Source organism: Nocardioides dokdonensis FR1436, assembly GCF_001653335.1.
In the GTDB taxonomy this organism is placed as follows: domain Bacteria; phylum Actinomycetota; class Actinomycetes; order Propionibacteriales; family Nocardioidaceae; genus Nocardioides; species Nocardioides dokdonensis.
In genome coordinates, this window is record NZ_CP015079.1 from 171322 (window position 1) to 399292 (window position 227971).

Here is a 227971-nt window from a genome sequence, read left to right on the forward strand (position 1 = left end):
CTCGGCACCCATCCGTAGAGGAGGCAGGCGATCACGAGGATCACCACCTGCGGCCCCACGTGGTAGAGCGAGACCATCATGGACGCGACCGGGAACATCTCCTTGGGCAGCGACATCTTCCGGATCAGTGCCTTGTTGCGCACGATCGAGCGGGTCCCGGCGTTGAAGGTCTCCACGAAGAAGTGCACGACGATGAGACCGGTGAAGATGTGGATCGCGAAGTTCTCGGTGCGGTTGCGGTCGAGCAGCATCCCGAAGACGACCAGGTAGATGAAGAACTGGCTGAGCGGGTTGATGTAGGACCAGATCATGCCCAGGAACGAGCCGGAGTAGCGGGCGTTGATCTCCCGCTTGACCAGCAGCTTGAGCAGGTAGCGGTGCCGGAAGACCTCGAGCAGGCCCTGGCTCGCGGCCGGCGAGCCCAGCGGCGCGTCGACGACGTGGGTGCTCGACGGACGCGCCATCTCCCCGCTCCCCTGCGCTGCGCCCTCGTCCGGGCGCTTCGACTCAGCCATCCAGGTCCGCCCGGTCCTCGGTCCAGGGACGGAAGGTCTCCTCCCACGCCTCGGGCGAGGTGATGTTGCCCAGCTCCGCGCGGTACTCCTCGACCAGGCGCGGCCACTCGCGCTTGAGGCGCTCGTGCAGCTGCAGGGTCTTGGTCATCAGCTCGCGGAACGTCTCCGGGTCTCGCTGGTACAGCGCGGCCGAGGAGCCGTCGTTCATCGACACCACGGCGGAGTCGTAGCGGGCCAGGCGGTACCACTTCGCGTCCATCGCGCGGACCTCCGCCTCCGGGTTGCTGCGCGAGAGCGGTCGCGGCTTCTTCAGCTGGCGGATCGGCATCAGGCCGGCACTGACCAGCAGGGCCATCCGCCCGGGCACCGCGGAGTCGTCCTTGCCCTTGCGCGGCGGCTTGGAGCGACGCACCGGGGCGAACGAGTCGGGATCGGCCTGGAGCCGGGCGTCGGTGAACTGCTTGCGGGTCGCGTTGACCTCGGCCAGCTTCGTCGCCAGCTGCGCGTGCAGCGCCCGCGGCCCCTCGAGCACGTCGAGCAGCGCCTGGTGGCGGATCTCGACGGTGGAGTACTGCATCGCGACCAGGTGGGCGATCTGGTGGTTGCGGCTCTCGCGGATCATCCGGCCGCCGTGCGGGTACGGCGAGTGCAGCAGCGCCGCGACGAAGCGGTTGCGCACGTGGAAGTAGGCCTGCCAGTCGAGCGCGTCGTTCTTGTCGGTCCACGGGACGTGCCAGACCGCGGCGCCGGGGAAGGTCACCGTCGGGTAGCCGGCGGCCTTGGCGCGCAGGCCGAACTCGGAGTCGTCCCACTTGATGAAGACCGGCAGCGAGAGCCCGATGTCCTCGAGCACGAGGCGCGGGATCAGGCACATGAACCAGCCGTTGAAGTCGACGTCGATGCGCTGGTGCAGCCACCGGGTCGAGCGCAGGTTGCGCGAGGCGAAGTCCCAGTCGCCGAAGACGCCGGGGGCCGACTGCCACCAGAAGCGCCACGGCTGCACGACCTCGCCGAAGCTGTGCAGGCGGCTGCGGGAGAACAGGTTGAACATGTGCCCGCCCACGATCGTGGGCCGCCGGGCCAGGTCGCCGAAGGTGATGGCCCGGATGATGCCCTCGGGCTCGCAGACGACGTCGTCGTCCATCATCATCGCGTACGTCGCGGTGCCCTTGCGGACCGACTCGAGCTGGCCGCGGGCGTAGCCGCCCGAGCCGCCGAGGTTGCCCTGCTCGATGATGCGCAGCAGGTCGCCCAGCGCCTCGCGTGCGGCGGGCAGCTCCGGGGAGTCGACGACCTTGTCGGTGCCCTGCTCCATCACCATGACCGAGTCGAGGTAGGGACGCAGCGCGTCGTCCTCACCGACCTGCTGGAGCAGCTTGGCGCAGAAGTCGGGGCGGTTCATCGTGGTGATGACGAGGTCGACGGTGCCGTGGGCCTGGCGGTCCGCGGGGACCTCGGCGGTCCACTCGGCGGACTCGACGACGACCTCGTCGTCGCCGGCGACGACGTCGTACCAATACCAGCCGCCGTCCACGAAGGGCTTGAGGCTGAGGTCGAAGACGAACGTGCCCGACGACTCGGAGCCGGTGGTGGCGGTCTCCACGCGCTGGCTGTTGCCGCGGGCCATCGACTTGTAGACGATCACCGACGCGCCCCGACCGGTGACCCGGACGGTGAGCCGGACCGAGGTGACGATGCTCCAGCGGCGCCAGTAGCTGGCCGGGAAGGCGTTGAAGTAGGTGCCGAAGGAGAGCCGGTCGCCCGAGGGGATGCTCATCGCGGTGCGCGAGACGATCTGGTCGGGGTGCAGCTGCGCTCCGGTGGTCACGCCCTGGCGCATCGTGGCCACGTTCAGCTCGCGGGCGTTGCGGTTGCTGCCCACCTCGTACTTGTCGGCGTCCAGGACGGCCGGCTCCGGGTCGACGTACAGCGGCAGGACGTCGAGGTCGCGGTCGACGGGCAGGACCTGGCGCTGCAGCAGCCGGGTGCTCGTGGTGCTCATCCTTCGACTCCTCCGCTGGTCAGTGGCTCGCCGTCGCGGAAGTGCGGGACGAGCTTGTTGTCGAACATGGAGAGCGCCGAGCCGATCGCCATGTGCATGTCGAGGTACTTGTAGGTGCCCAGCCGGCCGCCGAACAGCACCATCGGCTCGGCCCTGGCCAGGTCGCGGTACTTCAGGAGCTTCTCGCGGTCCTCGGCGGTGTTGACCGGGTAGTAGGGCTCGTCGCCCTCCTCGGCGAAGCGGGAGTACTCGTGCACGACGATCGTCTTGCCCGGCAGGTAGGTCCGCTCGGGGTGCAGGTGCTTGAACTCCAGCACGCGCGTGTGCGGCACGTCCTGGTCGTTGGCGTTGACGACCCCGGTGCCCTGGAAGTCGTCGACGTCCAGCGTCTCGGCCTCCAGGTCGATGGTGCGCCACGACAGGTGCCCCTCGACGTTGCCGAAGTACTCGTCGACCGGGCCCGTGTAGACGATCGGCACGACGCCCTTGTACTGCTCGGCCACGTCGAAGAAGTCGGTGTCCGTGCGCACCTCGATGTTCGGGTGCTCGGCCATCCGGGTCAGCCACGCGGTGTAGCCGTCGACCGGCAGGCCCTCGTAGGTGTCGTTGAAGTAGCGGTTGTCGAAGGTGTAGCGCACCGGCAGCCGCGTGATGATGTCGGCGCTGAGCTGCGTCGGGTCGGTCTGCCACTGCTTGGCGGTGTAGCCCTTGACGAACGCCTCGTACAGCGGGCGCCCGATGAGGCTGATCGCCTTCTCCTCGAGGTTCGTGGCGTCCTCGGTGGCGATCTCGCTGGCCTGCTCGGCGATCAGGGCACGGGCCTCTTCGGGGCTGTGGGACTTGCCGAAGAACTGGTTGATCAGACCCAGGTTCATCGGGAAGGAGTAGACCTGGCCCTGGTACTTGGCGAAGACCCGGTGCTGGTAGCCGGTGAAGTCGGTGAACCGGTTGACGTACTCCCACACCCGCTTGTTCGAGGTGTGGAAGAGGTGGGTGCCGTACTTGTGCACCTCGATGCCGGTCTCGTCGTCGATCTCGCTGTAGGCGTTGCCACCGAGGTGGTAGCGCCGCTCGAGCACCAGGACCTTCAGTCCGAGCTCGGAGGCGCAGCGCTCCGCGATCGTGAGTCCGAAGAAGCCGGAACCGACGACGACGAGGTCGGGAGCCTGCTCGGGGGCCTGGTCGTCGGCTGGGGCGGGATCAGTGTGAGGGGCTGGCACGGTGGGTCAGTCTACGGATGAAGCAGGCAGCGGGCGCATCGCACGCGCGGCGCCGATGGCGCGGATCACGTTGACGGCCTCGGCACGCCCCCCGCGCAACGGGCTGAGGAGCACCACGGCCAGCACGATCAGCCAGGGCTTGAGCCGCACCAGCGCGTTCTCGCCGTAGCGCAGGTGCACCGTGAAGAGGTTGCGGTACATGTAGAACCCCTTCCAGCCGGCCAGGTCGTGCTGCTGGTCGAAGTCGAGCTGGCGCACGAGCACCGCGTCGCGCAGGGCCCAGATCCGGAACCCGGCCCGCCGCGCCCGGACCGCGAAGTCCACGTCGTCGTAGAAGATGAAGTAGGAGGGGTCCGGCAGCCCGACCCGCTCCAGCACCCGGCGCCGCACCATGAAGCCCTCGAAGGCGACGTTCTCGAGCTCGACCCGCTCCGGCATGGCGGAGCGGGTGACCCAGTCGGTCTCGACCATCGCGGTCTTGGGCTTGATCGCCAGCGGGTTGCGCAGGTCGAAGCGGGTGGCGGCCTTCTCGCACAGTCGTCCGTGGGAGTCCTCACGCACCGCCATCAGGCAGTCCTCGTCGGCGGCCAGCATGACCCCCAGGCAGTCCGGCGCGGGCAGCACGTCGTCGTCCATGAGCCAGATCCGGTCCACCCCGGCGTCGTACGCCGTGCGGGTGCCGAGGTGGAAGCCCCCGGCGCCGCCGAGGTTCTCCTGCGTCCGCACGACCTGCAGCCCGGGAAGGGTGCAGGCGGCCAGCACGTCGGGGGTGTGGTCGGTGCTGGCGTTGTCGACGACCACCACGAGCTCCGGCGCAGGGTCGAGTGCGGCCAGGCCCTCGAGCATCGGGGCCAGCAGGGCGGCGCGGTTGTAGGTCACCACCACCACCGCCGTGGTCTCGCGGATGGGCTCGGTGGGGGTCATCGCAGGAACCTCTCGTGGCCGGTGAAGTCGCCGCGCAGCCCGGCGCGTGCGGCGCGGGCGCTCAGCACGATGCGGCCCGGGTCGCGGCGGGTGAGCAGGTAGAACCACACCGTCTTGGCCCAGAACATCACCACGTGCGCCCAGCCGCGGTAGTCGCGCAGGTTCACGGTGTTGTTGCGGGCCATGCAGTAGGCCTTGAGCTCGCTGGGGCTGTGGTTGTAGGTCGTGCGCCCGCCCATCATCGGGGTGCCGAGCTCGCCGACGGAGGGGTGGTGCACCCGGGCCCCGGTGATGGTGGCGATCCGGGCACCGGCGGCCTCGGCGCGCAGGCGGTACTCGTGGTCGTCGCCCCAGATGAAGAACTCCGAGCGCGGGAGTCCGATGCGCGCGACCAGCTCGCGCGTCACCAGCACCCCGTTGAAGGGGATGACGATGTCGTCGAGGCGACCGCGCGGGCCGCCGGCGCGCTCGACGTCGGCGAGGCGGTGCACCACCCGGGTGCCGCCGGGCAGCCGGATCGGGAAGACCAGCCGGTCGGGGTCGGCCTCGTCGACGACCAGCGGCCCCCAGAAGTCGAGGTCGTCCTCGGCCAGCAGCCGGGCCAGGCACGCGGGCTCGGGCAGGCCGTCGTCGTCCATCAGCCAGACCAGGTCGGCGTCGCGCCCGCACGCCCACTCCAGGCCGTCGTGGAAGCCGCCCGCGCCACCGAGGTTGCGCTCGAGGGTCCGGGCGAGCAGCAGGGTGCCCTCCGCGGCGGCGGCCTCGGCCAGCCACTCCCCCGTGCCGTCGGTCGAGGCGTTGTCCACGACCAGCACCTCGTCGACCTCGGGCACCTCGCGCAGCCGCGCCACCAGGCGCTGCAGCAGCCCGAGCCGGTTGAAGGTGACCACCACGGCCACGACGCGACGGGGGTCGGGACTCGGGCTCGGCACGGCCCACACCCTACGGGTGGGCGGACTAGCCGAGGAGGCCGACGTGGTTGAGCAGGAACAGGCCCGCGAACCCCACCAGGTAGACCAGGCCGGCGTACGAGAGGTAGCGCAGTCCGGGGCTGAGCGAGCCCTCGCCGCGCACCAGGCTGAAGTTCAACCAGGCGAAGACCGGCGCGGTGAGGAACGCGCTGATCATCGCGAAGGTGAGCATCGCCGCCAGGGAGGCGCTCATCGCGAGGATGATCACGAGCCCGACGCCGACGATCCCGCTGAGCCACAGGTTGAGCGAGCCCCTGCTGAACTCGGGCTCGCCGCGCAGGAGGCGCAGCGACTCGGCGCACGCGCGGGCGTAGCCGTCGATGACGGTGATCACGGTGCCGTACATGCAGGCGAAGGCGATCACGGCCATCAGCGGCACCGCCCACTCCCCGATCGCCGTGCCGTACATCTGCAGCAGCTGGTCGACGTACGCCCCGCCCGCGCCGGCGACCTCCACGCCCGCGCCGTACTGCACCAGTGCGCCCAGGGACAGGAAGAACAGCGCGAGCACCGCCGAGGTGGCGTAGCCGACGTTGAAGTCGAAGAGGACGTCGGCAGCCCTGCTGGGGTGCAGCTTCTGCTTGGCCTGGATCCACAACGAGTTCAGCGCGCTGATCTCGATCGGTGCCGGCATCCAGCCCATCAGCGCCACCAGGAACGGCAGCGTCGCCCACGTCCACGGCGTCGGCTCGACGAACCCGGCGACCCGCTCGGAGCCGGCCGAGGCCGCCATGAAGGTCGCCGTGATGGTGGCCAGGGTGAGCGTGACGATGATGACCTTGGTGACCGCGTCGAGGGCTCGGTAGTGACCCGCCACCAGCAGCAGCCACGCCGAGGCCATCATCGCGGTGGCCAGGGCCGGCACCCCGGGGGCCCAGCTGTCCGGGAGCATGAAGCCGAGGATGACCGCGCCCAGCAGGCCCACGCCGGCGGTCGAGATCACCGAGCTCACCGTGGCCAGCACGAAGAAGACCCACAGGTAGGCGCGTCCCTTGCGGGCGTAGCCCTCGACCAGCGACCGGCCGCTCTCCACGGTGTACTGCGGGCCGAACCGGAAGAAGGGGTACTTCAGCACGTTGGCGAGCACGATGACGAAGGCCAGCTGCCATCCGAACCGGGCGCCGGCCTGCGTCGAGGAGATCAGGTGGGACCCGCCGATCGCCGCGGAGGCCATCAGGATCCCCGGCCCCAGGGCACCCAGCCTCCGGGCCCAGACCCCGGGCTCGCTCGCGGGGGTCTCGGTCGCAGTGCGCTCCGCTGCCGTGGCCATGGCCGGAAGTTAGCACCGTCGCGGCCCGGGCCCGCGGTCGACTGCTCGGTGGTGCACAGGTGACCGGTCGGTGGTGCACAAGTGACTGGTCGGCTAGAAGAGGGTGCCTTGGGCGGGGGCCGGAGCGGGGGCCGGGGGCAGGCGCGGCGGGGCGGGGGTGGGCGCGGCGCGCCAGCGCGGATCGACGTACGACGTCGTGGTGCGCTCGGGCGCGCCGGGGGTCGGCTCGGCGAGGCACAGCGCGCGCACGGCCCCGTTGACGAAGAGGTCGTGGCGCCCGAAGACCGAGCGCACCCGCGACTCCTCCAGGGGCAGCGCGCACGCGTCGGCGAGGCCGACGTCGACGGTGCGCACCATCGCCATCACCTCGCGGTTGAGGTAGAAGCGCTCGCGCGCCTCCTCGGTGCCCAGGGTGCGGGCGCGGGCCGGCCCGACGGCGGCGCGGCAGCGCTCTCCCCCGGCGGCGGCGTCGGCCAGCGCGTCGGCCCCGGTGTCGAGCGCGGCCAGCAGCTTCGCGGCGGTCTTGGCGCCGAAGCCCGCGACGCCGGGCAGGTTGTCGGAGGCGTCGCCGCGCAGCGCGGCCAGGTCGAGGTACTGGTCGGGGCGGACCCCGGTGACCAGGGCCAGCCGGGCAGGGTCGAGCAGCGGTGAGGCGTCCACGCCACCGTTGAGGATGCGCAGCACCCGGGTGTGCTCGTCGACGAGCGCGAAGCTGTCGCGGTCGGAGGTCGCGAGCACGGTGCGGAACCCGGCCTCCGGGGCCTGCGCTGCGACGCTGGCCAGCACGTCGTCGGCCTCCAGCCCGACCGGCACGACGACCCCCACGCCCAGCTCGCGCAGCACGGTGACCACGGAGTCGAGCTGCTCCACGAGCGTCTCCGGCTTGGGCGTGCGGTGCGCCTTGTACGTCGGCCAGCGCTCGCGCCGCACGCTGGCGGCAGGGTCGTCGAAACCCACGACCACCGCGTCGGCCATGGCCCGGTCGACCGCGGCGACGAGCTGGGAGAGCAGGCCCCGCACCGCCCACGCCGGGCGACCGTCGGCGGTGCGGAACCCGCTGCGTGCCGAGGCGTGGAAGGCCCGGTGCAGCAGCGAGTTGCCGTCGACGGCGAGCACGGTGGTGACGGGGGTGGACATCACGCCCAGGCTAGGCGCCCGCGCCGACCCCGGCCGCCGCGGGTGGGCTCAGCAGGCGCTGGACAGGTCGCCGGCCTGGTTGGCGGCGTACCCCTCGGAGAGCGAACCGACCGAGCCGCCGGTCACGGCCGAGGTGGAGTCCTTCTTCGGCTTGGCGCGCGGCCCGTCCTCGGCGCTGGCCTCGGCCTTCTCGATCGCGGCCTCCACCTTGCCCCGGACCAGCTCGATGTCGGGTTCGGCGGTGTTGATCATCGGCGGGACCAGCGAGAGCGTCGACATCTTCTGGTCGCGCGCCTTCATCGCCAGCGACATGAAGGTGTCGAGCTCGGAGGCCGGCAGGTTCGTCGAGATCATCTCGGAGGAGGCCTCGGCGATGCTCTCGAAGTTGCGCAGCGCCGACTGCGGGCTGACCTGCTGCAGCATCGCGTTCATCACGCACTTCTGCCGGGCCATGCGCGAGTAGTCGTCCGAGCCCTCCCGGGCCCGGGCGTACCAGAGGGTCTCGAAGCCGGACAGGCGCCGGGTGCCGGGCTCGATGTAGTCGTAGACGTCGGAGCCGAGGCCACCCACGGGGATCGCCTGGCGCACGGTGAGGGTGACACCCCCGACCGCGTCGACCAGGTCCTTGAAGCCCTGGAGGTTCACCATCGCCCAGTAGCTGATCTCCAGGCCGGTGATGCCCTCGATCGCCGAGACCGTGGCGTCCACGCCCGGGTTGTCGGAGCCCTCGAAGAGCTCGGTGTTGTCCTGGGCCCAGGTGCTGACGCCGTTGAGGTAGTCGGCGTCGAAGCCGTCGGGGAACTGCTCGGCCATCACCGAGCCGTCCGCGAAGGGGAAGTTCTCCATGTTGCGCGGCAGCGAGATCAGCACGGTGCGCCCGGTGGTGGCGTCGATCGAGGCCACGGTCATCGAGTCGGGGCGCAGGCCCCAGCGGCCGGCACCGGAGTCCCCGCCCATGAGCAGCACGTTGAAGCGCCCGTCCGCGGCGCCGGCGACCTCGCCGGAGCCGAACATCGTGACGATGAGGTCGCGCTGGACGGCGACCAGGTGGGCGCCGAACAGCAGGGTGCCCGCGACGCTGAGCGACAGCACCCCGTTGACCCCGACGACCGCGCGCCGGTGGGCCAGCCCGAGGCTGAGCGGCGCGCCCAGGCGCCAGGCGTCCATGAACAGCACGGCCCACCCGACCGCACCCGCCAGCAGCGCGGTGCGCAGCAGGAGCAGCAGCCACGCCTTGGATCCCAGGGTGACGGCCTTCTCGGGGTCGAGCAGGACGACCAGCCCGGTCACCAGCACGATCGCGACGACGACGAGCCACACCCGCAGCGCGAGGCGACCCACCCGTCGGTTGCCGGCGACCAGCTGGGCCGAACCGGGCGCGACGAGGGTCATCGCCATCAGCGACAGCGCACGACGGAAGCGGACGCGTGCGGCTCGGTCGGCGGCACTGGGGCGCTGCTGGGGCTCCTGGCCGTCGAGCACCCGGGGGGAAGAGACGGGTGGCATCGAGATGCCTTCCTGCTGTGACGGAACGTGTACGTCCCAGCAGTATCACCAGTCACAGCCGTCACGACGGTACGCCGCGCCGACCCTCCTCGATCTCGGTGCGCCGAGCCAGGCGGTGCGCCCGCCGGATCTCGGCCTCGCGCTGCCGGCGCCGGTCCTCGTCGGTCTCGGGGTCCAGCGGCGGCACGTCGCGCGAGCGGCCGTCGGCGTCGACCGCGACGAAGACGAAGTACGCCGACGCCACGTGCAGCCCCCCGGCGGACGGGTCGTTCCAGGGCTGGGCCTCGACGCGCACCCCGATCTCCATCGACGAGCGGCCGGCCCAGTTGACCTGCGCGACGGTGCGCACGATGTCGCCGACGTGCACGGGCCGCAGGAAGACCATCTCGTCGAGGGCCGCCGTCACCGCCGGTCCCCCGCTGTGCCGCTGCGCGACCGCGCCTGCGGTCGAGTCGGCGAGCTTGACGACCTCGCCCCCGTGGATGTTGCCCAGCAGGTTGGCCTGGCTGCTGGAGGTCATCACCGCCAGCGAGACCCGGGCGAAGGACGAGGGGCGGGCGGCGAGCGGCTCGGGCGCGGCTCCGGACGGCGAGGGCATGGCGGCACGGTAGCGTCAGCGCCATGGCACAGCGGCCCGGCAGCGGGGACGGCGACGGCGAACGCTTCGACTGGTTGTACGGGGGCAAGGGCGATCCCGAGCCGGACGCGACCCGGCAGATGCCCGTGCAGCCGCGGCCCGCGCCCACGGGCCGACCCGCCGCGACCCCCTCCCCTCGGCCGACACCCCAGCCCGCGCCCCAGCCCGCACCCCAACCCGCACCGCGGCCCGCGCCGCGGCAACCGGTGCCGGCGAGGTCGGGCCGCTCGTGGCGGCCCCGCTTCCGGCTGCGCTACCTGGCGCTGCTGCTGGTGGCCTGGATCGTCTTCCTGGTCGCAGTGCCGATCTACGCCTGGACCCGCGTCGACGAGGTCGTCTTCGCCCCCGGCGGCGACCGGCCCGAGGAGCAGAAGGGCACGACCTACCTGATGGTGGGCAGCGACTCCCGCGAGGGCCTGACCCCCGAGGAGCGCAAGGCGCTCGGCACCGGCAACGCGGCCGGCCAGCGCACCGACACCATCATGCTGCTGCACACCGGCTCGGGACCGAACCTGCTGATGTCGATCCCCCGCGACTCCCTGGTGGAGATCCCCGACCGCGGCACCACCAAGATCAACGCCGCCTACGCCTTCGGCGGGCCCAAGCTGCTGGTCAAGACGATCGAGCGCAACACCGGCATCCACATCGACGAGTACGTCGAGATCGGGATCGGCGGCTTCGTCGGCCTCGTCGACGCCGTCGGCGGTGTCGAGATCTGCCCGGAGAAGGCGATGAAGGACCCGCTGGCGAACCTCGACGTGGAGGCCGGCTGCCAGGAGGCGGACGGCAGCACCGCCCTGGGCTACGCCCGCTCGCGCAAGACCTACACCGCGCTGGGCGACGTGCAGCGCGCCCAGGCCCAGCGCGAGGTCGTCTCCTCCGTCGGCTCCGAGGTGCTCTCGCCGTGGTCGGTGCTCAACCCGGTGCGCTACTGGCGCCTGAACATGGCCGCGACCGACACCGTGGAGTTCGGCAAGGGCATGACCCCCTGGCGCGCCGGCCTGTGGGCGATGGCGATGACCCGCGTCAACGGCGACAAGGGACTGACCTGCGGGGTCCCGATCAGCGACCTCGCCGTGAACTGGGACCCCGACCGGGCGCCCCAGATGTTCCAGGCCATCATCGACGACGACACCGACCGGATCGGGCAGGGCCTCTGCTCGCCCTCCGGTCTTGCGAAGGGAACCACCGGATGAGCCAGACCAGCCACGACACGCTCGACATCGCCGTCGACGGCGACGGCGTCGCCACCCTGACCCTGGACCGGCCCGAGGCGCTCAACGCCTTCGACCTGACCATGGCCCGCGAGCTCGAGTCGGTCTTCCGCACCGAGCTCACCGGCGACGACGTCCGCGCCGTCGTCGTGACCGGCGCCGGCCGCGCGTTCTGCGCCGGCATGGACCTCTCCGCCGAGGGCAACGTCTTCGGGCTGGACGAGTCGGTGCGCCCCAGCCCCGAGGAGTTCCGGGCCGCCTACGACGAGGCGCCGTACGACGCCGGCGTGCGCGACACCGGCGGCAAGGTCACCCTGGCGATCCACGCGCTGCCCAAGCCGGTCATCGCCGCCATCAACGGTCCCGCGGTCGGGATCGGCGCCACGATGACCCTGGCCATGGACCTGCGCCTGGCCTCGACGAAGGCCAAGATCGGGTTCGTCTTCGGCCGGCTGGGCATCGTCCCCGAGGCCGCGTCGAGCTGGTTCCTGCCGCGCATCGTCGGCATCCAGCAGGCGCTGGAGTGGGTGTACGCCGCCGACGTCCTCACCGCCGAGCAGGCGCTCGAGGGCCGGTTGCTGCGCTCGGTCCACGAGCCCGACGACCTGCTGCCCGCGGCGTTGGAGCTGGCCCGCTCGTTCGTGCGCGACCGCTCCCCCGTCGCCCTGGGTCTGGCCAAGCAGATGCTCTACCGCAACTCCGCCCTGGCGCACCCCCTCGAGGCGCACCTGTCGGACTCGCTGGCGATGTACTGGACCTCGCTGGGCGACGGCAAGGAGGGCGTGGCGGCGTTCCGCGAGAAGCGCACCCCGCAGTTCGAGGGCAAGGCGTCGGCGCTGCCGCGCATCCACCCCGTCGTCTGACCGGACCTGAGCGTGGCCCTCTAGGTCCGTCGGTGGAACCGGACCTGGTTGTCGGCGCCGACGTCGGCCTCGTAGTCCGGGTCGTGGATGCGGCGGTGGTGGAACGGGCACAGCAACCTGCCTCTGGCGAGGTCGGTGCGCCCTCCGCGGGACCAGGGGTCGTCGTGGTGGGCGTGGCACATCGCGGGTGGGGCGTCGCAGCCCTGGGCGGTGCAGCCCCGGTCGCGCACGGCGAGGGCGATCCGTTGGGCGTAGGTGAAGAACCGGCGGGTCCTGCCGACGTCGAGTGGCTGGCTCTTCCCACCCAGCACGACCGGGACGATCCCGGACTCGCACGCCAGCCGGCGCGCGGTCGCGGCGCTGACCCGGGCGCCGGTGTCGAGGGTCGCGGCAGCGAGTCCACCCATCAGCGAGGCTGCGGTCATGGTCACCACCACGGTCGCGTTCACCCCGCCGGCACGGGGAAGAGTCGTCGGGTCGAGGCGCTCGATGAGCTCCACGAACGCCGCACCGAGGCGCTGCGCGGTCGGCCGACGTACCGGCACCGGCGCCTGGTCCTCCTGCTCGTCGCGTCCGGCGCGCTTCGCGATCTGGTGCCTCGGCGCGGCGAACGCCAGCAGCGCCCGCTCCAGCATCTGGCCGACCAGCAGCGGCACCGTGAAGGACCCCTTGCAGCGACCCTCGCCGTCCTCGCGGATCCGGAACACCGCAGCCTTCTCCGCCTCCCGCTCGGCCTTGGCGAGCTGCTCGGCCTCCCACGCCTCGGCCACCTCGGGGGCGACGACCTCGAGGATCCGCCGGCCCAGGATCTTCAACGCCTTGGCGTCGTGGACCTCGGCGTAGGCGACCAGTGTCTTCGCGGCCTGCTCCAGCACCGAGGCGTCCAGGTCGTCGGGCAGGACGTCCAGCGCGTTGACGATCACCGATGCCTGCTCCGCGACCAGGTCCCCACGCCCCAGCGCTTCGCGCACGACGCCGTACTGCTCCAGACCGGTGGCGAGGTGGACCTCGCGGAACGACTCCCGCTTCGTCGACCGGGTCGCGTAGGCGTGCCACACCGCCAACGACGGCGAGGCGTTGCGCTCCTGGACCGCCACGGCCTCCGCCTGGACCAGCGCCCGGGAGCGGAGCTCGACCAACCTCGCCTCGGCCCGCGCGATCTGCACCAGCACCTCAGCGGCGTCGGCCTGGCCCATCGACCAGGCCGGGGTCTCGGCCACCTCGTCGAGGGCGGCATGCACGCGCGCCACCGCACCGGCGATGGGGTGCAGTGCCGTCGTGGCCATGGGAGCATTCTCCCAAGCCGCTAGGTAAAACGCCAGGTCAAACGGCGTTTTCCACAGGCTGATCGAAAACTTTTTCGAGCGTACGGCGAGTGACTGCTCGAGGGTGCAGAGGTGACCGGTCGACGGTGCGAAAGTGACCGCTCGTCGAACGATCCAGGACCGCGATTCCTGAGCCCTCGCGCGTCACCGGGTGACGTCGAGCTGTCTGGTGTAGACGACGACGTTGGACTGGTAGCCGCCCTTGCTGCTGTCGTAGGCCCCTCCGCAGGTGACCAGGTTGAGCCTCCTGCCGTCGAGGCGCCCGTAGACCTCGTCGGCCGGGAACTCGGCGTTCGGGTACGTCTCGACCGAGACGACCCGGAAGGTGACCGTCGAGCCGTCGGTCCGGCCGACCCGCACCTCGTGGCCGGCACGCAGGTCCTTGAGGCCCGCGAACACCGCAGGCCCGTCCGTGCTGTCGACGTGCCCGAGGATCACCGACGAACCGGCTCCGCCCGGCGGGGTCCCCAGCTGGAACCATCCCGCGTTGTCGGCGATGCGAGGGACCTCGACCGTGCCGTCCGCCTGGAGGCCGAGCCTCTCCAGCGAGGTGGACACGGAGATCGCCGGGATGTCGAGCCGCACCGGCCGAGGGACCGTGGCCTGCACCGGCGTGACCGTTGCGGCCGGCGTCGGGTCGAGCGTCGGGTCGAGCGTCGGGGCCACTGTCGAGGCGGCCGTCGAGGCCGGCACCACCGGAGAACCGTCCGCCCAGCGCAGCAGGCAGCCCGCGGCGACGAGCACGAGGACCACGGCCGCCAGGGCCCAGACCCGACCAGGCGGTCGACCCCGGTGGCGCGACGCCGGGTGGCGACTCACGCCCGGTGGGGGTGCGGCATCCGGGCTCGTCGACCGCCGAGTGCGGCTGCGCCGGCGGCAGTCAGGAGGGCGACACCGCCCGCCATCAGCAACCACAGGCTCCCTGACGTGTGCATGCTGGGAGCAGCGCCGGTCGCCGGGTGCCCGGACGGGACGATCGGACCACCAGGCGAGTCCGGACCACCGTCGCCACCACCCGTCCCAGTCCCGGTGCCGGTACCGGTGTCGGTGTCGGTGCTTCCTCCGTCGGTGGGCGTCGCGCTCTCGGTCGACGACGTCGGACCGGCGGAGGGATCGAGCGTGACCGTCGGACCAGGGGTGGGGCTGGACGTCGGGCTGGGCGTCGACGTCGGACCGGCGGTGGGACTGCTGGTGGGAGTCGACGTCGGGCTCGGCGTCGACGTCGGGCTGGGCGTCGACGTCGGGCTGGGCGTCGACGTCGGGCTGGGGGTCGGCGCCGCGGCGCAGCTCGCAGCGGTGATCGTGTTGGTGTCGAGGCTGACCTGGCCGTTCCTCGCCAGGACCCGGCCCTCGAGGGTGGCGCCGGTCTGGAGGGTGGCACTGCTCAGCGCGAGGATGGTCCCGATGAAGTCGGTGGCGGTCCCCAGGGTCGCCGAGCTCCCCACCTGCCAGAACACGTTGCAGGCCCGCGCCCCACCGGTGAGGGCGACGGTGCTGTTGCTCGCGGTGATGAGCGTGGAGCCCGCCTGGAAGATGAACACGGCGTCCGGGTCGCCCTGGGCGTCGAGGGTGAGGGTCCCGGTCAGCGCCATCGAGCTGGCCGCGCGGTAGACACCGCCGACCAGGGTCTGGCCGCCGAGGTCGCGACCCGTCTGGTCGACGTCGGCGCTCCGCCCGGCCGCATCGTTGTAGGCCGTGGTCACGTCGTCCTGGGCCTGCGCTGCCACCGCGTCGGTGACGTGCTGGGTCCCACCGACCACCCGACCGGGCGGGAAGCCGGTGACCGCGGTGCCGGGGCTCAGGCCCAGGTCACCGGAGACGACCGTCGGTCCGACGTTGGTGACCGTGCTGCCACCGAGCACGGCGAACGACGTCGCGGTGCCGAGGCCGACCCGGGCTGGGGCCGCGTGGGCCACGACCGAGGGCAACGCGATCACGAGCCCGACTGCGAGCGACAGCGGTGCGAGGAGAATGGCGGAACGACGCATAGCGACCCCGAGACTTCGCCGGCGTGGCTGCCGCGGGGGGTCGGCACCAGTTCCGGATGCGAGGACCGTACACCGGCCTAGGCCGTGTTTGTGGCACAACACGGTAGCCGATGCGCCAAGCGGGTCGCTGAAATTCGAAACGACGCCCGCACCTCAGCGGTGCGGGCGTCGCGTCGGGTCTGCGCTACGGCTCAGCCGGCCGACCGAGCGGCGTCCTTCTCCGAGGTGGCGCCCTCGGTGGACAGGCCGCCGGCCTTGTCCTCGAGGTGCGCCCGGATGAACCAGTGGAACAGCTCGAGCTTCTCGGTGTGCCCGATGAACATGTCCTCGGTGACCGGATCCAGCTCACCGAGCTCCTTGATGCCGTCGCGGTAGCTGCTGATCACACCCTGGTAGACGAGGTCGAGGGCGCCGAGGTGCTCCTGCGTCGTGGCCCGCCCGATCGAGTACTCCTCCCAGCTGCGCGCCGCCACCAGCGCGCCCGGGGTGCCGGTCGGCGAGCCACCGAGGGTGGCGATGCGCTCGGCCAGCTCGTCGGCGAAGCCGCGCACGGCCTCGACCTGGGGGTCGAGCATCTCGTGCACCGCGATGAAGTGCGGGCCCACGACGTTCCAGTGCACGTGCTTGAGGGTCAGGTGCAGGTCGTTGGCGGCATGCAGCCGCTCCTGGAGCAGGGCGATCACCCGCTCCGCGTCGGCGTCGGACATGCCCGGGACGGTGTACTTGAGGTTGGCCATGACCTCGAACCTAGCCCGCGCCCCAGGGCGTCCCACCACCCTTGGGGATGGCCTTGCCGAGCCCCCTAGGCTCCTGGCATGAGCGCCACCATGCGGAGCTGGCAGGACCCTGCGTGGGTCGAGACGATGCTGGAGGACTGCGCCACCTGGGCGGTCGTCGGCCTGTCCGGCGACCCGAGCCGCACGGCGTACTCCATCGCGGCGCTGCTGCAGGAGCGCGGCAAGCGGGTGGTGCCGGTCCACCCGGCCGCCGCTCGCGAGGGCGGGCTCGAGGTGCTCGGCGAGCGGGCCTGGCCGACCCTGTCCGACATCCCGTTCCCGGTCGACGTCGTCGACGTCTTCCGCCGGTCGGAGGCGGCCGGGCCGTTCGCCGACGAGGCGGTGCGCATCGGCGCCCGGGGCGTGTGGTTCCAGCTCGGCGTGGTCGACGAGGAGGCCTTCGAGCGGACGACGAGCGCAGGCGTGGCCATGGTGATGGACACCTGTCCCGCGATCGAGTGGCGCCGCCGCGGCTAGCGCAGCGCGGCCTCGACCCCCTGCGCCGCCCGGGCCACCACGGCCTCCATCGGCCCGCGCCACCCCCGGACGGCGAGCAGCGCGCCGGCACCCAGCACCACGACGTACTGCACGACGGTGCCGGGATCGCCCAGGTCGGGCGGCAGCAGGTCCGAGGTCATCAGCACGTGCAGCGTGTACAGGCTCAGCGTGGCCGCACCCGCGCCGCCCAGCACCGCAGCGACGACCGCACCGCGTGCCGGCAGCAGCCGCACCAGCAGGAGGCAGGCCGCCACCACGAGGACCGCGCTGCCGATGGTCTGAGCGAGGTCGAAGGGGGTGGTCGAGTGCGGGGCGACCACCAGCAACCACTGCCACGGACCCTCGACGGGGGTCTGGCCGTACAGGCCGCCCTCGACCGACCCGCGCAGCCGCACCTCGGCGACCGCTGGTCCCCGCCGGGCCAGGACACCGGGGACCAGCGCGCCCAGCACGTCGGCCCGCGCCGTGAGCGTGTGCGAGAGCCAGGTCGCCGTGACGGCCAGCGCCGCCCCGGCCAGCGCGAGCCCGGCCAGCCCGCGGCGGCGCACCGAGCCCAGGTCGAGCCGGCCCAGCGCCAGTCCGGCCAGCAGGTAGGCGAACCACGAGGCCATCGGGTAGTAGCCGGTGAACAGCAGCTCCGAGAGCAGCCGGACCGGGTCGCCGAGCTGCTCGAGGCTCGGACTGGCGTAGCCGCGCGCGGGCAGGTGGGGTCGCACCAGCTGCGAGGCGACCGGGGCGAGGAGCACCCACGCCGCGGCCAGCAGTGCCAGGGCCCGGGCCCGGAGCCCGACCACCAGCAGACCCAGCAGGAAGAGCAGGCCGTAGTGGGTCAGGATCACCGCGATCCCGGAGTCCACCGCGCCCAGGGCCAGGCCGACCGCCGCGATCAGCACGGCCCGCACGGCCAGGCCGGCGGACCGGGTGAGACGGGCGCGCCCGCGCAGCGGCCGGGCCCGTCCGGTCATCAGCGCCAGGCTGACCCCCGCGAGCACGGCGAACAGCGCCGACGCGCGGCCGGAGAACAGCCACGCCGACGTGCTCAACGAGCCGTCGGCGGAGCGGGGGTCCAGCAGGTGGGTGGCCATCATGGCCAGCAGCGCCAGGCAGCGCGCCAGGTCGAGCCCGACCAGGCGGCCTGGTCGCAGCACGTGCGTCAGAACCCGACCCGCGGCGCCGCGCCGCCGGCCTCGCGGCGCACGACCTCACCCTTGGCGTGGGCCGCCTCGCGCAGCGACTCCTGGAACCGGACCATCCGCTCCTGGAGCGCCGGGTCGGTGGCGGCCAGGATGCGCACCGCGAGCAGCCCGGCGTTGCGGGCACCACCCACCGCGACCGTGGCCACCGGTACGCCGGCGGGCATCTGGACGATGGAGAGCAGCGAGTCCATGCCGTCGAGGTAGGCCAGCGGCACCGGTACGCCGACGACCGGCAGCGGGGTGACCGCGGCGAGCATGCCGGGCAGGTGGGCCGCGCCGCCGGCGCCGGCGATGATCACCGACAGCCCGCGCCCCGCCGCGTCGCGGCCGTAGTCGATCATCTCCTGCGGCATCCGGTGCGCGGAGACGACGTCGGCCTCGTGGGCGATCCCGAACTCCTCGAGCGCCTCGGCCGCGGCCCTCATCACCGGCCAGTCGGAGTCGGAGCCCATCACGATGCCCACCCGGGGCCGGTCGGTGCTGCTGGTCGGACCGCTCATCTCACTCGCTCTCGTCGCCGAGGTCGCCACGGAACCACGCGGCGGCGTGCCGCGCGCGCTCCAGGCAGTCCTCGAGGTCGTCGCCGTAGGCGTTGACGTGGCCGACCTTGCGCCCGGGGCGCAGGTCCTTGCCGTAGAGGTGCACCCGCAGGTGCGGGTCACGGGCCATGGCGTGCGGGAACCCGTCGTAGAGGTGCCCCACGTCCGCGCGCTCGCCGCCCAGGATGTTGACCATCACCGTCCACCGCTCGCGCGGGGCGGGCGACCCGAGCGGGAGGTCCATCACCGCGCGCAGGTGGTTCTCGAACTGCGAGGTGACCGCGCCGTCCTGGGTCCAGTGGCCGGTGTTGTGCGGGCGCATGGCCAGCTCGTTGACCAGGATGCGTCCGTCCGTGGTCTCGAAGAGCTCGACGGCCAGAACGCCGGTGACGTCGAGCTCGCCGGCGACCCGCAGCGCGATCGCCTGGGCCTGGCCGGCGAGGTGCTCGTCGAGGTCGGGGGCCGGGGCGACGACCTCGTGGCAGATGCCGTCGAGCTGCGTCGAGGCCACGACCGGGTAGGCGGCTGCCTGGCCGCTCGGCGACCGGGCGACCAGGGCCGAGAGCTCACGGCGGAAGTCGACGAGCTCCTCGGCCAGCAGGCGTACGCCGCTCTGCTCGGCGACCCGGAAGGGCTCGGCGCAGTCGGCGCTGCTGCGCACGACCCAGACCCCCTTGCCGTCGTACCCGCCCCGGGTGGTCTTGAGCACGCAGGGGAACCCGAAGGCCTCGACCTCGGCCACCTCGCCCACCACGGCGTGGCGGGGGCAGGGCACGCCGAGCTCGACGAGGCGCTCCCGCATCACCGCCTTGTCCTGGGCGTGGACCAGTGCGCGCGGGCCGGGCCGCACGGCGATGCCGTCGGCCTCCAGGGCGTGCAGGTGCTCGGTCGGAACGTGCTCGTGGTCGAAGGTGACCACGCGGCAGCCCTCGGTGACCCGGCGCAGGGTGGCCAGGTCGCGGTGGTCGCCGACCTGGTGGTCGACGATCACCTGCGCCGCAGAGACGCCCTCGGCCTCGGCCAGGAGCCGCAGCGGCAGCGCCAGCGCGATCGCCGGCTGCGCCATCATCCGGGCCAGCTGACCCCCGCCGATCACGGCCAGGGTCGGAGCGGTGGTGGGCGTGGCGGGCTCTGTCACGCCGCTCAGCCTAGGGCGTGCCGGGCTGCGTCAGGCGGCCGGGCTGGCGGTCTCGAAGCGCAGGCCCTTGCCCCGGATGGTGGTGATCAGGTGCGGGTTGCGGCTGTCGTCACCGAGCTTGCGCCGCACCCACCCCAGGTGCACGTCGATGGTCTTGGAGCTGGTCCAGAACGACGTGTGCCACACGTCGCGCATCAGCTCCTCCCGCGTCACGATGTCGCCGGCGCGGGCGATGAGGGCGTGCACGAGGTCGAACTCCTTGCGCGAGAGCGTTATCTCGTCGCCGGCGCGCCAGGCTCGTCGGGTATCCGGATCGAGGCTGATCTCCTGAACATTGATCACGTGGACAATCATAGAAAGTGAAATGACCGGTCGGTAGCCAAAGGGAGAGAATGTCACTGGCATCTTTGTGCCACATTCGACCAAGCCAGTTCTTTACCTAGCACGAGCGCGGCAGGTAAAGGACATCTCGCCAAGATCGAGCCGATCCTGGGACGGTGGACGTGACGTGGGTCACCCGCCGGGTCCGCGGTCCTCAGTGCCGGCGTACGGCGACCGGCTCGACGATGCCGAACCCGCGCACCGGTCGCGCGGCCATCCGCCGACGCTCGAACTGATCGACCGGCAGCAGCGCCGCGGTCGCCTCGTCGGTGATGATCCGGTTGCGCCGGGCCACGTTGGTGAGCCGGGCCGCCATGTTCACCGGCGGCCCGAAGACGTCGCCGAGCCGCAGCACCACCGACCCGGTGGCGAGCCCGACCCGCACGTCCGGCATCCGGGGGTCGCGGCCGATGACGTTGATGATCCCCTCGGCGATGTCGTAGGCGCGCAGCGGATCGTCGTTCACGAAGAGCACCGAGTCGCCGATGCTCTTGATGACCCGGCCGCGCTGGGTGGCCACGACATCGGCGCAGCGCATCTCGAAGAGCTCGACCAGGTCGCCGATGCGTTCCTCGGTCAAGGTGTTGGACAGCGCGGTGAAGCCGACGATGTCGGCGAACCCGACGCTCAGCTCGACGGTGTGCAGGTCCTCGTCGTCGGCGGCCAGGGCCTCGATCCGGGCGGCGGCCGCTGCCAGGTGGCGTCGCCACGCGTAGATCAGCAGCTCCTCGAAGGGACCGCTGAGGTCCTCGACCAGCTGCAACGCAGCGTCCACGCGGGTGCCCGACGGCACCGGTCGGTCGGCGTCGGCCTGGCCGTGGATCTGCTCGACGCGCTGGACCAGCGCCGTGACCTCCCACTCGGCGAGGCGCGCCATCGTCTGGCCCAGTGCCCGCGTCATGTTCACGGCCATGTCGTCGTCGAGCACGCCGCCGTCCATGACCTTGCGCAGCGTTGCGATCGCCTTCGCGTCCGAGGGCAGGAAGGCGACCACGTTGTCGTCGTGCTCGGGGAAGCCCAGCGCCCGCCACAGCCGTCGGGCCTGCTCGGAGCTGATGTCGACCGAGCGGGCCACCTCGCTCCCGGTCAGGGCCGGCTTGTCGCCGAGGATCGCGCTCTCCAGGTCGCTGTGCGAGATCCGCATCGGGCGCGGCGTCGGCTCCTCGTCGCTCACGCGCCCTCGCCCCGACCCGAGTGCCCGTGCAGCAGCGCGTTGAGCCGGCGCTGGACCTCCTCCACCCGGGGGATGTCCGGCAGGCTCACCTGCCCGTGGGTGCTGGCGTCGCTGACGACCAGCGTGCCGCAGCCCAGCATCCGGTCGATCAGGTGCAGCTCGACGGCCACGTCGCTGATCCGCGAGATGGGGATGTCGTGCCCGCGCCGGGTGAGGACACCGGTGCGGGTGATCAGTCGACGGTCGGTGAAGGTGTAGCTGCCGGTCAGCCACACCAGGAACGGCCAGAGGACGAAGCGCAGCACCCCGAGGGCCACCACGGCCCACACGACCCAGGCCACCACCCGCCCACCGTCACCGCTGGTGCGCACCTCCACGAAGCTGCCCAGGGCCAGCAGCAGCACGAGCACGAGCAGGGGCAGCAGCAACGCCTTGGGGTGGGTGCGGGTGGAGACGACCACGTTCTCGCCGTCGTTGAGCAGGCTCCGGTTGATCGGCACGTCGCTGATCCTCTCACCCGCGGGCGTGCTGTGTCCTCAGCGTCGACGCACGTGCACCACGTCGCCGGCGGAGACGGCCACCGGCTGCTCTCCCCCGGCGTCGACCAGCAGCCGGCCCTGGGCGTCGATCCCGACGGCGTCGCCCTCCAGCGGCCCGGTCCCCGGCAGCTCGACCCGCACCGGCTGCCCGAGCGTCACGCAGGCGTCGGCGTACGCCGTCCGCAGCCGCCGCGCCGCCGGCTCGCCGCCGCGCTGCCAGTCGTCGTGGCCCGCGCGCAGCGTGTCCAGCAGACCCAGCAGCAGACCGGTCCGGTCGGGGACCTCGAGCCCGCGGCGCTCCGCCTCGACCAGCAGCGAGGTCGCGGTCGGGACCGGCAGGTCGGCGGCCGGCAGCCGCACGTTGAGCCCGACGCCGACCACGGCGGCGGGGCCGGACGGCGTCGCGACCAGCTCGACCAGGATGCCGGCCACCTTGCGGTCCGCGATCAGCACGTCGTTGGGCCACTTCACCCCGGCGGGGAAGCCGGCGGCGTGGAGCGTGCCGGCCACGGCGTGCCCGGTGAGCAGCGGCAGCCAGGGCCACCGGTCCGCCCCGACCGTGGGGCGCAGCAGCAGCGAGAAGGTCAGGGCGGAGCGGGCCGGGGTGTGCCACACCCGGTCGAGCCGCCCGCGCCCGGCACGCTGGTGCTCGGTGACCACGACCAGTCCCTCCGCGGCTCCGGCGCGGGCCCGGTCGGCCACGATGGCGTTCGTCGAGGCGGCTTCCGGGACCACCTCGACACCCGCTCCGGACAACCGGTGGACGTCCAGCGGCTCGTCGAGGGGTGGGCACTGGCTCGGCACGTCGCTCACGGGCACTACATTGACGCACGAGCAGACGGAAGGGCCACACGGACGGGCCCAGTCAGGAGGCCGGATCACGTGAGTGCACAGCCAGGCGAGGGCACCGAAGTCCCGCAGGACATCGATCTCCACACGACGGCGGGCAAGCTCGCCGACCTGGACCGACGGTTGGACGAGGCCGTCCACGCCGGATCGGCGAAGGCGGTCGAGAAGCAGCACGCCAAGGGACGCCAGACCGCCCGCGAGCGCATCGAGATGCTCTTCGACGAGGGCAGCTTCGTCGAGCTCGACGAGCTCGCACGGCACCGGTCCACGGCCTTCGGGCTGGAGAAGACCCGTCCCTACGGCGACGGCGTGATCACCGGCTACGGCACGATCGACGGCCGCCAGGTGTGCGTGTTCTCCCAGGACTTCACGGTCTTCGGCGGCTCGCTCGGCGAGGTCTACGGCGAGAAGATCACCAAGGTGATGGACCTCGCCATCAAGACCGGCTGCCCGATCATCGGCATCAACGAGGGGGCGGGCGCGCGCATCCAGGAGGGTGTCGTCTCGCTCGGGCTCTACGGCGAGATCTTCCGCCGCAACGTGCACGCCTCGGGCGTCATCCCGCAGATCTCGATGATCATGGGCAACTGCGCCGGCGGTCACGTCTACTCCCCCGCGGTCACCGACTTCACCGTGATGGTCGACAAGACCTCCGCGATGTTCATCACCGGACCCGACGTCATCAAGACGGTCACCGGCGAGGACGTCTCCATGGAGGACCTCGGTGGTGCGCGCACGCACAACACCAAGTCGGGCAACGCCCACTACATGGGCGCCGACGAGGAGGACGCCATCGAGTACGTCAAGGCGCTGCTGGGCTACCTGCCGCAGAACAACCTCGACGAGCCGACCGTCTACGACGACCCGGCAGACACCGAGTTCACCGACCTCGACCGCTCGCTCGACACGATCATCCCGGACAGCCCGAACCAGCCCTACGACATGCACGACGTGATCCGGGCGGTGCTGGACGACGAGGAGTTCCTCGAGGTCCAGGAGCTCTTCGCGCCGAACCTCATCATCGGCTACGGCCGGGTCGAGGGCCGGCCCGTGGGCGTCGTGGCCAACCAGCCCATGCAGTTCGCCGGCACCCTCGACATCGACGCCAGCGAGAAGGCCGCACGCTTCGTGCGCTTCTGCGACGCCTTCAACATCCCGGTCCTGACCTTCGTGGACGTCCCCGGCTTCCTGCCCGGCACCGACCAGGAGTGGAACGGCATCATCCGGCGCGGCGCGAAGCTGATCTACGCCTACGCCGAGGCCACGGTCCCGCTGATCACGGTGATCACCCGCAAGGCCTACGGCGGTGCCTACGACGTGATGGGGTCCAAGCACCTCGGCGCCGACATCAACGTCGCCTGGCCGACCGCCCAGATCGCCGTCATGGGCGCCCAGGGCGCGGCCAACATCGTGCACCGCAAGACGCTGGCCGAGATCGAGAAGGCAGGCGGCGACGTCGAGGCCCGCCGGGCCGAGCTGATCGACGAGTACGAGACCACGCTGGCCAACCCCTACATCGCGGCCGAGCGGGGCTACATCGACGCGGTCATCGCCCCGCACGAGACCCGCCTCGAGATCGTCCGGGCCCTGCGCCTGCTGCGCTCGAAGCGGGAGACGCTGCCGCCCAAGAAGCACGGGAACATCCCGCTGTGAGCAACGACCAGCGCCCGGCGCTGCGGATCGTCAACACCGACGCCACGGCGGAGGAGGTGGCCGCGGTCGTGGCCGTCCTCTCCGCCCTCGGCGGCGGTGCGGCGCCCGCACCGCGCCGCACCCCCGCGTGGTCGGCGCCCGCCCGCGGCGTACGCCGCCCGCTGCTGCACGGGCCCGGCGCCTGGCGCGCCAGCGCGCTCCCGCGGTGAGCGCACCGAGCCGTTCGTCTTGAGCAACTCCCGCGCCAATCTTTGGTCAAACCCGCCTCCGACCTTGAGCCACGGCGGGCAGACTCCAGGGACGACGCCCCGGTCCGAGGGTGTCGGACGACGGGAGACCAGCACATGAGCGACGACCTCGGGGCCGACCACCGGCTCGAGACCGGCCGCGGCGCCCCCCAGGGTTTCGTGCAGCGGCCCGACCCGGGGCTGGAGGCCTACGCCGAGGACTTCCTCGACCACCTGGACTCCATCCCGACGACGCGCGCCACCGTGGGCTGCATCATCCCGGCCTACAACGAGGCCGAGACGATCGCCGGCGTCCTGGACTCCCTGCTCCAGCAGACGCGGCTGCCCGACGTGGTCCACCTGATCGTCAACAACACCAGCGACGAGTCCGTGGAGATCGCCAGCCACTACGCCGGCCCGCACACCCGGATGACGCCCACGGGTGAGCAGAGCACGGTCGTCTACGTCCACGACATCGGCAAGAACCCCGACAAGAAGGTCGGGGCCCTCAACTACGGCTTCTCCCTGGTCGAGCACATGGACTTCCTGCTCGGGGTCGACGGGGACACCACCCCCGAGCCCGACGCGATCCAGCACCTGGTCGACGAGATCGAGAGCGACGACCGCATCGGCGGCATCTCGGCGATCTACTCCATCGACGACTCCGCGCTCGACGGGCTGATGTCGAAGTTCCTCATCGCCGGCCAGCGCGCCCAGTTCTCCGCCTTCAACATGCAGAACCTGCTCAAGGGCCGCAACATGGCGGTGCTCGGCGGCCAGTTCTCGATCTTCTCGGTCCAGGCCCTGCGCGACGTGATGCGCGACAGCCACCAGCGCACCCCGTGGGTCAGCGACTCCGAGGTCGAGGACTCCCTGCTGTCGCTGCAGATCAAGTCGGCCGGCTACCTCACCAAGATCTCCGCGCGGGCCCGGGCCCACGTGGGCGGGATGAGCACGCTGCGCTCGCTGGACGCCCAGCAGGTGAAGTGGAACTTCGGCGCGATCGACCTGATGTGGCCCGGCCAGCGCGGCGACACCAAGGGCCAGCCGTTCCACCCCAACCTGCGGCTGCGCTGGTTCGAGCACATGTCGATGGTCATCAACATGACCACCCGGTTCCTGTTCGTGGTGCTCCTGGGCTGGTCGCTCTCCCTGGGCGCCTTCGTGTTCAGCCCGCTGTGGCTGGTCCCCCCGGTGGCCGCGGTCTACCTCAACTTCCGGGTCGCGCACTCGATGGCGTTCCGCAACCGGCGCGACTACCTCTTCGTGCTGCTGGTCTTCCCGGCCGAGATCTACATGATGACCCGGATGGGCCACTTCGTCCGGGCCTGGTTGAAGTTCTTCTCCAAGCAGCAGACCGACAACTGGGCCGCGCAGGCCAAGGCCGAGCGCGGCAAGGGCGTGGCCTGGATCTACCCCTTCGTCTTCGCCGCCGTCCTGTTCGCCGGCCTGTACGCCGGCTGGGTCTACGGCCCGCTCGACGTCGACCAGAAGTCCGACGTCCTGGCCATCGGCTGGCCGATCCTCGGCGTCATCACCGTCCTGCAGACAGCATGGATGATCATCAAGGCCAGCAGGCGCTACCGGGGGTTCAAGGCATGACGTCGCACCGCACCACGAGGACCCCGCGGGTCCGTCTCCTCGCCGCCGCCCTGGCGCTCGCCACGTCGGCGGGACTCAGCGGCTGCTCCCTCCTCGACCGTGGCGGGGAGCCTGTCGAGGCGCAGCCGACCGCGAGCCCGACCGAGAAGCTGTACGACTCCCAGTTCACCCGGGACGGCACCTTCCAGAGCCACATCTCGGTCGACGGTGCGTCCGGGATCGACTTCGTCTACACGCTCTACCCCACCAAGTCGACGCCGCGCACGAACGAGTGGTACGCCCGGGGGTCGAAGTTCTTCTCCTTCACCTTCCAGGCCTACGACCTGGACCGAGCCATCCGCGCCCCCTTCGCGACCAAGCGCAAGGTCTACCTCGACCGCATCAAGGTCGCCTCGCGCACGATCACCGCGGGCGGCGGGAAGCCCCAGCAGCCCTACCGGCTCGACGCCGAGGCGCGCGACGTCACCTTCGACCCGCAGCCGCTGAGCACGACGTACGGCATGCTCATCACCTCGCCCAAGGGCGCCTTCGAGCTGCGCAACCAGAAGATCAAGGGCACCTCGAAGGACACCCGCGGCATCGAGCTCATGTTCACCGCGACGGTCTCGATCCAGGAGAGCCCGGGCAGCAGCCGGTTCATCCAGCGCACGGTCAAGCAGACCGTGCCGATCGCGATCTTCGAGTCGGACGAGAAGACCGACAGGGCGAAGATCCCGGTCAACGCCAACTAGGGCCGGGCGCCGCTCAGAGCGGGTCGGCGAGCCGGTAGCCCACGCCCCGGACCGTCTCGACGTAGCGCGGGTTCGCGCTGTCGTCACCGATCTTGCGGCGCAGGTTGGCGATGTGGACCTCGACGGAGCGCTTGTCGGCCTCGTTGACGAAGTACGACGTGACGTACTGCTGCCCGCGCATGGTCAGCACGAGGTCGGCCTTGCTGCGGACCCGACGCCCGGTGCTGAGCAGGGAGGCGAGCAGGTCGAACTCGGTGCGCGTGAGCTCGACGCCGGCACCGCCAACGGTGACGCTGCGCGTCTCGTTGTTGAGCGCCAGACCGTTGAACCGCACCCAGGAGCCGTCGGCGGCGGCACCGCCGTGGTCCACGTGCGGGGGCGGTGCGACCGCGTGCAGGTGTGCGGGGACCGGCACCGGCTCGGCGGCCGGTGCCGCCTCGGGGATCGGTGCCCGGGCCGGCGGCAGCGCGCTGACCGATCGCGGCGGCAGGGCCTGCTCCTGGAGGTCACGGGCGGCCTGGGCGGCCCACGAGTCCGGCTCACGGGCGGGAGCCGGCTCGACGGGGGCGCTGGGACCGGTGGGCTGGTCGACTCGCTCGCGCGGGCGCCGCAGCATCGAGTCGGCCCGCGCGCGCAGCTCGCGGGGACGGAACGGCTTGACGAGGTAGTCGTCGGCGCCGGCCTCGAACCCCTGGACCACGTCGATCTCGTCGGCCAGCGCCGTGATCATGATCAGGTAGGTGTTGCTGAACTCGCGCAGCCGCTTGGCGGCCGCGAACCCGTCCATGCCGGGCATGTTCACGTCGAGCGTGGTGATCAGCGGGTCGTGCTGGCGCACGGCCTCGATGCCACTCGGCCCGTCCTCGGCCAGGACGGTGCGGAACCCGGACTGGGTCAGCACGATGTCGATGAGGTCGCGGACGTCGGGGTCATCCTCGATGATCACCGCGGTCCATTCGTCCGCTGTCATGGGGGGAGACTAACAACGTCCCACCCGGCTGCGTGGCACCTGTCCGGACTTCAGCGCAGAAGGCGCAGCGCACCCTCGGCCCAGAACTCCCCGGCCGGCGGCCCGCCGCCGCAGGTGCCGTCGGACTCCCCCGGGGGTTTGACCCACAGGTAGGCGTCCAGGCCCGATCCGTCGTCGACGAACCCGGGCCGCTGACCCAGCGTCGACTCCGGCGGGTTGCACCACTCGTCGGTGGCCCCGTTCCCGTTCCGTCCCCGGTCGACGACCCAGTGCTGCGCAGCGGGCAGCAGCTCGTCGAGCGTGCGCGCGTAGGCCTGCTCGTCAGCGTCGCGCTGGTAGTTGGCCACGTTGGTCGCGAACCCGCGCACGCGGGCCACGCCGACCTCCTCGAGCATCCGCGCCATCGCCCGGGCGGGGATCCAGTCGGAGTGCCCCGCATCGACGTACGTCGTCACGCCGGCGTCGGCGAGCAGGTCGACGGCCGCGCCCAGCTGGTCGACCCGCTCGTCACGCCGTCCGCACTCCTCGGCCGTGGCCAACGCGTCCGGCTCCAGCACCACCACCGCCGGCCCGACGGCGGTGCCGAGCGCGGCAGCGACCTCCCCCACCCAGACGGGGTAGTCCTCCGGGGGCAGGCCACCGGCCGAGAGCAGGCCGGCGCAGTCGCGCTCGGGCACGCCGTACAGCACCAGCAGGGGCACCTCGTCGCGCTCGTCGGCGCTGCTCACGAGCCCGGTGACGTAGGCGCCCACCGCCCCGATCGGGTGCTGCTCGGGGGTCAGCCAGATCCCGGACGGGACGGAAGCCAGCTCGTCGAGCCGGTCGGCGAGCTCGAGGTCGCCGTCGGCGCGGGCCCGGGTGGCCGCGGCCCGGGCCTTCGAGTCGGGATCGACGTACGTCGCCCGGTCGGCGAAGTGGTTGCGCCCCTGGGGTCCGGGCGCGAAGGGGCCCACCTCGAGGCCCCGCACCACCAGGACCGCTGTGACCGCCAGGAGCGCCAGGGCCACGAGTGCGGCGACGGCGACCAGGGCCGGAGCAGGGCGGCGAGCGGGCACGGGAGCATTGTGCCAACCCACGTCATAGGGTGCGCCGGGTGACCACCGACTCCCCCGTGCTCGTGCTCGGCTCCGCCTCCCCCGCCCGTCTCGAGACCCTGCGGCGCGCCGGCGTCGAGCCCGTGGTGGTCGTCTCCGGCGTGGACGAGTCGCAGGTCGCCGACCTGGCTCCGGCCGCGCTGGCGGGGGCCCTGGCCCGGCTCAAGGCGCTGGCCGTCGTCGATCGGGCGGAGGTGCCCCCCGGCGCCCTGGTGCTCGGCTGCGACTCGGTGCTCGAGCTCGACGGGCAGGCCTTCGGCAAGCCCGCGGACCCCGCCGAGGCGGCCGCCCGGTGGCGCACCATGCGGGGTCGCTCAGGCGTGCTGCACAGCGGCCACAGCCTCCACGACACCGCCAGCGGTGCCAGCGCCGAGGCGACGGTCTCGACGACCGTGCACTTCGCCGAGGTGAGCGACCGCGAGATCGCCGACTACGTGGCGACGGGCGAGCCGTTGCACGTCGCCGGCGCCTTCACCATCGACGGGTTCGGCGGCGCCTTCATCACCCGCATCGAGGGCGACCACCACAACGTGGTGGGCCTCAGCCTGCCCCGCCTCCGAGAGCTGGTGGCGGAGTTGGGCCACTCCTGGACCGGTCTTTGGTCGCCTGCTCGCTGAGCGGGGCCCCCGGCACCTCGTCGCCCTCCGGGCCCAGACCCGGGTCGAGGGGCCGCGCCGACTCCGCGGGGTAGATGTCGCCGAGGTTGATGGGGCGGCGGAAGACCAGGGTCCGGAAGAGCCAGAACCGCGCGGCCACGCCCAGCGCCAGACCGATGACGTTGGCGGCGATGTTGTCGCTGAGGGGGTCGTCGAGACCGAGCAGGTCGCGGCTGACGAAGAGGCACAGCACCGGGATGGCCATCGTGACCACGTTGATCACCACGAACGCCGATCGACCGCCGTCGGCGTGCCGGGTCGGGCGGTCACGGAAGGCCCACTGACGGGTGCCGCGGTAGCTGATGACCATGCCCACGGTGTTGGCCAGCACGTAGGCCAGGATCGGCTTGTCGTCGAGCAGCGCGTGGGCGCCGGTGTTGAAGCCGTGCACCAGCAGGTTGAACAGGACCAGGGCGACGATCGTCGCCAGCCCGCCCACGGCGAGGAAACGTCCGGCCTCGCTCAGGAGACGCTGGCGGCGAGGACCCATGCGCTGAAGGTTATCGCCGGGTCACTCGACCGGGAGGCCGAGCCCCCGGGCGATCAGCATCCGCTGCACCTCGGAGGTGCCCTCACCGATCTCGAGCACCTTGGCGTCACGGTAGAACCGCGCCACGGGGTACTCCTCCATGAAGCCGTAGCCGCCGAAGACCTGGGTGGCGATCCGGGTCGCGGTGACCGCGGACTCGGTGGTGTAGAGCTTGGCGACGGCCGCGGCCTGCTTGAACTCCTGGTACGGCGCACCGGCGTCCTTGAGGGCCGCAGCGCGGTAGGTCAGCATCCGCGAGGCGTGCAGCATCACCTCGAGGTCGGCGATCTGGAAGGCGACGCCCTGCTTGCGCCCGATGGGACCGCCGAACGTCTGGCGCTCGCCGGCGTACTCGACGCTCATGTCGAGGCAGGCCTGGATGCAGCCGACCGACAGCGCCGAGATCGCCACCCGCCCGTCGTCGAGCGTGGCCAGGAACTGCGCGTACCCCCGCCCCCGCTCACCGAGCAGGTTCTCGGCCGGCACCCGGCACGACTGGAAGCTCAGGGGGTGCGTGTCGGAGGCGTGCCAGCCGAGCTTGTCGTAGGCCTTCTCGGCGGTGAAGCCCGGCGTCCCGGCGGGGACCATGATCGTGGAGATCTCGGGCCGACCGTCCTCGCGGGTGCCGGTGCGCGCGGTGACGGTGACCAGCGAGGTGATCTCGGAGCCGGAGTTGGTGATGAACTGCTTGGAGCCGTCGACGACCCACTCGCCGCCGTCGAGCACGGCCTTGGTGCGGGTGGCGCCGGCGTCGGAGCCGGCACCGGGCTCGGTCAGCCCGAAGCCCGCGAGCTCCTCCCCCGCGACGAGGGCGGGCAGCCACTGCTTCTTCTGGTCCTCGGTGCCGTAGGTGAGCACCGGGTTGATGCCCAGCCCGACCGCGGCCTGCAGCGTGATGCCCATCGACTGGTCGACCCGCCCGATCTCCTCGATCGCGACGCAGAGGCTGGTGAAGTCGCCGTCCTCGCCGGCGCCGCCGTACTCCTCGGGGGAGGTGAGCCCGAAGAGGCCGAGCGCGCCCATCTTGCGCACCACGTCGATCGGGAAGTGGTGGTCGCGGTCCCACTGGGCGGCGTGCGGGGCGATCTCGGCGGCGGCGAACTCGCGCACGCTCGCGCGGAACTCCTCGTGCTCGCGGGACAGCTCGAAGGCAGTGGTCGTCATGTCCGCCATGCTACCCACGAGGTTAGCGGTTGTTAACCCGAGAAGAGGGCCGACGCCCGGCGCAGGGTCTCGACCAGCCCGTAGGCCAGCGGGATGCCCACCAGGGTCCAGGCTGCCGCGATCCTCATGCTGTGGCTCTCAGGCTGTCCCTCGTGCTGCTCGGCGCTCATGCGCTGCTCCTCTCGTGCTCGCCGGACGTGCGGGAGCCGGGCTCGTGGAACTTCTCGGCCACCGGTCGGATCATCAGGTTGGCCACGAAACCCACGACCAGCACGCCCACCATCGTCAGCAGCGCCGGGCGGTAGTCGCCGGAGACCAGCTTCCCCGGTTCTCCCTGGGCGTCGAGGAAGGCGTTGACGATCAACGGCCCCGCCACGCCCGCGGCGGCCCACGCTGTCAGGAGCCGGCCGTGGATGGCGCCGACCTCGAAGGTGCCGAAGAGGTCGCGCAGGTAGGCCGGCACGGTGGCGAAGCCGCCGCCGTAGAAGCTGATGATGATGCCGGCCAGCGCCACGAAGACGATCGTCGACGTCGATCCGCCCAGCGCCAGCGCCAGGTAGAGCACCACGCCCACACCGAGGTAGATCATGTAGATCGGCTTGCGACCCACCTTGTCGGATGTCGTGGACCACACGAAGCGACCGGCCATGTTGCAGATCGACAGCACTCCGACGAAACCACCCGCCGCGGCCGCGCTCACCGCCGACGTGCCGCCCTCGCGGAAGAAGTCCTGGATCATCGGGGAGGCCTGCTCGAGGATGCCGATGCCGGCCGTGACGTTGCAGAACAGCACGGTCCACAGCAACCAGAACTGCGGGGTGCGGATCGCGTTGTTCGCCGAGACGCTGGCGTCGGTGACCATCGCGTCCTGCGATGCCGCGGGGTCGTAGCCCTCCGGCGACCAGTCGTCGGCGGGGACCCGCACGATGAGGGCACCGAAGAGCATGAAGGCCAGGTAGACCAGGCCCAGGGTCACGAACAGCGCAGACACCGCGCCCCCGCTGGCCACCGACCCCGGGTCAGAGGAGTCGTAGCCGGAGTCGTAGAGGGCCATCAGCCGGCCGCTGACCGGGCTGGCGACCATGGCGCCGCCGCCGAAGCCCATGATCGCCATGCCGGTGGCCAGCCCCGGCCGGTCGGGGAACCACTTGATGAGGGTGGAGACCGGGGAGATGTAGCCGATGCCGAGCCCGATGCCGCCGAGCACGCCGTACCCGAGATAGACCAGCCACAGCTGGTCGGTGCTGATGCCGAGCGCCGCGACCATGAACCCGGAGGACCAGAACACCGCGGCCGTGGCCATCGCGGCACGCGGGCCGTTGCGGTCCACCCACGTGCCGAACACCGCCGCCGACAGCCCCAGCATCACGATCGCCAACGAGAAGACGAAGCCGATCTGGGTCAGCGTGGTGTCGAAGTGGGCTACCAGCGCGCTCTTGTAGACGCTGGTGGCATAGACCTGGCCGATGGACAGGTGGACGGCGAGCGCCGCCGGTGGGATCAGCCACCGGGAGTAGCCGGGTCGAGCGACGGTGCGCTCGCGCGAGAGGACTGCCAGCACCTGGGTCTCCTGACGGACGACGGGGTCGGAAGCGACGCAGTCCTGACTACCGCCCGCGGACGGGCCGCCGACACACCCCCTGGTAGGTGCTGGCCCGGCTGTCCACGAGACGAGGCGGGCGCACGACCCCCCGGTCACCTACCCCTAGACTCCGAGCACCGTGCAGTCGTGAGCTAGGAGCCAGGGTGTCGCAAGTCAAGCCGTTGCAGAAGGTCCTGATCGCCAACCGTGGCGAGATCGCAGTCCGGGTCGTCCGGGCCTGCAAGGACGCCGGCATCGGCAGCGTTGCCGTCTACGCCGAGCCCGACCGGGACGCCGTCTTCGTCCGGATGGCCGACGAGGCGCACTCCCTCGGGGGCGCGACGCCCGCGGACTCCTACCTCGACATCGCGAAGATCATCGCGATCGCGCAGAAGACCGGCGCCGACTCGGTGCACCCCGGCTACGGCTTCCTGGCCGAGAACGCCGACTTCGCCCAGGCCGTCCTCGACGCCGGGCTGGTCTGGATCGGGCCCCCGCCGGCCGCCATCGAGGCCCTCGGCGACAAGGCGAAGGCCAAGCACATCGCCCAGCGCGCGAACGCGCCCCTGGCACCGGGCACCAAGGACCCCGTCAAGGACGCCGACGAGGTCGTCGAGTTCGCGAAGGAGCACGGTCTGCCCGTCGCGATCAAGGCCGTCTTCGGCGGCGGCGGACGCGGCCTCAAGGTCGCCCGCACCCTCGAGGAGATCCCCGACGCCTACGAGTCGGCCGTGCGCGAGGCCATCAGCGCCTTCGGTCGCGGCGAGTGCCTCGTGGAGAAGTTCCTCGACCAGCCGCGCCACGTCGAGACCCAGTGCCTGGCCGACCAGCACGGCAACGTCGTGGTCGTCTCGACCCGCGACTGCTCGCTGCAGCGCCGCCACCAGAAGCTCGTAGAGGAGGCGCCCGCACCGTTCCTCACCGACGACCAGGTCGCCCGGCTCTACGAGTCCTCCAAGGCGATCCTGCGCGAGGCCGAGTACGTCGGTGCCGGCACCTGCGAGTTCCTCGTCGCCAAGGACGGCACCATCTCCTTCCTCGAGGTCAACACCCGCCTCCAGGTCGAGCACTGCGTCTCCGAGGAGGTCACCGGCATCGACCTGGTCCGCGAGATGTTCCGCATCGCGGCCGGCGAGGAGCTCGGCTACGACGACCCCGAGGTGCGCGGCCACTCGATCGAGTTCCGCATCAACGCCGAGGACGGCGGCCGTGGCTTCATGCCCGCTCCCGGCACCCTCTCGGCCTGGGCGCCGCCGCAGGGTCCGGGCGTGCGCGTCGACGGTGGTTACGAGAACGGCGAGACCATCCCCGGGTCCTTCGACTCCCTCGTCGCCAAGCTGATCATCACCGGTTCCACCCGCACCCAGGCGCTGGAGCGCTCGCGTCGCGCGCTCGACGAGTTCGTCGTCGACGGCATGCCGACCGTGATCCCCTTCCACCGCACCGTGGTGCGCGACCCCGCGTTCGTGGGCGCCTCCACCCCGTCGGGCGAGGGCGCGTTCGAGGTCTACACGACCTGGATCGAGACCGACTTCGACAACCAGATCGAGCCGTACGCCGGCGCCAGCGCCGAGGCCGACGAGCCGGAGGAGCGCCAGAAGGTGGTCGTCGAGGTCGGCGGACGCCGCCTCGAGGTCGTCGTGCCTGCAGGCCTGGGCGGTCTGGGCGGCGGCGGCGCCGCCGGGGCGAAGAAGCCCAAGCGTGCGGCGGGCAAGAAGGCCGGCGCGGCCGCCAGCGGCGACGCCGTGGCCAGCCCGATGCAGGGCACCGTGGTCAAGGTCGTCGTCGAGGAGGGCCAGGAGGTCGCCGAGGGCGAGACCGTCGTGGTCATCGAGGCGATGAAGATGGAGCAGCCCCTCAAGGCGCACAAGGCCGGCACCGTGACCGGGCTCAGCACCGAGGTCGGTGCGACCGTCACCAACGGCGAGGTCGTCTGCGAGATCAAGGACTGAGGCGTCCGTAGGCTCTCGGGCATGGCCGACCTCCGCGACCCCGCCCACCGGGTCAGCCCGCGCGCCCGGCTCCTGTGGATCCTCGAGGAGGTCGTCGGGTCCGCGCTGGTCGCCGCAGCGCTGCTGGTCGCCACGCTCGGCTTCGACCTGTTCGACCTGCGGTGGTGGATGGTCTCGCTGCTGGTGGCGCTGCCGGTCCTCTACGTGCTGGTGGTGCCGCAGTGGCGCTACGCCGTGCACCGCTGGGAGGCCACGGAGACGGCCGTCTACACCCAGACCGGGTGGTGGTCGCGGGAGCGACGGATCGCACCGATGTCCCGCATCCAGACGGTCGACTACGCCCAGGGCCCGCTCGAGCGGTTGCTCGGCCTGGCCGACGTCACCGTCACGACCGCCTCCGCCGCCGGCGCGCTGACCATCTCCGCGCTCGACCGGGACACCGCGCTGCGCCTGGTCGACGACCTCACGCTGCGCGCTGACGCCGTCGCCGGCGACGCCACGTGAGCGCGCTCGAGCCCGACCCGACCACGTGGCAGCGCCTGGACCGGCGGATGCTGCTCGTCCACCCGTTGCGCGAGCTGCTCCGGTTCCTGCCCTTCGTCCTGGGCCTGCTGGTGTTCGGATCCACGACCGACGGCCCGGTCTGGCTGCGCTGGGAGCTGCTCGGCGTCGCGGTGCCGGTCGTCCTGGGCCTGCTGCGCTACCTGACCACCTCCTACCGCATCCTGGACGGCAGGGTGGAGCTGCGCCGCGGTCTGCTCCAGCGCCACGTCCTGACCGCCCAGCTCGACCGGGTGCGCACCGTCGACACCACCGCCACGCTGCTCCAGCGGCTCCTGGGCCTGGCCAGCGTCAAGATCGGCACCGGCAGCGCCGAGCAGGACCTCGACCTCGACGGACTGCGCGCCACCCGCTCGCGGGCGCTGCGCGCCGAGCTCCTGAGGGAATCCACCGAGACACCTCCTGCCGTGGAGCAGGGTGAGCTCGTCGTACCTGCCCCGGCTCCCCCGCCCACGAGCCGAACCGTCCTGCAGCTCGACCCCTCGTGGGCGCGCTATGCGCCCCTGACGGGTACCGGCCTGCTCATCGCCGGCACGCTCATCGGCGTCTGGACCCAGCTTCCCGGACCCCTGCGGCTGGACCCCAGCGGTCTCGCCTCCAGCGGGCTGGGTGGTCCCCTGCTGGCCCTGGTCGGCATGGTCGCCCTGGCAGTGGTCGTCTCCGGGCTGGCCGTCGGCGGCTACCTGGTGAACAACTGGGGCCTGGTGCTGCGCCACGAGGCGACACCCACCGGCGGCACCTGGCACCTGAGCCGTGGTCTGACGACCACGCGCGAGACCAGCGCCGACGACGAGCGCGTGGCGGGGGTCAGCATGACCGAGCCGCTGGGGCTGCGGCTCGCCGGCGCCGCGCGGCTCGAGAGCATCGTGACCGGGCTGAGCGGAGAGGGCCAGAGCGCGATGGAGCTGTCGCCGCCCGCACCGCGGACGGTCGTGGCCGGCGTCGCCGGCGAGGTGCTGGGCCGCCCCGCCCCGCCCACCGTGGCGCTGGTGCGCCACGGTGCCGCCGCCGTACGCCGCCGTTGGACCCGCGCGGTGCTGCCCCCGCTGGTGCTCGGCGCGGGGTGCGTGGCGCTCGTCCTCACCGGCACCACCGGTGCGTGGCCGCTCGTGCCGGCCGTGATCGCCCCGCTGCTGGGCGTGCTGCTGGCCGTCGACCGGTCCCGGGCGCTGGGCCACGCGCTCGTCGAGGGCCACCTCGTGGCCCGCAGCGGCAGCCTGCTGCGCCGTCGCGACATGCTCGACACCACCCACGTGATCGGCTGGAACCTGACCGCGACCTGGTTCCAGCGCCGCGCCGGCCTGACGACGCTCGTCGCCACCACGGCGGGCGGGCGGCAGTCCGTCCGCCTCCTCGACCTGCCCGAGGCCCGGGCCGTGCAGCTGGCCGACGCCGCCGTGCCCGGTCTGCTCGCTCAGTTCCGTCACTGAGACGGGGCAGACCCGAGTTCCGGTCCTCGGTAGGTTGCGGGCATGTTCTCCAAGGTGCTGGTGGCCAATCGTGGCGAGATCGCGGTCCGCGCGTTCCGCGCCGCCTACGAGCTCGGGGCCCGCACGGTCGCCGTCTTCCCGTACGAGGACCGGTGGTCCGAGCACCGCCTCAAGGCCGACGAGGCCTACGAGATCGGCGAGCGCGGTCACCCGGTGCGCGCCTACCTCGACCCGGAGGCCATCGTCGACGTCGCGGTGCGGGCCGGGGCCGACGCGGTCTACCCCGGCTACGGCTTCCTGTCGGAGAACCCCGGACTGGCCGAGGCCTGCGCGGCCGCCGGCATCACCTTCATCGGGCCCACCAGCGAGGTCCTCGAGCTGACCGGCAACAAGGCCCGCGCCATCGCCGCGGCCAAGGCCGCCGGCGTACCGACGCTGGCCTCGGTGGAACCCTCTACCGACGTCGACGCCCTCGTGGAGGCGGCATCCGCGCTGCCCTACCCGCTCTTCGTGAAGGCCGTGGCCGGCGGCGGCGGGCGCGGCATGCGCCGCGTGGACGACCCGGCCAAGCTGCGCGAGGCCGTCGAGACATGCATGCGCGAGGGCGAGGGCGCGTTCGGCGACCCCACCGTCTTCATCGAGCAGGCCGTCGTCGAGCCCCGTCACATCGAGGTCCAGATCCTGGCCGACTCCCAGGGCGACGTGATCCACCTCTTCGAGCGCGACTGCTCCGTGCAGCGCCGGCACCAGAAGGTCATCGAGATCGCCCCCGCGCCGAACCTCGACCCGGAGCTGCGGGAGCGGATGTGCGCCGACGCGGTCCGCTTCGCCCGGGAGATCGGCTACCGCAACGCCGGCACCGTGGAGTTCCTGCTCGACCCGGCCGGCAACTACGTCTTCATCGAGATGAACCCCCGCATCCAGGTCGAGCACACGGTCACCGAGGAGGTCACCGACGTCGACCTCGTCCAGGCCCAGCTGCGCATCGCCTCCGGCGAGAGCCTCGCCGACCTCGGGCTGTCCCAGGACACCCTGGTGCTGCGCGGCGCTGCGCTGCAGTGCCGCATCACCACCGAGGACCCCGCCAACGGGTTCCGTCCCGACACCGGCCAGATCACCACCTACCGCTCCCCCGGCGGCGGCGGGGTCCGCCTCGACGGCGGCACCGTCTACACCGGCGCCGTGGTCTCGGCGCACTTCGACTCCATGCTGGCCAAGCTGACGTGCCGCGCCGCCACGTTCGACAAGGCCGTCGAGAAGGCGCGCCGCGCGGTCGCCGAGTTCCGCATCCGGGGCGTGGCCACCAACATCCCGTTCCTCCAGGCCGTGCTCGACGACCCCGACTTCGCCGCCGGCCGGGTCACCACCTCGTTCATCGAGACCCACCCGGAGCTGCTCTCGGCGCGCGGCTCGGGCGACCGCGGCACCAAGCTGCTGACCTACCTCGCCGAGGTGAGCGTCAACCAGCCGTACGGCCCCGCGCCGGTGAGCCTGGACCCGGCCAGCAAGCTCCCGCCGACCCCGCTCGACGTGCCGGCGCCCGACGGCAGCCGTCAGGAGCTGCTGCGCCTGGGCCCCGAGGGCTTCGCCCGCCGGCTGCGCGAGCAGCGCGAGGTCGCGGTCACCGACACCACCTTCCGCGACGCCCACCAGTCGCTGCTGGCGACCCGGGTGCGCACCCGGGACCTGCTCACCGCCGCGCCGCACGTCGCCCGGACCACCCCGGAGCTGTGGTCGCTGGAGTGCTGGGGCGGGGCGACGTACGACGTCTCCCTCCGCTTCCTGTCCGAGGACCCCTGGGAGCGGCTGGCCAGCCTGCGCCAGGCGGTGCCGAACGTGTGCCTGCAGATGCTGCTGCGCGGACGCAACACCGTGGGCTACACGCCGTACCCCACGAGCGTCACCGACGCCTTCGTCGCCGAGGCGGCCGCCACCGGCCTCGACGTGTTCCGGATCTTCGACGCCCTCAACGACGTCGAGCAGATGCGGCCGGCGATCGACGCGGTGCGGGCCACCGGGACCGCGGTCGCCGAGGTCGCGCTCTGCTACACCGGCGACCTCTCCGACCCCGGCGAGCAGCTCTACACCCTCGACTACTACCTGCGCCTGGCCGAGCGGATCGTCGACGCCGGGGCCCACGTGCTGGCGATCAAGGACATGGCCGGGCTGCTGCGCGCACCCGCCGCCCGCACCCTGGTCACCGCCCTGCGCGAGCGCTTCGACCTTCCCGTGCACCTGCACACCCACGACACCACGGGTGGCCAGCTGGCCACCCTCACCGCCGCCATCGAGGCCGGCGTCGACGCGGTCGACGCCGCGAGCGCGGCCCTGGCCGGCACCACGTCGCAGCCGTCGCTGTCGGCGCTGGTGGCCGCGACCGACCACTCCGATCGCCCGACCGGGCTGTCGCTCGCCGCGGTCAACGCGATGGAGCCCTACTGGGAGTCCACCCGGCGCGTCTACGCACCCTTCGAGTCGGGACTCAGCGCGCCGACCGGGCGGGTCTACCGCCACGAGATCCCCGGCGGTCAGCTCTCGAACCTGCGCCAGCAGGCCATCGCGCTCGGGCTCGGGGAGAAGTTCGAGCAGGTCGAGGACATGTACGCCGCGGCCAACGACATCCTCGGCAACGTGCCCAAGGTGACCCCCTCCTCGAAGGTCATCGGCGACCTGGCGCTCGCCCTGGTGGGCCTGGGCGCCGACCCCGAGGAGTTCGCCGCCGACCCCGGCTCCTACGACATCCCCGACTCGGTCATCGGGTTCCTCAACGGCGAGCTCGGTGACCCGCCAGGCGGCTGGCCCGAGCCGTTCCGCACCAAGGCGCTCGCCGGTCGCACGTGGACCCCGCCGACCGAGGAGCTCGACCCCGAGGCCGCCGAGAAGCTGGCGGGCTCGTCGGTGCAGCGCCGCCGCACGCTCAACGAGCTGCTCTTCCCCGGCCCCACCAAGAGCTTCCACGAGGCCGTGGAGACCTACGGCGACCTGTCGGTGCTCTCGACGCGCGACTACCTCTACGGGCTGCGGCAGGGTGAGGAGCACGAGGTCGAGCTCGACGAGGGCAAGACCCTCATCATGGGCGTGCAGTCGATCAGCGAGCCCGACGAGCGCGGCTACCGCACCGTGATGGCCCTGCTCAACGGCCAGATGCGCCCGGTCAGCGTGCGTGACACGTCGGTCGCCTCCGACGTCGTCGCGGCCGAGAAGGCCGACCCGTCGGTGCCCGGCCAGGTCGCGGCGCCCTTCCAGGGCGTGGTGACGATCGTGGTGGAGCAGGGCCAGCAGGTGGCGGCCGGCGAGACCGTGGCCACCATCGAGGCGATGAAGATGGAGGCCTCGATCACCGCACCGGTCGCCGGCACCGTCGAGCGGCTCGCGCTGCCCGGCACGCAGGCCGTCGAGGGCGGGGACCTGGTGGTCGTGCTGGCTGGCGCATGACCCAGGAGCACTCCCCCGTCGTCGCCGGCGTGGTGGCGGCGGTGGTGGGGTTCAGCAGCTCCTTCGTCGTGGTGCTCGCCGGGCTGGTGGCCGTCGGTGCGACGCCCGCCCAGGCCGCCTCCGGACTGCTCGCGCTGTGCGTCGCCCAGGCGCTGGGGATGGCCTGGCTCGCGGTGCGGCACCGCACCCCGCTGTCGCTGGCCTGGTCGACCCCGGGGGCCGCCCTGCTCGTCTCCACCGGCGCCGTCGCCGGCGGGTGGTCGGCCGCGGTGGGTGCGTTCCTGGCCACCGCGGTGCTCATCACGCTGACCGGGCTGGTGCCCGCCCTGGGTGACCTGGTCGCGCGCATCCCCGCCAGCCTGGCCCGCGCCATGCTCGCCGGGGTGCTGCTGCCGATCTGCCTCGAGCCGGTCCTGGGGGTGGCCGCCGCACCCCTGCTGGTCGGGCCGGTGGTCCTGGCCTGGCTGGTCGGCCAGCGGGTCGCCCCGCGCTGGGCGGTGCCCGCCTCGCTGGTGGTGGCCCTGGTGGTGGTGCTCGTGTCGACGGCCGGCGAGGTGGGGCTCGCGGACGCCGTGCCGACGCTGGCCTGGACGACGCCGTCGTGGAGCGTGCCCGCGCTCGTGGGCATCGCCCTGCCCCTGTACGTCGTCACGATGGCATCGCAGAACGTGCCGGGCGTCGCGGTGATGGCGAGCAACGGCTACCCGGTGCCGTGGCGCGAGACGATGGGCGTGACCGGGCTGGCCACCGCCCTGGTCGCGCCGTTCGGCGGGCACGCCGTCAACCTCGCGGCGATCACCGCCGCGATGATGGCCGGGCCCGACGCCGGCCCGGACCGGACGGCGCGCTGGCGCGCGGCGCTCTCGGCCTCGGTGACCTACCTGGTGCTCGCCGCCTGCGCCGCGGGGCTGACCGCACTGGTCACCGCCGCCCCCGACGGTGTCGTGCAGTCGGCTGCGGGCCTGGCGCTGCTCGGCACGCTGGCCACGTCGCTGGCCGACGCCCTGGCGGACCCCAGGGAGCGGGTCCCCGCCGTGACCTGCCTCGTGGTCGCGGCCAGCGGGGTCACCGTGCTGGGCATCGGTGCCGCGTTCTGGGCGCTGGTGGTGGGCCTGGTCGTGCGGGCGGTGCTCAGCCCTCCCGCACCCGGAACGTCACCCACGGCGACCTCAGCCCCAGCCCGAAGCGCAGGGCGTCACCGCTCACCGTGACCTGACCGCCGGTGCCCGACAGGCGCACCGAGCGGACGCGTCCGCCCCACTGGCCGTTGCCGTCGCGCTGGAGGACCTTGATCGAGCGCAGGTCGCCGACCCGGGGGAAGGCGCTCTCGATGCGCGCGTCGCCCAGGGTCACCGACCAGTCGTGGTGCGGGTTGCCCGCCCAGTCGTCGTACGGGTCCGCCCTGGCGGCCAGGTAGGGCCGCGAGCCCGCTGCGGTCCAGCCGCCGGAGCTGGAGGAGAACTGGGTGAACGCCGGCTGCCCGTCGGCGAGGCGGACCTGCTTGGCGGTGGCGGCCACGGCCGCGTCGGAGCCGGGGTGCTCGGCCCGCACCCCGCCGTAGACCTGGCAGGAGGTGGTGTCGCAGAGCTGGTAGTGCGCCGCGCGCGGCGAGCGGCGCTCGAAGACGGCGTAGCTGCGGGCGGCGACCGCCTGGGCACGGACAGCGGCCTGGCTCCACGAGGCGGGGATCTCGAGGGGCACCACACCGCGCAGGTAGTCGTCGAGGCGGACCTTGTTCACGGTGTCGCGGGCCGCGCTGCCGCGGCTCGGCGGCAGGGCGCGGAGCCGGCCCCGGTAGGCGCGGTCCCCGGAGGGGGTCACCAGGGTGACGGGCGCGTTGCCGGCGCTCAGCTCGCCATGGCCACGCAGGTCACGGAGCTTGGTCCACGCACCCGACCCGCCGGAGGCGGTGCGCCAGGAGACCCGGGTGCGGTCGCGGTGGTTCTGCTTGACCCGCCACAGGGCCGGGGTGCGCCCGCCGATGCGGCCGGGCAGCCGGGTGGTGCGTCCGGTGCCGAGGTCCCGCACCCGCAGCCCCTTGCGGGCGCGCACGACCAGGTCGTCGGTGGTGTCGGCCGAGATCAGCACGCTCACCCGTCCGCCCCGGCGCCCGGCGGTGGTGCCGGGGTAGTAGAACTTGAGGATCTGCGCCGCGGTCCGGCCCTGCCGGGCCGCACCCTCGGCACCGTGCTGGGACATGCCGTGCCCGTGCCCGTAGCCGTGGCCGCGCACGGTGATGCTCGCCTTCGCGGGCACCTTCCAGGAGTCCTCTGCCGCGTCGGCCGACCCGGATCCCGAGCCCCAGACCGCACCGCCCACGACCACGGCGAGCAGCGCCGATCGGAGGCGTGGTGGACGAGACGGCATGCGGGGGCTCCTGACGAGCGTGGGGGCTCCTGAGGAGCCTGGGGGCGGGCGTGATCACACCAGCACCTATCGCACCACGCGTCACAGTGGACCGCAACGGCCCCCCGTGAACTACAGTCCTGTAGTTCCTCAGCCCCGGTAGGAGGGCTGCGACTGGGCGTTGAACGTCCCCATCCGGACCTTCTTCGCGGCGTTCACCCGGGCGTCGTCGATCGCGAACACCTCGAGCCCCCGGGTGATGTCGCTGGAGTAGATGTGACCGTTGTACCAGTAGACCGACCACGCGCCGCCGAGCTCCGGGCTGGTCGCGGAGATGGGACCGCGGTCGAACCAGGCGATCTCCTCGGGGTCCGTGGAGTCGGTGAAGTCGAAGACCGAGAAGCCGCCCTGGTACCAGGCCTGGACCATGATGTCCTTGCCCCTGACCGGGATGAGCGAGCCGTTGTGGGCCACGCAGTTCTCGGTCATCGTCTGGACGCGGGGGATCTTGTAGTAGCTCTTGAACTCCAGCGAGCCGCCCTCGATGTCGTAGATGCCGTCCGCGCCCCGCGTGGTGCCGAGCGCCGGGTTGCAGGTGGGCAGCGACCCGCCGCCGAGCTCGTCGGTGAAGAGCACCTTGGTGCCGGAGTTGTTGAAGGTCGCGGAGTGCCAGAAGGCGAAGTTGACGTCGTCCGTGACCCGCTCGACGACCTTCGGCCGTGCACGCTTGCTGATGTCGAGCAGGATGCCGTCACCCATGCAGGCGCCGGCGGCGAGGTCCTTGGCGGGGTAGGCCGTGATGTCGTGGCAGCCGCTGGTCTTGCTGGAGGTCAGCAGCGGGACCGGACCACCCGGGTTGCCGCCGTCGGGGAACAGCACCGGGGTGCTCGCGAGCCTGGCCCGCGCGGGCTTGCGCACCGGCACCTTGACCACGGAGATGAAGTCGTGGGGCGGCTGGCAGTCGGGGAAGTCCGCGCTCGGGGAGTAGGAGGAGACGTAGACGAAGACCTGCTTGCCGTTGCGGGTCGGTGCGAGCGTGTTGGTGTGGGAGCCGCACGCGGTCTCCACCGACGCGACGTAGCGCGGCTTGGCGGGCCGGGAGATGTCGAAGATCCGCAGGCCCTCCCACGAGGACTTCTCCGTGGCTGGTTGCGCGGTGCTGGCGCACGAGTCGTCGCTGCGGCTGGAGTCGACGCTGAGCACGAGCACGTTCTCGTGGATGGAGATGTCGCCCTGTCCACCGGGGCACACCACCTGGGCCACCCGCCGGGGCTGGGCGGGCTTCTTGATGTCGAAGACCTGGAAGCCGTTGTAGTTGCCGTCATAGAGGTAGCGGCCCTGGAAGGCCATGTCGGTGCCGTAGGCGCCCTCCTCGGCGAACGCCCCGGCGAGCGGCACGTGCGCGACCAGCTCGATGTTGTCGGACTTGTCGATGTCGTCCTCGCTGAGACCCGGTGCCGCAGCGCCGCCGGCCGGGAGCGAGCCCGGCAGGTCGCAGCCGAGCGCGAAGTTGTCACCCGCCGCGAGCAGCGCGGCGTACTGCTCGGGGGTGCAGGCGCCCGCACCGGGGTCGGCGGTGGCCGAGCTGTTCAGCGCGGCGAGGCCGACGCCCGTCACGAGCACGGCGCCGAGGCCGACGAAGGAGAGACTGGTCCGGAGCGGGAGTCGGCGCATGCTGCTGCAACCGCAGGGCGCCCGAGAAGTTACGGCCCGGAGCGTGGTCTGATGAGACTGACATGCGACGACCTCCCAGCACCGTGAGCCGACTCGTCGGCCGCGCCACGGCCCTGGTCGTGCTCGTCGGCCTGTCCGGGTGCAGCGGGCAGACGCAGCGCGAGGCCGAGCCGCTGCCCGACCCCGGGGTCACCCAGGTGCAGCCCGGCGCGCCCGGCGAGCCTGCCCGGGAGCTGGCCGCCGACGCCCGGGTGGGCACCCCGGGCTGGAACCACGACGACCTGGCCTTCGTGCAGATGATGGTGCCCCACCACCAGCAGGCGCTGGAGATGGCGGCTCTCGCGCAGACGCGCGCGTCCTCCCCCGACGTCCTGGGCCTGGCCCGTCGCATCGAGGCCGCCCAGGGACCGGAGATCGTGCTGATGGCCGGCTGGCTCGCCGAGCAGGGCGTCGACGTCCCGGCCCCCGGGGACGCCCCGAGCGCCTGGGACCACGCCGCGCACGGTCACACCGGCATGGCCGGGGTGCTGACCCCCGAGCAGATGACGGAGCTGGCCGCCGCGGACGGCGAGGACTTCGACCGGCTCTTCCTCGAGGGCATGATCGCCCACCACGAGGGCGCGGTGGAGATGGCGCTCGACGTGCTCTCGGCCGGACGGGACCAGCGGGTGCTCGAGCTCGCCGACGACGTCAGCGCGGGCCAGTCGGCCGAGATCGTCCGGCTGCAGCGGGTGCTGGCGGGCCTGTAGGCCCACAGCCCTCAGCCGGCGGGTCGGAACCAGTCCGAGCGCAGCCCGAACCAGCGGCGCACGTCGTCTCCGGAGAGGGAGCGGGTGGCACCGGTGAAGCGGACCTCCACACGCTCGACCCGACCGCCCCAGGCGCCGTTGCCGTCGCGTTGCACGACCGAGAAGGACACGAAGTCACCCGAGCCGGGCCAGGCGGCCTCGAGGTCGGCGGCGGTGATCGTCGCCCTCCAGGCCAGGTAGGGGTTGCCGGGCGCGGAGTCCCAGGGGTCCTCGACGGCCCGCAGGTAGTCGAACGAGCCGGCCCGGGTCCAGCCGCCGTTGCTGGCCGAGAACTGGGTGAAGGCGGGGGCGCCCTGGTGGGTCAGCACCACCCCTGCGGTCGCCTCGATCGCCGCGTCGGAGGCCGCGTGCTCGGAGTCGACGCCGCCGTACACCTGGCAGTGCGAGGTGTCGCAGAGCTCGTAGTGCCGGGTCGCGGGCGCGTGGTCGCGCTCGTACGCCGCGTAGGTGCGCGCCGCGACGGACTGCGCCCGCACCGCCTCGACCGGCCACAGCGCCGGGACCTCGCGCGGCACCACACCGCGCAGGTAGTCCTCGAAGGAGACGACGTTGACGGTGTCGCGCTCACGCCCCTGCCCCGTCGACGCCGAGCGCAGCGCGCCCCGGTAGGTCGCGCGGCCGGTGGGGGTGATCAGGATCAGCGGCTCGCGCGCCACGAGCTCGGCGTCGCCGTCGGGCTTCAGCACGCTGCGCCAGCGACCGTCCACCTTGGCCTGCAGGTGGCTGCGCCCCTTCGTGGCCGAGGTGAGACGCCAGGCGCGGGCCTCGGGCGCGCGGCGCGAGACGTTCCAGGTGCGCCCCTCCCCCAGGCTGCGCAGCCGCAGCCGGCGGGCCGGGAGGATCTTGACGTCGTTGCTGGTGTCGGCGCTGATGAGCACCTCGACGTCGCCCTCGACCCGGCCGCGCTGGGTGCCGGGGTAGTAGAAGTCGAGGATCTCGGTGTGGCTGCGGCCCTGCTGCGCGGCCGCGCGGGCGCCGTACTGCGACAGGCCCTTCCCGTGCCCGAACCCGCGTCCCTCGAGGACCACGTCACCGGCGCGCTCCGCCCGGTCCGGTGGCTCGGCCTGGGCAGCGGCTGCGACGAGCGGGGACGAGAGCACGGCGGCGAGCAGGAGCGCGAGCGCAGCGGGACGACGGGGCATGGTGGACCTTCCGAGACGGGGGCGGGGCGCGCGCGGTCGCACGCCTGCCCTGGGTGCGACGCGCACATCGAGGCAAAGGTTGTCACCCCGGGGCGCCCGGGACCTACGACTCTGGTCGATCGGTGCGGACGACCAGCAGGCTCGGAGCATGCCGATGCACCCGCCCGAGCTCGTCGAGATCGACCCGCAGCACGCGATCACGGTGCGGGGGGACGTGCCGCCCGACGACCTGGCCGCCTTCTTCGGACCCGCTCTGAGCACCGCGGCCGCGGCGGCCGCGACCGCCGGCGTCGAGCTCGCCGGTCCGCCGTTCGGCTACTACGCCGAGATGTCCGCCGAGACCGTGGTGGTGGAGGCGGGGTTCCCGGTGGCGGAGGCGGTCGCGGACCTGGGCGACGCGCACCCGCTCGTGCTGCCCGGGGGCCGGGCGGTGCAGACCGTCCACGAGGGCTCCTACGACACGCTGCAGCAGACGTACGCTGCTCTCGAGGCGTGGATGGCGGAGCGGGGGCTGCACCCGGCGAGCGGCCCGTGGGAGGTCTACCTCACCGATCCCGGGACCGAGCCCGACCCCGGCAGGTGGCAGACCCGGGTCGTCTGGCCGGTCGGCTGAACCACTCAGCCGGGCAGCACCCGCGCCAGCGACTCGGGGTCGCGGCCCACCACGGTGGTGCCGTCGTCGGCGGTGATGATCGGGCGCTGGATCAGCCGGGGGTGGGCGGCCAGCGCGTCGAGCCACTGCCCTCGCGCCTCGGTGGTGCGCGGCAGGTCCGCGACCACGCCGGCCTCGTCGAGGGCGGCCGTCGCGGTGCGGCACTTCGAGCAGGCGGGGTTGATCCAGATCTCCACGTCCCCATCCCACCAGGTCCGCGGGTCGGTGGTGTGCACCGGGCGGAGATCGGGTAAAGAGGGGGGCATGAAGACACCCTGGGGAGCACGACGCGAACGCCGCGAGCAGGAGCTGCAGGCGGCCGAGGCGTTCCGATCGGCGCGCAGGCTGGCCCGCGAGGACGTCACTGTCCTCGGCGAGCAGGTCGCCGAGCTGGAGGTCGACCTCGAGGGCTCGCAGAGCCACGAGTCCCGCGACTTCCACCAGCAGGCGCTCGACGCCTACGCCGAGGCGGGCGCCGCACTCGAGGCCGCGACCACGCTCGAGCAGGTGGGTGCGATGGAGGAGGTCCTCGACCGGGGCCGGTACGCCCGGGCCGCGGTGCTGGCCCTGCGAGCCGGCGAACCGCTGCCGGAGCGCCGTGGTCCGTGCTTCTTCAACCCCCAGCACGGTCCTGCGGTGACGACCCTGGCCTGGACGCCGCCGCACGGCACCGAGCGCCAGGTCGAGGTCTGCCGCAACGACGCCCTGCGGCTCGGCGAGGGCGCGGAGCCGGAGGTCCGGATGGTGCGCGTCGGCGACCGCTACGTGCCCTGGTACGCCGCCAACGACGCGGCCATCCACTCGTGGAGCTCGGTGGCGAACGCCTCCACGTCAGGTTGGTTGACCAGCGTCGCCAAGGCGGAGGCGGGGACCCGGGCCGGGGTGTCACAGGCCGGGATCGGTCGCATGTAGGGGTCAGGCGGCTCGGTCGATGCGGCGGGTGCCGGTGTGGTCGACGAGGTAGAGCGCGCCGTGGGGGTCGCGCCAGATGAAGACGCCGGGGAAGGGCTGCTTGAGGCGCCACCGGGTGAAGGTCTTGATGCGGTGGTGGGTGGTGGTCATCGGCCCGTAGTTCCCGACCTCGCTGAGGCCACCGTCGCCGTCGGATGCGTAGGGCACGGTGTGGTCGACCTGCATCGTGTCGCTGGTGCAGGAGGAGAAGGGGAAGACGTCGGCCGGCGAGATCAGTCGCACGGCCCGTCGATGTCGTTGCGGGATCTCGTAGGCATCGACCGGCACCTGGCCCAGCGGGTCGAGGACCGGGCGGATCGTGAACTTGGCGTGCGGACCCAGGACCTCTCGGACCCACTCGCGGGTCACCGGGCCGTGGCCCTCGACCCGCGCGATCGAGGGCAGGGCGCCCCCGCTGGTCTCAGTGTCGATGTCGTGGCCGTCGAGGTGGATGACCAGCTCGGCGCGTGGCGCGAGATCGGTCAGGTCGAGGGTGTCGGGGGCGGCGTCGGGGTTGGCCAGCATCAGGACCGCCAGGACCCGACGCTCGTCGGCGCTCACGACGGTCGGCACGGCGTCGGGCTGCTCCTCGCCCACGGGCTGGTGCAGCGTGTCGGCGGCATGCGGGTCATCCGGGAGCTGCTCGCGCAGCCGCTCGGCCAGCGCACCGATCGCGGTGTCGAGCTGCGCGATGACCGGGATCGGGGCGCGGATCAGGAACGAGGCCATCCCGTGCTCGGGTGTGCCGATGATCTTCGCGAACGTCGCCCGACGGGCACGTTCCTCCTTCTCCCGGGCCAGCTGGGGGGCCGCGGCAGCGACCTTCCCGACGACCAGGGCCTCGAACCGGGTCCACGGGATGCGCCCGTCGGCCGATTCGGCGACCTCGGCATCGACCCACTCGGCCTCCAGCGCGGTCAGCTCCCGGGTCTTCGTGACCACGAACCGGGCGTAGGAGGCGCGCACCTCCCCCGCCGCCACCCGCCCCCACAGGACCGGATGGCGGTGGTGCAGGTCCTGGGCATCAGCGATCAACGCTGCGGCGGCGAAGGTCGTGCGTCCGATCCGGGCACCGAACTCGGCAGCGGCGAACTCGCTGACCGGCCGGGTGCCCTCGCCGCCGTACTGACGGGCCTTCTCCCGACCCGGCAGCACCGCCACCTCGGGGTTCAGCCTGCGGTCGGGGTCGTGCAGCACCGCCCACCGGTACGCCGCCCGCAACAGCCCGACCTCGCCCTGCTGCACCGCACGCGCATAGGCAGTGGCGGTGTCGAGGACAGCGTCCTCCGACATCTCCTCCACCACCGCGTTCCCGGCCATGAACCCACTCAAGCACTGACCACCGACAGTGATGAGGGAGCCGTCACCAGCCTGTGCAACCCCAGCCGCGGCGACCCCGCCCGCCACGACGGCACCGCGACCGTCCTCAATCGGTGTTGTCGAGGATCAGTCGGGTCGCTTCGTGCGGTGCATCCCACTGTGGGAAGTGACCGCACCGCTCGAACCAGTGCAGCATCGCGTCGGGGAACAGCTCCTGCGCACGTGCTGCCTGGCGCGGCACGGTCACCAGGTCACGACGACCCCACCCGATCGTGACCCGGCCGGGCACTGAGCCCGCCGCGGCCCCTTGTTGCTTGGGCCCCTTGATCAGGGCGTCCAGGGCCGGGCCGGTCGCTGGGGAGTCGGCCAGTCCCCGCACGTCCGGCAGCACGGTCTCGCGCGAGAGCGCCCAGGGCCGGGCCGACAGCTGCGCCAACAGCAGAGTCCTCCCGACAGGATTGCCGAGCAGTGCTGGCAGCATGCCTCGCAGCGCTCGGACCGCAACGATCGACGGCCGCAGCGTCGCGCCGAAGACGACGCGCTCCCGGTCACTCCAGAAGCCACCCGGGTCCAGCGCCACAGCGTCGCCGCCGACGCCCCGCCGCGCGAGCTCGAGCACCATCCGGCCGCCCATCGACTGGCCGGCGGTCGAGACGCCGTCCAAACCCTGTTCGCGGATGAAGTCTGCGACGGAGTCCGTCAGGGTGGCGATCGAGACCTCGCCGGTCAACGGCGGCGTCTCGCCGAAACCCGGCAGGTCGACGGCGACCACCTCGCGGCTCTCTGCCAGCTCGTCGATGATCGGGGACCAGGATCGCCACCCAGCACCCAGCCCGTGCACGAGCAGCAGGGGCTTGCCAGTCCCGCGGCGCACATGGTTCAACGTCATGCCTGCGACGCTATCTCGCGCGGATCTCGACCTATCTCGCCCGCGGAGGCGACGTACGGCTCCAGCTGAGGCGCAGCCGAGACCAGCAGACCCCGTCGCCAGAGCCCGTGCACGACGACTCCGGCGATCACCGCGCCCAGCGAGCCGAGGGCGAGGTCACCGAGCGTGTCGGCGTAGGCGTGGCGCCTCTCGGAGGACTTGCTGATGAACGCGAAGTACTCCGCGATCTCCCAGCCGACGGCAGCGGTGACACCGAAGGCCAGGGACCTCTCCAGGACCGCTGCGAAGGTCGACCTGTGCCGCATCGTCAGCACGAGGACGGCCGCGGTGAGCAGCCCGGTGTTCATGAGGTGCATCAGGTCGTCGAACCAGACCACCGAGTCGTAGAGATCCAGCCTGTTGCCCAGGGTGTCGGTGAAGCACGTGGAGGTGATCATCAGATCGGCCACCCACGGGAACGATGCTCGCTCGCGCCAGAACACCCACCACACGACCGGCACGGTGAACGCGAGCACCGGGTAGGCGATCGCTCGCAGACCCGCGGCCTTGTCCTCGACGTTGCCCAGGTCGGGGAAGAGCAGGGACACGACGAGGAGCATCACGAGACCCGCCTTCGCGGTCACGTCGAGACCCGCCACCAACGGCGGGGTCGCATGGCGCAGGTCGTCGCTCCCAGTCATCCGGCGCAACGGTATGCCACCCCGGCGTCACGACCGACCACGGTTCGGCCAGTCGCTCGCGGCGACTTGGTCGTCCGGGCCTCGGTGGGCCTACGCTCCAGCGGTGACTGCCACGCTCGTTGCGAAGGACCTGTCCGGTGGTCATGGCCATCGGGTGCTGTTCGAGGGGCTAGATCTCACGGTCGCCCCGGGCGATGTGGTCGGGGTGGTCGGCGCCAACGGCGCCGGCAAGTCGACCCTTCTCGCCCTGCTCGCCGGCGCCTCGTCACCCTTCTCCGGCACCGTGGCGTGCGCGCCCAGCGACGCCTTCGTGGGCTGGCTGCCGCAGGAGCACGAGCGGGTGCCGGGCGAGAGCATCGCCCACTACCTGGCCCGCCGCACGGGCGCCGCCGAAGCGACCGCCGCGATGGAGGCCACCGCGGAGGCGCTCGGCTCCGGGCAGCCCGGCGCCGACGACGCGTACGCCGTCGCGTTCGACCGGTGGCTCGGCAGCGGCGCCCCGGACCTCGAGGACCGGATCGCGCCGGTGCTCGCCGAGGTCGGTCTGCAGCTGGACCCGGCCACGCCGATGACCGCGCTCTCGGGCGGACAGGCGGCCCGCGTCGCGCTGGCTGCGCTCAAGCTCAGCCGCTTCGACGTCGTGCTGCTCGACGAGCCGACGAACGACCTCGACCTCGACGGCCTGGCCCAGCTCGAGAGCTTCGTGCAGGGACTGCGCGGGGGTGTCGTGCTGGTCTCCCACGACCGCGAGTTCCTGGCCCGGTGCGTGACCCGGATCGTCGAGCTCGACCTGGCCCAGGGCCAGGTCACGGTCTACGACGGCGGCTACGACGCCTTCCTCGAGGAGCGGGCCGTCAACCGGCGCCACGCGCGGGAGGCCTACGAGCAGTACGCCGACACCCGCTCCGACCTGGTCTCGCGGGCGCGCACCCAGCGCGAGTGGAGCTCGCAGGGTGTGCGCAACGCGATGAAGAAGAACCCCGACAACGACAAGATGCGCCGCAAGGCGTCGACGGAGTCGTCGGAGAAGCAGGCCCAGAAGGTGCGCCAGATGGAGTCGCGGATCGCCCGGCTCGACGAGGTCGAGGAGCCGCGCAAGGAGTGGACGCTGCAGTTCGACATCGCCGCAGCACCGCGGTCGAGCTCGGTGGTCGCCACCCTGAACGCGGTGACCAAGCGGCACGGGGACTTCGAGCTCGGCCCGGTGTCGGTGCAGGTCAGCGCCGGTGACCGGATCGGTATCACCGGCCCCAACGGGGCCGGCAAGACCACGCTGCTGCACCTGCTGCTGGGCCGCACGACCCCGGACTCGGGCACCGCGTCGCTGGGGGCCTCGGTCGCGGTCGGCGTCATCGACCAGGCGCGGACCGGGCTCGACGACGACCTGCCGCTGGGCACCGCCTTCGAGGGCGTCGTACCGGAGATGACGCAGGCCGAGGTGCGCACGCTGCTGGCGAAGTTCGGGTTGAAGGCCGACCAGGTCGCCAGCCACGTCGGCCGCCTCTCCCCCGGCGAGCGCACCCGCGCGGCCATGGCGCTGCTGCAGGCCCGGGGCGTGAACCTGCTCGTGCTCGACGAGCCCACCAACCACCTGGACCTGCCGGCGATCGAGGAGCTCGAGCAGGCGCTGGACTCCTACGACGGCGCGCTGCTCCTGGTCTCGCACGACCGCCGGCTGCTCGCCGGCGTACGCCTCGACCAGCGCTGGCACGTCGACGCGGGACAGGTCGTCCTCGGAGTCAGCTAGTTCTCAGGAGTGATGATGGATCTCGTCTTCTTCTCGTTCATCCGCCTGGAGGAGGGCTCGGCGGAGGACCACCGTGCCTACAACCGGTGGCACCAGCTCGACCACCGCCCGGAGAACCTGGCGCTGCCGGGTGTGGCGTGGGGGGACCGCCCCGTCCCCATCGATCCGCTCCGGCGCTTACAGGTCGCCACCGACCTCGCCGTACCCGGCCGCGTCGCGGGCATCGTCGACCGCGTTGGTCTCACACCACCGCACCGCCACCCGCAGCACCCGCCGCGCCGCTGCCCGCTCCAGGGCGGGCCCACGAGCCGCTGACCAGCAGAAGCCCGAGCCAGCGACGTGCGGGGCCAGGCCGACCATCCGCAGAGAACGACGCGGGTGTCATGCGCAGCGCCCCCGGGTCGGTCAGGGCGGCCGCGGCCGCCATCCTCACGACGGTCCTTCTGGTGCTGGTGCCGTCCACGGCCGCCGTTGCTGCCGACGGTACCGCCAGATCTGAGTCACCAGATGGCAAGGCGTTCGCCACGGCTGACCTCACCTTCAGCAAGTACAGCGCCGTCTGGAAGCCCGTCCGAGTGAACGATCGAGACTGCCACGACAACAGGGGCGCGTTCGTGACGTTCAAAGTTCGCTATCAGGGCAAGACTCACGGCAAGTCGCTGGGCAGCCGTGGCTACAAGAAGCCCTGCGGCGGCGACCAGATGCAGACGCAGAAGTCGACGTACGGCGACATGAAGATCGGTGCGGCCGGGGTCAAGGTCTGCTCAGTGTCGTTCGCGAAGGACACCAAGCCCATCTGCGCGCCCACCGTCTGGGTCGACAACCCCACCGTCGTCGGCTGACGCCACGAGTCGCACCGCGCAGGTGCTCCGGTGCCGAGCCCGCGCGCCTGAGGCACTGACTACCGTGGGGGGCGATGATCACCCGCCGCGACGCTGCCCAACGCTTGGACATCCCCCTGCAGATGGCCACCCGACACGGCGTGCCCACGACGCTCACCGAAGCCCAGCTGCGTGAGATCGAGGACAGCCCGCCACCGTGGCTGGTCCAGTCCCGTGCCAACCGGACCGGCCAGAAGCCGGTGTGGGTCGATCTGGTCTGCACTGTCTGCGGGTTCGCCGAGAAGGCCCGGCCGAAGAAGTGGTGGCCGACGTTCACCTTCGTCAGCTGCGCCCTCCACCAGCCCTCCGATCTGCCGCGTCCGCTCCGCGGCGACCGTCGTGAGGAGATCCCTGGTATCGGCAGCCGGTTCGTAGGCTGGGTCGACACCCCACTGGACTGAGCCCCCCTCGGTCTGTGCGGGTCTCCTAGGCCGACTTGAAGAAGGTCAGCAGCAGGTCGGCCGCTTCCTGCGGCTTCTCCAGAGCCAGCGAGTGGCCGGCGTCGGCCACGGTCTCGTCGCGACCGCCCGTGGCCCGGGCGATGTTGGACCCGGAGATCGGTTGCGGGTAGGCGTGGTCCTGCTCGCCCGCGAGCGCCAGGATCGGGACGGAGCAGCCGGCCAGCTCCTCGACGATCCGGGTGCGGTGGATGACCTGGTGCGCGGCGTCCCCGATGGACGGGCCGAGCGCCAACATCTTCTCGCGCCAGTGCTCCACCACGGGTCCACCCACGGCCAGGCTGGCGTCGCCGAACATGATGTAGAGCAGCACGTCGATGACGGGTGCGCCCCCCTGCTCACCGAGCGTCTCGACGAGGGGCGCGAACTCCGCCAGCTTGTGCTCCTCCTCGCTGGAGGCGCCGAGCGCGGCGACCGTGCGTACGAGCTCCGGGTGCCTGGCCGCCAGGCGCAGGGTGATGAACCCGCCCATGGAGTTCCCGACCGCGTGAACCGGACCGATCTCGAGCGCCTCGATCAGCGCGGCCGCGTCCGCGGTGAGGTTGTCCATGGACAGCTCGTCGCGGTCCGCTGCCGGAGCGCTGGCGCCCTGGCCACGGTGGTCGTAGGCCACGGTGCGGTAGCCCGCCTCGTTCAACAGGGCCGTCAGGGGCTCGAACATCGAGTGGTCGAAGAACAGCGAGTGGCTGAGCAGCACGACCTCGCCGTCCCTCGGTCCCGCGTCCACATAGGCGAGCCGTGTCCCGTTGACTTCCACGTGCTCCATCACAGTTCCTCCGGTCGGTGGGGTGGGTGCTCCTAAGATGCGACCGTAGTCACACCCGCTCGGGCCGGTCTCACCGATTCGCGCCCAAGGAGGACGGATGCACGCACGGCCTCACCGGTGCTCGCCGTGACGGTGGACTACCTCCTCGGGGGACGGACACCGGCACCTTCTCGCCGACGGAGCGCGCCGCCGCCTGGCGCGACCACGTCACGGACAACCACGGCCGGCTCAGCCTCGACTTCGGCTCACCGACGGCCTTCAACGGAGGGACGCAGGTCCAGCGCTGCGGGGCGTTGCAGCTCGTCGACTTCTGGTCCGACGCGATCTGCTACCTCAGGCTCGAGAAGGACGTCGACCACGACGGCGACGACAGCCTCCGCGTGATCGTGCCGACCTCGGGCACCGTGCGCATCGTCGCCGCCGGCGTCCGCCACGACCTGTCCCCCGGCCTCGCCGGGGCGGTGTCGATGGAGCGCGGCTTCCGGCTGGAGCAGGACGCCCACGCCCACGCGCTCGTGCTGAGCCTGCCCCGCGCCTGGTGGCGTACCGAGCCGATCGACCGGCCTGCGGTCTGGGACCTTGCCCGCGGACCGGGTGCCGTCTTCGTCGCCATGCTCCGCCAGATCGCCGCGGAGCGAGCAGACCTCGACGCGGACTCCTTCCGGCGGGCCTGCGAAGCGGCAGCCCTCGTCCTGCCCCGTGGCGCGCAGGTCGACCTGACCGCGCAGGCCCTTGCCCTGATCCGGGAGCACTCGGACTCCCCTGACTTCGGGCCCGCCGAGCTCGCCTGCATGCTGGGCTGGTCGCTGCGGTCCCTGCAGAAGGCGATGCGCCTGGCCGGGCACGCCCCGGCCGAGATGATCCGCACGCAGCGACTCGAGCGCGCAGCCTCCCGGCTCGGTGACCCCGGCTGGCGGGCGAGCACCGTCGGTCACGTCGCGCACGCCTCGGGTTTCGGGTCCTTGACGGCGTTCAACACGGCCTTCAGGTCGCACCTGGGCTGCAGTCCCACCCAGTTCCGGGCCACCGTCGGGTAGCACCGCCAGGCGGGCTGTCGACCTGTGCGTAGACAGGGCCGAACTCGTGGCCTACGTTGGTTCTCGGTGGTTGGGATGTCAGCCCGCGGCACTTTCGGCTCGGCCGTGACGGCTCTCCTCGAGAGGTTCTTCCATGTCCACCTCCACCCGACGCCTCACCCCGGACGCGCGTCGCTCCGCGAACCGTCTGCTTGACGTGCTGCAGCGCGAGCGAGCTGCCGACGGGGCCGCAGGCACCGACCGATCGCTTCCCGCCTCGTGCGAGATCAATGCCAGCCCTGCGCTCATCGAGCAGGCCAAGGGCGCGTTGATGCTGTTCTACGGGATCGACTCCCACCAGGCGTTCGCGGTGCTGGTCGGCTGGGCGCGGATGTCTCGCACACCCGTACCCACCGTCGCCCACACGTTCCTGCGCGGGGTCTGCGAAGGCAATCCGCAGACCGCGGTCCGGCAACGGGCCTTGCTGCGCTGGCTCGAGGCGCAGCTCCGCGACGGCGATCCCGACCATGCCCGAGTCCCGAGCGCGCCTACCCGGTTGCGACCGGCTCATGAGACTCCGCGCTCCAGCTGAGTGCGGACGGGGGGAAATGCAGGGGCGCGCGACTCACGCAGCCACGCGTCCCTGCAGCCCCCCACCACGCGGCGGTTCCGTCACCTCGGCGTCTCACCCGTGCGCACCAGCTCCTCGGCTATGCGGTTGAGCTTCACGTTGCGCCCTTGCGAGACGCGGCGCAGCACTCCGAACGCCTGGTCTGCCGGCAGGTCGAAGCGTTCCATCAGGATGCCCTCGGCCCGACCTATCACCGTGCGACTGGCGATCGCCTCCTCGAGGTGCTCGGTGTTCTGCGAGGCAGCGAGCGCCACGCCGACGTGGGCGGCGAGCGCATGTCCGTTGTTGATGTCGTCGGCGTCGAACGCGTCGGACCCAGCCGAGTAGAGGTTCATGGCGCCGAGCGTGTCCCGGGTGGTGTACAGGCGATAGCTCACGATCGAGACGACGCCCACCTCCCTCGCGACCAAGGGCCCCCACGTGGGCCAGCGCTGGTCGTTGACCAGGTCGCCGCTGCGCACGATCTCGTGCATGTGGAGCGCGTCGAAACAGGGGCCTTCCTTGAGCACGAACTGGAGCTCGTCGATCCGGTTCAGCGTCTCGTTGCTCCCCACCGGGGTGTCGATCCTGTCCTTGTGGCACACGGAGATCCCGACCAGGTCGCACCCCTGGATCATCTCGGTGGCCACCAGCACGACCTTCTCGAGCGTCAGCTGCGTGTTCGCCCATCCCTGCATCGAGCGCGCAGCATCGGCCAGCTGGTCGGCGAAGCTCTCGAGAGGCTCCATGCTCTCGACTGTCCTCCTCCCGGCCGGTCCTGACCAGAGGAGTGGGTCGTGGACGGCGTTCGAGACCGGGACACGGATGACGCCGCCGTCGTGCCGGCGCGACGGATCTCACCCTGCGCGGAGCCTGGCCTCCAGCCCGTCGAGCACCAGCTCCAGCCCGACGTCGAACTCGTCACCGAAGGCGTAGCCGGGCTGGAGGGCGTGCTCGAGGGCGAACTCGCGGAAGTAGGGCAGCTGTCCCTCGGGGAGGGCATCGAGCATCTGCTCCCCCAGCGCGGCCAGGTCCTGCTCGCCGTCGAAGGGCAGGCTGAGCTCCTGGACCAGGAAGCCGTAGAGGTGAGCATCGAGGACGGCGAAGGCGTGCCCCGTCAGCGCGAGTGAGAAGCCGGCCTCGCGCAGGCAGCCGAGCACCGCGTCGTGGTGGCGCAGGGTCTCGAAGCCGGCGCTGCGGCGCGCCTCCATCATCCCCACCGCCCACGGGTGCTTCTTGAGCACCGTGCGCGCCGAGAGCGAGCGCCGACGCATCTCCTCGCGCCAGTCGCCACCGATCACGGGTGCGTGGAACTCCGCGAACACCGCGTCGACCATGCCGTCGAGCAGGTCCTCCTTGTGGGCCACGTGGTGGTAGAGCGACATCGCCTCCACTCCCAGCGACCTGCCGACCGAGCGCATCGAGAGCGCCGCCACGCCCTCGGCGTCGGCGAGGCCGACGGCTGCCGCCACGATCCCCGCCCGCGTCAACGCGCTCCGACCCGAGGATCTCGGCCTACCTGCCATGCGTGCCTCCCCTTCCCATCGACCTGTCCCCTCGACCCTTGACTTACCTTACGCCGTAAGCCTACCGTCGAAACGAGAAACTTACACCGTAAGAAACGGAGACCCGATGCATGCCCTGACCCAACGCCGCTACGGCGGCACCGAGACCCTCGTCCTCGACGACCTGCCGACCCCCTCCGCCGGGCCGCGGGAGGTGCTCGTCCGCGTCCGCGCCGCCGGCGTCGATCGCGGCACCTGGCACCTGATGACGGGGCAGCCCTACGCCACCCGGCTCGCCTTCGGGCTGCGCCGCCCCAAGCACCCCGTGCTGGGCCGCGACCTGGCCGGCGTCGTCGAACAGGTCGGCTCCGAGGTCACGACCGTGACCGTGGGTGAGGAGGTCATCGGCACCGCGAACGGCTCCTTCGCCGAGCTCGCCGTGGTCCCCGAGACGCGCCTGGCCCGCAAGCCCGCCGGACTCTCCTTCGCGGAGGCCGCCGTCCTCCCCGTCTCGGGCGGCACCGCGCTGCAGGCCCTCCGGCTGGCCCGTGTCGGGCCCGGCGACCGGGTGCTCGTCATCGGCGCCTCCGGCGGCGTCGGGTCGTACGCCGTCCAGGTCGCCGTCGCGCTGGGCGCCGAGGTCACCGGGGTCGCCAGCGGCGCCAAGGCGGACCTCGTCCGCTCGCTGGGTGCCACCCACGTCGTCGACCACACCCACGAGGAGATCGACCAGACCGACCGGCGCTACCACGTGATCATCGACCTCGCCGGCCTGCGTCCGCTCTCCCTGCTGCGCCGCTGCCTGGCCCCCGACGGCACCCTCGTGGTCGCCGGCGGGGAGGGCGGCGACCGCTGGCTCGGCGGCACCCACCGACAGCTCGGCGCCCTGGCCCTCTCCGCCTTCACCCGGCAGCGACTCACGGCTCTCCTGAGCAAGGAACGCGCGGCCGACTTCGCGGAGCTGTCCGCCATGGTCGAGCGGGGCACCCTGCGGCCCACCCTCGAGCGCACCTACTCCCTCGACGAGGCGCCCAAGGCGATCGAGCACCTGGCCGCCGGTCACGTGCGGGGCAAGGTGGCGGTGGTCCTGTGAGGACCTCGTCGCCCTGGGTCGGGTGCTCGACCCCGGGCGAGGTCGCACACCGTCGGGGTCGACGCAGGCGAAGGTCGTCCTGACGCTCCGCACACGGCCCGTACGCCGCCCCCTGGCGCGCCACCGTTGCAGCCGGTGGTCCATACTGGGTGCGTTGTCGACCTCGTCAGAGGCCGGCTCCGCGGACGTGGTGTAGTTGCAGCACGCTTCCCTTCCAGGGAAGGGGTCGAGGTTCAAATCCTCGCGTCCGCTCCACATTCCTGAGCACCCGCACCGCCGTCAGTCGATCAGCCTGTCGAGCAGCTCGAAGGACTCGTACGGCTGGTCGATGTCTCCGAAGTGGCCGTCGTCGCGGATGATCTGGGTGCCGCCGAGCCGTTCGAACATGGCGCGACCCTGCTGGTCGTCGCACCCGTACGGGTCTTCGCGCGAGTTGATGAAGTACAGGTCGCGGACACGGGCCCGGATCGCTGCCCAGTCGTAGGCCTCCTGCAGGACGGGTTCGTCCTCGGAGTTGGGCCGGGTGCAGTAGCCGGCGACCAGGACGGCCTGGTCCACCGGCGTGTCGATGTGCTCCAGGATCGCCAGCAGCAGCGCTGCCCCGCCCGAGTGTCCGACCAGGACCGTGTCCGCATCGAACGTGTGGGCGGCCAGGACCTTCGGCAGGAAGGTGGCGATGGGCTCGACGTTGAGCCCAGGGTAGTGCGGTGCCTCGACCGCGTACCCGCGCTCTGCCAGCCGTCGTCGCAGCCACGGGAGCCACACGACGTCCGGGTGCGCGGCTGTTCCGTGGAAGAGGATCGCCTTGCGGCCCACGAGATGTCCTTCCGTCGACAACGTCCTGGACGTTCTACCAGCAAGCGGTGACATGATCGACTGCTCACCTCTGCTGCCGACCTCTCGGGAAAGGGTCCCCATGCCTCAGTTCGCAGTCCTGATCTACAGCGACGACTCCGCTCACGAGCCCGACAGGACCGCTGACACCTCGGCGGAGATCGCCGTCTGCGACGAGCACGCGACCGAGCTCGCCTCGCAGGCCACCATGACCAGCGCCTGGGCCTTCACACCGCGGGCCATGGCCAAGTCCGTCCGGGGTGGCGCGGTGACGGACGGGCCCTTCGTCGACTCACGCCAGGTGGTGGCCGGCATCTACATCCTGGAGGCCCCCGACCTCGACTCCGCGCTCGCGACAGCGGCCACCAACCCGGTCGTCAGGCAGGGCGGCGGCCTCGAGGTCCGACCTGTCCACAGCGGCGGTCCGGTCGATGACGGGGCGGCTAGGGACGTACGACGTCCAACCCGAGGGTGAGCACGTCCCCCGCCTCGATGCCGGCCGCCCGGCGTACGGCGACCTTCAGCGGCACCAGGTAGTGACCGTCCTTGGGGAAGAGCGCGGTGCTGAACTCGGTGTCGCCGATGCGCACCAGCACCGGGACCTGGCCCCAGTACTCCACCCCCTGCGCCGCGACCTTGAGGTCCTCGGTCTCCTCGACCGAGACCTGCAGGAAGTAGAACGGCGCGGGACCGCGCCACTCGACGACGGGGCCCTCGAGCTCGAACTCCACGGCCCCGCCCCGTCCGTCCCGGTCAGAACCGGTGCAGCCGGCGCGCCGCCTCGGCGATGGAGCCGCTCAGGGACGGGTAGACGGTGAAGGTCTGGGCGAGCTGGTCGGCGGTGATCGACTCCGCGACAGCCAGGGCGACCGGGTGGATCAGCTCGCTGGCCCGGGGCCCGACGACCACACCGCCGACGACGATGCCGGTGCCGGGACGGCAGAAGAGCTTCACGAACCCGTCGCGCACGCCCTGCATCTTGGCCCGCGGGTTGCCCGACAGGGGCAGCATCAGCACCTCGGCCTGGATCTCGCCGTTGTCGACGGCCTGCTGCGACCAGCCGACGGTGGCGATCTCGGGCGCGGTGAAGACGTTGGAGGAGACCTTCTTCAGGTCCAGCGGGTGCACGGTGTCGCCGAGGAAGTGCCACATCGCGATCCGGCCCTGCATGGCGGCCACGGAAGCCAGCATCAGCACGCCGGTGCAGTCACCGGCGGCGTACACGCCCCGGGTCGTGGTGCGCGAGACGCGGTCGACGTAGACGAACCCGCCGTCCTTGAGCGCGACGCCGGACTCCTCGAGCCCGAGGTCGTCGGTCTTGGGCACCGAGCCGAGCGCGAGGATGCAGTGCGAGCCCTGGACCGTGCGGCCGTCGGTGAGGGTGACCGTGACGACGTCGCCGTCGCGGGTGACCGACTCCATGCGCGACTTGGAGAGCACCTTCATGCCGCGCCGCTCGGAGACCTCCTGCAGCACCAGCGAGGCGTCCGCGTCCTCGCCGGGCAGCACCCGGTCGCGCGAGGAGACCAGGGTGACCGGCACGCCGAGCGCGAGGTAGGCGCTGGCGAACTCGGCGCCGGTGACCCCGGAGCCGACGACGATCAGCTCGGTGGGCAGCTCCTCGAGGTCGTAGACCTGCTCCCACGTGAGGATCCGCTCGCCGTCGGGCTGGGCGCTGGGCAGCACGCGCGGCGCGGCGCCGGTCGCGATCAGCACGGCGTCGGCGTCGAGCGACTGCTCGGCACCGTCGGCGCCGGTCACCACGACCCGGTTCGGGCCGTCGAGGCGGCCGCGGCCGACGACGAGCTCGACGCCGTCTCGCTCCAGGCGTCGCCGGATGTCACCGGACTGGTCGCTGGCCAGCTGCTTGACGCGGCGGTTGACGCGGCCGAGGTCGACCTTGATCGCGGTGGCGGCGTCCCCCTTCGGGTCGTTGAAGGTGATGCCGAGCTCGGCGGCCTCGCCGACCTCGGTCATCAGCTCGCTGGTCGCGATGAGGGTCTTGCTCGGCACGCAGTCCGTGAGCACCGCGGACCCGCCGAGGCCGTCGGTGTCGACGATCGACACCTCCGCCCCGAGCTGAGCGGCCACGTGCGCCGCCTCATAGCCACCGGGGCCTCCCCCGATGATGACGACCTTGTCGCTCATGTGCGTTCCTTCCGTGCTGTGTGGACCGAGCCGGGTCGCGGCAGCTCAGAGGTTGATCATGTGGCCGGCGATGCCCTCGACGGCCTCCTTCATCGCCTCCGACAGGGTCGGGTGCGCGAAGACGTTGCGGGCCACCTCGTCGGCGGTCAGGTCCCACTTCTGGGCCAGGGTGAGCACCGGCAGCAGCTCGGTGACCTCGGGTCCGATCATGTGGGCGCCGACGATCTCGTGGTGCTCGGCGTCGGCGACGATCTTGACGAAGCCGACACCCTCACCCATGCCGCGCGCCTTGCCGTTGGCCGAGAACGGGAACTGCGCGACCTTGACGTCGTAGCCCTTCTCCTTCGCCTGCTCCTCGGTGTAGCCGAAGGAGGCGATCTGGGGCTGGCAGAACGTGGCCCGCGGGATCATGTCGAAGTCGATCTCGATCGTCTCCGCGCCGGCGATGGTCTCGGCGGCGATGACACCCATCGACTCGGCCGTGTGGGCCAGCATCAGCTTGCCGGTGACGTCACCGATCGCCCACACGCCGTCGACGTTGGTACGCCCGCGCGCATCGACCGCGATCGCGCCGCGCTCGGTGAGCTCGACGCCGGTCGCGTCGAGGCCGAAGCCCTCGATGCGGGGCGCGAAGCCGATCGCCTGGAGCACCTTGTCGGCCTCGAGGACCTGCTGCTCGCCGTCCTTGCTGACCGTGACCTTCACCTGGTCGCCGGAGTCGTCGATGCTCTCGACCTTGGTCTTGAGCAGCACGTCGACGCCGAGCTTCTTGTACTGCTTGAGCAGCTCCTTGGACACGTCCGGGTCCTCGGTGGGCACCATCCGGTCGAGGAATTCGACGATGGTCACCTTCACACCGAAGTTCACCATCACGTAGGCGAACTCGACGCCGATCGCACCGGAGCCGGCGATGATGATCGAGCCGGGCAGCTCGTCGGTGAGGATCTGCTCCTCGTAGGTCACCACGCGCTCGCTGAGCGAGGTGCCGGGCACCAGCCGGGTCTGCGCGCCGGTGGCGATGATGAGGTCGTCGCACGTGTGCGAGGTGACGTTGCCGTCGGCGTCCTTGACGTCGATGCCGTGCTTGCCGTCGGAGGTGCCGGTCAGGGTGCCCCAGCCGTCGACCTCGGTGATCTTGTTCTTCTTCATCAGGTAGTGCACGCCCTTGGCGCTGGCCTCGGCGACCTTGCGGCTGCGCGCGTGGGCCGGGCCGAACGACATCGTCGCGTCGCCCTCGATGCCGAAGGTCTTCTTCTCGTGGGTGATGAGGTGCGAGATCTCCGCATTGCGCAGCAGCGCCTTGGAGGGGATGCACCCGACGTTGAGGCAGACACCTCCCCAGTACTTCTCCTCCACGACCGCGACGGACTTGCCGAGCTGCGAGGCTCGGATCGCCGCGACGTAGCCACCGGGGCCGGCACCAAGAACGAGAACATCGAAGTGGGTCACTCCCCCACCCTAATGCCGGGACCAGACGGTCTAGCCTTCGGTGTCGTGACCCTCTACGCCGCCTACGCGACGAACCTCGACCCGGCCCGCATGGGTGAGCGCTGCCCGCACTCCCCGCTGCGCACCACCGGGTGGCTCGAAGGCTGGCGGCTGACCTTCGGCGGCGAGGAGCACGGGTGGGACGGTGCGCTGCCGACCCTGGTGCAGGACCAGTTCGACCAGGTGTTCGTCGCGCTCTACGACGTGACCCGCGAGGACGAGAAGCTCCTGGACACCCTGGAGTCCGCCGACGACGGTCTCTACCGCAAGACCAAGGTGCGGGTCTCGACGATGGGTGGCGAGGAGGTGGCCTGGACCTACGTCCTGGACGCCTACGAGGGCGGGCTGCCCTCGGCGCTGCACCTGGGGGTGCTCGCCGACGCCGCCGAGGCCGCCGACGCTCCCGCCGACTACGTCTCCGCGCTGCGGGCGCGGCCGTGCCGTTCCACCGGTCTCTGACGGGGAGCGCCTTTACGTCTAGGCTCGCCGACGTGACCCACAGCGACGCGACCACCGGCACGCCGTACGACCTCGCCCAGGAGGCTGCCCGCCGCCTCGCCGAGCTGACCGGGGTGGAGCGCCACGACGTCGCGCTGGTCCTCGGCTCCGGCTGGTTGCCGGCCGTCGACGCGCTGGGCGAGGCCACCGCCGAGATCGAGACCACCGACCTGCCCGGCTTCAACGCCGCGGCGGTCGTCGGCCACTCCGGCAAGATCCGCTCGATCCGCTCCGGGGACCGCAACCTGCTGGTCTTCCTCAGCCGCACGCACTTCTACGAGGGCAAGGGCGTCGAGGCGGTCGTGCACCCCGTGCGCACCGCGGCTGCTGCCGGGTGCTCCACGATCGTGCTGACCAACGGCTGCGGCGGTCTCAAGGAGACGTGGACGCCCGGGACGCCGGTCCTCATCAAGGACCACATCAACCTCACCGGGACCTCGCCCATCGTCGGCGCGAACTTCGTGGACCTCACCGACCTCTACTCCCCCCGGTTGCGGGCGCTGTGCAAGGAGGTCGACGACACCTTCGACGAGGGCGTCTACGTGCAGTTCCCCGGCCCGCACTACGAGACCCCCGCCGAGATCGGCATGGTGCGCGCCATCGGCGGGGACCTGGTCGGCATGTCGACCACGCTCGAGGCGATCGCGGCGCGCGAGGCCGGGATGGAGGTGCTCGGGATCAGCCTGGTGACCAACCTGGCCGCGGGCATCAGCGGGCAGCCCCTGGACCACCAGGAGGTCATCGAGGCCGGTCGGGCCGCGGCCGAGCGGATGGGCGCACTGCTCGGGCGCATCGTCCCGATGGTCTGATGAGTCCCGACAGCGGTGCCGAGACCCGTCGACTGCTCGTCGAGGCCGCAAGCCACGCCTTCGCCGAGCACGGCACGACCAACGCGTCCCTTCTCGACATCACCCGGCAGGCCGGGCAGCGCAACCGGGGCGCGGTGCACTACCACTTCGGTTCCCGCGACGGTCTCGTCGCAGCCGTGCTCGACCAGCACGCGACCTACCTCGGCGAGCGGGAGCGGGCCCTGCTGGGCCGGGCCCGGGAACGACCCGACGACCTGACCGCGGCCGTGGAGGCCATCGCCCGCCCGATGACCGAGCTCTCCGAGGCCAGCACCAGCGGTCGGCACTACGTCATGATCCTGGCCGAGCTCGTCGCCGACGAGCGCACCGAGATCAACCCCGATGTCCGGGGCGCCCTCGAGCGCACCGGTGGCTACGAGGTGTTCGACGAGATCCGCGCGCGGATGCCGGACATGCCCGAGGACCTGCTCGAGGAACGCATCCTGCTGATGACCGGCTTCCTGCTGCGCGCCATCAGCGACCGGGCGCGGGCCCTGGGCAAGTCAGAGCCGGGCCGCCCTCAGCTGCCCACCGAGCACTTCGTCGCCAACCTGCTGCGGATGGTCGTCGCGATGCTGAGCGCGCCTCAGGAGTAGCGGTGGCTCTTGGCGCTGTGGCCGTGCTCGCGGGTGCAGGTGCGCCCGCTCATGTTGCGGTGCCCGCACAGCGCCGGCTCCTGACCGGGAGTCCCTGACTCCTCGGCGGGCGGCGCCACCGGCGGCTTCCGCTTCGCAGCGGTCCTCGCGGCGGTGGTGGCCGCGGTCTTCGCGGGAGTCGTCTTGGCGGCCTGACCGGCCCGGGCGGCGGCCTGCTCGTAGCGGGCCTCGCGCATCGCTCGCAGCGCGTCCATCTTGCTCATCGTCGCTTCACACCCCGATCCTAGGCGGCGGCACCGACACCGGCCCACACGGTGCAGACTGGCCGCATGGACGACCTCGTGGGGACCCGCACGCTGGGCGGCTCGGCGCCCCTGACCGTCTCCGGCCTCGGCCTGGGGTGCATGGGGATGTCGGAGTTCTACGGCACCCCGGACGAGGAGCGCGGGATCGCGACCATCCGGCGCGCCCTCGACCTCGGGGTGACCTTCCTGGACACCGCCGACATGTACGGCCCCTTCACCAACGAGCGCCTGGTCGGCAGGGCCCTGGCCGGGCGTCGTGACGAGGTGCAGCTGGCGACGAAGTTCGGCAACCAGCGCCGCGCGGACGGCACCCGGATCCGCATCAACGGGCGGCCCGAGTACGTCGTCGCGGCCTGCGACTCCTCCCTCGAGCGGCTCGGCGTGGACCACCTGGACCTCTACTACCAGCACCGGGTCGACCCCGAGGTGCCGATCGAGGAGACGGTGGGCGCCATGGCAGGCCTGGTCGAGGCCGGCAAGGTCCGCCACCTCGGGCTCTCGGAGGCCTCGGCGAGCACCGTCCGCCGGGCCCACGCGGTCCACCCGATCACGGCACTGCAGACCGAGTACTCCCTGTTCACCCGCGACCTCGAGGACGAGATCCTTCCGACGCTGCGCGAGCTGGGGATCGGTCTGGTGCCCTACTCGCCGCTCGGGCGCGGGATCCTCACCGGCGCGCTGACGGCCGAGCACCAGCTGGAGGAGCAGGACTCGCGGCGCTCGGCGTACTTCCCCCGCCTCAACGGCGAGGGCCTGCGCGCCAACCTGGTGCTGGTGGAGCGGGTCACCGCACTCGCCCGGGAGCACGGCTGCTCGCCCGGCCAGCTGGCCCTGGCCTGGGTGCTGGCCCAGGGCGACGACGTCGTCCCCATCCCGGGCACCACCCGGGTGCGGCACCTCGAGGAGAACGTCGGCGCCACGGCGGTCGCGCTGAGCCGGGCCGACCTCGAGACGCTGGTGGCGGCCGTGCCGCGCGAGGCCGTGGTCGGCGACCGCTACGGCGACATGTCCACCATCCAATCCTGATCCGACCCGCAGCCCGGACCCCCCGGACCTGCCCGGTGCGGGTTAGCGTGCGCCTATGACGTCGTCCGCCGCACCGACCGACCTCCTCGACCGTGCCCGCGCCTGGGCCGACGCCGATCCGGACCCCGGCACCCGCGCGGAGCTCGAGGAGCTCCTGGTCGCCGTCGAGTCGGGTGACGAGGCCGCCCGCGCCGATCTGGCCGACCGCTTCGACGGCACCCTGGAGTTCGGCACCGCCGGGCTGCGCGGTGCGATGGGAGCGGGTCCGAACCGGATGAACCGCGTCGTCGTCACCCGCGCCGCGGCCGGCCTGGCGTCGTACCTCGTCGACCAGGCCGAGGGCGGGCACGCCGGTCGCGGCGCGGTCGTCATCGGCTACGACGCCCGCCACCTCTCCGAGCAGTTCGCCCAGGACAGCGCCGAGGTCATCAGCGGCGCCGGGCTCGACGTGTGGCTGCTCCCGCGCCCGCTGCCGACCCCGGTGCTGGCCTTTGCGATCCAGGAGCTCGGCTGCGTGGCCGGGGTGATGGTCACCGCGAGCCACAACCCGCCCCAGGACAACGGCTACAAGGTCTACCTCGGCGACGGCAGCCAGATCGTGCCCCCGGCCGACACGCAGATCGCCGAGCGGATCGCGGCGGTCGGCGAGCTGACCTCGGTCCCGCGCGCGAAGGGCGCCCGGGTGCTGGACGAGGAGGTCGTCGACTCCTACCTCGACACCGCTGCCGCACTGGCCGGCGACGGCCCGCGCGACCTCGACGTCGTCTACACCCCGCTGCACGGCGTCGGCGGCACCACGGTCGCCCAGGTCCTCGAGACCGCCGGCTTCGCCGCACCCCGCATGGTCGAGCAGCAGGAGCAGCCCGACCCCGAGTTCTCCACCGTGGCGTTCCCGAACCCCGAGGAGGAGGGGGCGATGGACCTCGCCCTCGAGCTCGCGGCCCGCACCGACGCCGACCTCGTGGTGGCCAACGACCCCGACGCCGACCGCTGCGCCGCGGCGGTGCCGACGCCCACCGGCTGGCGGATGCTGCGCGGCGACGAGGTCGGTGCGCTGCTGGGCTTGCACCTGGTGCGCCGCGGCGTCACCGGCACCCTCGCGACCAGCATCGTGTCGTCGAGCCTACTCGGCAAGATCGCCGCCGCAGCCGGTCTGCCGTACGTCGAGACGCTCACCGGCTTCAAGTGGATCGGCCGCGTGGAGGGGCTGTCCTTCGGCTACGAGGAGGCGTTGGGCTACTGCTGCGACCCCGAGCACGTCAAGGACAAGGACGGCGTCTCGGCCCTGCTGCTGCTGTGCGAGATGGCCGCCGAGGCCAAGGCCGCGGGTCGCAGCCTGCTCGACCTGCTCGACGACCTGGCCCAGGAGCACGGGCTGCACGCCACCGACCAGGTCAGCGTGCGCGTCGAGGACGTCTCCCTGATCAGCGACGCGATGCGGCGCCTGCGTGCGCAGCCGCCGACGGTGCTCGGCGGGCTCGCCGTCGAGGGTGTCGACGACCTGGCCGAGGGCTCCGCGGACCTCCCGCCGACCGAGGGCCTGCGCTACCGGCTCGCCGACGGCGCCCGGGTGGTGGTGCGCCCCAGCGGCACCGAGCCCAAGCTCAAGGCCTACCTCGAGGTCGTGGTGCCGGTGCGCGACGAGCCCGTCGAGGCTGCACGCATCGCGGCCGCGACGCGCCTCGACGCCCTCGCCGGCGACGTACGGGCCGCGCTCGGGCTGTAGCCGCCCCGGGGATCAGGCCAGGGCGAGGCTGAGCACCGCGACCAGCCCGGCCAGCACCACGACGCCGAGCTGCACGTACGCCGGCGCCCGGGAGACCCGGGCCGCGACCGCGGCCTGCTCGGGGCTGCCCTGCTTGACCCGGTGCCGGCTGCGGGCCTGCGCGCAGAGCGCACGCAAGCGGTCCTCGACGAAGTCGGCGTAGTTCATGCCCTCCTCGGCCACCAGGCCCTCGCCGGGCACCGGGGTCATCGCGAGCTCGCGGGTCGAGCGCGGCTTGCGCAGCGCCTGGCGGAAGCTGCGGCCCACCGCCGGGGAGACGTAGCGCTTGTCCGCGACGAGCACGGCGAGCACCTGGCGCACCACCACGGACTGCACCGCCGCCAACGGCAGCCGGACGGTCTCGAAGAGGTTCACCATCACCAGCTCGTCCTCGGTGACCCGCACGACGGGCTTGAGCATCGAGCCGTGCACGAGGGCCCCGACGAGCACGGCCACGGCCACGGTGGTGATCCCGAAGCCCGACCCCGGGTCGACCACCCCGATGACGACCACGGCGGCGCTCACCACGACTCCCACCACGCCGAGGAAGCGACCGCTGGTCGGCCTGAACACCTCGACGTACTCCTCACGGCCGTGGGGCATGCGTGGTGCTCCTGTCGTCGGGTTGTGACCGGGTCGGCGGCCAACCCTATGCTGGTCCAATGCCCACCACGCCCACGACCGAGGCCCCTGCCGCCACCGCGGCCGCTGGCCCCGCGCCCGGCGGGGACCTCTCGGACGTCACCCGCTCCGACGCTTCCCTGCGCCGCTTCCTGCACGGCCTGCCCGGGGTCGACCAGGTCGGCGCCGAGGCGCGCGCCGCCTCGCTCGGCACCCGGTCGATCAAGACCACCGCCAAGGAGCAGGCGATCGACCTGGCCATCCGGATGGTCGACCTGACCACGCTCGAGGGCCAGGACACCCCCGGCAAGGTCCGCGCCCTGGCCAGCAAGGCGATGCGCCCCGACCCCGCCGACCCGACCTGCCCGGCCGCCGCCGCGGTCTGCGTGTACGGCGACCTCGTCGGCGTGGCCAAGGAGACGCTCGGCAGCAGCGGCGTCAGGGTGGCCGCCGTGGCCACCGCGTTCCCCAGCGGCCGCGCCTCCCGCGCGGTCAAGCTCGCCGACACCCGCGACGCGGTCGCGGCCGGCGCCGACGAGATCGACATGGTCATCGACCGTGGCGCGTTCCTGTCGGGGCGCTACCTCGAGGTCTACGAGGAGATCGTGGCGGTCAAGGAGGCGTGCGGCCCCGCGCACCTCAAGGTCATCTTCGAGACCGGTGAGCTGCAGACCTACGACAACGTGCGACGCGCCTCGTGGCTGGCGATGATGGCCGGCGGTCACTTCATCAAGACCTCCACCGGCAAGACGCAGCCTGCCGCGACCCTGCCGGTCACCATGATCATGCTCGAGGCGGTGCGCGACTACCGCGAGGCCACCGGGCAGATGGTGGGCGTCAAGCCCGCCGGCGGCATCCGCACCACCAAGGACGCGATCAAGTACCTCGTGACCGTCAACGAGGTCGCCGGCCCCGACTGGCTCGACCCCGACTGGTTCCGCTTCGGAGCCTCCACGCTGCTCAACGACCTGCTGATGCAGCGCACCAAGATGCGCACCGGCCGGTACTCCGGCCCCGACTACTTCACCCTGGACTGATCGCATGAGCATCTTCGAGTACGCCCCCGCCCCCGAGTCCCGCGCGATCGTCGACATCAAGGCCTCCTGCGGCCTCTTCGTCAACGGCGAGTTCGTCGACGGCCACGGCACGCCCTTCAAGACCGTCAACCCGGCCACCGAGGAGGTCCTCGCCGAGGTCGCGGAGGCGAACGACGCCGACGTCGACGCCGCGGTGAAGGCCGCCCGCAGGGCCTACGACAAGGTCTGGGGCCCGATGCCCGGCCGCGAGCGCGCCAAGTACCTCTACCGGATCGCACGCATCCTGCAGGAGCGCGCCCGCGAGATCTCCGTGCTGGAGACCATCGACAACGGCAAGCCGATCAAGGAGTCCCGCGACGTCGACGTCCCGACCGCGGCTGCCTTCTTCTTCTACTACGCCGGCTGGGCCGACAAGCTCGAGCACTCCGGCTACGGCAGCACCCCGCTGGGTGTCGCCGGCCAGGTGATCCCCTGGAACTTCCCGTTGCTGATGCTGGCCTGGAAGATCGCCCCGGCGCTGGCCTGCGGCAACACCGTGGTCCTCAAGCCGGCCGAGACCACCCCGCTCACCGCCCTGCTCTTCGCCGAGATCTGCCAGCAGGCCGACCTGCCCCCGGGCGTGGTCAACATCATCACCGGCGCCGGCGCGACCGGCGAGACCCTCGTGGGCCACCCGGACGTCGACAAGGTCGCCTTCACCGGCTCCACCGGCGTCGGCAAGGCCATCGCCCGCACGGTGGCCGGCAGCTCCAAGAAGGTCACCCTCGAGCTCGGGGGCAAGGCCGCCAACATCGTCTTCGACGACGCGCCGATCGACCAGGCCATCGAGGGCATCGTCAACGGCATCTTCTTCAACCAGGGCCACGTCTGCTGCGCGGGCTCGCGCCTGCTGGTCCAGGAGTCGATCGCCGACGAGGTGCTCACCCGGCTCAAGCGCCGGATGTCGACGCTGCGCCTGGGCGACCCGCTGGACAAGAACACCGACGTGGGCGCCATCAACTCCGCTGCCCAGCTGGCCCGCATCCACGAGCTGTCCGACATCGGCGAGGCCGAGGTCGGCACCGGGGACGGCGCCGGGCGCTGGTCGCCCGAGTGCGAGCTGCCCAGCACCGGCTTCTGGTTCCCGCCCACGATCTTCACCGGGGTCTCCCAGGCACACCGGATCGCGCGCGAGGAGATCTTCGGCCCCGTGCTGTCGGTGCTGACCTTCCGCACGCCCAGTGAGGCGGTCGAGAAGGCCAACAACACGCCGTACGGGCTCTCGGCGGGGGTCTGGACCGACAAGGGGTCGCGGATCCTCGACATCGCCGGGCGCCTGCGCGCCGGCGTCGTGTGGGCCAACACGTTCAACAAGTTCGACCCGACGAGCCCCTTCGGTGGCTACAAGGAGTCGGGCTACGGCCGCGAGGGCGGGCGCCACGGCCTCGCCGCCTACCTGAAGGGAGCCGACGCGTGAGCACCCGCATCGACGTCCGCAAGACCTACAAGCTCTTCATCGGCGGCGCCTTCCCGCGCTCGGAGTCGGGCTACTCCTACGTCGTCAACGACAGCAAGGGGGCCTTCGTGGCCAACGCCGCCCTGGCCTCGCGCAAGGACGCCCGGGACGCCGTCGGCGCGGCCCGCAAGGCGCAGTCCGGCTGGGCCGGACGCACCGCCTACAACCGTGCGCAGATCCTCTACCGCGTCGCCGAGGTCATGGAGGACCGCCGCCCCCAGTTCGTGCAGGCCGTCCAGCAGTCCGAGGGGCTCTCGGGCAGCAAGGCCGAGCGCGTCGTCGACGAGGCCGTCGACCGCTGGGTCTGGTACGCCGGCTGGGCCGACAAGCTCACCCAGGTCGTCGGCAACGCGAACCCGGTGGCCGGGCCCTTCTTCAACCTCTCGACCCCGGAGCCGACCGGGGTCGTGGCGGTGCTCGCCCCTGAGCGCTCCTCGCTGCTCGGCCTGGTCTCGGTGCTGGCGCCCGTCATCGTCAGCGGCAACACCGCCGTCGTGGTCTCGTCCTACTCGCGCCCGCTGCCGGCGGTGAACCTCGCCGAGGTGCTCGCCACCAGCGACGTGCCCGGCGGCGTCGTCAACATCCTCACCGGCAAGGCCGCCACCGTCGCGCCCTGGCTGGCGGCCCACATGGACGTCAACGCCATCGACCTGGGCGGGGTCGCCGGCGACCCGGTCCTGGCCACCGAGCTCGAGGTGGCCGCGGCCGACAACCTCAAGCGCGTGCGCCGGGCGCCCGCCGCCGAGCCCGACTGGAGCGCCGCCCCCGGCCTCGAGCCGATGACCGCCTTCCTGGAGACCAAGACGGTCTGGCACCCGATGGGCGTGTGAGCGCCCTGCAGGCGCGGGTCGTCGTGCTGGCCGGGCCCTCGGGGTCCGGCAAGTCCCGCCTCGCCGAACGGCTCGGGCTGCCGGTGCTGCGGCTCGACGACTTCTACAAGGACGGCGACGACCCGTCACTGCCGCGCATCACCGAGGGCCTCAACACCGGCCTCGTCGACTGGGACCACCCGGACTCGTGGCTGCCGCAGGACGCGCTCAGCACCATGCGCGCGCTGTGCGACCACGGTCGGGCCGACGTGCCGGTCTACGACATCTCGCAGAGCTCGCGCACCGGCTGGCAGAGCCTCGACCTGGGCGGCTCGCCGCTCTTCGTGGCGGAGGGCATCTTCGCCCCGGACGTCGTGGACCCGGCACGGACCGCGGGCCTGCTCGCCGCGGCGTACTGCATCCGGCGCAGCACGCTGCGCACGTTCTGGCTGCGCCTGACCCGCGACCTGCGCGAGCACCGCAAGCCGCCGCTGGTGCTGGTGCGCCGCGGGCTGGCCCTGGCCCGACGCCAGCGCGCCGTCGTCGCCGACGCCGTCGCCAAGGGGTGCGCGCCGCGGACCCCCGACCAGGCGGTCGCCGAGGTGGGCGGGATCGCCGCCCGGGCGCGTGCCTGAGCGGCCCTGGCTGGGCTGGCCGCACCGCCAGCCCGACCAGCGCTCCTGCGGCGCCGCCTGCCTCGTGCTGGCCACGATGCGCACCGACCCGTCGTACGACGCCCGGTTGCGCGGCGACCCCGGGCTCTGGCCCGCGGAGGTGCAGCGCACGCACCGCGAGGTGACCCGGCTGCGCGACGCCGGCCGGTTCGCCCTGCCGTGGCCGCGCCTGCTGGGCACTCCCCCGTGGGCGGTGGCGCGGCGGCTCGGTCACCGGCCGGGCGGGCGCTGGCGCACCCGGCCGCTGCGGGTCGGTCGGCGCCCCTTCGCCTTCGACGCGCTGCTGGTGCTGGCCCGCCACGACGTGCCGCTGCCCGTCTACGTCGGCTCAGTCCTGCTGCCGCGGCACGTGGTACTGGTGGTGGGCATCACCGGAGCGTCCGAGGACGAGCTGCTGGTCTGGGACCCGGCCCGCGGCGGCACGCTCACCGTGACCCGAGCGGCGTTCGATGCCGGCCGGCTGCCCTTCGGGCGCTGGCGCACCCCGTGGTTCGTGGTCCTGCCCGCCGGCCTCGCCGGCTGAGCACCCCCGCCCCACCGGTGAGTCGGAGCGCTACAGCGTGCGGGCGATGCCGAGGATGACCACCCACGCGACCGGCAGCGACATGCCCAGGCCGAGCATCATCCGAGCCAGGGCGAGCGAGGTGGCACCGGCGCCGGCGGTGGGGTCGGCGCCGGCGAGGACGACGCGGGTCGGGTGCCGGGGGTCGTAGCGGACCTCGACCCGCTCCCCCACGTGCGGCACGGGCGGCTCGACGCCGGTCATGGTCTGTGCCTCGACGTCGCGATCGCCGACCCGGAAGCGCACCTGCTGGTAGTAGATGGTCGCCGGCTCGCCGGCCAGCGCCACGTCCTTGGGCAGCGACGCCACCACCTCCGCGGTCGCGGGCTCCGAGCGCTCCCCGAACCCGGCGGCCTCGTGGCGCTGGTGCAGCCCGCGGACGCCGAGCACGGCACCGGCGAGCAGCGCCAGCACCGCGGCGCCGAGCAGGACCACGCTCAGCGCGAGGCTCACACGCCCTCCGCCGCCAGGGCGGCGTACCCCGGCTTGATGACCTCGTCGATGATCGCCAGCCGCTCGTCGAACGGCAGGAACGCCGACTTCATGGCGTTGATGGTGAACCAGCGCAGGTCGTCGAGGGTGTAGCCGAAGGCCTCCACGAGCGCGGTCATCTCCTTGGTCATGGAGGTGTTGCTCATCAGGCGGTTGTCGGTGTTGACGGTGACGCGGAAGCGCAGCCGCGTCAGCAGCCCGATCGGGTGCTCGGCGATCGAGGTCGCGGCGCCGGTCTGCACGTTGCTCGCGGGGCACAGCTCCAGCGGCACCCGGCGGTCACGCACGTACTGCGCCAGCCGCCCCAGCGTCACGGTGCCGTCCTCGGCGACCTCGATGTCGTCGACGATCCGGACGCCGTGCCCGAGCCGGTCGGCGCCGCACCACTGCAGCGCCTGCCAGATCGACGGCAGCCCGAAGGCCTCGCCCGCGTGGATGGTGAAGTGGCTGTTCTCGCGCTGGAGGTACTCGAACGCGTCGAGGTGGCGGGTCGGGGGGAACCCCGCCTCGGCGCCGGCGATGTCGAAGCCGGCCACCCCGCGGTCGCGCCAGGCCACGGCGAGCTCCGCGATCTCCCGGGAGCGGGCCTGGTGGCGCATCGCGGTGAGCAGCTGGCGCACCACGATCGGCGTCTCGGCGGCCGCGACGGCCTCGTCGAAGCCCTGCTGGACCGCCGCGACCACGTCGTCGAGGCTCAAGCCGGCCTCCACGTGCTGCTCGGGCGCGTAGCGCACCTCCGCGTAGACGACACCGTCGGCGACGAGGTCCTCGACGAACTCCCGCGCCACGCGGGTCAGCGCCGGCGCGCTCTGCATGACCGCGACGGTGTGGTCGAAGGTCTCCAGGTAGCGCTCCAGCGACCCCGAGTCGGCCGACTCCGCGAACCAGCGCGCGAGCGACTCGGCGGTGTCCGCGGGGAGGTCGTGCCCGACCTCGCGGGCCAGCTCCAGGATCGTGGCGGGACGCAGTCCGCCGTCGAGGTGGTCGTGCAGGACGACCTTGGGCGCCCGAGCCACCTGCTCGGGCGTGGGGACGGTAAGTTCCGTGACAGTGCCGTTCATGACGGCATCCTTCCATCCCGCAGCCCGACAGGAGCCACCGATGCGCGTGTTCACCAGCCTCGACGAGGTAGCCGAGGCCGCCGGCCAGGAGCTCGGCACCAGCGACTGGGTCGAGATCGACCAGCAGCGCGTCGACACCTTCGCCGAGGCCACCGGCGACCACCAGTGGATCCACGTCGACGTGGAGCGCGCGAAGGACGGCCCCTTCGGCGGCACCATCGCGCACGGCTACCTGACGCTGTCCCTGGTGCCGTGGCTGGGCAGCAGCGTCTTCAGCTTCGACACCCCGGGCGCCAAGCTCAACTACGGCGTCAACAAGGTGCGGTTCCCGAGCCCGGTCCTCGTCGGCAGCCGCATCCGGGCCACCGTGACGCTCGGCGAAGTCACGGACATCGCCGCCGGCAAGCAGGCCACCGTGCGCTACACGATTGAGATCGAGGGCGCCGCGAAGCCCGCCTGCGTCGCCGAGTCCGTCGTCCTGCTGCTCACCGACTGACGCCGCGCCGCGGGTTCAGCGCAGCCGGTCGACCACGAGCTCGGCGAACGGGGCCGCGGCACCGGGCGCGAGGTCGAGGTAGAGCCCGGGCTCGATGAGCTCGAGCTCGCTCACCGCCAGCCGACCGTCGAGCTCCATCAGGTCGACGCGCGCGTAGTCGAGCCGTCGCCCGATGAGCTGCTCGGCCGCGCGCACGGCGTCCAGCGCCACCGCCTCGGCCTCGGGGTCGAGGGCGACCAGGGTGCTGCGGCCGCCGTGCTCCTGGTGCACGCGGACCTCCCCCGCACCGGGCACCTTGTCCACCTGGGTGCGGGCGACGCCGTCGAGCACCATCACCGACACCTCGCCCCGGGTGCGCACCGACTCCACCAGCGGCTGGGCCAGCCACGGGCCGGGCGTGAGCCCGACCAACCGGTCGTCCTCGAGCCCGTCGACGACGACGACCCCGACCCCGCCGGCACCGATGCGCGGCTTGACGACCACGTGGTCCCAGCGCGCCAGCGCCCGCCGCAGGCCATCGACGAGGTCGTCGTCGGCGACGAGCTCGGAGGGCACCACCGGCACGTGCTCGCCGAGCGCCTCGAGGTAGGCCTTGTCGTGGTTCCAGTCGAAGACGTCGCCACCGTTGAGCAGCCGCGTCGAGGCCTCGACGCCCCGGACCCAGTCGCGCCACGGCGCGAGCCGGCGCTGGTAGTCCCACGTCGAGCGTACGGCGACCAGGTCGGCGCCCGCCCAGTCCACGCCGGCGTCGTCCCAGACCGCCCACGCGGCCTCGACGCCGCGCTCGGCGAGCGCGTCGAGGAGCAGCGAGCCGCCCGGCTCGCCCTCGGGCATCAGGCAGAAGCTCGCCAGCAGGACCTGGGGCGTCCCCACGTCAGCCGACCCGGTCGATGATGAGCGGGTCGGCGGTGAAGTCGCTGCCACCCTCGGCGATGTCGTAGCCGCCCTCGAGCGAGGTCAGCGCCCGGTCGAATCGCCCCGGCTCGTCGGTGAGCAGCGTGAAGAGCGGCTGCCCCTCGGTGACGGTGTCGCCGGGACGGGCGTGCCACACGACGCCGGCGCCGGCCTGCACGGGGTCCTCCTTGCGGGCGCGGCCCGCGCCGAGGCGCCAGGCCGCCATCCCGACGGCCATCGCGTCGAGCCGGGTCAGCACGCCCGAGGTCGGGGCAGCCACCACGTGCGACTCCTTCGCCTGCGGCAGCGCGGCGTCGGGGTCGCCGCCCTGCGCGCGGATCATCGCCTTCCACGCATCCATCGCCGAGCCGTCGGCGAGCTTGTCGGCGGGGTCGACGTCGGTGACCCCGGCACCGGCGAGCATCTCGCGGGCCAGGGCCAGGGTCAGCTCCACCACGTCGGAGGGACCGCCGCCGGCGAGCACGTCGACGGACTCCGCGACCTCGATCGCGTTGCCGGCGGTGAGCCCGAGCGGGGTGGACATGTCGGTGAGCAGCGCCACCGTGGCGACGCCGGCGTCGGTGCCGAGCGCGACCATCGTCTCGGCGAGCTCTCGGGCGTCGGCCAGGGACTTCATGAACGCCCCGGTGCCGACCTTGACGTCGAGGACGAGCGCGCCGGTGCCCTCGGCGATCTTCTTGCTCATGATCGAGGAGGCGATGAGCGGGATCGCCTCGACGGTGCCGGTGACGTCACGCAGGGCGTAGAGCTTCTTGTCGGCCGGGGCGAGCTCGGACCCGGCGGCGCAGATGACCGCGCCGATCGACTCGAGCTGCTCGAGCAGGGCGGTGTTGGACAGGTCGGCCTGCCAGCCGGGGATCGCCTCGAGCTTGTCGAGGGTGCCGCCGGTGTGGCCCAGCCCGCGCCCGGACAACTGCGGCACCGCGACCCCGCAGGCGGCCACCAACGGGGCCAGCGGCAGCGTGATCTTGTCGCCCACGCCGCCGGTGGAGTGCTTGTCGGCCGTGGGGCGCGACAGCGAGGAGAAGTCCATCCGCTCGCCCGAGGCGATCATCGCCTGCGTCCACCGGCTGATCTCGCCGCGGTCCATGCCACGCAGCAGGATCGCCATGGCCAGCGCCGCCATCTGCTCGTCGGCCACGTCGCCGCGGGTGTAGGCATCCACCACCCAGTCGATCTGGCTGTCGGACAGGCCGTGCCCGTCCCGCTTGGCGTGGATGACCTCGACTGCGTCGTGCTTGCTCATCTTGTCCTTCCGGCGCGGCGCGGCCGCGTGGTTCGTGAGGGGTGGTGGTCGTTCAGGCCAGGTCGTCGGGGCCGAAGGCGTCGGGCAGCACCTGGTCCATGCGGCGGACCCCCGACACGGTCCAGACCAGCAGGTCGCGGCCGCCGTTCTCGAAGAGCAGCTGGCGGCACCTGCCGCACGGCATGATCACCGCGCCGTCCCGGTTGACGCACACGAAGTGGGTCAGCCGTCCGCCCCCGCTGATGTGCAGCTGGCTGACGAGCCCGCACTCGGCGCAGAGCGTCACGCCGTACGCCGCGTTCTCGACGTTGCAGCCCACGACGGTGCGCCCGTCGTCGACCAGCGCGGCGGCGCCCACCGGGTAGTGGGAGTACGGCGCGTAGGCGCGCCCCATCGCCTCCTGCGCGGCCGCGAGCAGCGTCTGCCAGAGGTCGTCGTCGACCTCGTGGGCGCTCGGCGTCTGTGCCATGTCGTCTCCCTCGTCTCCCTGGTGCGGCTCCAGGATGGACCATCATGCCCGGCGCCCCCGGCCCGCCATGGTCCACGGCACGAGGTCCCAAGTCGATAACTGTTGAGTATTGCCCCACCGATGCCACCCCGCTCGGCTCTGCCAGGGGCTACCGTGCCGCGTGTCGCCCCCGGAGGTGAGGGGCGCAGATCTGGAGGAAGACCTTGAACAGGATGAGGAAGACCGTCGTCGGCGGCATCGCCGCGCTCGCGGCCACCACGGCGCTCGCGGCCTGCGGCGACGCACCCGACGAGAACGACAGCAGCAGCAGCGGCAGCAGCGGGTCGAGTGACTTCCTCCCCTGCATCGTCTCCGACGCGGGCGGCTTCGACGACAAGTCGTTCAACCAGCTCAGCTTCGAGGGCGTGCAGAAGGCCGCCGCCGAGATCGGCACCACGGAGAAGGGTGTCGAGTCGAACAGCGAGAACGACTACGGCCCGAACCTCGACAGCCTGGTCGCCGAGGGCTGCGACATCATCGTGGCCGTGGGCTTCGCGCTCTCCTCCGCGACGGTGGAGTCCGCCAACGCCAACCCGGAGATGCAGTACGCCCTCATCGACGACGCGGCCGACACCGACTTCGACGGCACGAAGGACGCCGACAACGTCAAGCCGCTGCTCTACGACACCGCCCAGGCGGCGTTCCTCGCCGGCTACGCGGCCGCCGACTACAGCAAGACCGGCGTCGTGGGCACCTACGGTGGCCAGCCCTTCCCGACCGTCACCATCTTCATGGACGGCTTCCGCCAGGGCGTGGAGTACTACAACGAGCAGAAGGACGCCAAGGTCAAGGTCGTCGGCTGGGACGGCAAGAACGGTTCCTTCACCGGTGGCTTCGAGGCCAACGAGAAGGCGACCAACACCGCCAAGCAGCTCATCGACCAGGACGTCGACGTCATCCTCCCCGTCGGCGGGCCCATCTACCAGGGCGCCCTGACCGCGATCGCCGACTCCGGTCGCGACATCGCGATGGTCGGCGTGGACGCTGACCAGTTCGAGACCGACCCGGCGACCCAGGACCTGATCCTGACCTCGATCCAGAAGGGCATGGACGTGTCGACGTACGACGTCGTCATGGCCGCCAGCGAGGGCAGCTTCGATGCCGAGCAGTACGTCGGCACCCTGGAGAACGAGGGCGTGAGCCTGGCCCCGTTCCACAACTTCGAGGACAAGGTCTCCGACTCCCTCGCCGACGAGCTCGAGCAGGTCAAGGCGGGCATCATCGACGGGTCCATCACCGTCGAGTCCTACCTGGGCTGACGCACCACCGGTGGGGGAGGTCGCTCCGGCTGCCTCCCCCACCAGCACGTCCCGGGGCCCCGCCCCTCCGCAACTGTGTCGCGAGGACTGACCCATGCAACTGGCGCTACGCGAGGTGACCAAGCGCTTCGGCTCCCTGGTCGCCAACGACCGGATCTCGCTGACCGTCGAGGGCGGTGAGATCCACTGCCTGCTCGGTGAGAACGGAGCAGGCAAGTCCACCCTGATGAACGTCCTCTACGGCCTCTACCGCGCCGACGGGGGCGAGATCGTCCTCGACGGTGAGGTCCAGCACTTCACCGGGCCCGGCGACGCGATCGCCGCCGGCATCGGGATGGTCCACCAGCACTTCATGCTCGTGCCCGTCTTCACCGTGGCCGAGAACGTCATGCTCGGTAACGAGCAGACCGGCTTCGCCGGCTCCCTGGACCTCGAGGCCGCCCGCGCCCGGGTCCGCGAGATCTCCGACCGCTTCGGCTTCCACGTCGACCCCGACGCCGTGGTGGGCGATCTGCCGGTGGGGGTCCAGCAGCGCGTCGAGATCATCAAGGTCCTCTCCCGCGACGCCAAGGTCCTCGTCTTCGACGAGCCGACCGCCGTGCTGACCCCGCAGGAGACCGACGAGCTGATGGAGATCATGCGCGAGCTGCGCCGCTCCGGCGCCGCCATCGTCTTCATCACCCACAAGCTCCGCGAGGTCCGCGAGGTCGCGGACCGCATCACCGTCATCCGCCGCGGCACCGTCGTCGGCGAGGCGGATCCCGCGGCCAGCAACGCCGAGCTCGCCGCGATGATGGTCGGTCGCCCGGTCGAGCTCACGGTCGACAAGCAGGACCCCGAGCTGGGTGGGACCGCGCTCGTGGTCGACGGGCTCAGCGTCTTCGACTCCGCCGGGCTCGTCCACGTCGACGACATCAGCTTCGAGGTCCGGGCCGGCGAGATCCTCGCCGTCGCCGGGGTCCAGGGCAACGGCCAGACCGAGCTCACCGAGGCCCTGCTCGGCCTGCAGGACCACGTCGAGGGCTCGATCCTCCTCGACGGCCAGGAGCTCGTGGGCCGCAAGGTCCGCGACGTCCTCGACGCCGGGGTCGGCTTCGTCCCCGAGGACCGGCAGGTCGACGGCCTGGTCGGGTCGTTCACGATCGCCGAGAACCTGATGCTGGACCGCAGCTTCGACGCCCCCTTCGTGCGACACGGATCGCTGCAGCTCTCGGCGCTGCAGGCCTTCGCCGAGGAGAAGCTCGAGCAGTACGACGTGCGCGCACCGGGGATCACCACCCCGGCGGGCAACCTGTCGGGCGGCAACCAGCAGAAGGTCGTCGTGGCCCGCGAGCTCTCGCGCGAGCTGCGGCTGCTCGTCGCGGCCCAGCCCACCCGGGGCGTCGACGTCGGCTCCATCGAGTTCATCCACCAGCAGATCGTGGCCACCCGCGACGCGGGCGTGCCCGTGCTGGTCGTCTCCACCGAGCTCGACGAGGTCGTCGCGCTCGCCGACCGGATCATGGTCCTCTTCCGGGGCCGCATCGTCGGCATCGTGCCGGCCGACACGCCTCGTGCGGTGCTGGGCCTGATGATGACCGGTGAACGACCCACAGGAGCTGTCGCATGAGTCGCCCCGAGGACCAGCCGACCGGAGGCGAGACCCAGGGCATCCCGGGCCCCACCGACACCACGGCCGGCATCACCACGCCCGGCCCCGGGTCGAGCACCCTCGAGACGCCCGAGCCCCCGCCGGAGACCCCGAGCCGCTGGCACGACGCCGCCCGGGCGATCACCACCGGCAACGCGCTCGTGGCGTTCCTGTCGGTCCTGATGGCGGTGGTCATCGGCTCGCTGCTGGTGCTGATCACCGACGAGACCGTCCGCGAGACGTCCGGGTACGTCTTCTCCCGCCCCGGCGACTTCCTCGAGGCCGCCTGGCGGGCGATCTCCGGCGCCTACAGCGCCCTGTTCCGCGGCTCCGTCTACAACTCGCGCGGCGCCGACTTCGCCGCCCAGATCCGGCCGCTCACCGAGACCCTGAAGTTCGCCTCCCCCCTGATCATGGCCGGCCTCGGTGTGGGGCTGGCCTTCCGGGCCGGGCTGTTCAACATCGGTGGACGGGGCCAGATGCTCCTGGCCGGTGCGGCCGCAGGCTGGGTCGGCATCAACGTCGACCTGCCGTTCCCGCTGCACCTGGCCGCAGCCACGATCGCCGGCATGCTCGCCGGTGCGCTGTGGGCAGGTCTGGCCGGGCTCTTGAAGGCCCGCACCGGGGCGCACGAGGTGATCGTCACGATCATGCTCAACTACGTGGCGTTCTACCTGCTCTTCTACGCCCTCTCCCGCCAGAGCCTGCTGCAGGCCCCCGGGTCGATCAACCCCAAGTCGTTGCCGGTGCAGGACTCAGCGATCCTCCCCGACCTGCTGGGCCAGCGGTTCAACCTGCACGCGGGTCTCATCCTGGCCCTGGTCTCGGTCGTCGTCGTGTGGTGGCTGCTCAACCGCTCGGCGCTCGGCTTCCGCTTCCGCGCCGTCGGAGCCAACCCGCATGCCGCGCGGACGGCCGGCATCGATGTCGGGCGCACCTACGTGGTGGCCATGCTCATCGCCGGCGCCCTCGTGGGCATGGCCGGCGCCAACCAGATCCTCGGCACGACCACCAGCGGCGTCACCGTCGACCTCGACGCCGGCATCGGGTTCGACGCCATCACCGTCGCTCTCCTCGGCCGCTCGCACCCCGTGGGCGTGCTCGGGGCCGGGCTGCTGTTCGGGGCCTTCAAGGCCGGAGGGTTCTCGATGCAGGCCTCCGAGGGCATCCCGGTCGACATCGTGCTCGTCATCCAGTCCCTCATCGTGCTGTTCATCGCCGCGCCCCCGTTGGTGCGCGCGATGTTCCGCCTGCCCGCCCAGGAGGCCAAGTGAGCACGCAGGCAACCGAGCCCACGACCACGGGCCGCACGGTCCTGACCCCCAAGATCCCCATCCTGCTGGGCGTCGTGACGCTGCTGCTCGGCGCCGCGATCGCGATCGGCTCGCAGAGCGGCGACACCACGTTCCGCATCTCCACCCGCCGCGACGTCCTGCAGCTGCCCGACATCACCGTCCCGGCGGAGGCCACCGCCTGGCTCTCGGTCGTGCTGATGCTCCTGTGCACCGCCGAGGCGACGCGTCGCTACCTCGCGCGCCGCAAGACCCCTGCGTGGGTCCCGGTCTCGTTCAGCATCATCGCCATGATCGGTTTCCTGGCCTGGGCCGCCGCAGGCGCCACCCTGCCGGTCGTCGGCCTGCTGGCCGGTGCGCTGGCCCTCGCCGTGCCGCTCGTCTTCGGCGCGCTCGGCGGCGTGCTGGGTGAGCGGGTCGGCGTGGTCAACATCGCCATCGACGGCCAGCTGCTCGCCGGCGCGTTCGCCGCCGCCCTGGTCGGCTCGGTCGTCGGCTCGGCCTGGGCCGGTCTCCTGGGTGCCATGGTCGCCGGGGCCCTGGTGGGCCTGGTGCTGGGCGTCTTCGCGATCAGCTACTTCGTCGACCAGGTCATCGTGGGCGTGGTCCTCAACGTGCTGATCATCGGCCTGACCAGCTTCATGTTCTCGCAGGTCCTGGCGCCCAACGCGGCCTCCCTCAACAGCCCGCCGCGGTTCCGGCCACTGTCGATCCCGGTGCTCGGCGAGATCCCGTTGGTGGGCCCGATCCTCTTCCGCCAGTCGATCCTGGTCTACCTGCTCTACATCGCGGTCGCGGTCGTGACCTTCATGCTCTACCGCACCCGGTGGGGCCTGCGCGTGCGCGCCGTGGGCGAGCACCCCCAGGCCGCCGACACCGTCGGCATCAACGTGACCCGGACCCGCTACCGCACCCTGATCATCGCGGGGGCGACCGCCGGGGCCGGTGGTGCGTTCTACACGCTGGTCTCGGTCTCGCAGTTCAACCGCGAGATGACCGGTGGAGCGGGCTACATCGCGCTGGCCGCAGTGATCTTCGGCAAGTGGGACCCCATCCGGGCCACCCTGGCGGCGCTGCTCTTCGGGTTCGCCTCGAACCTGCAGGGCGTGCTCTCGGTCATCGGTTCGCCGGTGCCGAGCGAGTTCATGCTGATGATGCCCTACGTCGTGACGGTGTTCGCCGTGGCCGGGCTCGTCGGGCGGTCCCGTGCTCCAGCGGCGGTGGGAGTGCCCTACCGCAAGGGCTGAGCGTTCGCGCGGACGGCGACCTCGGCGAGCAGCCGGGCGCCGATCGCGATCGCGCGCTCGTCGATGCGCAGGTCGCCCTGGTGCAGGTCGTACGTCGCTCCCCCCGGGGTGCGCGTGCCCAGCCGCATCATGGCGCCGGGCACCTCGTCGACGTACCAGCCGAAGTCCTCCCCGCCCAGGCTCTGCGGTGCCACCACGCGACCGTCGGGCCCCAGGACCGAGGCGACGGCGTCGGCCAGCATCGAGTTGGACACGGCCTCGTTGACCACCGGGGGCACCCCCCGGGTGTAGTCGACGTGGGCGGTGACGCCGTAGGGGCGCACGATCTCGTGGACCAGCTCGCGGACCATCTTCTCGGCGTCGGCCCAGGCGACGGCGTCGAGGATCCGCACCGTGCCGGACAGCAGGCCCCGCTCGGGGATCACGTTGGGCGCCGAGCCGGCCTGGATGCGGCCCCACACGACCGAGACCCCGGCGCGGGGGTCGAAGCGACGCGAGAGGATCGCCGGGACCTCGGTGGTCACCTTGGCCAGCGCGAACGTCAGGTCGCCGGTCAGGTGCGGGCGCGAGGTGTGTCCGCCGGTGCCCTCGAGGCGCACGTCGACCTGGTCGGCGGCGCTGGTCATCGGGCCGAGGCGCAGGCCCACCTGCCCGACGTCGACACCGGGGTCGCAGTGCAGCGCGAAGACCCGGTCGACCTCGTCGAGGAGGCCCAGGCCCAGGAGTCGCACGGCTCCCCCGGGCATCACCTCCTCGGCCGGCTGGAAGAACAGACGCACCCGGCCGGGGAGCATGCCCTCGGTGTGCACCCGGGCCAGTGCTGCCGCTGCGCCGACGAGAGCCGTGGTGTGCACGTCGTGACCGCAGGCGTGCGCGACGCCCGGCACGGTGCTCGACCACGGATCCCCGGTGGTCTCCTGGATCGGCAGGGCGTCGAGGTCGGCGCGCAGGCCCACGACCGGGCCCGCCCGGCGCTCGCCCAGGTCGGCGACGAGCCCGGAGCCCGGCAGCCGCTCCACCCGCCACCCCAGCGCCTCCACGCGCTCGGCGACCGCGGCGGTGGTCCGGGTCTCGTGCCACGACAGCTCGGGATGGGCGTGCAGGTCACGGCGCAGCGCGACCAGCGCCTCGGCGCCCGACTCCACCTCGTCCCGGATGAGGTCGTGGAGTCGGGCGTCGCGGGCGGCGTCGAGCTGGGCGTCGGTGGACATCGGCCCCAGGCTAGTGGAGCGGCCACCGACCTCAGCCCAGCGGGAAGCTCCGGACCTTGCCGCCCGGGCGTTGGCCCGGCCCGGTCCCCTTCAGCACGTCGGTCGTGGCCCACAGCCGACCGCCCGAGATCTCGAGGTCGCCCGGCATGGTGACCTTGCGCCAGGTCTTGGCCTTCGAGGACCCGTCGGCGATCCGCGAGATCCGGTTCTTGAAGAGCTCGGACACGTAGACGTCGCCCCCGGGGTCCACCGCCAGGCCGGTCGCGGAGACCAGCCCCCGCGCCAGCCGCTCGGTGGTGCCGCTGGCCGGGTCGACGACGTACACCGCTCCCAGCCTGCCGACGCTGCCGTCCTCCGGACCACCGGGCAGCGACGAGACGTAGAGCTGTCCGCCGGGGCCGATCTCGACATCGGTGGGCACCGACTCGAAGCGGTAGTCCAGCCCCACCGTGCAGCCGGGCAGACCGTTGGCCTTCGCCCGCGCCTTGGTGATCTCGGTGACCGCAGGCGGGATGACCGCCACCGTGGAGACCTTGTGACCACTGATCGCCAGCACCGCGTTCGCCCCCGCGTCGGCCACGTAGGTCACCCCCGGGGCGCTCGTCGTGGCGTACGGGTGGGTCTCGACCGACCCGGTGTAGGTCGCCGGCCCCACCTGCTTGGGGAGCTTCGCAGCACAGCTCTTGGAGATGCCACGGAACCCGTAGGTCACGTCCCCGTCAGGGTTGCTCCTCCGCTCGTGCTTGCCGAGGTCCGCCACCCCCCGGTCGCGGCCCTGGGCATCGATGCGTCGGATCTTGCCGACCTCGTTGTGACCGCGCGAGACGGCGTAGGTCACCGCGCCGCCGCGCACCGAGACCGCACCCGCCTCGCCGCCCTTGGCCACCGAGGCGATCACCTGCGCCTTCTTGCCGGGCAGGCGCCGCATCAGCAGGCCGGCGAAGTTCTGCGACACGTAGACCGTGCCGTCGTCGGTCACCGCGAGGCTGAGCGGGCTGGTGAGTCCGTGCACCACCGGACGGGCCGCGGGATCCCCCGCGGAGGGCCCGGCGACGACCGGGGACAGCAGTGACCCGGCGGCCAGCGCTGCGAGCGCTGGGCCGGCGGTCAGGGACAACATGATCGAGCGCATGGCAGCCTCCACTGGAAGTAAAGGACGATCGTGCGCCCGCGACACCCTGACGGGCATACCCGGTTGTCGGTATCTGTCCTACCGCGGGTCGGCGTCGTACGCCGCGAGCACCCGGTCGGCGGCGACCGTGGCGGGCAGGTCGCCGGCCAGGACCGCGGCCCGGATCTCCTCGCGGACCCCGCGGACCCCCGGTGAGAGACGCAGCCGCTGCTCGAGCTCGTCGCGCACCATCGCCCAGGTGAAGTCGAGCTGCTGCTCGGCCCGCTTCCCGGCGAGCCCGTCGGCCCCGAGGTGCTCGCGGTGGGCCACCACCCGGTCCCACAGGTCGTCGACGCCGACGTCCTCGAGGCCCGAGCAGGTGACCACGGGCGGTGCCCACTCCCCCTTGCCGCGCACCATCCGCATCGCGCCCGCCAGGTCGCGGGCCGCGACCCGGGCCTCCTGGGCGCGGTCGCCGTCGGCCTTGTTGACCGCGATCACGTCGGCGATCTCCAGGATGCCCTTCTTGATGCCCTGGAGCTGGTCGCCGGTGCGGGCGAGGGTGAGGAACAGGAAGGTGTCGACCATGCCGGCGACGGTGATCTCGGACTGCCCGACGCCGACGGTCTCCACGAGGATGACGTCGTAGCCGGCGGCCTCGAGCACGGCCATCGCCTGCACGGTGGCGCGCGCGACACCGCCCAGCGTGCCCGCCGACGGCGAGGGCCGCACGAAGGCGTGGGGATCGGTGGCCAGGCGACCCATCCGGGTCTTGTCGCCCAGCACCGAGCCACCGGTGCGGACGCTGGACGGGTCGACCGCCAGCACCCCGACCCGGTGGCCCTGGGCGGTCAACCGGCTCCCGAGGGACTCGATGAAGGTGGACTTGCCGACCCCGGGCACGCCCGAGATCCCGACCCGCACGACCTCGGCGCCGCCGGAGTCGTCGCTCAGGGCCGTCAGCAGCTCCCGCGCCTGGAGCCGGTGCTGGGGCTTCGAGGACTCGACGAGGGTGATGGCCTGCGAGACCGCCGCCCGGCGTCGCTGCCGGATGCCCTCGACGAGCATCGCGACGCGATCCTCCGGGCCGGGCGCGTCCCCGAGTCCCGACACGTGGCTCAGTGCCCGAGCTGCTCGCGCAGCTTGGCCAGCAGCGACAGCGCCGACTGCGCGATGACGGTGCCGGGCAGGAAGACCTCGGCGGCACCCATCTCGAGCAGGGTCGAGACGTCGTCGGGCGGGATCACGCCACCGATCACGACCATGATGTCGGGTCGGCCCTGCTCGGCGAGCGCGGTGCGCAGCGCCGGCAGCAGCGTGAGGTGGCCCGCGGCCAGCGAGCTGACCCCGACGATGTGCACGTCGGCGTCGACCGCCTGCTGGGCGACCTCCTCGGGGGTGGAGAACAGCGGCCCCACGTCGACGTCGAAGCCCATGTCGGCGAATGCGGACACGATGACCTTCTGGCCGCGGTCGTGACCGTCCTGGCCCATCTTCGCGACCAGGATGCGCGGACGGCGCCCCTCGGCCTCCTCGAAGGCCTCGGTGGCCGCCAGCACCTCGGTGACCTTGCTGCCGCCCTCACCGGCGCTGGCGGACTCGTCGCGGAACACGCCGCTGATCGTACGGATGACGGCCTGGTGGCGCCCGTAGACCTTCTCGAGCGCGTCCGAGATCTCCCCGACGGTCGCCTTGGCACGGGCCGCGTCGACGGCCAGCGCGAGCAGGTTGCCCTCCAGGGAGCCCTGGCGCGGGCCGTGCTCGGCCGAGCGCGTCAGCGCCTCGAGGCTGGTGCGCACCGCCTCGTCGTCGCGCTCGGCGCGCAGGCGCTCCAGCTTGGCGATCTGCTGGCGGTAGACGTCGTCGTTGTCGACGCGCAGCACGTCGAGCTTGTCCTCCGCGGCGAGGCGGTAGGTGTTGACGCCGATCAGCTTCTGCGACCCCGAGTCCAGGCGGGCCTGGGTGCGCGCGGCCGCCTCCTCGATGCGCATCTTCGGGATGCCCTGCTCGATGGCCTTGGCCATGCCGCCGGCCGCCTCGGCCTCCTGGATGTGGGCCCAGGCGCGCTCGGCGAGGTCGTGGGTCAGCCGCTCGACGTAGTACGAGCCGGCCCACGGGTCGATGGTGCCGGTGGTGCCGCTCTCCTGCTGCAGCAGCAGCTGGGTGTTGCGGGCGATGCGGGCCGAGAAGTCGGTCGGCAGCGCGATCGCCTCGTCGAGGGCGTTGGTGTGCAGCGACTGCGTGTGGCCCTGGGTGGAGGCCATCGCCTCGATGCAGGTGCGCCCGACGTTGTTGTAGACGTCCTGCGCGGTCAGGCTCCAGCCCGACGTCTGCGAGTGGGTGCGCAGCGAGAGCGACTTGGGGTTCTGCGGGTCGAACTGGCGCACCAGCCGCGCCCACAGCGCCCGGGCCGCGCGCATCTTGGCGACCTCCATGTAGAAGTTCATCCCGATGGCCCAGAAGAACGAGAGCCGCGGGGCGAACTGGTCGATGCTCATCCCGGTCTCGAGGCCGGCACGGATGTACTCGACGCCGTCGGCCAGCGTGTAGGCCAGCTCGAGGTCGTTCGTCGCCCCGGCCTCCTGGATGTGGTAGCCGGAGATCGAGATGGAGTTGAAGCGGGGCATCTTCGCGGCGGTGTAGCTGAAGATGTCGGAGATGATCCGCATCGACGGCGCCGGCGGGTAGATGTAGGTGTTGCGGACCATGAACTCCTTGAGGATGTCGTTCTGGATGGTCCCCGCGAGCTGCTCGGGCGCCACCCCCTGCTCCTCGGCGGCTGCGATGTAGAGCGCCAGCACCGGCAGCACGGCGCCGTTCATGGTCATCGAGACCGACATCTTGTCCAGCGGGATGCCGTCGAAGAGCTGGCGGGCGTCGTAGATCGAGTCGATCGCGACGCCGGCCATCCCGACGTCCCCGCGCACCCGCGGGTGGTCGGAGTCGTAGCCGCGGTGGGTGGCCAGGTCGAAGGCGACCGAGAGGCCCTTCTGACCGGCCGCGAGGTTGCGCCGGTAGAACGCGTTGGACTCCTCGGCGGTCGAGAATCCGGCGTACTGGCGCACCGTCCACGGCTGGGTCGTGTACATCGTCGGGTAGGGCCCGCGCAGGAACGGGCTCAGGCCGGGGAGGGTGTCGAGCGCGTCGAGGCCGGCGATGTCCTCGGGGCCGTACGACGGCTGGACGTCGATGCCCTCGGGGGCGCTCCAGACCTGGCCGCCGGTGGGCGCGGGGACGGGCGCGGCGCCGCCGTCACCGACGAGCGGGAGACCGGAGAAGCTGGACGGGACGGTCACTGGAGGGCCTTCCGGGTGCGGGTGAGGAACGCGAGGGCGTCGAGGCCCGTCGCGCAGGAGTCGTCGGACCACTCGCGGGCCTTGCCGGCCACCACCACGTGGGTGGCGCCCGCGGCGCGCAGCGCCTCGGCCGCGGCCTGGCCCCACTCGTCGTACGTCGCGTCGGCACCGGCCAGGCAGACGACGCGCTGACCGCTGTGGACGGCCACGACGTCGTCGGGGCCGCTGGTGGGTCCGGCCACGTCGACGGCCACGCCGCCGGCCGCGAGCAGGTTGGTCGCGAAGGTGGCCCGGGCGGTGTGTGCCGCCACCGGACCGAGGGTGGCCAGGAAGACCGGGGCCGCGGGCGGCTCGTCCCGCAGCGCCTCGAAGGCCTCGCCGTAGGAGCGCACGCCCTGCCAGCCGTCGTACGGCTCGCGCTCGGGCAGCGTCTCGCCCAGGTTCGGGAACTCGGTCAGCCCGGTCAACGGGCGCTCCCGGGTGGCGACCTGCTGGTCGCGCCGCGCGACGACGCCGGCCACCATCTCCTCGAGCGCCGACTCGTCGGGGCCCTCGGGAGTGTCGAGGCGACCCAGCACCTCCCAGGCGGCCAGGGCCAGGTCGTCGGTGAGCTTCTCGACCGCGTAGGAGCCGCCCGCGGGGTCGGCCACGTGCGCGACGTGCGACTCGTCGATGAGCAGGTGCGAGGTGTTGCGCGCGATCCGGCGACCGAAGACGTCCGGGCGCCCGAGCGGGGCGTCGAAGGGCAGCACGGTCACGGAGTCGGCACCGCCGACACCGGCGGCGAACGCGGCCACGGTGGTGCGCAGCATGTTGACCCAGGGGTCGTAGCGGCTCATCATCGGCCGGCTCGTCACGGCGTGCACCCGCTGCGGCTCGGCGCCGACGCCGGTGGTGGCGCCGCTGAGCTGGAGGACGCGCGCCCAGAGGCGACGTGCGGCGCGCAGCTTGGCGATGGAGGCGAACTGCTCGTCGGTCACGGCGTAGCGCAGCTCGACGAGGCCGGCGGCCTCGTCGACGCTCATCCCGGCGGCGGTCAGCACGCGCAGCACGCGGGCCGCCGCGGCCATCGACCAGCCGAGCTCCTGGGCGTCGGAGGCGCCGCGGTCGTGGACCCGGGTGCCGTCGACCACGACGCCGAGCAGGCCGCGCTCCAGCGCGAGCCGGGCGACTGCGACGAGATCGGCGTCGGTGGCCGTGGCGCTGGCGCCCAGGTTGGTGCCGGCGGCCAGCCCGGTCCCGCCGGCGTGGGCGAGGAACGCCTCCGCCACGGCGACCGGGGCGCTGGGCGCGTCGAGGACCACGGGCGCGAGGTCGAGCAGCACGCCCTCGAGGAGCACGGCCAGGTCGGTGCCGGCGTCGGCCTCGAGCCACACCGAGGTCACTCCCCCGTCGAGGTCGACGAGCAGCGCCTCGTTGCCGAGCTTCTCCGGGCCGGCCGCGAGGTGGGCGCGCACGTCCCAGTCGCCGCTGCGGGCCGGGCGACCGGCCGTGACGAGGTCGTCGAGCAGGCTGCGCGTGCCGAGCGGGGCGACGGGGATGTCGTCGAGCGTCGTCCGGGTCAGCTTGTCCCACACGAGGGAGTCGGCGTCCTCGTCGCTCATCCGGCGCGACTTGCGCAGCACCGCAGCCGTCGCGCTCTCCCAGTCGCTCAGCTGCCAGTCGTCGTCCGGGCCGGACAGCTCCAGCGAGCCCTGCTCCGGCTCGAGGCCGGTCGGCTCGTCGAGCCCGCCCTCCACGGCACCTTCGGGTGTGGTCATGGTGCGAACCCTAGGAGGCTCGCTGGTCAGCGGCCACACAGTGTGATGTTTTCGGACATCTCGCCCACCGGGAGCCGGCCCTGACCGGCCCGACACAGAGTGGTCACCCACGACACCTGGGCACCACCCTTCCCTGTCGGCAGTGACCACTGTGTCAGCGGCGCCGACCCCCGTGCTGGACCACGCAGGTGGCCCACTCGACCCGCAGCAGGCTGGGCGGATGGAACAAGCGAGTCCTGGCGAGCCGACTCCGGTGCTCGACGTGCGACTCGGCCGGGTTCGGGAGCGCGAGTGGGTGCGGATCGGTCGCGGCGTCCACCAGCGTCGCGACAGCGACGTCGAGCACCTGGACCTGCGCGCCTGGCAGCTCGTGCTGCCGCCGCTGCCCGAGGAAACGCCGGTGTTCGTGGCCATGCCGCGCACCGGCCCGCGGGTGCGGCGTCGCGAGCTGGTGGTGACCAGGCACCCGGTCGCGCCGGCGTACGTCGAGGTGTCGGGACTGCGGGTGACCCGGGACGAGATCCGGCTCGCTGCGCGACGTCGGCGAGGGGCGCCGCGGTTGCTCGAGGCCCTGCAGCTGTCCGACGCCGCGTCGGAGTCTGCGTGGGAGAGCGTCCTGCGGGTGCTGCACCACGTCTGCGAGGTGCCCGTGGTGGCTCAGCACGAGGTGCACGACGAGCTCGGGGTCTTCGTGGCCCGCGGTGACCTGTGGATCGTCGGCTGGCGGCGCAACGGCTACACCTCCGGCGACGTGCTGCACCGTGCCGTGGGGATCCTGCGCGACGCCGACGAGGCCCTGGGCCGGACGCACGATCCCAGCCGGGTCCGGGCGTGGCACGAGCTGTTGCGTGGCTCCTTGTTCAGTGCGGCCGGGACGCGGGCGGTGGTCCGGCACTGGGGTCGGCGCCGCTGACACAGTGGTCACTGACGACACGGCAACAGGCGTCCCCGTTGTCGTAGGTGACCACTCGACGCCGGGCACTGAGTCGGACGCGGCGGCGGGTTAGGCTACCCTCACTTCTAGGGCGTTAAGGGGCCCGAGGGGGATATGTCACATGCCCGGGGGCAAAACGATGGCCGTCCGGGAGGTAACCTCACCTCCGTGGCAACCCCGACTCTCGTCAGAGGAGCGCGCGCGTCGCGCTCGACGATCACCCTGAAGATCCTGATGGCCGGCAGCGGAGCGCTGTTCATCCTGTATGTGCTCCTGCACATGTACGGGAACCTCAAAGCCTTCGCCGGACACGACGCGTTCAACGAGTACGCCGAGCACCTGAGGGAGCTGGGCGAGCCGCTGCTCCCCTACAGCGGCTTCCTGTGGCTGTTCCGGGCGCTGCTCATCATCGCGCTCGTGGTGCACGTGGTCTCTGCGGTCGTGCTGTGGAAGCGCGCCCAGGCGGCGCGCCCGGTGAAGTACGAGGTGAACAAGTACAAGCACTCCTCGCTCTCCTCGCGCACCATGCGCTGGGGCGGGGTGACGATCCTGCTGTTCCTGGTCTGGCACCTGCTGAACTTCACCATCGGCAAGGTCAACCCGACCGGCGGCGCCACCACGGACCCGTACAACCTCATGGTCGACACCTTCGGCCTGTGGTGGATGACGCTCATCTACCTCGTGGCGATGCTCGCCCTGGGCATGCACCTGCACCACGGCACGTTCAGCGCCGCCCAGACCCTCGGCTGGACCAGCACCGCTGCGGCCCGCACCCGGGCCCGGGCGCTCGGCTGGGTGCTGGCGGTCGTGGTCGCCGGCGGCTTCTCGCTGGTGCCCCTCTTCACGCTCTTCGGCGTCATCGACTAAGGGAGATCGACTCAATGGCATCCACCGCAGACGTCAGCGGCCTGACGGAGCTCAACGGACCTCCCGAGCAGCGTTCCGACGACGCCCACGGCTACTACACGCCGGCCGCTCAGAAGCTCGTCGACGCGAAGGCCCCCACCGGTCTGATCAAGGACCGCTGGACCACCCGCAAGATGGACAACCGGCTGGTCAACCCGGCCAACCGCCGCAAGCTCGACGTGATCATCGTCGGCACCGGCCTGGCCGGCGGCGCCGCCGCCGCCACGCTCGGCGAGGCCGGCTACAACGTGAAGTCCTTCTGCTACCAGGACTCCCCGCGCCGGGCGCACTCGATCGCCGCCCAGGGCGGCATCAACGCGGCCAAGAACTACAAGGAGGACGGCGACTCCACCTACCGCCTCTTCTACGACACGGTGAAGGGCGGCGACTACCGCTCGCGGGAGTCCAACGTCTACCGCCTCGCCGAGGTCAGCGCGAACATCATCGACCAGTGCGTGGCCCAGGGCGTCCCGTTCGCCCGCGACTACGCCGGCCTGCTCGACAACCGCTCCTTCGGCGGCGTCCAGGTCTCGCGCACCTTCTACGCCCGGGGCCAGACCGGTCAGCAGCTGCTGATCGGGGCCTACCAGGCGATGGAGCGCCAGGTCGCGGAGGGCACGGTCACCCAGTTCACCCGCCACGAGATGCTCGAGGTCATCGTCGTCGACGGCACGGCGCGCGGCATCATCGCCCGCGACCTGGTCACCGGCGAGATCGAGACCCACCTCGCGGACGTCGTGGTGCTCGCCTCCGGCGGCTACGGCAACGTCTTCTACCTCTCCACCAACGCGATGGGCTCCAACGTCACCGCGTCGTGGCGTGCGCACCGCAAGGGCGCCTACATGGCCAACCCCTGCTACACGCAGATCCACCCGACCTGCATCCCCGTCTCCGGGGACCACCAGTCGAAGCTGACGCTGATGTCGGAGTCGCTGCGCAACGACGGTCGCATCTGGGTGCCGAAGAACAAGGAAGACTGCACCAAGGACCCGCGCGACATCCCCGAGGAGGACCGCGACTACTACCTGGAGCGCATCTACCCCTCGTTCGGCAACCTGGTGCCCCGCGACATCGCGTCGCGCCAGGCCAAGAACATGTGCGACGAGGGCCGCGGTGTCGGCCCGATGGTCGGCGACTTCCGCCGGGGCGTCTACCTCGACTTCGCCGACGCGATCGCCCGCCTGGGCGAGGACGCGGTGCGCGAGAAGTACGACAACCTCTTCGACATGTACGAGCGGATCACGGGTGAGAACCCCTACCAGGTCCCGATGCGGATCTACCCCGCCGTGCACTACGTCATGGGCGGCCTGTGGGTCGACTACGACCTGCAGTCCAACATCCCCGGCCTGTTCGTGACCGGTGAGGCCAACTTCTCCGACCACGGCGCCAACCGTCTCGGTGCCTCGGCGCTGATGCAGGGCCTGGCCGACGGCTACTTCGTGCTGCCGAACACCATCCGCGACTACCTCGCGGACGGCCCGTTCGAGCAGATCTCCGAGTCGCACCCGGCCGTGGTCGAGGCTCGCACGTCGGTCGAGGAGCGGATCTCCAAGTTCCTGTCCATCGGCGGCTCCCGCTCCGCGGACTCCTTCCACAAGGAGCTCGGCAACATCATGTGGGAGTACTGCGGCATGGAGCGCTCCGAGGAGGGGCTGCGCAAGGCCATCGACATGATCCGCGAGCTCAAGGCCGAGTTCTGGAGCGACCTCAAGGTGCTCGGCACCGCCGACTCGCTCAACCAGAGCCTCGAGAAGGCCGGCCGCGTGATCGACTTCATCGAGCTCGGCGAGCTGATGTGCATCGACGCGCTGAACCGTCGCGAGTCCTGCGGTGGGCACTTCCGTGCCGAGTCGCAGACGGAGGACGGCGAGGCGCTGCGCCACGACGAGGAGTTCGCCTACGTGGCGGCCTGGGAGTGGGGCGGCGACGGCGGCCAGCCGGTGCTGCACAAGGAAGACCTGATCTACACCGCCATCGAGATGAAGCAGCGGAGCTACAAGTGAACCTCACCCTCAAGATCTGGCGTCAGAAGGACGCCCAGTCTGCCGGCGCGATGCAGTCGTACTCCGTCGCCGACATCTCCGAGGACATGTCGTTCCTCGAGATGCTCGACACGCTCAACGAGCAGCTCAACGAGCAGGGCGAGGAGCCGATCGCCTTCGACCACGACTGCCGTGAGGGCATCTGCGGCTCGTGCGACCTGATGATCGACGGCCAGGCACACGGCCCCGAGGTCACCACCACGTGCCAGCTGCACATGCGCTCGTTCGAGGACGGCCAGACGATCACCATCGAGCCGTGGCGCGCCAACGCGTTCCCGGTCGTGAAGGACCTGATCGTCGACCGCTCGGCGTTCGACCGGATCATCCAGGCCGGCGGCTACGTCTCGGTCAACACCGGCTCCGCGCCGGAGGCCAACTCGGTGCCGGCACCGCGCGACAAGGCCATGCGCGCCTTCAACGTCGCCACGTGCATCGGTTGCGGCGCCTGCGTCGCGGCCTGCCCGAACGGTTCGGCGTCGCTGTTCCTCGGCGCCAAGATCACCCACCTCGGTGAGCTGCCGCAGGGTCAGCCGGAGCGGATGGGCCGGGTGGCCAGCATGGTCGCGCAGCACGACCACGAGGGCTTCGGCGGCTGCACCAACATCGGTGAGTGCACCGGCGCCTGCCCCAAGGAGATCCCGCTCGACGTGATCTCCCAGCTCAACAAGGACCTGCGCGACTCGCTGCGCGCCGGCTTCTGATCCGTACGGCGCCCGCACCCGGCTGCTGATCCTGACGCCCCGTCGGCGCGACCTCACCGGTCGCGGCGGCGGGGCGTTCGGCGTCTCAGGACTCGGGTCGCCCGCCGAGGCGGCGCACCACGGCGACCAGCGCCAGCACAGCGGCGCCACCGGCAGCGAACGGCACGGCCGCGCCCCGCCCGGCGGCAGCGGGCTGGTGCGGTTGCACGGCCCCGACCGGGTCCGAGCCGGCGTCCGCACCGCTGGGCAGCGGCGGACCCTGGACGAGCGCGGGCTCGTCGTCGGGGCGCAGCGCACGGGCCTCCGGCGCGGTGTGCGCGAAGGCCGCGGCGTACAGCACCACCCGGCTGAAGTAGTTGATCCACACCACGAGGACCAGTGCGATGCCGAAGGCCTGGAAGGCGGGCTGGCCCTGGGTCGAGGCGATCAGCTTGCCGGAGACCTGCTTGAGCACCTCGAAGAGGACCGCGCCCAGGAGCGAGGCCCTGACCAGGGAGATCCGGGGGGCGACGGGCTCCCCCAGCAACCGGAACATCGTGAAGAACAGCAGGGCGTTGGCTGCGAGGCCCAGGACGACCGTGACCAGCGTGACCAGCCAGGAGAGCTCGTCGTCGAGGCCCACCCAGCCCAGCAGCTCGGTGGAGAACGACGCCACCAGGCCGGTGAGCGCCACGGCCACCAGCAGGGTCAGACCGATGACCACCAGGGTCAGCAGGTCGCGCACCTTGCCCATCACGAAGTTGGGGATCCGCTGTTCCGGCGGCTCGAAGACCGCCACCAGGGCGGTGCGCAGGGCCGAGATCCACCCCAGCCCGGCGTACAGCACCCCGGCGAAGCCGGCGATCCCGGCCAGCCCGCTGAACGTGCGGAAGTCCGCGAGCTGCAGCTGCCCGTCGCCCGAGCCGATCATGCCCGGGAACAGCGAGGCGATCGCCTCCGTGAGCGTCTGGTTGGCGTCCGGGTAGACGTTGGACACCACGCCGACCGCGAAGAACGCCAGGGCCAGCACCGGGAAGAACGACAGGAACGCGAAGTAGGTGACCGCGCCCGCCTGCTGGCTGGCCTTCGCCTCGCCGTAGCGCTCCTGCATCCGCACCAGGTGGTCGATGAAGGGCCGGCGCTCACGGATCTCGGTGAGGCGCTCCTTGAGGGATGCCACTGCTACTCCTGCTGGTCGACGGGCGCAGGACACCTGAGGGGGATCTCCTGCGTGGGCTGCCACCCGTGGTGCTCCTCGTGCACGTAGAGGTGGAAGGCATCGACGTCGAAGCGGCACTCGAAGCCGGCCAGGTCGTCGAAGACCTGGTCCAGGACGGTCTCGCCCAGCTCGTGGGCGACCGTGACGTGGGGGTGGTACGGGAAGCTCAGGTCGACGTCGAGCGGGCCGCGGCGCACGGCGGCGGCCAGCTGCTCGCAGCCGGCGATCCCCTCGGCCACGGCGACGAAGACGACCGGGGAGACGGGTCGGAAGGTGCCGGTGCCGCGCAGGTGGACCCGGAAGGGCTCGACGGTGGTGGCCGCGGTCCGCAGGTGGTCCTCGATCCCGCTCAGGGCGTCGGCTGCGATCTCGGTGGGCGGCACCAGGGTGATGTGGGTCGGGATCTGGGTGGCGGTGGTGTCGCCGATCGCCGTGCGGTAGTCCTGCAGCTCGCTGCCCCAGGGCTCCGGGATGGCGACAGCGACGCCGATCGTGACCACGCCCCCGACCCTAGCGGTCATCGGGAACGGGTCGGCGCCACGAAGCCGACCCGCTGGTAGACGTCACGCAGCGTGGCCTCGGCGACCTCGTTGGCCTGGTCGGCCCCCCGGCGCAGCACCTCGCTGAGGTAGGCCTGGTCGTCCAGGAGCTCGAGGGTGCGGTCTCGGAAGGGGGTCACCACCCCGACGACGATCTCGGCGAGGTCCTTCTTCAGGTCGCCGTAGCCGCGGCCGGCGTACTGCTCGACGAGGTCGTGCACGCCCTCGCCGGTCAGCGCCGAGTAGATGGTGAGCAGGTTGCTGACGCCGGGCTTCTCGTCTCGGTCGAAGCGGACGTCGTTGTCGGAGTCGGTGACCGCCGAGCGGATCTTCTTCGCGCTGACCGACGGCTGGTCGAGCAGGTCGATGATGCCGGCGGCCGAGGAGGCCGACTTCGACATCTTGGCGGTGGGCTCCTGGAGGTCGGCGATCTTCGCGGTGGCCTTGAGGATGTAGGGCTCCGGCAGCCGGAAGGTCTTCTTGTAGCGGTGGTTGAAGCGCTGCGCGAGGTCGCGGGTCAGCTCGAGGTGCTGGCGCTGGTCCTCACCGACCGGCACGAAGTGCGGTCGGTAGAGCAGGATGTCGGCCGCCTGCAGGACCGGGTAGGTGAACAGCCCGACGCTGGCCGCGCCCTCGCCGCCCTTGGCCGACTTGTCCTTGAACTGGGTCATCCGGCGGGCCTCGCCGAAGCCGGTCAGGCACTGCAGCACCCAGCCGAGCTGGGCGTGGGCGGGCACCTGGCTCTGCACGAAGATCGCCGAGCGCTCGGGGTCGATGCCCATCGCGAGGAGCTGGGCGGCCGCGCGCAGGGTCCGCTCGCGCAGCACCTTGGGGTCCTGCTCGACGGTGATCGCGTGCAGGTCGGCGATGAAGAAGAACGGCTGGTGGTCGTGCTGCAGACCCACCCACTGGCGCAGCGCACCGAGGTAGTTGCCGAAGTGGAAGGAGTCGGCCGTCGGCTGGATGCCCGACAGGACGCGCGGGCGGGCGCCCGAGGGCGGCGCTGCCGGCACGGACACCTCGGGCTGGGTGGTGGCTGCCATGGGCGCATTCTTCCCGACCACCGACGAAACCGACTTGCCGGGGTCGGGGGTGCCGGTGTTGGGTCCCTCCCATGTCTCCTGCCCCCACCCTGACCGATGCCCGTGAGGGCGCTCCCGTCGTGATCCTGCGCGCGCACCGCCCCGACGACGCCCAGGGCTCCTACGAGCAGTGCCAGGACCCGCTCTCGCAGGAGTGGACCACGGTGCCGCTGCCCTACACCCGCGAGATGGCCCACGGCTTCGTCACCGAGATGATGCCGGGCGGCTGGAGCGACGACTCCGAGTGGGGCTTCGCCCTCGACGTCGACGGCCGGTACGCCGGCACCGTGTCGCTGCGCAACGAGGGCGACGGCCGTGCGGAGATCGCCTACGGCTCCCACCCCTGGGTCCGCGGCACCGGCGCCGTCGAGCGCGCGCTGCGGCTGCTGCTGGACTGGGGCTTCGCGGAGCGCGACCTGCGCACCGTGGTCTGGTGGGCCAACACCGGCAACTGGGCCTCGCGCAAGGTCGCGTGGCGGCTCGGCTTCACGATGGAGGGCACGGTGCGCCAGTACCTGCCGCACCGTGGCGAGCTGCGCGACGCGTGGGTGGCCACGCTGCTCGCCGGCGACCCACGGGAGCCCCGGACGGCCTGGGACGGTCCCTCGTGAGGGTTCAGTCGTCCAGGAGGTGGGCGCGGTGCGCCAGCACCAGGACGCCGAGCCCGGCGACGGCCAGGGCCACGCCGACGACGAGCGGCGCGCGCAGGCCGTAGCCGGCCGCGATGACGAGCCCGCCGAGCCAGGCGCCGAGGGCGTTGCCCATGTTGAGGCTGGCGTGGCTCATCGCCGCACCGAGGGTCTGGGCCTGCCCGGCGGCGTCCATCAACCGGGCCATGAAGCCCAGTGCCAGCACCGAGCCGATGACGGTGACCGAGAACGCCGCGACCAGCGCCCACCAGCCGGTGGGGGCCAGCACGTAGTAGAGCGCCAGGGCCAGGGCGAGCCCGACCGACGCCCCGCGCAGCGAGGTCTCGATCGACCAGTCGATGAGGGGGCCGGCGACGGTGTTGCCGACCACCATGCCCACGCCCAGCACCAGCAGGAAGACCGCGACCGCGGACTCCCCCAGCCCACCGACGTCGGTGGTCAGCGGGGCGATGTAGGAGACCAGGGCGAACATCCCGCCGAAGCCGATCGCGCCGGCCACGACGGCGTACCAGAGCTGCGGGCGGCGCAGCGCCGCGAGCTCGCGGCGACCGGTCGCCTCGGTGTCGCCGGGGGTGCTGGGCACGAAGAGCAGGATGAGCACGACGGTGAGGACCGAGACCAGTCCGACGGCGACGTACGCCGCCCGCCAGCCCAGCGCCTGGCCGAGCAGGGTCGCTGCCGGGACGCCGACGACGTTGGCGACCGGGATGCCCATCATCACCAGCGCGAGCGCCCGTCCACGACGCTCCGGGCTGACCATGCTCGAGGCGATCAGCGCCGAGACACCGAAGTACGCGCCGTGCGGCAGCCCGTCGAGGAAGCGCACGAAGGCGAGCAGGCCGTAGTGCGAGATCGCGGCGCTGAGCAGGTTGAGGACCCCGTAGGCGAGCATCAGCCAGATCAGCAGCGCGCGCCGGGGCATCCGGGCGCCGAGCGCCGCGATCGTCGGCGCACCGACGACCACGCCGAGGGCGTAGGCCGAGATCAGGTGCCCGGCCTCGGGGATGCTCACCGCCACGCCGTCGGCGATCTGCGGGAGCAGGCCCATGGTCACGAACTCGGTCGTGCCGATCGCGAAGCCCCCCGTCGCCAGGGCGACCACGGCCAGCAGGAAGCGGGCGCGGCTGGTCGGGGCGAGGGCCGGGGTGGCCTCGGTCAGGGAAGTCATCGACTGTCGAACATCACCCCGGGGGCCGCTATTCCACGCGCACCGACTCCACCTGGAGGACGCGGGCCACCCCCGGCTCGCAGACCTGGTCGCCGGACCACTCCGCCGGCCCGCTGAGGACGCCTGCGAGCACCACCCGGTCCCCGACCTCGGCCACCTCGGCCCCGTGCTGGTCGTAGAGCACGAACCGGCCGTCGTCGAAGGTGCGCCCCGTCCACTCGTGCGGCCAGTGGAGAGAGTGCCGCCCCTCGCCGACCACCAGGCAGCGGTCGTCCATGGTGCTGCGCAGCTCGCCCCGGAGCACGTCCGCGCCCCTCGGACGGTCGACGCCCACCTCGAACGCGGAGTCGTCGAGCAGCACCGGCACCCCGCTGTCCACCTGCCCGCCGGGGCCTGCGGGAGCCGGGGCCGCGGCGGGGTCGCCCAGCCGGGCCAGGGCGGTGGCCCCCGCACCGCCGGCCGTGAGCACCGCGATCGTGGCCAGGGCCACCGCTCCCCTGCGCCGGCGGCGTCCGGCTCGCTGTATCTCCGCCAGGGGGGCCGCGGAGACGGGCACGCGGTCGACGCTGTGGACCATCATCGAGGTCAGTCGGTCGTTCATCATCGTTCTCCCGTCACCAGTGACCCGAGGGTCGGATCGGACTCCAGCACCGCCAGGCCACGGCTCGCCCTGCTCTTGACCGTGCCTGTCGAGATCCCCAGCGCCGCGGCGATCTGCGTCTCGGACAGGTCGGCGTAGTAGCGCAGCACGAGGACCTGCCGCTGACCCGGCACCAGCCGGGCCAGGGCGACGCGCAGGGCGTCGTGGCGCAGCACCTCGTCGGTGCCGTCGGGCAGGGCGGCCTCGGGCAGCACCTCGGTCGGCGCCTCGCGCCACCAGCGGCGGCGCCGGCTGTCGATCAGGGTGTTGATCAGGACCCGGTGCACGTAGGCGTCGGGGTCGGTGGCACGGGTCACCCTGCCCCAGGCGCCGTACACCTTCACCAGGGCGGTCTGGACGAGGTCCTCGGCCGCGTGCGGGTCGGCGCCCATCAGGACCGCCGAGCGGACCAGGCGCGACCACCGGGCGACCACGTAGTCCTCGAATGCGAGCGTCATGCCCAGAAGACGAGCCGGGCCCGGGAACTGGTTCCCGGGCCCGGCATCGTGCGTGCTGCGTTCGTCGATCAGAGCGAGGCGAGGGCCTCGTTCAGCGTCGTGGAGGGACGCATCACCTGGTCGGCCTTGTCGTCCTGGGGCCGGAAGTAGCCCCCGACGTCGGCCGGGCTGCCCTGCACGGCGTTGAGCTCGGAGACGATGGTCTCCTCCTCGGCGGCCAGCTTCTCGGCCAGCGGGGCGAAGACCTTCGCGAGGTCGGTGTCCGCCGTCTGCTTCGCCAGCTCCTGGGCCCAGTAGAGCGCCAGGTAGAAGTGCGAGCCGCGGTTGTCGATGCCGCCGATCTTGCGGGTCGGGGACTTGTCCTCCTCCAGGAACGTCGCGGTGGCGGCGTCCAGGGTGTCGGCGAGGACCTTGGCGCCGCGGTTGTCGGCGTACCCGGCGAGGTGCTCGAAGGAGGCGGCCAGAGCGAAGAACTCGCCCAGGCTGTCCCAGCGCAGGTAGTTCTGCTCGATGAGCTGCTGCACGTGCTTGGGCGCCGAACCGCCGGCGCCGGTCTCGAAGAGGCCGCCGCCGTTCATCAGCGGGACGATCGAGAGCATCTTCGCCGACGTGCCGACCTCGAGGATCGGGAACAGGTCGGTGTTGTAGTCGCGCAGCACGTTGCCGGTCACCGAGATGGTGTCCTCGCCCTTGCGGATGCGCTCGACGGAGTACGTCGTCGCCTCGGCCGGCGTCATGACCTCGATGGTCAGCCCGTCGGTGTCGTGCTCGGGGAGGTAGGCCTCGATCTTCTTGATCAGGTTGGCGTCGTGCGCACGGTTCTCGTCGAGCCAGAAGATCGCCGGGGAGCCGCTGGCGCGGGCCCGGGTCACGGCCAGCTTGACCCAGTCGCGGATCGGCTCGTCCTTGGTCTGGCAGGCGCGCCAGATGTCGCCCGGCTCGACCTCGTGCGACATCAGCGTCTCGCCGGCGGCGTTGCGCACCACGACGGTGCCCGCGTCGGCGATCTCGAAGGTCTTGTCGTGGGAGCCGTACTCCTCGGCCTTGCGGGCCATCAGCCCCACGTTGGGCACCGAGCCCATCGTGGCCGGGTCGTAGGCGCCGTGCGCCTTGCAGTCCTCGATGACCGCGGCGTACACGCCGGCGTAGGAGGAGTCGGGGATGACCGCGAGGCAGTCGTCCTCCTGGCCGTCGGGACCCCACATGTGGCCACCGATGCGGATCATGGCCGGCATCGAGGCGTCGATGATGACGTCGGAGGGCACGTGCAGGTTGGTGATGCCCTTGCGGTCGTCGACCATGGCCATCCGCGGACCGTCGGCCAGGCCCTGCTTCACGGAGGCCTTGATGGCCTCGCCGTCGGGCAGCGAGTCGACCGCGGACATCAGGGCACCGAGCCCGTCGTTGGGCGAGATGCCCGCCTCGGCGAGCTGCGCGCCGTACTGCTCGAAGAGGGTGGGGAAGAACGCCTGCACGGCATGGCCGAAGACGATCGGGTCGGAGACCTTCATCATCGTCGCCTTGAGGTGCACCGAGAAGAGCACGTCGTCGGCCTTGGCCCGCGCGATCTGCTCGGTCAGGAAGCGACGCAGCGCGGCGACGCTCATGAAGGTCGCGTCGACGACCTCGCCGGCCTCGACGGGCAGCGCGTCCTTGAGGACGGTCTCGGTGCCGTCGGCGCCGACGTGCACGATCGAGAGGGTGTCGGCGGCGTCGAGGACGACCGACTGCTCGTTGGAGAAGAAGTCGCCGCCGTCCATGGTGGTCACGGTGGTCTTCGAGTCGCTCTTCCACTCGCCCATGCGGTGGGGGTACTTCTTGGCGTAGCCCTTGACGGCGGCGGGGGCGCGGCGGTCGGAGTTGCCCTCGCGCAGGACCGGGTTGACCGCGGAGCCCTTGACCTTGTCGTACTTGGCCCGGGCGTCCTTCTCGTCCTCGGTCTGCGGGTGCTCGGGGTAGTCGGGCAGGTCGTAGCCCTTCTCCTGCAGCTCCTTGACCGCGGCCTTGAGCTGCGGGGTGGAGGCGGAGATGTTGGGCAGCTTGATGATGTTGGCCTCGGGCTTGGTGGCCAGCTCGCCGAGCTCGGCGAGGTGGTCGGCCACCCGCTGCTCCTCGGTGAGGCGCTCGGGGAACTGCGCGAGGATGCGACCCGCCAGCGAGATGTCGCGGGTCTCCACCTCGACACCGGCCTTGGCGGCGTACGCCTGGATGATCGGGAGGAAGGAGTACGTCGCCAGCAGCGGCGCCTCGTCGGTGTGCGTGTAGATGATGGTGGCCATGGTGCGGGCGACTCCTCGGCGATCGAGAACAATAGTTTCTTGACGTCAAGATACCTGACGTGGACGTGGGACGGGGTCCGGGACCCGACGGCCAGCCTGACAGCCCCGCTGCGACTAGTCATCCCACCCTCGGGGGTTTGGCCGAGGCGGGCAACGGGGAGCACACGAGCATGGCTGAGACCGCTGCATCCCCGACCGCGCCCGACCCCGTGACCCCGTCGATGACCCAGCGAGGCGTCGCCGAGGGCCTCGGGACGATGGTGCTGGTGCTCCTCGGCGGCCTCGCCACCGTCCTCAGCGGGTACAGCCCCCTGGTGACCGCACTCGGCTTCGGGCTCACCGTGACCGCGGTGATGCTGGCCTTCGCCCGGCTCGGCCACGTGCACCTCAACCCGGCGGTGAGCATCGGCGCCGCACTGGCGGGCCGGCTGTCCTGGGCCCACGCCGGCGTCCTGGCCGCCGCCCAGGTGCTCGGCGGCGTGCTGGGCGCCCTGGCCGGCTGGGTGGTGCTGCACGGCTTCGCCACCTACGACCTCGGCTTCGCCCCGTCCTTCTTCGGCGAGCACATGCGCGGCGCCAACCCCCCGGGCGAGCTCGCCCTGTGGTCCGCCCTGCTCCTCGAGCTGCTGCTCACCGGCGTCTTCGTGTGGCTGTTCCTGGCCGCCACCGACCGCCGCAGCGAGCACGCCTCCATGGCCCCGCTGGCCGTCGGGCTCGCGTTCACGGCCGTCTTCCTGGCCACCGTCGTGATGACCGGCGGCGGCATCAACCCGGCGCGCGCGATCGGCACGGCCCTCTTCTCCGGCGTCGACGCGATCGCCCAGAACTGGGTGTTCGTGCTGGCGCCGCTGCTGGGCGCCGCCCTCGCGGGGCTGACCTACCCGATGGTGATGGGCGCCGACGCCGAGGCGCTGCCCGGCTCCGGGTTCACCTTGCCGCGGCGCAGCCCGGCCGCGACCGCGGCCGTCCAGCAGCCGGACTGGAACCAGGCCCACCACCAGTCCGCCGCGCAGCCCGTCGAGCAGGGCCCGATCATCCAGGACGGCTGGCAGTGGGACCCGGTGGCGCACCAGTGGAAGCCGGTCGAGCAGGCCGCGCCGCAGCCGCGCTACCTCGGTGACGACGACGGCCGGACCCAGATCCGGCCCTGACCGGTCAGCCGCGCAGGCCGTCGGCGACCTCGTCGAGCGCCTCGCTCAGGGACACCCTCGGCCGCCAGCCCCAGCCGAGCGCCCGGTCGGCGCGCACCTGGCCGGTCCACGCGGGTCCGTCGTCCCAGACCGGCTCGACGCCCAGGGCGCCGGTCACGACCTCGGTGTAGTCACGGACGGTGGCCGGCTCACCGGCGACGTTCACCGCCGTGCACCCGCCGGCGACCGGGCCGAGCGCGGGGTCGTCGGAGGCGGCCGTGCGGCCGGTGGCGACGTCGGCCAGCAGCGCGGCCAGGTCGTCGAGGTGCACCCATGCGAAGGACTGGGCCGGGTTGGCGTGCCGGGCCGACTCGTCGTCACGGATCGCCTGCGGACGCAGGGTGTTCCACACCGAGCTCTCCCCCTGTCCCAGGATCGCCGGCGGGCGCACCAGGACCCGGGTCAGCCCCTCGACCCGGCCGAGGGCGGCATCGGTGTCCCGCTTGGTCACCGGGTAGTCGCCCCCGTCGTCGCCCACCAGCGCGGCGGACTCGTCGACGTCGCCCGCCCCCGGCGAGCGGTCGTAGACCGCGGCCGTCGACACGTGCACGAAGCGGTCCACGCCGGCGGCGGCCGCCGCCCGCGCCAGGACCGGCGTGCCCTCGACCCCGATCCGGTGCTGGGTCTCCCGGTCGCTGCCCATCGGGTGCACGGTCGTCACCACGGCGCTCGCCCCGTCGACGACCCGGCTCGCGAGGTCGGGGTCGTGGAACTCCCCGACATGCTCCTCGACGCCGGGCAGGCCCGGGGCGGTGCCCGAGCGGCGTACGACGGCACGCACGTGGGCGCCGCGCTCGACGAGGGCGGCGCAGGTCGCGGCGCCGACGAGGCCGTTGGCTCCCGTGACGACGACGACCGGAGCAGCGCCGCTGGAAGGGCTGGCAGGAGGGCTGGTGCGGGTCTCAGTCATGCGTCCCAGACAAGCACGCACGCCCTCACCCCTCGCTGCGCTCAGTCCCGGAGCAGGACCTGGCCGACGTCGGCCACGTAGTACTCGCGCCGCGACAGGGCCGGGTCGAGGTCGGAGCGCACGTCCAGCAGCACCGCCTCCTGCTCCCCGTCCGCGGTGGCGACCGGGGCGGCGACGTCGAGGACGGTGACCCGCTCCTCGGAGACACCGTCGGCGGCCGAGCGGCGCCAGCCGTCGCCCACGCGCGGGTCGGCGGGTAGCCAGAGGCCGAGCGGCACCGTGGGCCCGACCTCCCACTCCCCCTCGCGCCCGAACCACCACACGTGGCCGTCCTCGTCGGTGGCGAGGAGGTCGGTCACGGCCTCCCCGTCGACGGTGCGGGACACCGGCGTCGTGGCGACCCCCGCGACCTCGACGGTCTCGTCGCCCTCGGGCAGCGGGAACCACGCGTTGGCCCCGGGATCCTCGAAGTCGGCCGGTGCCGGGGCCGGGCTCGGGACGGTGAGACCGTCCACCCCGGACGGCGGGCTGTCCCCCGGACCGAGCGAGCAGCCGGTGAGCGCGAGCGCCAGGACGAGCGCCGGCAGCAGCGTGGCGAGGGGGCGGCGTACGGACGGGAGGGGGGTGGGGCGGGACGCGGCCATGCGCACATGCTCGCGCACCGCTCAACCCACCTGCCCGGGGGTGCACGCGCGCTGCTAGCGTCGGATCGCCAGAACCATCGACACGAGCGGAGACCCGCGTGAGCACTACCCCGTTGAAGGTGGCCGTCACCGGCGCCGCCGGTCAGATCGGCTACAGCCTGCTGTTCCGCCTCGCGAGCGGCGCACTGACCGGTGGCCAGCCCATCGAGCTGCGCCTGCTGGAGATCACCCCCGCCCTGAAGGCGCTCGAGGGCGTCGTCATGGAGCTCGACGACTGCGCGTTCCCCGGCCTCGCCGGTGTGGAGATCGGTGACGACGCCGAGAAGATCTTCGACGGCGTCAACCTCGCCCTGCTCGTCGGCGCGCGCCCGCGTGGCCCCGGCATGGAGCGCGGCGACCTGCTCTCCGCCAACGGCGCGATCTTCACCGCGCAGGGCAAGGCCCTGAACAAGGTGGCCGCCTCCGACGTGCGCATCGGCGTGACCGGCAACCCGGCCAACACCAACGCGCTCATCGCGATGACCAACGCCCCCGACATCCCGCAGGAGCGGTTCTCGGCGCTGACCCGCCTCGACCACAACCGCGCGATCTCGCAGCTGGCCGCCAAGACCGGCGCCTCGGTCACCGACATCACCAAGATGACGATCTGGGGCAACCACTCCGCGACCCAGTACCCCGACCTGTTCAACGCCGAGATCGCCGGCAAGAACGCCGCCGAGACCGTGGGCGACCAGGACTGGCTCGAGAACACCTTCATCCCGACCGTCGCCAAGCGCGGCGCGGCGATCATCGAGGCCCGGGGCTCCTCCTCGGCCGCCTCCGCCGCCTCCGCCACCATCGACGCCGCGCGCGACTGGCTCTACGGCTCCGCCGAGGGCGACTGGGTCTCGATGGCGGTGCGCTCGAACGGCGAGTACGGCGTCCCCGAGGGCCTCATCTCCTCGTTCCCCGTCACCACCTCCGGTGGCGACTGGAGCATCGTCGAGGGCCTCGAGGTCAACGACTTCTCGCGCGCCCGCATCGACGCCTCGACCGCCGAGCTCGCCGAGGAGCGCGACGCGGTCACCGAGCTCGGCCTGATCTGATCGCCGAGCAGTCACTTTCGCACCACCCACCGGTCAGTTCTGCACCACTGAGCAGTCAGTTCTGAACCCGCTCGTCCGCCGCCCCCGTCCTGTTCTCCACAGGCCGGGGGCGGTGTCGTTCGCTGCGCCCGCGCAGCGGGCAGCCTGCCGGCATGGATGTCCGCCCTCCCCCTCTCCTCGAGCCGACCACCGCCGAGCGTGCGAGCGCGCTCGGCTGGACCCGCCGGCGCCTGCAGCGCGCCCTCCACGACGGCCGCGTACGCCGCGTCCTGCGCGGTGTGTACGTCGACGCCAGCGTCCCTGATAGCACCGCCCTGCGGGCGGCCGCGGCACGGCTGGTCCTGCCTGCCCGGATGGTGGTCTGCGACCGCAGCGCCGCCTGGCTGCACGGCGTCGACCACTGGGAGCCCAGCGCGCTCGACGTACCACCCGGGCTCGAGGTCGTGGCCCGCGACGGCACCCGCACCCGGCTCGCCGGCACCCACGGCGCGCTGCGCTCCCTGGTCGCCGACGACGGCATGGTCCTGGACGGAGTGCCCGTGACGACGCCGTTGCGCACGGCGGCCGATCTCGCGTGCCTGCACGGTCGCCTGGGTGCCGCCGCTGTGCTCGACCAGTTCGCCCGGGCGCACGGCGTCACCCCCGAGGACCTGCGGTGCATCACGGGCCGCTTCGCGGGCCGCCGCGGCGTGACCCAGCTGCGCGAGCTGGGGACCGACGCCTGTGGCCTGCTCGAGTCACCCGGTGAGTCCTGGGTGCGCCGGCTCGTGCTCGACCACCAGCTCCCGATGCCGACGGCCCAGGTCGTCGTACAGCTGCCCGAGGGCGAGTTCCGTCTCGACCTGGCCTACCCACGCCTGCGGATCGCTGTCGAGTACGACGGCGAGGAGCACCACTCCTCCCCGAGGACCGGGAGCGTGACCGGCTGCGCCGCGAGGCGCTGAGACGGGCGGGGTGGATCGTCATCGTCGTACGCAAGGACGGGCTGGGCGGCCCCGGCCTGGACGCCTGGATCCGCCAGCTCCGGGTCGCGGTGGCCGAGCGCCTGGGTCCGACGGCCCGACGCTATGCCCGCGGCGAGGAGCCGCGCCGCTTCACCCGGGTGCAGAGCTGACCGGTGGGTGGTGCAGAACTGACCGGTGGGTGGTGCACAAGTGACTGCTCGGCGATCAGAGGCCGGGTTGGTTGGGGATGGTGCGGGCCAGGAAGAGCATCAGACCGCCGACGCCACCGAGGAGCGCGACGTCGAGGAACCGGTGCCGGACGGCGAGCATCCCGGCGTCGCGGGCCGGGAGGACCAGGCGCAGGCCGGCGCCGGCCATCAGGGCCCCGGCGAGCACGGTGACCCCCAGGCGCCAGTCGCCGAGCGCGGCCAGCGTGATGCCCAGGGCACCGGTCGCGAGGACGCACAGGTAGAGCAGACCGCCGATCGTCGAGGGGTAGCGGCGCCCCTCCTCCTCGTGGATCTCCTCGGCGATCTCCTCCACCGAGGGCGGGAGGTCGTCAGCAGGTTCGATCGTCGGTTCGCTCACCAGCACACGCTCAGGCCGAGGCCTTCTCGGCCATCGCGACGATGTTCGACAGCAGCATGGCGCGGGTCATCGGGCCGACCCCGCCGGGGTTCGGCGAGACCCAGCCCGCGACGTCCCACACGTCCGCGGCGACGTCGCCCGCGATCTTGCCGTCGACCCGCGAGACGCCCACGTCGAGCACGGCGGCACCGGGCTTGACCATGTCGGCGGTGATGATGCCCGGCACGCCGGCAGCGGCGACGACGATGTCGGCCTCGCGCACGTGCTTGGCCAGGTCACGGGTGCCGGTGTGGCACAGCGTGACGGTGGCGTTCTCGGAGCGACGGGTCAGCAGCAGGCCCAGCGGCCGCCCCACGGTCAGCCCGCGACCGACCACGACCACCTCGGCGCCGGCGATCTCGATGCCGTGGCGGCGGACGAGCTCGATGCAGCCGACGGGCGTGCACGGCAGCGACCCCTCGACGTTGAGCGCGAGGCGGCCCAGGCTGACCGGGTGCAGGCCGTCGACGTCCTTGTCGGGGTCGACGCGCGAGAGCAGCGCGTACTCGTCGAGACCGGTCGGCTGCTGCACCAGGAAACCGGTGCAGTCGGGGTCGGCGTTGAGCCGGTCGATCTCGGCCTCGACCTCGGCCTGCGTCGCCGTGGCCGGCAGGTCGACGCGGATCGACTCGATGCCGATCTCGGCGCAGTCCTTGTGCTTCGCTCCGACGTACCAGTGCGAGCCCGGGTCGTCCCCGACCAGGACGGTGCCCAGTCCGGGCACCACGCCGCGCTCCTTGAGCGCGGCCACCCGCTCCTTGAGCTCGGCCTTGATCGTGCGCAGCGTCGCGCTGCCGTCCAGCTTCTGTGCAGTCATCGTGCTCATCCTGTCATCTGCGTGCGTCGGTGCGCCGAGACGGCGCTAGTTCTTGTACGTCGACGTGGTGGCGGCCGCTCGTCGCTCGCCGTGCGCCGGGGTGTCGCCGAGTCGGCTCTTCTTCACGCTCCCCCGCTTCGCTCCTCCGCGTGAAGAAGAGCCGACTCGGCGAGGGTCCACTGCGCGACTTCGTCGCTCAGTGGAAGAAGTGACGGGTGCCGGTGAAGTACATCGTCACGCCGGCGGCCTTGCAGGCCTCGATGGTCAGCTCGTCGCGGACCGAGCCGCCGGGCTGCACGATGGCGGCCACGCCGGCGTCGAGGAGGATCTGCGGGCCGTCCTCGAAGGGGAAGAAGGCGTCGGAGGCAGCCACGGAGCCGGCGGCGCGGTCGTCGGCGCGGGTCACCGCCAAGCGGCACGAGTCGACCCGGTTGACCTGGCCCATGCCGATGCCGACGGCTGCGCCGTCCTTGGCGAGCAGGATCGCGTTGGACTTCGCCGCGCGACAGGCCTTCCAGGCGAAGGCCAGGTCGGCGAGCACGTCGGCGGGGGCGGCCTCGCCGGTGACCAGCGTCCACGAGGACGGGTCGTCGCCGCCGCTCTCGGTCGCGGCGTCCACGGCGTCGCGCTGCTGGACCAGCAGCCCCCCGGAGACCGGGCGGGTCTCGATGCCACCACGCTCGAGCGGCTCGCAGACCAGGATCCGGATGTTCTTCTTGCGGGCCAGCACCTCGACCGCGCCGTCCTCGTACGCCGGCGCCACGATCACCTCGGTGAAGACCTCGGCGACCTGCTCGGCCATCGCGACCGAGACGGGGCGGTTGGCGGCGATCACGCCGCCGAACGCCGAGACCGGGTCGCAGGCGTGGGCGCGGCGGTGCGCCTCGGCGACGTCGCCGCCGACGGCGATGCCGCAGGGGTTGGCGTGCTTGATCACGGCCACGGCCGGCTCGTCGAAGTCGTAGGCCGCCCGGCGCGCGGCGTCGGTGTCGACGTAGTTGTTGTACGACATCTCCTTGCCGTGCAGCTGCTCGGCGCCGGCCAGCCCGGCGGGGCCGTGCCCGGTGCGGTAGATCGCGGCGGACTGGTGCGGGTTCTCGCCGTAGCGCAGCACGTCCTGGCGCTCGTAGGTCCCGCCCATCCAGGCGGGGAAACCGGCACCGTCGCTGGTGTCGGTCAGCACGCTGCCCATCCACGAGGCGACCGCGACGTCGTACGACGCGGTGTGCACGAAGGCCTCCGCGGCCAGGCGCTTGCGCTCGTCGTAGGTGAAGCCACCGGCGGCGGCCGCGCGCAGCACGTCGGCGTAGCGCTCGGGGCTGGTGACGATCGCGACCGAGGGGTGGTTCTTGGCCGCGGCGCGCACCATCGAGGGGCCGCCGATGTCGATCTGCTCCACGCACTCGTCGGGCGAGGCGCCGGACTCGACGGTCTGCGTGAAGGGGTAGAGGTTGGACACCACGAGGTCGAAGGGCTCGACCTCGAGCTCGGCGAGCTGCTGCACGTGGCTCTCGAGCCGGCGGTCGGCCAGGATGCCGGCGTGCACGCGGGGGTGCAGGGTCTTCACGCGCCCGTCGAGGCACTCGGGGAAGCCGGTGAGGTCCTCGACCTTCGTCACCGGCAGGCCGAGGCCCTCGATGAGTGCGGCCGAGCCGCCGGTGGAGACCAGGGTGACCCCGGCGTCGTGGAGACCGCGGACGAGCTCCTCGAGGCCGGACTTGTCGTAGACGGAGACCAGCGCGCGGCGGATCGGCACCAGGTCGGGGGCAGCAGCGTGCGACATGAGTTCACTCCAGAGTCAGAGGAGGAGCACCCAGGCGGTCGATGCTCCCGACGTCACTCCCTGGTGGTCTGCCCACCTGCGCCAGTCGTGGTGGCTCCAGCCTAGGACATCGAGCGGGTGCTCGCCGAGCCACCCAGCCGCAGCCGGCGACCCTCGACGCTGAACCCCTCACGGACCATCACGCCCACCGAGTCGACGAGCATCGCGCGCTCGGCGGTCTTGATCCGCTCGTGCAGCGTCTCGACGTCGTCGTCGTCCTCGACCGGGACGCCCACCTGGGCCACGATCACCCCGGTGTCGACCCCGGCGTCGACCACGAAGAGCGTGCAGCCGGTGACCTTCACGCCGTACTCCAGCGCGTCGGCGGGCCCACGCATCCCGGGGAAGGACGGCGAGAGCGCCGGGTGGGTGTTCACCGTGCGACCGCCGAAGCGGTCGAGGAACGTCGGCCCGACGAGCTTCATGAACCCGGCCAGGACCACCAGGTCGGGTCGGTGCGCGGCGACGGCGTCGGCGAGGGCGGCGTCCCAGGCAGCGCGGTCGGTGTGGTCCCGCACCCGCTCGACGAAGGTCGGCACCCCGGCCCGCTCGGCGCGCGCCAGGCCCTCGATGTCGTCGCGGTCCGCGCCGACCGCGACCACCTCGGCGGCGTACGCCGGGTCGGCGCAGGCGTCGAGCAGGGCCTGCAGGTTGGTGCCGGAACCGGAGACGAGGACGACGAGACGCGCTGGCACGCGCCGACTCTAACCGGCGTCGGCGGCGGCCAGAGCGCGGCGGTGCCAGGCGGTGGCGAGCAGACCACCCACGAGTCCGCCGAGACCGAAGGAGACGATCGCGTGCACCATCACCTCACCGGCGAACGGGCCGACGTCGCGCATCCGGCCCGGACCGACCGCTCCCCCGGCGAGCGCCGCCAGCAGCGCGAAGCCGACGCCGGCCAGGGCGCCACCGACGCAGCCGCGCAGGGCACCCTCGTCCCACCGCAGGGTGGGGGTGCGCCGCATCGCGCGGGCCACCACGACCGCAGCGAGCACGGGCGGCAGGGCGACGAGCGCGTTGGTCCAGGCCGGGGTGGTGCCGCTGTCGGGCAGCGCGGCCAGCATCGGGAACATCGGGAGCGGACCGAGCGCGACCGCGGACGGCGAGACGAGGGTGCCGGCCCCGACGGTGAACCCGGGGCCCATCAGGTAGGAGCCGGCGAAGCCGACGGCGTTGGGCACCAGCACGAGGCTGAGCGCGACCACGAGCACGGCGTCGCCGGCGCTGGTGTGCAGCTGCGACATCACGTTGGCGGCGGTGCCGACGTCGAGCAGGAACGCAGCCACCAGCGCGAGCGTCGAGAGCAGCAGCCAGGTGAGCAGCAGCCGCCGGGCGATGCCGAGGGCGGCCACCAGCGTCGCCGGCACGTACGACGTCCAGATCGCGGCCCGCCCGGAGCCCACGGCCAGCGCCGGGAGACCGATGACCAGGCACAGGCCGATCGTCCACAGCACCACTCCCGCGGTGCCGGGCGACGTCTGCGGCGTGGCGGCCAGCGCGAGGGTCACGACGCCGACGACGGCGTAGCCGAGGGTGAGGAAGAGCCCGGCCAGGGGCACGGTCCAGTCCCGCTCGCCGTCGCTGATCGCGTCGGCGTCGGGGCCGCGACCGGAGACGGCGGCGCCGACGCGCAGCCCGGAGCGCCACAGGAACCAGGCGGCCAGCAGGGTGATCCCGAGCGGCACCGCCGTGACGGCGACCCCCTCGACCTGGACCCCCGACCCGTGGGCCATCAGCCAGGTCAGCGCACCCACGCGCATCCCGTCGCTGGGGGTCCCGTGGGCGCCGGCGTCGACCAGGAACCAGCCGCTGACGCCGAGCGCGAGGCAGACCAGCAGCGGTCCCAGCGCGGCGCCGGCACCCCCGAGGGCTGCGAGCACGGCCAAGGGCCACCGGTGCCGCGGGGCGGCGGGGCCGGTGGTGCGCGTGGTCGGGGAACCGGTCAGCAGCGACGTCATGACCTCTCCATCCTCGCCCGCGAGGAACACCCAACGGCGCCGCCACGCCGCGCCGCCGCGCCTCGTCGCCCGACTCGCCCGGTGGCGCGGCGACCCCGTAACGTGGAGCCGCCATGAAGGATCCCGAGGAGTTCGACGCGTTCTACAAGGACGCGCGCGAACGGCTGCTGCTGCAGGCCTACGCCCTGACCGGCGACCTGCCGGCCGCCCGCTCCGCGGTGCGCGACGGCTTCGTGCTCGCCTGGCACCACTGGCGCAAGGTGAACCGGTCGGAGTCGGCCGAGGCCTGGGTGCGCCCGCACGTGTGGCAGCACGCGCACCGACGCCACACCGCCCGCGTCTGGCACCGTGAGAAGGGCCTCACCGCCGACGTCAAGGCGACCCTGGACGCCCTGGGTCGCCTCACCACGACCCAGCGCCGGGTGCTCCTGCTGGCCCACCTCGCGACCACGAGCATGCCCGAGCTCGCCCGCGAGGTCGGCCTCACCGACGAGACGGCCGCACGCGAGCTGCAGCACGCCACCGCGCAGTTCTCCCTGCACCGCGAGGTGCCCAGCCCCCAGGTCGCGCTGCTCCTGCGGCGCCTCGAGTCCGTGACCGCCGAGGTCCGCTGGCCCCGGGCCAGCATCGTGCGCCGCGCCGGCACCGCGCGCCGGCGCACGCACACCTTCGTCGGCGTGGCCGCCACCGTCGCGGCCGTCGCGGTCGCAGGCACGCTGCTCACCGACCCCTCCGGCCTGCACCCGACCCTGGACCGGGCCGCTGTCGCCGTGCCCGGCGCGTCCCCCTCCCCCGTCTCGCCGAGCAGCGGAGCGCTGGCGCCGGCCGCCGAGCCGCTGCCCGAGTCCGCGATGCTCCCGGCCGGGGCGGTCGCCGCCCGCGTGCCCGGCCGCGGCTGGACCACCGTCGACACCACCGACAACACCGCCGGCGACGGGCTGTCGCTGCCGTGCCGAGCCAGCAGGTACGCCGACCCCCAGGCCGTCGACGCGCTGGTGCGCGAGTTCAGCGTCACCGCTGAGAAGGGGAAGCCGGCCCGGGTGGCCTGGCAGGCCACCGAGGTCTCGCGCCACCGCAAGGCGGCGAAGGCCGGTTTCCGCTCGGTCGAGAAGTGGTACTCCGGGTGCACCGAGGGCCGCACCCAGCTCCTGCGCACCAGCACGGTCGAGAACGTCGGCGACGAGGCGGTGCAGATGGTGCTGCGCGACTGGGCCGACCCGGTGCGCACCTACGTGCTCGGCGTGGCCCGCTCCGGCCGCTACGTCACCACCACGCTGACCTCCGCCCGCGGCACCAACATCGAGAACCCGTCCGGCAACGCCGTCCTGCTCGGCACCGCCGTCGACGCCCTGTGCGACCTCGGCCCCGGCGGCGCGTGCACCGGCAAGGTCGGGCTCAGCCCGCGCGACGCCGAGCCCGTGGGCGACGCTCCCCGGATGCTGGTCGAGACCGACCTACCGCCGGTGAGCACCGTCTCCCGCCCGTGGGTCGCCAGCCGCGCCACCAAGCCGCGCGGCAACAACCCCGCCGCCACCCGCTGCGACCAGACGGTCTTCGTGGGCAAGGTCGGCGGCAAGGCGGTGCGCGAGGCCGCCACCCGCACCTACCTGGTCCCCGGCGCGAAGCTGCCGCTCGAGTTCGGGCTCAGCGAGACCATCGGCACGCTGCCCGCCCAGCAGGCCGGCGGCTTCGTCGACGCCGTACGCCGCAAGATGGCCGGCTGCGAGGACCGCGAGCTCGGCTCCGACGTGACCTCGACGCTGTCGCGGTCCAAGGGCGACACCGAGCTGCACACGTGGCGCGTGAGCATCGAGGTCTCCGAGAACACCGACGTCCGCTACGACATGGCAGTAGGCCGCGTCGGCGGCCGGATCTTCCAGGTCGCGTTCGTCCCGACGGCGAAGGTGCAGATGGCCGACGGCGCCTTCGCCGCCCTGGCCGAGCGGGCGCTCGAGCGCCTCCGTGCGGCTTCCTGAGCCGACCTGCGCGACTTTCTCCTCCTGCGGTGCAACCGTGGAGGCCCTCCGGGCGTACTCCTGTGTAGGAACCATGAGGAGATGAGGGCAGGTCGATGGACGAACGCGAGTTCGACGACTTCTACACCGCCTCGTACCCCCGCGTCGTCGCGCAGGTCTACGCCATGATCGGCAACCGCGACGAGGCCGAGGAGTGCGTGCAGGAGGCGTTCGTGAAGGCGTGGTCGCACCGGCGCAAGCTGGACCGCGCCGAGCATCCCGAGGCGTGGGTGCGCACCACCGCCCACCGGCTCGCCGTGAGCCGCTGGCGCCGGACGAGGCTGGGACGTCGGCCCGTGGACCGTGCGGTCGGCGCCCCGGTGACCACCGCGCCGCCCGGCGAGGCCCACGTGGCCCTGGTCCGCGCCCTCGAGCAGCTGCCCGAGGCCCAGCGCCGCACCCTGGTCCTGCACCACATCGCCGACCTGCCGGTGCACGAGGTGGCACGCGAGCTCGGCGTGCCCGAGGGCACCGTGAAGGCCCGGCTCTCCCGGGGGCGCGCCGCGCTGGCCACCCTCCTCGCTGACGACGACGGACTCCAGGAGGGGACCAGTCATGCCTGACGACGACGTGTTCGCCACCTACAAGGACCTAGGGGTCTCCGTGCACCCGCTGCCTGCCTCCGAAGTACGCCGCCGCGGTGACCGGATGCGCCGGCGCCGCACGGCCCTCGCCACCGTCGGCATCGTCGCGGCCGTCGGCGTGCTCGTCGCGACCCCGCTCGCACTCGTCGCCGGCGGCGACGACTCCTCACGACCGATCGACCCGGCGGCGCCCAGCACGGTCGAGTGGCGCACCACCGTGCCCGACGACTTCCCGCTGGCCTCGGGGATGCCGGACGGGGCGGAGCGCTCCGCCGACTACGCCCAGCAGGTCGTGGGCCCCTGCGGCGGCCCCGGCTTCACCGCCGAGGGGGCGCTGGACACCGAGGACGTGATCTGGACCGACGGCGTCGAGGCCTCCGAGCAGCGCGCCCTGGCCGTCTACGCCGACGACACGGCCGCCGCAGCGGCCCTCGACGACGTCCGTGAGCAGCTGGGCGCCTGCGAGGAGCCGTCGGAGCGGGGCGACTCGATCGCCGCCGCGGAGCAGCCCTCCGACCTGGGAGAGGAGTCGTTCGTGTTCGTCAACGAGTGGTACGCCGCCGGGGAGCCCACGGGCGAGGCCCACGTGAACCAGCTGGTGCGGGTCGGCAACGCCGTGCTCTACGACAACGCCAACTTCGGCGGCGCCGGCGACCCGGCCGTCGTCGACCTCACGGTCGCGCAGACGCGCGAGGACTCGGCGTACGCCGTCTCCTCGATGTGCGTCTTCGCCGCGGACCCGTGCTCGGAGCCCCCGGCGGAGCCAGGGACGACCGAGGACGCCCCGAGCATCCCGGCCGGCTTCGCCCTCGACGCCGGTCTCGCGCCGGACGGCGACAGCCAGGCGGTCGGACCGTCGGCCGACGGCGACGGCGTCGACCTCTCCTCGATGTGCGACACCCTGAGCAGCACGTGGCCCGCGGCTCCCGTCGACCGTCTGGCCTACGCCCTGTCGGGCCCGGAGTCCCTGCGGGTGCGCGAGCTGGCGACGTACCCGTCGCCGGAGCGCGCCGCCGGGGTGCTGGCGGGCGTGCAGGACGCCGTGGCAGCCTGCACGGCGGCCGGAGGCACCTCGGACGGAGCCACCGCCTGGACCGAGCTGGAGCCCGACGGGGCGCCCCCGGACTCGGTGACCTTCGCGCAGTACCAGAGCGACGGCGGGATCGGGGGCGTGGTCTACCAGCTCACCCGGGTCGGCCCTGCCGTCCTGGCCACGAGCTGGGCAGCGGAGTGGTCGATGCGGACGCTGGAGCCGGGGGTGGCCGACCTCACCGCCGAGAACGCGCCCGTGGTCGAGCAGATGGTGGCCGCGTTCGGCGACTGAGCCGCCAGCGCCAGCGACAGTGACAGTGACAGGGGAGGTTCTCCGGCACCAGGTGCCGGGGAACCTCCCCTGTCGGTCGTGCTGGGTGCTGCGGGGCTCAGAGAGCCTTGAGGATCTCGCGCATCAGCTCAGCGGTCTCGGACGGCGTCTTGCCGACCTTCACACCGGCCGCCTCGAGGGCGTCCTTCTTGCCCTGCGCGGTGCCCGCACCGGAGGAGACGATGGCGCCGGCGTGGCCCATGGTCTTGCCCTCGGGGGCGGTGAAGCCGGCCACGTAGCCGACGACCGGCTTGGTGACGTGCTCCTTGATGTAGGCCGCCGCACGCTCCTCGGCGTCGCCGCCGATCTCGCCGATCATCACGATCGCCTTGGTGTCGGGGTCCGCCTCGAACGCCTCGAGGGCGTCGATGTGGGTGGTCCCGATGACCGGGTCGCCGCCGATGCCGATGGCGGTCGAGAAGCCGAAGTCACGCAGCTCGAACATCATCTGGTAGGTCAGCGTGCCGGACTTGGAGACCAGGCCCACGGGGCCCTTGCCGGCGATGGTGGCGGGCGTGATGCCGGCCAGCGCCTCGCCGGGCGTGATGATGCCGGGGCAGTTGGGCCCGATCATCCGGGTCTTCTTGCCGTCGAGGTAGGCGAAGACCTCGGCGGAGTCCTGCACCGGGACGCCCTCGGTGATGACCACGAGCAGGCCGATGCCCGCGTCGATGGCCTCGATGCAGGCGTCCTTGGTGAAGGCGGGCGGGACGAACGCGACGGAGACGTCGGCGCCGGTCTGGGCCATCGCCTCCTCGACGGTCGCGAAGACGGGCAGCTCGACGTCGTTGCCGTCAGCGTCCTGGTGGGTCACGGTCGTGCCGGCCTTGCGGGCGTTGACGCCGCCCACGACCTGCGTGCCGGACTTCATCATCAGGCGGGTGTGCTTGGTGCCCTCACCGCCGGTGATGCCCTGGACGATGACCTTCGAGTCCTTGTTGAGGTAGATCGACATAGTTCTTGAGTCCTCGTTCTTCTCAGGCGTTCGCCAGCTCGGCGGCCTTGTCGGCCGCGCCGTCCATGGTCTCCACCAGCGTCACCAGGGGGTGGTTCTTCTCCTCCAGGATGCGGCGGCCCTCCTCGACGTTGTTGCCGTCGAGGCGCACGACCAGGGGCTTGGAGGCCTCGTCACCGAGGATGTCCAGGGCGCCCACGATGCCGTCGGCGACCGCGTCGCAGGAGGTGATGCCGCCGAAGACGTTGACGAAGACGCTCTTGACCTGCGGGTCGTTGAGGATCACGTCGAGGCCGTTGGCCATCACCGTGGCGGACGCGCCGCCACCGATGTCGAGGAAGTTGGCGGGCTTGACGCCGCCGTGCTTCTCGCCGGCGTAGGCGACGACGTCGAGGGTCGACATGACCAGACCCGCGCCGTTGCCGATGATGCCGACCTCGCCGTCGAGCTTGACGTAGTTCAGGCCCATGGCCTTGGCCTTCGCCTCGAGCGGGTCGGCCGCGTCCTTGTCCTCGAACTCGGCGTGGTCCTCGTGACGGAACTCGGCGTTCTCGTCGAGGGTGACCTTGCCGTCGAGAGCCTCGAGCTTGTCGCCGGCCAGGCGGGCCAGCGGGTTGACCTCGACGAGGGTGGCGTCCTCCTCCACGAAGGTCTTCCACAGACCCAGGACCGTCTGCACGGCCTGGTCGGTGAGCACCTCGGGGAAGCCGGCCTCGGCCACGATCGAGCGGGCCTTCGCCTCGTCGACACCGGTCGCCGGGTCGATCGCGATCTGCTTGACGGCGTCGGGGTTGGTCTTGGCGACCTCCTCGATCTCCACGCCACCCTCGACCGAGGCGATGCACAGGTAGCTGCGGTTCGCGCGGTCGAGCAGGAAGGAGAAGTAGTACTCCTCCTCGATGCTGGCGGCAGGCGCGATGAGGACCCGGTGGACCGTCAGGTCCTTGATCTCCATGCCCAGGATGTTCGACGCGTGCTCGAAGGCCTCGTCGGGGGTCTTGGCCAGCTTGACGCCGCCGGCCTTGCCACGCCCGCCGGCCTTGACCTGCGCCTTGACGACGACGACGCCGAGCTTCTCAGCGGCTGCCTTCGCCTCCTCGGGGGTCGTGGCGACGATTCCCTCGGTCACCGGAACGTTGTGCTTGGCGAAGAGCTTCTTCGCCTGGAACTCCATCAGGTCCACTGATCCACCAGTTCTCTAGTCATCGATTGCACTCACCGGTGCAGTCGGACACCTGCACCCTGGTTGTCTCCGCGGCACACTAGACCTGCTTCCCCGTACAGGACGAGGCGTGACCCCGTCGACGTGATGGAGGTCATGTGACGCGCGGGTAACACCGGGATGCCCGTGAGGTGTCATCGAGGGGTGTCGAACGGGGTGTCACCGGAGCGCCGCGCACCCCCTCTCACCAGGCGGGACCGGTCCAGACCAGGCAGGAGCACCGGCGCCGGGCCGTGACCCTGGCCCCTCCGGTGGGTTGTCCACACCAGTACGGACCAGTTTTCCTGCCTGTGGCTGATCCGTTAGAGTTCCTGACCGTTGCGCCCGAACACCTTTCGGGCCTGCGTCCCCCGACCTCGACGAACCCGGAGCCCCCACGCATGGGTCACCACCGAGCAGAGCGCCACGACTCCGGTCGCGGCGACGCCGGGACCTTGTTGACGGCGCAGCCGTACGTCGGACGCCGTCGTGCGATGAGCCCCGAGCCGGTCGCGCCCGTCCCGGCCGCGACCCCCGCGCCGTACGTCGGTCGTCGCCGCGCCGCCGCTCCGGAGGCCGCACCTGCCGTCGACACGACCGCGGACGCCGATCTCGACACCGGGACCATCGAGCGGGTCCTGGCCGAGCTCGAGCCGGTGGACCACACCACGTCCTTCGCCAGCGACCAGACCATGTCGCTGCCCCTGTCCGCGCTGGGCGCGGCCGAGATCCCCTCCCCTGCCCCCGCAGGCCGGCGCCGGGCGGTCAAGGCCGCAGCGAAGCCGACGATCCTGCGTCGCATCCCCTCCGTGCCGGTGCTCCTCGGGGTCGCGGCCCTGGCCGTGTCCGTGGGCGGCGTGCTGACCACCACCGGCGGCGCCGACACCGAGCTCGCCGCTGCCGCGCCCACCAAGCTCACGCAGGCCGGCGCCCTGACCGGCTCGGTCGGCCAGGAGACCGTCATCCTGGGTCGCAAGGCCGTCGTGAGCCGCGACTCCTCCCGCGACGCCCTCGAGGACGCCGCCGGCGGCAAGCTCGCCGCCCAGGTCGAGCAGCAGGCCGAGCAGCGCAACGCCGAGCTCTCCAACCTGGCCGCGGCCGCCGAGAAGCACGCCAAGGTCCTCGAGAAGAACCTCTGGCAGCTCCCGTTGTCCGGCTACCGGCTCACCGCCGAGTACGGCGACTACGGCCTGTGGGCCAACTACCACACCGGTCTCGACTTCGCGGCGCCCTCCGGCACCCCGCTGTACGCGATCGCCAACGGCGTCATCACCTCCGCCGGCTACGACGGCGCGTACGGCAACAAGACCGTGCTCACGCTCGAGGACGGCACCGAGCTCTGGTACGCCCACCAGACCTCCATCGGGGTCTCCGTCGGAGACAACGTCACCGCCGGCCAGACCATCGGCAGCGTCGGCGCGACCGGCAACGTCACGGGCCCGCACCTGCACCTCGAGGTCCGCCCCGGCGGCGGCGACCCGGTGGACCCCTACGCGGCCCTCGCGGCCCGCGGCATCACTCCCTGACCCAGCCCTCCCGCGGGTCAGAGCTTCTCGACGGGGGCGTAGCGCAGCAGCAGGCGCTTGACGCCCTCGGAGCCGAAGTCGATGGACGCGACCGACTTGTCGCCGCCACCCTCGACGGACACGACGGTGCCCATCCCGAAGGAGTCGTGCAGGACCCGGTCGCCCGGGTCGAGCGCCGGGATCTCGCGGGCCGGCTTCTTGGCCTTCGCCGCAGCGTCGGCACGAGCGGCGGCCGAGGAGAAGTTGCGGCGCCCCGCCGACGTGGGTGCGCCGGTGCTGCCGCGCTGGCCTCCCCACGACCCGCTCACGTCGGGCCGTGACCAGCTGGTCTGTGCGGCCTCGGTGCGCTTCCAGTCGATGAGGTCGACCGGCAGCTCGTCGATGAAGCGGGACGGCGGGTTGTGCGAGGGGGCGCCCCACGCGGAGCGCACCAGCGCCCGCGACAGGTGCAGGCGCTCGCGGGCGCGGGTGATGCCGACGTACGCGAGCCGGCGCTCCTCCTCGAGCTCGCTCTGGTCGCCCAGTGCCCGGGAGTGCGGGAAGACGCCGTCCTCGAGCCCGGTGAGGAAGACGACCGGGAACTCCAGGCCCTTGGCGGTGTGCAGCGTCATCAGCGTGACGACACCGGTGTGCTCGGGGTCGTCGTCGGGGATCTGGTCGGTGTCGGCCACCAGCGCCACCCGCTCGAGGAAGTCACCGAGGCCCGGGGGCACCGGCTCGTCGGCGGGGTCGACGGAGGGTCCCGGCTGGGGGTCCTCCGTGAACTCGCGCGCGACCGCGACCAGCTCGGCGAGGTTCTCGAGCCGGGTCTCGTCCTGCGGGTCGTCGGACTCCTCCAGCGCGGTGAGGTAGCCGGACCGGGCCAGCACCGACTCGAGCACGACGTCGGGCCGCTCGCCGCCCTCCACCATCGAGGACAGCTCCTGGACCATGTGCACGAAGCCCCGGATGTTCGTCAGCGAGCGGGTCGCCAGCCCGGGGGCCTCCTCGGCCCGCAGCAGCGCCTCCCAGAACGTGGTCTCGTCACGCTCGGCCAGCGCGTTCACGCAGGCGACCGCGCGGTCGCCGATGCCGCGCTTGGGTGTGTTGAGGATGCGGCGCAGCGAGACCTGGTCGTCGGGGTTGGCCAGCATCCGCAGGTAGGCCAGGGCGTCCCGGACCTCACGGCGCTCGTAGAAGCGGACCCCGCCCACGACCTTGTAGGGCTGCCCGGTGCGGACGAAGACCTCCTCGAGCACCCGCGACTGGGCGTTCGTCCGGTAGAAGATCGCCACGTCGCCGGCGCGCACGCCGGCGTCGGTGAGGGTGTCGATGCGCTCGGAGATGAAACGGGCCTCGTCACGCTCGTCGTCGGCGACGTAGCCGACGATCCGCTCCCCCTCCCCCGCGTCCGACCACAACCGCTTGGGCTTGCGGCCGCGGTTGTTGCCGATGACCGCGTTCGCCGCGGTCAGGATCGTCTGGGTGGAGCGGTAGTTCTGCTCCAGCAGGATCGAGGTGGCGTCGGGGAAGTCCTGCTCGAAGTCGAGGATGTTGCGGATGTTGGCGCCACGGAACGCGTAGATCGACTGGTCGGCGTCGCCGACGACCATCAGCTCGGCCGGGGCGATCCGCTCGGCGCTCGCCCCCTCGTGCAACGGAGCCTCGGGCTGCTCGGCGCAGAGCTGGCCGATGAGCGCGTACTGCGCGTGGTTGGTGTCCTGGTACTCGTCGACCAGGACGTGGCGGAAGCGGCGCCGGTAGGTCTCCCGGACGTCCGGGAACTCCTGGAAGAGCCGGACCGTCGACATGATCAGGTCGTCGAAGTCGAGCGCGTTGGCCTGGCGCAGCCGGCGCTGGTAGAGCGAGTAGACCGAGGCGTAGGTCTCCTCGAGCTTGTTGCGGCTCTCGGCCGCGACCTGCTCGGGGTCGCGCAGCTCGTTCTTGTGGTCGGAGACCCAGTGCAGCATCGCGCCGGGCTGGTAGCGCTTGGGATCGAGGTCGAGGTCGTTGCAGACCAGCGTCATCAGCCGCTTCTGGTCGGCGGCGTCGTAGATCGAGAAGTTCGACTTCCAGCCCAGCTTGTCGGCCTCCTTGCGCAGGATGCGCACGCAGGCGGAGTGGAAGGTGGAGACCCACATGATCCGCGCGCGGCGCCCGACGAGGTCCTCGACGCGCTCCTTCATCTCGGCCGCGGCCTTGTTGGTGAAGGTGATGGCCAGCACCGAGCCGGGGTGCGCCCCGCGCTCGGAGATCAGCCAGGCGATCCGCCGGGTCAGCACCCGCGTCTTGCCCGATCCCGCCCCCGCCACGACCAGCAGCGGCGCGCCCTCGTGGACCACGGCGGCGCGCTGGGGGTCGTTGAGGCCCTCCAGCAGCGCTTCGCGCGAGGGGCCGCCACGACGGGTGGCTGACTCCTCGGAGGCGGGTCGCAGGTGCTCGAATCCGGGCAGGGTGGTGGGCTCGCTCATGCTGGCCTCAGCCTACGTGCGAGCACCCCCACCCCGCCCGGGCGGTCCTCAGAGCCCGGCGTCGTCCGCGCGGCGCAGGAACTCCAGGTGCCGCTCGTACTGGTCGAGCACGTCGTCGATGAGCTGGGTGTGGCTGTAGCCCATCACGTCGTACTCCTGACCGCCGTCGCGCAGGTGCACCTCGAGGCGGCAGTAGACGTCGTTGCCGCGCGGCGCCCAGCCGCCGTACGCCGGGATGGGCGCGGTGCGCCGCTGCACCTTGTAGTGGAACGCCAGGGCGGCTCCGACGTCGGCGACCAGCTCGACGGCCGGCTCCCCCGTCTCGTCGACGAGGGAGGCCACCTCGGCCGCCACCCCCTGCTCCCGCAGCTCGACGGAGACCTCCTCCAGCGCCGGCACGACGACCGTGGCGACGAACTCCTCGACCCGGGCGCGGGTGGGGAACGTCATCACCCGTCGCATCCGCGACTGCCACGGCACGTGGCGCCGCGGGTCGGCGGCCGAGCTGCGTCCCGACAGCGCGCCCGGGAGCGCGCTCCTGCGGCTGTCGGCCATGTGTCCCTCGAGCGAGAGCGCCTTGTAGAGCCCCCACATCACGGCGAGCATCACGAAGGCGAAGGGCAGCCCGACGATGACGGTGGCGTACTGCAGCGCGTAGATGCTGCCCGCGGCGAGGATCGCCAGGGTCAGCGCACCGGTGGTGACGGCCCAGAAGATCCGCAGGCCGGCCGACGAGTCGTCGTTGACGGAGCGCAGCCGCGAGGTCAGGTTGCCCATGACCAACGCGCCGGAGTCAGCGGACGTGACGTAGAACAGGAGCCCGACCAGGATCGCCAACGACGCGACGACCGGGAACGCGGGGTACTCCTGCAGGAGCGCCCACAGGCCCTCGGAGGGGTCGATCGCCTCGGCGGCCGCCTCGGCGAAGTCGGCGTTGCCGGTGCGGATCTCACCGATCGCGGCGTTGCCGAAGATCGACACCCACATCAGGATGTAGCTGAACGGGATGATCATGGTGCCGGCGACGAACTGCTTGATGGTGCGCCCCCGCGAGATGCGGGCCAGGAAGAGCCCCACGAAGGCGGCCCAGGCGATCCACCAGGCCCAGAAGAACAGGGTCCAGAAGCTCATCCAGTCGCCGGTGTCCTCGTAGGCGAAGGTCTGCATCGTCATGTCCGGGAACAGCCGGGCGTAGTCGCCGACGTTGAGCACCAGCGCGTTGAGCAGGTACGCCGTGCGGCCGGTGACGAGCACGTAGACCGCGAGCAGGATCGCGAGCAGCACGTTGAGCTGGGAGATCCGCTTGATGCCCTTCTCGATGCCGCTGACGGCCGAGAAGGTGGCGATCGCGACCGCCAGCACGATCAGGGCGCTCTGGGTCGCGAGGCCCTGCGGGATCCCGAAGACCACGTTGAGCCCGACGTTGAGGCTGACGACGCCGATCCCCAGCGAGGTGGCCACGCCGAAGATGGTGCCGATCACCGCCGCGGTGTCGACGGCGTGCCCGATCGGTCCGTCGACCTTCTTGCCGATCAACGGGAAGAGCGCCGAGCGCACCGCGAGCGGGAGGTTCATCCGGTAGGCGAAGTAGGCCAGCGCCATGCCCATCAGTGCGTACATGCCCCACCCGGAGATGCCGTAGTGGAACAGCGTCCACACGGTCGCCTCCCGGGCCGCCGTGACGGTCTCGGCCTGGGTGGAGGGCGGGGCGAGGTACTGCGTGACCGGCTCGTAGACGGCGAAGAACATCAGGTCGGTGCCGATGCCGGCCGCGAAGAGCATCGCCGCCCAGGCGCCCGTGGAGAACTCGGGCTTGCTGTGCTCGGGGCCGAGCCGGACCGAGCCGTAGCGCGAGAACCCGAGGTAGATCACGAACAGCAGGACCATCGTCGTCAGGGCGATGTAGAACCAGCCGAACCAGGTCGACACCCAGCCGACCCAGCTCTCCATGGTGCTGAAGGCGTGGTCCGGCGCGACGACGCACCACAGCGTCATCGCCAGGGCGATCACCGCCGAGGGGACGAAGACCGGCAGGTTGATGCGGCTCGCGGGGACGTCCGCCGGGTCGGGGACGACCCGCCCGGTGCTGCCCGTGGTGTCGGTGCTCATCGCTGGCCCCCATGGTCCCGGCGGGCTGGTTGCTGCCCCGGACGGTGCCGGGCGCCGCGTCGTTGCGCGGGTCGCCCTCCGGGTAGAGCGGCATCCCGGCGCCGTGGCGGTACCACGGCACCTCGAGCGGGGCGAGCGGCTCGTTGCCCGCGATCAGGTCCGCGGCCTTCTCGGCCAGCATCATCACCGGCGCGTAGATGTTGCCGTTGGTGACGTAGGGCATCACCGAGGCGTCGACGACGCGCAGGCCGTCGATGCCGTGCACCCGCATGGTGCTCGGGTCCACCACCGACATGTCGTCGGTGCCCATCTTGGCGGTGCACGAGGGGTGCAGCGCGGTCTCGGCGTCCTCGGCCACCCAGTCCAGGATCTCCTGGTCGGTGCTGACCCCCGGCCCCGGCGAGATCTCCCCGGCCGAGAAGGCCGAGAACGCCGGCTGCTCGAGGATGTCTCGAGCGGCGCGGACCATCTCGATCCACTCCTGGCGGTCGCGCTCGGTCGAGAGGTAGTTGAACTGCAGCGCCGGGTGCTCGAGCGGGTCGCGGCTCTTGATCCTCAGCGAGCCCCGCACGTCGGAGTACATCGGCCCGATGTGGACCTGGTAGCCGTGCTCGGCGGCCGGCTTCGAGCCGTCGTACCGGATCGCGATCGGCAGGAAGTGGAACATCAGGTTGGGGTAGGCGACCTCGTCGTTGCTGCGGATGAAACCGCCTGCCTCGAAGTGGTTGGAGGCGCCGACGCCGCGCCGGCCGAAGAGCCACTCGGCGCCGATGCGCGGCTTGTGGCGGTGCTTGAGCCACGGCGCGATCGAGACCGGCTGCTTGGCGGCGTGCTGGATGTAGACCTCGAGGTGGTCCTGCATGTTCTCCCCGACGCCCGGCAGGTCGGCCACGACGTCGATGCCCAGGCCGCGCAGGTGCTCGGCGGGCCCGATCCCCGAGAGCTGGAGCAGCTGCGGGGAGTTGATCGCGCCGCCGCAGAGGACCACCTCGCCGGCATCGACGCTGCGCTTCAAGCGACCCCCGCGCACGTAGTCGACGCCGGTGACGCGCGTGCCCTGCATCCGCAGCCCGGTGACCATCGCCAGGGTCTGCACGTCGAGGTTCTTGCGCTTCATCACGGGGTGCAGGTAGGCCTGGCTGGCGCTGAGCCGGCGGCCGCGGTGCACGTTGCGGTCGAACTTCGCGAAGCCCTCCTGCCGGTAGCCGTTGACGTCGTCAGTCAGCGGGTGCCCGGCCTGCTGGACCGCCTCGAAGAACGCTCCGAAGAGCGGAGAAGTGGCCGGGCCGCGCTCGAGCACCAGCGGCCCCGAGCCGCCGCGCCAGGCGTCGGCGCCCGCGGTGGTGGTCTCCATCCGCTTGAAGTAGGGCAGGCAGTGCGCGTAGTCCCACTGCTCCATGCCGGTGTCGGCGGCCCAGCGCTCGTAGTCGGAGGGGTTGCCGCGCTGGAAGATCATCCCGTTGATCGAGGACGAGCCGCCCAGCACCTTGCCACGCGCGTGGTAGACCCGCCGCCCGCCCATGTGCGGCTCGGGCTCCGACTCGTACTTCCAGTCGTAGAGCCGGTTGCCGATCGGGTACGGCAGCGCCGCCGGCATGTGGATGAACGGGTCCAGCTTGGTGTCGTTGCGACCGGCCTCGAGGACCAGCACGCTGGTCGAGGGATCCGCGGAGAGCCGGTTGGCCAGCGCGGAGCCGGCCGAGCCGCCCCCGACGATGACGTAGTCGTAGCGCTTGGTGCTCACGCCTGGGTGTCCTCTCGCTCGTCCGAGAACCAACCCGCGCGCGCGGGCCGGGTGTTGTGCCAGATGTGCTTGGTCTCGCGGTACTCCTCGAGACCGGCGATCCCGAGCTCGCGCCCGGTGCCGCTCTGCTTGTAGCCGCCCCACTCCGCCTGGGCGACGTACGGGTGGTAGTCGTTGATCCAGATCGTGCCGTGGCGCAGCCGCGAGGCGACCCGCTCGGCGCGACCGGCGTCGCTGGTCCACACCGCCCCGGCCAGGCCGTAGACGGTGTCGTTGGCGATCGAGACCGCCGCCTCCTCACGGGCGTCGGCGTCCTCACCGGTGAAGCGCTCCACGGTCAGGACGGGGCCGAAGCTCTCCTCCTGCACGCACGACATGTCGGCCGAGCAGTCGTCGAGGATCGTGGGCAGGTAGTAGAACCCCTCCGCCAGCCCAGCGGCGTACCCCGCCCCCTCGGGCCGGCCGCCGCCGACGCGCAGCGTGGCGCCCTCCGCGATCCCGGCCGCGACGTAGGCCTCCACCTTGTCGCGGTGCGCGGCGCTGATCAGCGGGCCGGTCTCGGCGTCGTCGTCGAAAGGACCGCCCAGACGGATCCGGCCGGCCCGGCGCACCAGCTCGTCGACGACCTGGTCGTGGACGGTGTCCTCGACGACCAGGCGGGCGCCGGCGGAGCAGACCTGGCCCGAGTCCAGGAAGACGGCCGTGAGCGCGTTGTCGATCGCGGCGTCGAGGTCGGCGTCGGCGAAGATCACGTTGGGGTTCTTGCCGCCGAGCTCGAGCGCGACCTTCTTGACGGTCGGTGCCGCGGCGACCATCACCCGCCGGCCGGTGACGACACCACCGGTGAAGGAGACGAGGTCGACCTCGGGGGCCTCGGTGAGCGTCGGTCCGACGCGGTCGCCGGCGCCGAGCACCAGGTTGGCCACGCCGTCCGGGAGACCGGCGTCGCTCAGCGCGCCCATCAGCCAGATCGCCGTCGAGGGGGTCAGCTCGCTGGGCTTGAGGATGAAGGTGTTGCCCGCGGCCAGGCAGGGTGCGACCTTCCAGGAGGTCTGCAGCAGCGGGTAGTTCCACGGCGTGATGAGCGTGCACACGCCGATCGGCTCGTGCACGACCCGGCTGACCACGCCGGGCATGCCGGCGTCGACCACGCGGCCGGCCTCGCCCTGGGCCAGCGAGGCGAAGTGCCGGAACACCGACACGATGTCGTCGACGTCGATCTGCGACTCGACGAACCGCTTGCCGGTGTCGAGCGACTCCAGCCGCGCCACCTCGTCCTTGTCGGCCTCGAGGCGGTCGGCGAGCCGGTGCAGCAGCGCCGCCCGCTCCGGCGCCGGGGTGTGCGGCCAGGGGCCGTTGTCGAAGGCGCTGCGGGCGGCGACGACCGCAGCGACCGCGTCCTGCTCACCGCCCTCGGAGACCGTGACGACGTGGTGCCCGTCGGCCGGGCAGTGGATGTCTCGGGTGGCACCGTCGGCGGCGTCGCGCCAGGTGCCATCGATGTAGAGGTGGGGCATGGGACTCCTCGGGGGTTCGGCGTCTGAAGAGACCTACGACCGAACCGGAACCAGAGGTGTTACGTCAAGCGGGCCCCACCGCTCACACGTGCGCGGAGGACCAGAAGACCGCGACGGCGATGTTGACCACCGTGAGCCCCAGGATGCTTCCCCACACGGCCTGCGAGATCTGCTCCTTCTTCACGTTGGCCATGACGAGGCCGAGGATGACCAGGCCGACGACGAGCTTCACGGCGACCTTGGCGTGGTCGGGCGAGGTGTCGCCGGCCTCGAGGACGCCCACCAGGGCCAGGCCGGCGACGAAGGCGGTGCCGGCGCCGTCGCGCATCAACGAGTTCACGCGCTTGGGGCCGGGCCCGGCCTGGGTGAGCAGCCCGCCGAACAGGGCGGCGAAGCCGAGGATGTGCACGAACAGCAGGATCAGTCGAAGGGTGTCCACGGCCGTGATCCTAGGGCGCGAGGCGCTCAGAGCAGACGGCGGTCCGAGGCCCATCGGGTCAGCTCGTGACGTGACGAGAGCTGCAGCTTGCGCAGCACGCTGGACATGTGGGTCTCCACCGTCTTGACGGAGATGAAGAGCTCGCCGGCCACCTCGCGGTAGGAGTAGCCGCGGGCGATCAGGCGCATCACCTCGCGCTCGCGCTCGGTGAGCCGGTCGAGGTCCTCGTCGACCGCGGCGACCTCGATGGTGCCGGCGAAGGCGTCCAGGACGAAGCCGGCGAGGCGCGGCGAGAAGACGGCGTCGCCCTCGGCCACGCGGCACACCGCGTCCACGAGCTCGGGGCCGGTGATCGTCTTGGTGACGTAGCCGCGCGCACCGCCGCGGATGGTGCCGATCACGTCCTCGGCGGCGTCGCTCACCGAGAGGGCGAGGTAGCGGGTGGCGCCGGCGCGGTCGCGCCGCATCACCTCCACCCCACCGCCGCCGGGCAGGTGCACGTCGAGCAGCACCACGTCGGGGGCGTGCTCGGCGACCACGGCCACCGCCTCGTCGGCGTCGGCGGCCTCGCCGACCACCTCGACCCGGCCCTGGCCCACCGCGGCCAGCTCGGCGCGCACGCCGGTGCGGAACATGGCGTGGTCGTCGACGACCACGACCCGGACGAGTCCGACGGGGGTGCTCATGGGTCCTCCTGGGGGGTGCGGGGCAGGTGCAGGCGCACCTCGGTGCCGGCGCCCGGCGTGGTGCGGACCTCGGCGGTACCGCCGTGGCGCTGCATCCGGTCGATGATGCTGTGCCGCACCCCGTGCCGGTCCAGCGGCACCGCGGCGAGGTCGAAACCACCGCCCCGGTCGCGCACGAAGACCTCGACGGAGCGCTCGTCGACCTCGGCGTAGACGTCGACCCGGTCGACGCCGGCATGGCGCGCTGCGTTGCCCAGGGCCTCCCCCGCCGCCGCGACGACCGGTCGCAGCGTGTCGTCGAGGACCGCGTCCCCGACCGTGACCACGTCGACGTGCACGTCGTGGGTGTCCTCGACCGCAGCGGCCGCGGCCCTCAGCGCCCCGCTGACGGTGCCGGCCGTGTCCCCGTCGCCCTCGAACAGCCAGGTGCGCAGCTCGCGCTCCTGGGCCCGGGCCAGCCGGGCCACCGCTGCGGCGTCGTCGGCGGAGCGCTGGATGAGCGCCAGGGTCTGCAGGACCGAGTCGTGCAGGTGGGCCGCGACGTCGGCGCGCTCCTGGCTGCGCACCCGCTCCTCGCGCTCCGCGGTCAGGTCGAAGGCCAGGCGGTAGACCCACGGGCCGACCACGACCGCGATCCCCACCACCCCGAGCAGGGCCGCCAGGAACAGGTCGCGCGCCACGGTGCCAGCCCCGCCGAGCAGAGCCACGAGCACGACCGCCAGCGCGACCAGCAGGAGGCCCAGGACCACGCGGGCGTACGACGCCCAGCCCCCGGAGCCCAGGACGACCCGGAGCGGGGCGATCGAGCCCGTGGTGTCGAGCCAGCGCTCGCGCTGCGCCTCGTCCGCCTGGCGCCACAGCAGCGCGACGCCGACCAGGCCGATGACCACCGGCCACAGGAACGCGCCCCTGCCGAGGACGGCCTCGAGGCTCAGCAGCACCCCGAGGCCGAGCGCGGCGAGCGCGACCGCTGGGCCGACGTCGCCGAGCCGACGGCGGCGGCGACCGGGTCGACGACCGCCGCGGCGGGCACCCTCCAGGCCCGGGGCCTCGCGCTCGAAGCGGGTGTCGGCCGGCAGCACCAGCCACAGCCCGGCGTACAGCGCCACCCCGAGCCCTCCGGCCGCCGCGGCGACCAGGAACCCGACCCGCACCCAGAGCACCGGGGCGCCCAGGTGGCGCGCCAGACCGGCGGCCACCCCACCGACCACGAGGTCCTGGGTGTCACGGAAGGCCTGGCGCGGCGCGGGGTGCACCGGGTCGCGGAGCTGCGGGGTCTGGGTCATGTCCCGACCATCGTCGCACCGCCTCGAGCACCCGACCATGAGGGAGACCCCCGGGATCCGCACCCCCAGGACCAGGGTGTTCCCCGATGGCGCCGGACCCCTCCTGCCGCCAGGCTCGACCCATGACCACCACACCCCCCGAGGCACCCGAGGACAGCGAGGGCCCGCGCGTCAGTGGCGCCGAGGTCCGCGACCTGGCGCGGCTGCGCCGCTCGACCACCGACCGCAAGATCGCCGGCGTCGCCGGCGGCCTGGGCCGCCACCTCGACATCGACCCCGTGATCGTCCGGGTGCTCCTGGTGGTGCTGATCTTCTTCGGCGGCGCCGGTCTGATCGTGTACGCCGCCTGCTGGCTGTTCGTCCCCGAGGACGACGCCGGCGCGGCACCGGTGCGGCTCGACGACCGCAGCCGCACGGTCGTGCTGCTGCTGGTCGGCGGGCTGGCCGTCCTGGCGCTGCTCAGCGACGTGCTCGGCGGCTCGGGCGGGGACGACTGGTGGTTCCTGTGGCCGCTGCTGGTCGTGGGGCTGCTGGTCGCGTGGTTCGTGACCCGGAGGGACCGCCGCAGCGCGGCGGCCACCGGTGGGGGCCCGCCGGCCGCAGCCGGCCCGACCGCACCTCTCCCGGCCCCGCGCGCACCGCGACGCCGCGGACCGCTGCTCCTGGGCTTCACCCTGGCGCTGATCGCCCTGGCCGTGGGGGTGCTGGGCACCGTCGACCTGGCGGGTGCCTCGGTCCCGGCGGCGACGTACCCCGCGACGGCGCTGGCGGTCGTGGGCCTGATGCTGGTCATCGGCGCGTTCTTCGGTCGCGCCGGCGGACTGATCCTCGTCGGGCTGCTGCTCCTGCCGGTCCTGGGCGTGGCCTCGGCGGCCGACCACTCCGACGGCGAGGACCTGCTCCGGGTGCCTGCCACGGCCGCCGGCCTGGCCGACGCCTACCGGCTCAACGCCGGCGAGATGGTCATCGACCTCAGCGAGGTGAGCGACCTGGAGGAGCTCGACGGACGCACCCTGACCCTCGACGTCGACCTGGGGCGGATCGAGGTGATCGTGCCCGCCGGTCTCGAGGTCCGCGGCGAGGCGGCCGTCAGCGGTCCGGGCCACATCGACCTCTTCGGCAACGAGGCCGGCGGCATCGACACCACGCTGACCAGCACCAGTCCCGACCGGGACGCCGACGCACCACTGCTGAGGATCGACGCCGAGATCGGCGTCGGCCAGATCGAGATGAGGACCCGATGAGCGAGCACGAGACCGAGCCGACGACGGAGCAGGGCTTCTGGGCGCAGGGACGCCACCCGGTCAACGTCGGGCAGCTGGTGATGGGGCTGGCGTTCCTGGGCCTGGTCACCGTCTGGGTGCTGCTGAGCGCCGACGTGGCCGACGGCGACGCGCTGAGCTGGCTGCTGCCGGTCCCGTGGCTGGTCGCCGGAGCGGCCGGGCTGCTGGCTACGACCCTCGGCGCGGCGCGACGTCGCGGTCCCGCGCAGCCAGCACCAGGTCAGGATGGTCGGTGATCAGGCCGTCCACCCCGAGGTCCAGCAGCAGCGAGGCGTAGCCGGCGAGGTCGCCGTGCGCCTCCTGGCCGCGGTACGGCGCCGGCAGGTAGGCCGCCTCCGCGCGCAGCGTCCACACGTGCACCGTGAGCCACTCGCGGTGGGCGTCGCGCACCAGCGGGCTGGCCACCATCGTCCCGGCGACGTCGCGGACGACCAGGTTGTGCCGGGCCCCGATGCCGTCGGCGTACCGCTCGATCTCGGCGAGGCCGGCCGGGCCCACCGGGGCGTCGAGGAGCTGGATCAGCGGGACCCGCAGCACCGGCGCGAGGCTGCGCAGCACCGCCGACTCCAGGGACATCACGCTGACGCGGGAGCGCGCGTGGTCGAGGCCGTGGCGGCGCAGGTCGTCGACGAGCGGCTGCTCGAGCGACAGGCCGCGGGCCGCCGACCAGGCGGCGTCCTTGAGCTCGACCAGGACGCCGATGCTGCGCCCGCGGGCGGCCGACTCCTCGGCGAGCATGGTGAGCACCTCGTCGAAGGTCGGCACCGGGTGCAGGCCGTCGTGGGCGGCCGAGCCGGGCCGCAGTTCGGGCAGCCGCTCGCGGGCGCTGAGGCGGCGTACCTCGTCGAGGGTGAGGTCGTCGGCGAACCAGCCCGTGGCCTCGCGGCCGTTGACGACCTTGGTGGTGCGACGGTCGGCAAGCTCGGGGTGCTCGGCGACGTCGGTGGTGAGGGAGAGCTCCTGCTCGTGGCGCGCGAGGAGCACGCCGTCGAGGGTGCTGACCAGGTCGAGCTCGATGTCGTCGGCGCCGAGGTCGATGGCTGCGCGGTAGGCGGCCAGGGTGTGCTCGGGCAGGTAGCCGCTGGCGCCGCGGTGGGCCACGACGGCGGGGGTCACCGCGAGGGAGGGCGGGTGCCGGAGCGTGGGGTGCTGCTGCAGGGTCACGGCTCCCAGCGTGCGTGACGACCGGGACCCCCCGGTGACCTCCGGGTGAACGACCGGTGAGGGCTGGGCGGCAGGATGGCCACATGGCTCTCCCGACCCTCGGCGCGCTGCAGGCGCTGCCCGTGCGCGACCACCTCGACCTGCTGGCGGCCCCGGTGGCCGCCGCCCTGCGCGACTGGGCGCACATCGACGAGGTCGCGGTCGTGGCCATCGACCCGGACCTCGCGGACACCGCCGCGCTCTCCGCGGCCTACGACCTGCCGATGAGCACCGGCGCGAACTGCGTGGTCGTCTCCGGCAGGCGTGCCGGGGAGGAACGGGTCGCCGCCTGCGTCGTGCGCGCCGACACCCGCGCCGACGTGAACAACCTGGTCAAGCGGACCCTCGACGTGCGCAAGTGCTCCTTCCTGCCGATGGAGCGCGCGACCGAGGAGAGCGGCATGGAGTACGGCGGCATCACCCCCGCCGGTCTGCCCCGCGCCTGGCGGGTGCTGGTCGACCCCCGCGTCGCCGACATCGACGTCGCCGTCCTCGGCTCCGGCCTGCGCCGCTCCAAGCTGCTCGTCCCCGGACACCTCGTCGCCGCCCTCCCCGGCGCCGAGACCGTCGAGGGCCTCGCCCTCGAGTCGTAGGTCGACCCTCCCGCCCCACTGCTCGACCGACGATCTGCGTGTGGGGCTGCTCACCGCGAAAAGAATTCGTGGCGGACCGGTCCGGGTCCGTACCGTCTCCTGGTGCGAGTACTCCCCCTGCCCGACCCCGGCACCGCCGACCACCGGTCCCCCGGGCGGTTCCTGTGGTGGTTGGCCCGCCACCAGTGGCAGACGCTGCTGGGCGGGATGGCCTTCGGGGTCATCTGGATGAGCAGCCAGGCGGTGCTGCCGGCGATCATCGGGCGCGCGATCGACCGGGGCGTCGCGGCGCGCGACTCCGAGGCGCTGCTGATGTGGACCGGCCTGCTGTTCCTGGTCGGTCTGGTGCAGGCCGCGAGCGGGATCCTCCGGCACCGGTTCGCGGTCACGAACTGGCTGATCACCGCCTACCGGACCGTCCAGCTCGTCACCCGGCAGTCGGTGCGTCTCGGCGCCAGCCTGCCGCGCCAGGTCTCGACCGGTGAGGTGGTGGCGATCGGCACCAGCGACCTGTCCCACCTGGGCCAGGTCATGGACGTCTCCGCGCGCTTCGCCGGCGCGGTCGTCTCGTTCCTGCTCGTCTCGGTCATCCTGCTGCAGACCTCGGTCACGCTGGGGCTCGTGGTCCTCATCGGGGTGCCCAAGCTGATGCTCCTCGTGGGCCCGCTGCTGGCGCCGCTGCAGCGGCGCAGCACCCACCAGCGCCACCTGATGGGCGAGCTGTCCAACACCGCCACCGACATCGTCGCGGGGCTGCGGGTGCTGCGCGGGATCGGCGGCGAGCAGGTGTTCCTGGGCCGCTACCGCCGCGAGTCGCAGGCCACCCGCCGCGCCGGCGTCCAGGTCGCCCGTCTCCAGTCGGTGCTCGACGCGCTCCAGGTGTTCCTGCCCGGCGTCTTCGTCGTGGTAGTCGTCTGGCTCGGCGCCCGGTACGCGGTCGACGGGCGGATCTCCCCGGGCGAGCTGGTCGCGTTCTACGGCTACGCCGCGTTCCTGATGATCCCGCTGCGCACCGCCACGGAGTACGCCAACAAGCTCATCCGCGGCCGGGTCTCGGCCCGTCGTGTCTGCACGGTGCTCGCCCTCGACCCGGACGTCGCGGAGCCGGTGTCGCCCGCGCCTCCCCCGCCCCCCGGCTCCGAGCTGTACGACGCCTCCTCCGGGCTGCGGGTGCGCCCGGGTGTGCTGCTGGCCGTGGTCAGCGAGCAGCCCGACGAGTCCAGCGCGGTCGCCGACCGGCTGGGGCTCTGCACCCCGGACGACGGGAGCGGCGCCACCGCCGGGGTCACCCTCGGCGGGGTGCGGCTGGTGGACCTGGCCCGCGACGAGGTCCGGCGCCGGGTGGTGGTCTCGGACACCGCGTCGATGCTCTTCTCCGGGCGCCTCGGCGATCGGTTGGACGTGCACCGCCGCGGTGACGTGGAGCGGGCCCTGCTGACCGCGTCGGCCGCCGACATCCTCGACGCCCTGCCCGAGCGGCTGGACACCCAGGTGGCCGAGCGGGGTCGCTCCTTCTCCGGCGGGCAGCGCCAGCGCCTGGTGCTGGCGCGTGCCCTGGCCCTGGACCCCGAGATCCTGGTGCTGGTCGAGCCGACGAGCGCGGTCGACGCCCACACCGAGGCGCGCATCGCCGCCCGGCTGCGCGAGCACCGCGCCGGTCGCACCACGGTCGTGACGAGCACCAGCCCGCTGCTGCTCGACGCCGTCGACGAGGTCGCGTTCGTCGTCGCCGGGGCGGTCGTGGCGACCGGCTCGCACACCGATCTGCTGGCCACGGTGCCGGCGTACCGCCGCGTGGTCACCCGCGAGACCGAGCCCCGTCCCGACGACCGCGAGAGCGCAGGTGTCTCGTGAGCGTCACCACCCGGCTGCCCGTGGCGGACTCGCCCGCGGTGCGCGGCTACGTCCGACGCCTGGCCCGCAAGCACCCGCGGATGCTGGGCGGGGCGCTGCTGCTGCACGTGCTGGCGGCCCTCACCGCGCTGGCCGCCCCGCGCCTGCTCGGCAACCTCGTGGAGGCCGTCGAGAAGGGCACCACGACCGGGTACGTCGACCGGGTGCTGATGGTGCTGGCCGCGTTCCTGGTCGCCCAGACGGTGCTGACCCGCTACGCCCGCTACATCAGCCAGGTGCTGGGCGAGCAGGTGCTGGCCGACCTGCGCGAGGACTTCGTCGACAACGCGCTCGGGCTGCCCATCGGGGTCGTGGAGTCCGCCGGGTCCGGTGACCTGTTGACCCGCACCAGCCGCGACGTCGACCAGCTCGGCTGGTCGGTGCGGATGGCGCTGCCGGAGTGGACGATCGCGGTGGTCACCGCCGTGCTGACCTTCGCCGCCGCGCTCAGCGTCGGCTGGTGGGTCGCGATCCCGTGCGTGCTCGGCGTGCCGCCGCTGGTGATCGGGCTGCGCTGGTACCTCGCCCGCGCCAAGGACGGCTACCTGCGTGAGTCGGCGACGTACTCCGCCATCTCGGCGGCGCTCACCGAGACCGTCGAGGGCGCGCGCACCGTCGAGGCGCTCGGGATCCAGCAGGACCAGGTGGACCGGGTCGACGACGAGATCCGGGACTCCTACGACGCCGAGAAGTACACGTTGCACCTGCGCACGGTCTTCTTCCCGAGCATGGAGCTGTCGTACCTGATCCCGACGGTGGCCACCCTGCTGCTCGGCGGCTGGCTCTACACCCGGGGCGAGGTGTCGCTGGGCGACGTGACCGCGGCGACCCTCTACGTGCAGATGCTGATCGACCCGGTCGACCGGATCGTCTCGATCCTCGACGAGCTGCAGATGGGCGCCGCCTCGCTGTCGCGGCTGCTGGGCGTGGCCGACGTGCCCGACGACCGCACCGCCACCGGCGCGCAGCCGCAGGGCGAGCAGATCGACGTCACTGACGTGCGCTTCTCGTACGCCGAGGGCCGCGACGTGCTGCACGGCGTCTCGATGTCGGTGGCGGTCGGTGAACGGGTGGCGATGGTCGGGCCCTCGGGGGCAGGCAAGTCCACCCTGGGCCGGCTGCTGGCCGGCATCCACCCGCCCCGCGCCGGCGCCGTCACCGTCGGCGGCACGCCGCTGGTCGACCTGCCCCTGGGCGAGCTGCGCGGCCACGTCGCGCTGGTGACCCAGGAGCACCACGTCTTCGTCGGCACCGTGCGCGAGAACCTGGTGCTCGCGCGCCCGGAGGCCACCGACCCGGACGTGCTGGCCGCCCTCGCCTCGGTCGACGCGTTGGCCTGGGTCGAGGCGCTGCCCGACGGGCTCGACAGCGTGGTCGGGTCCGGCGGTCGCGCGCTCAGCGCGGCCCAGGCCCAGCAGGTGGCACTGGCCCGGCTGGTGCTGGCCGACCCGCACACGCTGGTCCTCGACGAGGCGACCTCGCTGATCGACCCGAGCGCGGCCCGGCACCTGGAGCGCTCGCTGGCGGCGGTGCTCGAGGGCCGCACGGTGATCGCCATCGCGCACCGGCTGTTCTCCGCCCACGACGCCGACCGGGTCGCCGTGGTCGAGGACGGTCGGATCAGCGAGCTCGGCTCGCACGACGAGCTGGTCGCTGCCCGCGGCTCGTACGCCGCGCTCTGGGAGTCCTGGAACGGGCGCGGCTGAGCGACCGACGGCCGCGGTCAGACTCCGGAGATGCGCACCCCGGCGTGGGTCTTGTACTTGCGGTTGATGGAGATCAGGACGGCGGTGAAGGGCTCGAGCTGGCGGGCCAGGCGCAGCTTGCCGGCGTCGATGCCGCGGCGCGAGGTGACGGCCTCCGCGAGGTCCATGGCGACCTCCTTGGCCTCGACGACGTCGCCGACGACCAGGACGTCCTCGTCGAGGTACTCCTCGTCGCCCCACAGCAGGACCGCGGAGACGTTGTGGAAGGCACCGACGACGGTGGCCTCGGGCTGCAGCCGCTGGGCCTCCTCGGCGGCGGAGCCCTCGCCGCCGTCGATGACGCGCCCGTGGGCGCCGCGCTTGTCGAAGGCGAGCGGGTTCACGCAGGAGATCACCGTCTTGCCGGCCAGCGGGAGCGACTCGACCAGGTCGGCGTGGCCGTCGTACGGCACGGCGAGCAGCACGACGTCGGCCTCGCCGATCGCGTCGGCGTTCGCAGCACCCGTGACGGTGCCGGCACCCTCGACGCCCGCGAGCCGCTCGGTGACCTCGTCGGCCACCGGGCCGGCCTTGTCGGCCGAGCGCGAGCCCAGGACCACGCTGTGCCCGGCCTTAGCGAAGCGGTAGCCCAGGCCCTTGCCCTGCGGGCCGGTGCCGCCGATCACTGCGATGCGGTAGGTCGTCACGCGTGCTTCCTCCTGCTCGGTACCGCCAGGACGTGTCTCGCCCCGGCTGCCCGGCGATCATGACACCCTGGCCCCGCGTAACGATCTGAGCGGTCACTGGTTAAGACCGTGGAGACGAGTCGCGACATGGGGAGGCACGGGGGTGACCACACAGACGCGCGCGGGGCACCGCAGCGACGTCCAGGGCCTGCGCGCCCTGGCCGTGGTGGTCGTCATCGCCGCCCACGCCGGGGTGCCGTTCCTGCCCGGCGGGTTCGTCGGGGTCGACGTCTTCTTCGTCATCTCCGGCTTCCTGATCACCGGGCTGCTCGTGCGCGAGGCCGACCGCACCGGCCGGGTCTCGCTGGTCGGCTTCTGGTCCCGCCGGGCGCGGCGCATCCTGCCGGCGGCGACCCTCGTCATCGCGGTGACGCTCGTCGCGGCCCTGGTCTGGCTGCCGCTGATCACCGCCCGCGACCTCGTCGACGACGCCGTGTGGTCCGGCCTCTTCGCCGCCAACCTGCACTTCGCGGGCGAAGGCGTGTCGTACTTCGCCGAGGGCAGCGCCCCCTCGGCCCTCCAGCACTACTGGTCGCTGGCGGTCGAGGAGCAGTTCTACGTCGTGTGGCCGCTGGTGATGCTGGCACTGGCGGCCGTCTCGCGCCGCCGGCTGCTGCTGGTCCTGCTGGCGGTCACCGGCGCCTCCTTCGCGTGGTCGCTCGTCGCCACGGCCGCGGACCCCGCGGCGGCGTACTTCTCGACCCCCGCGCGGGTGTGGGAGCTCGGGATCGGCGCCGTGCTCGCCCTCGTGCTGCCCCGGCTCGCGCCGCGCGTGCCCCGCCCGGCGTCCTGGCTGCTCGGCGCCGGCGGTCTGGTCGCGATCCTCCTCGCGTGCGTCGTGCTGAGCCCCGCGACCGCGTTCCCCGGGTACGCCGCCCTCCTGCCGGTCCTGGGCGCCGCCGCGCTCCTGGTCGCGGGAGCCACCCCGGCGGGTCACCCCCGGCCCATCGTCTGGTTGCTGACCTGCCGGCCCGCGCGGGTGCTCGGCGACTGGTCCTTCTCCCTCTACCTGTGGCACTGGCCGGCCCTGGTCATCACCGAGCAGCACCTGGGTCGCGCGCTCAGCGTCACCGAGCGTCTGGTCACGGTGGTCGTGGTGGTCAACCTGGCGGCGCTGACCTACCGCTACGTCGAGACCCCGTTCCGCACCGGCCGCATCTCCCTGCGCCTGCCCGCCCCGCGCACGCTGGTGCTCTACCCCGCCAGCCTGGTGCTGGTCGCGGCCGCGGCCGGCGGCACCTGGGGTTACACGAGCTGGCAGGGCGGCGAGCTCGGGAACAACCCCCCGATCGAGCTGGCCGACTCCCGCGAGCACCATGACGAGACGGTGGCGCTGGTTAAGGCGTCGGTCCGCGCGGCGCGGGAGAAGGTGGCGGTCCCCAGCGACCTCACGCCCGACCTGCTGGACCTTCGCCAGAGCGTCGCCGACGTGGGCGAGTGCGACTACGAGGACGACGTACGGCGCCTCTGCGTGCGCGGCGACGCCCAGGGCGACCGGACCGTCGTGGTGATCGGCGACTCCCACGCCCGGGCCTGGATCCCGGCCGTCGAGCGGATCACCCAGGACTACGGCTGGCGGGCGTTCTACCTGGTCAAGCCGCAGTGCCCGGCGGGCCACGTCAGCGTGGCGCCGCTCAAGGAGTCGGTGGTGTTCACCGGCTGCGACGAGTTCCAGGACTGGGTCAGCGACCAGGTGGCGGCCCTCTCCCCCGACCTCGTCGTGGTCGCCTCCTCGCCCCCGGTCAACGGCGTGTGGATCGACGACCGGCGCGCGGTGACCATCGAGCTGGTCGCCCCCGAGCTCGAGCGCGGCTACGACGAGCTGTTCACCGAGCTGCAGGCGAACGCCGACCGGGTGGTGCTGATCAAGGACGTCCCGAAGTCGGCCACCGACCCGGGCGAGTGCCTGACGTCGGCGACCCCGAGCCTCGGCACCTGCATGTTCGAGCCGGTCGAGCGCTCGACGATCCTGGGTGACGTGGTGGTGAAGTCGGCGCTCCTGGCGGGCGCCGACGTCGTCGACCCGACCCCGTGGCTCTGCTACGAGGGCGACTGCCCCGTGGTCGTCGGCGGCACGCTGACCTACCGCGACACCGACCACCTGACCACCGAGTACGCCGCCGGCCTCGCCGGCTCCCTCGGCCGGGCCTTGCGGATGACCGGCTGAGCGCCGGACCCCCACGACGGTGACAGTGGCGCTGCTACGGTCGGGGCGACGTTGTACGCCGATCTCTGCCCAAGGGGAACCATGAAGCTGTCGATGCCGCTCGTCTACGCAGGCAACCCGCGCGAGACCGCCGACCAGGTCGTCGGCCTGGAGAAGGCCGGGCTCGACATGGTGTGGGTGGCCGAGCCGTACGGCTTCGACGCCCCCACGCTGATGGGCTACCTGGCCGCCAAGACCGAGACCCTCGAGATCGCGGCCGGCATCCTCAACGTCTACTCCCGCACCCCCGGCGCGCTGCTGCAGACCGCCGCCGGGCTCGACAACGTGTCGGGCGGGCGTGCGGTGATCGGCCTCGGCGCCTCGGGCCCGCAGGTGATCGAGGGCTTCCACGGGATGCCGTACGACAAGCCGCTGGGGCGCACCCGCGAGGTCATCCGGCTGCTGCGCTCGGGCCTGCGCCACGAGCGCCTCGAGGCCGAGGGCATCTTCACGCTGCCGCTGCCGGCCGACCAGGGCCTGGGCCTCGGCAAGGCCCTGAAGCTGCTCAACAAGCCCGAGCGCTCCTCCATCCCGCTGTGGGTCGCCGCGCTGGGCAACGCCAACGTGGCGATGACCGCGGAGGTGGCCGACGGCTGGCTGCCGTTCCTGTTCTACCCCGAGAAGGCGGACGCGGTGTGGGGCGAGGCGCTGGCCAAGGGCAGGGCGAAGCGCTCCGACGAGCTGGCCCCGCTCGAGATCAGCGCCGGCGGCATGGTCGCCATCGGTGAGGACGTCAAGGGGATGCTCGACTTCCTGCGGCCGATGTACGCGCTGTACGTCGGCGGCATGGGCGCGCGCGGCAAGAACTTCTACAACGAGATGGCCTGCAAGTACGGCTACGAGGAGGAGGCCACGAAGATCCAGGACCTCTACCTCGACGGCAAGAAGAAGGAGGCCGAGGCGCTGGTGCCGCTGGAGTGGCTGGAGGCCGGCAACCTGGTGGGCCCCGAGTCCTACGTCAAGGAGCGGATCGCCGCCTTCCGCGAGGCCGGCGTCACCAACCTGCAGGTCAACCCGGCCACCGAGGACCCCGCCGCGACCATCGCGCAGGTCAAGGAGTGGGTGTCCTGACGGTCCCGCCGGGCAGCAGCGCCGAAGCCCGCTCGCCGGAGGAGTGGCGGGCGCTGTTGGCCAGCGGTGAGCCCGTCACCTTCGTGGTGCCACGCGGACGCAGCGTCGTGATGGCAGCGGTGTGCCTGGCGTTCACCCTGGTCGGCGTCGTGATGATCACCCGCGACAGTGGGCAGGTCCAGGTCGTCGGGCTGGCCAGCGTGCTGTTCTTCGGGGCGCTCGGGCTCCCGGTGCTGCTGTGGCAGGCGCTGCGCCGCACGCCGCAGCTCGTGGTGCAGCCCGGGGGTGTCTGGCTGCGCCAGCAGGACCGGCAGCCCGTCGCGTGGGGTGACATCGAGCGCATCGAGCTGGCCCGGGTCAACCGGAGCACCGTGGTCGCGCTTGTGCTCGACGAGGCGGCGTACGCCGGGCGGTTCCGCTCGGCGCTGGCCGCGAGCGCCTACCGCGCCACGATGGGTGGCGCGCCGGCCCTGATGGTCCCGGCCCACCTGACCGGTCGACCCGACGAGCTGCGGGCGTGGCTGGCCGCGGAGCACGCAGCCCGCACCTGAGGCATCGGCCAGGCCGTGGTCATCGTCGGGCGCGCTCGACCTCGCGCTTGGCCTCCTCCGCGGCGGCCCGTGCCATCTGGGCCGCTCGGGCCGCCTCGGCCTCGATCGCCTGGGGCCGGGCCGCGGGTCCGATCCTGTCGGTCGCGGCCTTGCGGGCCGGGGACGGTGCGGGCGTGGGCCGGACGTCGTCGGACTGGGCGGCGAAGGCCGACGTCACGGTCCTGACCGCCTCGGTGAGCTCCCCGGGGATGACGAAGTAGCCGTTGCCGTTCTCTGCGAGCCGCGGGAGCATCTCGAGGTACTTGTAGGCCAGCACCTTCGGGTCGGCGTCGTTGGCGTGCACCGACTGGAAGACCCGCTCGACCGCTTTCGCCTCGCCGTCCGCCTCGAGGATCCTCGCCTGCTGGCGCCCCTCGGCCTCGAGGATCAGCTTGTTGCGCGTGCCCTCGGCGGTGAGGATCAGCGACTGCCGCTGACCCTCGGCGTGCAGGATCGCCGCGCGCTTGTCCCGCTCGGCACGCATCTGCTTCTCCATCGCCTCCTTGATGTTGACCGGCGGGTCGATCGCCTTGATCTCCACCCGGTTCACCCGGATGCCCCACCGGCCGGTGGCCTCGTCGAGCACCTCGCGCAGCCGGGTGTTGATCGTCTCCCGCGACGTCAGGGTGCCTTCGAGGTCCATCGAGCCGATCAGGTTGCGCAGGGTGGTGACGGTCAGGTGGTCGATCGCCTGGAGGTAGTCGGCCACCTCGTAGGCCGCTGCCCGCGGATCGGTGATCTGGTAGTAGAGGACCGTGTCGATGGCCACCACGAGGTTGTCCTCGGTGATGACCGGCTTCGGGTCGGAGGAGTAGACGTGCTCGCGGACGTCGAGCTTGGTGTTGACCCGGTCGACCAGCGGAATGATCAGGTTCAGTCCCGGCTGCAGCGTGCGTTGGTAGCGGCCGAACCTCTCGATGTTGTAACGCCGAGCCTGGGGGACGATCCGGATCGCCGAGGCGAGGACGAAGACGACCAGGGCCGCCAGGACGGCGATCGGCACCAGCAGGTCCATGGCACTCACTTCTCCTCGAGCTCGGGGTCCGGCAGCGGGTCGCGCGGATGCACCAGGGCGGTCGCGCCCTCGATCTGGAAGACGTCGACCCGGACACCCGGCGGGATCACCAGGTCCTCGTCGTAGGCCCGCGCCGACCAGTCCTCGCCGGAGAGGTGCACCAGTCCGCCCGTCGCGGTGACCTCACGAGTGACCAGTGCCGAGCGTCCGACCAGGGCGTCGCTGCCGTCCCGGGAGACCGGCGGCTGGGCGAGGTTCCGCTTGGCGATCGGGCGGATCACCGCCAGGCCCGCACCACTGGCGAGGGCGAAGGTGAGCAGCTGCACGGGCAGCGAGGCGCCGAGGCCGGCGGCCACCGCGGCGGTGAGCGACGCGCCTGCCATCAGGCCGAGGAACAGCGTCAGCGTGACGAACTCCGCCGCGCCGAGCAGTACTGCTGCTGTCAGCCAGAGCAACCACCACATGGCAACCATCCATCCTGGGTGTCCACCCATCGTATCCCTTGACGGAGACGGCTCCCAGGGTGATGATCGAACAATGTTAGGAAAGGCGAACATCGATAGGATCGCCCGCCGTCGACAGGACACCAAGGACGAGATCCTGGACGCCGCCTGGGCGGTGGTGCGGGAGTCGGGCTGGGCCGGCCTGACCCTGCGGGGTGTCGCAGAACGCGTTGGGATGCGCGCGCCGTCGCTGTACGGACACTTCGACTCGAAGCTGTCGATCGTGGATGCCATGTTCGGCCAGGCGTGGGCGGAGATCCACGCCGATGCGGCGGCGCTCGAGACCGACCTCGTCGACGACCCACGTGCGGCGCTCCTGCTCGTCGCCACGACCTGGCTCGATGCCATGGCCGCGGACCCGGAGCGGAACGCGCTGATGAACCAGCGCCCCATCCCCGGGTTCACGCCCAGCGCCGACTCCTACGCCCTGGCCGTGCGGTCCATCGAGTGGCTGCACCGGTTGCTCGACCGCTTCGACATCACCGATCCCGACGCCGCCGACCTGTGGACCGCGCTCCTCGCGGGCCTGGCCGGCCAGCAGAACGCCAACGACCCGGGGGGCGAGCGCTGGCGTCGCCTCGTCCCCCGCGCTGTCGACATGTTCCTCAGCGAGGTCGGACCCCACACCGCACGGAGGTAGAGCAGATGAAGACGACCGAGATGCCCCGCACCCAGACCGGCCCCCGACGATCGCGGCTGGACCGCGAGACGGCGATGCGGCTCGCGGAGACGGAGTACGCACGCTTCCTCGACCTGCTGCGCTCGCTGTCGCCCGACGACTGGGGCAGGGCGACCGACTGCCCCGCCTGGGACGTGCGGGCGATGGCGGGGCACACGGCCGGGATGGCGCTGATGGCCACCGGGCTGAAGGAGGGACTGCGACAGACCATGGTCTCCAAGCGCCGCGGCGGCGACCCCTTGGACGCCCTCACGGGCCTGCAGGTCGAGGAGCACGCCGACCTCACGACGGACGAGCTGATCGCCCGGTTCGCGACTCTCGGCCCGCGTGCCGCGCGCGGCCGCCGACGGGTCCCGGCCCTCGTACGCCGCTTGAGGCTGCCCGACGCACAGGACGTCGGCGGGCGGACCGAGCGCTGGACCAACGGGTACCTGATCGACACGATCCTGACCCGGGACCCGTGGATGCACCGGATGGACATCTCGCGGGCGACCGAGCGCGCCCCCGAGCTGAGCGCCGACCACGACGGGGTGCTGGTCGCCGACGTCGTCGCGGAGTGGGCGGAACGGCACGGTCGTCCCTACCGGCTGCACCTGACCGGACCCGCCGGTGGTGACTTCACCGCCGGCTCCGACGGACCCGAGCTGACCCTCGACGCCGTCGACTTCTGTCGTGCCCTGTCCGGGCGCCCCGCCCAGCTCCCGACGGCCCACGACCTCCTCGACGTCGCCGTCCCCTTCTGACACACCTGAGGACCGAACCCAAGAGGCACCGATGAGCACCCACCTGCCGTCCGCCCGCGGGGTCAACCGGACGCTGCTCGACATGCTGGACGAAGCGCCCGACTCGCCGCGGTTCGTCGGCCCCGACCAGGCGGCTCTCGAGGCCATGCTCGCGCAGTTCGAGCCGGCGTAGCCGATGGGCATCTGGACGCGCGACGCGTCCTGGGCGTGCCTCAACAGGCGGCGTAGTCGACCTCGAGGGTCCAACCGGGTTCGTAGGTCTCGAACCTCGAGCGCGGTGCGTCGGGTGGGGACTCGCCCGGCCGGCCGCGGGCGCGGTCGAGGGCACGGGTGCCGGTGTGGTCGACGAGGTACGTCGCGCCGTAGGGGTCGCGCCACAGGTAGATGCCGGCGAACGGTTGTCGCACCTGCCAGCCGGCGTGGGTCTTGAGCCGTTGGTGGGTCGCGGTGAGCGGGCCGTAGTTGCCGACCGCGGAGGGTCCGCCGCGGCCGTGCGGGACGGTGTGGTCGGTCTGCATGTCGCGGCTGGTGCAGGAACCCCAGGGGAAGCAGTCGGCCGGGGTCATCAGCTGGACGGCGCGACGGTGCCGCGCGGGCACCTCGTAGGCGTCGACCGGCGCCTGGTCGGCGAGGTCGAGCACCGGGCGGACGACGAAGCGGGCGAACCTGCCGAGGACCTCGCGCAGCCAGCTCTGGGTCACCGGGCCGTGGCCCTCGACGCGGGCGACGCGGTCGAGCGGCTCGCCGTGCGCGTCGAGGTCCGGGCCCTGCGCGGGCCCGGTGCCGCCGTACAGGTGGACGTTGAGGGTCACGTCGGGCAGCAGGTCGCGCAGGTCGACGCCATCCTCCCCCACCCGCTGCGCGGCGGTCGGGTCGGCGAGCAGGGCGACGGCGTGGACCCGCAGGTCATCGACGCTCGCAGCGTCATCGGCCTCGTCGGGCTCGGTCTCGTTGGCGAGGTCAGGCAGGGTGGCGCGCAGGCGTCGGGCGAGCTCGGTGACTGCCGCGTCGACGGCGTCGATGACGGGCAGGGGTGCATGGATGACGAAGGTGCCCATGCCGTTGTCGCCGGTGCCGACCTTCCGGGCGAACCGGGCGCGGGAGCGTCGCTCCTCGGCCTCCTTGGCCAGGGCCGGAGCGGCGGCAGCGACCTTGCCTTCGACCAGCGAGACGAACCTGGTCCAGGGGATGCGCCCGTCGGCCGCCTCGGCGACCTCGCCGTCGACCCAGGAGGCCTCCGCCTTGGACAGCTGGCGCGTCTTGTCGGCGACGAAGATCGCATAGGAGTCGCGCACCTCGAGGTCCTGCACCCGCGACCACAGCAGCGGGAGGCGGAGGTGCAGGTCGAGCGCTGCCGCGATCAGCCGGCGCCCTCCCCAGGTCGTGCGCCCGATCCGGGCACCGAACGTCGCAGCCGCGAACTCGGTGACCTCCGGGGTCCCGTCCCCGCCGTAGCAGCGCACCTTCTCCCGGCCCGGCCTGCGCGCCTCCTCGGCGTCCAGGCGCTCCCGTGGGTGGGCCACGGCCCACTCGTAGGCCAGCGCCAGCAGCTCCACCCCGGCCCGCCTCTGGGCATCCGCACACGCCGCCGCCCGGTCGAGGATCTGCTCCTCCACCAGGTCGGCGATCGCGGCTGTGCTGGGCATGTTCCTACTCAAGCACCGGCCACCGACATTCCAGTCACAGGCCGCTGACCTGCGCAAACGCGTCTGCCTGGCGGGCAGGGCACCGCTCGGCTGCGCTCATGCCTGACGAGTGGGATCTCGGTGACGAGGAAGCAGACGACTGGCTCAAGGAATGAGTTGGCCCTGTGGCACCTGAGCCCCCTCTGCGATCGAGGTGTGATAGCGAAGCGCGCTACGCGGCAGATCAGCGCGCGCCGCCGCGCACGCTACGGCAGATCCGGATGCTCCGAGAGGCGATCCCTCGTCGGCGATCACCTCGGGCCCGTGAGAACGGTTGCTACGGGAGGTCGCGTCAGCAACCATGCCGGGCATGGCATCTCGGACATCGAACTTCTGTATCGACGCGGTCGACCCGTACGGACTAGTCAAGTGGTGGTCCAACGTGCTGGACGACTTCCGGCTCGTCGACGAAGCAGAGATGGGGCCCGACGAGGAGGAGTGCTGGCTGGTTGGGCCCGACGATCGCGAGATCATTTTCGCGCGGGTGCCCGAGCCCAAGACTGTCAAGAACCGCATGCACATGTGTATCCGTCCCACCGACCGCACCCGCGAGGAGGAGGTCGACCGAATCATCGCGCTGGGCGCCACTCTCGTAGACGATCGGCGCGACGGACCTGACAAGGGGTGGGCGGTGCTGGCAGACCCGGAGGGCAATGAGTTCTGCGTTCTCACCCGTGACGCCCCAGGGGCCTGACGGCGCAGGTGACCTCGCATCCGAGGCCGCCTTCGGCGGATGTGAAGTTGACTCCTTCGGTGGCCGTATCCCGGTCCTCGACCCGCAAGACCCGTCCTGCGAAGCCTCCGGTGAAGGGGGCGACCGGATCAGCGCGATGGCGCACTCATCTCGGCAGTTGCGCTCGGATCGCGGCAGAACCGGATGGCTGCGGGCGCACGCTACGCGGCAGTTGCGGACGATCTAGAAGCTGAAGTCCTTCGGTGCGCCTTCACCCACGCGACCATCCACTGCCTCGCGCAAGATGTCCGCGTGACCCGTATGGCGTGCGTACTCCTCGATCATGTCCAAGAGGATGGCGCGGACTGCCGGCGTGCGCCCGTCCGGCCAGGTGAAGGACGCGGGTCCGTCGAGCCCGCGCTCGTTGATCACGTCGGCGACGACCTCGCGCGACCGCTCGACCGCGTCTCGCCAGAGCGCGTAGACATCCCCTGGAGTGTCCAGCGCACCGGTGCGCCATTCCCAGTCAGGATCGGCGTCGAAATCCACTTCGTCCCACGGGGGGCCGTACTCCTGACCGGCGAGTTTGACAGCTAGCCAGTCCGCCTCGACCAGCGCCAAGTGCTTGACGAGCCCACCCAGGCTCATCCCACTCGCGGCCGTGGTGGCGCGCAAGCCCTCCTGGTCGAGACCCGACGTCTTCCACGCGAAGGTCCGCCGGTTTCGTTCGAGAACTGATAGCAGGGAGTCGGCCTCGGCGGTCACCGAGGAGGCGGGCTCGGACTCGACATCACTCACGATCGGAGCCTAGCCATCCATCCCCTCGGCTACCGCTCAGCGACATCATGCTGGTGATCCGAACGCACGCCACTCGGCACGATCGGAAAGTGTGGAGTCTGCGATCAACCAGGTTGATCCAAGACCCCACACTTTTCTGCCCCGGCTCACGTGCCCAGCGAGGCGCGCACTCTCCGGCAGGTCCGGACACCTCCGCGCGGATCCTCCACACCTCGATCGCTTGGGGCCCTGTGGCAGGACCTCGGGGGGCTGGACGCCGACGGGCGACTCACGGAACGAGGCGTGTGGGGTCTGCCGCGCGCCCTGGGGCACGGTCCCGGGCCCGGGAGACGGAGGCCACCACCAGGCACAGACCGGCGGCCATGACGAGCAGTCCCGAGACCGCCTCCCACCAGGGCCGCGCGTCGTAGGTCCCCACGGCGTACGTGAGCCCGGCGACGAGGGGGGTCGCGAGGACGAGCAGGACGGCTGCCGCGCGATCCCAGCCGCGGGCGACGACGGCGAGGTGCACCAGCAGCACAGGCGGCAGGAACAGCCAGACCCGCACCGCCAGGTCACCCCCGACCGGGTCCACGACGACTCCGGCCAGCCCGGACCGCAGGGTGGCGACACCGACCGCGGTGGTCGCGAGCACCACGCCGACCTGGGCGACGGCCGTGACGACGCCCGGCCGGCGACCGCTGAGGGCCCACGGGAGCAGCACGAAGGCCGCGGCGAGCACCAGCAGCGACCACCCGGCGAGCTGCGCGGCATCGCCTAAGGGTTCCCACGGAGCACCGGGTGCGACGAAGTCGTACAGGTGGTCCTGTCGCTCGAGGCACCGGTCGCTGTCCATGTCGCCCCAAGGACAGGCGCCGGCCCAGCGCCGCCACGAGGCCGCGGACATCAGGGCACCCGATACCACCAGCAGCGACCCGGCTCCGACTCTCATCACCCAGCCAGTCTGCGCCCCCGACCGCGCCATGACGTCTAGGGCGCCTCCACCTTGAGCCTGTTGACGGTCTTGGTGACGTGCTCGCCGTCGTTCTCCAGGAACACGATCTCGCCGAACTCCAGGCGCCCCCAACCGGCGTCGTCGTCCGTCAGCGGCTCTGAGGCGAAGACGACGGCCGTCGCCTCCTCCTCGGTGCACACCTCGAAGTCGTAGGTCGTCAGGTCGTGCTCGAAGTTGCGACCCATCAGCAGGTACATCGGCTCCAGGAGCATCGAGAGAGCGAAGTCGTCCGTGCCCGGGCCGGACTTCCGGAGCTCCTCCCAGTCACCGGCCGGGTCGATCTCGCCCTGGTGCCCGAGACCGACGTTGACCCCGATGATCCGGTTCGGCGACACCAGGGCCATCTTCAGCTTGGTCAGGGCTGCGAGGTCGAGGTCCTGCATCGCCCGGGCGATGAGACCGAGCATCTCCTCGATGGCGCGCTGGACGTCCTCGTCGCTGTCTCCCTCGAGCAGGGAGAGCAGCAGCACGTAGAGGAACTCCGTGTCGGTCGTGCCCCGCATCTGTTTCAGGTACCTGTCCTCGCAGTGCTGCAGCAGCTCCCTCTGCAGGAGCTGCCAGTGCGGCAGGCCCCCGTTCTGGGCGACGATCCACGGGGTCTCCTCGAAGGAGAAGGGGTGGCAGTTCTCGTCGGCCAGGACGGTCTTCGCGTTGTATGCGGCTGCTCGTACGTGGGCCAGCATCGTGCTGGCCCGGAGGCTGGGGATGACGCGCTCGGCGTTGTCGTCGTAGAAGGCGGCCATCGGTCGGCGGTAGATGAACGGGGCCTCCGGCTTGAGCAGGTGCTCGCCCCAGGCTCCGAACCCCCACCCTGCCAGCTGGAGCTCCGGGTGCCGCTCCGGGTCGAGAGCCTGGTTGACGAGGCTGTTCTCCGGGGTGAGCAGCAGGCTCTCCAGAGGCGTCTCCGGCCCGATGTAGGCGAGCACTCGGCACATAGGTTTCCTCCACTGACGGGTGACGCGCGGGCGGTCGGGCCACGGCTTGGCGTGCAGAGTAGACCCCCGCCACCCACCCCCCTGTGACGCACGTGACGGCTCGAACCGCAGCATGAGCGGAATTCCCCGAGCGATGGCCGGTTCTACCTGCGGTTCTCCCCTCGCTGCGAAAGGTCACCCCCGTGCCCGACACCTCCCCCACCGGTTCCTCCTCCACCGGCCCCGACCTCGTCGAGGCGCCCCGGCGCCGCCGCTGGCCGCTCGTGCTGGGCGCCCTGGTCGCGCTCGCCGTCGTCGCCGGCGTCGTGGTGGCCACCACCGGTGACGACGACTCCGCCGCGGCCGGGGAGACCGTCCGCATCGGTGTGGTCGGAGCCAGCGACCCGTACTGGGCCACCTACGAGGAGGCCGCCGCGGACGCGGGCATCGACGTCGAGATCATCGACTTCTCCGACTACAACCAGCCCAACCCCGCCGTCTCCGAGGGCGAGCTGGACCTCAACCAGTTCCAGCACATCGTCTTCCTCGCCGACTACAACGTCGCCAGCGGTGACGACCTGCAGCCGATCGGCGCGACCGCGATCTACCCCCTCGGCCTGCACTCGAAGCAGTACGACGCGGTCGAGGAGATCCCCGACGGCGCCACCGTGGCGGTCCCGAACGACGCCAGCAACCAGGCGCGGGCGCTCGTGCTGCTCCAGTCGGCCGGGCTCATCGAGCTGGAGAGCGGCGGCACGATCTTCTCCGACCTCGCCGACGTCGACACCGACGCCTCGCGCGTGCAGGTCGAGGCGCTCGACGCCGCGCTGACCGCGACCTCGCTCGACGACCTCGCCGGCGCCGTCGTCAACAACGACTTCGTCGAGCGGGCCGGTCTGGACTTCGACGACGCCCTGGCCCAGGACGACCCGAACGACGCCAACGCGCTGCCCTACGCCAACGTCTTCGCCGCCCGCGCGGGCGACCTCGACGACGCGACGTACCTGCAGCTGGTCGAGATCTACCAGGAGACCCAGGCCGTGCAGGACGGCGTCGTGGAGGTCTCCGGCGGCACCGCCGTTATGCTCGACACCCCCGTCGAGGACCTGCAGGACTCGCTGGCGAAGGTCGAGTCCGACACCCGCGCGCAGCAGGACTGACGAGACGCCGTGTCCGACTCCCCCCTCATCCGGCTCGCGGACGTGAGCCGCACCTTCCCGGCCCGCTCGCGGCAGGGAGCACAGGTGCACGCCCTCGACCGGGTCGACCTCGACGTCGCCGCGGGCGAGGTGCTCGGGGTGGTCGGCTACTCGGGCGCCGGCAAGTCGACCCTGCTGCGGCTGGTCAACGCACTCGACCGCCCCACGAGCGGCACGGTGACGGTGGCCGGGCGCGAGGTGAGCAGCCTGTCCGAGCGTGACCTGCGCGAGGTACGCCGCGACATCGGGATGATCTTCCAGCAGTTCAACCTGTTCGGCTCCCGCACCGTGTGGGGCAACATCGCCTACCCGCTCCAGGTCGCCGGCGTGCCGAAGCAGCAGCACCGGGCCCGGATCTCCGAGCTGCTGCACTTCGTCGGGCTCGCCGACAAGGCGCACGCGCACATCGAGCAGCTCTCGGGCGGGCAGAAGCAGCGCGTCGGGATCGCCCGCGCGCTCGCGACCAGCCCGCGCATCCTGCTGGCCGACGAGCCGACCAGCGCCCTCGACCCGCAGACCACCTCCGAGGTGCTGGCGCTGCTGCGCCGCGTCAACGAGGAGCTCGGGGTGACGATCGTGCTGATCACCCACGAGATGGAGGTCGTCCGCTCGCTGGCCCACCGGGTCGCCGTCATGGAGGCCGGACGCGTGGTCGAGACCGGGGACACCTACGACGTCTTCGCCGACCCGCAGCACCCCGCGACGCAGCAGTTCGTCAGCACCCTCGTCGAGAAGGGGCCGCCGCCGCGGGCGCTCGAGCGACTGCGGGAGCGCCACCCCGGCCGGATGGTGACGCTGTCCTTCCGCGACGAGCAGGCCTCACCGGCCGATGTGTTCGCGGCGTTCATCGAGCGCGGCGTCGAGTTCGAGCTGGTCCACGGCGGTGTCGAGGACGTCCGCGGCCGGACCTTCGGCCACCTCACCTTCACCCTGCGCGGCGACGAGCAGGCCGTGAGCGGTGCTCTCGCGCACGTCGCCACCCTGGTCGAGGTCACCGGACAGGAGGCGAGCTGATGGATCGCCTGGTCGAGCTCGACTCCCTCTTCGCCGAGGCGGCCCTCGAGACCCTGTACATCGTCGCCCTCACCCTGGGCATCGGCGGGCTCGGCGGCCTCCTCCTCGGGGTCCTGCTCTACACGACCCGCGGCGGCGGCATCGCCGCGAACCGCCTCGTCCACGTCGGTCTCAACCTGGTCGTGAACTTCTTCCGCCCGATCCCCTTCATCATCTTCATCGCCGCGGCGCAGCCCCTCGCGCGGATGGTCGTCGGCGTCGGGATCGGCAACCGGGCCATCATCTTCGCGCTGTCGCTCGCCGCGACCTTCGGCATCAGCCGCATCGTCGAGCAGAACCTGGTCTCGGTCGACCCCGGCGTCATCGAGGCCTCGCGCGCCATGGGGGCCGGCCGGTTGCGCACCATCCTGACCGTGCTGCTCCCCGAGGCCCTCGGGCCGCTCATCCTCGGCTACACCTTCGCGCTCGTGGCGATCGTCGACATGTCCGCCGTCGCCGGTGTGGTCGGCGGCGGAGGGCTCGGCGCCTTCGCCCTGACCTACGGCTACCGGCAGTTCGACCCCGTCGTGACCTGGGCCGCGGTGCTGGTGATCATCGCGTTCGTCCAGATGGTCCAGTTCGCCGGCAACCGGCTGGCCCGCTCTGTGATGCGCCGCTAGGCACCCGCGCGATGGTTGGGCGGCCGCGGCGCTGGGTAGGAGGCGCTGCCACGCACTCTCACCGAAGGAGCGGACATGTCGCAGGACGAGAAGGTCGCCAAGGAGCTGGTCGAGACGCTGAGGGACGGCGAGCGAGGCTTCACCAGTGCCGCCGAGAAGCTGCGCGACAGCGACCACCCCGAGTGGGCGACGCTGCTGCAGCGCCTGGCGCAGCAGCGCAAGGACTTCAGCCGCGAGATCATCGACCTCGGTCACGAGTACGGCGACGACGTCGACGAGAGCGGCTCCGTCGCCGCATCCCTGCACCGCGGGTGGATGTCGCTCAAGGACGCCCTGACCGGTGACGACGCCGACAAGGTCCTCGAGGCCGCCCTCACCGGTGAGGACCACGCGGTGTCGGAGTACGAGAAGGCGCTCGAGGCGGACCTCAGCGCCGGCTTCCACGAGGTCGTGAGCCGCCAGCACGCCGCCGTGGTCGCCGCACGCGGGGAGGTCAAGGCCCTCCAGGCCGCCGGCTGATCGAGCGACCCTGGCGCAGCACGCGCTACGGGCGCAGACTCGATGGATGAGCACCGTGCTGCTTGTCCATGGAGCGTTCTGCCGCGGATGGGTCTGGGAGGACACCGTCACAGCCCTGCGGAAGGCCGGCCATCGAGCGCACACGCTCGACCTGCCCAGCTCGGGCGCGGCGGCGGAGGGCCTGGGTGACCTGCAGGCCGACGCCGATGCGGTCAGGCAGGCCCTGGCCGGCATCGACGACGACGTCGTGCTGGTCGCCCACTCCGGTGGCGGGATGGTGCTGACGGAGCTGGCCGACCACCCCCGGGTCAGCCGCAGCGTGTACGTCGCTGCCCTCTGGCCCCAGAAGGGCCAGTCCGTCGGCGACCTGCTCGGCGGCGAGCTCCCCGGCTGGATCGCGATGCGTGAGGACGGCGCCGTCCAGGTCGCGGGCGACCCCGACGTCGTCCGGGACGCGTTGTGCCTGGACGTCGACCAGGACCGGTTCCTGACCGACCTGTATCCGCGCTACGTCCTCACGTCGCTCTCCAGCATCGGCGCCCCCAGCACGGCCCCGAGCCCGTCGCACCCGTCGAGCTACGTCATCTGCGAGCAGGACCACGCGGTGCCGCCGGAGGCGCAGGAGGCCATGGCCGGCGCAGCCGATCACGTGCACCGGCTGCCGTCGTCCCACTCGCCCATGCTGTCCATGCCGCAGCGGCTCGCGGAGGCGATCGCTGCGGCCGCGTGACCTCAGTCGCGGGCCAGCGACCGCGTGATCACGGCGTTCGCCGCGCGCTGGAAGCCGGCGACGACGGACTCCAGGGTCAGGCGGCGCAACTGGGGCAGGGTCCGCTCGATGCGCTCGGCCTCGGCCGGGGAGTGCTCGCCGCGCCGGTAGGGCGCGAGCACCCCGGTCCGCAGGATGTCGGTGAGCTCCTCGGCCAGCGCCGTCATGTGCCGCGTGATGGCGTCGCCCGCGGCGCCGACGCTCTCGGGCGGGACGTCGAGGCCGAGCAGGTCGAGCCCGATCTGCAGGTTCGGCATCACGCGGTAGCGCCCCTCCCCCACGGGGTCGACCAGGGTGAGCCGCTCGAGCATCTCGAGGTCCACCTCGCTCAGCGCCCGACCGGCGCGGACGTCGAGCTCGCCGCGGTCCAGCTCCTCCGGAGGTTGGGAGGTCCACGACGTGAGCATCGCCCGCTGGAGCGCCAGCTCCTCGACGCCTGCGCCCGCGGGGACCGACGCGACGTACCGCTCGATGGCCTGGAGGGTGAAGCCGTGCTCCTGCAGCGCCCGGACCAGCTCGAGGCGCGCGCGGTGCACCGCGTCGTAGTAGGCCACCCGCCCGCGCCGCAGTGGCGGCGGCAGCAGGCCGAGGCTCGCGTAGTAGCGCGTGGTGCGCACGGTCAGGCCGACCGCAGCGGCCAGCTCGTCGACCGTCAGCAGCGCGTCCGCGCCCTCGACCTCGGTGTGCGCCGTCATGGGCCTGACCATAACGCTTGTAGTGTGACAGTTCTGCTGTCACAGTTCTGCTCGTACGGTTCCGCACCACCACGGAGGCACTCATGGCCCAGCCCACGTCCATCTACACCGAGGAGCACGAGGACTTCCGCGCCATGGCGCGCGCCTTCATGGAGAAGGAGGTCGTCCCGCACCACGAGCAGTGGGAGAGGGACGGCCAGGTCAGCCGCGAGGTGTGGCGCAAGGCGGGCGAGGCGGGACTGCTCTGCTTCGACGTCGACGAGCAGTACGGCGGCATGGGGGTCAAGGACTTCCGCTACAACGCCGTCGTCGTGGAGGAGATCTCCAAGGTCGGCGCCAGCGGGCTGGGCTTCCCCGTGCACACCGACATCATCGTCCCCTACATCTCCTCCCTCGGCACCGAGGAGCAGAAGCAGCGCTGGCTGCCCGGACTGGTCTCCGGCGAGCTGATCTCGGCCATCGCGATGACCGAGCCCGGTGCCGGCTCCGACCTCCAGGGCCTGCGCACCAGCGCCGTCGACAAGGGCGACCACTGGGTCCTCAACGGCTCCAAGACCTTCATCAGCAACGGGATCATGAGCGACGTCGTCATCGTCGTCGCCCGCACCGACCCCGAGGCCGGTCACATGGGCTTCTCGCTGCTCGTGGTCGAGCGCGGCATGGAGGGCTTCGAGCGCGGTCGCAACCTCGACAAGATGGGTCTGAAGGCCCAGGACACCGCCGAGCTGTTCTTCGACAACGTCGCGGTGCCCAAGCAGAACCTCCTCGGCACCGAGGGCCACGGGTTCATCCACCTGATGGAGAACCTTCCCCAGGAGCGGGTGTCGATCGCCTGCATCGCCGTCGCCGCCTGCGAGCACGTGATGGACCTGTCCCTGTCCTACGCCAAGGAGCGCCAGGCCTTCGGCAAGCCGATCGGGAAGTTCCAGCACAACCGGTTCCTCCTCGCCGAGATGGCCACCGAGGTCTACATCGCGCGCACCTTCGTCAACGACTGCATCACCAAGCTCAACGCCGGCGAGGTCGACACCTCCCTGGCCTCGATGGCCAAGTGGTGGACCACCGAGCTGCAGAAGAAGCTCGTCGACCAGGGCGTGCAGCTGCACGGCGGCTACGGCTACATGAACGAGTACCCCATCGCCAAGGCCTACGTCGACAGCCGGATCCAGACCATCTACGGCGGAACCACCGAGATCCAGAAGGAGATCATCGGCCGCGGCCTCGGCGTCTGAGGAGGGGTCTCACCCCCGCGGGCTCCTCGCGCGTCCGGCACACTGCTCCCCATGAAGCGACGTTGGGTCTGGCCGCTGCTGATCGTGCTCGTCTGGGTGTTCGTGGGTGGCCCCCTCGGCTCCTTCGCCGGCCAGCTGGGCAGCGTCCAGGAGAACGACAACGCCGCCTTCCTGCCCGAGAGCTCCGAGTCGACCCAGGTGCTGGAGACCCTCACCGGCTTCCAGGAGGAGCAGACCGTGCCCACCACGGTCGTCTTCCAGCGCAACGGCGGCCTCGCGGGAGCCGACAACGAGGCCATCGCGGCGTACGCCGAGGAGCTGGGCCAGCTCGCTGACGTGGTCCGCGTCCAGGGCCCGGTGCCCTCCGAGGACTCCGAGGCCGCCCAGCTGGTCCTCCAGCTCGGCGTCACCGACGGCGAGGCGATCATCGAGAGCGTCGACGAGGTGCGAGCCGTGCTCGACGACGCCCCCGAGGGCCTCGAGGCCTACGTCGGCGGGCCGGGCGGCATCACCGCCGACCTGGTCAACGCCTTCGGCGCGATCGACGGCCTGCTCCTGCTCGTCGCCCTGGGCGTCGTGCTGGTGATCCTCGTGATCGTCTACCGCACGCCGGTGCTGCCCTTCGTGGTCCTCTTCTCCTCCGTCCTGGGCCTCGGGCTCGCCTCCGCCTCCATCTACGCGCTGGCCTCGGCCGGCGTGATCGCGCTCAGCGGTCAGAGCCAGGGCATCCTCTTCATCCTCGCCATCGGTGCCGCGACCGACTACTCGCTGCTGCTGGTGGCCCGCTTCCGCGAGGAGCTGCGCGACCGGGAGTCGAAGTACGACGCCATGCGCGCCTCGCTGCGTGCCGTGCTCGAGCCCATCAGCGCCTCGGGCGCGACGGTGATCCTGGGCCTGCTGTGCCTGCTCCTCTCGGACCTCGCCAGCCTCAAGGGCCTCGGTCCGGTGGGCGCCATCGGCATCGCCGCAGCCATGCTGGTCTCGCTCACCTTCCTGCCGGCGGCGCTGGTGCTGCTGGGCCGCAAGGCCTTCTGGCCGCTGGTCCCGGCCTACGGATCGGACCACAAGGTCACCGAGGGTCTGTGGGGCCGTGTCTCCGACCTGGTGCGCGACAAGGCCGTGGCCGTGGCCAGCGTGACCACGCTGGTGCTGGCGGTCTTCGCCGGCTTCGCCTTCACCCTCGACGAGGACCCGGTCCCCCAGACGGACCTGTTCCTCACCGCCGAGGAGTCGGTGGCCGCCCAGGACGTGCTCGACGCGCACTTCGACGCCGACACCGCCAGCCCGCTGCAGATCGTGGTGCCCACCGACCAGCTAGGCCCGGTCCTCGAGCTCGTCAGCGCCGACGAGGGCGTCTCGCAGGAGAGCGAGGGCCGGCAGCCGCCGGTGGTCCCGATCCCCGAGGCGGACGACCCGCAGCAGCCGCGCAGCGTGGACGGCAGGAGCATCGTGATCGCCAACCTCGCCGACGGCAGCGAGACCGCGGCCGCGACCGCCACCGTGGAGCGGCTGCGCGCCGACCTCGCCGAGGTGGACCCCGACATCCTCGTCGGCGGCTCCACCGCGACCCTGCTCGACACCCGCGAGACCACCAACCGCGACCGCGCCGTGGTGATCCCGACCATCCTCGTGGTCATCTTCCTGGTCCTGGCCCTGCTGCTGCGCTCGCTGGCGGCCGCCGGGCTGCTGATCCTCGCCAACGTGCTGTCCTTCGGTGCCACCATCGGCGTCAGCGCCCTGGTCTTCGAGCACGTCTTCGACTTCCCGGCCAGCGATCCCTCGACGCTGTTGATCGGCTTCGTCTTCCTGGTCGCGCTGGGCATCGACTACTCGATCTTCCTGATGACCCGGGTGCGTGAGGAGGCGCTGCGGCTGGGCACCCGACCGGGCATCCTCAAGGGGCTCTCGGTGACCGGCGGGGTGATCACCTCGGCCGGCGTCGTGCTGGCCGCGACCTTCGCCGCCCTGGGCGTCGTGCCGATCATCTTCCTGGCGCAGATCGCCTTCATCGTCTCCTTCGGCGTCCTCCTGGACACCCTCGTCGTGCGCTCGCTGCTGGTCCCGGCGGTCTGCTACCTCGCCGGCCCGCGCACCTGGTGGCCCTCCGCGCTGGCCGCCGCCGAGCAGCCCGCGGACCGAGCTGTCCCGGCCGGTGGGCCCGGCCACGAGGACCGTGGTCGTCGCGGATAATGTGCGGTGATGAGCCAGCAGCCGACGCCCCAGCAGGTACGCCGCGCCCTGGCGAGAGCGGAGCGAGGAGCGGCGCTGGACCCGGCCGAGGCCGAGGTGCTCCTGGCCGCCACCGGCGCCGACCTGGACCGGCTCTGTGCGGCCGCCGCCCAGGTCCGCGACGCCGGTCTGCTCGCGGCGGGCCGACCGGGCGTGGTGACCTACTCCCCCAAGGTGTTCATCCCGATCACCCGGCTGTGCCGCGACCGCTGCCACTACTGCACCTTCGTCGAGACGCCCGCCCAGGCGGCGCGCGGGGGGCGGGCGCCGTACCTGTCCCCCGACGAGATCCTCGACATCGCCCGCCAGGGCGCCGAGCTCGGCTGCCTGGAGGCGCTGTTCACCCTCGGTGACCGACCCGAGGACCGCTGGCCCGAGGCCCAGGCGTGGCTCGACGAGCAGGGCTACGACTCGACGCTGTCCTACCTCCGCGCGATGGCGGTGCGGGTGCTCGAGGAGACCGGGCTGCTGCCGCACCTCAACCCGGGCGTGATGACCTGGGAGGAGATGAACCGTCTCAAGCCGGTGTCGCCGTCGATGGGGATGATGCTCGAGACCACCAGCCGGCGGCTCTTCGAGACCAAGGGCGAGGCGCACCACGGCTCCCCCGACAAGGACCCCGACGTGCGCCTGCGCGTGCTCGAGGACGCCGGGCGGCTCTCGATCCCGTTCACGACCGGGCTGCTGGTGGGGATCGGCGAGGACCTCACCGAGCGCGCCGAGACGATCTTCGCGCTGCGCAAGGTCGCCAAGGCCTTCGGCTCGGTGCAGGAGGTCATCGTCCAGAACTTCCGGGCCAAGCCCGACACCGCGATGCGCCACACCGACGACCTCGACCTCGACGAGTACCGCGCCGCGATCGCGGTGACCCGGTTGGTGCTCGGCCCCAAGGCCCGGGTGCAGGCGCCGCCGAACCTCGTGGACCTCGCGGAGTGCCAGGCGCTGCTCGGCGCCGGCGTCGACGACTGGGGCGGCGTCTCGCCGCTGACCCCCGACCACGTCAACCCCGAGCGCCCCTGGCCCTCGCTGGAGCGGCTGCGCGAGATCACCGCCGCCTGCGGGCTCGAGCTGGCCGCGCGGCTGACCGTGCACCCCGAGTACGTCCGCGCGGCGCTCCAGGACGGCGCCCCGTGGCTGGACCCGCGCGTGGTGGGTCACGTGGCGGCCCTGGCCCGGCCCGACGGCCTGGCCCGCGACGGCGTACGCCCGGTGGGTCGGCCGTGGCAGGAGCCCGAGGGCGGCTTCGAGTCGACCGGTCGCACCGACCTGCACACCGCGGTGGACGACGACGGCCCCGGTGGGGGCCGCACCGACGACCGGCGCTCGGACTTCAGCGAGGTCTACGGCGACTGGGAGTCCGTCAAGACGGCCGCCGAGAGCACCTCCGTCGACGGGGCCCCGGCCGTGCTGCACGCCGAGGGACGCGCCGCGATGGCCGCCGCGGAGGCCGACCCGGGCGGGCTCTCCGACGAGCACGCCTACACGCTGATGACCGCCGAGGGCGCGCTGCTCGACGAGGTCTGCCGCCTGGCCGACCACCTGCGCCACGAGGCCGTGGGCGACGACGTCACCTACATCGTCAACCGCAACATCAACTTCACCAACGTCTGCTACGTCGGCTGCCGCTTCTGCGCCTTCGCGCAGCGCAAGACCGACGCCGACGCCTACACGCTGTCCCTCGACGAGGTGGCCGACCGGGCCGCGGAGGCCTGGGACCTCGGCGCCACCGAGGTCTGCATGCAGGGCGGCATCGACCCCGAGCTGCCGGCGACGGCGTACTTCGACCTGGTCACCGCGGTGAAGCAGCGGGTGCCGGAGATGCACGTGCACGCGTTCAGCCCGATGGAGATCGTCAACGGCACCGCCCGCACCGGGCTGTCGATCGAGGACTTCCTCATCAAGGCGCGCGAGGCCGGGCTCGGCTCGCTGCCGGGCACTGCGGCGGAGATCCTCGACGACGAGGTGCGCTGGGTGCTGACCAAGGGCAAGCTGCCCGCGCGCACCTGGGTCGAGATCGTCTCGACCGCGCACCGCGTGGGCATCCCGACGACCAGCACGATGATGTACGGCCACGTCGACAACCCGCGGCACTGGGTGGGCCACCTGCGGGTGCTCTCCCGCATCCAGGACGAGTCCCTGGCCGCCGGCAGCACGGGCTTCACCGAGTTCGTGCCGCTGCCGTTCGTGCACACCTCCTCCCCGATCTACCTGGCCGGCGTCGCCCGGCCCGGACCGAGCATGCGCGACAACCTCGCGGTGCACGCGATGGCGCGGATCCTCCTGCACGGCCGGATCGACAACATCCAGACGTCCTGGGTCAAGCTCGGTGTCGAGGGCACCCGGGCGATGCTGCGCGCCGGCGTCAACGACGTCGGCGGCACGCTGATGGAGGAGACCATCTCGCGGATGGCCGGCTCCGAGCACGGCTCGGCCAAGACCGTCGAGGAGCTGCGCGACATGGCCGCCGGCATCGGCCGCCCCGTCCACGAGCGCACCACCCTCTACGCCCGCCGCTGAGGGCCGAGCGGCCGTCGGCCCGAACGGGTGGGCTGGTCGGCATCCGTGCGTGGATACGGTGGACGCATGAGCACCGGACCGAACGACCAGGACGACACCTACGGCGACTACTCCGTCGACGAGAGCGACCAGCTGACCGGCGAGGACACCCTGGCCGACGGTGACGTGGAGGACCAGCTCGACCGCGGCTACTCCCCGCCGGAGAGCTACTCGCCGGGACAGGGCTTCGGCAACACGCCCTACGAGGAGGCCACCGGGGAATCGCTGGACCAGCGGGTCGCCCAGGAGGTCCCCGAGCCCGACCCGTACGTCGAGGCCGAGGCCGAGGCAGCCCGGGAGCACGTCGGCGGCGAGGTCGGTGACGAGCGCGCCGGCCGCCTGGTCGACCCCGACGAGGGGCTGGGCGAGGACATGGAGTCCGAGCTGGTCGGCGACGACGTCGGCATCGACGGGGCAGCCGCGTCGGCCGAGGAGGCCGCGGTGCACGTCATCCCGGACGACACCACCGAGGCCTGAGGCACCGATAGGGTCCGGGCATGAGCGAGCAGCGAGCCCGGGCCCTGCACCACCTCGACCTGTGGGTCGGCGATCTCGACCGAGCCATCGACGAGTGGGGGTGGCTGCTCGGGGAGGTCGGCTGGGAGGTCGACCCGGCACGCTCGTCGTGGACACATCCCGACGGCACGTACCTCTTCATCGAGCACTCCCCCGACCAGGCCGACGCCGTCTACGACCGGATGCGTCCGGGGATCAACCACCTCGCCCTGAGCATCGAGTCGCGGGTCCGGCTGGACCGGATCCGTGCGGAGTCGACCGCCCACGGCTGGCACGAGATGTATGCCGACCGCTACCCGCACGCGGGCGGCGACGCGCACGTGGCGCTCTACCTGGAGAGCTCCGAGGGCTTCGAGGTCGAGGTCGTGCTGGGCGACTGAACCGATCCTCTCCCCAGACCTAGAACGCGTTCTATCCTCGACGGATGCGCTTCTCGATCAGCACGGCCTACCTGCCGGTCCACGAGCTCGACGCACTCGCCCGCGCGGCGGACCGGCTGGGCTACCACGCGCTGGCCATCCCCGACCACGTCGTGGACCTGGAGACCCTGAGCACGCCGTACCCGTACACCAGTGACGGCGCCCGCCGCTGGGGGCATGAAGCGCCCTGGCCGGACCCGTGGGTGCTGGTGGGTGCCCTGGCGGCCGTGACCACCCGGCTGCACTTCTTCACCTCGGTCTACGTGGTGGCCCTGCGCAACCCGTTCCAGGTCGCCAAGTCGGTCGGCACCGCCGCCGCCCTGTCCGGAGGCCGGGTGGCCCTCGGGGTGGGCACCGGCTGGTGCCGCGAGGAGTTCGAGCTCCTCGGCCAGGACTTCGGCACCCGGGGGCGGCGTACCGACGAGGCGCTGGCGCTGCTCGCCGAGCTGTGGCAGCCCGGCTGGAGCGAGTTCGCCGGCGAGCACTACACCGCTCCCCGCCTGGTCATGCATCCCACGCCCCCGGCACGGGTGCCGATCTACGTCGGCGGCCTCTCGGAGGTGGCCATGCGTCGTGCCGCCCGCCACGACGGCTGGATCGGCGACCTGTACACGATCGACGAGGCCGCCGAGCATGCCCGCAGGCTGGCGCAGCTGCGCGAGGAGGCCGGGCGCGAGGACGCCGACTTCCGCTTCTTCACCGCCCTCACCGACGCGTTCACGCCCGATCAGTTCGCCGACGCGCACGAGCGCGGCGTGACGGACGTGATGACGATGCCGTGGGCCTACTACCACGGTCTGGACGTGGACCTGGACCGCAAGATCGACGGGCTGGAGCGCTTCGCCGCCGACGTCCTCGCGCCGATGGGCGCGGATCGGAAATAGGTAGAACCGCTGGGGTCTCGGGTCCCCAGCGGTTCTGTTGAACACTATACGACACCGGTGTCTGGTTGTCAGCGGTTCCGGTGGGGTGAGGTCGACCACGGCGTCGAGGGCACTACCGTGGACGGACAGCCGCAGCCCGTGCACCCGCCACCTGGGAGGAACCCCTTGAGCACCTCGACCCCCACCCCTGGCGACGAGCCGACCACTCCCCCGAGCAGCGGGACCGCACCCCGCCCGGACCGGGGCACCCCGCCGGCGCCGAGCGGCAAGCCCGCGGGCGCCAAGGCCGAGGATCCCCTGCGCGGGTCCCGCACCAGCGGCCTGTACGCCGCCGTGGTCGGCCTGGGGGTGCTGCTGGTCCTGCTGATCATCTTCATCGCGCAGAACACCGACAAGACCACGGTGCGGTTCCTCAGCTTCCAGGGCGAGACCCCGGTCGCCGTGGCGATGCTGATCGCGACCACGGCCGGCATCCTGCTCACCGCCATCGCCGGCAGCCTGCGCATCATCCAGCTGCGGCGCCGGACGAAGCGGGACATCAAGAGCCGCTGAGCCCGCCCGCCGGTCCGGCCGGTCGTCTCATCGGCTCCGGGGAGACCGGTCGAAGGCCGCCTGGGGATCCAGGCCGGTGCGCATCCGCCAAGCGGTGAGCGCCAGCCCCATGCCGATGAGGTGCGCAGGCTCCTCGAGAGTGACGCCCAACAGCTTCTCGATCCGTGCCAGGCGCGCGTAGAGGCTCTGTCGTCGGATGCCCAGTGCCCGGGCCGTCACCGTCTTCGACAGCCCCGCGTCGAGGTAGCGGTCCAGCGTGCGGACCAGATCCGCCTCGTGCTCACGGTCGTGCGCGATGAGCGCCCCGATCTGCTCTTGCACGAAGGCGGTCAGCCGCCCCTCGTCCGTCGACGTCGCGAGCAGGCGCTGGACGCCGACGTCGCGGGCCATCACCACCCCCGACCGGACTCCGTACCGGCGAGCAGATCGCAGCACCTCCCGGGCTTCGGCCACGGCACCGGCGAGGTCCGCCAGGTCTGCGACGGGTGCAGCCACCGCAGTCAGGAGGGTCTCGACGCACAGGCGTCGCCGGACCTCTCCGGCAGCCCCCTCCATCGAGGCGCGCACCGCCTGAGGGGGCGCCCGCCTCCCACCCCGGACCACCGCGACGACCTCACCTCCCACGGCCCCGATCAGCGGTGGGCCCATGACCGGCGTGAGGCACTCGACCACGAGCGGGATCACATCGAGCACCGGCAGGCCGGCGCCGGCATCGATCGCCGCGACGACCAGGTGCTCCCCCTCGCTGCACAGCCAACCGGCCTCCGTCAGCCGGCGTTCCACGTCGCCTCGGGAGCCCAGGACACCGGCCGCGAGGTCGGTCACGACGGACTGGGCCAGGGACGGACGCTGGCCCAGACCCGGATGGCGCGCGAGCTCCAGTGCCACGGCGGTCGCAGCCCGCGCGATGATGGCTTCTCGCCGCCGGGTCCCGCGACCACGCAGCACGAGCATTCCCAACGGGCCTGCGGCTCCCCGCACTTCAGCCGCGACCTGGTCGATCGCGGACTCGATCGAGCTGATCCGGCTCCGCTCCACGACCCGCCCGTCGACGTTGCGGTACTCGACCACGCACCCTGCGGTGCGCGAGACCGCGTCGAGCAGGGCCCGCAGTCCTTCCCCAGCGACCACGACCGCCAACAGGTCCCACCAGAGGGGCTCCCCCGATCGAGCGGAGCCGAGCTTCTTGCGCAGGATCAGCTCGTGGAAGTCCTCGACCATGCGCTCGAACGGGACCACGGACTGGAGGGTGATGAAGACGAGGCCTCGGCGCTGCGCAGCAGCCAGCATCGACGGCGGCACCTCGAAGAAGGAACGCCCGAGCTCGAGCGCCACTCCCACGCACCCGGCGTCAGCCACCTGGTCGACGTAGTCCGCCAGCTGCGAGGCGGAGCGGCCGTGGAGACCCAGACCAGTGGTCAGGAGCACCTCCCCGCCCGCCAGCAGGGCACCCATCTCGTAGACCTCCGACGAGTGCACCCAGCGCACCATGACACGCGTCGGGTCCCCGGTCAGCGTCCGTGCCGACGCCGCGCGGAACGAGGGCAGCCCGAGGACCTCTTCGAGCTTCACGAGCATGTTGACTCCTCACCCCGCGACACTTCGTCCCCTAGACATCTCTGTCCGAGGGACACTATGCCCCTGGCAGACCCCCGGACCTCATGGTGACCTGTTCCACACCACCGGCCGTCATGCACGGCCTGACACGAGGAGCATCATGAGCGACCAACGATCCGACCACCACTACCTGGGACTTGCGCTCGAACAGGCACAGCTGGGGTGGGACGAAGGTGGAGTGCCGATCGGCGCGGCATTGGTGCACCGCGGCGAGGTGCTGGCCGTGGGCAGGAACCGTCGCGTCCAGCTCGGGAGTGCGATCCGCCACGGGGAGACCGACTGCATCGAGACGGCTGGCCGGCTCCCGGCGAAGGTCTACCGCGAGAGCGTGCTCTACACGACTCTCTCGCCCTGCTTCATGTGCGCAGGAACAGCGGTCCTCTACGACATCCCACGCATCGTGGTGGGTGAGAACCGCTCGTTCGAGGCCTCCGAGTCCTGGCTGCGCTCGCGCGGCGTGACGATCGACGTCCTCGACGACGCCGCGTGCCACGCGCTGATGCAGCGCATGATGAGCGAGCGGCCGCAGCTCTGGGCCGAGGACATCGGTGAGGAAGCATGACGACCCAGGCGAAGGCCACCAGTGAACGGGTGATCGACCCCGACTACCCGGTCACCCCGGTTCCGGCCCATGCCCGGAAGTCGTTCTTCTCGCTCGCCGTGGTCCTGCTCGGCTTCACCATCTTCACCCCGACGATGTTGGCGGGTGCGGCTCTGGGCACCGCCTTCAACCTGGGCGACCTGCTCCTCGTCATCCTGCTCGGCTCCCTCGTGCTGGGCAGCTACGTCGCGGCGCTCGGCTGGATCGGCGCCCGCACGGGACTGACCACCGTGGTGATGGCGCGCTACTCGCTCGGCACCCGAGGGGCCAAGCTCGCCTCCATCCTGCTGGGCGGGACCCAGATCGGCTGGTACGGCGTCATCATCGGCACCATCGGCGAGCTCACCGCCCAGGCCTTCGACTGGGAGTCGTACGCCGCCCGAGCGGCCGTGATGATCCTGACCAGCGTCCTGATGTGCGTCACGGCCTGCTACGGGTACCGGGGCATGTACTGGGTCTCGCTCGTGTCCACCCCCCTGATCATGCTGCTGGCGGTCTGGGTCGTGTCACGCTCGCTCGACGAGGTCGGCGGCCTGTCCGGCCTCGCGGCCATCGAGCCCTCGGGGTCGATGACGCTCGCCGTCGCCGTCACGACCGTGGTGGGGACGTTCGTCTCGGCCGGCACCCAGGCCCCCAACTGGACCAGGTTCGGCCGGTCCGGCGGCCAGGCCGTCTGGGCCTGCCTGATCGGGTTCCTGATCGGCAACGGACTGATGATCCTCTTCGGTGCCATCGGGGCCATCACGTTCGGGGAGGGCGACTTCGTCCTGGTGCTCTACCAGCTCGGTCTGGTCGGCTGGGGCGTGGTGCTCCTGTTCGGGAACCTGTGGAAGAGCAACGCGGACACCGCCTACGCCTTCGGCGTGGCCGGTGCGGAGCTGTTCCAGAAGCCCAGCAAGACGCCGTTCATCATCGGAGGCGCCGTGATCGGCACAGCGCTCGCACTCGCCGGCGTGCACCACCACCTGGTCGACTACCTGGTGCTGCTGGGCATCTTCATCCCGCCGCTGGGTGGCGTCATCATCGGCGACTACGTCGCGCGCTGGCGCGCAGGGATGCCCGAGGGGACCCTCCTGCCGGCCCTGCACGGCCCCAACCTGGGCGCCTACGCCCTCGCGAGCCTGCTGGCCTGGCTCTCCGACAGGATGGAGATCGGCATCCCACCCGTCATCGGCATCGGCGTCGCGGTGGTCGCGACGATCCTGCTCGGCCGGGTGCGCACGGGTGCGGCCCGCTGAGGCTCACTCCCACTCGATGGTGCCCGGGGGCTTGCTGGTGATGTCGACGGTGACCCGGTTGACCTCGGCGACCTCGTTGGTGATGCGGGTCGAGATCGTCTCCATCACCTCGTAGGGAAGCCGTGCCCAGTCGGCGGTCATGGCGTCCTCGGAGGTGACCGGGCGGAGCACGATCGGGTGGCCGTAGGTGCGTCCGTCGCCCTGGACGCCCACGGAGCGCACGTCGGCGAGCAGCACCACCGGCATCTGCCAGATGTCGCGGTCCAGGCCGGCCCGCGTCATCTCCTCGCGCACGATGGCGTCGGCCTGACGGAGGATGTCGAGCCGTTCCCGGGTCACCTCGCCGATGATCCGGATGCCCAGGCCCGGGCCCGGGAACGGCTGGCGGTGCACGATCTCGGCCGGCAGGCCGAGCTGCTCGCCGACGAGTCGGACCTCGTCCTTGAACAGCGTGCGCAGCGGCTCGACGAGCTCGAACTCGAGGTCCTCGGGCAGGCCGCCGACGTTGTGGTGGGACTTGATGGTCGAGGTGCCGGCGCCGCCGCCGGACTCCACCACGTCGGGGTAGAGCGTGCCCTGGACCAGGAAGGCGACCTTGTCGCCGCCCTCGCCACTGACGGCGTCGGCCAGCACCTCGGCCTCGGCAGCCTCGAAGGTGCGGATGAACTCGCGGCCGATGATCTTGCGCTTCTCCTCGGGGTCCGAGACCCCGGCGAGCGCGTCGAGGAACTGCTTCTCGGCGTCCACGACGCGGAGGTCGACCCCGGTCGCGGCCACGAAGTCGCGCTCGACCTGCTCGGTCTCACCGGAGCGCATCAGCCCGTGGTCGACGTACACGCAGGTCAGGCGGTCGCCGATGGCGCGCTGCACGATCGCTGCGGCGACCGCTGAGTCGACGCCTCCGGAGAGACCGCAGATGGCCTGGCCCCGCTCCCCGATCTGGGCGCGGATCGAGGCGATCTGCTCCTCGACGATGTTGAGCATCGTCCAGGTCTGGCGGCAGCCAGCGATGTCGACGAGGAAGCGCTCGAGGACCTCCTGGCCGTGCTCGGTGTGCAACACCTCCGGGTGCCACTGCACGCCCGCGAGACGCCGGTCGAGGTCCTCGAAGGCCGCCACGGGGGTCACGCTCGTCTCGGCGAGCACCGCGAAGCCCTCGGGTGCCGCGGTGACGGCGTCGCCGTGCGACATCCACACCGTGTGCGTCTCGGGCACGTCGGCCAGCAGGGTGCCCTGCGCGCCGACGGTGACCGCGGTGCGGCCGTACTCGCGGGCGCCGGTGGGCGCGACGGTGCCGCCGAGGCCCGAGGCCATCAGCTGGAAGCCGTAGCACATCCCGAAGACGGGGACGCCCGCGGTGAAGATGGACGGGTCGATGCCGGGGGCACCATCCGCGTAGACCGAGCTCGGACCGCCGGACAGGATGATCGCCTTCGGCTTCCTGGCCAGGATCTCGTCGACGGGGAGGTGGTGCGGCACGATCTCGGAGTAGACGCGGGCCTCGCGCACGCGGCGCGCGATCAGCTGCGCGTACTGCGCCCCGAAGTCGACGACCAGGACGAGGTCGTGGTCGGGGGTGCCGGGGCTCAGGTCGGTCATGACTCCAGCCTATCGGCGCGGACCCCCGTAAATGGCACCAGGGCCCGGCCGGGGAGGGAGGGTGGCCGGGCCCTGATCGTCCACGCATCTGTTGGACAGCGCTTGGACAAAGACCCGGCCTTTTGGGAGGGAGCATGACTACCGGGTCTGACCATCACAACGAGGTGGTGCGAGGCGGGTTACGCCGGTGACGGTCTTTTCGGGATCTATTTCCCCGGGCTAGACCAGCGGGTCAGCTGACCCCGACGATCGGCAGCCGCAGCGCCCCTGGAGCGGACTCCGGGACGACGGGGTGCAGCGGCTTCACGGGGGCGACCCGGCGGTAGTCCGCCCCCAGGCCCGGACGGGGGTCCGGCTCACCCTTGTTCGGCCACAGCGCCATCGCCCGCTCGGCCTGGGCGGTGATCGTCAGCGACGGGTTCACGCCGAGGTTGGCGGTGATCGCCGCGCCGTCCATCACGTGCAGGCCGGGGTGGCCGTAGACGCGCTGGTAGGGATCGAGCACGCCCGTCTCCGGGCTGTCGCCGATCGCACAGCCGCCGATGAAGTGGGCCGTCAGCGGCATGTTGAACGGCTCGCCGATGTTGCCGCCCGCGGTGCCGCCCAGCACGCCCGCGATGCGGCGCACGGCGTCGTTGGCGACCGGGATCCAGGTCGGGTTCGGGGCTCCGTGGCCCTGGCGCGAGGTCATCCGCCAGTGCCCGGTGACCCGGTTGCGCTTGCCGTACGTGGTGATGGAGTTGTCCAGGCTCTGCATCACCAGCGCGATGACGGTGCGCTCGGACCAGTGCTTCAGGTCGTAGAGGTTGACGATCTCGCGTCGCTCCTTCCACATCTCCTTCAACCAGGCGCGCCACCGCGGACCGTCACCGTCGCCGTCGGTCAGGACCGTCTGCATCAGTGCCATCGCGTTGAAGCCCTTGCCGTAGCGCACCGGCTCGACGTGGGTGTCGGCGTCGGGGTGGAAGCTCGAGGTGATCGCCACGCCGTAGGAGTAGTCGGTCGTGTCCGACTTCGGCGCGATCGCCCCCAGGATCGACTCGGAGTTGGTCCGGGAGAGGAAGCCCAGGCGGTCGGACAGGCGAGGCAGGTGCCCCTCGTCCTTCATCCGGTGCAGGAGCTTCTGGGTGCCCAGGGAGGCCGCTGCCATCACGACGTGCTCGGCGGTCAGCGTGCGGGTGCTGCGTGCCGTGGCGCGCGTGGCCTTCGTGTACTTGATGGTGACGTCGTAGCCCCCGCCCGCGCGGGCGCGGACGCGGGTCACGGTGCTCAGCGGCATCACCCGGGCGCCCTGCTGCTCGGCGAGGTAGAGGTAGTTCTTGACCAGGGTGTTCTTGGCGTTGTGCCGGCACCCGGACATGCACTCACCGCAGTTGAGGCAGGCGTTGCGCGTCGGGCCGACCCCACCGAAGAAGGGGTCCTCGACCTGTTCGCCGGGACGTTGCTCCGGCCCGCCGAAGAAGACGCCCACCGGGGTGGGGTGGAAGGAGTCGGCCACGCCCATGTCGCCGGCGACCTTCTCCATGACGTCGTCGGCCGGGGTGCGAACCGGGTTCTGCACCACGCCGAGCATCCGCTTGGCCTGGTCGTAGTACGGCGCCAGCTCGGACTTCCAGTCCGTGATGTGGCTCCACTGGGGGTCGTTGTAGAAGGCCTGCAGCGGCTCGTAGAGCGTGTTGGCGTAGACCAGCGACCCGCCGCCGACACCGGCGCCGGCCACGATCATCGTGTCGCGCACCGCGTCGATGCGCTGGATGCCGTAGCAGCCGAGGGCGGGCGCCCAGAGGTAGCGGGTGATGTCGAGGGTGCCCGAGGAGAAGTCGTCGTCCTCGAAGCGGGCCCCGGCCTCGATGACACCGACCCGGTAGCCCTTCTCGACCAGGCGCAGGGCGCTGACCGAGCCACCGAAGCCCGATCCGATGACCAGCACGTCGTAGTCGTAGGTGCTCTCGCTCATGTCAGGCCCTTCCCAGCTTCTTCATCAGCCGCATCTGAGCCGTCATCACCCGTGCGTAGGTCTCGTCGGACATGCCCAGCATCGGCGCCAGGCGGACCAGCCGCTGCGTGGCGACCGACTGGGTCTCGGTGTAGCGGTGGATGCCCTCGCTGCCCTGGCGCCGGCCCATGCCGGACTGCCGCATGCCGCCCATGGGCGCGTCGACGGAGGCGAAGGTGGCGGCGAACGCCTCGTTGATGTTGACCGTCCCGCAGGTCACCTGGCGCGCGACGGCCCGGGCCCGGTCGCCGTCCTGGCTGTAGATCGCTGCGTTGAGGCCGTACTCCCCCGCGTTGGCCCGCGCGATCGCGTCGGCCTCGTCGTGGAAGCGGTACAGCGACACCACCGGACCGAACGTCTCCTCGCCGAAGCAGGTCATGTCCGGCGTGACGCCCTCGAGGATGGTGGGCTCGAAGACGTAGGGCCCCAGGTCGGGGCGGGCGCGACCGCCGGTGAGCACGCGGGCGCCCTTGGCGACGGCGTCCTCCACGTGCGCGGTGACGGTCTCGAGCTGGGCCTGGCTGATCAGCGAGCCCATGTCGCTGCCCCACTCGAGGGTGGCGCCCAGCGTCATCGCCTGGGTGCGGGCCACGAAGCGCTCCACGAACCGGTCGTAGACCTGGTCGGCGACGAAGAGCCGCTCGGCGGAGACGCACAGCTGGCCGGCGTTGGAGAACGAGCCCCGCACCGCACCCTCGGCCGCCTTCTCGACGTCGGCGTCGCGCAGCACCAGCAGGGGGTTCTTGCCGCCGAGCTCGAGCGAGCACCCGATGAGCTGCTCGGCGCACCCGGCAGCGACCCGGCGACCGGTCGCCGTGGAACCGGTGAAGCACACGTAGTCCGACCCGCCGATGACCTGGGGGCCGACCTCGGAGCCGGGCCCGGCCACGACCTGCCAGAGGTCGCGCGGGAAGCCGGCCTCCTCGAGCAGCTGGGCGCCCAGCAGCGCCGAGAGCATGGTCTGGGAGTCCGGCTTCGCCACGACCGCGTTGCCGGCCATCAGCGCGGGCAGCCCGTCGCACAGCGCCATGGTGAAGGGGTAGTTCCACGGCGAGATGATGCCGACGACGCCCTTCGGCACCCGGTTCACGTCGATCCGGGTCAGGCCCGGGACCACCCCGGGCCGGCGCCGGGTGTCGAGGTGCTCGTGCACCGTGCGTGCGTAGTACCGCGCCGTCAGCGCGATGTGCAGCGGCTCGTCGAAGGCGTGCTTGCGGGCCTTGCCCGACTCCCACACGATCAGGTCGATGATCTCTTCCTGGCGGTCGAGCACCAGGTCGTGCAGGCGCATCATGATCGCCGCGCGGTGGTCGAGGCTGGTGCGCGACCACGCGGCCTGGGCGCGACGGGCCTTGGCGAAGGCCTCGGCCACGTCGGCCTCGCTGGACTGCGGGACGTGTGCGAGGGGGGCGCCGCTGATCGGGGTGCGCACCTCCGCCGTGCGCCCGGTCGTGCTGGTCACCCGCCGGGTCAGGGAGGCGACGTACTCCGGCTCGAGCGCGTACGACGCGGTCGGGTCGTGCTCGGGGTCGTGCGGACCGTCGACGATCGGGGCGTCCGGACGGTCGGGGTGCTGGGCGCTCATGTACCGAGGGTATGTGACCACGATCTCGCTTACTACCCTTCGGTAGCCGATGTGGCTTTGTACACAGCAAAAGGAACTGTCAAGCAGCCCCCCGGCCTAGACCGCCGGGGCGGGCGGGACGTAGATGGACTTCGTCTCGGTGTACTGCGCCAGCCCCTCGGGCCCGAACTCGCGCCCGAGGCCGGAGGCCTTGAAACCCCCGAACGGGGCGGCGAAGTCCATCGTGTAGGTGTTGATCCCGTAGGTGCCGGTACGCACCCGCCGGGCCACGTCCAGCCCGGCCTCCTGGTCGGTCGTCCACACCGTGCCCGCCAGGCCGTAGTCGGAGTCGTTGGCGATCCGCACCGCGTCGTCGACGTCGTCGTAGGCGATCACCGACAGGACCGGGCCGAAGATCTCCTCCTGGGCGATCCGCATCCGGTTGTCGACATCGGCGAACACCGTGGGACGCACGTACCAGCCGCGCTCCAGCCCGTCGGGCATCCCGGTGCCGCCCACCACCAGGCGGGCACCCTCCTGCTGGCCGAGCTCGATGTACGACGACACGCGCTCCTGCTGCCGACGCGCGACCATCGGCCCCACCTCGGTCGCCGGGTCGGCCGGGTCGCCGACCGGCATCGAGCCCACGGTCTCGGCGAGCGCGTCGACGACCTCGTCGTACCGGCTCCGGGGCGCCAGGATGCGGGTCTGGGCCACACAGGCCTGCCCCGAGTTCATCAACGCCGTGAACCGCAGCCCCTCCATGGTGGGGCCCAGGTCGGCGTCGGCGAGCACGATGGCCGCCGACTTCCCGCCCAGCTCCAGCGAGCAGCGCTTGAGCTGCTCACCGCACACGGCGCCGATCAGCCGACCTGCCGCGGTCGAGCCGGTGAAGGCGACCTTGTCGATGCCGGGGTGGGCGACCAGGTGCGCACCGACCTCGCGCCCACCGGCCACGATGTTGACCACACCGGGCGGTACGCCGGCCTCGTCGAGCAGCTCGGCGAGCAGGTAGGCGTCGAGCGGGCTCTCCGGGGCGGGCTTGGCGACCACCGTGCAGCCGGCGAGGAGCGCGGGCACGACCTTGGAGATCAGGGTGAACTGGGGGACGTTCCACGGCGGGATGGCCGCGACCACGCCGACCGGCTCGTGGCGCACCACGACGTCGGAGCCGAGCACGCCCGACCGGGCCGCCTCCCACGGGAAGTCGCGAGCGATCGCGATGAAGGCCTCGACCTGCATCCAGGGCGCCGGCGACTGGGCCAGGTTGGAGAAGGACGTGGGCGAACCCATCTCGATCGTGATGAGCTCGGCCATGTCGCCCAGCCGTGCCGCGTACAGGTGCGAGAAGCGTTGCAGGACCTCGATGCGCTCCTCGGGCGAGGTCCGCGGCCAGGGCCCCTCGTCGAAGGCCCGGCGGGCCGCGGCGACCGCGGCGTCGATGTCGGCGGGGCTGCCGTCTGGCACCCGGGCGACGACCTGCTCGGTGTGCGGGGACACCACCTCGATGACCGCACCGGTGGCGGGCGCCGCCCAGGCTCCGTCGATGTAGAAGGTGTCGCGGTCGAGCGCGTCGGTCGCGATCGGGCGCTGGCCCTGGGTCTGGGTCATCGAGAGCTCCTCCGGGTGACGCACGTCATGAATTGACACGCGTCAGCCTGGTGGAACGCGTTCTCGTTTGTCAACGGTCGAGGGGTCCCCGAGCCAGATCCCTTTATTTGGTGACGCAGAGGGCCTGCTCCGACACCTAACGTCCACGTCGTGGTCGCCAGGGGGGCCACATCGACCATCACACCATTCGGGAGACACACCATGCGCAAGTCCATCCAGCTGATCGCCGCAGCGACCAGCGTCGCGAGCCTCGGGCTCATCACCATGCCGGCCGCTCACGCCGACAACGCCATCATCTCGATCAAGAAGAAGGGGGAGCTGTCCTCCTCCAACAAGATCGCCTGGGTCAAGGCCAAGGTCACCTGCTCGGAGGACACCACGTCCGGCGAGCTGCAGGCCACCCTCACCCAGGTCACCCGCGGTGGCACCCAGACCTCGACCGGCTACATCTACGCCTACAGCGCCTTCGAGTGCACCGGCGACGAGGAGAAGGTCTACATCCCGGTCCGTCGGCCCACCGGCGGGTTCAAGTGGGTCAAGGGCCAGGCCAGGGTCACGAACGTGACCTTCACGTCCTACGACCCGTCGGGTTCGTTCACCGACACGGCCAAGGGTCGCACCGTCACCCTGCGCTGATGCGTCTCCTGCACGTCACCCGGACGCTCCTGGCCCGGTGCGTCGAGGACGACACTGCCTCGACGCTCCTCGGCTCGGTCTGCCTGCTCTCGGGAACGCTGCTCTCAGCAGGACTCCTGCTGCAGGCGGCCTGACCTGCACCGGACGACGCGCGAACGAACCGCCCCCGGCGACACGCTCACCGGGGGCGGTTCTGCGCGCTCCCACCCGCAGCCGCCACGGCCTCGTCGAGGCCGCGCGCCGCGAGCCGGTCGGCCCGCTCGTTGCCCTCGTCGCCCGCGTGGCCCTTGACCCAGTGCCAGTGCACGTCGTGCCGCTCGCACGCCGCCTGGAGCTGCTGCCACAGGTCGACGTTCTTGACCGGCTGCTTCGCGGAGGTGCGCCACCCGTTGCGCATCCAGCCCACGACCCACGTGGTGATGCCGGAGCGCACGTAGGTCGAGTCGGTGTAGAGCTCGACCCGGACCGGCCGCTTGAGCGCCTCCAGCGCCTTGATCGGGGCCGTCAGCTCCATCCGGTTGTTGGTCGTGGTGCCGGCCTCGCCACCACAGAGCTCGAGCTCGTGGCTGCCCTGGCGCAGCAGCGCACCCCAGCCGCCGGGACCCGGATTGGGTATGCAGGCGCCGTCGGTGTGGATGACCACGACCTCGACGTCCTCGCCGTTCCCGGGCTCCTCGGTCACCGGCGCGTTCACGCTCGCGTACCCACCGCGAGCAGCGCCCGGGTCCGGAGGCACAGGCGCCCGTCGTGGACCAGGTCCTCCACCAGGCGGTCGTGCTCCGTCCGCAGCCGCTCACGATCGGCGGCGGCCAGGGCGGAGACCACCGTGCCGATGCCGCCGATCCCGGCCTCGGCACCGCGCCACATCGAGTCGACCGCGGCGCGGTGGGTCCAGGTCACGCCCCGGGCGGTCACGTCCACCAGGCCGGCGCCGGCCAGGAGGTCACGCAGTCCGGTCTCGGTGCGGGCGAAGTCCAGGTGCGCTGGCAGCCGGGGACCGGGAGGGGCGTCGATGGCCGCGGCCCACAGCGTCGCGACGTCGCCGCCCCAGCCCGCCCCGCTCACGCCCGCACCCGGGGGCCGAGCGTGTCCCGGTGGTCGTGGTGCATGCGGTGCAGCCCGCGGGTGGCGGTGACGAGCTCGGGCTCGATCTCCGAGATGGCCAGGCCCTCCTCGTCGTCGAGGCGGGCCAGGGCCCGGCCCTCGGGGTCGTAGATCGCCGAGCCGCCGATGAAGGAGCTGCTCCCGCAGGTGCCGGTCAGGGCGGCGAGCACCACGTAGAAGCCGTTGTCGAGGGCCCGGGCCGGGTAGTGGAGGTCGCGCCGGTGCGCGCCGCCGGGGAAGTACGCCGCGGAGCACAGGTAGCCGAGCGCCCCCGCGTCGCTGGCGGCCCGGGCGTGCTCGGGGAAGCAGCCGTCGTAACAGGTCGACAACCCCAGCTCGACGCCGTCGACGACCACGGAGGCACCGTGCCCACCGGCCTCGAACCAGGTCTGCTCGGACAGGTCGACGTGCTGCTTGTCGTAGGGCAGCGCCGCGCTCACGCCGTCGGGGCGGTCGACGTCGGGCCGCACGACCAGCGTCGACAGGGTCCGGCGCGCGCCGCGGTCGAGGGCGGCGCCGACGACGACGGTGACCCCGGTGCGCAGCACCTGCTCGCGCAGCGGGTCCAGGCGCGGGCCGAGCACGTCGGCGGGCCGGGGCAGGGCACCGGCGAAGACCGCGTCGTCGTACCCGGTCAGGAACGCCTCCGGCAGCACCAGGACCCGCACGCCCTGGCCGCCCGCGAGCGCCGCCAACCGCGCGGCGGTGCGCACGTTGGCGTCGAGGTCCCCCGCTGCCGCGGCGGCCTGGCCGGCCGCCACCCGCAGGGCGGTGGTCGACGTGCTGGTCCCCGTGCTGGTCACAGGAGCACTACTCGACGACGACCTCGACACGCTGGAACTCCTTGCAGTCGGTGTAGCCGGTGGTGGCCATGGACCGACGCAGCGCACCGATGAGGTTCATGGTGCCGTCGGCGACCCGGGAGGGACCGAAGAGGATCTCCTCGAAGGTGCCGATCGTCTCGAACTGGACCCGCTGGCCGCGGGGCAGCTCGGGGTGGTGGGCCTCGGTGCCCCAGTGGAAGCCGCGGCCGGGCGCGTCGGAGGCCCGGGCGAACGGGGAGCCGACCATGACCGCGTCGGCGCCGCAGGCGATCGCCTTGGCGATGTCACCGGACCTGCCGATGGAACCGTCGGCGATGACGTGCACGTAGCGCCCGCCCGACTCGTCGAGGTAGTCGCGGCGCGCGGCCGCGACGTCGGCGACCGCGGAGGCCATCGGCACCGCGACGCCGAGGACGGTACGGGTGGTGTGGGCCGCTCCCCCGCCGAAGCCGACGAGCACCCCGGCAGCACCGGTGCGCATCAGGTGCAGCGCGGCCTGGTGGGTGGCGCAGCCGCCCACGATGACGGGCACGTCGAGCTCGTAGATGAACTCCTTGAGGTTCAGCGGCTCGGACTGGCTGGAGACGTGCTCGGCGGAGACGGTGGTGCCGCGGATGACGAACATGTCGACGCCCGCGTCGACGACGGTCTTGGCGAACTCCTTGGTCCGCTGCGGCGACAGCGATCCGGCCACGGTCACCCCCGCCTCACGCACCTCGTGCAGGCGGTGGGTGATCAGCTCGGCCTTGACCGGCTCGAGGTAGATCTCCTGCATCCGCCGGGTGGCGTCGGTGCCGGTGAGCCCGGCGACCTCCTCGAGCAGCGGCTCCGGGTCCTCGTAGCGGGTCCACAGACCCTCGAGGTTGAGCACCCCGAGCCCGCCGTGGCGCCCGAAGGCGATCGCGGTGCTCGGCGACATCACGGAGTCCATCGGGGCGGCCATCACGGGCAGGTCGAAGCGGTAGGCATCGATCTGCCAGTGCGTGCTGACCTCCTCGGGGTCGCGGGTACGCCGCGAGGGGACGATCGCGATGTCGTCGAAGGAGTAGGCGCGGCGGGCGCGCTTGGCACGTCCGATCTCGATCTCGGTCACCCCGTCAGGCTAGTCGAGAGCACCGACCTCCGCTGCGCACGGGTGCTCCCGAGCGGTGCCGCCTCAGTCGTGGTGCGTGTGCTCGGTCTCGGCGTGGCCCTCGGGCTCGATCTGGAACGTCGAGTGCTCGATGGAGACCTCGAAGTGCTCGGCCACGCAGGCCTGCAGCTCGCGCAGCACCTGTCCGGAGTGCCCCGACTCGAAGCAGACCCGCTGCATGGTCACGTGCGCGGTCAGCACCGGCAGGTCGGAGGCGACCCGGGTCACGTGCAGGTCGTGCACGTCGACCACGTGCTCGACCTCGAGGATGTGGCGGCGCACGTCGGCCAGGTCGAGCCCCGGCGGGGTCGCCTCCAGCAGCACCCGCAGGCTCTCGCGCAGCAGCAGCAGCGTGCGCGGCAGGATCAGCACGGCGATCAGCAGGCCCGCGACGCTGTCGGCCCGCACCCAGCCGAAGGCCGCGATGAGCAGGGCGCTGATGATCACGGCCACCGAGCCGAGCGCGTCGTTGAGCACCTCGAGGTAGGCCGCGCGCATGTTGAGGTTCGCGCCGCGCCCCCCCGTGAGCACCGCGAGCGCGACCAGGTTGGCCGCCAGGCCGATCACGCCGAAGACCAGCAGCGAGGTCGACGGCACGTCCGCAGGGGTGACCAGGCGGCGTACGCCCTCGACCAGGGCGAAGATCCCGACCGCGAGCAGCAGCGCGGCCTGGGCGAGCGCGGAGATCACCTCGGCGCGCCGCAGCCCCCAGGTGTGCCGGTCCGTCGCCGGGCGCGCCACCAGGACACTGGCCGTGAGCGCCATCGCGAGCCCGACGGTGTCGGTGAGCATGTGCGCGGTGTCGACCAGCAGCGCGAGGCTGCCGGTGACGACCGCACCGACGGCCTGGGCCAGCACCACGACGCCGGTCAGGGCCAGCGCGACGCTCAGCCGGGTGCGGTTCGCCCCGGCCGTCGACCCGTGCTCGTGACCTGCTCCCACCTCGGCTCCCACCTCGGCTCCCGGTGTGCCCCGGGGTTCAGCGTCCCGCGTAGTTGGGCGCCTCGACGGTCATCTGCACACCGTGCGGGTGGCTCTCGTTGAGCGAGGCCGAGGTGATCCGCACGAAGCGGCCCTTGTCCTGCAGCTCGGGCACCGTGCGCGCACCGACGTAGAACATCGACTGGTTGAGACCGCCGACGAGCTGGTGGGCCACCGCGGCCAGCGGCCCGCGGTAGGCGACCTGGCCCTCGATGCCCTCGGGCACGATCTGGTCGTCGCTGGTGACCTCGGCCTGGAAGTAGCGGTCCTTGGAGTAGGACTTCTTGCCCCGGCTCGACATCGCACCGAGCGAGCCCATGCCCCGGTAGGACTTGTACTGCTTGCCGTTGACGAAGACGAGCTCGCCCGGCGACTCCTCGCAGCCGGCCAGCAACGAGCCGAGCATGACCGCGTCGGCGCCGGCGACGATCGCCTTGGCGATCTCGCCGGAGTACTTCATGCCGCCGTCGGCGATCAGCGGGACGCCCGCGGGCTTGGTGGCCAGCGACGCCTCGTAGACCGCGCTGACCTGCGGCACGCCCACACCGGTGACCACGCGGGTGGTGCAGATCGACCCCGGACCGACCCCGACCTTGACCGCGTCGGCGCCCGCGTCGACGAACGCCTGGGCGCCCTCCCGGGTCGCGACGTTGCCGCCGATGACCTGCACGTGCCGGGTGGCCGGGTCGCTCTTGAGCCGCTGCACCATCTCGAGCAGCATCCGCACGTTGCCGTGCGCGGTGTCGGCGACGAGCACGTCGACACCGGCCTCGACCAGGGTGGTGGCGCGCTCCCACGCGTCCCCGAAGTAGCCGATCGCGGCACCGACGAGCAGGCGGCCCTGGTCGTCGTACGACGCGTGGGGGAACTGCTCGCTCTTGACGAAGTCCTTGACGGTGATGAGCCCGACGAGCCGACCGGCGTCGTCGACGAGCGGCAGCCGCTCGCGCTTGTGCTTGCGCAGCAGCGCGGTCGCCTCGTCGCGGGAGATGCCCTCGGGGCCCGTGATCAGCGGCATGGGGGTCATCACCTCCTCGACCTTGAGGGTCGCCCAGTCGGCGACCGGGGTGAAGCGCAGGTCGCGGTTGGTGATGATGCCCAGCAGGCGCGAGTCGGTGTCGACGACCGGGAGCCCGGAGACCCGGTACTCCCCGCAGATGCGGTCGAGGTCCTCGAGCGTCGCGTCCGGGCCGATCACGACGGGGTTGGAGATGATGCCGGTCTGGGTCCGCTTGACCAGGTCGACCTGGTAGGCCTGGTCCTCGATCGACAGGTTGCGGTGCAGCACGCCCATGCCACCCTCGCGGGCCATCGCGATGGCCATCCGCGACTCGGTGACGGTGTCCATGGCCGCGCTGACCAGGGGCACCTTCAGCGAGATCTCCCGGGTGAGCCGGGAGGTCGTGTCGATGTCGGCCGGCGCGAGGTCGGAGTGACCGGGCAGCAGCAGCACGTCGTCGTAGGTGAGGCCGAGGGCGGCGAACTTCTCCGGGATCTCCACGCACTCATCGTACGGGCGGGGACGCGTCGACCCCCAGCGGCCTCAGGCCGTGCACCGGCACCCGCACCGTCAGCTGGTCGGAGGCCAGGCGGATCCGGCCCCGGAGCCCGGTCGCGAGCACCAGCGGCAGCACCGCGCGGTTGTCGGCGGTGGTGCTCAGGGCGACCTCCTGGGCGCCGAGGGTGAGTGCCAGCCGCGACGCGGCGACCAGCAGCCGGGTGCCGACGCCGCGGCGACGCCAGGCCGGGTCGACGCGCAGCACCAGGTCGAGGCAACCGTCCTCCGCCTCCTCCGCGCGGGGCTCCGCCAGCGTGGCGCGGCCCACGACGACGTCGGCGACCAGGGCCGAGACCATCCGTCCCTGCACGACGTACGACGGTCGCACCCCGTCCCCGAGACGTCGCCCCGCGATCGGGGCGACCATCGCCGGCTCGGGCCGGCCCCGGCGCAACACGTCGGTGACCAGCTCGGACACGGCGACCCCGCGGGCTCGCTCGGTGTCGGTGAAGGGGGCGGCGCGGCGCACCTGCACCAGCACGTCGCCCACCGTCATCTCGAGCACGTCGCCGCCGGCACCCTGGTCGGGCTCGGTGTCGAAGAGGCGAGCCACCACCTCGGGGAACGACTCGGGGGCGGCCAGCACCCGGCGGGCGGCCTCGACGTAGCGGGTGGGCTGGTCGGTCAACGCCTCCGCAGTGCACGGCGTGGAGAGCACGTGGCGCCAGCCGGCCGACTCCACGAGCACCGCCACGTCGGCCTCGCCCCAGGAGTCGGGGACGTCCATCACCACCTCGTCGGTGACCTCGTCGACGCCCGGGAAGACCTGCATCCCACGGATGTCGGCGCCGGCCTCGGCGCAGCGCTGAGTGAGCGCGGCGAGCCCTCCGGGCCGGTCAGGCGAGCTGGCCCGCACCTTCCACAACATGGCGTTCCTCCTCAGCAGACCCGCTCCGGCCGCGGGAGGCACTACGTTGACCCACCGACGTTGCGCGGACGTTTCGCGCGTGCGTCGAGCGGTGACCTCTGTTGGATCGACGAGGGGACGAGAGGGGCGGGGCGATGGGTCAGGTGCAGCGCACCGTGCTGCTGTCCGCGCTCGTCGCGGGCTCGCTGCGCCTGGTCGGCCTGCTGCGCCCGGTGCGCGGCGACGAGGCCGGCTTCACCCTCGTGGCGCGCGCCTGGGACCCGTCGGCCGACAGCCTCTTCGGGCCGTACTTCGTCGACCGCCCGCCCCTGCTGGTCGCCACCTACGGCCTGACCGACTGGCTGGCCGGCCCGCTCGCCGTCCGCGTGCTCGGGGCGCTGGCGTGCGTCGCGCTGGTGCTGCTGGCGGCGGCCACCGCGCACCTGGTCGCGGGTGCCTCGGCCGCCCGGTGGACCTCGCTGCTCGTGGCGGCGCTCTGCGTGACGCCGATGATCGACATCGTGGCGACCAAGGGCGAGCTGCTGGGGCTGCCGCTGGTGATGGGCGGCGCCCTGCTGGGACTGCTGGCGCTGCGTCGTGGGCCGGGCCCCCGCGGGCTGCTGCTGGCGGGGGCCGCCGGCGCCGCCTCGATGACCGCGCTGGGCTACAAGCAGAACCTGGTGGGCGGGCTGGTCTTCGGTGCCACGCTGCTCGTGGTGGCGGTGCTGACGCGGGAGGTCACGCTGCGCCGCGGCGCCGGTCTCGGCGCGGCGGCGCTGGCTGGGTCCTCGGTGCCGGTGCTGGCCACGGTCGGCTGGGCCGTGGCTGCCGGCGTACGGCTGGAGGTGCTGGGGTACGCCGTGTGGGGCTTCCGCGGCGACGCCTCGGTGGTGCTGGCCTCGCAGCCGTCCTCGGCGCCGGCGCAGCGGGCGGTGCTGCTCGTGCTGATCGCGGCGGGTGCCGGGATGATCGCGGTGATCGGCGGCCTCCTGGTGCACGTGCGGGACGAGGTCGGCCGCGACGCGCCGGTGACCTGGGCGGTGCTGGCGATGCTGGCCGCCGACGCGGCCGCCCTGGTGGCGAGCGGGTCCTACTGGCGCGACTACCTCTTGGTGCTGGTGCCCTCGACGGCCCTGGCCGCGGCGCTGCTGGTGCGGCGCCGGTCGAAGCGGGGCCGGGCGATGCGGGCAGTGGTGGGCGCCACCGCCGTCTCCAGCGCGATCTCCCTGGTGGTGTGGGGCGTGGTGCAGGTGCTCGACCTGCAGGAGCTCGACGAGACCGACACCGGCGCGGCGCTGGCCGCGGCCGCGGAGCCCGGCGACACCCTCACCGTCTTCGGCGGACGGGCCGACTTGCAGCTGACCAGCGGGATGGACTCGCCCTACCCGTACCTGTGGAGCCTGCCCATGCGCACCCTCGACCCCGACCTGGCGCGGCTGCGGGCCCTGGTGTCGTCACCGCAGCGCCCCACCTGGCTGGTGGAGTGGGTCTACTTCGGCGCCTGGACCCCCGGGCCGGGCGCCGTGCTGCGCGACCTCGTCGAGCAGGAGTACGTCGAGGTGGGCGGTGCCTGCGGTGACCACCGCGTCTACCTGCGCCGCGACGTCGAGCGGCCCGCGCCGCAACCGCGCTGCCACGGCTGAGGCGGCCTCAGAGGAAGTAGAACGGCCCGGCGGTCACCGCGAACGCGAACGCGATACCGGCGATCAGCCACGGGATCGACCAGTAGGCCCAGCCGCGCACCAGGACGTAGCCCGCCACCGGGTTGAGTGCGATCGCGACCAGCGACGACAGGTTGCCGACGTCGAGGAAGACCATGGTGTGGATGACCAGGAAGCCGACGAGCGCTCCCACCCCGCCGATGAGACGGCTCTGGCTGCCGTAGCCCGCCGTGCGCCACCGGTGCCGGAACGCCGCCGCCAGCCCCTCGTCGACCGTCGTGGCGCTCACGGCTGGTCCGGCCGTTCTGCGGCGGCGAGCGCGCGGTCGTGCTCGGCACGGAACTCGGGGTCGGCCGCACGCAGGTCCGCCACGACGCTCTCGGTCTGCCGCGCGAACGACGCCCGGAACTCCTGTGCGGAGGAGTGGGTGTCGGTGCCGTGCACCACGCCCGCCCACGAGGTGTCGCCCCGTTCGATGCGCTGGACGATCGCGGCCTGCTCAGGCGACAGCTCCCCGCGTCGCCACGCCTCCCGGGTCTCCTTCTCGGACTCCTCGCGCTCCCGCTGCAGCGCGCGGCGCTGGTCGCGCAGCGCGGCCTTCTGCTGGTCGGCCTCGGCAGCGATGCGCCGGGTCTGCTCCCGCAGGCGCGCCGCCATCCCGCGGAGCTCGACGAGGTCGGGGTTCTCCATCGTGCCGGCTCCTCAGTACGCCGCGTCGGCGAGGTCGTCGACGCGGTCGCCGTTGTGGTAGCTCGTGCCGGCACTCGCGATCTGGAAGGTCACCCGCAACGCCTTCATCAGCTTGCCCATCGTGGCGCAGGCCTGCAGCAGCGGAGGGATGATGTGCTCGAGCGTGCGAATGGCGTCGATGGCGCGGTTCACGAGGCTGATGACGCGGCGACAGCTCGCTCCGCCGGTGGCGATCTCCTTGGCCCATCCCAGGACGCTGGCCGCGACCTTGAGCACGATCTCGTCGACCAGGCTCAGCAGCTCGGCCACCAGCTCCATGACCGCCTTGGTGGCCACGAGCATGTCCTGCATGGCCGCAGCGATCAGGGCGGTCCCCTCGGACTGGACGGCGAAGCCCTCCGAGAACTCGGCGATCCGTCCCTGCGCGGCGGTGGCCGCCTCTCCACCCCACACCTCGGGGAGCGCCCGGGCCATCGATGCCATGTTGGCCTGCACGACGCCGAGGCCCTGGCCCAGCACGGCCCAGTTCGAGGCCATCGCGTCGACGGCGTCGTAGTCCCCCGCGATCGGGTCGAAGATCGCACCGATGAGGTCGAAGCCGAACTGGCGGCACACCCAGTCGATGCCTTGGATCACGAAGCCGCACTGGTCGCGCAGCTGGTCGATCAGCGGCCCGTCCGTCCCCGACGTGTTCGGGACGAGGACCGGTCCGGGGTCGACGAGGTCGAGCGTCAGGGTGCTCACTGGTCGTGCTCCTCGAGGAAGTCGTCGATGTCGTCATCGGTGCTCAGGGCAGCACCGGTGTCGGACGCGTTGTTGATCATCCCGGTGGTCTCTCCGACCAGGCTGATCGGGGCGCCGGTCGACGCCTCGCCGGCCCACGACGGCGGCTGGGGGCCCTCCATGTGCCACGGCACGTCGGCGATGGCGTTGAGGTGCCCGACCGGCGTCGGCACCCCGGGGACCGCGTCGCTCGCTGTCGGGAGGGTGACCTCCTCCGCCGCGGTGACGGCGGTGCGGATGCGGTCGAGGTCCCGCTCGACCCGGGTCTCGGTCGCCAGGATGTCGCTCAGGGCGTGGTCCATGCGTCGGGAGAGCTCGCGGGTCCCGGTCATCGCCGAGTCGAGCGCCTCGGTCAGGGCGCCGTAGGCGGCTTCGTAGTCGCTGCGGAAGACCCCCAGGAACCCGCTGAAGGCGCCGGTGTCGGCCAGCCCCGCCTGGCAGGTGAACCCGCTGGCCTCGGACAGGTTGAGGTACTGCTCGTGCGCGGCGCTCACGAGCTGGCGCACCCCCTGCTCGGAGACCCTGACCTCGTCACCCATGCACCCGCCACCCCTCTCGACCTTCCCGGACACGGAGGGCCTACCCGCGCCACGCCCTCGAGAAACCCCGGGCGGGAACGACGACGGCCCGCCCGGGTCTCCCCGGACGGGCCGTCGTGCTGCAGCGGGTCACCCCGCTGCGGGTGGTTCAGCGTCGATCAGTGGCCGTGGCCGTGGCCCTGGCCGCCGGCGGCGGCCTGGTCCTCGTCCTCGGGCTTCTCGACGATCAGCGTCTCGGTCGTCAGCAGCATGCCGGCGATCGAGGTGGCGTTGACCAGCGCGGAGCGGGTGACCTTGACCGGGTCCAGGACGCCCTGGGCGACCAGGTCGCCGTACTCCTCGGTGGCGGCGTTGTAGCCGTTGCCGACACCCATCTCACGGACCTTGGTGGTCACGACGTAGCCGTTGACGCCACCGTTCTCGGCGATCCAGCGCAGCGGCTCGTCGGCGGACTTGCGCACGATGCGCACGCCGACGGCCTCGTCACCGGTGAGGCCGAGGTCGCCCTCGAGCACCGAGACGGCGTGGATGAGAGCGGAGCCACCGCCGGGGACGATGCCCTCCTCGATCGCGGCGCGCGTGGCGGAGACGGCGTCCTCGATGCGGTGCTTCTTCTCCTTCAGCTCCACCTCGGTGGCGGCGCCGACCTTGATCACGCACACGCCACCGGCGAGCTTGGCGAGACGCTCCTGGAGCTTCTCGCGGTCCCAGTCGGAGTCGGTGTTCTCGATCTCGGCCTTGATCTGGTTGACCCGGCCCTCGACGGCGCTGGCGTCTCCGGCACCATCGACGATGGTCGTGTTGTCCTTGGTGATCACGACGCGACGGGCCTGGCCCAGCACCTCGAGGCCGACCTGGTCGAGCTTGAGCCCGACCTCGGGGGCGATGACCTGACCACCGGTGAGGGTGGCGATGTCCTGCATCATCGACTTGCGGCGGTCACCGAAGGCGGGGCTCTTCACCGCGACGGCGTTGAACGTGCCGCGGATCTTGTTGACCACCAGGGTCGACAGCGCCTCGCCGTCGACGTCCTCGGCGAGGATGAACAGCGGCTTGCCCGCGGCGATGACCTTCTCCAGGAGCGGGAGCAGGTCGGCGATCGCCGAGATCTTGCCCTGGTGCAGCAGGATGTAGGGGTCGTCGAGGACGGCCTCCATCCGCTCGGGGTCGGTCACGAAGTACTGCGACAGGTAGCCCTTGTCGAACTGCATGCCCTCGGTGAAGTCGAGCTCGGTGCCCATGGTGCTGGACTCCTCGACGGTGATGACACCGTCCTTGCCGACCTTGTCGAAGGCCTGCGAGAGCAGGTCGCCGATGACCTTGTCGCGGCTGGAGATGGTGGCCACGGAGGCCATGTCCTCCACCGAGTCGACCTCGCGGGCGGCCTCGAGCAGCGCCTCGCCGACAGCCTTGGCTGCGGCGTCCATGCCGCGCTTGAGGCCCATCGGGTTGACGCCGGCCGCGACGGCGCGCAGGCCCTCGTGGACCATCGCCTGGGCGAGGACCGTGGCGGTGGTGGTGCCGTCACCGGCGACGTCGTTCGTCTTGGTGGCGACCTCCTTGGTGAGCTGGGCACCGAGGTTCTCGAAGGGGTCGTCCAGCTCGATCTCGCGCGCGACGGTGACACCGTCGTTCGTGATCGTGGGGGCGCCCCACTTCTTGTCGAGGACGACGTAGCGGCCCTTGGGGCCGAGCGTCACCTTGACGGCGTTGGCGAGGGCGTCGACGCCGCGCTCGAGGGCGCGGCGGGCGTTCTCGTCGAACTCCAGGATCTTGGGCATGTGGCTGCTCCTAGGTCAGTGGGAAGTAAAGACAGACCCGGGCGTCATGCGACACGGGTCGCGGGGCGACCGGTCGGCATGACGCCCGGGCCGGTGGATCAGGAGACGATCGCGAGGACGTCGCGCGCCGAGAGGATCAGCAGCTCCTGGCCGCCGAACTTCACCTCGGTGCCGCCGTACTTGCTGTAGATGACCTTGTCGCCCACGGAGATGTCCATGGGGACGCGCTCGTCGCCGTCGTCGTTGAAGCGACCGGGGCCCACGGCCACGACCTCGCCCTCCTGGGGCTTCTCCTTGGCCGTGTCCGGGATGACGAGACCGGAAGCAGTGGTCTGCTCGGCCTCGACCTGCTTGACGACGATGCGGTCCTCGAGGGGCTTGATGTTGATCGACACGTTGGATCGACCTCCACTTTCTTGCGCGCGTTGGCTGGTGGAAAACGAAAGGGGTGCTCGCAGGCCCCGGCACGCCGTCGCGGGGATCGCGCCGACCTGGCAAGCGTTGGCACACTCACAAGGAGAGTGCCAGTTCAAAAACTAGCACTCCCCCTGGAGGAGTGCCAGCGCGGGCGGTCCTGACAGGATCAGCGGATGGACCTCGACGCCTTCCGGTGGCTGCTCACCGACGACGGGCAGGCCCTGCTCGTGCAGGCCGAGGCCCTCGACCCGGCCGACCCGCTGCGCGCGCAGACCGCGCTGCGCCGCCACGCCGACGCCGAGCACGCCGCCGCGGCGCTGACCCAGGCGTCGCTGCGTCGGCGCGCGGTCGCGAAGTTCGCTGACCTGGCCCCCCGGCTCTACTTCACCCCCGACGGCCTGGAGCAGGCCACCCGCCTCAGCGTCGCGCGGCACCGCGCCGCCCGGCTGCGCGCCTTCGACGCGCTCAGCCTCGTCGACCTCGGCTGCGGCATCGGGGGCGACCTGCTCGCGGCCGCCGAGCAGGGCCTCGTGTGCGTCGGGGTGGACCTCGACCCGGTGCGCGTCGCGGTCGCCGAGGCCAACCTCGCCGCACTCGGGCTGGAGGGTGTCGTCGGCCAGGTCGATGCCACCACCCTCGACACCTCCCCCTTCGACGTCGCGTACGCCGACCCTGCCCGACGCTCGGCGCGCGGGCGCAGCTTCGACGTCGACGACTGGACTCCCCCGTGGTCCTTCGTCGAGGGGCTGCTGCGCCGGGACTCGTGCGTGAAGGTGGCGCCCGGCATCCCGCACGCGCTGGTGCCCGAGGGCGTCGAGGCCGAGTGGGTCAGCGACCACGGCGAGGTCAAGGAGGCCGCCCTGTGGTCGGGCCGCCTGGCCACCACCCAGCGCCGCGCGACCGTCATCGGCGGCGGCGGCCTGGCCACCCTCACCGACGAGGACGACCCCGGCGCCGGCACCCGGCCGGTGGGCCGCTACCTCTACGAGCCCGACGGCGCCGTCATCCGCGCCGGGCTGGTCACGGCGGTCGCGGCCGCGCTCGACGGCGGCCTCCTCGACGAGCACATCGCCTACGTCGGTACCGACACCGCCGCGCCCACGCCGTTCGCGCGCGGCTACGAGGTGCTCGAGGAGCTGCCCTACCGGGAGAAGGCGCTGCGCGCCGCCCTGCGCGAGCGCGGCGTGGGCCGGTTGACGATCAAGAAGCGAGGCGTCGACGTGGTGCCCGAGGAGCTGCGCAAGCGGCTCGCGCTCGCCGGCGACGCGGAGGCCACGATCGTGCTGACCCGGGTCGCCGGCCAGGGCGCCGCGCTGCTGGTCCGACCTCTCTGACGACGCTCAGGCGGGGCCGAGCGCCGCCTTCTCCGCACCGATGGTGGTGTCGGGGCCGTGGCCGGTGTGCACCACGGTCTCCTCGGGCAGGTCGAGGAGACGCGTCCGGATGGAGTCCACGATGACGTCCTCGTCGCTGAACGAGCGACCGGTGGCGCCGGGACCGCCCTGGAACAGGGTGTCCCCGCTGAACAGCACCCCCAGTGCGGGAGCGTGGAAGCAGACCGCCCCCGGTGCGTGACCCGGCGTGTGGATCGCGCGCAGCGTGATCCCGCCGATCATGATCTCGAAGCCGTCACCGAGGTCGACGTCCCAGAGGTGGTCGGCGTGGGTGAGCTCCCACAGCGGCCGATCGTCGGGGTGCAGCATGATCGGCGCCACCGCGCGCTCCCGCAGCTGCGGGGCGACCCGGCAGTGGTCGTCGTGGGCGTGCGTCAGCAGGATCGCCCGCAGGTTGCGGTCGCCCACCAGCGCCATGATCGCGTCGACGTCGTGCGGAGCGTCGATGACGACGCACTCGCTGTCGTCGCCGACCACCCAGACGTTGTTGTCGACCTGGTGGGTCTCGCCGTCGAGGGAGAAGGTCCCCGAGACCACCGCGTGGTCCACCCGGGCGGTCACGTGAACATCACCACCGAGCGCAGGACCTCGCCCTGGTGCATCTTCTCGAACGCCGCCTCGATGTCGTCGATGCCGATCTCCTCGCTCACGAACGCGTCGAGGTCGAGGCGACCGGAGGTGTAGAGGTCGGTGAGCATCGGGAAGTCGCGGCTGGGCAGGCAGTCGCCGTACCAGCTCGACTTCAGCGACCCGCCGCGCCCGAAGACGTCGATGAGCGGGAGGTCGGGGACCTTCATGTCCGGTGTGGGCACGCCGACCAGCACCACGGTGCCGGCGAGGTCGCGCGCGTAGAACGCCTGCTTCCAGGTCTCGGGGCGACCGACCGCCTCGATGACGACGTCGGCACCCTCGGCGCCGGGGTAGACCTCGGCGCAGATGCGCTTGATCTCCTCGACCGGGTCCACCTTCGAGGAGTCGATGGTGTGGGTCGCCCCGAAGCCGGGGGCCTTCTCGAGCTTCTTGGCGTCGATGTCGACGGCGATGACGGGGCTGGCGCCGGAGAGGGCGGCACCGGCGATCGCGGCCATGCCGACCCCGCCGCAACCGATCACGGCTGCGGACTTGCCGCGAGTGGTCTCACCGGTGTTGATGGCGGCTCCCAGGCCGGCCATCACGCCGCAGCCCAGCAGGCCGACGGCGGCCGGACGGGCCTCGGGGTCGACCTTGGTGCACTGCCCGGCCGCGACGAGGGTCTTCTCCGCGAAGGCTCCGATGCCGAGCGCGGGCGACAGCTCGGTGCCCGCGTCGTCGCCCTCGGCCAACGTCATCTTCTGGGTGGCGTTGTGGGTGTTGAAGCAGTACTGCGGCTCGCCGCGGTTGCAGGCACGGCAGTCGCCGCACACCGCACGCCAGTTCAGCACCACGAAGTCACCCGGCGCGACGGTGGTGACACCCTCGCCGACCGACTCCACGATGCCGGCTGCCTCGTGACCGAGCAGGAACGGGAACTCGTCGTTGATGCCACCCTCGCGGTAGTGCAGGTCGGTGTGGCACACGCCGCAGGCCTGCACCTGCACCACCGCCTCGCCCGGACCGGGGTCCGGCACGTTGATCGTGGTCACCTCGACGGGCGCGCCCTTGGCGCGCGCGACGACGGCCTTCACCTGCTGCATGACTGGTCCTCTCGATGGTTCGTGGACTGCTGTGGCCCCATGCAACCCCATCGCGGGCGTGACCCGCCAGGTACCCCCGGGGCTGTTCCAACCATCGGCACCGGCACGGCGTCTGGTCGGTGTGGGACGAAGAAGGACACGATGCCAGCAGGAGCACGGACCCGGGCGGGTGAGGAGATGAACGGAGTGGCGACCGAAGGGCGACGCGCGCCCACCGACGGCGCACGGCGCGACGCCGAGTTCACCGAGTACCTCGCCGCCCGCCAGGCGGCCCTGCTGCGCACGGCGTACCTGGTCTGCGGCGACCGGCACCAGGCCGAGGACGTGCTCCAGACCGCGCTGGCCAAGCTGTACCTCTCCTGGGACAAGGTCCGCGACCGCGGTGCGCTGGACGCCTACGTGCGTCGCATCGTCGTCAACGAGACCACCTCGGCGTGGCGGCGCCCCTGGCACCGTCGCGAGCGGGCCACCGACGCGCTGCCCGAGACGGCCGCCCACCACGACGCGTACGACGAGGGGCGGTCGGCGGCGCTGTGGGCGGTCGTGCGCTCGCTGCCGCCCAAGGCGCGCGCCGTGGTGGTGCTGCGCTACTACGAGCAGCTCACCGAGGCCGAGACCGCGCAGGCGCTGGGCGTCTCGACCGGCACCGTGAAGTCCCAGTGCAACCGGGCGATGGCCCTGCTCCGCGAACGCACACCGGCACACCTGCACCCCCGGGAGGAGGAGCGATGAACGAGCACCTGCGCAGCGACGAGGTCGGCGCGGCCCTGCAGCGCGAGGTCTCCGACCTGCACGACACCCCGCTCACCCTCGGCGACGTCCGTGGTCGGGCCCGGCGCATCCAGCGCCGTCGGCACGGCGTCCGTGCCGCGGCCGCCGTGACGCTCGCCGCCGTGGCCGTCCCGGCGGTCCTGCTCCTCGGCGGCACCGACGACCGGACCGACGGTGTCGACCCCGCGACCCCCACGCCCCCCGGCACCTCGGGCACCGCGGTGCTGCACGACGGCACCGTGACCCTCGGCGACGGGCGCACCGTCGACCTGGCGATCGGCGACGCCGCCGTGTCCTCGCTCGGGGTGCTCAGCGACGGGCGGATGGTGCTGACCACCAACACGCCGGAGGTGGTGCAGGTGCTCAGTGCCGACGGCTCGGAGGCGGCGACCTACCCGGTGGAGCTCAACACCTTCGCGATGGGACCGACCGACGACACCGCGGCCTGGATCGCCCCGGACGGCCGGGTCCAGGTCCTCGAGGCGGGGATCCGCGAGCCGATCGGCCTGCAGGCCCTGCCGCAGCGTCGCCGCACGTTCTGGACGGTCGACGCCGTGATCGGGGACGAGTGCCTGATGAGCGGCAGCGGCTGCCGGGTCCTGGCCAGCGACGGGGACCACACCACGACCGTGGTGACCATGGAGGGCGTCGCCGACCTCGAGGCCGACGAGGCCTTCTCGGTGAGTGATGTCAGCCGGGACGGTGGCACCTGGGCGGTCGCATTCCGTCCGGGGAGGAACGAGCAGTTCGGCTGCAGCGGCCTGTACGACGTGGCCTCCGACGCCGTGGTCGCGCGCACCTGCGAGACCTCGAACCTGGAGTTCGCCCCGGACGGACAGCACCTGCTCGGGACTCGGGGTGACAACAACATGGACGGCCGGGTCACCGTGCTCGACCGCGACCTGACCACCGTCCTGACCTACCAGGGTGTGCGCGACATGGTCGTCAGCCGGTCGGCCTGGGCCGATGCCGAGGCGTTGCTGCTCGCGGTGGTCGGGTTCGAGGACCAGCAGTGGTCCCTGCTGCGGGTGCCGATCGACGGTTCGGACCCGACCACGGTCATGGGGCCGGTCGACGGCGGGAACCCTGAGCTCGAGTCCGAGTTCCTGCCCTCGATGTAGGTCGCCGGCGCGCGGCCGTCCTCAGCGCCACTCGAGCGAGGCCAGCACCGAGTCCACGGCGCGCTGGTGCGCCTTCACGCTCCCGGAGGTCTCGACCTCCACCTCCACCGTCGAGGCCTCCGTGGTCCCGACGATGGCGAGGAAGACGAAGTACGGTCCCCGCTCGCTGGTCCCCACGAAGGTGCGACCCTCGACTCCCCCGACCTCGAGGTCCTCGCCCGGCCCGACGTCGAACCCCTGCCGGTCGCGGAACGCCTCCAGCGTCAGGTCGGCGTACTCGTCGAGATCAGGGCTGGACAGCACGGGGAAGCTGCTGATGCTGATGTACCCGGTCTGGCTGCCGTACGTGGCGCCGCTCTGGCTGCCCCCGTCCCGGATCTGGACGATCCAGTCCTGGTCCGGCATCCGGATGGCGGCCTCGGGCACCTTCAGCCGTGGACCCGTGGCCTCGTCCACCTGCGGCTCCGGGGCCGACGAGCTCGACGGCTCCTCCGACGGGGAGGTGGACGTGGACGGCGCGGCCTCGGACGACGGGCTCCCGTCCTCGCCTCCGCACCCCGCGGTCGCCAGCGCCAGGCTGAGCAGGAGTGCGATGGCGACACGCGTTCTCATGACGTCTCCGAGATGGCTGAGGGTGCTGGGCTCGGACACCGTACAGCGCCGGTTCCGTCGGTTTGCCCACCCGCGCACGCGGGTATCCCCTGTGCAGCACACCTCTCTCTCGGACACGGAGCCTCCATCGATGTATCTCGCGGAACTGGCCACCGCCATGCAGTCCTTGGCGATCGAGCAGACCAACATCGACCGCGTCATCGCGGCCCTCCAGGAGTGCACGGACGGGAGCTGGGACGCCCAGTTCGCGAGCGACGCCGCCATCGCGCCGCCGTCGTTCGGAGGCGCCGACAGCGCCGCCACCCTCGGGATGCACCATGACCGGGCGCACCAGGTCATGACGGAGACCGTGACGGGCATCGTCGCCGACCTGACGGCCTTCGCGGACGGCGTGCACGCGGCCGCCCGCCTCATCACGGATGCGGACGAGAGCGTCGCCGCGTCGCTGACCGACAAGCAGCGTGCCGTGGAGCTGATGAACGACGCCTGGCTCACCTCGGAGGGCGACTCGGCCTACGACCGGGCTCGCAACGACCAGGGCGGGCAGGACTGATGGGGCAGGAGGAGTCCCGGCTCGCGCGCACGGTCAGCGGGGCCAACGTCGCCGACGTGGGGCGGTCCGAGGCCCGATGGCGAGAGGGCGGGCGCAAGCTCCGGGAGGTCCACCGCGCCCTGGAGCAGGCCCGCGACGACGTGAGCGCCGGGTTCGGCAGCGGGTCGAGCGTCAGCCGTGAGGCCGCGACCGCCTTCGCCGAGGTCGCGCAGAAGGCTGCGGACCGTGCCGAGCAGATGGAGCAGGCGAGCAGTGCGCTCGCCCGCTCGTCGGACGCGCTGGCCAAGGCGGAGGCGGAGCACCGCGCGCTGGGTCCTGCGCCGTCGGAGCCGACGCCGCCCGAGCGCACCCCCGGCATGCCCGAGTCCGCTGACACCATGCGCGCCGAGCAGACCTACGGCCGCAACCTGGGCGCCTACAACACGATGATGGCCGACCGCGAGACGCGGGCCAAGCAGCGGTCCGACGAGGTCGAGACCACCTACACCGAGTCCACCGAGGTGATGCGACGCATCCACGGCGAACCCGACGAGCGGGTGATGCGCGACGCCGCCGGCGGTGGCCGCGGGGGCAGCGGTGACGGAACCGGCTCCGGATCGGGGTCCGGCGGTGGCGGGGGGAGCACCCCGTCCAGCGGCGGTCGCTACACCCCCACCTCGTCCCACGCCGACCCGCACCAGCCGCACCCCGACGGCCAGACCGGCACCGACCCGATCCCGGACAGGCACCCGGACGACGCCTCCACGGACCAGACGTCCTCGCCGGACACCGACGCGCCGGACAACGCGCCCTCGGTGCTGGGCCAGCCCCTCCCCCCGGGCTCCAGCGGCACGGGGGGCTCCGGCGGGCTCACCGCCGGTCTGGGCGGGGGTCTCGCCGGCAGCGCCGTGATGGGCGGAGCCGTCGTCCTCGGCGGTCGGCTGGCCGGCGGCATGGGCGCGACCCCGGTGGCCGGGGCCTCGGCCGGCTCGACCGGGGGCAGGCCCACCAGCGCACGGCCCATCGGGACCGGCCGGACCTCGGGCGGCGCCACGCTCGGTCGGGGCGCCGCGGCGACGGGCTCCCCCACCGGCTCACGCGGCGGGGCGACGGGCGCCACGGGCGCGCGCGGCGGGACCGGTGCGGCGGGCACGCGCGGAGCCGGCGGGGCACGCGGCGCGGCCGCTGGTCAGGCGGGTTCACGAGGAGCAGGCGGTGCCGGGCGTGGTGCTGCCGGCGGTGCCACCGGCCGCGGCAAGAAGGGCGACACCCGGGCGCCGGACCAGGAGTTCTTCGCCACCGAGGACGACTGGACCGACGACGAGGGCCACCAGGCCGTCCTCGACTGAGGGTCGTGCCGGCTCAGCCGGCGAGCACCTCGGAGACCGGCAGGCTGGAGTCGGCCGGCAGGTCCAGCGACGACGGGGTGCGACCGCGCGCCACCATCTCGGCGCCGAGGGCGGCCACCATGGCGCCGTTGTCGGTGCACAGTCCCGGCCGCGGCACGCGCACCCGGATGCCCAGCTTCTCCGCGCGCTCCTCGGCGAGCTGGCGCAGCCGGGAGTTGGCGGCCACGCCCCCGCCGATGAGCAGGTGGTCGATGCCCTCGCTGGAGGCGGCATCGAGAGCCTTGCGCACCAGCACGTCGCAGACCGCCTCCTGGAACGAGGCGGCCACGTCGGCGACCGGCACCGGCTCCCCCGCCCGCTCCCGCGCCTCGACCCAGCGGGCGACCGCGGTCTTGAGGCCCGAGAAGGAGAAGTCGAAGCGGTGCCGCTCGACGTCGCGGCGCGCGGTCAGCCCCCGGGGGAAGTCGATGTAGACGCTGCTGCCCTCGCGGGCGATCCGGTCGATGTGCGGGCCCCCCGGGAACGGCAGGCCGAGCAGCCGGGCGACCTTGTCGAAGGCCTCCCCCGCCGCGTCGTCGATGGTCTCGCCCATCGGCGCCACGCCCACGGTCACGTCCTCGACGCGGAGCAGGCTCGAGTGGCCACCGCTGACCAGCAGCGCCAGGCACGGCTCGGGCAGGGGGCCGTGCTCGAGCTGGTCGACCGCGACGTGCGAGGCCAGGTGGTTCACGCCGTACAGCGGCTTGCCCAGCCCGAGAGCCAGCGCCTTGGCCGAGGCCACCCCCACCAGCAGCGCCCCGGCCAGGCCGGGGCCGTTGGTCACCGCGATCGCGTCGACGTCGCGCAGCGCGATGCCCGCGGTGTCGCAGGCGCGCTCGATGGTGGGCACCATCGCCTCCAGGTGGGCCCGGCTCGCGACCTCGGGGACGACGCCACCGAAGCGCGCGTGCTCGTCGACGCTGCTCGCGACCGCGTCGGCCAGCAGCGTGTGCCCGCGCACGATGCCGACACCGGTCTCGTCGCAGGAGGTCTCGATCCCCAGCACCAGCGGCTCATTCACGCCGCTCATCGTCGCACGCCCGGACGTCCGCCCCGCGCCCAGATCCACGTCCCCCACCGGGCATGATCCACGGGTGCAGGAGATCTCGGTCGCGGAGCTGCTCCGGACGACGCCCCACCGGTTCGTGCAGCACCAGGTGGACCCCGCGGTGGCGGCGCGGGCCTGGGTCGCCGGCACCGCGGCGGTGGTGGAGAACCACCCCCGCTGGACCGGTCCGGCCCCGGGACCGCAGCTGGTGTGCCTCGGCCCGCCCGACGACCTCGCCGGGCTGATGGCCCAGGTCGCCGCGGCCCGGCCGGTCCCGTGGCGCTTCACCGTCGAGGCGGCGGCCTACGACGCACTCCCGGCGGCCTGGGCGCACGACGCCGCCACGCACTGGGACTGGATGCTGCTGCGCGAAGCACCCGCCGAGCCCACTCCCGACGTCGTCGACGTGGGCGGACGCGAGGACCTGGTGCACCTGATCGACGCGGGCAATCCCGGCTCCTTCGCCCGACCGGGAAGTCCCGGGGTCGAGGTGTGGCTGGGCGTCGTCGAGGACGGCCGGCTCGTCGCTGCGGGAGCCGTGACCCGCCAGCACGACGGTACCGGGCAGCTGCGTGGCATCACCGTGCTGCCCGGCCACGAGCGCCGCGGGCTGGGCCGCCGCGTCTCCACCGCCCTGACCCGTCGTGCCCTCGCCGGGCGCTCGGGCACCGCCAGCCTGGGCGTCTACTCCGACAACGCGCCCGCGGTGCACGTCTACCGGCAGCTGGGCTACCGCACCGCGCACACCTTCCGCTCGGGTCAGCCGCAGCGGGGTCCGACGCCGCGGCGCAGCACGACCGCGGTGGCGCCGTCCCGGTAGTAGCGCGGGCGCCGGTCGACCTCGACGAAGTCGCGTGCGGCGTAGAACGACAGGGCGCCGGCGTTGTCCTCGCGCACCTCGAGCAGCAACCGGTCAGCGCCACCGGTGCGCGCCGTCGCCACCACGGCGTCCAGCAGCGCCGTGGCGAGGCCGGCGCGGCGGTGCTCTGCGTCGACTGAGATGCGCTGCAGCTCGGCGATGTCGGCGACGACGCTGACGACCGCGTGCCCGGCGACGACCGGGCCGTCCACGGTCTCGACCTCGGCCACCAGGTAGCTCGCGAACGGGACCCGCCCGTGCACGCCCTCCTCGAGCAGGCCCGGGGGCCACGCATCCCGTCCGAGGTTGTCCTGCTCGAGCGAGACGACCGCGACCAGGTCGTCGGCCCTGGCGGCCCGGACGGTCATGAGACGGTCACGAGACGGTCTTGCGGCTGCGCGTGACCTCAGCGTCGGGCCGGCGCAGGTACATCGGGTCCGGGTCGACCAGCTCGGCGCGCTCGTCCACCACCACGCGGGCCAACCACGCGGCGCTGGGCCGGGTGGGGCCCACCGCCAGCGGGAACGCCTCGGGGTAGAGCAGCGCTCCCTCCCCGACCACCGGCACGCCGGTGGCCAGCTCAGCGGGCTTGTCGACGACGGGTCCCTGCAACCGGGTGCCCTCGGCGTCGTAGGCGGCCAGGTAGACCTCCTTGCGCCGCGCGTCGGTGGCGACCACGAAGTCACGGTCCACGGCCGCGGTGTCGACGGCCTCGATCGCGAGGACGTCGAGCGTGCAGACGCCGTAGACCGGGATCTCGAGCGCGAACCCCAGGGTGCGCGCGGTCACGAGACCGACCCGCAGCCCGGTGAACGGGCCGGGGCCGACCCCGACCCCGATGGCGGTCAGGTCCTGGCGCACCACGCCCACCTGGCGCATCACGGCGTCGATGAGCGGGGCCAGCTGCTCGCCGTGCTTCATCGCCCGCTCGGCCTCCAGCTCGGCCACGACGTCGGAGCCGTCGTGCAGGGCGACGGCGACCCGGGGGGTCGCGGTGTCGAAGGTCAGCAGCATGATCCGCAGGCTAGCCCGGGTCAGCCGGCCCGGCGCCCGGCGGCCCGCTCGGCGTAGGAGCTGGCCGCGGAGTGGACCGCCGCGACGTACTCGTCGGAGTGGTTGTAGGACAGCACCGCGTCGGCCCAGCCGTCCCCGGCGGCCAGGTCCCGTCCGCCCGCGCACAGGTAGCGCGCCGCGGTCGCGGCCGCGTCGTCGAGGTCGAGCGGGTCGATCACCCCGTCGCGGTCGCCGTCGGCGGCCCACGGCTCCCAGGAGGAGCGCAGGAACTGCATCGGGCCGACGGCGTGCTCCCAGGTCGCGTCGCCGTGCCACTCGCGGGAGGCAGCGGTGGAGCGGATCGCCGCGAAGTCGCCCGACCCGTCGAGCGCGGGGCCCAGGATCGGCGAGGACGAGCGGCCCGCGTCGTCGATCGTGCGCCCGCCCAGGGTGCCGTGCTGCGACTCGATCCAGCCGATGCCGGCCAGGGTCGTCCAGCCCACGTCGCAGCCACCCACCCGGGAGAGCTGGGCGTCGGCGTACGCCCGCAGGGCCGGGGCGGGGATTCCCGTCGCCCGGCTCGTGCGCCGCAGCCACCCGTCGTCGACCAGCTGCGTGCGCCGCACGGGGCTGCCCGGGTCGGCCTGCGGCGGGACGGGGGCCGCGACGAAGGCCGCGGGCGGGGTCAGGTCGACGGTGCGCTGCGGGGTGTAGAGGCGCGACAGCCCGAACGCCGCCGCCGAGAGCACCAGCAGCAACGAGGCGAAGAGCACGATCGAGCGCGGACCGGACATCACCGGGAGGTCACCGGTCCCCCGGGTCGAGCCCGTGCCCGAGGAGCGCTGCCCGCAGCGCCTCGTGACCCTCGTCGAGGTGCCAGTGCACGCCGCGCAGCCCGGCCTCGCGGGCCGCCTCGACGTTGGCGGCGCTGTCGTCGACGAGCAGCACCTCGTGGGCCGGTGCGCCGACCCGGTCGAGGGCCCGCTCGAAGTAGGCGGGGTCCGGCTTGGCCGCCCCGAGCTCCCAGGAGTAGCAGGAGACGTCGAACAGGTCGTCGTAGCCGAGCGCGGTGCGCATGTGCTCGCCGCGCTGGCGGTGCTGGTTGGTGGCCAGGTGGACGCCGGCGCCCTGCTCGCGGAGCCGGCGGGCCAGGGCCAACGAGGAGGCGTCGACGGTGATGTCGAGCCACAGGGCCGCGTGCACCTCGGCGGGGTCGGCGCCCTCGGCGTAGCCGGGCAGCACCCGGGTCAGGACGTCGAGGAAGTCCTCCTCACCGCGAAGCGCCGGCTTCTCGGCGGCCCACAGCTCGTGGGCCAGCTCCTCGGCGCGCGCACCCACCCAACGCCGCAGCACGGCGAAGGGGTCGTGGGGAGAGCGCTGGAGGACGCCGTCGGCGTCCAGCAGCACGTGCTCGACGGGCACCGGGGAGCCGGTCAGTCGGTGCCGTGCGCGGCGATGAAGGCCAGGATCTGCTCGCTGAGCTCGGGGCGGCACACCACGAGGTCGGGCAGGTAGACGTCGTCCTGGTTGTAGACGAGCTCGCTGCCGTCGACGCGCGAGGTGAACAGGCCTGCGGCCCGGGCCACGGCGACGGGGGCGGCGGAGTCCCACTCGTACTGACCACCGGCGTGCACGTAGGCGTCGGCGACGTCGCGCACGACCGCCATCATCTTCACGCCCGCAGAGCCCATCGGCACCAGCTCGGCGCCGATCTCCTCGGCCAGCGCCTGCACGAAGGCCGGCGGCCGGCTGCGCGAGACCGCGATGCGGGGGGCCTGCGAGGTGCGGGGCGGCACCACCGGCGGCTGCCCGGTGTTGAACGTCTCGCCGAGCTCGGGCTGCCCCACGGCACCGGCGACCAGGGTGCCGCCCTGCCACAGCGCGACGTGCACGGCCCAGTCGTCGCGCGGCGGCTCGGAGAACTCGCGGGTGCCGTCGAGCGGGTCGATGATCCACACCCGCGCCGCCTCGAGGCGGGCCTTGTCGTCCTTGCCCTCCTCGGAGAGCACCGCGTCGTCGGGCCGGTGCTGGGCGAGCAGGTCCATCAGCAGCTCGTGGGCGGCGGCGTCGCCGGCGTCCTTGAGCTCCTTGCCCTCGAGGCCCTCGGCGCGGACCTCCAGCAGGCGACGACCTGCGGTCTCGGCCAGCCAGGTGGCCAGCACGTGGTCGTCAGCGGTGTCGCCGACGGCGGCGGGGGGCGGGGTTCCGGGCTCGACAGTCACGGGCTGAGAGTAGCCGCGATCAGGAGTTGAACCGCTGCTGGGTCTTCTCCAGGCCCTCGGCGACCAAGCACTCGACGGCGTCGGCCGCGGTGTCGACGACGAAGGGCAGCACCTTGCGCTCGGGCGCGGAGTAGTCCGAGAGCACGAAGTCGGCGACGTCCTGGCGACCGGGCGGTCGACCGATGCCGACCCGCACCCGGTGGAAGTCACCGGTGCCCAGCGAGGAGCGCATCGACTTCAGCCCGTTGTGGCCGTTGTCGCCGCCACCGAGCTTGATGCGCATCGTGTCGAAGCCGATGTCGAGCTCGTCGTGGATCGCCACGACCCGCTCGGGCGGGACCTTGTAGAAGCTCGCCAGCGCCTTGACCGGCCCGCCGAGCTCGTTCATGTACGAGCGCGGGCGCGCCAGCACGATCCTCGGGCCGCCGGTGCCCGGAGCGCCCACGCGACCCTCGACCACGTCGGCGCGCCCGGTCTTGTGGGCGCGGAAGCGGGCACCGAGGCGGGACGCGAGCTCGTCGGCGACGAGGTAGCCGATGTTGTGCCGGTGCCCGGCGTACGTCGGGCCCGGGTTCCCCAGGCCGACGACCAACCAGACGGGGCTGCTGCCGTCGTGGCTCTCGGACATGGTGGTTCCCGGGCCCTTCTCGTACGTCGTGCGGATGCGGGCGTCGCCCCGGACGCGCGAGAGCGCCCGGGCGACGACCCGGATCACTCCTCGGAGTCGCCGGCCTCGGCGGGCGCGTCGCCCTCGGCGGCCTCGGTCTCGGACTCGTCGTGCTCGATGCCGGCCTCGGTCTCGGCCTCCTCCAGCTCGGCGTCGAGGGACGCCTGGCTCTGCTGCTGGGTGACGTTGACGATGAGGGTGTCGGGCTCCGTGAGGAGCTCGGAGCCCTTCGGCAGGACGAGGTCGGAGGCGTGCACCAGGGTGCCGTACTCGGCGCCCTCGACGCTGACCTCGATGAACTCGGGGATGTGGGTGGCCTCGGCCTCGATGGACACGACCGGGCTGTCGAGGACCACGAGGGTCTCGTGGTCGGCCTCGCCGACGACGTGCACGGGGACGTCGACGATGACCTTCTCGCCGCGACGCACGGCCACGAAGTCGACGTGCTCGATGTGGCGCTTGATCGGGTCGATCTGGACCTGCTTGGTCAGCGCGAGGTGGCTGTCGCCCTCGACGTCGATGTCCAGGAGCGCGTTGGCGCCACCGTGCTTGAGCGCCAGCATGATCTGGTGGCCCGGCAGGATGATGTGGGTCGGCGCGTTGCCGTGGCCGTAGATGACGGCGGGCACCTTGTCGGCGCGGCGGATGCGGCGCGCCGCACCCTTGCCGAACTCGGTGCGGGTCTCAGCGGCGATCTTCTCGGCAGCCATGTCTCTCGTCTCCTCATGCTTCTACAGCGTGTCTGCAGGTCGGTGTGTCACGCGCGGCAGGGCCCGGACGCTCGAAGCGCCGCGCCCGTCGGGATCACGACACAGCGCGGCGCGAGGTCTCGCAGCCGACCGCGTCGATCACGGAGCGGCCGCAGGGCGGCCGGCTCCCTCGCCGAGGCAACCGGTCCATCCTAGACGCGGCTGCTCGACGGCGGCGAATCCGGCAGGCCGGTCCACCGCAGCGGTTGCACGCGCAGCGCGCCGTCAGGAGGTCCGGCGGGCGGTCCGGCGGTCGGGTCCGTGGTCGGACCGGGACCGGCCGGCACCAGCGGCGCGAGGCTGCGAGCCACCTGGTCGGACCAGCTGGCGCCGACGCCCTCGAGACGCACCCGGGACCCGCCCTGTCCATCGGTCCGGGTCACGCTCGCGTACGACGGCTGCCCCTCGTCGACCCGGACCACGGCGCCGCACGCGACCGGCAGCGATCGCACGTCCTCGCCGGTGGCGAGCACGACGACACCCGCTGCCGCCGCGCGCCGGACGAGGTCGGCCGGGTCGTCGGGAGAGGTCAGGTCGGCGTAGCCGTGCAGCACCAGGACGCGGTGCGGGCGCTCCCCCGCTGCGGTGAGCAGTCCCGGGGCGTCCCGCAGGTGGGGCAGCCAGCGCAGCCACGACCAGTCGGGGCCGGCCCGCGGGCCGAGCACGGCGACCTCGAGGTCGTCCGGCGCGTGCCGCACGCACAGCTGCAGCATCCACCAGCGCAGCGCGGCGTCGACGGGCTGCTCCGGCCCGGCCAGGCCGAGGACCCCGGGCCGACCGGTCCCGGTGAGCGGCTGCACCACGGGCTGTCCCGTCGCGCCGGTCGTGCCCAGGCGCAGAGCCAGCGCGTCGGGGTCGTCCCGGCGCGCCCACAGGTGCCGGCCGAGGGTGCCGGCGGTGACACCGACCAGGGCGGGGTCGTGCGCCGTGCCCGGCACGGCACCGCGCAGCCGCCGCGCCGGGCGACGCGGCCAGCGTCCCGGGCGTGGCTCGGCATCGCGGGGGGCCGGGTCGGGGCGGCGCCAGGTCACGCGGCCGTCGACGGGACGCACCACCGCGGTGGCGGCCGCCGGGCGCAGCTCGACGAGCGAGTCCCCGATCGCGAGCACCTGACCCGGCGACCACGACCGCGACTTGTGCGGCGGGCACGGCTCCCCGTCCAGGCGGGTCCCGTTGCTCGAACCGAGGTCGGTGACCGCGACCGACACCGGGGTGACCACGACCCGGCAGTGCCGGCGCGACAGCGAGTGGTCGTGCCACGACCTGGCCCCGCTGCGGCCCAGCTCGTGCACCCCCATCGGCAGGACCAGCACGACTCCGGAGTCCGGCCCGCTCACGACGTGCAGCTCCAGGGGCTCCCGGTCGGGTTGCGGCTGCATGATCGGGGCGGGCGGGACCGCGGGGGCGACCCCGTGCTCGCCGAGCACCACCCGGCTCCCCTCGAGGAGGCCCAGGTCGGCGATGGTGGCGACGGGCTCCCAGGTGTCGACGGGCGCCCCGGCGACCGGCCGCAGGGGGTGGTCGAGGAGCAGCGGGCCGAGCGGCACCCGGGCCAGGCGTCGCAGCGCCGCCTCGAGCTCGACCGCCGGGGTCGTGGGAGCGGCCTCGAGCAGGACGTCGATGCTGGTGCCGCCGACCACGAGGCTGAGCCTGAGCCGCACGCCGGCTCAGCCCCCGGCGCCCAGGATGGCCAGCGACGCGGGCTCGAGCCGGGTGAAGTCCCCGACCTGGGCGGTCACCGTGCAGTCGGGGTCGGGGTAGCGCGCCACGACGCGCAGGCCGTCGGCGGAGACCGCCAGTGCGTCGCAGCCCTGCAACCGGACGCCGTCGAACCCGCCGGCGACCGCGCTCAGGACGCTCGTGGGCCGGCCGCTCGCGCTGGAGTCGAAGAGCGGTCGGAGACGGTCGGGGCCGTTGCCCCAGTCGGGCAGCAGGCGCACGACGACCTGCGTCGGGGTGCTCGAGCGCTTGCGGACCACGGCGGGCACGTCGACGACGATGTCCTGGAGCCGCTGGACCGGGTAGCCGTCACCGTCGCGCTGTGCCTGGAGCGCGGAGCCGGCCGTGTCGGCGGACTCGGTCAGCCAGGCATCGAGCGCGACCCCGGCATCGGTCCCGAGGTCCATCTCGAAGCGCGCCTCGACGCGCACCTCGCCGTCGGCGGGCACCTGCCCGGGGTCCACCGCGAACCCGCACGCGACGGCGATCCCGCTGACCTGGGGCACGTTGGCCGTCACGGTGGCGCCGGTCCAGGAGGGCGAGGGGCACTCGCCGCCCTGGCCGGGCAGCACCTCGAGGAACGGCCCCCCGAGCGGGGCGTCGCGCGCGCTGTAGCGCAGCGAGAGGGTGAGCACCTCCTCGGCGGGGTCGTAGTCGGCCGAGCGCTCCACCAGGAGTCCGGTCGGCAGGGGCGGGTCGGTGAGCGAGCTCTGCGCCGGCGATCCGACCTCGACGTCGTCCTCCGGCTCGCTGCCGGTGGCCACGACCACGCCGGCCACGACCGCCAGCAGCGCGAGGCCCGCGACGCCGGCCGCAGCCAGCAGGCGACGCCGGGATGGGCGATCGGCGACGGGTGCGTGCCGGCCGGGTGCGCTCGAGGTGTCCTCTCCCGCGTGCAGGAACGTGCGTCCCACGTCGACCTGGGCGTTGTCGAGCTCGACCTGGACGGGTCCCGAGCGCACCACGGTGCCCTGGACCAGGTCCCAGTCGTCGGGGGCGGGCTGCACGGGCAGGGCGGGGGCGTCGAGGACCTCGGCGGGCAGCTCCCGGAGCGCCGACGCGGTGCCGGCGGCGCTCAGCCGGGTGGTGGGATCCTTGGCGAGCATCGTCTCGAGGACCTGCCACAGCGCGGCCGGCACCGGGAGCCGCGGCGGTTGCACGGAGGCGTGGCGGAAGCCGACGGTGTGGGCGGTGCCGGCCCCCGAGAACGGGGTGCGTCCGCCGAGCAGCTCGTAGAGGAGCACGCCGGTGGCGTAGACGTCCGAGGCAGCGCTGAAGCGGCCGTGGACGAACAGCTCGGGCGGCATGTAGCCGGGTGTGCCCAGCAGACCGGTCGCCTGGACGGTGCGCTCCTGGGCCAGCCGAGCGATGCCGAAGTCGGTCAGCAGCACCCGGTCGGCGTACGACGTGGAGCCGGTGCCGCGCAGCAGGACGTTGTCGGGCTTGATGTCGCGGTGCAGACAGCTCTGCTCGTGCGCGGCGGCGAGGGCGTCGAGGACCGCACAGGTGGTCTCGACCGCGTCGCGGGGCGCGAGCGTGCCGACCTCGCGCAGGTGGCGACGCAGGTCGGTGCCCTCGACGAGGTCCATCACGATCGCCAGCGCCTCGCCCTCGACGACGAGGTCGTGGACGCGCACGATCGCGTCGTGGCGCAGCGACATCAGGATGGAGCGCTCCTGGACGAAGCGGCCCACGATCTGCTGGTCGCTGGCCAGCTCGCGGCGCAGCAGCTTGGCCGCGACCCACCGCTCACCGGTGCGGTCCCAGGTGCGCCACACCTCGCCCATGGCGCCCTCGCCGAGCCGGTCCACCAGCTCGTAGCGACTCCCCAGCGCCCGCCGCTCGCCCGTCACGGGGGTCAGCCTGTCGGGTCGACGGCGAACCAGTACAACCGGGGCTCCCCGCCGCTGGCCGCGGGCCGGACGCCCGGGTCCTGCCCGGTGGCCCGCAGCGCGACCACGCTGTCGCCGGGCAGGGCCTGGTCGCTGCCGAAGTCGAGGCCCGGGCCGGCCAGGCCGTGGCGCCCGTCGACCTGCAGGCCGCTGAGGGCCGAGAGCACGTCGCCCGGCTCGAGGGAACCCGCCGCCTCCGCGGCCGCGGCCAGCGCCAGCACGGCGTCGTGGCTGGCAGTGTCGGCGGCAGCGGCCACGTCGCGGAACGGGGCGGCGGCGAACAGGTCGGTCAGGTCGGGGTCACCGGCGGCCAGGCGCAGCGCCGCGAAGTAGGCCGACACGCTCTCGGCGCGCTCGCTCGGAGCGAGCGTGGTCGCGTCACCGGCGTCGGTGCCGGCGCTCAGGAATGCGCCTGCGGTCGTGGCCGAGGCCTCGTCGAGCCCGGCCGCGAAGGCGGGGCTCAGCGCCTCCGGCGAGAGCACCACCGGCACGTCGGGAGCGGCGCCCTGCAGGGCGGCCACCACGCGCGCCTGGGTGCTCGCCGCGGCGGCCACCAGCACGCTGTCGACCCGGCCCTCGTCGAAGGCCGCCCCGACCCGCTCGACGGTCGCGTCGAGGTCGCCGCCGACGGGCCCGGCGTCGGCCGAGCCCACCCCGTCGACGCGGACGTCGTCGGCGCTGAGCACGTAGGGCCGGCTCAGCCCGTCGACGCGCATCCCGGCCAGCAGGGCCCTGTCGATCGAGGCGGCGTCCGGGCCGGTGGCGAACGCACCCACCGGGAGGTCGCCGCTGCGGTCGTAGGGCAGCAGCACCGGGGTGCCGGCCTCGGTCGCACGCACCAGCGCGTCGTCGAGGTGGTCACCGCGCGTGGCGGCCACGATCCCGGAGACGCCGGCGTCGACCAGCTCCTCGACCGCCGCCTCGGCGCCCTGGGAGGTGCCCTGGTCGTCGACGACCTCGAGCTCCACGTCCGCACCGCCCAGCCGCAGCCGGTACGCCGCCACCGCGGCGCCCTCGGCCGCGCCCACGAGGTCCTGGCCCTGACCGGGGTCGGAGCGCAGGGTCACCAGCAGACCCACCCGCAGCGGCTCGTCCTCGGTCAGCCCGGCCGCCCCCGACAGCGCGACCGAGGCCGGGGCCCCGGGTGCGGGCGCAGCGGCGCCGGCCGGGTCGGCATCGTCGCCGGTGGAGCCCGAGCAGGCGCCGAGGGCGAGCGCGAGGCTCAGACCCGACGCTGCTGCGACCCCGACGACGCGTGGGCGCACGCTCAGCCCTGACCGAGGTGGAAGGAGAAGACGGTCAGCAGGGTGTCGTCCTCGTCGACGCCGTCGGCGAAGACGCGGAACTCCTGCTGGCGCTCCAGCGAGCGGATGGTCTGCGCCTGCTGCAGGAACACCTCGTCGAGGGCCTTGCCGCGCACCGACCCGAAGGCCGAGGCCCGCGCGTTGGCCAGCTGCACCGAGTCGTTGGCGACCCCCGTCTGCCCGGCCCCGGTCGCGAGCGAGCCGAGGATGCCCGTGCCCCCGCTCTCGCGGGTGCCGAGGTCGACCAGCACGCGCTGCAGGTCCGCACGCAGGCGGGCCTCGGACTCGTCGAGGTCACCGTTGGCGGCCTGGATGTTGGAGCCGATGACGCGCAGGGCGTCGCCGACCGCCCCGCCCAGGCGGGACTCGGCCTGGCGGACCTGGCGGTCCAGGCCGGCGCGCTGCTTCTCGATGCGTCGACCGCCCTGGTCGAGGATGCGCTCGGCGGCCCGGTCGGCGCCCTGGCTCAGGGTGCCGAACAGCTCGTCGATGCGCTTGTCGGCCTTGGAGCGGGCGCCGTCGGTGGCGCCGATGCTGCGGCCGATCTCGTCGCCGGTCGCACCGAGCGCCTTGCGGGCCTCGGAGAAGGCCTTGTCGATCTCCTTCTCCAGGCCGTCCTGGTTGCAGGACACCCGCTGGTAGGCGAAGCGCAGCGCGTCGACCGCACCGACCGGGTCACGGTCGGTGATGTCCTCGCAGCTCGGCGGCTCAGCGGTGGCCCCCAGCGCGGCGACGCGGGCGATGATGCTGCGCAGGTCGGCGACGCCCACGGTCTCGTCGACGGCCGCGACGACCTCGGCGAGCGCGGTGTCGACCGAGCCGCGCAGCGTGGCCAGGGCCCGGGCCACCGAGCCGTCACCCTCGACCGCGGAGGTCTGCTGGACGCCGAGCAGGGCGGTGCGGACACCGGCCAGGCGCTGGGACAGCGTCGTACCCCCGGCGCAGCCGGCGGCACTGCGGGCGACGTCGACGCGCGCGACCAGGCCGTCCTGGATCTGCTGGAGGACGTCGGCGGGGATCTGGGAGGTGTCGGTGACGTCGGCCAGCGCCGGGATGGCGCAGACCGCTGCGGTCAGCGCCTGCGCACGAGCGGCGATGCTGTCGGGCGTCTCCGGGGTCCCGATGGCCGCGGCCTGGGTGCCGGCGACGGTGTTGATGCTCGCGAAGGCCGACTGGAGGCCGGTGGCCGAGCCGGGCTGGAGCAACGTCTTGAGGGACTCCAGCGAGCCGACCAGCGAGCCGAGCAGGGAGGCCAGCGGCCGGGTCGGCGCGGTGCCGTCGGCGAAGAGGTCGTTGGCGTCGTCCTCGATGTCGTCGAGCTCCTTCACGACCGTCTCGAGGCTGCTGCCGAGGTCCTTCACGGCGCCGGAGTCGAAGCGGCCGGTCAGGCCCTGGCCGAACTGCACGAGGACCACCGCCTGCTCGTCGAGGCGCTCGCGGGCGGTGGCGAGCACGCAGACCGCGGAGGTCGACGTCTCGTCGCAGTCGACGACCTGCTCGGCCGAGCCGATCTGCTTGACCAGGTCGTCGGCGATGGACTCGCGGCAGGCGCCGCTGGCGTTGGAGAGCGTGGAGAGCCGGCTGCTGACGGCGCTCAGCTGGCCGTAGACGGTGGGTGCGGCCAGGTTGCGACCGAGGTCGACCCGGCAGCCCTCGGCGCCGTCCTGCGGCTTCGGGGGCTTGATCCTGCCGGGGTCGCCGAGGACGTCCTTGACCTCGGTGAGGCTCGAGGACAGCGCCTGCACGGCGTCGTCCTGCACCCCGCCGAGCTGGTCGCCCAGCGAGCCGTCGAGCCGGGTGAGGTCGGTGGACAGGCTGCCGAGCTGCTCGCTGACCCCGGCCGAGGAGCTCTCGAGGTCGGCGATGGTCTGGGCGCCGAGGCGCTCGGAGGAGTCGGAGAGGCGGGTCTCGATGTCGGTGAGCACCGCGCTGGCCTGGGTCAGCACGCTGCTGACGTCGCCGATGACCTCGATGGTGCGGGCCTCGGTGGCGACGGCACCGCCCTTCTCGTCGGAGAAGGCCTCGTCGAGGAGACCGGTCAAGGAGGTGTCGGTGACCAGGCCGGGCTGCACGCCGATGTCGAAGGTCGGCGGCACGAAGTCCTCGGCGTCGAGGACGAGGCGGAAGGTGGCGCTGGGCGCCAGGCGCGGCGGGGCCAGCATCGTGGCCCACTGCACCCGGGAGTCGCCGGCGCCGCTGCGGCTCAGCACCCCGTTGGTGACGTCCTCGTCCTGGCCGGCACCCTCGGTGACCACGCGCGCCAGGCCCTGCTCACCCAGCGTGGCCGAGGCCACGACCGTCAGCGGCACGCCGACCAGGGCGAACTGCGAGCGCTGGACGCCGCCCGCGTCGTAGGTGACCTCCTCGGGCTCCACGGTGGTGTTCTGCACCGTCACGTCGATGACCACGCGGCCGCTGCGCCCGGCGATCTCGGCCAGGTCCGTGCCGGCCTCGTCGCCGAGGCGGTAGGCGGTCTGGATGCGCACCGGCAGCTGCTCGGCCGCCTCGACCGGGTCGTACGTCGCCGCACCGGAGTCGCTGCCCTCCTCGCCGCGGCGCACCGAGGTGGCCTCGACCGAGGTGAGGGTGCCGTCGGTGCCGAGCTGCACGTCGACCGACTGGAGCACCTGCTCCGGGGCCGCCTGTGCGGGGGCGGCGCCCACCGAGAGCAGACCGCCGACCAGCACCACGGCCAGGGAGGCACGAGCCGCCCGTACGGCCCCGGTGCGCCGGGGACGAGCCCGCCGGGGGTGGGCGGAAGGGATCGCGGCGTGGCGCGCGACGGACATGCGGGCTCCTCGAGAGACTCAGGGCGGCCCCGTGCAGGAGCAGGGGGCCGTCCGGCTCCTGCTCGCCCGGACCGTCCGGCAAACCTTTGTCTAGACATCATGGGGCACATCCGGCACTGGCGTCACCTCTTGGTAAAAACTTCTCCCTCCTAGGGTGTGCCCATGTCGCTGACCCTCGCCGAGGCCCGTGCCCGCGCCGCCCACGTCTCCGACGTGGCCTACGAGATCGACCTCGATCTCAGCGACCACGAGGGGGAGACCTTCGGCTCGCGCACCACGGTCACGTTCACCACCACGGAGCCGAGCACCTTCCTGGAGCTCACCGACGCCCGCGACCTGGCCGTGAGCGTCGACGGCCGGCCCGTGGAGGCGGCGTACGACGGACGGCGGGTGGGACTCGTCGACCTGCCGGTCGGCACCCCGGTGCGGGTGCGGGTCGAGGCCCGGGTGCCCTACGTCAGCGACGGCGACGGCATGCACCGGATGACCGACCCCGTGGACGGCGAGACCTACGTGTCGGCCTACCTCTCCCTCGACATCGCCCAGCGGGTCTTCGCCTGCTTCGACCAGCCCGACCTGAAGGCCACGATGGCGGTCGGCGTGAGCGCCGACCCGCGCTGGAGCGTCATCGGCAACGGTCGGGTCGACGCCCTGGAGGGTGGGCGGTGGCGCTTCGCGACGACGCCGCGGCTGTGCCCCTCGCTCTTCGTCGTGTGCGCGGGCCCGTGGCACTCGGTGACCTGGGAGCACGCAGGCCTGCCCTTCGGCTGGCACGCCCGCGCGTCGCTGGCCGCCGAGCTGGACCGTGACGCCGCCGAGCTGCAGCGCACGACCACCGACTGCTTCGACCACTTCGCCACGCTCTTCGACGAGGCCTACCCCTTCGACTCCTACGACCAGCTCTTCGGGCCGGGGCACAACTGGGGCGCGATGGAGACGCCGGGGTGCGTGACCTACCGCGACGAGCTGCTCCCCCGCGGCCGGGTCACCGACGACCAGCGCTCGCGGCGGGCCACGGTCATCGCCCACGAGATGGCGCACATGTGGTTCGGCAACCTGGTCACGATGCGCTGGTGGGAGGACACCTGGCTCAACGAGAGCTTCGCCGACTACATGGGCTACCGGGTCGCCGCCGACGGGGCCGGCTTCCCCGGCACGCTCGTCGTGCACGAGGCCACCCGCAAGCCCGCGGCGTACGTCGCCGACGAGCGCCGTTCGACGCACCCGGTGGCCCCGCTGGCCACCGACGTGCCCGACGTGGACGCGGCGTTCACCAACTTCGACTCGATCTCCTACGCCAAGGGCAGCTCGTGCCTGCGCCAGCTGGTGACCTGGCTGGGCGACGAGGACTTCCTGGCCGGGGTCAACGCGCACCTGACCCGGCACCGCTTCGACAACGCGACCCTCGACGACCTGGTCGGCGCGCTCGACGACGCCTCGCCGCGCGACGTGCGGGGGTGGGCGGAGGTGTGGCTGCGCCGCACCGGCTTCGACACGATCGAGGTCCGGCGCCGCACCGACGACGTGCCGGTGCTGGTGCGTGACGGAGAGCGGCCGCACCGGTTCTCGGTCAGCGCCTTCGACGACCGCGGCGCCCTGGTGGGCACCCGCGTCGTCGACCTGGAGGCCGACCCGGTGCCGCTGCCCGACTGGGTCGGCCTGGCGGTGGTGCCCAACAGCCACGGCGAGAGCTTCGTGCGGCTGCGCCTGGACCCGCACTCCGCCCGGGTGGTCGCCGAGCGTCTCGGGTCGGTGGGTGACGACCTGGTGCGCACCGTGCTGTGGGCGCACGCCTTCGACGAGGTGCGCACCGGGGCGTCGTCGACCTCGGCGTTCCTCGACCTGGTCTCGCGCCACCTGCCCGTCGAACGACACCCGGCACTGGTCGCTGCGGTGCTCGACCGCGCACTCGGGCCGGTGCTGACCCGATCGACGCCGGCCGCCGAGGCCGGGGCCCTGCTCGACCGGGTCGCCCGCGCCTGCGGCGAGGGCCTCGAGGCCACCTCCGACGAGGAGGTCCGCGTCGCGCTCACCCGAGGGCTGGCCGCGACCAGCCGAGACGCCGACCGCCTGCGCGGCTGGCTGGAGGACGGGCGCACCGACCACGGCATCGACCTCGACCCGGGGCTGCGCTGGTCGACGGTGGCGCGGCTCGCCGCCCTCGGAGACCTCGACGAGTCCGCGATCGAGGCCGAGCGGCAGCGCGACCAGTCCTTCGCCGGCGACCTCGGCGCCGCCCGGGCGCTCGCGGCCCGCCCCACCGCCGAGGCCAAGGCGGCGGCCTGGGCCACGATGAGCGCACCCGACGTCTCGAACCGGGTCTTCGAGGCCTGTGCCCACGGCCTCTGGGACCCCGAGCGCGTCGCGCTGTGCACGCCGTACGTCGATGCCTACCTGGCCGACTCCCCCGCGCTGTGCGCGCACCGCGGCCAGGGCTTCTCGCTGGTCGTGGGCCGCAACGCCTTCCCGGCGCTGGCCCTCAGCGACGCGCAGCGCGACCGGCTCGCGAGCGCCCTGGCCTCAGGCGACGTCCCGCCCGTCCTGGCGCGCTTCTGGAACGACCACCTCGACGACCTGACCTGACCCGGCGCCTCGCGGTTCGTCAGGCGTGGCCGTCGAACATCGAGGTCACCGAGCCGTCCTCGAAGACCTCCTTGATCGCCCGCGCCACCAGCGGGGCGATCGAGAGGACCGTGAGCTTGTCGAAGCGGCGGTCCTCCGGGATCGGCAGGGTGTCGGTCACGATGACCTCGACGGCCGGGCTGTTCTTGAGCCGGTCCACGGCGGGGTCGGAGAGGATCGCGTGCGTCGCGGCGATGATCACGCCCGCAGCGCCGTCGGCCACCAGGGCCTCGGCGGCCTTCACGATCGTGCCGCCGGTGTCGATCATGTCGTCGGTCAGCACGCAGATCTTGCCGGCGACCTCACCGACGACCCGGTTCGCGACGGTCTCGTTCGGCCGGTCGGTGCGGCGGGTCTTGTGGATGAACGCCAGCGGTACGCCGCCGAGCTTGGCCGACCAGCGCTCCGCGACCTTGATCCGTCCCGCGTCCGGGGAGACGACGGCCAGCGGCTGGGCGCCGTACTTGGCCTTCACGTAGTCGGTGAGGATCGGCAGCGCCATCAGGTGGTCGACGGGGCCGTCGAAGTAGCCCTGGATCTGGTCGGCGTGCAGGTCGACCGTGATCAGGCGATCGGCGCCGGCGGTCTTGAACAGGTCGGCCATCAGGCGCGCGGAGATGGGCTCGCGGCCGCGGTGCTTCTTGTCCTGGCGGGCGTAGCCGTAGAACGGCATGACCACGGTGATCCGCTTCGCGCTCGCGCGCTTGAGGGCGTCGACCATGATCAGGTGCTCCATGATCCACTCGTTGACCGGAGCGGTGTGGCTCTGCAGCACGAAGGCGTCGCAACCGCGCACCGACTCCTCGAAGCGCACGTAGATCTCGGAGTTGGCGAACTCGTAGGCCGAGGTCGGGACCAGCTCGGTCTCGAGGATCGCGGCGACCTCTTCGGCGAGCACGGGGTGTGCCCGGCCGCTGAAGACCATGAGGTTCTTCTCGGTGGTCTTCTTGTATCCGGTCACGAGCAGCTCCTGAGCGCCAGCGGGGGTGGGGTGCGCGCGACAGTCTGCCCCGCCCCGGGGTCCGGGCGAAACCCGACATCAGCCCCTGGACGCCCCGTGTGACGGAGGTGACGCGGAACCTTTACCCGCAGCCCGGGTTGCGGTGCACTCAGTCGCCGGCGGGCCCCTGGGCCCGGGCGGCCGCCTCGGCCTGCGCGGTGCCCGCGCGACGCTGCTGGGCCCAGTCGGCGATGACCCGCATGGGGCCCGAGCTGACCGCGAGGGCCCCGGGCGGAACGTCCCCGCGCACCACGGTGCCGCCGCCGGTGCTGGCCCCGTCACCGATGGTCACCGGGGCGACGAAGGTGTTGTTGGACCCGGTGCGGGCGTGGCGCCCGACGGTGGTGCGGTGCTTGGCCACGCCGTCGTAGTTGGCGAAGATCGTGCCGGCGCCGATGTTGGCGCCCTCGCCGATCTCGGCGTCGCCGACGTAGGACAGGTGCGGCACCTTCGCGCCGGCGCCGATGTGGGCGTTCTTGGTCTCGACGAAGCCGCCGATCTTGCCGCCCTCGCCGAGCCGGGTGCCGGGACGCAGGTGGGCGAACGGCCCGACGTCGGCACGCTCGCCGACGACCGCCAGCTCGCCGTGGGTGCGCACCAGGCGGGCGCCGGCCCCGATCTCGCAGTCCTTGAGCGTGCAGTCGGGTCCGATGACGGCGTCCTCGCCGACGACGGTGGCGCCGAGCAGCTGGGTGCCCGGCAGCAGCACCACGTCGGCGGCCAGCACGACGTCGGCGTCGATCCAGGTGGTGGCGGGGTCCATCACCGTGACGCCCTCGCGCATCCACCGCTCCACGATGCGGGTGTTGAGCTCGCGGCCGAGCTCGGCGAGCTGGGCGCGGTCGTTGGCGCCCTCGGTCTGGCGCACGTCGTCGATGGGGTGCGCGCCGACGGTCAGGCCGGCCTCGCGGGCCAGCCCGAGGAGGTCGGTGAGGTAGTACTCGCCGTTCGCGTTGTCGTTGCGCAGCCGGGGCAGCGCCTCGTTGAGGAAGGTCGCGTCGAACGCCATGATCCCGGAGTTGATCTCGCGGATGTCGCGCTGGTCGGCGGTGGCGTCCTTCTGCTCGACGATCGCCACGACCTCCCCGTCCTCGTCACGGACCACCCGTCCGTAGCCGAACGGGTCGTCGACGACACCCGACAGCACGCTGACGGCGCGCTGGGCGGCCTCGTGCTCGGCGACGAAGGCGCGCAGGCTCTCACCGGTCAGCAGCGGGGTGTCGCCGTAGGCGACCAGCACCGTGCCGTCGCCGGGGCCGGCGACCTCGACCGCCACACGGACGGCGTGCCCGGTGCCGTTCTGCTCCTCCTGCACCGCCAGCAGCGCCTCGGGGGCCAGCTCGGCGATGTGCGCGCCGACCTGCTCGCGCTGGTGCCCGACGACGGCGACGACCTGCCGCGGCGCACACGCACGCACGGCCACGAGCACGTGCCCGACCATGCTGCGCCCACCGATCGGGTGCAGGACCTTGGCGGTCTTGGACCGCATCCTCGTCCCACCGCCGGCGGCGAGGACGATCACGGTCAGGTCGTGGAGCACGGGGTCGGCCACGGGTTCTCCGGTTTCAGCTGAGGGAAGGAGCGCGTTCACTGTAAAGCCCCCGGGCCGGCCCCGCCCAAGGCCAGGGCGCCTCCGCCTCGGTCGCGACGTGACCGAGCAGCCACGTGGTCGCCGTGGCCGACCGTCGGCACGGTCGTCACCGCCCACCACACCGAGTCGCCCGTCAGGTCGGCACCTCGCAGCGGCGCTCCCACCCCTCGACGGTCCGTCGCGCGCACGCGGTCCCCTACGGTGTGCGCATGACCGCCGTCGGAGACCCCGGACCGTTCTCGGCACACCTCGGGTTCCGGGTCGTGCGGGCCGACGGCGACGGCGCGGTCGTGGAGGCCGACCCCGGCCCCGAGCACCTCAACGGCGGCGGCATCCTGCACGGCGGCTACCTCAGCGCGCTGCTCGACAGTGCCACCGGCTGGGCGGTCCACGCCGCCGGCCCCGAGGGCATGATCGCCCCGCACGTGCAGCTGAACGCCCAGTTCCTCAAGGCCGGGGTGGCCGGGCAGCCGCTGGTGTGCACCGCGACCTGCACGAGCGTGGGCGGTCGCATCTGCACGACCCAGGGCGAGGTCACCCAGGCCGGTCGGGTCATCGCGCGGGCCACCGGCACGCACGCGGTGATCTCGCGCGGGTGACCAGCCGCCACCACGGCGGTCATCGGCTCCCCGGGTAGGAGTCGAACCTACGTCGCTAGTCCTGATTCAAAGTCAGGCGGGCCCTGCCGGCAGACCAACCGGGGATCGTCGGCCCAACCCTAGAGTCCCGGGGGCGCCGGCGGGATCTTCGGGTCAGCCACGGGCGCAGCGCACGGCTTCCCTCAGCGCGGCGGCTAGCGCCACGCCGTCGTCCGTGAGCCCGGTCGTCGACCTTGCCGCGGACGCGCGCCATCACGCCGGTGAACTCCTCTCCGGCCTGGCAGCGCCACGAGCCCGTGGCGTGCTTGCGCGCGTCGTGGATCCGCTGCAGCGACGGCCCGTCGCACAGCAGCCAGGAGCTGTCGGGCAGGTAGAACCGGTGCAGGCGGTCGATCGCGGAGTAGGTGTAGAGGGCGGTCCGATCTCGTCGGTGGGCGTCGAGGCCTCGCGCATGACGAGCCTTTCCGGGCGGCAGGCGATGGCTGCCCCGTCATGCTCAGCGCAGCACGGGATCGATCCACTCGGCGACGCCCTGCGCGTCGTGACCCGTCATCGCGACGTCGACCACGATCTCGTCCGGGGCCGGGCGCCGACGAGCACGGCGCCAGGGCCGCAGGCAGGGCCGCAGCTCAGCGGGTGGGTCCAGCACCAGGAGCACCCGGGTGCCCGACAGGGCACGGACCCTCACGATGCTGCTGCGCGAGCAGCTCGCCGTCCCCCACGTGGACTCGTGCACCACCCACTCCCCCGACAGCCGCAGCGTCTCGTTCCCGCGCCTGCCGGCGAGGACCAGCGCGATGCGCACGAGGAACCATGCACCGACCCCGGCGACGAGCAGGCTGGGCACGAGCCAGTCGTCCCCCGCGCGGAGACCGAGCGCCACGAGCCAGCCGGCCAGCACCACGATCCCGGCGTCCAAGGCGTTCGCGTGCCACCACTCACCGCGCCACGACCGCAGCAGCCAGCCTTCCCGCCCGTCGAGCCGCCGCTGACGCACGGTGGGCAGCTGACGCGTCACGGCCCGGCCCACGGCGAGGGCCGCGGTGAGGACCACGGCATAGACGGTGTACGCCGCGAGGGCCGCCATCGCCGCGTTCTCGCCGGCCAGCTCGACCAGCACTCCCCCGGCCAGCAGTGCGCCCAGCGCCGCGAGGAGCAGGTCGAAGGCCACCGGGCCCCACTTCGCCCGGCCTCGGAACGGCATGGCAGCGGGCGTCACGCGGCGAGCCTATGACGCCGGCACTGCCACTAGGGTCGGCGCATGGACCTGCCCGTGATGCCGCCGGTGCGCCCGATGCTGGCCAAGGCCGTCAAGACCGTGCCCGACCCGGCGAAGCACGGCGGGCTGTCCTTCGAGCCGAAGTGGGACGGGTTCCGCTGCCTGGTCTTCCGTGACGGTGACGAGGTGGAGCTGACCAGCCGCAACACCAAGCCGCTGACCCGCTACTTCCCCGAGCTCGTCGTCGCCGCCCTCGAGCAGCTGCCCGAGCGCTGCGTGCTCGACGGGGAGGTCTTCGTCGCGCTGCCCACGCCCGACGGCGGCCAGCGCCTGGAGTTCGAGGTGCTCCAGGAGCGGATCCACCCGGCCGCCTCGCGGGTCGAGATGCTCTCGCAGAAGACGCCTGCCGGGTTCGTGGCCTTCGACCTGCTGGCCCTCGGTGACGAGTCGTACGTCGACCGGCCCTTCGCGGAGCGCCGCGCCGCACTCGAAGCGGCGCTGGCCCACCTCTCCGGCGGCGACGGCCCCTGCCACCTGACCCGCACCACCACCGACCCGGCCGTGGCCGAGCAGTGGCTCGACGAGTTCGAGGGCGCCGGGCTCGACGGCGTCGTGGCCAAGCCGCTCGGGGCGGCGTACGTCGAGAACGCCCGGACCATGCTGAAGATCAAGCACGAGCGCACCGCCGACGTGGTGCTGGCAGGGATGCGGGAGCACAAGACCTCCACCGCCGAGCGACCGCTGCTGGGCAGCATGCTGCTCGGCCTGTGGACCGACGGCGAGGACGGCCCGGTGCTGCAGCACATCGGGGTCAGCGCCAGCTTCACCGAGACGCGCCGCGCCGAGCTGTGGACCGAGCTCGAGCCGCTCGCCTGCGCCATCGACGAGCACCCGTGGGCGCGCTGGCACGAGGGCGCCATCGCCAACCCCGACCGGGTGCCCGGCACCCAGAGCCGCTGGAGCGCCGGCAAGGACCTCTCCTTCGTGCCGCTGCGCCCCGAGCGCGTGCTCGAGGTCAAGTACGACCACATGGAGGGACGCCGTTTCCGGCACACCGCGCACTTCAAGCGTTGGCGCGAGGACCGCGACCCGGCGAGCTGTGGGTACGACCAGCTCGACGACGTGGTGGGCTACGACCTCGGTCAGGTGCTGGGGTCGGACTAGGCGGGATCGGACTAGGCGGGGTCGGACTAGGATGGACAGCGTGGCTGACTATGACGTCGTACTCCTGATCGAGCAGGCGCTCTCCCCCGCGGATGCCGCGCAGGTGCGCTCCCTGCACACCGAGCTGTCCGACGAGGGCGAGCGGGTGCGCTACCACGTGCTCCTGCCCCTCGAGGACGCCGCGGCCCGGGTCGAGGCGGCGATGGGTTCGCTCTCCGGCGGCGAGATGCTGGCCTCCCCGGCCATGACGATGTCGGAGATCGACCTCGAGGCCGTGCGGCAGGACTGCCGCGAGCGCTCGGAGGCCGAGCTGCACTCCACCTTGGAGCACCTGCGCCACGCCGGGGCCGAGGCCACCGGCCGGATCATCACCGAGCCCCCCGTCGACGCGCTCAGCGCCGAGGTCGCCGCCGTCGACGGACGCGAGGCGATCGTCCTGACCCGCCCCCACGTGGTGGCGGAGTTCTTCCACCTCGACTGGACCTCCCAGGCCCGCCGCAAGCTCGGCGTGCCGGTGCTGCACCTGCTGGAGCACGAGACCTTCGACGAGCAGGCCGGCGGCGGCGAGGGCGTCACCGGGTTGTGACGGCCCGGTGAGGAACAAGCTGGGCCGGCTCCGGTCCGCTGCGACACCGTCCCGTCCGGCCGGACCGGCTCCCGACCCGGCCCCCCAGGAGGAGCCGGGACCCGCGAGCCGGCAGCCGCCGGACGGCGCACTGGCTGTCGACGGCGCCGGCGTCTTCGACGGTGCCACGCTCTGGGCGAGCATCGCCCTCTCCGCACCCGACCAACGTCCGGCCCTGCGCTCGACCCACGACCCGGACCAGGTCGTGACCCTGCCCGCCGACCGGCTGGATACCGACGAGACCGGAGGCGCCCTGGCCGGAGCCGAGCACGCCGTCGCCGTCACCGTCGCCGTGGACTCGGTCGTGGGCCCGGCCGACCTCCCGGCCCGTGACGAGGCCTGGGACCTGGTCGTGCAGACCCCGGAGGGACACCTCCTGCCGGTGTGGGTGCCCGTCGCCGACGGCTCCGGCCGGCTCACGGTGCCGGCCGGTCCCCGCGGCGACACCGTGCTCTCGCTACAGCGCACCGACGCCGGCGGCCTGCGCCTGCGCCGACGCCCCCTGGCACCGGGTGTCCGTGTGGTGGACGTCCGCACCGGCACCCCCACCGACCCCGGCGCCGTGGTCCTCGAGATGGCCGGCGGCGCCGACACCCCTCCGCTCGACTCCCTGCACCTGCTGGACCGCGACGGCGAGACCGTGGCGAGGATCCCGGCGACGCCCACCCCCGCGGGGACCTGGCAGGCGGAGGTCACCGTCCTCGCCCTCGACGCGCTCGCCCCGCTCGAGCCGCAGCCACTCACCCTGGTCGCCACCGCCGGAGACCGCCGGCTGGTCGTGCGACGCGACCGCAACGGCCTGGCCGCACCCGGCAAGGACACCCTGCTGCCGGAGCTCTCGGACGGGGACGACCGGGTGCTGCGCCTGCGCTGGGTCGGTCCGCTCGCCGAGCTCGGTGCCCGCCTGACGACAGGGACCACCGGATGAGGATCACCTGGCTGCTCGACGACGCCGGCCTGCCCGGCGGGCTCGAGGCCTCGGGCCTGGCCGTCGCCGGGGTGCTGGCGCAGCGCCACGACGTCCGGGTGCTGTCCCTGCTGTCGCCGGACCCCACCGGACCCGCGGTGGCCGTGCCCTCCGGCGTGGAGCTGCTCACCCTGCTCGCCCGCACCGCCGACGACCCTGCACCGACCGGCTCGGCGCTGAGCCCCGGGGTCCCCGGCCACGGCGCCGACTCCGACGCCGCCCTCGAGCGTGCGCTGCGTGCCGAGCGCGCCGACGTGGTGGTCACGACGTCGGCGCCGCTCCAGGCCGCCGCGGCCCGGCTGCTGCCGCCCGGCACCGCCCTGGTCCACCACGAGGGCGGGACGTCGTCGAGCCGCGGCCCCTCCGCCGGCCCCCTCATCGACAGCGCCGACCAGGCCGACGCGGTCGTGGTGCTGACCCCCAGCATGGCCGCCTGGATGCGCGAGCAGCGTGCACCCGCCCCCCTCGGGGCGGAGGTCGTGGACATCGCGCTCGCCCTGCCCGCAGGCCACGCGCCGCGGTCGCTGGGCGACGGGCGCCTGGTGGTGACCTCGACCCGGCTCACCCCGGAGGGGCAGGTCCAGAAGCTGGTCCACGCCTTCGCGGACGCGGCCGACCGGCTGCCCGGCTGGCGCCTGCGGGTGTACGGCGAGGGCCGGTTGCGCTGGCAGCTGCTGCGCCAGGCACGCCGCGAGGGTCTCTACGACCGGGTGGAGCTGCCCGGCACCGTGCCCGACATGCGCACCGCGTGGGCCCAGGCCTCGATCGCCGCCTTCACCTCGCGATGGAGCGGCCCCGAGGCACCCTCGGCGCTGCAGCAGGCGATGGCGGCCGGGGTGCCCCCGATCGCCTTCGACGCCCCCGACGGCGCACGGCACTGGGTCGACCACGGCGTCGACGGCCTGCTGACCACCCCGGACACGGTGGCCGGGCTGGCCTCGGCACTGGTCGCCCTCGGCGAGGACGACACCACCCGCCGCCGCCTGGGCGCCGCGGCCGCAGCGACGGCGACCCAGTGGCGACCCGCCGCCGTGGCCGCGCGCTGGGAGGAGCTGCTGCAGCGGGTCGTCGACCGGCGCGGCGGCCGCAGCCGGCTCGACCTGCGCGACCGGGCGAGCGCCGCACCCGACGAGCAGGCGGCCGCGCCGCCTGCGCCGGCCGTCTCCAGCGACATCTCGTCGGTCACGCCCGACGAAGCACGCCGCACCGCGCTCGAGGGTGCGGCGGCCTGCGCCCGGGCGGTCACGGACACCTGGTTCGTGCTGCCCCGCCACGGTGACCCCGCCCCCGTGGTCGTGGTGCCGATGCACGAGCGCGACGCGTTCCTGACCGCGCTGGGCGCCGCGGTGCTGCCCGACTACCTGTGCCTGCTCGATCCCGGCGACCAGGGCTGGCCCGACCGGTTCGGCACCGTGCCCGAGCTGGCCGCCCGCCTGCGGCACGGCCGCACCTCGCGACTGGTCCTGGGCCCCTGGCCGACCGCGGACGGCCGGGCCACCCACCTGTCCACCGGGTGCGCCGTCGAGGTCCAGTTCTGGCCCGAGTCGCCCGACGACGACCTGGTGGCGCCGCGCCCCAACCTCTACGCCTCCCGGTTCTCGCGGACCGAGGTGCGCGACGGCCCGCGCGACACCGAGGTCGACGGGGTCCCGGTGCGCACCTTCCCGATGATGACGACCCCCACGACGACCGAGGTCCGCGGACCCGTGGACGTGGTCTACACCTGGGTCGACGGCGCCGACCCGCAGTGGGACGAGGCGCGCCAGCGACGGCTCGACGAGGCCGACGGCGGTGCGCTGCGGCGCGAGGCCGGCGGCCGCGCCCGGTTCACCTCCCACGACGAGCTGCGCTACTCGATGCGCTCGCTGCACCTCTTCGCGCCCTGGGTACGCCGCATCCACCTCGTCACCGCCGGACAGGCGCCCGCGTGGCTCGACACCTCGCACCCCCGCGTGCAGCTGGTCGACCACCGCGACATCCTGCCCGCGGACGCGCTGCCCACGTTCAACTCGCACGCGATCGAGACCGGGCTGCACCGGGTGCCCGACCTCAGCGAGCAGTTCGTCTACCTCAACGACGACGTGCTGCTCGGGCGACCGGTCGGCCCGGAGACCTTCTTCGGCCCCGGCGGCCAGTTCGCGTCGTTCTTCTCCACGGTCCCGATCGGCCCCAGCGGCACCGGCGACGTGCCGCCGTTCCTCGCGGCGGCCTGGAACAACCGGGCGCTGCTGCACGCCGCCTTCGGCGTCCACATCACCCACACGATGGCGCACTCACCGCACCCGCACCGCCGTTCGGTGCTCGCCGAGGTCGCGGAGCGCTTCGCGACCGAGGTCGAGCGGACCGCGCGGTCGCCGTTCCGGTCCGCGCAGGACGTCTCGCTGCTCAGCTCCCTGGCCCAGCACTACGGGATGCTGACGGGGACGTCCTTCGTGGGTACGGGTTCGCTGGCCTTCGTGAACCTCGGCGGGAGCGACCTGCCTCGGCAGCTGCAGCAGCTGCTCGAGTCCCGCGACACCGACTTCGTCTGCCTGGCCGACGACCACGACCACGCGCTGCGCGCCGGCCAGCTCGAGGAGGTGCTCGGCACCTGGTGCGAGTCCTACTACCCGGTCCGGGCGCCCTGGGAGCTCCCGGCGCAGGTGCCTCAGTCGAGCTGAGCGCGCAGCTCTCGCAGCTCGGCGCGGTGCCGGCGGGTGAGGCGACGCTGGACGCGACGTCGGGCCGTGATCACGGTGGCCTCGGTCTCGTGGAACGCCAGCCCGGCGGCCAGGCTGTGCAGCCGGGCGTAGTCGGCGCGGCAGGCCGCCACCTCCGCGAGGCTCGCCGCGTCCTCCGGGTCGTCGACCAGCCCGGTCACCGCGCTCCACAGTCGCTCGGCGAGCACCCTCAGCTCGTCGAGGACCTCGACGTCGCCCCAGGAGACGCGGGACCGGTTGAGATCGGGGGTCAGGAAGTCATCGACCTCGTGCGCCGACCGGTCGTGCACCGTGGCGGGCAGGTCGAGGCCGGTCTGGGCGCCCACGCGGGCCAGGCAGGAACGCCAGTCGGCGAGCAGGTCGTCGTAGCGGACCCAGGCGCGTCGTACGCCCTGGGTCGCGGCCACGGACTCCAGGGTGTTGTTGACCCACCCGGCGACGTTCGCCGAGGAGCGGCGCAGGCGGACCTCGTCGCTCTCGTCGGAGAGGAACGCGGTGTCGCGTGACCGGGCGACCACCGTCGGGTGGCGCAGGGTGACCAGGAAGACCAGGTCGTGGCCGGTGGCGGCCGCCGCGTCACGCCACAGCCGGGGCACCCAGAAGATCCGGGGGTCCTTGACCAGCAGCCGCTCCGCCGCGCCCTGCTCCTCGAGCCAGGCCACCAGCTCGGCCAGCACGGCGGGGTCGGCTGCGGCCGCTGCGGCCGCGGCGGCCGCCTCCGGCCGGGCGTCGTTGGTCCGGACCGGGACCGAGCCCAGCAGGCGCTCGTGCAGCTCGACGACCCACTGGCTCTCGTAGAAGCCGCGGGGGTTGATCTCCGTGGCCTCGAGCAGCGGGAGCGGGACGTGCCAGCCGAGCCGCTGCAGCGAGCCTGCCAGCGAGCTGGTCCCGCTGCGTCCCGAGCCGGTCACCAGGACCAGCTGACGCCTCGTGCCCGCCCCGTCTTCTCCCTGCACCGCCGTGTCCACGGCCCGGAGCCTACGGGAGCGCGCTTGTTACCGAACGCTGGACCGATTGTGGACCTCGTGTGGACCCATCTGTCTGTCTCCGCTCGTACAGTGGTGCTCACGAGGTCGCCGGGGGGCGACCTCCCCGGTCGCACCGGGGGGAATGCCGCGGTTCTGGGGGGAACGCGGACTCACCCCGGCGCGACCACCGCGTCCGAAGATCCGGGGGGATCTCTCGGACGCAGAGACGGGAGCCCGTCCGGAGCAGCCGAGGCTGCACCGGGCGGGCCCTTCTCGTCCCAGGACTCAGTCGTCCTGCACCCGGTTGCCGTCGGCGTCCCAGTGCTCGGCGACCTTCTTCGAGGGCTGCACCCGTGGCGGCTCGCCAGGCATCTTCGGGTGGTCGGGCGGGTAGGGCATCTCTCCCCCGGGCAGCTCCTCGTACAGGTCGAGCAGCGGCTGGATCGAGAACGCCTCGTCGTCGATGCCGGCCCACGGGTCGCCGTCGGCGAGCCGGTCGGGCACCGAGAAGAGGTGGTGCTCGCGCGGGTCGCGCAGCTCGGCGACCTCGGCCCACGTCAGCGGGGTCGAGACCGGGGCACCGGGCAGCGGCCGCAACGAGTACGCCGAGGCGATGGTGCGGTCCCGGCAGTTCTGGTTGTAGTCGACGAAGATCCGCTCCCCGCGCTCCTCCTTCCACCACGCCGTCGTGACCTGGTCGTCCCGGCGCTCCAGCGCCCGGCCGAACCCGATCGCCGCGTGCCGGACGTCGGTGAACTCCCAGCGCGGCTCGATCCGCACGTAGACGTGCACCCCGCGGTTGCCCGAGGTCTTGGCGTACGCCGTGATGCCGAGCTCGGCGAACAGCTCACGGGCCACACCCGCGACCCGGGCGGCGTCGGTGAACGTGGTGCCCGGCTGCGGGTCGAGGTCGATGCGCAGCTCGTCGGGGTGGTCCACGTCGCCGCGCCGGACCGGCCACGGGTGGAAGGTGAGCGTGCCCATGTGGGCGCACCAGACCGGGACCGCGATCTCCGTCGGGCAGATCTCGTCGGCGGTGCGACCCGAGGGGAAGGTGACGGTCGCGGTCTCGAGGTAGTCGGGCGCGCCCCGGGGCACCCGCTTCTGGTAGAACGCCTCGGCCTTGCTGTCCTGCGGGCCGGTGGCCAGGTGCATGCCCTCGCGCACCCCCGCGGGCCAGCGCTCGAGAGCCGTGGGCCGGTCGCGCAGCGCGCGCATCAGGCCGACGTCGACCGAGGCGACGTACTCGGCGACCATCAGCTTGGTCACCTCGGGGGTGCGCTCCGTCGCCTCGTAGATCACCCGGTCGGGGCTGGAGACCCGCACCGCCCGCCCACCGGCCTGCACCTCGGCCGCGCTCGCCTTCGCCATGGCGCCCAGCCTAGGGCGACGCTCCTCGCTGGCGCTGGTCCCTGCTCGACCTGCAGCGGGCAGATACTGCCTGGCACCCGTGCACCTCGGCGTCCTACGGTGGCCCACGTGAGCGGCTACGACGACCTGACCTTCGACCTCCTCGACGTGCATGCGACCGACGAGGACTCCGTCGCCCGGCTGCACGCCTACGCGGACACCTGGAGCCAGGCGTTCCACGAGGGCCGGCTGGACGAGGAGAAGAACAAGCACTGGATCGAGCACAGCCGGGTCGACGACGTGACGCTGCGCGCGGTCCTGCCCCGACGCTCGGCGATCGGGGGCACGCCCAGGCCCGTGGCGACGTTCACCAGCTGGGACCAGCAGCTCAACGTGGGCGGCCCCGACCTCCTCCCGGTGCGGATGATCACCGACGTCACCGTGGCTCCCACCCATCGACGTCGTGGGCTGCTCACCCGCCTGATGACCGAGGACCTCGACGAGGCCGTCCGCGCCGGCGTCCCGCTCGCGGCGCTCACCGTCTCGGAGGGCTCCATCTACGGGCGGTACGGGTTCGGGCCGGCGACGCGCTACCGGAAGGTGCACGTCGACGTGCGCCCGGGGCGCTTCGCGCTGCACCACCTCGAGGACGACGGCACCCTGGAGCTGGCGCTGCCGGCCGAGGCCTGGCCGGCGATGGCGCAGGTCCACGCCGAGCGGCTCGCGACCTCCCGTGGAGAGATCGCCCGACCGGCGTTCTACGAGCAGTTCCTCTCCGGCAGGTTCGACTGGGAGTCCGGGGGTCCCGACCGGAAGCTGACGGTGGTGGTGCACCTCGACGTCACCGGCCAGCCCGACGGCTACGTCGCCTACCGCACCGCCTGGAAGGACGACCAGGCGCGGCTCGAGGTGGCCGACCTGGTCGCCACGACCCACACGGCCCACCTGCGGCTGTGGCGCCACGTCGCCGACGTCGACCTCGTCACCGAGGTCCGGGCCCGCACCGCCCCCGACGACCTGCTCGACCTGGCCGTGGTCGATCCCAGGGGGGTGACCAGCGTCGAGGTCCGTGACTTCCTGTGGCTGCGCATCCTGGACCTGCCGCGGGCCCTGGAGGCGCGGCCGTGGCGCGAGGACGCCTCGGTGGTGCTCGAGGTCGACGACGCGCTGGGACACACCGCCGGCCGCTGGCGGGTCACCACCGAGAAGGGGACGGCCCGGGTCGCGCGCACCGACGACGAGCCCAGCGTGCGGCTGCCCGCCGACGTGCTGGCCGCCCTCTACCTGGGCGACCGAAGCGTGCTCACGGCCGCGGCGGCGGGACGGCTCCACGGGCCGGACGTCACGACCCTCGCCGCGATGGCCGACCACGCCGGGCCCGCGCCGTACTGCAGCACGGGCTTCTGAGGGCGGCCCGCTCATGACACCCGGTCCGGCACCAGCGGTGCGCATCCTCGAGGAGTGGGTGCTGCGCGGGGGCTACTGGCAGGTGCTCACCAGCTCGCCGGAGCACACGAGCGTCTCCCTCCTGACCTGCGACGGCGGCGAGGAGATGGAGCGGGTGGTCGACGACGGGCCGGAGCTGCACGACTGGCTGGCCGGCCGTACGTCGTCGGCGGACTGACCCGGACGGTCCCGCACGCCCGCGCCCTCCTCGTTTGTTCACCCGGGTGAACAAATCTGAAGGCGCCCCCCTTATTGGCTGTGTCCCCGGCGTCCACGCGTCGGCGGGCCCCGAGGCGGAGCGCGAAGTTCTGCCACACCGGCAGGGCCGGCAGCCCTAGCCCGACCTCGGCGCGGTCAGCAAGGTTGCGCAGGCGCTCGAGGGCCTCGTCGGCAGACGCAGATGTACAGCATCGCGTCCACCACGCTCAGCAGGTCCTCGGTCAGGCCACTTGGGTACGACATGCCCGCCACGGTGACGACACGACCGTCGGTGCAACAGGGACACACGCAGTCACAGGACACCGCGGCCCTTGCGCCGCTCGAAGACCAGCTGGGTCTCGGTGGAGCGCACGACGGGGTGCACGGTGATGTGCTCCAGGACCAGGTCGCGCAACGCCTCCGGGTCGGCCACGGCCACGAGCAGGTGGAAGTCGTCCTCCCCCGCGACGTGCAGCGCCTGGAGCACACCGGGCACCTGGACGAGCGAGTCGTAGAGCGTGGTCACGTGCTGCGCGTCGTGGCTGCCGAGCCGGACCTTGATGACCGCCTGCAACGGGAAGCCGAGCGCGGCGACCTGCACCTGGACGCTGGTGCCGACGATGACGCCCCGCTCGCGCAGCGCACGGACCCGGTAGGCACAGGTGGACTCGGCGACCCCGAGTCGGGCGGCGAGGGCCTTGTTGGTGAGCCGGCCGTCGGCCCCGAGGGCCCGCAGGATGTCCAGGTCGAGCTGGTCGAGCGCCACGGCCGCCGGGGACCGTGACGATCGGGGCGTGGGGGGCGACTGTGATCCGGACAACCCGGTCTCCTCACGTGGGCCTGTGGTTGCTCGTCCTGCAAGCAATGTGCCTTGAGCCTACGTCTTCGGCACCAGGATCGACGTCGGGTGGCGATCTGGACGACGATCGAGGCATGCGCCCCACACTTCGTCCTGACTCCGTCGCCGTCCACAGCGGCCGCGAGGACCTCACCGGCCTCGGCGTGCACGCGCTGCCCCTCGACCTCTCCTCGACCAACCCGCTGCCCGATCTCGAGACCGGAGGCGACTCCTACGAGTCGATGGCCACCGGCGGGCACCCCACCGAGGGCGGCCACGTCTACGCCCGCCTGTGGAACCCCACCGTGGCGCGCTTCGAGACCGCGCTGGCCACCCTCGAGCACGCCGAGAGCGCCGTCGCGTTCGCCTCCGGCATGGCCGCGATGACCGCCGCGGTGCTCTCGCGCACGATGAGCACCGGCAAGCGCCACGTGGTCGCGGTCCGCCCGATGTACGGCGGCACCGACCACCTGCTCTCCACCGGCCTGCTGGGCACCGAGGTGAGCTGGTGCACCGAGGACGAGATCGCGGCGACGGTGCGCCCCGACACCGCCCTGGTGCTCGTCGAGACACCCGCCAACCCGACCCTGGAGCTGCTCGACATCCGGGCCGCGGTCGAGGCGGCCGGCGACGTGCCGGTGCTCGTCGACAACACCTTCGCCACCCCGGTGCTGCAGAACCCGCTCGACCTGGGCGCCGCGATGGCCCTGCACAGCGCGACCAAGTACCTCGGCGGGCACGGCGACGTCGTGGGCGGCGTCATCGCCTGCTCCGAGGAGACCGCCTCCGCGCTGCGCCAGGTCCGCGCCGTCACCGGCGGCATCCTGCACCCGCTCGGCGCCTACCTCCTGCACCGCGGACTGGCCACGCTGCCGCTGCGGGTGCGCGCCCAGCAGGAAGGAGCCCGCCAGCTCGTCGCCTGGCTGCAGGAGCAGGACGAGGTCGCCCACGTGCACTACCCCGGTCTGCACGGCGACCCGCGCGGGCTGATCGGCACCCAGATGCGCGGCACCGGGGCGATGATCGCGATCACCCTGCGCGACGGCTACGCCGCGGCCGCGCGGCTCACCTCGTCGGTCGACCTGTTCACCCACGCGGTCTCCCTGGGCGGCGTCGACTCGCTGATCCAGCACCCCGCGGCCCTGACCCACCGCCCGGTCGCGGCGCACGCGCGACCCGACGCGGGCGTCGTACGGCTGTCGGTGGGGCTGGAGGACCCGCTCGACCTCATCGACGACCTGGCTGCCGGGCTGGCACAGTACGGAGCCACCGGCGACGCCTCGCGTCGCCCCGTCGGCGTCTGAGCCGGACCGACCCGCCCGATCCTCGAGGAGACGCGTGACGACCACCCCCGACCCGGCCCTCCTGCGCGAGGTCTCGCGACGCGTGCTGTGGCTGGCGACGTCGATCGTCGACGCCGCCAACGCCGGGCGTCCCAACGACAGCGGTGTGAAGGTCGGCGGGCACCAGGCGTCGTCGGCCTCGATGGTCGACATCATGGTGGCGCTGTGGTTCGCCGAGCTGACCAGCGAGGACCGGGTCTCGGTCAAGCCGCACGCGTCCCCGGTGCTGCACGCGCTGAACTACCTGCTCGGCGACCTCGACGAGGCCTACCTGCCGACCCTGCGGGCCAAGGGCGGTCTGCAGTCCTACCCCTCGCGGCTCAAGGACCCCGACACCGTCGACTTCTCCACCGGCTCGGTCGGCATCGGAGCGACGGCGGCGATCTGGGCGGCGATGTCGCACCGCTACGTCTCCTCCCGCTTCCCC

Annotated in this window: 218 protein-coding genes, 2 tRNA genes, 1 pseudogene and 1 riboswitch (2 of these 222 running past the window's edge); of the genes and pseudogenes, 97 read left to right on the forward strand and 124 right to left on the reverse strand. The window is 72.4% G+C overall.

Annotated features, from left to right (window positions below):
- The 9 genes from I601_RS21010 to I601_RS00810 all read right to left on the reverse strand — a co-directional run.
- Positions 1–515, reverse strand: the 5' portion of a protein-coding gene (locus I601_RS21010) for an ABC transporter permease (RefSeq protein ID WP_237089516.1). It extends 424 nt beyond the left edge of the window; the window shows 515 of its 939 coding nt (coding positions 1–515); its start codon is at positions 513–515; its stop codon lies beyond the left edge, outside the window.
- Positions 508–2517, reverse strand: coding sequence for a glycosyltransferase (locus tag I601_RS00775; RefSeq protein ID WP_068105208.1), 2010 nt, complete (start codon positions 2515–2517; stop codon positions 508–510). Before I601_RS00775 ends, I601_RS21010 begins: the two co-directional genes overlap by 8 nt.
- A complete protein-coding gene (gene glf / locus I601_RS00780; RefSeq protein WP_068105210.1) occupies positions 2514–3737 on the reverse strand; it encodes a UDP-galactopyranose mutase in 1224 nt (407 codons plus the stop codon). The genes I601_RS00775 and glf overlap by 4 nt, the downstream gene beginning before the upstream one ends.
- Before the next feature lie 6 nt (positions 3738–3743).
- Positions 3744–4661: a glycosyltransferase family 2 protein gene (locus I601_RS00785; protein WP_068105212.1), complete on the reverse strand. Its 918-nt coding sequence runs from the start codon at positions 4659–4661 to the stop codon at positions 3744–3746.
- Entirely contained in the window at positions 4658–5593 is a 936-nt protein-coding gene (locus tag I601_RS00790) for a glycosyltransferase family 2 protein (RefSeq protein WP_068114086.1), read from the reverse strand. The genes I601_RS00785 and I601_RS00790 overlap by 4 nt, the downstream gene beginning before the upstream one ends.
- A 25-nt stretch (positions 5594–5618) precedes the next feature.
- The gene (locus I601_RS00795) at positions 5619–6902 is read right to left on the reverse strand and encodes an NRAMP family divalent metal transporter (protein WP_084526965.1); all 1284 of its coding nucleotides are present in this window, start codon (positions 6900–6902) and stop codon (positions 5619–5621) included.
- A gap of 93 nt (positions 6903–6995) precedes the next feature.
- On the reverse strand, positions 6996–8039 hold the full coding sequence (locus I601_RS00800; RefSeq protein ID WP_068105215.1) for a 5'-3' exonuclease: 1044 nt from the start codon (positions 8037–8039) through the stop codon (positions 6996–6998).
- Between the two features lie 48 nt (positions 8040–8087).
- The gene (locus I601_RS00805; RefSeq protein ID WP_068105217.1) at positions 8088–9545 is read right to left on the reverse strand and encodes an LCP family protein; all 1458 of its coding nucleotides are present in this window, start codon (positions 9543–9545) and stop codon (positions 8088–8090) included.
- Between the two features lie 61 nt (positions 9546–9606).
- Positions 9607–10143, reverse strand: a complete 537-nt coding sequence (locus I601_RS00810) for an acyl-CoA thioesterase (protein WP_068105219.1) — start codon at positions 10141–10143, stop codon at positions 9607–9609.
- A 23-nt stretch (positions 10144–10166) separates the two neighbouring features.
- Here I601_RS00810 and I601_RS00815 point away from each other — a divergent pair, with 23 nt between their 5' ends.
- Both I601_RS00815 and I601_RS00820 read left to right on the forward strand, forming a co-directional pair.
- Positions 10167–11378 (forward strand): LCP family protein, encoded by a 1212-nt coding sequence (locus I601_RS00815; protein WP_068105221.1) that lies wholly within the window; start codon positions 10167–10169, stop codon positions 11376–11378.
- Positions 11375–12259: a crotonase/enoyl-CoA hydratase family protein gene (locus tag I601_RS00820; protein ID WP_068105229.1), complete on the forward strand. Its 885-nt coding sequence runs from the start codon at positions 11375–11377 to the stop codon at positions 12257–12259. The genes I601_RS00815 and I601_RS00820 overlap by 4 nt, the downstream gene beginning before the upstream one ends.
- Before the next feature lie 20 nt (positions 12260–12279).
- Here the strand turns inward: I601_RS00820 and I601_RS00825 are convergent, their stop codons facing one another.
- The 4 genes from I601_RS00825 to I601_RS00840 all read right to left on the reverse strand — a co-directional run bounded on the left by I601_RS00825 (position 12280) and on the right by I601_RS00840 (position 16309).
- Positions 12280–13545 (reverse strand): HNH endonuclease signature motif containing protein, encoded by a 1266-nt coding sequence (locus I601_RS00825; RefSeq protein ID WP_068105233.1) that lies wholly within the window; start codon positions 13543–13545, stop codon positions 12280–12282.
- A 183-nt stretch (positions 13546–13728) separates the two neighbouring features.
- Positions 13729–14403: a class F sortase gene (locus I601_RS00830; protein ID WP_169834646.1), complete on the reverse strand. Its 675-nt coding sequence runs from the start codon at positions 14401–14403 to the stop codon at positions 13729–13731.
- Entirely contained in the window at positions 14400–15521 is a 1122-nt protein-coding gene (locus I601_RS00835; RefSeq protein WP_218917727.1) for an ice-binding family protein, read from the reverse strand. Before I601_RS00835 ends, I601_RS00830 begins: the two co-directional genes overlap by 4 nt.
- Before the next feature lie 242 nt (positions 15522–15763).
- Positions 15764–16309 carry a Dps family protein gene (locus I601_RS00840; protein WP_068105243.1) on the reverse strand — a complete coding sequence of 182 codons (546 nt, stop codon included), beginning with the start codon at positions 16307–16309 and terminating at the stop codon, positions 15764–15766.
- Positions 16310–16387: 78 nt separating this feature from the next.
- Here I601_RS00840 and I601_RS00845 point away from each other — a divergent pair, with 78 nt between their 5' ends.
- A complete protein-coding gene (locus I601_RS00845) occupies positions 16388–16825 on the forward strand; it encodes a CoA-binding protein (RefSeq protein WP_068105246.1) in 438 nt (145 codons plus the stop codon).
- Here I601_RS00845 and I601_RS00850 read toward each other — a convergent pair.
- The 7 genes from I601_RS00850 to I601_RS00880 all read right to left on the reverse strand — a co-directional run bounded on the left by I601_RS00850 (position 16822) and on the right by I601_RS00880 (position 22626).
- A complete protein-coding gene (locus I601_RS00850) occupies positions 16822–17994 on the reverse strand; it encodes a heparan-alpha-glucosaminide N-acetyltransferase domain-containing protein (protein WP_084526969.1) in 1173 nt (390 codons plus the stop codon). The genes I601_RS00845 and I601_RS00850 overlap by 4 nt on opposite strands.
- Positions 17995–17999: 5 nt before the next feature.
- Positions 18000–18542, reverse strand: coding sequence for a 5-(carboxyamino)imidazole ribonucleotide mutase (gene purE, locus I601_RS00855; RefSeq protein ID WP_068105252.1), 543 nt, complete (start codon positions 18540–18542; stop codon positions 18000–18002).
- Between the two features lies 1 nt (position 18543).
- The gene (locus I601_RS00860) at positions 18544–19719 is read right to left on the reverse strand and encodes a 5-(carboxyamino)imidazole ribonucleotide synthase (RefSeq protein WP_084526971.1); all 1176 of its coding nucleotides are present in this window, start codon (positions 19717–19719) and stop codon (positions 18544–18546) included.
- 30 nt (positions 19720–19749) lie between these two features.
- Entirely contained in the window at positions 19750–20061 is a 312-nt protein-coding gene (locus tag I601_RS00865; protein ID WP_068105253.1) for a winged helix-turn-helix domain-containing protein, read from the reverse strand.
- A 193-nt stretch (positions 20062–20254) separates the two neighbouring features.
- Positions 20255–21274: an adenylate/guanylate cyclase domain-containing protein gene (locus tag I601_RS00870; protein ID WP_237089517.1), complete on the reverse strand. Its 1020-nt coding sequence runs from the start codon at positions 21272–21274 to the stop codon at positions 20255–20257.
- Positions 21271–21774 (reverse strand): PH domain-containing protein, encoded by a 504-nt coding sequence (locus I601_RS00875; protein WP_068105255.1) that lies wholly within the window; start codon positions 21772–21774, stop codon positions 21271–21273. The genes I601_RS00870 and I601_RS00875 overlap by 4 nt, the downstream gene beginning before the upstream one ends.
- Before the next feature lie 36 nt (positions 21775–21810).
- Complete coding sequence (locus tag I601_RS00880; RefSeq protein WP_084526973.1) at positions 21811–22626, reverse strand: biotin--[acetyl-CoA-carboxylase] ligase; 816 nt, start codon at positions 22624–22626, stop codon at positions 21811–21813.
- 69 nt (positions 22627–22695) lie between these two features.
- Between I601_RS00880 and I601_RS00885 the strand changes: the two genes are divergently transcribed.
- The 4 genes from I601_RS00885 to I601_RS00900 all read left to right on the forward strand — a co-directional run bounded on the left by I601_RS00885 (position 22696) and on the right by I601_RS00900 (position 26875).
- Entirely contained in the window at positions 22696–24315 is a 1620-nt protein-coding gene (locus I601_RS00885) for an acyl-CoA carboxylase subunit beta (RefSeq protein WP_068105257.1), read from the forward strand.
- Positions 24312–24524, forward strand: coding sequence for an acyl-CoA carboxylase epsilon subunit (locus I601_RS00890; protein ID WP_068105258.1), 213 nt, complete (start codon positions 24312–24314; stop codon positions 24522–24524). The genes I601_RS00885 and I601_RS00890 overlap by 4 nt, the downstream gene beginning before the upstream one ends.
- A 135-nt stretch (positions 24525–24659) precedes the next feature.
- Entirely contained in the window at positions 24660–26144 is a 1485-nt protein-coding gene (locus I601_RS00895; protein ID WP_068105259.1) for a glycosyltransferase family 2 protein, read from the forward strand.
- Positions 26141–26875, forward strand: a complete 735-nt coding sequence (locus I601_RS00900; RefSeq protein ID WP_068105260.1) for a hypothetical protein — start codon at positions 26141–26143, stop codon at positions 26873–26875. Before I601_RS00895 ends, I601_RS00900 begins: the two co-directional genes overlap by 4 nt.
- 13 nt (positions 26876–26888) lie before the next feature.
- On the opposite strand, the gene I601_RS00905 is transcribed toward I601_RS00900, so the two are convergent.
- Together I601_RS00905 and I601_RS00910 are read right to left on the reverse strand one after the other, a co-directional pair.
- Positions 26889–27845, reverse strand: coding sequence for a response regulator transcription factor (locus I601_RS00905; RefSeq protein WP_068105261.1), 957 nt, complete (start codon positions 27843–27845; stop codon positions 26889–26891).
- A gap of 50 nt (positions 27846–27895) precedes the next feature.
- Positions 27896–28900, reverse strand: a complete 1005-nt coding sequence (locus I601_RS00910) for a glycoside hydrolase family 6 protein (protein WP_169834647.1) — start codon at positions 28898–28900, stop codon at positions 27896–27898.
- Between the two features lie 38 nt (positions 28901–28938).
- On the opposite strand from I601_RS00910, the gene I601_RS00915 reads away from it, so the two are divergent.
- The gene (locus I601_RS00915; RefSeq protein ID WP_218917728.1) at positions 28939–29556 is read left to right on the forward strand and encodes a Maf family protein; all 618 of its coding nucleotides are present in this window, start codon (positions 28939–28941) and stop codon (positions 29554–29556) included.
- Here I601_RS00915 and I601_RS00920 read toward each other — a convergent pair.
- From I601_RS00920 to I601_RS00930, 4 genes are read right to left on the reverse strand one after another with little or no spacing between them, the layout of a single operon-like run.
- Positions 29480–30085: a GtrA family protein gene (locus tag I601_RS00920; RefSeq protein ID WP_068105263.1), complete on the reverse strand. Its 606-nt coding sequence runs from the start codon at positions 30083–30085 to the stop codon at positions 29480–29482. The genes I601_RS00915 and I601_RS00920 overlap by 77 nt on opposite strands.
- A 21-nt stretch (positions 30086–30106) precedes the next feature.
- Positions 30107–31288, reverse strand: a complete 1182-nt coding sequence (locus tag I601_RS00925) for an acyl-CoA dehydrogenase family protein (protein ID WP_068114107.1) — start codon at positions 31286–31288, stop codon at positions 30107–30109.
- A 32-nt stretch (positions 31289–31320) separates the two neighbouring features.
- Positions 31321–31458 carry an MFS transporter small subunit gene (locus I601_RS21015; protein WP_157519798.1) on the reverse strand — a complete coding sequence of 46 codons (138 nt, stop codon included), beginning with the start codon at positions 31456–31458 and terminating at the stop codon, positions 31321–31323.
- Entirely contained in the window at positions 31455–32849 is a 1395-nt protein-coding gene (locus I601_RS00930) for an OFA family MFS transporter (RefSeq protein ID WP_068105264.1), read from the reverse strand. The genes I601_RS21015 and I601_RS00930 overlap by 4 nt, the downstream gene beginning before the upstream one ends.
- A gap of 185 nt (positions 32850–33034) precedes the next feature.
- On the opposite strand from I601_RS00930, the gene I601_RS00935 reads away from it, so the two are divergent.
- The 5 genes from I601_RS00935 to I601_RS00955 are packed head-to-tail and all read left to right on the forward strand — an operon-like array spanning position 33035 to position 41459.
- A complete protein-coding gene (locus I601_RS00935) occupies positions 33035–34822 on the forward strand; it encodes an acetyl/propionyl/methylcrotonyl-CoA carboxylase subunit alpha (RefSeq protein ID WP_084526979.1) in 1788 nt (595 codons plus the stop codon).
- Positions 34823–34843: 21 nt separating this feature from the next.
- A complete protein-coding gene (locus I601_RS00940; RefSeq protein WP_068105267.1) occupies positions 34844–35326 on the forward strand; it encodes a PH domain-containing protein in 483 nt (160 codons plus the stop codon).
- Positions 35323–36813, forward strand: coding sequence for a PH domain-containing protein (locus I601_RS00945; RefSeq protein ID WP_084526981.1), 1491 nt, complete (start codon positions 35323–35325; stop codon positions 36811–36813). The genes I601_RS00940 and I601_RS00945 overlap by 4 nt, the downstream gene beginning before the upstream one ends.
- A 42-nt stretch (positions 36814–36855) precedes the next feature.
- Entirely contained in the window at positions 36856–40248 is a 3393-nt protein-coding gene (locus I601_RS00950; protein WP_068105268.1) for a pyruvate carboxylase, read from the forward strand.
- Positions 40245–41459, forward strand: coding sequence for a benzoate/H(+) symporter BenE family transporter (locus tag I601_RS00955; RefSeq protein WP_084526983.1), 1215 nt, complete (start codon positions 40245–40247; stop codon positions 41457–41459). The genes I601_RS00950 and I601_RS00955 overlap by 4 nt, the downstream gene beginning before the upstream one ends.
- Here the strand turns inward: I601_RS00955 and I601_RS00960 are convergent.
- Positions 41380–42615, reverse strand: a complete 1236-nt coding sequence (locus tag I601_RS00960) for a SpoIID/LytB domain-containing protein (RefSeq protein WP_157519800.1) — start codon at positions 42613–42615, stop codon at positions 41380–41382. The genes I601_RS00955 and I601_RS00960 overlap by 80 nt on opposite strands.
- Positions 42616–42744: 129 nt before the next feature.
- Positions 42745–44268, reverse strand: coding sequence for an LVIVD repeat-containing protein (locus I601_RS00965; RefSeq protein WP_068105271.1), 1524 nt, complete (start codon positions 44266–44268; stop codon positions 42745–42747).
- A 62-nt stretch (positions 44269–44330) separates the two neighbouring features.
- On the opposite strand from I601_RS00965, the gene I601_RS00970 reads away from it, so the two are divergent.
- Positions 44331–45017, forward strand: a complete 687-nt coding sequence (locus I601_RS00970; protein WP_068105272.1) for a DUF305 domain-containing protein — start codon at positions 44331–44333, stop codon at positions 45015–45017.
- Positions 45018–45028: 11 nt separating this feature from the next.
- Here I601_RS00970 and I601_RS00975 read toward each other — a convergent pair whose 3' ends face one another.
- On the reverse strand, positions 45029–46219 hold the full coding sequence (locus I601_RS00975; RefSeq protein ID WP_068105273.1) for a SpoIID/LytB domain-containing protein: 1191 nt from the start codon (positions 46217–46219) through the stop codon (positions 45029–45031).
- A gap of 148 nt (positions 46220–46367) precedes the next feature.
- Between I601_RS00975 and I601_RS00980 the strand changes: the two genes are divergently transcribed.
- Positions 46368–46832: a GyrI-like domain-containing protein gene (locus tag I601_RS00980; RefSeq protein WP_068105274.1), complete on the forward strand. Its 465-nt coding sequence runs from the start codon at positions 46368–46370 to the stop codon at positions 46830–46832.
- Between the two features lie 5 nt (positions 46833–46837).
- On the opposite strand, the gene I601_RS00985 is transcribed toward I601_RS00980, so the two are convergent.
- Positions 46838–47068, reverse strand: coding sequence for an ArsC/Spx/MgsR family protein (locus I601_RS00985; protein WP_068114112.1), 231 nt, complete (start codon positions 47066–47068; stop codon positions 46838–46840).
- 67 nt (positions 47069–47135) lie between these two features.
- Here I601_RS00985 and I601_RS00990 point away from each other — a divergent pair, with 67 nt between their 5' ends.
- Positions 47136–47783: a hypothetical protein gene (locus I601_RS00990; protein ID WP_068105276.1), complete on the forward strand. Its 648-nt coding sequence runs from the start codon at positions 47136–47138 to the stop codon at positions 47781–47783.
- Between the two features lie 3 nt (positions 47784–47786).
- On the opposite strand, the gene I601_RS00995 is transcribed toward I601_RS00990, so the two are convergent.
- From I601_RS00995 to I601_RS01005, 3 genes are all read right to left on the reverse strand, one after another.
- The gene (locus I601_RS00995) at positions 47787–49142 is read right to left on the reverse strand and encodes a DUF222 domain-containing protein (RefSeq protein WP_068105278.1); all 1356 of its coding nucleotides are present in this window, start codon (positions 49140–49142) and stop codon (positions 47787–47789) included.
- Positions 49143–49248: 106 nt separating this feature from the next.
- Positions 49249–50016 carry an alpha/beta fold hydrolase gene (locus tag I601_RS01000; RefSeq protein WP_237089654.1) on the reverse strand — a complete coding sequence of 256 codons (768 nt, stop codon included), beginning with the start codon at positions 50014–50016 and terminating at the stop codon, positions 49249–49251.
- Between the two features lie 11 nt (positions 50017–50027).
- Positions 50028–50711, reverse strand: a complete 684-nt coding sequence (locus tag I601_RS01005) for a DUF2238 domain-containing protein (protein WP_157519804.1) — start codon at positions 50709–50711, stop codon at positions 50028–50030.
- A gap of 103 nt (positions 50712–50814) precedes the next feature.
- Here I601_RS01005 and I601_RS01010 point away from each other — a divergent pair, with 103 nt between their 5' ends.
- From I601_RS01010 to I601_RS01025, 4 genes are all read left to right on the forward strand, one after another.
- Positions 50815–52458 (forward strand): ABC-F family ATP-binding cassette domain-containing protein, encoded by a 1644-nt coding sequence (locus tag I601_RS01010; RefSeq protein WP_068105284.1) that lies wholly within the window; start codon positions 50815–50817, stop codon positions 52456–52458.
- A 15-nt stretch (positions 52459–52473) separates the two neighbouring features.
- Positions 52474–52773, forward strand: a complete 300-nt coding sequence (locus I601_RS01015) for a hypothetical protein (RefSeq protein WP_169834641.1) — start codon at positions 52474–52476, stop codon at positions 52771–52773.
- A 68-nt stretch (positions 52774–52841) separates the two neighbouring features.
- Positions 52842–53300 (forward strand): hypothetical protein, encoded by a 459-nt coding sequence (locus I601_RS01020; RefSeq protein ID WP_068105287.1) that lies wholly within the window; start codon positions 52842–52844, stop codon positions 53298–53300.
- Positions 53301–53374: 74 nt separating this feature from the next.
- Positions 53375–53740 carry a hypothetical protein gene (locus I601_RS01025; protein WP_068105288.1) on the forward strand — a complete coding sequence of 122 codons (366 nt, stop codon included), beginning with the start codon at positions 53375–53377 and terminating at the stop codon, positions 53738–53740.
- Positions 53741–53765: 25 nt separating this feature from the next.
- Here I601_RS01025 and I601_RS01030 read toward each other — a convergent pair whose 3' ends face one another.
- A complete protein-coding gene (locus I601_RS01030; protein WP_068105290.1) occupies positions 53766–54563 on the reverse strand; it encodes an alpha/beta fold hydrolase in 798 nt (265 codons plus the stop codon).
- 26 nt (positions 54564–54589) lie between these two features.
- Here I601_RS01030 and I601_RS01035 point away from each other — a divergent pair, with 26 nt between their 5' ends.
- Complete coding sequence (locus I601_RS01035) at positions 54590–55600, forward strand: helix-turn-helix domain-containing protein (protein WP_237089655.1); 1011 nt, start codon at positions 54590–54592, stop codon at positions 55598–55600.
- 133 nt (positions 55601–55733) lie between these two features.
- Positions 55734–56171: an ANTAR domain-containing protein gene (locus I601_RS01040; protein ID WP_068105291.1), complete on the forward strand. Its 438-nt coding sequence runs from the start codon at positions 55734–55736 to the stop codon at positions 56169–56171.
- 80 nt (positions 56172–56251) lie between these two features.
- Here I601_RS01040 and I601_RS01045 read toward each other — a convergent pair whose 3' ends face one another.
- Together I601_RS01045 and I601_RS01050 are read right to left on the reverse strand one after the other, a co-directional pair.
- Positions 56252–56938: a GAF and ANTAR domain-containing protein gene (locus I601_RS01045; protein WP_068105292.1), complete on the reverse strand. Its 687-nt coding sequence runs from the start codon at positions 56936–56938 to the stop codon at positions 56252–56254.
- A gap of 108 nt (positions 56939–57046) precedes the next feature.
- A complete protein-coding gene (locus I601_RS01050; protein WP_237089518.1) occupies positions 57047–57661 on the reverse strand; it encodes a TetR/AcrR family transcriptional regulator C-terminal domain-containing protein in 615 nt (204 codons plus the stop codon).
- Between the two features lie 160 nt (positions 57662–57821).
- On the opposite strand from I601_RS01050, the gene I601_RS01055 reads away from it, so the two are divergent.
- Positions 57822–58787: an NAD(P)-dependent alcohol dehydrogenase gene (locus I601_RS01055; RefSeq protein ID WP_068105294.1), complete on the forward strand. Its 966-nt coding sequence runs from the start codon at positions 57822–57824 to the stop codon at positions 58785–58787.
- 181 nt (positions 58788–58968) lie between these two features.
- Positions 58969–59042: transfer RNA gene (locus I601_RS01060), tRNA-Gly, on the forward strand.
- Between the two features lie 24 nt (positions 59043–59066).
- On the opposite strand, the gene I601_RS01065 is transcribed toward I601_RS01060, so the two are convergent.
- The gene (locus tag I601_RS01065; protein WP_068105300.1) at positions 59067–59603 is read right to left on the reverse strand and encodes an RBBP9/YdeN family alpha/beta hydrolase; all 537 of its coding nucleotides are present in this window, start codon (positions 59601–59603) and stop codon (positions 59067–59069) included.
- Between the two features lie 100 nt (positions 59604–59703).
- On the opposite strand from I601_RS01065, the gene I601_RS01070 reads away from it, so the two are divergent.
- Positions 59704–60096: a YciI family protein gene (locus tag I601_RS01070; RefSeq protein ID WP_068114118.1), complete on the forward strand. Its 393-nt coding sequence runs from the start codon at positions 59704–59706 to the stop codon at positions 60094–60096.
- Here I601_RS01070 and I601_RS01075 read toward each other — a convergent pair.
- The 3 genes from I601_RS01075 to lpdA are packed head-to-tail and all read right to left on the reverse strand — an operon-like array spanning position 60065 to position 63218.
- On the reverse strand, positions 60065–60352 hold the full coding sequence (locus I601_RS01075) for a DUF1905 domain-containing protein (RefSeq protein ID WP_068105311.1): 288 nt from the start codon (positions 60350–60352) through the stop codon (positions 60065–60067). The genes I601_RS01070 and I601_RS01075 overlap by 32 nt on opposite strands.
- A 22-nt stretch (positions 60353–60374) precedes the next feature.
- A complete protein-coding gene (locus I601_RS01080; protein WP_068105315.1) occupies positions 60375–61769 on the reverse strand; it encodes an NAD(P)H-quinone dehydrogenase in 1395 nt (464 codons plus the stop codon).
- 45 nt (positions 61770–61814) lie between these two features.
- On the reverse strand, positions 61815–63218 hold the full coding sequence (gene lpdA / locus I601_RS01085) for a dihydrolipoyl dehydrogenase (protein WP_068105318.1): 1404 nt from the start codon (positions 63216–63218) through the stop codon (positions 61815–61817).
- 45 nt (positions 63219–63263) lie between these two features.
- On the opposite strand from lpdA, the gene I601_RS01090 reads away from it, so the two are divergent.
- Genes I601_RS01090 through I601_RS01100 form a run of 3 tightly spaced genes read left to right on the forward strand, consistent with a single transcriptional unit; the run spans position 63264 to position 65199 of the window.
- Positions 63264–63716 carry a gamma-glutamylcyclotransferase gene (locus I601_RS01090; protein WP_068105320.1) on the forward strand — a complete coding sequence of 151 codons (453 nt, stop codon included), beginning with the start codon at positions 63264–63266 and terminating at the stop codon, positions 63714–63716.
- A 32-nt stretch (positions 63717–63748) separates the two neighbouring features.
- Positions 63749–64564, forward strand: a complete 816-nt coding sequence (locus tag I601_RS01095) for a purine-nucleoside phosphorylase (protein ID WP_068105323.1) — start codon at positions 63749–63751, stop codon at positions 64562–64564.
- A complete protein-coding gene (locus I601_RS01100; protein ID WP_068105325.1) occupies positions 64564–65199 on the forward strand; it encodes a TetR family transcriptional regulator in 636 nt (211 codons plus the stop codon). Before I601_RS01095 ends, I601_RS01100 begins: the two co-directional genes overlap by 1 nt.
- Here I601_RS01100 and I601_RS01105 read toward each other — a convergent pair.
- Positions 65190–65462, reverse strand: a complete 273-nt coding sequence (locus tag I601_RS01105) for a hypothetical protein (protein ID WP_068105327.1) — start codon at positions 65460–65462, stop codon at positions 65190–65192. The genes I601_RS01100 and I601_RS01105 overlap by 10 nt on opposite strands.
- A 66-nt stretch (positions 65463–65528) precedes the next feature.
- Between I601_RS01105 and I601_RS01110 the strand changes: the two genes are divergently transcribed.
- Both I601_RS01110 and I601_RS01115 read left to right on the forward strand, forming a co-directional pair.
- The gene (locus tag I601_RS01110; protein WP_068105330.1) at positions 65529–66530 is read left to right on the forward strand and encodes an aldo/keto reductase; all 1002 of its coding nucleotides are present in this window, start codon (positions 65529–65531) and stop codon (positions 66528–66530) included.
- Between the two features lie 55 nt (positions 66531–66585).
- Entirely contained in the window at positions 66586–68256 is a 1671-nt protein-coding gene (locus tag I601_RS01115) for a phospho-sugar mutase (protein ID WP_068105332.1), read from the forward strand.
- A 12-nt stretch (positions 68257–68268) separates the two neighbouring features.
- Here the strand turns inward: I601_RS01115 and I601_RS01120 are convergent, their stop codons facing one another.
- Entirely contained in the window at positions 68269–68898 is a 630-nt protein-coding gene (locus tag I601_RS01120; protein WP_068105334.1) for a hypothetical protein, read from the reverse strand.
- Between the two features lie 59 nt (positions 68899–68957).
- On the opposite strand from I601_RS01120, the gene deoC reads away from it, so the two are divergent.
- From deoC to I601_RS01145, 5 genes are read left to right on the forward strand one after another with little or no spacing between them, the layout of a single operon-like run.
- Positions 68958–69953: a deoxyribose-phosphate aldolase gene (gene deoC / locus I601_RS01125; RefSeq protein ID WP_068105336.1), complete on the forward strand. Its 996-nt coding sequence runs from the start codon at positions 68958–68960 to the stop codon at positions 69951–69953.
- A 4-nt stretch (positions 69954–69957) separates the two neighbouring features.
- A complete protein-coding gene (locus tag I601_RS01130) occupies positions 69958–71409 on the forward strand; it encodes an aldehyde dehydrogenase family protein (protein ID WP_218917730.1) in 1452 nt (483 codons plus the stop codon).
- Positions 71406–72278 carry an aldehyde dehydrogenase family protein gene (locus I601_RS01135; protein WP_068105338.1) on the forward strand — a complete coding sequence of 291 codons (873 nt, stop codon included), beginning with the start codon at positions 71406–71408 and terminating at the stop codon, positions 72276–72278. The genes I601_RS01130 and I601_RS01135 overlap by 4 nt, the downstream gene beginning before the upstream one ends.
- Positions 72275–72892 carry an ATP-binding protein gene (locus I601_RS01140; RefSeq protein ID WP_237089519.1) on the forward strand — a complete coding sequence of 206 codons (618 nt, stop codon included), beginning with the start codon at positions 72275–72277 and terminating at the stop codon, positions 72890–72892. The genes I601_RS01135 and I601_RS01140 overlap by 4 nt, the downstream gene beginning before the upstream one ends.
- The gene (locus I601_RS01145; protein WP_068105341.1) at positions 72885–73454 is read left to right on the forward strand and encodes a hypothetical protein; all 570 of its coding nucleotides are present in this window, start codon (positions 72885–72887) and stop codon (positions 73452–73454) included. The genes I601_RS01140 and I601_RS01145 overlap by 8 nt, the downstream gene beginning before the upstream one ends.
- A 30-nt stretch (positions 73455–73484) precedes the next feature.
- Here the strand turns inward: I601_RS01145 and I601_RS21315 are convergent, their stop codons facing one another.
- Together I601_RS21315 and I601_RS01155 are read right to left on the reverse strand one after the other, a co-directional pair.
- A complete protein-coding gene (locus I601_RS21315) occupies positions 73485–73946 on the reverse strand; it encodes a DUF3592 domain-containing protein (RefSeq protein WP_068105345.1) in 462 nt (153 codons plus the stop codon).
- Entirely contained in the window at positions 73943–75046 is a 1104-nt protein-coding gene (locus I601_RS01155) for an adenosine deaminase (RefSeq protein ID WP_068105347.1), read from the reverse strand. Before I601_RS01155 ends, I601_RS21315 begins: the two co-directional genes overlap by 4 nt.
- A gap of 40 nt (positions 75047–75086) precedes the next feature.
- Here I601_RS01155 and I601_RS01160 point away from each other — a divergent pair, with 40 nt between their 5' ends.
- Entirely contained in the window at positions 75087–75542 is a 456-nt protein-coding gene (locus tag I601_RS01160; protein WP_068105349.1) for a MaoC family dehydratase, read from the forward strand.
- Between the two features lie 15 nt (positions 75543–75557).
- Here I601_RS01160 and I601_RS01165 read toward each other — a convergent pair whose 3' ends face one another.
- From I601_RS01165 to I601_RS01175, 3 genes are read right to left on the reverse strand one after another with little or no spacing between them, the layout of a single operon-like run.
- Positions 75558–76415 (reverse strand): ATP-grasp domain-containing protein, encoded by an 858-nt coding sequence (locus tag I601_RS01165; protein WP_068105351.1) that lies wholly within the window; start codon positions 76413–76415, stop codon positions 75558–75560.
- Position 76416: 1 nt separating this feature from the next.
- The gene (locus tag I601_RS01170; RefSeq protein ID WP_068105353.1) at positions 76417–77703 is read right to left on the reverse strand and encodes a thymidine phosphorylase; all 1287 of its coding nucleotides are present in this window, start codon (positions 77701–77703) and stop codon (positions 76417–76419) included.
- 52 nt (positions 77704–77755) lie between these two features.
- On the reverse strand, positions 77756–78172 hold the full coding sequence (locus tag I601_RS01175) for a cytidine deaminase (protein ID WP_068105356.1): 417 nt from the start codon (positions 78170–78172) through the stop codon (positions 77756–77758).
- A gap of 212 nt (positions 78173–78384) precedes the next feature.
- On the opposite strand from I601_RS01175, the gene I601_RS01180 reads away from it, so the two are divergent.
- The 4 genes from I601_RS01180 (at position 78385) to I601_RS01195 (ending at position 83639) form a co-directional block, all read left to right on the forward strand.
- Positions 78385–79470 (forward strand): BMP family lipoprotein, encoded by a 1086-nt coding sequence (locus I601_RS01180; protein WP_068105358.1) that lies wholly within the window; start codon positions 78385–78387, stop codon positions 79468–79470.
- Positions 79471–79564: 94 nt separating this feature from the next.
- Positions 79565–81079, forward strand: a complete 1515-nt coding sequence (locus I601_RS01185) for an ABC transporter ATP-binding protein (protein ID WP_068105359.1) — start codon at positions 79565–79567, stop codon at positions 81077–81079.
- On the forward strand, positions 81076–82374 hold the full coding sequence (locus I601_RS01190; RefSeq protein WP_084526991.1) for an ABC transporter permease: 1299 nt from the start codon (positions 81076–81078) through the stop codon (positions 82372–82374). Before I601_RS01185 ends, I601_RS01190 begins: the two co-directional genes overlap by 4 nt.
- On the forward strand, positions 82371–83639 hold the full coding sequence (locus tag I601_RS01195) for an ABC transporter permease (RefSeq protein WP_068105360.1): 1269 nt from the start codon (positions 82371–82373) through the stop codon (positions 83637–83639). Before I601_RS01190 ends, I601_RS01195 begins: the two co-directional genes overlap by 4 nt.
- Here the strand turns inward: I601_RS01195 and I601_RS01200 are convergent.
- From I601_RS01200 to I601_RS01220, 5 genes are all read right to left on the reverse strand, one after another.
- Positions 83624–84850 carry an amidohydrolase gene (locus I601_RS01200; RefSeq protein WP_068105362.1) on the reverse strand — a complete coding sequence of 409 codons (1227 nt, stop codon included), beginning with the start codon at positions 84848–84850 and terminating at the stop codon, positions 83624–83626. The genes I601_RS01195 and I601_RS01200 overlap by 16 nt on opposite strands.
- Before the next feature lie 31 nt (positions 84851–84881).
- Complete coding sequence (locus I601_RS01205) at positions 84882–85982, reverse strand: ScyD/ScyE family protein (RefSeq protein WP_084526993.1); 1101 nt, start codon at positions 85980–85982, stop codon at positions 84882–84884.
- Between the two features lie 78 nt (positions 85983–86060).
- Positions 86061–87029 (reverse strand): methylmalonyl Co-A mutase-associated GTPase MeaB, encoded by a 969-nt coding sequence (gene meaB / locus I601_RS01210; protein WP_068105364.1) that lies wholly within the window; start codon positions 87027–87029, stop codon positions 86061–86063.
- A 50-nt stretch (positions 87030–87079) separates the two neighbouring features.
- On the reverse strand, positions 87080–89257 hold the full coding sequence (scpA, locus tag I601_RS01215) for a methylmalonyl-CoA mutase (protein WP_068105366.1): 2178 nt from the start codon (positions 89255–89257) through the stop codon (positions 87080–87082).
- Positions 89254–91017, reverse strand: a complete 1764-nt coding sequence (locus I601_RS01220; protein ID WP_068105368.1) for a methylmalonyl-CoA mutase family protein — start codon at positions 91015–91017, stop codon at positions 89254–89256. Before I601_RS01220 ends, scpA begins: the two co-directional genes overlap by 4 nt.
- A gap of 220 nt (positions 91018–91237) precedes the next feature.
- Between I601_RS01220 and I601_RS01225 the strand changes: the two genes are divergently transcribed.
- From I601_RS01225 to I601_RS01240, 4 genes are all read left to right on the forward strand, one after another.
- Positions 91238–91930 carry a hypothetical protein gene (locus I601_RS01225; RefSeq protein WP_157519808.1) on the forward strand — a complete coding sequence of 231 codons (693 nt, stop codon included), beginning with the start codon at positions 91238–91240 and terminating at the stop codon, positions 91928–91930.
- 189 nt (positions 91931–92119) lie between these two features.
- Complete coding sequence (locus I601_RS01230) at positions 92120–92818, forward strand: succinate dehydrogenase cytochrome b subunit (RefSeq protein WP_068105373.1); 699 nt, start codon at positions 92120–92122, stop codon at positions 92816–92818.
- Positions 92819–92832: 14 nt separating this feature from the next.
- On the forward strand, positions 92833–94860 hold the full coding sequence (locus I601_RS01235; protein WP_068105375.1) for a fumarate reductase/succinate dehydrogenase flavoprotein subunit: 2028 nt from the start codon (positions 92833–92835) through the stop codon (positions 94858–94860).
- Positions 94857–95600 (forward strand): succinate dehydrogenase/fumarate reductase iron-sulfur subunit, encoded by a 744-nt coding sequence (locus I601_RS01240; protein ID WP_068105376.1) that lies wholly within the window; start codon positions 94857–94859, stop codon positions 95598–95600. Before I601_RS01235 ends, I601_RS01240 begins: the two co-directional genes overlap by 4 nt.
- A gap of 85 nt (positions 95601–95685) precedes the next feature.
- On the opposite strand, the gene I601_RS01245 is transcribed toward I601_RS01240, so the two are convergent.
- From I601_RS01245 to trpS, 3 genes are read right to left on the reverse strand one after another with little or no spacing between them, the layout of a single operon-like run.
- On the reverse strand, positions 95686–96759 hold the full coding sequence (locus I601_RS01245; RefSeq protein WP_068105380.1) for a YihY/virulence factor BrkB family protein: 1074 nt from the start codon (positions 96757–96759) through the stop codon (positions 95686–95688).
- A gap of 2 nt (positions 96760–96761) precedes the next feature.
- Positions 96762–97298, reverse strand: coding sequence for a 2'-5' RNA ligase family protein (locus I601_RS01250; RefSeq protein WP_068105382.1), 537 nt, complete (start codon positions 97296–97298; stop codon positions 96762–96764).
- A 17-nt stretch (positions 97299–97315) separates the two neighbouring features.
- Positions 97316–98380, reverse strand: coding sequence for a tryptophan--tRNA ligase (trpS, locus tag I601_RS01255; protein WP_068105385.1), 1065 nt, complete (start codon positions 98378–98380; stop codon positions 97316–97318).
- A 71-nt stretch (positions 98381–98451) separates the two neighbouring features.
- Here trpS and I601_RS01260 point away from each other — a divergent pair, with 71 nt between their 5' ends.
- A complete protein-coding gene (locus tag I601_RS01260) occupies positions 98452–99030 on the forward strand; it encodes a GNAT family N-acetyltransferase (RefSeq protein ID WP_068105389.1) in 579 nt (192 codons plus the stop codon).
- A 4-nt stretch (positions 99031–99034) separates the two neighbouring features.
- Here the strand turns inward: I601_RS01260 and I601_RS01265 are convergent, their stop codons facing one another.
- From I601_RS01265 to I601_RS01280, 4 genes are all read right to left on the reverse strand, one after another.
- Positions 99035–100237 carry an MFS transporter gene (locus tag I601_RS01265; RefSeq protein WP_068105392.1) on the reverse strand — a complete coding sequence of 401 codons (1203 nt, stop codon included), beginning with the start codon at positions 100235–100237 and terminating at the stop codon, positions 99035–99037.
- A 28-nt stretch (positions 100238–100265) separates the two neighbouring features.
- A complete protein-coding gene (locus I601_RS01270) occupies positions 100266–100841 on the reverse strand; it encodes a hypothetical protein (protein WP_157519810.1) in 576 nt (191 codons plus the stop codon).
- Positions 100838–101335 (reverse strand): SigE family RNA polymerase sigma factor, encoded by a 498-nt coding sequence (locus I601_RS01275; protein WP_068105398.1) that lies wholly within the window; start codon positions 101333–101335, stop codon positions 100838–100840. Before I601_RS01275 ends, I601_RS01270 begins: the two co-directional genes overlap by 4 nt.
- A 68-nt stretch (positions 101336–101403) precedes the next feature.
- The gene (locus I601_RS01280; protein ID WP_068105401.1) at positions 101404–103614 is read right to left on the reverse strand and encodes an NADP-dependent isocitrate dehydrogenase; all 2211 of its coding nucleotides are present in this window, start codon (positions 103612–103614) and stop codon (positions 101404–101406) included.
- A 170-nt stretch (positions 103615–103784) separates the two neighbouring features.
- Between I601_RS01280 and I601_RS01285 the strand changes: the two genes are divergently transcribed.
- Entirely contained in the window at positions 103785–104765 is a 981-nt protein-coding gene (locus tag I601_RS01285; RefSeq protein WP_068105405.1) for an MIP/aquaporin family protein, read from the forward strand.
- 4 nt (positions 104766–104769) lie between these two features.
- Here I601_RS01285 and I601_RS01290 read toward each other — a convergent pair whose 3' ends face one another.
- Both I601_RS01290 and I601_RS21020 read right to left on the reverse strand, forming a co-directional pair.
- Complete coding sequence (locus I601_RS01290) at positions 104770–105714, reverse strand: NAD-dependent epimerase/dehydratase family protein (RefSeq protein WP_068105408.1); 945 nt, start codon at positions 105712–105714, stop codon at positions 104770–104772.
- A 41-nt stretch (positions 105715–105755) separates the two neighbouring features.
- Positions 105756–106358 carry a hypothetical protein gene (locus I601_RS21020; protein ID WP_068105411.1) on the reverse strand — a complete coding sequence of 201 codons (603 nt, stop codon included), beginning with the start codon at positions 106356–106358 and terminating at the stop codon, positions 105756–105758.
- Between the two features lie 98 nt (positions 106359–106456).
- Here I601_RS21020 and I601_RS01300 point away from each other — a divergent pair, with 98 nt between their 5' ends.
- Complete coding sequence (locus I601_RS01300; RefSeq protein ID WP_068105415.1) at positions 106457–107443, forward strand: malate dehydrogenase; 987 nt, start codon at positions 106457–106459, stop codon at positions 107441–107443.
- A 152-nt stretch (positions 107444–107595) separates the two neighbouring features.
- On the forward strand, positions 107596–108387 hold the full coding sequence (locus I601_RS01305; RefSeq protein WP_068105418.1) for a type IV toxin-antitoxin system AbiEi family antitoxin domain-containing protein: 792 nt from the start codon (positions 107596–107598) through the stop codon (positions 108385–108387).
- 225 nt (positions 108388–108612) lie between these two features.
- Here the strand turns inward: I601_RS01305 and I601_RS01310 are convergent, their stop codons facing one another.
- From I601_RS01310 to I601_RS01330, 5 genes are all read right to left on the reverse strand, one after another.
- Positions 108613–108975: a DUF3017 domain-containing protein gene (locus tag I601_RS01310; RefSeq protein ID WP_237089520.1), complete on the reverse strand. Its 363-nt coding sequence runs from the start codon at positions 108973–108975 to the stop codon at positions 108613–108615.
- A gap of 10 nt (positions 108976–108985) precedes the next feature.
- Positions 108986–109831, reverse strand: coding sequence for a bifunctional methylenetetrahydrofolate dehydrogenase/methenyltetrahydrofolate cyclohydrolase (locus tag I601_RS01315; protein WP_068105421.1), 846 nt, complete (start codon positions 109829–109831; stop codon positions 108986–108988).
- 196 nt (positions 109832–110027) lie between these two features.
- Positions 110028–111614 carry a bifunctional phosphoribosylaminoimidazolecarboxamide formyltransferase/IMP cyclohydrolase gene (purH, locus tag I601_RS01320; protein ID WP_068105423.1) on the reverse strand — a complete coding sequence of 529 codons (1587 nt, stop codon included), beginning with the start codon at positions 111612–111614 and terminating at the stop codon, positions 110028–110030.
- Between the two features lie 21 nt (positions 111615–111635).
- Positions 111636–111713: riboswitch (ZMP/ZTP riboswitch) on the reverse strand.
- A 2-nt stretch (positions 111714–111715) separates the two neighbouring features.
- Positions 111716–112348 carry a phosphoribosylglycinamide formyltransferase gene (purN, locus tag I601_RS01325; RefSeq protein ID WP_068105426.1) on the reverse strand — a complete coding sequence of 211 codons (633 nt, stop codon included), beginning with the start codon at positions 112346–112348 and terminating at the stop codon, positions 111716–111718.
- Positions 112349–112357: 9 nt separating this feature from the next.
- Entirely contained in the window at positions 112358–113611 is a 1254-nt protein-coding gene (locus I601_RS01330; protein ID WP_068105430.1) for a cell division protein PerM, read from the reverse strand.
- Positions 113612–113724: 113 nt separating this feature from the next.
- Between I601_RS01330 and I601_RS01335 the strand changes: the two genes are divergently transcribed.
- The 3 genes from I601_RS01335 (at position 113725) to I601_RS01345 (ending at position 117534) form a co-directional block, all read left to right on the forward strand.
- Complete coding sequence (locus I601_RS01335) at positions 113725–115587, forward strand: SigE family RNA polymerase sigma factor (RefSeq protein WP_068105433.1); 1863 nt, start codon at positions 113725–113727, stop codon at positions 115585–115587.
- Positions 115588–115682: 95 nt separating this feature from the next.
- Positions 115683–116189, forward strand: a complete 507-nt coding sequence (locus I601_RS01340; RefSeq protein ID WP_068105434.1) for an RNA polymerase sigma factor — start codon at positions 115683–115685, stop codon at positions 116187–116189.
- Positions 116182–117534 (forward strand): hypothetical protein, encoded by a 1353-nt coding sequence (locus I601_RS01345; protein WP_068105437.1) that lies wholly within the window; start codon positions 116182–116184, stop codon positions 117532–117534. Before I601_RS01340 ends, I601_RS01345 begins: the two co-directional genes overlap by 8 nt.
- Positions 117535–117631: 97 nt before the next feature.
- Here I601_RS01345 and sucD read toward each other — a convergent pair whose 3' ends face one another.
- The gene (gene sucD / locus I601_RS01350; protein ID WP_068105440.1) at positions 117632–118528 is read right to left on the reverse strand and encodes a succinate--CoA ligase subunit alpha; all 897 of its coding nucleotides are present in this window, start codon (positions 118526–118528) and stop codon (positions 117632–117634) included.
- Positions 118529–118550: 22 nt separating this feature from the next.
- Positions 118551–119711 carry an ADP-forming succinate--CoA ligase subunit beta gene (sucC, locus tag I601_RS01355; RefSeq protein WP_068105450.1) on the reverse strand — a complete coding sequence of 387 codons (1161 nt, stop codon included), beginning with the start codon at positions 119709–119711 and terminating at the stop codon, positions 118551–118553.
- Between the two features lie 419 nt (positions 119712–120130).
- Here sucC and I601_RS01360 point away from each other — a divergent pair, with 419 nt between their 5' ends.
- Entirely contained in the window at positions 120131–121255 is a 1125-nt protein-coding gene (locus tag I601_RS01360; RefSeq protein ID WP_218917731.1) for a M23 family metallopeptidase, read from the forward strand.
- Between the two features lie 17 nt (positions 121256–121272).
- On the opposite strand, the gene pcrA is transcribed toward I601_RS01360, so the two are convergent.
- The 7 genes and pseudogenes from pcrA to I601_RS01395 all read right to left on the reverse strand — a co-directional run bounded on the left by pcrA (position 121273) and on the right by I601_RS01395 (position 131486).
- Positions 121273–123705, reverse strand: a complete 2433-nt coding sequence (gene pcrA, locus I601_RS01365; RefSeq protein WP_084527000.1) for a DNA helicase PcrA — start codon at positions 123703–123705, stop codon at positions 121273–121275.
- 48 nt (positions 123706–123753) lie between these two features.
- Positions 123754–125814 (reverse strand): choline BCCT transporter BetT, encoded by a 2061-nt coding sequence (betT, locus tag I601_RS01370; RefSeq protein WP_068105457.1) that lies wholly within the window; start codon positions 125812–125814, stop codon positions 123754–123756.
- A 160-nt stretch (positions 125815–125974) separates the two neighbouring features.
- A pseudogene (gene betA, locus I601_RS20640) lies at positions 125975–127558 on the reverse strand (choline dehydrogenase); the annotation flags it as partial.
- Positions 127555–129075, reverse strand: a complete 1521-nt coding sequence (locus I601_RS01380) for an aldehyde dehydrogenase family protein (protein WP_068105462.1) — start codon at positions 129073–129075, stop codon at positions 127555–127557. The pseudogene betA and the gene I601_RS01380, both read right to left, overlap by 4 nt.
- A gap of 82 nt (positions 129076–129157) precedes the next feature.
- Complete coding sequence (locus I601_RS01385) at positions 129158–129514, reverse strand: hypothetical protein (protein WP_068105464.1); 357 nt, start codon at positions 129512–129514, stop codon at positions 129158–129160.
- 26 nt (positions 129515–129540) lie between these two features.
- The gene (locus I601_RS01390) at positions 129541–130200 is read right to left on the reverse strand and encodes a LuxR C-terminal-related transcriptional regulator (RefSeq protein WP_068105466.1); all 660 of its coding nucleotides are present in this window, start codon (positions 130198–130200) and stop codon (positions 129541–129543) included.
- On the reverse strand, positions 130197–131486 hold the full coding sequence (locus I601_RS01395) for an ATP-binding protein (RefSeq protein ID WP_084527002.1): 1290 nt from the start codon (positions 131484–131486) through the stop codon (positions 130197–130199). The genes I601_RS01390 and I601_RS01395 overlap by 4 nt, the downstream gene beginning before the upstream one ends.
- A gap of 122 nt (positions 131487–131608) precedes the next feature.
- Between I601_RS01395 and I601_RS01400 the strand changes: the two genes are divergently transcribed.
- Positions 131609–132730, forward strand: a complete 1122-nt coding sequence (locus I601_RS01400) for a PspC domain-containing protein (RefSeq protein WP_068105468.1) — start codon at positions 131609–131611, stop codon at positions 132728–132730.
- Positions 132727–133005 carry a hypothetical protein gene (locus tag I601_RS21025; protein ID WP_068105470.1) on the forward strand — a complete coding sequence of 93 codons (279 nt, stop codon included), beginning with the start codon at positions 132727–132729 and terminating at the stop codon, positions 133003–133005. Before I601_RS01400 ends, I601_RS21025 begins: the two co-directional genes overlap by 4 nt.
- Here I601_RS21025 and I601_RS01410 read toward each other — a convergent pair.
- On the reverse strand, positions 132938–133933 hold the full coding sequence (locus tag I601_RS01410; RefSeq protein ID WP_068105473.1) for a glycerophosphodiester phosphodiesterase family protein: 996 nt from the start codon (positions 133931–133933) through the stop codon (positions 132938–132940). The genes I601_RS21025 and I601_RS01410 overlap by 68 nt on opposite strands.
- An 83-nt stretch (positions 133934–134016) precedes the next feature.
- Here I601_RS01410 and I601_RS01415 point away from each other — a divergent pair, with 83 nt between their 5' ends.
- From I601_RS01415 to I601_RS01425, 3 genes are all read left to right on the forward strand, one after another.
- The gene (locus I601_RS01415) at positions 134017–134565 is read left to right on the forward strand and encodes a YbaK/EbsC family protein (protein WP_068105476.1); all 549 of its coding nucleotides are present in this window, start codon (positions 134017–134019) and stop codon (positions 134563–134565) included.
- Positions 134566–134667: 102 nt separating this feature from the next.
- Complete coding sequence (locus I601_RS01420) at positions 134668–136419, forward strand: ABC transporter transmembrane domain-containing protein (protein ID WP_068105482.1); 1752 nt, start codon at positions 134668–134670, stop codon at positions 136417–136419.
- Positions 136416–138164, forward strand: a complete 1749-nt coding sequence (locus tag I601_RS01425) for an ABC transporter ATP-binding protein (protein ID WP_237089521.1) — start codon at positions 136416–136418, stop codon at positions 138162–138164. The genes I601_RS01420 and I601_RS01425 overlap by 4 nt, the downstream gene beginning before the upstream one ends.
- 17 nt (positions 138165–138181) lie before the next feature.
- Here I601_RS01425 and npdG read toward each other — a convergent pair whose 3' ends face one another.
- Positions 138182–138850, reverse strand: coding sequence for an NADPH-dependent F420 reductase (npdG, locus tag I601_RS01430; protein ID WP_068105485.1), 669 nt, complete (start codon positions 138848–138850; stop codon positions 138182–138184).
- A 142-nt stretch (positions 138851–138992) separates the two neighbouring features.
- Here npdG and I601_RS01435 point away from each other — a divergent pair, with 142 nt between their 5' ends.
- The 3 genes from I601_RS01435 to I601_RS01445 all read left to right on the forward strand — a co-directional run bounded on the left by I601_RS01435 (position 138993) and on the right by I601_RS01445 (position 142717).
- Positions 138993–141056, forward strand: coding sequence for an acyltransferase family protein (locus I601_RS01435; RefSeq protein WP_068105487.1), 2064 nt, complete (start codon positions 138993–138995; stop codon positions 141054–141056).
- Positions 141057–141137: 81 nt separating this feature from the next.
- Complete coding sequence (locus I601_RS01440) at positions 141138–142166, forward strand: LLM class F420-dependent oxidoreductase (RefSeq protein WP_068105489.1); 1029 nt, start codon at positions 141138–141140, stop codon at positions 142164–142166.
- On the forward strand, positions 142154–142717 hold the full coding sequence (locus tag I601_RS01445) for an STM3941 family protein (protein WP_068105492.1): 564 nt from the start codon (positions 142154–142156) through the stop codon (positions 142715–142717). The genes I601_RS01440 and I601_RS01445 overlap by 13 nt, the downstream gene beginning before the upstream one ends.
- A 19-nt stretch (positions 142718–142736) precedes the next feature.
- Here I601_RS01445 and I601_RS01450 read toward each other — a convergent pair whose 3' ends face one another.
- Both I601_RS01450 and I601_RS01455 read right to left on the reverse strand, forming a co-directional pair.
- A complete protein-coding gene (locus I601_RS01450; RefSeq protein ID WP_068105495.1) occupies positions 142737–143771 on the reverse strand; it encodes an SPFH domain-containing protein in 1035 nt (344 codons plus the stop codon).
- Between the two features lie 5 nt (positions 143772–143776).
- Positions 143777–144235 (reverse strand): NfeD family protein, encoded by a 459-nt coding sequence (locus I601_RS01455; protein ID WP_068105500.1) that lies wholly within the window; start codon positions 144233–144235, stop codon positions 143777–143779.
- A gap of 73 nt (positions 144236–144308) precedes the next feature.
- Between I601_RS01455 and I601_RS01460 the strand changes: the two genes are divergently transcribed.
- Genes I601_RS01460 through I601_RS21030 form a run of 3 tightly spaced genes read left to right on the forward strand, consistent with a single transcriptional unit; the run spans position 144309 to position 145868 of the window.
- Positions 144309–144914, forward strand: a complete 606-nt coding sequence (locus I601_RS01460; protein ID WP_169834649.1) for a TetR/AcrR family transcriptional regulator — start codon at positions 144309–144311, stop codon at positions 144912–144914.
- A 5-nt stretch (positions 144915–144919) separates the two neighbouring features.
- Positions 144920–145696, forward strand: coding sequence for a maleylpyruvate isomerase family mycothiol-dependent enzyme (locus I601_RS01465; RefSeq protein WP_218917732.1), 777 nt, complete (start codon positions 144920–144922; stop codon positions 145694–145696).
- A 31-nt stretch (positions 145697–145727) separates the two neighbouring features.
- Positions 145728–145868 (forward strand): hypothetical protein, encoded by a 141-nt coding sequence (locus tag I601_RS21030; protein ID WP_157519814.1) that lies wholly within the window; start codon positions 145728–145730, stop codon positions 145866–145868.
- Positions 145869–145908: 40 nt separating this feature from the next.
- On the opposite strand, the gene I601_RS01470 is transcribed toward I601_RS21030, so the two are convergent.
- A complete protein-coding gene (locus I601_RS01470) occupies positions 145909–147342 on the reverse strand; it encodes a hypothetical protein (protein ID WP_068105502.1) in 1434 nt (477 codons plus the stop codon).
- 349 nt (positions 147343–147691) lie between these two features.
- On the opposite strand from I601_RS01470, the gene I601_RS01475 reads away from it, so the two are divergent.
- Positions 147692–148075, forward strand: a complete 384-nt coding sequence (locus tag I601_RS01475) for a VOC family protein (RefSeq protein ID WP_068114151.1) — start codon at positions 147692–147694, stop codon at positions 148073–148075.
- A gap of 222 nt (positions 148076–148297) precedes the next feature.
- Here I601_RS01475 and I601_RS01480 read toward each other — a convergent pair whose 3' ends face one another.
- From I601_RS01480 to I601_RS01490, 3 genes are all read right to left on the reverse strand, one after another.
- Positions 148298–148852, reverse strand: coding sequence for a DinB family protein (locus I601_RS01480; protein ID WP_068105512.1), 555 nt, complete (start codon positions 148850–148852; stop codon positions 148298–148300).
- Between the two features lie 268 nt (positions 148853–149120).
- The gene (locus I601_RS01485) at positions 149121–149687 is read right to left on the reverse strand and encodes a hypothetical protein (RefSeq protein ID WP_068105515.1); all 567 of its coding nucleotides are present in this window, start codon (positions 149685–149687) and stop codon (positions 149121–149123) included.
- Between the two features lie 134 nt (positions 149688–149821).
- Positions 149822–150781: a class II glutamine amidotransferase gene (locus tag I601_RS01490; RefSeq protein WP_068105517.1), complete on the reverse strand. Its 960-nt coding sequence runs from the start codon at positions 150779–150781 to the stop codon at positions 149822–149824.
- 182 nt (positions 150782–150963) lie between these two features.
- Between I601_RS01490 and I601_RS01495 the strand changes: the two genes are divergently transcribed.
- The 5 genes from I601_RS01495 (at position 150964) to I601_RS01515 (ending at position 154881) form a co-directional block, all read left to right on the forward strand.
- Entirely contained in the window at positions 150964–151920 is a 957-nt protein-coding gene (locus I601_RS01495; protein WP_084527010.1) for a MetQ/NlpA family ABC transporter substrate-binding protein, read from the forward strand.
- Positions 151921–151929: 9 nt separating this feature from the next.
- Positions 151930–152973, forward strand: a complete 1044-nt coding sequence (locus I601_RS01500; RefSeq protein WP_068105520.1) for a methionine ABC transporter ATP-binding protein — start codon at positions 151930–151932, stop codon at positions 152971–152973.
- Positions 152973–153632, forward strand: a complete 660-nt coding sequence (locus I601_RS01505; RefSeq protein WP_068105522.1) for a methionine ABC transporter permease — start codon at positions 152973–152975, stop codon at positions 153630–153632. The genes I601_RS01500 and I601_RS01505 overlap by 1 nt, the downstream gene beginning before the upstream one ends.
- A 75-nt stretch (positions 153633–153707) precedes the next feature.
- Entirely contained in the window at positions 153708–154151 is a 444-nt protein-coding gene (locus I601_RS01510; protein ID WP_068105525.1) for a ferritin-like domain-containing protein, read from the forward strand.
- Positions 154152–154197: 46 nt separating this feature from the next.
- Positions 154198–154881 carry an alpha/beta fold hydrolase gene (locus I601_RS01515; RefSeq protein WP_068105528.1) on the forward strand — a complete coding sequence of 228 codons (684 nt, stop codon included), beginning with the start codon at positions 154198–154200 and terminating at the stop codon, positions 154879–154881.
- Between the two features lie 2 nt (positions 154882–154883).
- Here the strand turns inward: I601_RS01515 and I601_RS01520 are convergent, their stop codons facing one another.
- On the reverse strand, positions 154884–155615 hold the full coding sequence (locus I601_RS01520; RefSeq protein WP_237089522.1) for a MerR family transcriptional regulator: 732 nt from the start codon (positions 155613–155615) through the stop codon (positions 154884–154886).
- Positions 155616–155698: 83 nt separating this feature from the next.
- Between I601_RS01520 and I601_RS01525 the strand changes: the two genes are divergently transcribed.
- The 7 genes from I601_RS01525 to I601_RS01555 all read left to right on the forward strand — a co-directional run bounded on the left by I601_RS01525 (position 155699) and on the right by I601_RS01555 (position 164003).
- A complete protein-coding gene (locus I601_RS01525) occupies positions 155699–156847 on the forward strand; it encodes an acyl-CoA dehydrogenase family protein (protein WP_068105534.1) in 1149 nt (382 codons plus the stop codon).
- Between the two features lie 51 nt (positions 156848–156898).
- Positions 156899–159037: an MMPL family transporter gene (locus tag I601_RS01530; protein ID WP_068105538.1), complete on the forward strand. Its 2139-nt coding sequence runs from the start codon at positions 156899–156901 to the stop codon at positions 159035–159037.
- A 9-nt stretch (positions 159038–159046) separates the two neighbouring features.
- The gene (locus I601_RS01535) at positions 159047–161593 is read left to right on the forward strand and encodes a bifunctional FO biosynthesis protein CofGH (protein WP_068105542.1); all 2547 of its coding nucleotides are present in this window, start codon (positions 159047–159049) and stop codon (positions 161591–161593) included.
- A 66-nt stretch (positions 161594–161659) separates the two neighbouring features.
- Entirely contained in the window at positions 161660–162109 is a 450-nt protein-coding gene (locus I601_RS01540) for a DUF5709 domain-containing protein (RefSeq protein WP_068105544.1), read from the forward strand.
- A gap of 20 nt (positions 162110–162129) precedes the next feature.
- Entirely contained in the window at positions 162130–162528 is a 399-nt protein-coding gene (locus tag I601_RS01545; RefSeq protein WP_068105546.1) for a VOC family protein, read from the forward strand.
- A gap of 44 nt (positions 162529–162572) precedes the next feature.
- On the forward strand, positions 162573–163451 hold the full coding sequence (locus tag I601_RS01550; protein WP_068105548.1) for a TIGR03619 family F420-dependent LLM class oxidoreductase: 879 nt from the start codon (positions 162573–162575) through the stop codon (positions 163449–163451).
- Positions 163452–163616: 165 nt separating this feature from the next.
- The gene (locus I601_RS01555) at positions 163617–164003 is read left to right on the forward strand and encodes a LapA family protein (protein ID WP_068105551.1); all 387 of its coding nucleotides are present in this window, start codon (positions 163617–163619) and stop codon (positions 164001–164003) included.
- 27 nt (positions 164004–164030) lie between these two features.
- Here the strand turns inward: I601_RS01555 and I601_RS01560 are convergent, their stop codons facing one another.
- The gene (locus tag I601_RS01560; RefSeq protein WP_068105553.1) at positions 164031–165581 is read right to left on the reverse strand and encodes a PucR family transcriptional regulator; all 1551 of its coding nucleotides are present in this window, start codon (positions 165579–165581) and stop codon (positions 164031–164033) included.
- 139 nt (positions 165582–165720) lie between these two features.
- On the opposite strand from I601_RS01560, the gene I601_RS01565 reads away from it, so the two are divergent.
- Positions 165721–166182: a nucleoside deaminase gene (locus I601_RS01565; protein ID WP_068105555.1), complete on the forward strand. Its 462-nt coding sequence runs from the start codon at positions 165721–165723 to the stop codon at positions 166180–166182.
- Positions 166179–167459 (forward strand): cytosine permease, encoded by a 1281-nt coding sequence (gene codB, locus I601_RS01570; protein ID WP_068105557.1) that lies wholly within the window; start codon positions 166179–166181, stop codon positions 167457–167459. The genes I601_RS01565 and codB overlap by 4 nt, the downstream gene beginning before the upstream one ends.
- Positions 167460–167462: 3 nt before the next feature.
- Here codB and guaA read toward each other — a convergent pair whose 3' ends face one another.
- The 4 genes from guaA to I601_RS01590 form a co-directional block, all read right to left on the reverse strand.
- Entirely contained in the window at positions 167463–169058 is a 1596-nt protein-coding gene (guaA, locus tag I601_RS01575; protein WP_068105558.1) for a glutamine-hydrolyzing GMP synthase, read from the reverse strand.
- A 232-nt stretch (positions 169059–169290) separates the two neighbouring features.
- A complete protein-coding gene (locus I601_RS01580; protein WP_068105559.1) occupies positions 169291–171015 on the reverse strand; it encodes a GMC family oxidoreductase in 1725 nt (574 codons plus the stop codon).
- A 1-nt stretch (position 171016) separates the two neighbouring features.
- Entirely contained in the window at positions 171017–172639 is a 1623-nt protein-coding gene (locus tag I601_RS01585) for a succinic semialdehyde dehydrogenase (protein WP_068105560.1), read from the reverse strand.
- A gap of 96 nt (positions 172640–172735) precedes the next feature.
- Positions 172736–174229, reverse strand: a complete 1494-nt coding sequence (locus I601_RS01590; protein WP_068105561.1) for an aldehyde dehydrogenase — start codon at positions 174227–174229, stop codon at positions 172736–172738.
- Between the two features lie 201 nt (positions 174230–174430).
- Between I601_RS01590 and I601_RS01595 the strand changes: the two genes are divergently transcribed.
- A complete protein-coding gene (locus tag I601_RS01595; RefSeq protein ID WP_068105562.1) occupies positions 174431–174865 on the forward strand; it encodes a hypothetical protein in 435 nt (144 codons plus the stop codon).
- Positions 174865–174999, forward strand: coding sequence for a hypothetical protein (locus I601_RS21830; protein WP_257734358.1), 135 nt, complete (start codon positions 174865–174867; stop codon positions 174997–174999). The genes I601_RS01595 and I601_RS21830 overlap by 1 nt, the downstream gene beginning before the upstream one ends.
- Positions 175000–175043: 44 nt before the next feature.
- On the opposite strand, the gene rnhA is transcribed toward I601_RS21830, so the two are convergent.
- The 7 genes from rnhA to I601_RS01630 all read right to left on the reverse strand — a co-directional run bounded on the left by rnhA (position 175044) and on the right by I601_RS01630 (position 181332).
- On the reverse strand, positions 175044–175559 hold the full coding sequence (rnhA, locus tag I601_RS01600; protein ID WP_237089523.1) for a ribonuclease HI: 516 nt from the start codon (positions 175557–175559) through the stop codon (positions 175044–175046).
- Complete coding sequence (locus I601_RS01605; RefSeq protein ID WP_068105563.1) at positions 175556–175930, reverse strand: hypothetical protein; 375 nt, start codon at positions 175928–175930, stop codon at positions 175556–175558. The genes rnhA and I601_RS01605 overlap by 4 nt, the downstream gene beginning before the upstream one ends.
- Entirely contained in the window at positions 175927–176772 is an 846-nt protein-coding gene (locus I601_RS01610) for a carbon-nitrogen hydrolase family protein (RefSeq protein WP_169834650.1), read from the reverse strand. The genes I601_RS01605 and I601_RS01610 overlap by 4 nt, the downstream gene beginning before the upstream one ends.
- 7 nt (positions 176773–176779) lie before the next feature.
- Positions 176780–177886: a GuaB3 family IMP dehydrogenase-related protein gene (locus I601_RS01615; RefSeq protein WP_068105564.1), complete on the reverse strand. Its 1107-nt coding sequence runs from the start codon at positions 177884–177886 to the stop codon at positions 176780–176782.
- 63 nt (positions 177887–177949) lie between these two features.
- Entirely contained in the window at positions 177950–178879 is a 930-nt protein-coding gene (locus I601_RS01620; protein WP_237089524.1) for a cation diffusion facilitator family transporter, read from the reverse strand.
- Positions 178880–178904: 25 nt separating this feature from the next.
- Positions 178905–180407, reverse strand: coding sequence for an IMP dehydrogenase (gene guaB, locus I601_RS01625; RefSeq protein ID WP_068105565.1), 1503 nt, complete (start codon positions 180405–180407; stop codon positions 178905–178907).
- Between the two features lie 4 nt (positions 180408–180411).
- Positions 180412–181332, reverse strand: a complete 921-nt coding sequence (locus I601_RS01630; RefSeq protein ID WP_068105566.1) for a GNAT family N-acetyltransferase — start codon at positions 181330–181332, stop codon at positions 180412–180414.
- Between the two features lie 134 nt (positions 181333–181466).
- On the opposite strand from I601_RS01630, the gene I601_RS01635 reads away from it, so the two are divergent.
- On the forward strand, positions 181467–182954 hold the full coding sequence (locus I601_RS01635) for a hypothetical protein (protein ID WP_068105567.1): 1488 nt from the start codon (positions 181467–181469) through the stop codon (positions 182952–182954).
- A gap of 7 nt (positions 182955–182961) precedes the next feature.
- Here I601_RS01635 and I601_RS01640 read toward each other — a convergent pair whose 3' ends face one another.
- The 6 genes from I601_RS01640 to groES form a co-directional block, all read right to left on the reverse strand.
- On the reverse strand, positions 182962–183261 hold the full coding sequence (locus I601_RS01640) for a hypothetical protein (RefSeq protein ID WP_068105568.1): 300 nt from the start codon (positions 183259–183261) through the stop codon (positions 182962–182964).
- Positions 183258–183662 (reverse strand): hypothetical protein, encoded by a 405-nt coding sequence (locus tag I601_RS01645; protein WP_068105569.1) that lies wholly within the window; start codon positions 183660–183662, stop codon positions 183258–183260. Before I601_RS01645 ends, I601_RS01640 begins: the two co-directional genes overlap by 4 nt.
- A 12-nt stretch (positions 183663–183674) precedes the next feature.
- Positions 183675–184406 carry a WXG100 family type VII secretion target gene (locus I601_RS01650; RefSeq protein ID WP_068105577.1) on the reverse strand — a complete coding sequence of 244 codons (732 nt, stop codon included), beginning with the start codon at positions 184404–184406 and terminating at the stop codon, positions 183675–183677.
- On the reverse strand, positions 184403–184984 hold the full coding sequence (locus I601_RS01655; RefSeq protein ID WP_068105580.1) for a hypothetical protein: 582 nt from the start codon (positions 184982–184984) through the stop codon (positions 184403–184405). The genes I601_RS01650 and I601_RS01655 overlap by 4 nt, the downstream gene beginning before the upstream one ends.
- A gap of 158 nt (positions 184985–185142) precedes the next feature.
- Positions 185143–186765 carry a chaperonin GroEL gene (gene groL, locus I601_RS01660; protein WP_068105583.1) on the reverse strand — a complete coding sequence of 541 codons (1623 nt, stop codon included), beginning with the start codon at positions 186763–186765 and terminating at the stop codon, positions 185143–185145.
- Between the two features lie 98 nt (positions 186766–186863).
- Positions 186864–187160, reverse strand: a complete 297-nt coding sequence (gene groES, locus I601_RS01665; RefSeq protein WP_068105585.1) for a co-chaperone GroES — start codon at positions 187158–187160, stop codon at positions 186864–186866.
- Between the two features lie 195 nt (positions 187161–187355).
- Here groES and I601_RS01670 point away from each other — a divergent pair, with 195 nt between their 5' ends.
- Entirely contained in the window at positions 187356–188516 is a 1161-nt protein-coding gene (locus tag I601_RS01670; RefSeq protein ID WP_068105589.1) for a class I SAM-dependent methyltransferase, read from the forward strand.
- A 6-nt stretch (positions 188517–188522) separates the two neighbouring features.
- Here I601_RS01670 and I601_RS01675 read toward each other — a convergent pair whose 3' ends face one another.
- Together I601_RS01675 and I601_RS01680 are read right to left on the reverse strand one after the other, a co-directional pair.
- Positions 188523–189137, reverse strand: a complete 615-nt coding sequence (locus I601_RS01675) for an MBL fold metallo-hydrolase (protein ID WP_068105592.1) — start codon at positions 189135–189137, stop codon at positions 188523–188525.
- Positions 189134–190249 (reverse strand): S-(hydroxymethyl)mycothiol dehydrogenase, encoded by a 1116-nt coding sequence (locus tag I601_RS01680; protein WP_068105595.1) that lies wholly within the window; start codon positions 190247–190249, stop codon positions 189134–189136. The genes I601_RS01675 and I601_RS01680 overlap by 4 nt, the downstream gene beginning before the upstream one ends.
- 141 nt (positions 190250–190390) lie before the next feature.
- On the opposite strand from I601_RS01680, the gene I601_RS01685 reads away from it, so the two are divergent.
- Positions 190391–190981: a SigE family RNA polymerase sigma factor gene (locus tag I601_RS01685; RefSeq protein ID WP_237089525.1), complete on the forward strand. Its 591-nt coding sequence runs from the start codon at positions 190391–190393 to the stop codon at positions 190979–190981.
- Positions 190978–192141, forward strand: a complete 1164-nt coding sequence (locus I601_RS01690; RefSeq protein ID WP_068105601.1) for a hypothetical protein — start codon at positions 190978–190980, stop codon at positions 192139–192141. The genes I601_RS01685 and I601_RS01690 overlap by 4 nt, the downstream gene beginning before the upstream one ends.
- A gap of 21 nt (positions 192142–192162) precedes the next feature.
- Here the strand turns inward: I601_RS01690 and I601_RS01695 are convergent, their stop codons facing one another.
- The gene (locus tag I601_RS01695) at positions 192163–192753 is read right to left on the reverse strand and encodes a hypothetical protein (protein WP_157519820.1); all 591 of its coding nucleotides are present in this window, start codon (positions 192751–192753) and stop codon (positions 192163–192165) included.
- Between the two features lie 130 nt (positions 192754–192883).
- Here I601_RS01695 and I601_RS21035 point away from each other — a divergent pair, with 130 nt between their 5' ends.
- Both I601_RS21035 and I601_RS01705 read left to right on the forward strand, forming a co-directional pair.
- Positions 192884–193306, forward strand: coding sequence for a hypothetical protein (locus tag I601_RS21035; protein ID WP_157519822.1), 423 nt, complete (start codon positions 192884–192886; stop codon positions 193304–193306).
- Entirely contained in the window at positions 193306–194634 is a 1329-nt protein-coding gene (locus I601_RS01705) for a hypothetical protein (protein WP_068105608.1), read from the forward strand. Before I601_RS21035 ends, I601_RS01705 begins: the two co-directional genes overlap by 1 nt.
- Before the next feature lie 13 nt (positions 194635–194647).
- Here I601_RS01705 and tsaD read toward each other — a convergent pair whose 3' ends face one another.
- A complete protein-coding gene (tsaD, locus tag I601_RS01710; protein WP_418303077.1) occupies positions 194648–195694 on the reverse strand; it encodes a tRNA (adenosine(37)-N6)-threonylcarbamoyltransferase complex transferase subunit TsaD in 1047 nt (348 codons plus the stop codon).
- A gap of 73 nt (positions 195695–195767) precedes the next feature.
- On the opposite strand from tsaD, the gene I601_RS01715 reads away from it, so the two are divergent.
- A complete protein-coding gene (locus I601_RS01715) occupies positions 195768–196541 on the forward strand; it encodes a GNAT family N-acetyltransferase (RefSeq protein ID WP_068105613.1) in 774 nt (257 codons plus the stop codon).
- Here I601_RS01715 and I601_RS01720 read toward each other — a convergent pair.
- The 11 genes from I601_RS01720 to I601_RS01770 all read right to left on the reverse strand — a co-directional run bounded on the left by I601_RS01720 (position 196481) and on the right by I601_RS01770 (position 208915).
- Positions 196481–196948 (reverse strand): GNAT family N-acetyltransferase, encoded by a 468-nt coding sequence (locus I601_RS01720; protein ID WP_068105616.1) that lies wholly within the window; start codon positions 196946–196948, stop codon positions 196481–196483. The genes I601_RS01715 and I601_RS01720 overlap by 61 nt on opposite strands.
- Before the next feature lie 7 nt (positions 196949–196955).
- Positions 196956–197594 (reverse strand): tRNA (adenosine(37)-N6)-threonylcarbamoyltransferase complex dimerization subunit type 1 TsaB, encoded by a 639-nt coding sequence (gene tsaB / locus I601_RS01725; RefSeq protein ID WP_068105619.1) that lies wholly within the window; start codon positions 197592–197594, stop codon positions 196956–196958.
- Between the two features lie 20 nt (positions 197595–197614).
- Entirely contained in the window at positions 197615–198367 is a 753-nt protein-coding gene (locus tag I601_RS01730; protein WP_068105622.1) for a lytic murein transglycosylase, read from the reverse strand.
- A 10-nt stretch (positions 198368–198377) separates the two neighbouring features.
- Positions 198378–198995 carry an HAD family hydrolase gene (locus I601_RS01735; protein ID WP_068105624.1) on the reverse strand — a complete coding sequence of 206 codons (618 nt, stop codon included), beginning with the start codon at positions 198993–198995 and terminating at the stop codon, positions 198378–198380.
- A gap of 11 nt (positions 198996–199006) precedes the next feature.
- On the reverse strand, positions 199007–199795 hold the full coding sequence (locus I601_RS01740) for a 3'(2'),5'-bisphosphate nucleotidase CysQ (RefSeq protein ID WP_068105627.1): 789 nt from the start codon (positions 199793–199795) through the stop codon (positions 199007–199009).
- Between the two features lie 19 nt (positions 199796–199814).
- Positions 199815–200423 carry an aminoacyl-tRNA hydrolase gene (gene pth, locus I601_RS01745; protein WP_068114169.1) on the reverse strand — a complete coding sequence of 203 codons (609 nt, stop codon included), beginning with the start codon at positions 200421–200423 and terminating at the stop codon, positions 199815–199817.
- An 83-nt stretch (positions 200424–200506) separates the two neighbouring features.
- Entirely contained in the window at positions 200507–201172 is a 666-nt protein-coding gene (locus I601_RS01750; RefSeq protein WP_068105630.1) for a 50S ribosomal protein L25/general stress protein Ctc, read from the reverse strand.
- Between the two features lie 191 nt (positions 201173–201363).
- Positions 201364–202872, reverse strand: coding sequence for an FHA domain-containing protein (locus I601_RS01755; protein WP_068105633.1), 1509 nt, complete (start codon positions 202870–202872; stop codon positions 201364–201366).
- 6 nt (positions 202873–202878) lie between these two features.
- Positions 202879–204783, reverse strand: a complete 1905-nt coding sequence (locus I601_RS01760; RefSeq protein ID WP_084527012.1) for a serine/threonine-protein kinase — start codon at positions 204781–204783, stop codon at positions 202879–202881.
- Positions 204784–204788: 5 nt separating this feature from the next.
- Positions 204789–206087, reverse strand: coding sequence for an ABC transporter substrate-binding protein (locus I601_RS01765; protein WP_068105638.1), 1299 nt, complete (start codon positions 206085–206087; stop codon positions 204789–204791).
- Positions 206088–206089: 2 nt separating this feature from the next.
- Entirely contained in the window at positions 206090–208915 is a 2826-nt protein-coding gene (locus tag I601_RS01770; RefSeq protein WP_068105641.1) for a hypothetical protein, read from the reverse strand.
- Between the two features lie 162 nt (positions 208916–209077).
- Between I601_RS01770 and pepN the strand changes: the two genes are divergently transcribed.
- Positions 209078–211498, forward strand: a complete 2421-nt coding sequence (pepN, locus tag I601_RS01775; RefSeq protein ID WP_068105644.1) for an aminopeptidase N — start codon at positions 209078–209080, stop codon at positions 211496–211498.
- Between the two features lie 19 nt (positions 211499–211517).
- On the opposite strand, the gene I601_RS01780 is transcribed toward pepN, so the two are convergent.
- Both I601_RS01780 and glmU read right to left on the reverse strand, forming a co-directional pair.
- Positions 211518–212498: a ribose-phosphate diphosphokinase gene (locus I601_RS01780; RefSeq protein ID WP_068105645.1), complete on the reverse strand. Its 981-nt coding sequence runs from the start codon at positions 212496–212498 to the stop codon at positions 211518–211520.
- A 148-nt stretch (positions 212499–212646) separates the two neighbouring features.
- On the reverse strand, positions 212647–214089 hold the full coding sequence (gene glmU, locus I601_RS01785) for a bifunctional UDP-N-acetylglucosamine diphosphorylase/glucosamine-1-phosphate N-acetyltransferase GlmU (RefSeq protein ID WP_269465742.1): 1443 nt from the start codon (positions 214087–214089) through the stop codon (positions 212647–212649).
- Between the two features lie 248 nt (positions 214090–214337).
- Between glmU and I601_RS01790 the strand changes: the two genes are divergently transcribed.
- Positions 214338–214727: a PaaI family thioesterase gene (locus tag I601_RS01790; RefSeq protein ID WP_157519828.1), complete on the forward strand. Its 390-nt coding sequence runs from the start codon at positions 214338–214340 to the stop codon at positions 214725–214727.
- 26 nt (positions 214728–214753) lie between these two features.
- On the opposite strand, the gene I601_RS01795 is transcribed toward I601_RS01790, so the two are convergent.
- Positions 214754–214832: transfer RNA gene (locus I601_RS01795), tRNA-Gln, on the reverse strand.
- A 391-nt stretch (positions 214833–215223) separates the two neighbouring features.
- The gene (locus I601_RS01800) at positions 215224–215946 is read right to left on the reverse strand and encodes a hypothetical protein (protein ID WP_157519830.1); all 723 of its coding nucleotides are present in this window, start codon (positions 215944–215946) and stop codon (positions 215224–215226) included.
- Positions 215947–215988: 42 nt separating this feature from the next.
- Here I601_RS01800 and I601_RS01805 point away from each other — a divergent pair, with 42 nt between their 5' ends.
- Genes I601_RS01805 through I601_RS01820 form a run of 4 tightly spaced genes read left to right on the forward strand, consistent with a single transcriptional unit; the run spans position 215989 to position 221362 of the window.
- Positions 215989–217110, forward strand: a complete 1122-nt coding sequence (locus tag I601_RS01805; protein ID WP_068105655.1) for an ATP-dependent DNA ligase — start codon at positions 215989–215991, stop codon at positions 217108–217110.
- Positions 217111–217141: 31 nt separating this feature from the next.
- Entirely contained in the window at positions 217142–217696 is a 555-nt protein-coding gene (locus tag I601_RS01810) for a hypothetical protein (protein WP_068105658.1), read from the forward strand.
- A 7-nt stretch (positions 217697–217703) separates the two neighbouring features.
- Positions 217704–218663, forward strand: a complete 960-nt coding sequence (locus I601_RS21040) for a hypothetical protein (protein ID WP_068105662.1) — start codon at positions 217704–217706, stop codon at positions 218661–218663.
- Complete coding sequence (locus I601_RS01820; protein ID WP_068105665.1) at positions 218660–221362, forward strand: stealth conserved region 3 domain-containing protein; 2703 nt, start codon at positions 218660–218662, stop codon at positions 221360–221362. Before I601_RS21040 ends, I601_RS01820 begins: the two co-directional genes overlap by 4 nt.
- Here I601_RS01820 and I601_RS01825 read toward each other — a convergent pair.
- Positions 221350–222369, reverse strand: a complete 1020-nt coding sequence (locus I601_RS01825; protein WP_157519832.1) for a sulfotransferase family protein — start codon at positions 222367–222369, stop codon at positions 221350–221352. The two genes, I601_RS01820 and I601_RS01825, sit on opposite strands and share 13 nt — an antisense overlap.
- 285 nt (positions 222370–222654) lie before the next feature.
- Positions 222655–223740, reverse strand: coding sequence for a DNA polymerase domain-containing protein (locus I601_RS01830; RefSeq protein ID WP_068105671.1), 1086 nt, complete (start codon positions 223738–223740; stop codon positions 222655–222657).
- 108 nt (positions 223741–223848) lie between these two features.
- Here I601_RS01830 and I601_RS01835 point away from each other — a divergent pair, with 108 nt between their 5' ends.
- Together I601_RS01835 and I601_RS01840 are read left to right on the forward strand one after the other, a co-directional pair.
- Entirely contained in the window at positions 223849–225126 is a 1278-nt protein-coding gene (locus I601_RS01835) for a GNAT family N-acetyltransferase (RefSeq protein WP_068105674.1), read from the forward strand.
- A 13-nt stretch (positions 225127–225139) separates the two neighbouring features.
- Complete coding sequence (locus tag I601_RS01840) at positions 225140–225343, forward strand: hypothetical protein (protein WP_068105680.1); 204 nt, start codon at positions 225140–225142, stop codon at positions 225341–225343.
- A 333-nt stretch (positions 225344–225676) separates the two neighbouring features.
- Here I601_RS01840 and I601_RS01845 read toward each other — a convergent pair whose 3' ends face one another.
- Positions 225677–226129 carry an Lrp/AsnC family transcriptional regulator gene (locus tag I601_RS01845; protein ID WP_179948552.1) on the reverse strand — a complete coding sequence of 151 codons (453 nt, stop codon included), beginning with the start codon at positions 226127–226129 and terminating at the stop codon, positions 225677–225679.
- A gap of 167 nt (positions 226130–226296) precedes the next feature.
- Here I601_RS01845 and I601_RS01850 point away from each other — a divergent pair, with 167 nt between their 5' ends.
- Positions 226297–227505: a trans-sulfuration enzyme family protein gene (locus I601_RS01850; protein ID WP_068105683.1), complete on the forward strand. Its 1209-nt coding sequence runs from the start codon at positions 226297–226299 to the stop codon at positions 227503–227505.
- A gap of 34 nt (positions 227506–227539) precedes the next feature.
- A protein-coding gene (locus I601_RS01855; protein ID WP_068105687.1) for a transketolase-like TK C-terminal-containing protein crosses the window boundary here: on the forward strand, positions 227540–227971 show its start. The gene runs 1890 nt beyond the window's last position; 432 of the gene's 2322 nt are visible here — the first part of the coding sequence; its start codon is at positions 227540–227542; the stop codon falls past the right edge of the window.

What these genes read in the sequence shown, in the direction of transcription:
- I601_RS00775 (WP_068105208.1), bottom strand. Translation starts at nt 2,517, where the DNA reads ATGAGCACCACGAGCACCCGGCTGCTGCAGCGCCAGGTCCTGCCCGTC.
- I601_RS00785 (WP_068105212.1), bottom strand. Translation starts at nt 4,661, where the DNA reads ATGACCCCCACCGAGCCCATCCGCGAGACCACGGCGGTGGTGGTGGTG.
- I601_RS00795 (WP_084526965.1), bottom strand. Translation starts at nt 6,902, where the DNA reads ATGGCCACGGCAGCGGAGCGCACTGCGACCGAGACCCCCGCGAGCGAG.
- I601_RS00800 (WP_068105215.1), bottom strand. Translation starts at nt 8,039, where the DNA reads ATGTCCACCCCCGTCACCACCGTGCTCGCCGTCGACGGCAACTCGCTG.
- I601_RS00805 (WP_068105217.1), bottom strand. Translation starts at nt 9,545, where the DNA reads ATGCCACCCGTCTCTTCCCCCCGGGTGCTCGACGGCCAGGAGCCCCAG.
- I601_RS00810 (WP_068105219.1), bottom strand. Translation starts at nt 10,143, where the DNA reads ATGCCCTCGCCGTCCGGAGCCGCGCCCGAGCCGCTCGCCGCCCGCCCC.
- I601_RS00815 (WP_068105221.1), top strand. Translation starts at nt 10,167, where the DNA reads ATGGCACAGCGGCCCGGCAGCGGGGACGGCGACGGCGAACGCTTCGAC.
- I601_RS00820 (WP_068105229.1), top strand. Translation starts at nt 11,375, where the DNA reads ATGAGCCAGACCAGCCACGACACGCTCGACATCGCCGTCGACGGCGAC.
- I601_RS00825 (WP_068105233.1), bottom strand. Translation starts at nt 13,545, where the DNA reads ATGGCCACGACGGCACTGCACCCCATCGCCGGTGCGGTGGCGCGCGTG.
- I601_RS00840 (WP_068105243.1), bottom strand. Translation starts at nt 16,309, where the DNA reads ATGGCCAACCTCAAGTACACCGTCCCGGGCATGTCCGACGCCGACGCG.
- I601_RS00845 (WP_068105246.1), top strand. Translation starts at nt 16,388, where the DNA reads ATGAGCGCCACCATGCGGAGCTGGCAGGACCCTGCGTGGGTCGAGACG.
- purE (WP_068105252.1), bottom strand. Translation starts at nt 18,542, where the DNA reads ATGAGCGGTCCGACCAGCAGCACCGACCGGCCCCGGGTGGGCATCGTG.
- I601_RS00895 (WP_068105259.1), top strand. Translation starts at nt 24,660, where the DNA reads ATGAGCGACGACCTCGGGGCCGACCACCGGCTCGAGACCGGCCGCGGC.
- I601_RS00900 (WP_068105260.1), top strand. Translation starts at nt 26,141, where the DNA reads ATGACGTCGCACCGCACCACGAGGACCCCGCGGGTCCGTCTCCTCGCC.
- I601_RS00905 (WP_068105261.1), bottom strand. Translation starts at nt 27,845, where the DNA reads ATGACAGCGGACGAATGGACCGCGGTGATCATCGAGGATGACCCCGAC.
- I601_RS00920 (WP_068105263.1), bottom strand. Translation starts at nt 30,085, where the DNA reads ATGGGTCCTCGCCGCCAGCGTCTCCTGAGCGAGGCCGGACGTTTCCTC.
- I601_RS00925 (WP_068114107.1), bottom strand. Translation starts at nt 31,288, where the DNA reads ATGACGACCACTGCCTTCGAGCTGTCCCGCGAGCACGAGGAGTTCCGC.
- I601_RS21015 (WP_157519798.1), bottom strand. Translation starts at nt 31,458, where the DNA reads ATGAGCGCCGAGCAGCACGAGGGACAGCCTGAGAGCCACAGCATGAGG.
- I601_RS00940 (WP_068105267.1), top strand. Translation starts at nt 34,844, where the DNA reads ATGGCCGACCTCCGCGACCCCGCCCACCGGGTCAGCCCGCGCGCCCGG.
- I601_RS00950 (WP_068105268.1), top strand. Translation starts at nt 36,856, where the DNA reads ATGTTCTCCAAGGTGCTGGTGGCCAATCGTGGCGAGATCGCGGTCCGC.
- I601_RS00955 (WP_084526983.1), top strand. Translation starts at nt 40,245, where the DNA reads ATGACCCAGGAGCACTCCCCCGTCGTCGCCGGCGTGGTGGCGGCGGTG.
- I601_RS00960 (WP_157519800.1), bottom strand. Translation starts at nt 42,615, where the DNA reads ATGCCGTCTCGTCCACCACGCCTCCGATCGGCGCTGCTCGCCGTGGTC.
- I601_RS00965 (WP_068105271.1), bottom strand. Translation starts at nt 44,268, where the DNA reads ATGCGCCGACTCCCGCTCCGGACCAGTCTCTCCTTCGTCGGCCTCGGC.
- I601_RS00970 (WP_068105272.1), top strand. Translation starts at nt 44,331, where the DNA reads ATGCGACGACCTCCCAGCACCGTGAGCCGACTCGTCGGCCGCGCCACG.
- I601_RS00975 (WP_068105273.1), bottom strand. Translation starts at nt 46,219, where the DNA reads ATGCCCCGTCGTCCCGCTGCGCTCGCGCTCCTGCTCGCCGCCGTGCTC.
- I601_RS00980 (WP_068105274.1), top strand. Translation starts at nt 46,368, where the DNA reads ATGCCGATGCACCCGCCCGAGCTCGTCGAGATCGACCCGCAGCACGCG.
- I601_RS00990 (WP_068105276.1), top strand. Translation starts at nt 47,136, where the DNA reads ATGAAGACACCCTGGGGAGCACGACGCGAACGCCGCGAGCAGGAGCTG.
- I601_RS00995 (WP_068105278.1), bottom strand. Translation starts at nt 49,142, where the DNA reads ATGGCCGGGAACGCGGTGGTGGAGGAGATGTCGGAGGACGCTGTCCTC.
- I601_RS01005 (WP_157519804.1), bottom strand. Translation starts at nt 50,711, where the DNA reads ATGACTGGGAGCGACGACCTGCGCCATGCGACCCCGCCGTTGGTGGCG.
- I601_RS01015 (WP_169834641.1), top strand. Translation starts at nt 52,474, where the DNA reads ATGGATCTCGTCTTCTTCTCGTTCATCCGCCTGGAGGAGGGCTCGGCG.
- I601_RS01020 (WP_068105287.1), top strand. Translation starts at nt 52,842, where the DNA reads ATGCGCAGCGCCCCCGGGTCGGTCAGGGCGGCCGCGGCCGCCATCCTC.
- I601_RS01025 (WP_068105288.1), top strand. Translation starts at nt 53,375, where the DNA reads ATGATCACCCGCCGCGACGCTGCCCAACGCTTGGACATCCCCCTGCAG.
- I601_RS01030 (WP_068105290.1), bottom strand. Translation starts at nt 54,563, where the DNA reads ATGGAGCACGTGGAAGTCAACGGGACACGGCTCGCCTATGTGGACGCG.
- I601_RS01040 (WP_068105291.1), top strand. Translation starts at nt 55,734, where the DNA reads ATGTCCACCTCCACCCGACGCCTCACCCCGGACGCGCGTCGCTCCGCG.
- I601_RS01045 (WP_068105292.1), bottom strand. Translation starts at nt 56,938, where the DNA reads ATGGAGCCTCTCGAGAGCTTCGCCGACCAGCTGGCCGATGCTGCGCGC.
- I601_RS01055 (WP_068105294.1), top strand. Translation starts at nt 57,822, where the DNA reads ATGCATGCCCTGACCCAACGCCGCTACGGCGGCACCGAGACCCTCGTC.
- I601_RS01070 (WP_068114118.1), top strand. Translation starts at nt 59,704, where the DNA reads ATGCCTCAGTTCGCAGTCCTGATCTACAGCGACGACTCCGCTCACGAG.
- I601_RS01080 (WP_068105315.1), bottom strand. Translation starts at nt 61,769, where the DNA reads ATGAGCGACAAGGTCGTCATCATCGGGGGAGGCCCCGGTGGCTATGAG.
- I601_RS01100 (WP_068105325.1), top strand. Translation starts at nt 64,564, where the DNA reads ATGAGTCCCGACAGCGGTGCCGAGACCCGTCGACTGCTCGTCGAGGCC.
- I601_RS01105 (WP_068105327.1), bottom strand. Translation starts at nt 65,462, where the DNA reads ATGAGCAAGATGGACGCGCTGCGAGCGATGCGCGAGGCCCGCTACGAG.
- I601_RS01110 (WP_068105330.1), top strand. Translation starts at nt 65,529, where the DNA reads ATGGACGACCTCGTGGGGACCCGCACGCTGGGCGGCTCGGCGCCCCTG.
- I601_RS01115 (WP_068105332.1), top strand. Translation starts at nt 66,586, where the DNA reads ATGACGTCGTCCGCCGCACCGACCGACCTCCTCGACCGTGCCCGCGCC.
- I601_RS01120 (WP_068105334.1), bottom strand. Translation starts at nt 68,898, where the DNA reads ATGCCCCACGGCCGTGAGGAGTACGTCGAGGTGTTCAGGCCGACCAGC.
- deoC (WP_068105336.1), top strand. Translation starts at nt 68,958, where the DNA reads ATGCCCACCACGCCCACGACCGAGGCCCCTGCCGCCACCGCGGCCGCT.
- I601_RS01130 (WP_218917730.1), top strand. Translation starts at nt 69,958, where the DNA reads ATGAGCATCTTCGAGTACGCCCCCGCCCCCGAGTCCCGCGCGATCGTC.
- I601_RS01155 (WP_068105347.1), bottom strand. Translation starts at nt 75,046, where the DNA reads ATGAACGGCACTGTCACGGAACTTACCGTCCCCACGCCCGAGCAGGTG.
- I601_RS01160 (WP_068105349.1), top strand. Translation starts at nt 75,087, where the DNA reads ATGCGCGTGTTCACCAGCCTCGACGAGGTAGCCGAGGCCGCCGGCCAG.
- I601_RS01170 (WP_068105353.1), bottom strand. Translation starts at nt 77,703, where the DNA reads ATGAGCAAGCACGACGCAGTCGAGGTCATCCACGCCAAGCGGGACGGG.
- I601_RS01175 (WP_068105356.1), bottom strand. Translation starts at nt 78,172, where the DNA reads ATGGCACAGACGCCGAGCGCCCACGAGGTCGACGACGACCTCTGGCAG.
- I601_RS01180 (WP_068105358.1), top strand. Translation starts at nt 78,385, where the DNA reads ATGAGGAAGACCGTCGTCGGCGGCATCGCCGCGCTCGCGGCCACCACG.
- I601_RS01185 (WP_068105359.1), top strand. Translation starts at nt 79,565, where the DNA reads ATGCAACTGGCGCTACGCGAGGTGACCAAGCGCTTCGGCTCCCTGGTC.
- I601_RS01190 (WP_084526991.1), top strand. Translation starts at nt 81,076, where the DNA reads ATGAGTCGCCCCGAGGACCAGCCGACCGGAGGCGAGACCCAGGGCATC.
- I601_RS01200 (WP_068105362.1), bottom strand. Translation starts at nt 84,850, where the DNA reads ATGTCCACCGACGCCCAGCTCGACGCCGCCCGCGACGCCCGACTCCAC.
- I601_RS01205 (WP_084526993.1), bottom strand. Translation starts at nt 85,982, where the DNA reads ATGCGCTCGATCATGTTGTCCCTGACCGCCGGCCCAGCGCTCGCAGCG.
- meaB (WP_068105364.1), bottom strand. Translation starts at nt 87,029, where the DNA reads ATGCTCGTCGAGGGCATCCGGCAGCGACGCCGGGCGGCGGTCTCGCAG.
- I601_RS01220 (WP_068105368.1), bottom strand. Translation starts at nt 91,017, where the DNA reads ATGACCACACCCGAAGGTGCCGTGGAGGGCGGGCTCGACGAGCCGACC.
- I601_RS01225 (WP_157519808.1), top strand. Translation starts at nt 91,238, where the DNA reads ATGGAACAAGCGAGTCCTGGCGAGCCGACTCCGGTGCTCGACGTGCGA.
- I601_RS01235 (WP_068105375.1), top strand. Translation starts at nt 92,833, where the DNA reads ATGGCATCCACCGCAGACGTCAGCGGCCTGACGGAGCTCAACGGACCT.
- trpS (WP_068105385.1), bottom strand. Translation starts at nt 98,380, where the DNA reads ATGGCAGCCACCACCCAGCCCGAGGTGTCCGTGCCGGCAGCGCCGCCC.
- I601_RS01260 (WP_068105389.1), top strand. Translation starts at nt 98,452, where the DNA reads ATGTCTCCTGCCCCCACCCTGACCGATGCCCGTGAGGGCGCTCCCGTC.
- I601_RS01265 (WP_068105392.1), bottom strand. Translation starts at nt 100,237, where the DNA reads ATGACTTCCCTGACCGAGGCCACCCCGGCCCTCGCCCCGACCAGCCGC.
- I601_RS01270 (WP_157519810.1), bottom strand. Translation starts at nt 100,841, where the DNA reads ATGATGAACGACCGACTGACCTCGATGATGGTCCACAGCGTCGACCGC.
- I601_RS01275 (WP_068105398.1), bottom strand. Translation starts at nt 101,335, where the DNA reads ATGACGCTCGCATTCGAGGACTACGTGGTCGCCCGGTGGTCGCGCCTG.
- I601_RS01280 (WP_068105401.1), bottom strand. Translation starts at nt 103,614, where the DNA reads ATGGCCACCATCATCTACACGCACACCGACGAGGCGCCGCTGCTGGCG.
- I601_RS01285 (WP_068105405.1), top strand. Translation starts at nt 103,785, where the DNA reads ATGGCTGAGACCGCTGCATCCCCGACCGCGCCCGACCCCGTGACCCCG.
- I601_RS01290 (WP_068105408.1), bottom strand. Translation starts at nt 105,714, where the DNA reads ATGACTGAGACCCGCACCAGCCCTCCTGCCAGCCCTTCCAGCGGCGCT.
- I601_RS21020 (WP_068105411.1), bottom strand. Translation starts at nt 106,358, where the DNA reads ATGGCCGCGTCCCGCCCCACCCCCCTCCCGTCCGTACGCCGCCCCCTC.
- I601_RS01305 (WP_068105418.1), top strand. Translation starts at nt 107,596, where the DNA reads ATGGATGTCCGCCCTCCCCCTCTCCTCGAGCCGACCACCGCCGAGCGT.
- I601_RS01315 (WP_068105421.1), bottom strand. Translation starts at nt 109,831, where the DNA reads ATGACTGCACAGAAGCTGGACGGCAGCGCGACGCTGCGCACGATCAAG.
- purH (WP_068105423.1), bottom strand. Translation starts at nt 111,614, where the DNA reads ATGTCGCACGCTGCTGCCCCCGACCTGGTGCCGATCCGCCGCGCGCTG.
- I601_RS01330 (WP_068105430.1), bottom strand. Translation starts at nt 113,611, where the DNA reads ATGACGTCGCTGCTGACCGGTTCCCCGACCACGCGCACCACCGGCCCC.
- I601_RS01335 (WP_068105433.1), top strand. Translation starts at nt 113,725, where the DNA reads ATGAAGGATCCCGAGGAGTTCGACGCGTTCTACAAGGACGCGCGCGAA.
- I601_RS01340 (WP_068105434.1), top strand. Translation starts at nt 115,683, where the DNA reads ATGGACGAACGCGAGTTCGACGACTTCTACACCGCCTCGTACCCCCGC.
- I601_RS01345 (WP_068105437.1), top strand. Translation starts at nt 116,182, where the DNA reads ATGCCTGACGACGACGTGTTCGCCACCTACAAGGACCTAGGGGTCTCC.
- sucD (WP_068105440.1), bottom strand. Translation starts at nt 118,528, where the DNA reads ATGTCGATCTACCTCAACAAGGACTCGAAGGTCATCGTCCAGGGCATC.
- I601_RS01360 (WP_218917731.1), top strand. Translation starts at nt 120,131, where the DNA reads ATGGGTCACCACCGAGCAGAGCGCCACGACTCCGGTCGCGGCGACGCC.
- pcrA (WP_084527000.1), bottom strand. Translation starts at nt 123,705, where the DNA reads ATGAGCGAGCCCACCACCCTGCCCGGATTCGAGCACCTGCGACCCGCC.
- betT (WP_068105457.1), bottom strand. Translation starts at nt 125,814, where the DNA reads ATGAGCACCGACACCACGGGCAGCACCGGGCGGGTCGTCCCCGACCCG.
- I601_RS01380 (WP_068105462.1), bottom strand. Translation starts at nt 129,075, where the DNA reads ATGCCCCACCTCTACATCGATGGCACCTGGCGCGACGCCGCCGACGGT.
- I601_RS01390 (WP_068105466.1), bottom strand. Translation starts at nt 130,200, where the DNA reads ATGAGCACCCCCGTCGGACTCGTCCGGGTCGTGGTCGTCGACGACCAC.
- I601_RS01395 (WP_084527002.1), bottom strand. Translation starts at nt 131,486, where the DNA reads ATGACCCAGACCCCGCAGCTCCGCGACCCGGTGCACCCCGCGCCGCGC.
- I601_RS01400 (WP_068105468.1), top strand. Translation starts at nt 131,609, where the DNA reads ATGACCACCACACCCCCCGAGGCACCCGAGGACAGCGAGGGCCCGCGC.
- I601_RS21025 (WP_068105470.1), top strand. Translation starts at nt 132,727, where the DNA reads ATGAGCGAGCACGAGACCGAGCCGACGACGGAGCAGGGCTTCTGGGCG.
- I601_RS01415 (WP_068105476.1), top strand. Translation starts at nt 134,017, where the DNA reads ATGGCTCTCCCGACCCTCGGCGCGCTGCAGGCGCTGCCCGTGCGCGAC.
- I601_RS01440 (WP_068105489.1), top strand. Translation starts at nt 141,138, where the DNA reads ATGAAGCTGTCGATGCCGCTCGTCTACGCAGGCAACCCGCGCGAGACC.
- I601_RS01450 (WP_068105495.1), bottom strand. Translation starts at nt 143,771, where the DNA reads ATGGACCTGCTGGTGCCGATCGCCGTCCTGGCGGCCCTGGTCGTCTTC.
- I601_RS01455 (WP_068105500.1), bottom strand. Translation starts at nt 144,235, where the DNA reads ATGTGGTGGTTGCTCTGGCTGACAGCAGCAGTACTGCTCGGCGCGGCG.
- I601_RS01460 (WP_169834649.1), top strand. Translation starts at nt 144,309, where the DNA reads ATGTTAGGAAAGGCGAACATCGATAGGATCGCCCGCCGTCGACAGGAC.
- I601_RS01465 (WP_218917732.1), top strand. Translation starts at nt 144,920, where the DNA reads ATGAAGACGACCGAGATGCCCCGCACCCAGACCGGCCCCCGACGATCG.
- I601_RS21030 (WP_157519814.1), top strand. Translation starts at nt 145,728, where the DNA reads ATGAGCACCCACCTGCCGTCCGCCCGCGGGGTCAACCGGACGCTGCTC.
- I601_RS01470 (WP_068105502.1), bottom strand. Translation starts at nt 147,342, where the DNA reads ATGCCCAGCACAGCCGCGATCGCCGACCTGGTGGAGGAGCAGATCCTC.
- I601_RS01475 (WP_068114151.1), top strand. Translation starts at nt 147,692, where the DNA reads ATGGCATCTCGGACATCGAACTTCTGTATCGACGCGGTCGACCCGTAC.
- I601_RS01485 (WP_068105515.1), bottom strand. Translation starts at nt 149,687, where the DNA reads ATGGACAGCGACCGGTGCCTCGAGCGACAGGACCACCTGTACGACTTC.
- I601_RS01490 (WP_068105517.1), bottom strand. Translation starts at nt 150,781, where the DNA reads ATGTGCCGAGTGCTCGCCTACATCGGGCCGGAGACGCCTCTGGAGAGC.
- I601_RS01505 (WP_068105522.1), top strand. Translation starts at nt 152,973, where the DNA reads ATGGATCGCCTGGTCGAGCTCGACTCCCTCTTCGCCGAGGCGGCCCTC.
- I601_RS01510 (WP_068105525.1), top strand. Translation starts at nt 153,708, where the DNA reads ATGTCGCAGGACGAGAAGGTCGCCAAGGAGCTGGTCGAGACGCTGAGG.
- I601_RS01515 (WP_068105528.1), top strand. Translation starts at nt 154,198, where the DNA reads ATGAGCACCGTGCTGCTTGTCCATGGAGCGTTCTGCCGCGGATGGGTC.
- I601_RS01520 (WP_237089522.1), bottom strand. Translation starts at nt 155,615, where the DNA reads ATGACGGCGCACACCGAGGTCGAGGGCGCGGACGCGCTGCTGACGGTC.
- I601_RS01525 (WP_068105534.1), top strand. Translation starts at nt 155,699, where the DNA reads ATGGCCCAGCCCACGTCCATCTACACCGAGGAGCACGAGGACTTCCGC.
- I601_RS01530 (WP_068105538.1), top strand. Translation starts at nt 156,899, where the DNA reads ATGAAGCGACGTTGGGTCTGGCCGCTGCTGATCGTGCTCGTCTGGGTG.
- I601_RS01535 (WP_068105542.1), top strand. Translation starts at nt 159,047, where the DNA reads ATGAGCCAGCAGCCGACGCCCCAGCAGGTACGCCGCGCCCTGGCGAGA.
- I601_RS01540 (WP_068105544.1), top strand. Translation starts at nt 161,660, where the DNA reads ATGAGCACCGGACCGAACGACCAGGACGACACCTACGGCGACTACTCC.
- I601_RS01545 (WP_068105546.1), top strand. Translation starts at nt 162,130, where the DNA reads ATGAGCGAGCAGCGAGCCCGGGCCCTGCACCACCTCGACCTGTGGGTC.
- I601_RS01550 (WP_068105548.1), top strand. Translation starts at nt 162,573, where the DNA reads ATGCGCTTCTCGATCAGCACGGCCTACCTGCCGGTCCACGAGCTCGAC.
- I601_RS01560 (WP_068105553.1), bottom strand. Translation starts at nt 165,581, where the DNA reads ATGCTCGTGAAGCTCGAAGAGGTCCTCGGGCTGCCCTCGTTCCGCGCG.
- I601_RS01565 (WP_068105555.1), top strand. Translation starts at nt 165,721, where the DNA reads ATGAGCGACCAACGATCCGACCACCACTACCTGGGACTTGCGCTCGAA.
- codB (WP_068105557.1), top strand. Translation starts at nt 166,179, where the DNA reads ATGACGACCCAGGCGAAGGCCACCAGTGAACGGGTGATCGACCCCGAC.
- guaA (WP_068105558.1), bottom strand. Translation starts at nt 169,058, where the DNA reads ATGACCGACCTGAGCCCCGGCACCCCCGACCACGACCTCGTCCTGGTC.
- I601_RS01580 (WP_068105559.1), bottom strand. Translation starts at nt 171,015, where the DNA reads ATGAGCGAGAGCACCTACGACTACGACGTGCTGGTCATCGGATCGGGC.
- I601_RS01585 (WP_068105560.1), bottom strand. Translation starts at nt 172,639, where the DNA reads ATGAGCGCCCAGCACCCCGACCGTCCGGACGCCCCGATCGTCGACGGT.
- I601_RS01590 (WP_068105561.1), bottom strand. Translation starts at nt 174,229, where the DNA reads ATGACCCAGACCCAGGGCCAGCGCCCGATCGCGACCGACGCGCTCGAC.
- I601_RS01595 (WP_068105562.1), top strand. Translation starts at nt 174,431, where the DNA reads ATGCGCAAGTCCATCCAGCTGATCGCCGCAGCGACCAGCGTCGCGAGC.
- I601_RS21830 (WP_257734358.1), top strand. Translation starts at nt 174,865, where the DNA reads ATGCGTCTCCTGCACGTCACCCGGACGCTCCTGGCCCGGTGCGTCGAG.
- I601_RS01630 (WP_068105566.1), bottom strand. Translation starts at nt 181,332, where the DNA reads ATGTTGTGGAAGGTGCGGGCCAGCTCGCCTGACCGGCCCGGAGGGCTC.
- I601_RS01635 (WP_068105567.1), top strand. Translation starts at nt 181,467, where the DNA reads ATGGGTCAGGTGCAGCGCACCGTGCTGCTGTCCGCGCTCGTCGCGGGC.
- I601_RS01645 (WP_068105569.1), bottom strand. Translation starts at nt 183,662, where the DNA reads ATGGAGAACCCCGACCTCGTCGAGCTCCGCGGGATGGCGGCGCGCCTG.
- I601_RS01655 (WP_068105580.1), bottom strand. Translation starts at nt 184,984, where the DNA reads ATGGGTGACGAGGTCAGGGTCTCCGAGCAGGGGGTGCGCCAGCTCGTG.
- groL (WP_068105583.1), bottom strand. Translation starts at nt 186,765, where the DNA reads ATGCCCAAGATCCTGGAGTTCGACGAGAACGCCCGCCGCGCCCTCGAG.
- I601_RS01670 (WP_068105589.1), top strand. Translation starts at nt 187,356, where the DNA reads ATGGACCTCGACGCCTTCCGGTGGCTGCTCACCGACGACGGGCAGGCC.
- I601_RS01680 (WP_068105595.1), bottom strand. Translation starts at nt 190,249, where the DNA reads ATGCAGCAGGTGAAGGCCGTCGTCGCGCGCGCCAAGGGCGCGCCCGTC.
- I601_RS01685 (WP_237089525.1), top strand. Translation starts at nt 190,391, where the DNA reads ATGCCAGCAGGAGCACGGACCCGGGCGGGTGAGGAGATGAACGGAGTG.
- I601_RS01690 (WP_068105601.1), top strand. Translation starts at nt 190,978, where the DNA reads ATGAACGAGCACCTGCGCAGCGACGAGGTCGGCGCGGCCCTGCAGCGC.
- I601_RS01695 (WP_157519820.1), bottom strand. Translation starts at nt 192,753, where the DNA reads ATGAGAACGCGTGTCGCCATCGCACTCCTGCTCAGCCTGGCGCTGGCG.
- I601_RS21035 (WP_157519822.1), top strand. Translation starts at nt 192,884, where the DNA reads ATGTATCTCGCGGAACTGGCCACCGCCATGCAGTCCTTGGCGATCGAG.
- I601_RS01705 (WP_068105608.1), top strand. Translation starts at nt 193,306, where the DNA reads ATGGGGCAGGAGGAGTCCCGGCTCGCGCGCACGGTCAGCGGGGCCAAC.
- I601_RS01720 (WP_068105616.1), bottom strand. Translation starts at nt 196,948, where the DNA reads ATGACCGTCCGGGCCGCCAGGGCCGACGACCTGGTCGCGGTCGTCTCG.
- tsaB (WP_068105619.1), bottom strand. Translation starts at nt 197,594, where the DNA reads ATGCTGCTGACCTTCGACACCGCGACCCCCCGGGTCGCCGTCGCCCTG.
- I601_RS01730 (WP_068105622.1), bottom strand. Translation starts at nt 198,367, where the DNA reads ATGTCCGGTCCGCGCTCGATCGTGCTCTTCGCCTCGTTGCTGCTGGTG.
- pth (WP_068114169.1), bottom strand. Translation starts at nt 200,423, where the DNA reads ATGTCCGAGAGCCACGACGGCAGCAGCCCCGTCTGGTTGGTCGTCGGC.
- I601_RS01750 (WP_068105630.1), bottom strand. Translation starts at nt 201,172, where the DNA reads ATGGCTGCCGAGAAGATCGCCGCTGAGACCCGCACCGAGTTCGGCAAG.
- I601_RS01770 (WP_068105641.1), bottom strand. Translation starts at nt 208,915, where the DNA reads ATGTCCGTCGCGCGCCACGCCGCGATCCCTTCCGCCCACCCCCGGCGG.
- pepN (WP_068105644.1), top strand. Translation starts at nt 209,078, where the DNA reads ATGTCGCTGACCCTCGCCGAGGCCCGTGCCCGCGCCGCCCACGTCTCC.
- I601_RS01790 (WP_157519828.1), top strand. Translation starts at nt 214,338, where the DNA reads ATGACCGCCGTCGGAGACCCCGGACCGTTCTCGGCACACCTCGGGTTC.
- I601_RS01805 (WP_068105655.1), top strand. Translation starts at nt 215,989, where the DNA reads ATGGACCTGCCCGTGATGCCGCCGGTGCGCCCGATGCTGGCCAAGGCC.
- I601_RS01810 (WP_068105658.1), top strand. Translation starts at nt 217,142, where the DNA reads ATGGACAGCGTGGCTGACTATGACGTCGTACTCCTGATCGAGCAGGCG.
- I601_RS01820 (WP_068105665.1), top strand. Translation starts at nt 218,660, where the DNA reads ATGAGGATCACCTGGCTGCTCGACGACGCCGGCCTGCCCGGCGGGCTC.
- I601_RS01830 (WP_068105671.1), bottom strand. Translation starts at nt 223,740, where the DNA reads ATGGCGAAGGCGAGCGCGGCCGAGGTGCAGGCCGGTGGGCGGGCGGTG.
- I601_RS01840 (WP_068105680.1), top strand. Translation starts at nt 225,140, where the DNA reads ATGACACCCGGTCCGGCACCAGCGGTGCGCATCCTCGAGGAGTGGGTG.
- I601_RS01850 (WP_068105683.1), top strand. Translation starts at nt 226,297, where the DNA reads ATGCGCCCCACACTTCGTCCTGACTCCGTCGCCGTCCACAGCGGCCGC.